Here is a 224,518-nt window from a genome sequence, read left to right as displayed (position 1 = left end):
TGTGGACACGGCTTCCTCGTTGCTGAGTTGAGTGCCGCCAGCTTAATCTGATCCACAAAACGGATAAATCTACCTCCAGTCCACTCACTTCGTCCTCTCAGGCTAAAATTAGCCGTCTAGTGGGGGAAGGGAAAATGGCCTGGCAACGATTCGATGGCATTCCGGAATTCGTTCTGGCGGCGCAGCTTCAAAGCTTCACGGCTGCGGGATTGCAGCTCGGCGTGACCAGTTCCGCGGTCGGTAAAGGGGTGTCGCGGCTCGAGCGGCGCCTGGGCGTCAAGCTCCTGCATCGAACGACGCGCCGCCTCACGCTGACCAGCGAGGGCGAGACCTATCTGAGCAGTTGCCTGCGCGTGCTCGAAGATCTGGACGACACCGAAGATGGCCTCGCCACGGGACAAGCGGAGCCGAGAGGGCAATTGCGCATCGCGTTGCCCGGCGCGTTCGGGCGCAGGCATATCGCTCCGGCGCTGATCGCGCTCGCGCGACAGTACGCGCAACTGGACCTGACGATCACCTTCGGCGACCGCACCGTCGACATGATCAGCGAAGGCATCGACCTCGCGGTGCGCATCGGAGACCTGAAGGATGATTCAGAACTCGTCGCGCGCAGCCTCGGCGAACAGCATCTCGTGATTTGCGCATCGCCCGATTATTTGCGCAGGCGTGGACCCGTGAGCACCCAGGCCGCGCTGCTCGAACACGACTGCATCGTGGGATGGCGCAGAGGCGCACGCTCGACCTGGTTGCTTCGGGGTCCAAATGGTGTGCTGGAAGAACAGGAAATCCGTGTTCGTCACGAGCTCGGCGATGGCGAGATGATGGTCCAGGGCGTTCTTGACGGGTGTGGCCTGTCGCAGTTGCCCACCTGGCTCGTGTATGAGCATTTGCAGTCCGGTCGTCTCGTGACGGTGCTCGATGAGTTCGAGGGCGGAGGCATGCCGATCCACGTGATCCGGCCTCGCACGCGCTATGTCCAGCCCAAGGTGCGCGTTGTCAGCGACGCTCTGGTGAATCTGGCGAAGGCACGTCCCGACGTTTTTTTGTGCGCCCGGTAGTATTGGAATCCTCGTCAATCGCTTTGCCGTTGCCATGCACTTGCTGTGCAGGAATCTCTCCATGTCCGCTGACCGACCTGTTCCCGATGGCTCATACGAGGGCAGTCTAGGCCCCTTGCCGCTGATCCTGCATGTTGCGCGGCATGGCAGCAACCTGCCGATGTTGACGATCGACAGTCCGGATCAGGGCGCGTTTGGCATCGAATGCACGGAGGTGACCATCGATGGGCGATCGCTGAATTTCGCGGTGCCTTCGGTTAGCGGCGCCTGGTCCGGCGCACTCGAAGCCGACGGCCTGACGCTCTCCGGCACATGGACACAGGGTGGCGCGACTGCGCTCAAGTGGGTGCGCGATACCTTCGTGCCGGCGGCGATGCCCTCGCCGATCGACGGCATCTGGCTCGGTCAACTCACCGTCGACAAGCGTTCGCTACGCATACAAGTCACCACCAGGACTGACCGGCACGGACGCTTGTCCGCAACGCTCGATAGCATCGATCAACGCAAGACCGGCCTGGCGTGCGCGAACCTGTCCATCAACGGCAACGCATTCAGCTTTGACGTGCCTTCGGTCGATGGACGCTGGACCGGCACGCTGTCCGCCGATGCAAACAGACTGACCGGGCGATGGGCTCAGCGCGCGGAGTATCCGCTCGACCTCGAACGGCAGACGCAGCCTGCGCGCGTGCAACCTTTGCCCGCACCGCGCATGTTGCCAGGCTTGCCACCGGTTCCGGCGGCGGAACTCGGTGCACGGCTTTCGTGCGACTTCGGGGATCTGCTGACAACGGGCTGGCTCTCGCGAGGCAGCGCCGGTGGCGTCGTGATCGGCATTTCGCAGGATGGCGAACGCTCCATTGTCTCGTTCGGCGCGGCGAGCGACGCTTCGATCTTTGAGATTGGTTCGGTTTCCAAAACGTTTACCGGGTTGCTGCTTGCGCAGATGGTCGCGCAAGGCAAGGCTCAACTGCATGAGCCCGTGAGAGCGTTGCTGCCCAACGGCGCCGTCGCAAAGCCAGCCGGGGAGGAAATCACCCTGCTCGATCTTTCGACGCACCATTCGGGCTTGCCCCGTTTGCCGGCCAACATGCAACCCGCCGATCCGGAAGACCCGTACGCGGATTACGACGCGCAAAAGCTGCTCGCGTTTGTTGCGGCGCACGGCACCGGCAAGGCGGGACAACCCGGCTTCAGCTACAGCAACCTCGGTGCGGGCCTGCTTGGCCATGCGCTCGCGAACCGCGCGGGCATGCCGTTCATCGACTTGCTCGATGAACAGATACTCCGCCCGTTAGGCATGACAGACACCGCCATCACGCTCGCGCCCGCGCAACAAGCGCGCTTCATACCAGGGCATGCGGCGAGCGGACTTCCGGCCAGGCCGTGGAATTTGAACATACTGGCGGGCGCGGGCGGGCTGCGTGCGTCGGCGGCCGACCTGCTGACGTATCTGGAGGCGTTTTGCGATCCGCAAAGCCTGCGGGATGCGCCGGGAACCAGCGGACACACGTTGAGCGCGGCGTTCGAGGACGCGCAAAAGCCGCGCGTGAAAGTGAGCGACATGCTGACGATGTGCCTGGGCTGGCTTTACCAGCCTGAAGACCGGACCCACTGGCATACGGGCGGAACAGGCGGCTATACGAGCTACGCGGCGTTCAGCCGGGAACGCAGGCGAGCGATTGTGGTTCTGGTGAACGCGACAGCCGGCGATCATGGCTCTCCCGCCGAAGCGATCGGCCGCTATGTCGTCGAGCGACTGGAAGGCAGGGACGCGATCTGGCCTGGTACGGCATTGCCAGAAGCGCTTAAACGCTGAGCGGACAACCAACCGTACCGTTCGGTCGGCAACATTCGGCGCAATGTTCCGGCTGCTAGCATGTGACGAATGCCGCACAGAAGTCGATCTTTGGGACGGGCCTATTCACCCAACGTGGGTATGTGCCATGAGAAATCTCGACGCAGTCAGCCGGCGCAAGGCGCTCCAGATGCTTGCGGGGAGTCTCGCGGCGGGAGCCGCATTTCCCCGTTGCGCCTATCCCTTCGCGTCATCCTCCGGCGAAGAAGCCCTCCAGTCGGCGGGCCGCATCAAGCCGATATTCAAGCCAACCCGAATTGGCAACAGCGGCAAGCCGACCCGCTATTGCATCGATGTTCATGCTCATATCTTCAACTCAAGCGACATCGACGCGATGGGGTTCATGAAGAAGGACGCCGCCCACTCGATCGACAATGTGCTCCTGCGGGAACTGGTTGTGGGACTGGCGGAAGTCGTCGGCGCACTGGCGCTCGTTGCGCCTGCCGTAGAGGCCGAGATTGGAAAATTAAACGCGTTCCTGGCCAAACTCACCGGCGTGGAGAAAGCCGAATCGGTGAAAGCGTTCCTTCAATCTGAGGCGAGAGCCCACCGGGATATCGTTTCGAAGAACGTCGCCTACGAGATGAAAAGACGTAAGCTCGATCAAACGTATACGGCGTTGCAACAAGCTCATGCGCAAGAAATGCAAAGAACGTTCGGCGACCTCAAACCATCCACGGAGGGGCCGACGACGTTCGAGGAATCGATAGCGATCGCCATCGACCCGGTTCGCAGACTCAAGGACTATCAGGCCCGGTATGGGGGGCGGGGAGCGCCCGAGAAGTCCCTGGACCCCGGCGGATACGTCGAGTTCGTGGGCCACATGTTGGCCTATCGATGGATGAATCTGCAAGACTACACGTACGCCTATACCGAAGCGAATGACGCGTTTGGCGTAGATGCGATGTTCGCCTCGTTCGTCAACTTCGACTATTGGCTGGCGCCGGCGAAGCGCTCGCCTCAAGTCGAGCAAATGAAGCTGCATTCGCTGCTGTCCAGCATGTCCGGCGGCTATATGCTGCCGATCGTGGCATACAACCCGTGGACCGATATCGAGGAGCACGATGCGTCATTCGAGCTCGTCAAAAAGGCGATCGGGCAATACGGCTTCGTAGGCGTCAAGATCTACCCGCCAATGGGCTTTATGCCTTATGGCAACAGCGAGCCCTATCCGGGCAAGCAAGCGCATCCGGACGTCAAGAAGCTCAACGCGGTCATGCTGCGGCTGGCCACCTGGTGCGCGCAAAACAATGTGCCGATCATGGCGCATTCCGGCGAGTCCAATGGCCGCGACCAGGGCGAAGATGAATTCGGCGGCCCAAATGGATGGAAAGCACTACTACAGAAACTGGAGATCACCTCGCCCACCGTTTCGCTCGTAGGCAATCTTGGCCATTTCGGCGGCGATTCCGACGAACCCAGACACCCCAAAAACGATTGGCCAAGCGAGTTCGCGAAGCTCATGCGCGATCCCCCGGAAAATCGGCTGTACGGCGACCTTGCGTATTGGGAACAGCTGCGATGGTGCGACGCGAAACATCCGAAATGCACAGTGGCCAAATCGCGCCTCAAGGCGGCTATCCGGGCAAATCCCGCAGTGACCGGGCGGATCATGTTCGGCACCGACTGGGACATGCTCTCCCAGGAGCCCGACTGGGGAAGCTACCCGTCTCAGGTAGTCGGCAATCTGGGCGGGTTGATTCCGTCGATGGAACAGTTCCTGTACCTCAACGCCCTTGCGTGTTTCGGTTTGGCGCCAGGCGGTGCTCGGCGAAACCGCGTCATCGCGCGGTTGAGCGCCACAGTGGGAGACATCCCGCCCTGGCTGAAGAACGCGCCCGCCGTCACTCGGGGCCAGGACTAGCGTCAGACGATGAGATGCCGCAACACGCCCGTTGCGACGACTCCGACAACGACGGTCGGCAAGAGGGAAAGCCGGGTCGCCGCCAGAAACGTCACGGCGAGCCCAAGCAAGTCCGCCGGATGGCTCGACACGAACGCGGGAGCAATGACCGACACCAGCACGCAGCCCGGCACGCTCTCCATGATTGCCTGCGTTCGCGGGCTCAACGTCCAGTCGCGCAAAACGACAAAGCCCACGATTCGCGTCATGTAAGTCGACGCCGCCATCAGGACGATGCTCACAACCGTCGTCCAGTCAAGCATCGGGGCGCTCCAGAAAGCATGCCGCCACGAGACCGGCACAGGCCCCCGCCGCGACATACCATGCCCCCGGCACGAATTTGTACGTCACGCCTGCCACGATCAGGCTGACGAGCCAGGGGCTGCATGCCCTGGCGCCCTTCCACATGCCCTTGAGCAGCACGAGGAAGACCGCGGTGAACGCCATGTCGAAGCCATAGCGCTCGATGTCGCCCAGCACCGGACCGAGCACGGCGCCCAGTGCGGTGAACGCAATCCAGGTCATCCACAGGTTGAGCGCCACGCCGATGTAATAAGCGATGCTGATTTCCCGCTGGCCTCGCGCGTTCGCATCCGCGAGCGCCAGGGCCCAGCTTTCGTCGCACATCAGAAACAGCGCGGCCAGCGCCCGAGGCAACGGCACATGCCGCATGCGAGGCGCGAGCGCCGCACCCATCAGGATATGGCGCATGTTCACGAGGAAGGACATCGCCACGATGAGTGCGATGTGAGGCGGTGACGTCCACAGCCGCACTGCCGTGAACTCCGATCCGCCCGCGAAATTGAGCCCCGTCATCAGGGGCACTTCGACTGCGCTGATGCCTTTTTGGGCGGCCTGCGCACCCAGCACCAGCGCAAACGGCACGAATCCCAACATGACGGGCAACGCGGCCCGCATCCCTCGAACCATCTCGGCGCGGACCAACGTGGCCCTCGACGCAACCGATGGCGAATACACACTGCTCATTCCACTTCCTTCCACTCGAACTTCAACGGCGAATTGCTCACTTCAACGAGGCACGAAGCATACCTTTTCGAAGCGCGTAGCGCTTGTACATTCCTGCTCCCGCGGCGTCAATGGCGCTTGCCTTTCGGGTACGCAGCGCCGGCCGGATGACAACAAGAGCGGACGCGTTCCGCGATATGCTTATGCCATACACCGTGTGCGAAGACGCAACAGGCCATCAGACGGCGTAGTGCCAGAACACCTGGCCGCTATGCACACTGCGGCACGGCATTCAAGTTGCTGCGGCAAAGCGGATAGACGACAAACCCGACTTCGAACAACGCAAAGATGGAACGCGAACCATACAAAGGCTACGTTTTATGGGGCCACGCCATTGCCCATCAGGCGGAACTGCTCACGCAGGAGCGTTATGCGGGAAGCGGCACGATCACCCAGGACAACACGCTCATCTGCACGTCGGGCGTTCTGGACTTGTTCGATTCCGAGGATGACGCGCAAAACGCGGGGTTGGCATGGGCAAAAGCATGGGTCGACACGCATGGCTAACCCGGTGCGCGAGATGGACGGGCGCTGACGAGCGCTAGACGTTAGAAGCGGAACCCGGTAGCCTGAAACAACTTCATGAGCAGTCTGACTACGTCAAGGAGCTGGCACATGGAAGTGAACACCGAAGCGCTTGTTGACATGCTGCGCGAAGTCGAAGCCGAAGATCCAATCGACTACGCCGACCTGCCGTTCGGCGAACAGGAACTACGGCGGCTCGTCATGCATTCGCTCGTGGAACGACACCACGCCGTGGAAGCCGCGATGTCGGGTTCGGACCTCCAGGCCATGTACCTGCTGAGCACCGCGAAGCTGGTGCTCGAAAACACGGTGCTTCACGCCCGGCTGCTCATGCTCCAGGGGCAACAGGTGGACGTTCAAGCGTTGCTCGCCCCGTTCACCCTCAAGGGCAAAAAATAGAAGGACGCAAAGCGTGCCGGCGAATTTCACGGCGGCCGGATGCGTATGTCGCATACCGGCCGGTTGGCTCGCCGCTTGCCGGCCATGAACGGATGATTGCGGCCCTCAGGCGCCGCACTCGGTAATCGCGCTATACACGAGCGTGCGTAACTGCCGCCGCACCGGATACGCACTGGACGGCAATAGCTGGGTGAGAAACAGCACGATCAGGTCTTCGCGAGGATCGACCCAGAAGAACGTGCTGGCCGCCCCACCCCAGAAAAAATCGCCCGCACTGCCTGGCGTGAGCGTGGACGCCGGCGCGAGGGTCGTGGCGAAGCCCAGTCCGAAGCCAACGCCTTCGTAATTCGCTTCGCTGAACATCGAGCGCGACAGGCGCGGCAGATCGGCACCGCCCGGCAGGTGGTTGGCGGTCATCAACTCCACGGTCTTCGGTCCCAGCAGCCGCACGCCATCCAGCTCGCCACCCTGGAGCAGCATGCGCGAAAACCGCAGGTAGTCCGCTGCCGTCGAGACGAGGCCGCCGCCGCCCGAGACGAAGCCAGGCGGCTCGCAATACGGACTCGTGCGCGGATCGTCCTGAAGCGTCGGCCCTTGCGCGGAGACGACCTTCGAGCCGAGCGCGCCAACGGCATAGCAAGCGCAGAAGCGCGACAGCTTGTCCTCTGGCACGTAAAAGGCGGTATCGACCATGCCGAGCGGATCGAAGATGCGCGCTTTCAGGAAGTCCTCGAACGCCATGCCGCTGACCTTGCCAACCAGATAGCCGAGCACGTCCGTGGAAACAGAATAATTCCACGCGTCGCCCGGTGAAAATTCGAGCGGCAGCGTGGCCAGCTTCTCGATCATGTCGTCCAGCGTGCCCGCCGTCGCAATATCGCCCAGCTTCAGCTTGCGATAGGCGGCGTCGACATTCGTGTTTTGCTGAAACCCGTAGGTCAATCCAGAGGTATGGCGCAGCAGGTCGACTATCCGCATGGGGCGCGCGGGCGCGCGCGTCTGGAAGCTCTCCATGAAGCCGCCCGCGTGAACGCCGAGCTTTTCCCATGCGGGAATGTACTTGCTCACCGGATCGTCGAGTGCGATCTTGCACTCCTCGACCAGCATCATGAACGCGACCGACGTGATGGGCTTCGTCATCGAGTAGATGCGAAAGATTGAATCCGCGGCCATCGGCGTGCGCCGCTCGCGATCGGCGAAACCGAGCACCGAGTTCAGTGCAAGCGCGCCACGCCGCCACACCTGGGTCACGGTGCCAGCCAGCTTGCCGGTCGCGACGTAGTTTTCGTCGAGAAAGCGCTCGATCCGCGCGAGACGCTCACACGACATGCCCTGCTTTTCCTGCCCTTCCCGACTCATATCCTCTCCTTCGCTGAGTGCATGCGCAACGTTCGTGGCTCACGGGGTGAGCGGCACAGTATCGCTCATCGCGCGATTGCCGGTAAAAACGCATCTGAAGGAGGATAGTCCAGTTTGGCGCGCGCGGGGGGCGCGGCGGTAGCGGCGATGAGCCCGGTCAGGACATGGAAGAAAGCGGCCAATCTCTCGCCTGATACGAGGCGCCTGCGCGCCTGGGGGAGAAGCGCCACACTCGAAAGACAGACTCCAATTGCTTCGCGCCTCCGCTTTGGGCCGAATTCCGCCGGTCGCCATGCACTATGGAGATCGGCGTTCCGTGCAAATCGGATGTTTCTGTGGTCGGCCAATACCAGCCGCTGCTCATCACCGTAGCATGGTCATTCGAGCAGCCGTTCCGCACCGAAAGGAGTCTTCGACGGCCGTCGGACTTTACACCCTCCACAGCCAACACTGCGGTTGTACAATCCGCAAGTCGCGAACAATCTCCGCTGCCATGCTGAAAATCAGTCCCCCGACGTTGAGCGATGCCGATGCGCTACTGGCATTCGAGGTCGAAAACCGTGCCTACTTCGAGCAATGGATTAACGCTCGCGCCAACGACTACTACAGCGCTTCCGCCGTTCGCAAAGCGATAGGAGCAGCAACGAGCGATAGGGACGGCGATCGAGCCTATCAGTACCTCGTTTGGCTCGACGATACGATCGTCGGCAGAATCAATCTTGTCAGCATTACTCGCCCATATTTCAACAAGGCAACGCTTGGATATCGCATAGGAGAGCACTTTGCCGGACGTGGCTATGCATCCCAAGCCGTTAAGCTTGCGATGGATATTGCCGCAAGGGAGCTGAATTTGTCGCGAGTCGAGGCAATTGTGCGGCCTCAAAACGTCGGGTCGATGCGTGTCCTGGAACGGAACGGGTTCGTGGCGTTTGGACGAGCCAGCAGGGCCATGCATCTTCATGGCGAATGGCATGACCTCGTCTATTTCGAATGCCATTTCGACGAGCCGGGAGCGGCGCCTGCGACAGGTCCAGGGAAAGCTGTGGGGGCGCCCAATTCGATCTAGTCGTTTTGGAACAGATGATAAGCAAAGCGCCAATTTTTACGCAGCCGAATCGCCGTCATCGCCCAAAGACGCGACAATCCACGCGACTCTTTAGTGGGGCCGCTTCGGATCGATTTCGGGCGACCACATCGGGCAGCAGGCGGTCAGTTCCTGCCGCTCGCTTTCGCGACTCAATGTCATCCAAGGTCCGGCCCCAGACATCACAAGCGTGCTACACGTATGCGCCCCCAACGTATCGCTCGCGCCCTGTCGAACGCGCCCACCCCGCGAATCGCGTTCAATCGCCTTCAGGCATCTTCGACGAGTGATGGCTGGTGATCAGCCACCTGTGTCCATTCCACCCGTAGGTAAACGTGTAGCGCGCCTTGACCACGGTACCGTCCGCGTACTTGAACGTGTACAGGCCCGCGTCGATGGCGCTATTGCATTCAACCATGACAAAGCGGAAGTCGATGGTACCGACTGGTTTGTGCTCAAGGAAATGTCTGAAGTAGTCCTCCTTTTCTTCGACGGTCAAACGCGGTTTGTTCGATACGGTCGGCAGCAGGATCGAACGCGGTGCATAGTTCGCCGCGACCTTCGCCGGGTCGCCGGTCTTCAGCGAGTCGTTCCAGCGGTCGAAGAGTGAAGCGATCTGCTTCTCCGATGCGGGGTGGCAGGCTTCGGTTTTCGCGTGCGCGTTCCCGTGGACGGCAACACCGAGCACGACAGCAACCGCGCACGACCTCGACAGGCATGTTTGCATGATTCACCTCGTCTGGATAATGAAAGGCCCTCTACACCGTGCGTTCGCTGCGATCGCTATGGGCTGGCTTGTTCCAGTCCGGGCCCGGATCAAACGATCTCTACGATTGGCGCTCTCGCCACGCGCTCTGCTCCGAAGGTGGGCAACCCTCGTTGTATCTCGCTCTACCCGGCGTCAAGCGGTTTCGCCATCCGGGACGCTGTGAGTTCGCTGTCGTCGCCTGGCAGGGTGGCGATAGCCGCCGCAAGTCGCTCTCTGCCGAAGGGGGCCGCGAGCTTTTCCGGTTGTCATCATCGGCGGGAGTTGCGCTACCAGACGACCCGCTTGTACAACCTGCTTGTACGCGCTGTCCGGCAACGGTGCACGGATCAGGTTAGGCGTGTGAAGCCGGGGGGGATATCGGACGAAAGTCCGATAGGTCGCTGTTACCGCCTTATAGCCGCGAAAGCACCTGCGGAAATGGGCGGTTAGCTTTCGTCAGCACCGGACTTTGGTCCGATTGCGCAAACACTTACAACCGGCCAGCCAGGAAAAGGCGCCGTCGAAGCAATCGCGATGGATCTGGAACGGCCACTGGTGAGGTCGTTATGAAACGTCATATGCCCTTCACTGCAAAGGGCGCTCCTCTGTCGCATCAATGCCCGGCCGCAGCGCATCCAGACGAAGTCGTGCAGCGAGTGCCACCCAAGCGACCTGGCCCGATTGTCGTAATCTCAGCGATACTGCCTGGCGCCTGCGGGGGCGACAAGTGAGAGCACCAGTCAGGAAGTCCGAAAAGAAAACCTGTATCGACGACAAGGGAAACGCCAGGTTCGAGTCGGGCGAAAAACAGGAACACAACGACGGGCGCAACAATGACAATTTCAACGAAAGCGGCCAATAACGTCATTGGCTTCAACGCTGATGCTGCCTAAATCACGCACAAAGCTAGTGGAGAGAAATAGTGAGGCTTGGCACCTGAGACGACACCGTGTCCGGGTGTTCACCGTGACGAGAAGTGATCGCGTCGCACATGACAATCATTGATCAAATCCACAGGGGGCGTGTTGCGGATTCAAAGCGCAACTGCATCAATGATTGGCGGAAGGCAGCCGACTCCCGAGGCCGCCGGAAAGCCTTGATGAGTAAGGATTCCATCGCGGCACCATGCCCCTACCCACATCCCTACCCACAACCCCGAAAATGCTGTGGGCGGCGCGCCGCTATACTGAGTGGCCCAGCCGAATTTTTCCGCAGACATGCCCTGGCACGCCCACTACTACATCCTGAACGACGCCCACGAGCCGGTCGAAACGACGCTCAGCGAATGGTGCCACTGGCGCGCCGCCAATGATCCGATCAAACGCACGGACATCGACATCAACGCCCGCGTCACGACGATATGGCTTGGAATGACCGATGACGTCACGATGCAGGGGCCGCCGAAGTTCGGGCACATGATCGAGGGGCCAGGCCTGAAAGAGAACTGGGCGCACTCGCTCACCTACGAGGAAGCGCTTGCGCGCCACGACCGGATCGCCGAATGGCTGCGAAAGCGGGTGGCGCGGTATGGGATAAACCGTTGATGGGTATGCTATCTAGGCTTGGAAGGAAAAATAACTACAACTCAACCCGCAGCAGTGAAGAGGTGGAAGGTGGCTTCGTTCTATGCCGCGTGGTCGCAGTTTCGTCAACAACTGGAATCAATGCTCGAAGGAAAAGACTAGATGAATCCAGCAACAGCTATCTCCCTCTGCACACTTCGATTGTCTTGCACCAACGGGGGCGCTTCGGGAACCGGCACGGGGTTCCTGTACATGTTCAGGGTCCCTGTCCAACAGGAGGGTCAAGAACAGACCTTCGACGTCCCCATGATCATCACCAACAAGCACGTCGTGCAGAACATGACCAGGCTTGAGACGCCAATCACGCTTAGGCCACGTGAGGCAGCGGCAATGACAGATGCGGCCGTCGGTGCCGACGACGTCCACCTAGGCTATCTCGTAGAAAACTTGCAGGAGACAATCTCGTTTCATCCCGATCCGCAGATTGACTTGTGCGCGATACCACTCCTCCCGTTCTTGGTTCAGATTCCGCCGAACTTGATGCTCAGGCATACGCTTGTGACTCGGGACTGGCGCCTTTCAAATGAGGAATTGAGCTACACGAGGCCGATCGAACCGGTGGTCATGATTGGCTATCCGACGGGCCTTTGGAATGAAGTTGATAACCGACCGATTGCGCGTCGCGGACTGACTGCATCACACCCTACTCAACGTTGGAATGGAGAGCGGAAATTTCTCATCGATGCAGCATGCTTCCCCGGCTCGAGCGGCTCACCAGTTTTCCTTTTTGAAGACGGCATGTATCGAAGCGGCGCCGATGGATACACGCCTGGGACACGTGCAAAGCTCATCGGCGTTCTGTTTGCGGGCCCTCTCTTCACGCAACAGGGAAGATTCGAACAGCGGGTGATCCCGACGGCGGTCGGTACAGTTCCAATCGTGGACGCAATGATGAACCTTGGCTACGTAGTTCACGCCGATACTCTTGACGATTTGATCCCAGTTATCAGTGCACGTGTTGAAGCAGAACTGCGTGCTTCTCGCGCTCAGAACGCAGTCTGATAGTTCGAATAGCACGCCGAGATCAAGCCACCGAAGGGTGGCTTTTTTCATGTCCCCTGTGCTTCAGCTTCCCCGAGGAATACCTTGATCCGCCATAGCGGGCGTGGCCATAGGCACTTGCGCCTGCGGAACGCCGGTGCTCGACGCTATGACTGTGCCGGGCGTCGTAGCGAACTGCGCAAACTGGCTCGCAAGCTGATCCGCGCTGCGCGACCCACCCGTGAAAAACTCGCTCGTCTTGACGGCCATCGTCACGAGCACACCTTCCAGCGTGTTGATCGTGCCAATTACGAGCGGATCGACTGGCACCTTCGCCACCCAGATATACAGGTGCGCGCCGATCGTGAGGAACAGCGCGACCGTGTAGAGGTAGGCGAGATTGCGCGCCGTGTGATCATTCGTCGACTGTGCAAACGACCGCGCGCTCTGTCGATCCGCTGCATCAGCCTGATACTGCGCGGTCTGCGCGGCGAGTTGCGCCGCCTCTCGCTGCGCCGCGATCGAGGCCAGATCCTTTTCATGGTCCATCTCGGCCTGCCGTAGCTTCACGATCGCGTCAGGATCGCTCGCCAACGCCGTCATGACGCTGTCAGGCGTCGGATCGGTGCCGAGCGCCTTGGCGATCACCGAGGCGGCCAGCCCGACGCCTGCCCCCACCACGGTGCCGACGCCCGGCACGGCGTTGCCGAGGATCGGCGCGAACTTCGAAACTGCGGATGCTACGTCGCCCCACGTGCTCATGCCGCCGCTCCAGTGCGCATCATCTGCGCGAGTCGTTGTGCCCGGGCGCCTACCTGCGTCGCCCACTTCGAAGCGAGCATGCCGCTCGCGGCCGCCGCGTAATCGCCGCGCTGCATCGCGGCCAGCGTGTTCACGAACGTCAGCAGCCCGCCGCCCATGTTGAACGCCATGTTGATAATCACGCGCTGGCGCACGGCATCGAGATTGCGCCACCACGACAGGTTGCGATCCAGCCACGCGACCGTCCGCGTCACGTCGTTTTCCAGCATCGCGTCGCACTCGGCGTCCGAGATCCCGACATCGGAGAGATTGCGGCCAACGCCAATCGACGTCTTGCCAACCGTATCGACGTAGGGTTTCAGCTTGCGCCCCTCGTCGCGGCTCAGTTCGGCGATCAGCGTCGCCATGTCAAAGGTGCTCACGCTTCCTCCTTTCCGATGATGGCTTTCGCGCGTCGGCGCAAAAGCAGTTCGATGTACTGCGATCCGACGATGCCGAGCGCGCTGCCGATGCCGAGCAGCGCAATCGGGTCAAGGTTCGGGATCTGCACGAGCACGACGCCCGCCACCATCGACGTGGCCGAGCCGAGCACCGCGCGGCCGAGGATCAGCCGCGGCGTGAGCTCGTCGCGTCCCACGAGCACTTTCGCGATTCCGATGAAAGCTCCCATGATGATTAGCTCCAGAATGGTTTTCTCATGCTCCTGCATAGCGACCCCGTAAGATGGTTTTATGCCTGGAAGGAACAGGCGAATGCGAGCGCACCGCCTGCGCACGTGGCCAGCCAGTCGTAGATCGACGGATCGCCGCCGTCGAAGTGATCGAGCAGTTCCTTGAGCGCGCCGACGACGGCCACGACCGCGAGCCCGATCACCGGCTGTGTGTACGGCACGCCGAGCCGCGCAAGCAGGTGCACGAGCGCGAACACGATCACCCCCGCGATCACATGCAGGCACTTGTCCTGCGGCAGATGCCCCATCACCCATCGTTCGATCGATTGCATAAAACCTCCCGTTTAAGCGCGCACCGCGCGCACGTTCTTGATGTAGACGTCGCCGACGAACGAGTTGACCGTCAGGTAAATCTTGAAGGTCGCGGCGCCGGTCGGAATGGTCTGGATCTGGTGGTCGATCGTCATCGCGCGGTTGCGGCCCAACGCATAGTTCGGGACATTCGCGTCCGCATACGCGTCGGCCATCTTGTAAGTCGCGCCGAGATCGGTGCCGATCTGATTGCCCTGGTAGTCGTAGCAACGCAGAAAAACGCGAATATTGAGATCGCCCGTCGTGCCGTTCGCGAACACATCGCACCCCGGACAGAAGTTGTCACCGGCGCGGCACGGGATGCTCTCGTTTGTGTGAAACGCGATCGTCGAATCAGCGGCCGCGCCGTGCAGATGCAGGCTCTGGCCGAGCGTTGTCGTCGTATTGATCTCGCGCACGTCGACGTCGACGATGCCTGCGTCGCGCGTCCAATGCGTCAGCGCGTCGCCGCTCGTTCCGATTGCGTTGACCGTGAACGCATAGTCGCGGCCCATCGAACGCGAGCGCGCCAACGGGATGTAGTAGCCCTCCTGAATCGTCCCTTCGAGCGCCTGAATGAGAACGTTGTCGCCGACAACCGGCGTGTCCGGAAGGTACGGCCGCCAGACGTAGCGCAGCGAGTTACCGAACGCGGAGAGGCGCAGCCGATTGGCGGCATTGCCCTCGATGAGCTTGCGTGGAGAGCCGATATACGTGGTATCGACGTAGTGAGTCGGCAGGATGTCGTGCCCGTGCATGATCAGTTCAACGCGCGTGCCGCTCACCGTTGCATCAAACCACAGTGCGTCGAAGGCCTCGGAATGGCCGCCGCGCAGCAGGAACTTCGAGTAGCGACCGAGCGCGTCCACCTTGAACGGCACAGAGTGATAATCGAACGAGCAGGCATCGAACTCGTACGTGTAGCCGTCGCAGTTGTGATACACCGCATTGACGGCGGCGGCGAACGTACAGTCGATGAACGACATCTTCTCGCCGCTGTTCACGACCGCCGTCTGGGCCACGCCGTCGACCACGGTGCCTAGCGTCACATACAGGTTCTCCTGCATGTTCTGCTCGAACCGGCATCCGCTCCAGGTGATCAGGTACAAGTTGATCGGGTCGTAACGCAGTGCACCGCGCCAGCCCGTCACGATCACATTAGTGCCGCCGGTGTCGCGAATATCGCTCGACGCGGCGGTCGTGTTCCCCATCCGAATGCCCCAGCCAGTGGACACGGTTTTGCCGGGCCCCTCGACATAGATCGCGCCCGCAGTGCCATCAAGGAACGGAGCGATCGACGCCCATTTGGCGTTGCCTCCGGCGATCGCCGTCTGCTCGTTGCGCATCACAATGCCGTCGGCTGCTACATCGAGCGCGGAGAAGTCGAAGTGCACGACACCCAACGAACGAAATCGATGCCACGGCATGAGCGACAGCGTCTTGTTGAGCTTGTACCGGCCGGGCGGCACCTCGATCGTCGGCGCCGGATACGGACTGCCCTGCTGCGTCACGATCTTCGTCACCAGAGCCAGCGCGGCATCGAACGCCGCGGAGGAAACCTGCGTGCCGCTGGCGTCAGCGCCGAACTTCAAAACGTCGATGCTGATCGACACCGGTTTCCAGCGGCCACCATCGGCGGCCACAATGCACGAGCCGCCGTCGTCGCTGCTCGTTTCGTCGGTCGCGTCGAGGTAGAACGACTGGCCGCCACCGTCTCCGGCTGCGCGATAGCCCGCCGTCATCACTTCGGTCGCAGCGAAGCGCGATACGAGGCGAAGCATGTCGACATTGCGCACGAAAGGCACGCTGACCGATCCGATCGTCATGTCGATCATCAACACGTCGCCCGCGCTGTCGAAGCCCAGACCCTTGTTCGCGCGCTGTCGAGCTACTGGAAGCGTGTTCTTCGGATTGAGGTCGCTCTTGGGGAAAAGCAGCGCGCGGGCCAGCGTTTGCATGACCTGCTGAATCAGCATCGTCAGCTTGTCGAGCGCCTTTTCAGTGGTCTTCGACGGGAACGGATCGTTCTGCTGATACTGCGATTCCTGCGTGGCTTCCACCTCGCGGTAGATGTGGAGATCGAAGCCGGCCGCATACGTCGAAGTGGTCGTGAGTGTGCCGCCCGTCTGCACACCCGCACCGCTGACAGTGAAGTCCGTCCCGAGCACGAGCTCGACGAGGTCGCCGTCGCTGTCGATCTTGTCGACAGTAATTTCGGACTCTCGAAGGAAGTAAAACGGAATCGGAAAATCTACCGAGCTACCGTCGGTCTGGTAGATAACCGACTGCACGTCAGAGGTAACAGTCATGGCGCAGCCCTTTGAGGAACTGCGCCATGGTCACAAAGCGGGCTCGGGGAATCCCCCGTTATTGCTGTATCCTACAAATCCGAAAAAATCACACTACGGGGAATTTATGCAGTTCAAGCGAGCTTTCGTAGGCTGGGCATTAGCAATCGCTGCGCTAAACGCGACCGCCCAGAACGCATCAACTGGTCCCCGGCTGATTTCCGTATGGCAATCAGCCGCGCTCACAGCGCAGTCACGCGCAACCGAACGCACAGTTGGCCTTGAGGAAATGGATTCCGTCTATCAATTCGCCGGCGCCAACTGCGAGCAGTTCATCGGGCCGATCACCGTCGAAGGTGTCCAATTCACATCTAGCGGCGGAACGCTCGAATCCTTCCGGTTCACGGACAAAAGCGGTAACCAGTGGTCAGTTCCGACGAACATTGGCCAACTCTCGAATATTGATCGGCAGCGCGCAAACAGTCTGATCCGTGTTGGACGAAAATACTTCATCCATGCGCAAGTATGCGGCAGCGGCGGCATCGCCTCCCTCATCAGCCTCTACGATACGTCGATCACCTTCGGCCCGGTCCGTTAGCGTTGCGCTGCGGTAATCGCCGAGAGGTATGCCCCCCCACGTAAGCCCCGCACCTGGAGCGTCGCCATGCTAAACGAACTCGGAACACTGCTCATTAGCGTCGTGATTCTTGGGGTATTGATCTGGGCTGCGATGCTACCTGGCGTCTATCGCACGCTGATGATCGCCGGCAATGTGATGTGGGCATTCATGTCGTTCATCGTGCCGCTCGCCGGCGCGGCAATCTGGTTTCACGACGGGGCGGTAATTCATGCCGCCCTCGTCCTGCTCGTCGTGATGCCGCTGATGGCATGGCCCTATGTCCTGTTTGGTTGGCCACGCCTCAAGCTGGCCCTGTCGGGCCAGCCAATCGCCTGACTATCATTGAAACAGCGCCGCCGGCGAAGTGGCGTATTGCGATGGCGGCAGAACAAACGACTGTCCATTCTCCGTGCGCACGCGCTGCTCCATGCGCGAAAGGTAGCCCGGATTGAGCCAATCCTGAAGCCGATAAAACAGCAGATAGTCGAGCGCGATGCGCGTGTAGAACAGGTTCAGGTACGGCGTATTGTTCATCGCGACGCGCAGCGCATTGGCTGCCAGCGTTCCGCCCTTTCCCTCGATCGCGTCGTCGCGTGCCATCTGGTAGAGGTTCACGATATCGTTCGCGGTGCCAGCAGTCGGGCCGGCCAGCGACGATAGCATTCCTCCGCCAAATCGATTGGCGCTTCCGAACAGGAAATCTCCCATCAGGCCCATGCCGCCGCCTTGGGCCATCGCCGCCAGAAACACCTTGACGTCGTTTTCCGCATCTCCGTTCGGCATCTGCGGGGACTGCCCTCGCAGCAAGCTTTTCGACACCATCGAACCGAAGCCGAACAGCGTCGAGAGCGCGACGACGCTCACAAGGCCCCACGCTTCGCCATTGCCTGCCGCGAGCGCCTTGAACGGATTCGTGCCCTCGAACCCGCGCCCGTACAACTCGCGCCCCATGATCTTCTGCATGTAGGCGCCGGTGAACGTCTTGAACTGCATGGCAAAGCGCATGAACTCGCCCAGCCATGTGCCCGGGCGCGTGCCCTGCAACAAGACGGCCTTCGTCTTCGCGTCCGGTTCCAGTTGCATGAAGCCGGTGCGATCATTGATATAGGTTCGCACGGTGTCCGCGAGCTCAGTGCGCGCACCCGTGACGTCGGCGGCCTCGGCCCGGCGGCCCGCGGCATCCAGCCACGATCGCACCGCGTCGTCGCCCACCCTCTCGATCGACTCCGGCGTGATGTACGCGCGGCCGTCAACCTCTTTCGTAGCCGACTGGCGAATGACGTCCCATTTTGGCGAGTCGATGCCATAGAGGCTCAGCACACGCTGGTACTCGGGTTCGAGCTTTTCCCACGACTTGCCGACCTGCAACGCCATGTGGTGCGACATGCCCATCGCGGAGGCGGCGCGCATCTTGTCACTCCACCATTGGCCGAGGTTGAGTTTAAAGAACAGTCGCTGCGCCTTCGTGAGACCCCCGACGTCTTCAAATGAGCCGGTGCGCGCGATCTCGCCCATGGCCTGCTCGAAGAAAACATCGAGGCTCGAAAGCAATTCTCGCTTCCCATCAGTCTTCAGGTTGGTGCCAAGGCCGGTCAGCGCCTCGCCCATCCCCGACAGGAAGCTGCGGCCCTGATACTTCGCCTCGGACCCATATACAGCGACGTCGTTGAACTGCGACAGGATCATGCCGCCAAGTTTCGCAAGAGATTGCCACGCTCGGATATTCGCGCCGAGCCGTGCGCCCATCGCACTCCCTGGGATGTTCATCCGGCCGTCAACTGCGGCCAGATAGTTGTCGTGGCGGCCGGCGGCCTGCTTCAGCGCGTCGATCTTGTCGAACTCGCCCGCTTCTTTCGCAGCCTGCACGAGGTCATTGCGGATTGTGTCGACCATGGCGCCCGGGTTCGTGCCGAGCTGTCGAAGGAGGCCGACCTGCTGCGCACTGCGCTCAAGTCCGGCCGCGACAGCCTCGCGCAGACTCCGCGTTCCATACTTCTGGTTATGCCGATACCATGCGTCCGCGTCCTTGAAGAGGATGACGCGCTCCTGACTGATGCGCTTCGCGAGGTTGCCCGGCCCCTTGAACGGCGATTGCTCCACGCTCTGGATCGGCTTCATGTGGTCGCCGCTCGCGACATTGCGGTAAATGCCATTGAGCATCGCATCGACGTTATCCGCGCCCGAGCGCGCCATCATGGCCGAGATGTCGTAGTCGTTGAGCGCGTCAGCCTTCCACGTGTCATAGCCCGCGTGACGCCAGCGGTCGCTTTCCCATGCCTGCTTGACGATATAGCCCGGCTCCTTTCCGATCCACGCACCGGATTCATTCGCGGTCGTGCGCGCGAACTCCTGCCATTTGTTAATTACGCGGGCAATCGCGACGGCGTGCTCCGGAAGCGCGCTCAGACGCGCTGCTTCATCTTCGCGACCGAAAGCCCACATTGCTCGCGCCACATCAAGGTCCGCCGAGCCGCGCGCGAACAGCTTCGAGTAGCCGGTCCTTTCGAGGTCGTACACGAAGCCGCTCAGGAACCTGTCGCGCATGGTCTTCTGCACTGCGGCGACGGAATTGCGCGCCCCGACCTTGGCACGGTTCACGCCTACGAGCAAAGCCGAAATCCCTTCGGCCGGCCTGTTTCCGAACTGTGACTGAATCCACGACACTTTTTCAGCGCGAATCGACGCATTGATAAGGGCGTTGCGCCTCTCGATGAACGCCGCCTGCTTCAGGTCCGTGCCGATTGAGTCCGCCGCACGCATGGCGGCATCTCGAAGATCGATCGCGCCGTTGCGCGCCTGTTCGGCCCGAATCCGCGCCTGTAGCTGGGTCTGCAACGCCTCCATCTCATCGACGGTGAGATCGCGGCCCGCTGCCGCACTCATTGCCCGCAGGCAGTCTTCAGCACTAGCCATTTGAGAGTCCACAGATTGCGGCCGCGCGCACGGCGGCCGCGAGGTTATCGGAATCCTTCACTGCGGCGTCGTACGGCTCGATGTCGCGTGTGAACGAGGCAAGTGCCTCCGCAGCTACGCCGCGCTGTTTCAGGTTGTCAAGCGTGCCCTGGAGGCGAGCTTGCGCGTCGTTCATGGCCTGTTCGGCCCCCTCAACCGAAGCGGAGCGCAGGCCTTCGGACATCTCGCTCATGCGCTCGGTGGCCGCGCGCGCCATATCGCCGTCAGCTACGGCGACGTTGTCGGCGCTGTTAAAGCGTTGCGCGGCCGCGACGTCCGCTTCCGGGGACGGTGCATAGAGCTGACGGATTGCAGCGGTCAGTGGATCGCCCGCAAGCAACTGCTGGGCGCGGGCATTGACACGATCCTGATAGCGCTCGGGAAACTCGCCACGGTCGAGTGCCGCGAGATCCTGCGCTGCCTGCGACGCTTGCCGATTCATCTCGATGGCCTGAGTCAGACGCTGAGCTTGCGTCGTGAGATCCGCGCGCCGCGTGTCCAGTTCGGCTTGAGCGCGTGCCTGCGCATCCTTGAACTTGAGCTTCTGCCCCTCCTGAAGCGCCTTCACGTCTTCGCGCGCTGGTGCTGACGGCTGCGCCAGCTCAGCATTGATCTCGTCGAGCTGCGCCTGCATTTGTGACACAGCGCCGCGCTCGGCCTGGTTACCAGCCTGCGCCGTCAACTCTGCGCGCAACTGCGGCTCGACGTCGCCACGGGCCTGCGCAAGCGCCATCTCCATGTCGGTCGGCTGCTGCCGCAGTGCCAGGCTCAGTTGCAGCGCCGGATCAGCGCGGATGACGGGATCAACTTCGATGTTCCGCCCGTCGAGTAGCTGCGAAACCGCCGTGCTCGTCGCGGCAACGCGCGTTTCGTGAGACACGCTGTTGTTCATCCACGCGGAACCTAGCGGCGAGATCGGAACATCGCCCGTGTCGAGTCGAATGACAAGAGGCGTGGGCGCGCCGGCGGCTGGCGCCTCATCGACAGGCGTTTGCGGGACATCGGTGGGGATGTTCGTGTTCGGCTTGCGCGGCGCGCCAAACGCGAGATCATGCACAGCCCCAAAGGTGGAATGAAGCCCAGAGCCAAAGGCTGCGCCGAACGCCACATTCTCCAGCGCCTGCGTCATCGTGTAGTCATCGCCCACATTGCGCGACGCGAGGTAATCGACGGGCTGCATAAGCGCGGCACCTGCTGCACCTTCCGCAGCCCCAACTCCCGCACGGATTCCTAAGCGCGCGAGACCACTACCGGCGTCTGCCAGCAGCGCCGTGTATTTCATCGGGCCGATCACAGGCACGAACGACGATGCGATGTTCAGCGGATCCAGCATCGAGGTAGCCGCCTGCACCCCGAAGCCCAGAACCGAACGGGCGCCAACGGGAGAAGCGGAAATTGCAACATCACGCGCGGCTTTCTCCTGCTGGCGCTGCACGAGCGAATCCAGTGTGTCCTGATACATGCCGTCCGATGGGGCTTGCATCTTGACGCCGGCCGCGTCCAGTTGCTTTTGCGCGACATCAGGGGCAATGCGCTGCTGCGACGGATCGCTCCCGTATATCGCTTGCCCTTCTGGCGTATAGCCAATGACGGTGTTGTCGGCCCGCGCGCCCGTCAGGAAATTCCAGCGATCCTCAATGCTCTGTAACGCCGTGCCGCCCTGCGCGCTGAGATACTCGCCAAGCGGCGTCGGGTATTCAGTGATCGGATTCAGTGGCGCCGTGAATTCGTGATCGCCCAGTACCAAATCGCCCATCAGAATACCCCCGTGGTCGAGAGGCCCGGCACATCGGACTCCGTCGCGTTGAACGGACTCGGCGGTGTCACCTTGGCGTTAGACGCGCTCGACTTGGCGGAAAGCGCCGTGAACGGCGCGCCAACAGGCTGGCCATCTTTCGTGCGCACGACCGTTTGCGAAACCGGATCGAACAAAACGAGCCCCTTGCCGTCCGCGCTCGTAATCCACTTGCCGCTGGACGCGAGGCTACCGACGTAGTGCTGCTTCACATCCTCCTGCTTCATGTTCGGCGGCGCTGGTGGTGTCACGAGGTCCATCGAAGGCAGCGCATTGATAATCCCCTGCGCACCGTTCATGACGTCGCTGGCGTTGTATTGCGCTGGAATGCGCGCGCTGCCCGACACATTGAACTGCTTGCCGACGACATCGTTGAAAGCATTGTTCGCCGCGTCGGTAGCGCTCTGGCCGCGCCGCATGTAGGTGTAGGCAAGCCGCTCGGTCGCATCGTAGAGTGCGCTGAAAGTCTGCGGGCCGCCGGGCGTGTACGCCATCGTTCCGGCAAACGGCTGCATCTTGCCGTTGAGCGTCGTCTGCGCCGCGCTCACGTCGGTCGATGCCAGCCCGTCTTTCAATTCGTCCATCTTCACGCTGGAGTTCGCGAGCAATTGTTGGCGCGTCGCCTGCGGCACTGAGTCACCCAGATAGCCCACCACCTTCGCGATCGGCGAAATGCCCTTGAGTTGCCCGAACACGCTGCCCCATTGCGGGCCCCAAAGCTGTGCCTGCTGCTGGATCACACCATCAGCGTTCGCGCCGCCGTTCGCATTGATCTGATCCTCGAGGTTCTGAGCCTGAACCTTCGAGAGAATCTGGGGCTTCGCAATGCCGAGGCGCGCTTGCTCTGCCACTGTCGCCGCCGCGTATGCCTGCGCGGTTTGCGGCGTCGGGTTCGAGGAAAGCACCTGACCGGCCGAGCTCACCGCCGGCGCATTCTTCGCAGCATAGGCCGCTGGATCCGCATCGCGTTGCTGAATCACCTGCTGCGCTGCCGTCGCGAGAATCGTGTGATCGTGGAGCGCATCTGCGTAGCCAGGGCCGGGAAGCGGCGCCCGAGCGTTCACGATGTTCGCAATATCGGTTGCGGGCATGCCCTTCATGTTCGTGACGTCGATCGCGAGCTGCTGGCCGTCCTGATACGAGCGAAAGCGCGCGGGCGCTTCGAGCGGTCCGTACGCCTTGAGCAAATCGCCCATCGTAAGCGGGTTCGGATCTTGAGTGCCCTGCGTCGCCATCGCCTGGGCATCCTGTAGGTGCGTGTCGAGCTGAGCGCGCGAAAGCGCCATGTTTTGCTGGAGCTGCGTCTTGGCCTGGTTGAAAACCTGCACACGTTGCTCCCATGGTAGGCGCGCCAGGAGCGGGTTATCGGCGGGCGTGCTCGCAGCCGCGCCCATCTGATAGGCCTGGTTATTGCGCGCTTGCCACGCATCCAGATAGCCCTGCGACTTATCCGGCGGAATGCTCGCGTAGTACCCGTTAGCCAGATCACGGAATTTCACCGGATCGCCGTTGGACTGCTGAAGTAGCTTGTTTGCGGCTCCGACGCCCGCCTGAATCGCAAAGTTGTATGCGACAGGCTGCATCTGCGGAGAGAGCGCGTCGGCGTGGATCGCATCCCAGTATCGCGTCTTCCGCACCTGCGCAGCCTGCTCGGGCGTCAGGTTCTTCACATCGACGTCCGGATTCGCCTGTTGATTGATGCCAAAATTCGTAGCGGTTCCATTCGTGTCGCGAGGAAGCAAGCCGCCCTCCTTCGCCGCAACGAACGCATCCGCCCCGCTGAAACCACCGGAATAGCCTCCGCCCGTCGCCGGGTTCGCGCCGGTTCCATACGGCCCCGCGATCGACGTCGGGTTCGAATAGGCGATCGACGATGCCGCGGTATAGGCGAGATCGTCCTTCGCCTTGCGCATGATCGCCATCTTCACGTCCGGTTGTAGGACCGACGCGCCGACGCTGGCATTCAGACCCGCGAGCTGGCTGTCGTACTGCGTGGGGTCGTTCGCCACGACCTTGTTTGCGGCGTCGAGCGCATCAAGGGCATTGTTCTTGCCGAGCGCCTGCTGCTGTTCCGCCTCGAAGTTGATGGCCTGATTCTGCATCGTCAGGCGATAGCGGTTGTACTGCTCGTCCATGAGCGCGCGCACGCGCGTATTCTGGATCTGGCCGAGCGCACCCGCGACGGAATTGTCGTACACGGTCAGCGAGTCTTTCGTGAAGTTCGGAGCGCCGGGCGCCGCCGTGCTCTGCCACGACTTCATGTTCTCCTGAAAATTGCCGACGTTCTGGGTGAACGCCTTTTGCGCGGCCAGCAGGTCCTGGGAGTCCTGTAGTTTCTGGTTCGCGTCCGCAACCTGCATCAGCCCCTGGCCGACCTTCTCGATGCCGGCACCGATGTTGTCTTGCGGCGCGACGACTGGCGTCATTGCCCCCGATGCCTGAAGCGCGGGCATCACTTGCTGTTCGTACGATGGAATCTTGACCCGCATGGAGCGCTCCGTGATCAACCTGTCAGCTTCGAATACGACGCATAGCCGGTCAGCGCCGAGCCCGCAGCGCTAAGCACGCCGCTCGTGAGTGCACCGCGCGAGTTCGCACGCGCGACGCTCGCCTGATAGCGCATCTGGGTCGCCTGGTCCCGAAGGGTGTCGCCTTGCAGGATGCCCTGATACCGCGTCTGTAGCGCATCGAGTTCGGCATTCTGCGTGCTCTGCACCTGCGCATCGAGCGCCGATCCAGCGCTCGGATTGAAGCCCGATTCGGCCACGGCCGCGCGCTGCGCGCCGAGCTGCTGATCGGCGTTGCGCCGCTGCGTCATCTCGCGCTCGACGCCTTGCGCATAGACGCCCTGCGCCTGCGCATCGGTCTGCGCCGCATTGCGATCGAGGATTGACGCCTGCTGGCTGCTGGCCGAAGACTGGCTGATGCCGGAGGCGAGTGATCCGGCGGCCATCACGCCGGCGGCGACTGCTGGGAGTGCCATTACTTGACCCTCGCGAAAAGAAAAGTGTCCCGTCCATCGACGGTGTATTTGCGGCGCAGGCCTTCGCACTCAAACCCAAGGTGCCGCGCCCACGCCACGCCCGCAGCGTGCTCCGCGTCGACGTCCATTTCGACGCGCCGCCACGGCGAATCGTCGAGCACGTCGCGCACCATGCGATGCACGTGGCGAAACCGCGCGAGCGCACGCAGGGAAAGCATCGTCCACGCCTGCGCGCGGTTCTCCCAGAGCTCGACGATCCCGCCGCATCCGATCGGCTGGGCGTCCTCGACGAGCGCCCAGCCAACGCCGCGCAGCGAGCAGATATAGTCGGCCCACTGCGGCGTAACGACGATGCCGCCGGGCGCCTGCGCGGGCTGCAATTCGAGGGCAAGGATGTGCGCCGGTGTCAGGCGCTCAGCGATCATCATTCGTCACCACGATCGGGAAAAAGCCGAGCAGCGAAACGGGCAGCGGCTGGTCGTTCTCGTAGCAGATGTACGACTGCATCTCGTAGCCGCCGGGCCAGTTCGATTCCATATCGCCCGTATAGAGCGGCACGGCCTGGTCCATGGCGTTCGACGGCTTGCGGAAATTGAGCTGCTCCATGTTCGTGAAGTCGGGGCCCACCTTGCCGCCCAGGCTACGCAGGAACCGCGTCACGATGTTCGTGATGCGCTTCGTCTTGCCCTGCGCGGTGCCGTCGGCGGCGCCCGCGTTGAGCTGCATGGTCTGCACGCGCGCCCGCGTCGAGAGCCCGACCTGAACGACGTCGGCGGTCCACTCCAATGCGATCTTGCCGCCACTCACGGTGCAATCCGGATGCACGGCGCCATCGGTCAGCACGGAAACCGTTTGCCCCTCAAGGTGCGAGAGCCCCGAGACGCCTTCGGTGGCCGTGCCGGTGTATGTCAGGCCCGCGTCGACGTAGAAGGCCGCGGACTGGTCCTCGTCATCCTCAAGCGGCGGATTCAGATATTCGACGTAGCGCACGGTCTGGCCGTTGATCTCGCGCCGCACGATCATCCACACGTCGTCGGCATCGCCGTCGGGCGACGGAATCGAAGCGACGCACTCGACGAATGCGTTGTTCATCGGGTGCCGGTGCCAGCCATAGACGTCGCTGCGGCCTTCCTCGCGGTCGTAGGTGATCGCGATGAGCTGGCCATCTGCCCGCGCGGCCCACACGATCGACCGCGGCTCCTGCTGGTAGCACATCGACATGATGCCGTTGTTCGTGCCGCTCTTGCCGCGCGTGATGTGGTCGGCGAGCTTCGTCGTGTCCGTCGAAACGTAGTTATCCGTGGAGAAGTCGTACTGGAAGTCGCGCAGCTTGCGCCCGCGCTTCTGCACGAACAGGATCAGGCCGCCCACCTGGACAGGCTGGATGCGCTTCGAGCCATACGACGTACGCCGCTCCGCGTTGATGTTCGTCGCGCTCACGGCGGCCGCGGTGTTCGCCGGGCCGATTACCCACTCGTCGCCCGTCATGCCGACAAGCAGGCTGTCCGATTCGATCATCCACGCGAGCTTATTCAACTGACGTGCGTTGAGCTGCTCGACGATGGCAGAATCATCGGTCTGCTCGTCGGCCTGCTTCGTCGCGAAGTTCTCGAAGTCGGAGGACGTCGAGGCGGCCAGCCAGCGATCACGCATCACGCACAGCCGGTCGCGCCAGAACGTGCCGTTCTGCGGGTAGCCGTCCGTCACGTTGAAAAGCGCGTGCGCCCATTTGAACGTGCCCGAATCGACGATCTGCTGCGGCACAACGATCGGATCGGACGGATCCACGTTGGCCAGTTCGCATGTGGCGCTGCGCGCATCCGCGATGGCGGTGATGCGCACGTAGCAATAGCCAGAGTGCTGGTATTGCCACATGGCTCCGATCGAGCCGTAGTTGTCGTTCGACTCGTCCTTCATGTCGCCGTCCGCGCGCGAGCCCTCCGTGTGCGTGGGCGTCTCCGTTCCGGTCACTATCGGGAGCGACGACGTCGAATAGGTGCCGGTCTCAGTGCAGAGATACGTCCGGCTGTCGACGCGCCACACGTCGCCGACCGCGACGGTTTTATAGGTGGCCCACGGTGGCGCACTGGAGTTGTCGCGATGCTCAAGATAGAAAAGCTGGCCCACGTCCGCCGCCGTGAAGACATCGCCGCCGCTCGCGGTGAGCGCGATGGTCCCGCTCTGCGCGGAAGCCTGGATCGTGATCGACTCGTCCGAGTTCACGGCCGCGAACGGCCCGGCGCGCAGGCTCACCGCGTCGATTTCGAAGGTGGTCGAAGCCGTGCGCAGCAGCTTGTGAATCGGATACGAGCCATGGAACAGGTACATCGTGTCCGCGCTCTGCGCCGCGTTGATCGCGAACGTGCCGTCTGCCGTCGTCAGGTCGGCGAGCGCATACGGCGAGGCAATCTCCACCGGCGTGGTGCCGTCCACGAGCTGCCCGCGATTCGCGAAAAAGCGGATATAGCCGTCGCCAAACTCGCACATGTAGGCGATGTCGTCGGACACGATGAACGGCAGCAGCCAGCTTTGCTTCGACGCGTCCTTGATTGGCGCGACGTAGCGCGTACCGCCGCGACGAATGAGCGGGCCTTGCACCACGCACAGGAAATTCTCGAGCGTGATGCAGCCATTGGCGAACTTGGAGACGTCGACACGGGCGCCCATCAGGGGCGAGAGTTCGCCCGCGTCGAAAGTCGTAATCTGGGGTGAGGCCTTCGGCACCGCAGCCTCCTGTCAGTTGCGGAAGATGGGGGGTTCGCTGAAATGAGCGCGACCGTTGCGCGATTCGAGCCAGGTGTCGTCGCCGATCGGCTGTGAGGGGCGCTCGATCGCGTTCGCGCGGTTTGCGTCGCTGAGCGCCTGCGACAGTTGCGTCGCGATCGATTGCATCTTCGTCTGGCTCTGCGTGAGGGCCTCGCAGCATTCGAGCGCAAGGCGGCACGCGAAAGACTCGACGAACAGTGCGTCGTAAGCGTTGGGATCCGTGATGCGCCGCGTGTAGCGAATGGCGAGCGGCGCGTCGATGTCCGTGAGGATATTGCCGCCCTCGATGCTATAAAGCCCGCGCGTGTCGCCGCGCGGATAAACGAGGAACTGGCCGATCTGGATCAGCGCGAGGTAGTCGGACGGCAACCGGTATTGATGCTGGAAGCCAAAGAGCGGAGGCGCCGCCAGTTCTGCGAGTTGGGCGCGCGCCTTCGCGAAGTGCCAGCGGTGCGCGCGCAGGCACGCGTCGAGCACGTAGTCGTAGCACGAGTTGAGCGCGGCCGCCGCCTTCGAGTCCTCGTCGAGCGAAGTGATGCGCGCCGACCCGAGCTTGGTCAGCGCGCGATTGGCGATGCCTACCTGAGATGCCATATGGTGCTCAGTCCGTTATTGCTCGCCGTCGCCGTCCTGCTCGTCGGGCGACGTTGAGCCATTCGTCTTCGGGGTCTCGATGACGGTCGCTCCACGCGCTTTTGGGCCACTGGTGCCCTCACCGCTCGCCGGCACGACCCACGACACCGCCTTACCGTTCTTGCCGATCACCTCACCGGCCTTAACGGTCACGTTCGGCATCTCAAACGTATCGCCCGGATTGCGGCGGCCGCCGCCGAAGTAGCCTTGCTTGGTTGCCTTGACCTTCATGAATGTCCTCTCAGGTTATGGAACAGCCGCGGAACGGCTTAGGCGATGCCGTCCGGGTACGCCTGCCAGGAGGTCGGATCCTGATCGGTCAGCCACGCATTCACGTTGAGCGTCGGCGTCGTGCCGCCCAGCGTGTAGTTGAGACGCAAGTAACGTTCGTTGGCGAACGGCATACCCATGACGTAGCGCGCACCGGCTTTCGCAGAAGCCGCGACAGGCGAGACGCTGCCGATGACGGTCGGCGAGCTGAATGCCGAGTTGTCGTCGGTCTGCAAATCGACCTGATACGTGCCTGCCGAAGCAGCATCCGCGCCGAGTTGAATCACGACCCACATCGCGCGGCCGGGGCCGATGTCGCGATCCGAGCCGAGGTCGATAACGTTGGTCGAAACGCCCGTAGCGGAGAGGGCTTGTGCGACCGAGAATTCCAGAAGCGAATCGATGATCATGGCGAATTCCTTGGGGGTGCTGGATATCTGGAAAAGCGGACCGCGTATCCGGCGGCCCGCGCTCCAATTACGAGACGACGCCTTCGGTGTTGAGCAGCGCGTCGGTACGCTGGACCGTGATGCCGTCGAACATCATCACGCGTTCGCCCGCGACCGTTTCCCACGAAAGGTTGTTCGCGACCTTGTCGATGATGCCGAGGCGCAACTTCTCGCGGAGGTTGCGATTGACGTACCACACGGCGCGCCCCATACCGAGCTGGGGAATGCGCTCGCCGGCCATGATCATGTACTTGATCAGCGCCTGCGCGTTCGCCGAGGTGGCGAGGTCGGACACGTCGATGTTGGCGACGCGCGCGACGTAGCGCCAGTCGCGCACAGTAAGGCCAATGTCCCAGCGATAGTGCGTGCGGTAGCCTTCCATGCGGCCGCCGTTGCCGTCGGCGTTCTCGATGGTCACCTGGCCTTTGTCGTTGACCTGCAAGCCCGCCTTCGAGCCCTTCGGATAGATCGAATGGCAGGTATTCGGCCCCCACACGATCAGCCATGCCGACGTGTTGTCCGCGCCCGCTCCGCCCGCATTGATGATGTTGTCGGCGTTCTGTGCGGTCAGCGAGTTGTACCGCGGTGCGAGACCGGTGAACTCGGCCGGCGCTGTGCCTTCGTTGCCGTAGATGAGCGTCTGTGCGACTTCCTGGCTCATGCCCTCGATCTTCGCGCGGTCTTCGGAGAGGCGGAAAGCGTTCGTGTTGCCGTTGAGGTCCGCGAGCGCCTTGTCGACTTCCGAGTAGTCTTCGAGCATCCCGCAGTTGTCCGTGACTTGCACGGTCGTGCTCTTGGTCGGCTGGACGCCACCATAGAGCTTGCGCCACGTCGGAACAGGAATGCCGCTGCGGACCGTCGTGCGGTGCCCCGTCGGCAGGTTGCCTTCGATGGCCGTCATGTCCTGAAGGATCGGATTCGTCTGGTTCATGATCTCAACGATCATGTCGACGGCGCCTTCCGGGTCCAGGCGCTTCGCGACATCGGCGAGCGTCGGATTGTTCACTTTGAGGGTTGCCATTGCGGCTCCTTATCGGGATTTGGAATAGAACTTCGACGCAGCGGCTTCTTCGTCATCGGTGGACGCCGCGCCGCTACTACCAGCACCACCCGGATTGAGGGTTCCTTCGCTCAGCGAAGCACCGATCTGCGAAAACACCTTCACGGTCTGCGCGTTGCCCGCAGTGCCCGCGAGCGTCTCGATCACCTCGACCGGCACGCCGAATTTGCGCATCGCCTGGCGGCCCAGTTCGAGGTTCTTGTCGTAGCTGTCGCCCCACTCGCCCTTGAGCGCGGTCATCTGCGCTTCGCCTTCGGCCTGGCGAGCTTGCTCGGCGGCCGTGTTCTGCTGCTCGACGAAGGTGTTCCACTTCGCCGTGAGGCCTTTCGCCTGCTCGGCAGAGATGCCCTGTTCGTGGAACCACGTGGAAGCGGTCTTGGCGAAGTCGGTATCGCCGAGTGCATAGTCCTCGGCCTTCGCGGGCGCGGTGTGCTTGGCTTCGAGATCACGGACGGCCTTCAGCACGTCGCCCGGTTCCTTGAAGCCCTTGTCGGTGACGTACTGCTTGAGGTCGGCGTCGGTGATGGCCTCGCGCCAGTCGGGCGTCGAAGACTGCGATGCGCTGGCCGCTGCGGCCGCAGCGGTGGCCGCGGTGCCCTGGCCGCTGTCGCCCGCAGCGCCACCTGTTGCGGCACCCGCATCACCTTCGGGATAGAAAAGCGCGGCGCGGCGCGCGAGATAGAAGCGCTGGTGCATTGATGCCCCACGTCAGTTGAACAATGGGGCATAGGGTGAATTGACGGGGGCGGGGAATCCCCCGATTCTTACGAGGGTGCAGCGCCCTGTGAGCCGCCGTAGAACGATGCCGCGCGTTCCTCGTCGGTGCGCTGCGCCTTTTCCGGGTCGAGCTGCATGTCGGTGATCTGAAGCGAGAGATTGCGATCGGTGCCGCTCTGGTTCTGATACTGGCTCGCGCTGCACACTTCGACGCGCGCGGTCATCGTGAACGGCGTGCCGACATCGGGCAGCGACGTGACGCCGAGCTTCGACAGCGACTCATCGTCCAGGCAGACCGTGAGCCCGTACGGATACGCGGGGCGGTCAGCATCGACAGTGGTCGGCGCGTCCGCAGTGCTTTCCTGCTTCGCCTCAACGGGCGTCAACTTCATCGAGATCATCAGGGGCCTCGTCTTTCAGGGAATTGAGCTGCGCGTCCGTCATGCGCAGGATCTGGAGGATGCGCACGTACACCTCGCGGCGGCCCTCGGCCACCATCGTCGCGTGCGTGTCGACGGTGCGCGAGATCGGCGACAGGGTGAGGATCGAGCGCTCGGCGCGGCAGAACTCCGCGAGGTCGCGCAGCACCGCTTCGCCGGCGGCCGTGAGCTTGCCGCGCTGATCCGTAAAGCACGCGCGGTATTGCGCGCGGCGATTGAAGAAGCGAAGGAACCGATTCATCGTGCGGCGCATTACACCCTCGCGGTCTGTGCGGTGACGGCCGCGTCGGCGAGATCCTTGGCCGCGCCGGCGGCGACGGGCGCAGCCTGAAGCACGGTCTGCATCTGCTGCGCCTGCGCCTCGGCCGCGTCGTTCTGGTCGATCTCATCCTGGGTGTTCATCGCATCGACCGGCACGCCGCTGTAGTCGGCCAGCAGGCGCCCGATGCGCACGCCGTTCACGAGCTTCATCGCGCGCTGATCGAACTGCGAGACCACGCCGAGCTGCTGGAGCCATTGCAGGATCGACGCGCCCTCGCCCGCGCGCATCGCCTTGTTGAGCGGGCTGTCGTATTCGATCTCGACGTCGGCGCCCGCGTTGCGCAGTTCCTCGGGCATCGGGGGCAACTGGCCCGCTTCGGCGAGGATGTCGAGCTCGCGCTCGATCAGCGGCCCGAGCAATTCCGTCTGCGTGCGACCGAGCGTCGGCGCGAGCAACACGCCCTTTTCCTGCGCGCGCTGCAACACCTCGGTCGCAGTCATGTCGCCGCTGTCGACGAGTATCTGAAACAGCGTGACGTAGAACCATTGATTGATCGTCTCGCGCGTCTGCTGCGCGAACTCGATGCCAATGTGCGCCTGCTTCCCCATTTCCAGCGGGCGCGCCATCGGGTTGCCCTTCTCGTCGAGGCCGCCCCAGTTGAGCGATCCGGACCGCATGTCGAACCCTTCGAGCGCTCCATCCTCCTGAAGCAGCATCACCGGATCGACCATCTTTTGCGCGCCGCGAATGTTCGTGCGCGCCTGCTCGTTGGCCATGCGAATGTCGGGGATCGCGTCGTACGCGGGGCTACCGCCGTACACGTCGTCAGTTCCGACATAGAAACGCCCGATCGCGAACGGGAACGTGCGGAAGCCGCTGTTCTGCACGATGCGCTCGCGGCTCTCGTCGAGCCAGTACGAGGCGAACCGCATGTTGCGGCCGTCGAGCTTGCGCGCATCGCGGTCCGCGCGCGGCTCGACCACATGCAGGAATTCGAACGATTTTTCCGGGTCGCGCTCCAGCGTCGATTGCATGGACGGCGAGAGGTTTTCCCGCCCGAAGCGCTGCGCCGCCTGGCGCAACGTGAGCTTCCAGCGCACGTGCGTCTTGTCGAGGATCCCGGCATTGTTCTCGGCGAACCACAGGTTCTGCATCGGCACGTTGCGATAGACGATGCCGTGTCCGACGTCGTGCTCGATCATCAACGCACCAGGCCCGAACAGGCCGATGCTCTGGTACGTCGCGCCGATCTGCGTCACGAAGCCGCCACGCCAGCGATAGCGCACGGCGAACAGAACGTCGACGACCTGCTGAAGATAGGCCTTCACGTTCGGCTGCTCGCCGAGCGGTTCGCTGGACGTGCCCAGGCGGTGCCAAAGCTGCGTCTGCGGCGTGATCATCGAGTCCATCGCCGCGACGAAGTTGCGCAGCGCGAGCGGCGCGGTCGAGTCGAAAATCTTCTGCGATCGCTCGCGGCCGCGGTCGCTGTCAGGGCGCGGCTTCTGCCCGAACTTGTCAAGGCGCGGCATCAGGTAGTCGATGACGTCGTTCCAGACCGCCTCGTACGACTGCCGCTTTTCCTTGAGGCGGCCGTGGTCCGCGACGACCGAATCGATGATCTTGGCGTCGTCGTTCGTCATTGGCCGAGGATCGCCTTGGTGGCGGCCGATGCGGCCGGCGCGTTCACGGAGGATGCGTTGACCGTCGACGAGTCACCAGCGAGCACGGTTGCGGCGACGCCCCGCCGACGGCGCAGCCGGTTCGTGGCGTCATCCGTCGCCGTGGTGGTGTCGGTGGTCGGCGCCGGTGTCTCGGTGACAGTGGGCGTCGAAACGTTGGGGGTGAGTCCGAGCAATTTCACATGCCTCTCCGGGAGATTTTCGGGAGAGGCTACGGGCCGGGTGTCGGGGAATCCCCCGAATCAGTCGGTGATGGCGCGCGGCGGCCGCTTCTTCGCACCATCTGCGCGCGGGCGCCGCACGAGGTGCTTATGCTCGCCCGCACCCACGAGCGCATACTGCAACGCCTCCGCCACGTGCGAGAACATGTTCTTCTCGGCCTTGTCCGCGTAGCGCTCGCCCGTGACTGCCAAGCGCCGGAAGCAATAGCCACCGGCGAGCGCCTTGCGCAGCACCTTGCAGCGCGGGTCGATGAGAAAGCCCGGCTCGCGGTCGATCATTCGCGTGAGCACTTCATCCACCGCGCCATAGCGCAGCGCTGTGTCGTTCGTCGGCGCGGCCTTCGCTTCGAGCCCAGCGGCGCGTAGCATCTTGAGGGGCGTATCCTCGTCATCGGACTGTGAGCGCTGGTCGCCCGCCGGGTCGCCTGAGATCGGCAGCACCTCGTTCTCGGGGTAAAACGTTTCGAGGTGTAGCTGGATCTCCTTCGCGAACTTCTTCGCGCCCAGGCTCGTGGCCACAACCTCGCTCAGCGCGCGCCATCCACCCATCGCCTTGCGCTGAAGGAACACGGCCGCCGGCGTGAGGCCAAAGTCCACACCGATGTAGATCGGCGAGCGCGGCAACAGATCGAGCGGACGACAGTGGAGCGAATCAACATAGTCCGGATGAATCGGCTTGCCGTCGATGACGAACCCATACTCGTTCGCGAGGTTGACCTTGATCCAGTCGGCCTTCTTGCCCTGCATGCCTAGCTCGTAGTAACCGGGCGGCAGGTTGATCAGGTTCTCCGCGTCCGGGTTTGGCACGTAGCCATCGCCCTGCTTTATCACGCCGCCGGGCTGCGCGAGGAATTCCCAGCCTTCGGGCTTGTCTTCTTCGGCGAGCTGGTAGAGCCAGTGATCATCGTCGGGCGAGTTGGTGTCGCCGAAGATGCCGTACCACGTGGGCGCAACCTCTTTCGGATAGCGCCCCACCCGCAAGTCGAGCATGTCGACCACGGCTTTCGATAGCTCCTTCAACTCGTTCAACCAGACCCATGTCGCTTGCAGGCCGCGCGCCTTCTTCACGTGCTCGGGCCGATCGAACGCGATGAACATCACCTCGGCTTCGACGCTCGTGCCGTCGTCGAGGTCGAACGACAGGTAGTGCGTGGGCGGCTCGCGGCCGCCCGCCACGTAGCGGCCGAGGTCTTCGAACATGTCGAGCCAGTCCTTGATCGTGGTCGAGGACAGATCCGAGTAGGTGTTGCGCACGGCGATGCCGCGGGTGCGCCGCACGCCGTCGGCGTCGGGCTCCTGCGCGCACAGGATGCGGAAGCCCTTCCAGCACGACGCGTTCGTCTTGCCGCTGCCGAGCGGGCCGCGAATGACGGTGCGGCGCGTGGTCGAAAGGATGTAGGTTTCGAGCGTCTTGCCCTGCGGCTCGTAGCGGAAATCGATCTCGTGGCTCATGCGTCTCCCGTCTCACCGTCATCGTCTGCGGTGCGCTTCTTGCGCCCGGTGAAATCCTTCACGCGCACCTTGGGCCGCGACAGTTCCAGCTTGTCGTTCCACATGCCGAGGTGGCGGCCGACGAGTTCGGCGGGCTTCGTGCGGTCGCGGATCTTCGCCTCGATACCGTCCTTGCCCTGCTTGATGCCGTCGAACAGCCGCCGCGCGTCGCCGACCAGGGTGCGCGTGTCGCGGATCCGAACACGGCCGTGGCCCTCACCAAAGCATTCCTCGCACTCCTGCTTCGGATCGCGGCGCGGATCCCAGCCTGTGCCGCCCTTCTCGTCGAACGCATCGAGCGGCGGCTTGCCCTCGTCGACGCGCTCGCGGCTGAGCTTCGCGTGCGCTTCGCGGTCGCGCTCCATCTCGCCGCGCGTGCGCTGATAGCGGTTGCTCGCGCCGTAGCAGTAGCGGCAGCACGTGCGACGGTATTCGGTGATCTCGGTCGCGTCGGCGCGCATGACGGCGAGCAGTTCGCGCAGCACCTCGTCGGCGCTCGTCTCGACGCGCGTGGCCCGCGCCCGCATGAGTTCGTTGATGCGATCGCAGATGCGCGGCATTTCGAGCAGCAGATACGCGCGCTGCTTGGCGCTGCGCGCGCTGTAGCCCGCGCGAATCGCCGCCTGCGTCCCGTTGAGATCGACGAGATATTCCTTGCAGAACATCTCTTCCTTCGGCGTGAGCGGCTTGTGCCTCATACGCGTACCGCCCGCGCGCCAGGCATCGAGCGCAACGCGACAGGACGAAGCGGCGCTTGCTCACGCGCCCGGCCCATGCGACGCATCCACAGCACGACCAGCAGTTCGCCGCGGAAGTGGCCGGGCGAGCTGATCTCTTCGGCGTAGTCGCGCAACTGGCGCTCGCTGATGTACCCATCGATCGAATCGACGATGTCCTGGTTGCTCATCGGAATGCGCTTGAGATCGAAGATGATCTCGCGCCAGTTGATTTGCATCGCTGCCATGGTGGTTCGCTCCCCGTGCGCGGAGACGACGCGCCACGGCAATTGCTTCGCCGTGCTTGCCATCGTCAGACGCGCTGCATAGAATCTTCGGTGCCAACCTGGACGGCTAGCAGAGCGTCTGACACGCGGCCGGTTGCTTTCGCGAGCACCGGCCGTTTTCTATTTCTCGACCGTCAGAACAGCGCGCGGGCGCGGTTCACGAGGTTCTTGATCTCGACGACGATCACGGCGCCGGGGCGCTGCAACTCGGCTTCGATCTGGCCGAGGATCGGATGGATCGGGTGGTCGCTGCCCGCCTTCAGGGCCGTGAGCTGCGCTTCGAGGTCCACGATCTTCGCGTTGGCCGTGTCGAGCTGCGATTGCAGGTCAGCGGCCGTATCGGCATCGGTCTGGGTACCCGCCGCGGTGCCTGCGTCTTGCGAGGCAGTCGTCGCAGACGATGACGTGTCGCTTACGGACGTGGTGGCCGCAGCCGATGCAACGCCTTCCCCCAACGCCGTGCCCTCCGCGTCAGCGCCGGATGCGATTGCTGCCGCCGGCGTGGAGTTCGAAGGATCGCTCGAAGGCAGCGCGCTGGCATCGTTCGCAGACGACGAGGTTTCCGAATCGATCGAGGACGAAGCAGTCGTCGTGGATTCGCTCGGCTCCCCCGCTGCGGCCGCGCCAGCCTCCTGCGCGTCAGTGGTGGTCGAGGCGTCGGCGCTTGCGGAAGCCTTCGAGTCGGTGGAATCGCTCGACGTAGGCACGCTGGCGTTTCCCGCGTCAGCCGCCCCGGCACTCGTCGCATCCGCAGATGCTGCGGAGTCGGTCGTGGAGTCTACCGACGGCGCGGCTTGCGACGCCGTCGAAGCGCCGTTTCCCGCGTCACCGCTGGTCGATGCAGCCGATGCATCGGAAGCCGACGCCGTCGCCGTGCCCGACGCACTCGTTTCCGCATCGTTCGCAACGGACGACGCGGACGCGTCCGTGGTCAAGTTTCCCGCATCACCAGCGGCATTTTGTGCATCACCAGCGGCCGTTTCCGCATCGGCAGCCACGTTTTGCGCATCGGATTCGCTGGATGCCGTATCACCGGCCACGCTCGAAGCCGAGGCATCGGCGGCAGAGGTCGCGCCCGTGGACTGCGCGTCCGATGAGGCACCACCAGCATCGTTTCCCGTGGCGGTTGACGAATCCGTTGATGCGCTTGACGAATCGGCGCTCGCGCTTGACGCGGCGGCGGTGTCGTCGTCAGCCATCATCATCGGCAGGACGGCGGCGAGAAGGAGTTTCAAGAGATTCGAGGGCATTGATTGCTCCGTTGGGTTGGGTGCTGCTTCAAAAGCGGACGAAATAGGCCTCGAAATTGGGCCTATTTCGGCCTTGACTAATCGATGAGAGTGAGGTGGTGCTTGTCGCAGTAGCGCGCGAACGCTGCGGCGTGCAATTCGCCGTCGAGCATCTCAATGCTGTGTCCGACCGTGCCGCCCTTCCACGAGCCTTTTTCTCGGCCCACTTCCTTGCTGAATGCGATGTCGAGATCGCGGCGCACGCGCGGGCGACGGAACAGCGAGAGCCACTTGAACCAACCTTCGCCAAAGCGCCACTCGCGTTCCTCGACGTGCGTCGCGGCCTCGATCTCTTCGCCGTCGTAGTCGCGGAATCGGAAGGTGCGCTTCGGCATGGTCTTCTCGAATTCGTAGCTCGAATTCCACTGAGCAGCGCGCACGGTACGGTCCGACGTTTCCCAGTCGGTACGCAGGTGCTCGCCATCCACGCCAAACCAGCTCTTGCGCACGTGCCGCCATTGCGTCCACGGCAGGAACTTCGACCAGCTTTTCGTCGTGCTGCTGTCGTGCGTCTGCGGGCCGAAGAACACCTGCAAGAAGCCTTCGTGAAGGCAGAATCCCCACTCGCGGCGGTGCACGTCCCAATAGCCAGCATCAGGGCGCGTAGCCCATTGATGGCCCGAGCAATCGACCCATCGGCGATACGGCTTCACGAACTCGGGCAGCGCGAACTCAACGCGCCGGTGGAATGCGTACAGCACGATCGCATTGCCCTGGTTCCGATATTCGCGGTCCGCCGTCTCGTAGGTGAGGCGCAGCGGGTTCCATTCGGTGCGTTCTATCTTCACGCGTGCATCTCCTGTTGATCGCGCCACGCCACAAACGGGCGGCGCACGAGGGTTTCGAGGCGGTGCGCTGCCTCGGGATTGGTTGCGAGTTCGCTGCGCGACTGCACGCCGCACGTGTCGCGGATGAATTGCGCGGCCGCGTCTGCGTTGACGTCGCGCGGCGGCACGCTGTATTGCGCCACCCACGCGCAGAAGTCGGCGCGGCGCGCGAGCATGCCGGCGAGCTGGACGATGTTCATGCGGCCACCTCGTCGTGCACTTCGTCGGCCAATGGAACGCCGCTGATCGGGCGCAGAAACTCATCGCGGATGACGCGAGTGCTCAGACCGCCCCAAATGCCCCCGGACAAGCTGACGATGCGCAGGTCGCAGCCCTCGACGTGCCAGCGCGGCGTCGAGCAGGGCGCGAGGCGCAGCGGGCCGTCTTGCAGCCACCCTTGCGCGGCGAGTGCCGCGACCGTGACGACGCGGCCCTCATTCACGCCCGCGACCACGTAGGCGAGATCACCAGGCTTGCAGTTCATCGCGCACCCCCGCAGATCGTCACGTGCTGGGCGACGTAGTCCGCCGCATCACCCACCGTGTTGATGATCGAGCCGACCACCACGAGTGCGGCGATCGCCATGAGCGCGCCTTGGGCCATGTGCTTGAGTGCGCTCATGCCGCCACCTCATCGAACAACGCCGATTGCGCCGGGCCTTCGCTCGCAGCCAGCGCGCGGATCGTCAGCACCACACGCGCTTCGCCATCCGGTTCGCAGCGCCGCGCGCTGTCGGACCAGATCCACTTGTCATCGACGATGGCGATGCCCTTGAGCGCGTCGTAAAGCACCTTGCGCGCGTTATCGACGTCCAGGCATTGCACGCTGTCGTCCCAATTCGCGCCGTGCTTGCGCTTGCGCGCCTGCCAGTCCTGCGGGCGCTTCGGATACAGGTCGATGTGCACGTGCACGCGGCCGACGATCGGCTCGACGATGCCGACGCCGCGGAGGATGAAGCCCACGTCGCGCTTGTATGCCTTCGCCTCGCTGCTCGGCGCGGTCATCGTGCGGCCGTTGAGCGGGAAGGATTTCCAGTAGCGATTGGCCGAGATCGGGTAAGGGAGCGTCACGGTCCGCACGGCGTGCGTCTCGGTCGAAGGGTTTCCGGTTTTGGGCTCGAAGTCATCGTTCGTCATGGATTCGCTTCCTCGATCGCTTGCTGGGCCCGCTCTGCGACGGGCGGGAAAAAGTCGGTTGCTGGCTGCGCATTCGGCACGTCAGCGGTCTGCACGGTCGTCGGGATCTGCTTCTGCACGCCGATCTCCGACACGGAGTCGATGAGCGCGCGTTCGAGGCGCATGAGCCACGCACGTACGCCGCCGTTCTGGCGCTCGCCTGCGGTCATGAGCAGGTCTTTGCGGCCCGCGACCATGAGGCGCTGCTGGATCGTGCGATAGGCGCGCTCCTCGCCATGGAACGACGAGTGATGGCGCCGGATCTCAATCGTCGAATCGACGAGGTGCATCTGCTTCTCGCGCAGCTCGCGCGTGATGGCGTCGTTGAAGGTCGACGGCTTGTTCACGTGGCAGAAGCAGTACCAGCGGCCTTCGCTGCCGAGACTGCCGAGCAGCGGGCAGCCGAACGCTGCGCACATGCCCCACGGTTGGCCGAGTTCTTCGCTCATGCGGCGGCTCCTTCGAGTTCAGCCTGGCGAGCGCGAATGCGGGCCTTGAACTGATCGGGGTATTCGCCCGGGCGAGCGCCACTGATGCCAAGCTCCCTGCAAAGCGCTTCGCGTTGCGCATCCGTCATCGCATCGAGAGAGAGCTTGGACTCGCGCTTCGGGCGCTCGGGGCGCCGATGCTTCTCAACGAACGTGCGGACGAAGCCTGCATTGACCGGCGTTGGGTCGTCCGTCACATCGCGATCAGCCACAGCCGAGTCGTACGCCTTGCGCAGTTCTTCCGCGGACACGGAAAGCGCAGCCAGGTCGATCACCTGCTGATTCGATGCCGTGATCCCGCGCGCAGCCTTGCCGCGTTCGCGTTCCCAGCCGATCAGGCTCACCGAAATTCCGGCGGCGGTCAGCACGCCGTCGATTTCGCGCGCACGTGAAGCAGTACCGCTGCCGTCGTTAGAACCTAGGGTGTTAACTTCTCCCTCTCTCTGTCCCTGTCCCTCTCCCTGTCCCTTGGAGTCGATTTCCCGAGGGACAACGCCACTTCCAGTTGGGGACATAGGAGGGTTGTCCTCGGGGACTCCCCCGCCTTGTCCCTGGGACAACTTATCTTTGTCCTCAAGACAAAGCGGCGGTGTCTTTGGGACACTAAGGGGCTGTCCCTGAGGACAACCGGCCGCCATCCAATCGTCGAAGTCGGGTTCGACGTACGGAACCTGATGTCGCTGGCAGTGCTTCTTGATGCGGGCGCACTCGGTCTTGAAGCGCTGCTTCAGCTTCGCGATCCAGCCGTCGCGTGCCTTCTCGGCGACCACCGGGTGATAGATCCGGCCGTCTGAGCATTTGAGCCAGCCACGCAGCGCGCCGTCGCGGCACTTCTGCCACTCGGTCAGCACGCGGCCGAAGCCGGCAAGCTGGGAAAGCGTGCGATCGTCGTCGGGCAGCGATCCGCACGGCACCTGATGCCACGCGGCGCACCAGAGCAGCACGGCGGCGCGGAATTCTTCGCCGCTGACCTGGATGGCAAGGTCGCTGTCGCGCAGCCGCACCACGTCGAGCGGCATGAACGGGAAGTCGCGCAGATCGCAATCGGCGGGGGTGAGCGGATTCGGGAGTGTGTCCATGGGTGCCCTCGCCTTACTTCTCGACCATGCCTTCGATGCGATTCGAGAGGCCGAACAGCTTCGAGAGGTGCGTCCAGATCGCGTCGCGGATGCGCTTGACCTCGTGCCGCTCGACGATGCCGTCGGCGAAGGTCTCGTTGATGGCTTTGCCAATCTCGCCGTGCGACTGCCACGACTCGGCGACCAGCTCAAGCACCGCACCGTCCGAGCAGTTCTCCGCTTCGGGGATCTGCACGAGCGCCTTGCCGCGCTCGCGCGCCCACGCTTCGAGGATGCGATCGTCGTCGGCGAGTTCCGTCATGCGCACGGCCTCGGCCAGCGTGAGGTGATTGCGGTTCTCGGGCCCGCGATTCAGGACGACCTTGTTGCGCAGAAGCGCGCCGGAGGACAGGCCCATGCGCAACGCGAGCGCGTCCGTTCCCCCGTGTGGATAGTCGTGCGCAACTGCGTGCGCTGCGTCGGTTGTGTTCAAGATCGCTCCGAACGTATGTTGTCCGATCCCGACGGCGTGCCTAAAGTACGCTTCGAGATGGAACGTAATGGGCGGGGACTCTCCCGTGCATGGTTCCGCCACCGGCCGCCAAGCCACGACACCGAAACCACTGCTACGGGGAGTCCCCATTGACTCAAGAAGACGAAATCGAAAACCTCAAAGGCCAGATGGCCGCGTTACAGGCTTTCGTGCAGAGCGCCATCAACATCAGCGCCGATCTGGACGGCCTGCTCACCGCTTTCGAACTAGTCCTCGTCGACGCTGAAGGGGTTTGGGCGGAAGCTTCCGACGAATTCCACGTTGGGATGAGCGGGAAGGCGGCTCTAATACGCCAACACCTCGCAGCCACGAAAGGATTGCGGCCCCTTCCGCCTCGGAAGGTCCGAATTCCGCTGGACCCGCCGAGCGGATCCGAGTGACGAAGCACTCGGCCCGCGCCTGATCAAGCGAGCGCTGCACCGCCATCGTCGCGCGGTCGAGTGCGCGCTCGCGCTCGTCGGGCGCGCTCATGCGGCCGCCGGTTCGGTGGCGGCAGTCGAAGGGATAAATCCAGCCGGAACCGGCTTCCCGGCTTGAACCGCCGCGCCAATCACCATCGCTGTGCGCTGCTGATCGAGCTGCTCCGGCCACTGCGACACCGCGCCCTTGGTGATTCCAAGCGCGCGAGCCAACGCAGCGCCACTCCCGAAGATGTCGGCCGCTTGCTGTTTCGTTAGGTTCATCTAAGGCTCCAGTAGGCAATCGTCGCCAGTATAGAACCCTAAACTGAAAATGAAAAGTAATCTAAACCGGTAATGGTTTAGATTTCTAACCTATGAGCACACTAGAAGAACGCATCCGGACCGTCCTAAGCGAAACAGGCGTGGAACAACTCGCCTTGGCGGAAGCGGCCGGCGTGACAAAGAGCGCCGTAAGTCAATGGCTCGACGGAAAGATCAAGTCGTTGAAACTTGAGTACGCCGTTGGGATTCAGGAGAAGTACGGCTACAGCGCCATTTGGCTGGTGCTTGGGAAAGGTGAAAAGATGGTTCCGGGTATCCACCCTGATGATCCGTTCAATCCGATCCCGCTTCCGCCGGGGCGGCGCATTCCTGTTGTGGGGACCGCACAGTTGGGTGACAACGGATTCTGGGCCGAGCTGGAGTACCCGGTTGGCCATGGCGACGGCTATCTGGATTTCCCGTCGGGTGACAAGGACGCGTATGGCATTCGCTGCCGCGGCGACTCGATGTTGCCGCGGATCAAGGACGGCGAGTACGTCATCATCGAGCCAAACCGAAAGATCGAGAATGGCGACGAAGTGCTGGTCAAGTCCAGCGACGGCCGCGTGATGATCAAGCTATTCCTCTACTCGGCGCAGGGTCGCTCCCATTTCATGTCTGTGAATGAGGCGCACAAGCCGATCGCCATCGATTCGAAAGAGATCGAACGGCTGCACTTCGTCGCGGCGATCGTGAAGCCGTCGAGGTGGCTCCACGGGTAAGAGATGCTGGCGCGGCTAAAAAGAGATTTCAGCAAAAAACCAAAGCTACGGGGTAACAATGATTGGCAAGACGGCAAGATGTCTCTTGGCGGCCACCGCGCTATGTTGGGCTGGTATCGCGGCCGCGCAGGTTCAACTCGCACCCAAGGAAGGTGAACAAGACGCAGGTGCGTGGTCCAGTTTCATCCTTCGACCCAAGGGCTATCCAATATTCAGGGCCTCGAACACCGGCTCGGGAATGGCCACAAACGTGGACGTCCTCGCGCCAGACTGCACGGCACAGATGGCGTTCAACATCGCATTCGATGCTCCGGCGCAAACCGAGTCCGGGTCATCGCAGATCACGGGCGGCATGCGGGTAGATATGGGGCCACTCCATCCGGTGAGCTTCACGGTTGGCGCGACGGTGATGGGGGATCAGTATTTCATCGTGACGTTGAACGCCACGCCTGACTTTGCGGCGCTCATAACAGAAATGGAATCCGGCCAAGCCCTGCGCATCAGGTTTGATGTTGGCAGCGGCGGCCCCGCGATCAAGACGGTGCCGCTAAACGGATTTATGTTGGCGGCAACCCGATCGTTGCAGACCTGCACCGCGGTGAGGGACTCGATTGCCAAGGATCAAGCGGCCTCGAAGAAAGCCAAAGTCCCGAAAGGCGGCACAGCGCTTTAGCCATCTAGCGACACAGCCGTCCATGACGATCCCGCTCCGGCGGGATTTTTTTTCGCCCTCTGGTTTAGTATTCTTGACTGCAATAGTTTAGCGTTCTACACTTTGCCTCACCGCGTCACTCCACGGCGCTGCGAGGCAACGATGAACCTCTCCCTGTATTTCCATCTCCGCGCGCGCTTCATGCCCGCGCTCGACGCGATCCAGTGCGCGCGCATGGCGCTGGTGCTGGGCCACGTTCGCCTGTTCGACGAGGTCTGACCATGGCCCGCATCGAGCGCTGCGTGCGCATCACCATCGAGCAGATGACCGAGCCCGACGACGTGCTGCTGGCCGAGATCGAGGCCGATCACGTGATCGAAACCGACATTGACGGCGAAGTGCTCGACTCGTTCGCGATCGTCAACGGCGCCAAGCTGCCGATCCCCGTCAGCGAAGACCAGATGAACGCCTTCTACCGTGCAGCGTGGGGGGCGGCTCATGTCTGAAACCGCGCACAGCGAAAAGCAACTTGAGGCGGTCCGCGATGCAGTCGCCGAGGCGCTTGGCGATGCGTACGACTGCGTGCGCGTCTGGTCGGCATGGGGTTACGGCACGATGAGTTCGGATGACTTCGTTCGCGTCGCGGCGGACGACGACCGCGTGCACGAAATCGCTACGGCTGCGCTGGATGCATCAGGCGTCGCCGAGATCGTCTCTGCCCTTCGCCTTGTCGCCATGCGCACCGTGCTCACCTCAGGCGTGCGCGCCGTCGTCGATGCGGCGCTCGCGAAGGCCGGATATCCGCACGTTGAGCCGCAGGCGCCGCGCTTCGCTGACACGGGCTGCTCGCAGTGCGGCAAGAGCCTCGGGCCCGGCGACGCCGGCGTGAGCCGTTGCAGCGAGCACAGCGAGCCGGTGCGCCATGTCCGCATCTGTGGGGAAAACCTGTGATGCGCGCGGCCCACGATAACGCCCTGCTTGGCTTCGCGCTGCGCCCGTCGCGCGCGCGCCGTGCTCTCGAATGCGTCGCGTGGATGGCGGCATACGGCGGCGCGATCGCCGCGCTCTGGTACGGCGCCCTTCAGATTGGAGCCATGCGATGAGCACGCTCGCACAGTTCACGAAGCGTCGCGCGGCCTTCGAAGCATTCCTCGTCGAACGTGGTGCGCAAGTCTTGCAGCCGACGAACGAATGGGAAGTGCTGCGCTTCAAGACGGCGCGCGGCGTCTCGGTCATCTACCGCAACGCGAAAGACGGCCTGACCTTCACCGGCGAAGCGGCGGACGCATGGAACGGTCTTGCCAAAGGCAATAACTGGCGCGGCGTCGAGGCCGTGAAGCGGCCGCCGAAGGTCAGCGCCTACGTGCGCGCGCTGCTCAAGCGCGACGGCGACGCCTGCTTCTACTGCGCACAGCCAATGAGCGAAGAGGATCGCACCGTCGAGCACCTTGTCGCGCGCTCGCATGGCGGCCCGAATCATCTGAGCAACATGGTCCTGGCGCATCGCCTCTGCAATGCCAACGCCGGCCACTTGAGCGCGATGGAAAAGATCCGCCTCCGCGAAAGCCGGGAGGCCGCATGAAAACGCCCTTCGACTATCTCGCCGACGTGCTCGAACGCATCCACGCCCGCAGCCCCATTGCCGCTTACCTCGTCGCGCTCGTGATCGCTGTGCTGTGCACGATCGCGCTCGCCAATCTCAACGCCGACGGCTCGTCCGTCATCCCTCACCCTGGAGTCCACGCATGAGCCAGAAGCAAACCACCGAACTGACCGTCGTCGAGCGCGCCGCGCTCGCGCTTGGAACGTCCGAACGCGAAACGAAGCTGCGCGAGCTGGTCGCTAACTTCACCACGATCACCGAAATCAAGAACGCGGCCGCACGCGATCAGTGCCACGGCGCGCTGATGACGCTGCGCACGACACGCACCGACATCACGAAGGCCGGCAAGACGGCACGCGACGACGCGAACGCGTTCTCGAAAGCCGTGATCGCCGAGGAAAAGCGTCTGGTCGCGATCATCGAGCCGGAAGAGACGCGCCTGCAAACGCTGCGCGACGTGTGGGACGAAGCGCGCGAAGCAGAAAAGCGCGCGGCCGCCGAGGCCGACGCGCGCCGCATCGCCGCCATTCGTGCGCAGATTAACGAGATCCGCGCGTGCGTCGCCGTGGCCGTTGGCAAGTCGTCGGCCGAGATCGACGGCGCGATCGCAGCGCTCGAAGCCGAGCAGATCGGCACGGATCGTTTCGCGGAACTGACCGGCGAGGCCGAAGCCGCGCGCGGCGAGACGCTCGACAAGCTGGCCGAGATGTTCGCGGCGGCGCGCAAGCAGGAAGCCGAAGCCGCGCGGCTCGCCGCCGAGCGTGCCGAACTGGAGCGCCAGCGCGCCGAACTCGACGAGCAGCGCCGTCGCGACGAGGAAGCCCGCGTCGAGCGCGAGCGCGTCGAACGTGAAGCGCGCGAGGCCCGCGAAGCTGCGGAACGCGCAGAACGCGAAGCGCGTGAGCGCGCCGAAGCCGAGCAGCGCGCACGCGCGGAAGCCGCCCGTCGCGAGCAGCAAGCGCGCGAGGACGCAGAGCGCCGCGCCGCGATCGACGCCGAAGAACGCCGCCTCGCCGCGGAGCGTGCGGAAATGCAGCGCCGCCAGGCCGAACTGGCTCGTGCAGAGGCCGAGCGCCACGAGCGTGAACAAGCCGCGCTGCGCGAGATGGAGGAGATCCGCGAACGCGCCGAGCGTGAGAAGAAGCTGCGCGAGCGCGCGGAGAACCGTGCCGCGATGCTTGCCCCCGAGCCGACGGGTGGCAATTGGTCCGTGTCGGTCCGCGGCGGCGGTTGCATCGTCACCGATACCCCGATTCCCGGCGCAGTAGGCACCGGCCATGCCGACGTCGAAGCCTACGGCGGCCATCTCATCGCCGAGAGCATCTATCGTCCGGCCGACGCGCACATTCTCGCCGCCGCACGCGACATGTTCGACGCGCTGCGCCAGTGGCAGCACGCCGAGCGCGTCGCCGATGCCGACGAACTCGCGAACGCGCGCACCGCACGCGATGCAGCTATCGAGCGCGCGATCTACGTCCCCACCGAAGAAGCAGTCGCAGCCTAACCACCCCACCAAGCCCGGCCGAGTCTCGGGCCACGGAGAAACCATGTCTGACAACGCAATCACCACCAACACGCAAAGCAACGCGCCGGCGCAATTCGACCTGTCACCGCGTTCACTCGAAGAGGCAATGAAGTTCGCCAACCTGCTCGCCGATTCGAGCATCGTGCCGAAGGATTTCATCGGCAAGCCCGGCAATGTGCTCGTCGCCATCCAGTGGGGCATGGAACTCGGCCTCAAGCCGATGCAGGCCATGCAGAACATCGCCGTTATCAACGGCCGTCCGTCCCTTTGGGGTGACGCGGTCCTCGCGCTCGTGCTCGCTTCCCCGGTCTGCGAATACATCGAAGAGTGGGAGGAAAACGGCACCGCCTATTGCAAGGCGAAGCGCCGCGGCAAGCCCGAGGACGTCCAGTCATTCAGCGAAGAGGATGCGAAGAAAGCAGGCCTGATCGGCAAGCAAGGGCCGTGGTCGCAGTACCCCAAGCGTATGAAAAAGATGCGCGTGCGCGCATTCACCCTGCGCGACAACTTCGCCGACGTGCTCAAGGGCATTCCGATCACCGAGGAAATGATGGACGTCCAGCCCGTCGAGCGCGATATCACGCCGCGCGCCACGCCCACTCAGATCGCACAGCAGGCCGCTGATAGCGCACGCGTCGAGCGCGAGGACCGGCACGCCGAGATCATCCGGAACCTCGAAGGTGTCGCCAAAGACTACGGCTCCGAAGCGCTTGCCGAGTCGTGGGGCAAGCTCACGAAGGAAGACCGCAAGGCAATCGGCACGGCCGAACTCGACCGCCTGAAGAAGCTCGCCGCGACGGACGTGACGCCGAATCAGCAGGAAGCCACGGACGAAGGCCAGCCGGAGAACCGCGAGCCGGGAGCCGACGATGAGTGACGTCATCGAGCAGCGCTCCGACGAATGGCGCGCGCGGCGCGCCGGCAAGCTCACGGCGAGCCGCTTCGCGGACGCGATTTCGTTCTCCGGCGGCGAGCCCGGCGACGTCTACAAGTCGGGCCCGAAGAAGGGCCAGCCGAAGCCGCGCCAGTCCACCGGCGCGCGCGATCGCTACATGCGCGAGATCGTGTTCGAACGGCTCGCCGCTACGTCTACGCACGAGGTCGGCGGCCGCGCCACGAAATGGGGCGAAGAGGTCGAGGTGTTCGCGCGCGAAGCCGTCGAGCTTGAGACGGGCTTCATCATTCAGCAAGCCGAATTCGTCACGCACCCGCGCTACCTGTTCATCGGCGCTTCGCCGGATGGTCTCATCGATGCAGATGGCGGCTACGAATCGAAGTGCCCGATGGACGAAGCCGTGCACGTCAATACGCTGCTTACCGGTATGCCTGACGACCACGTAGCGCAGGTGCAAGGCGGAATGATGGTGACGGGCCGTAAGTGGTGGCTCTTTGCCTCATACGATCCGCGCATGCGCGAAGACCTTCGCCTGTACACGCAGCGCATCGAGCGCGACGACGCGTACATCACCAACACGCTCCTGCCCGGTCTGTTGCAATTCGAGGCCGAGGTGCAGGCACTCATCAAACGCCTGACCGCGAGGGCTGCATGAAACTGATCGCCAAAATCGAGCCTCAACCGCCGAAAGGAATCGCTTATATGCTCGGCGGCGAAACGTGGCTACCCATCGAGAAGCGCGAACCAGTTCGTTTAGCCGTCGAAGAGTGGGGAAACATGGGGCCGCTCGAGCTGCGCCCAGACGTGCCGGACAACGGTCATGGCTTTCGCGTTCGAATGACCTATTTCCCTGCACCCGACGGTGCGATTGGGTTCACGGACGTCGATGGCGAATTGTGGTGGACGGATACCGACATGTTCGGGCGAACAGAATCGGAGCGTGCCGCATGACCGCCTCCAACGACCTCTGGCGCCAAGTCGCAAGCATCCGCAACGCCGCGAATATCAGCGCCGTCGATCGCGAGCTGCTGCGCCCTGTGTTCGCCTCGTTCGATAACGGCGAGGTGCGCGCAGTGCCCGAGCGCGTGCAAGCCCGTATCCGCTTCTACGCCGCGCAGCAGCCCGCGAAGTAATAACCGCTCACCTACACGACTCACCGGCCGCCAATTCCCGAAAGTCAAATAGGAGCACGACCTATGTACGTCGAAATCGAAAGTGCGCTCGCGAAGATCACGTCCGTGACGCCGATCAGCGAAAAGCACGGCAAAAAGCGAGTGCCGGCGCACTCGATCATCTTCGAGCTGGCGATGAGCAACACCATCCTGATTCCGCTCGACAAGCAACTGCGCTCGGCCTTTTACCAGAAGCCGACGTCGGCCAGCGCCGATCCGAAGTCCGGACAGACCAAGATCGACACGTCGAACGTTGAGGACGGTATCTCGCAACTCAAGTTCCCGTGGTGGACGCAGTGGATCGAAATCCCCGGCGATCTCGTCGGCTGGGTGCTGACGTTCCACACCGGCAACAGCGAACGGTCGCACATTGTGCTTGAGGACGCGAAGGTCAGCGCGTTCGCGGTCCTGCCGAAAGACCTCGGCATCACGCTTCTCAAGTGCAAGGCGATCGTGCATCCGAGCGCACACGAGAAAGGGAAGATCGACGAGCTGCTGCAAACGGAAGTGAAGATTTCGATCCTGCCGCCCGACTCGGCGGCCCAGGGCGACATGATCGGCCATCCGCCGCAGACCGAGGCTCAAGACGACGCGAGCGAAAACGAAGGCGACGATCCTGAGGCGCACGACCCCGACGTGTTCGGCGAGCAGCCCGCAGCGTCCGGCGATGCGCCGCTCGAAGACCCATTCGCGGGTACCGATCTCGCGCGCGGCGTCGTGAAAAGCGACGCCAAGGTGACGACGAAGAAGACGCGCAAAGGCGGCCCGCAGCCCGATGGCTCGTGGCCCTTCCCCAGCGGCGCGCCCGCACACGCTTAACGGTTTCCGCGACGGCAGCAAGTCTGCCGAGTTGCGGCGTGTTTGGCCGGCGCCTGTACGGGCCGGTCCTTTTTCGAGAAACACAAAATGAAAGTGGCTATCGGAGATTTCGTGATTCGCAGCCAACACAAATCAATTTCTGGCTTCAGCAGATCCAAGTGCTTCGTGAACTGCACTCGTCTCAGAGTCGCAAATCGACTTTGCATGCTTAAACAGCTTGCTGGATTGCTCAAGCGCCTGCTTGCAGTGTCCTTCCCTAATCATCCGCTCGCCGGGGGAGATTCTGGGCTCACCAAGAAACCTCAACGCTCCAGAGACGACATCGAGTCTATCTTGGGCAGCTGCGACCACGCTCGCACAGTCACCGCTCAAAGGAGCCAAGCATTTGATCTCCTCGAATGTTATGTGAGTGATCGAGTCGACGCTCAGGCACATGCTCTGGAATTCCAGAACAGAGATAGGGGCTGCTTCAGCAGTTCTGAATCTTTCTCCAACGCTGGATGTAATTGCCAATGCTTCCTCAAGCTTGGCCACGATGCCAGCGGCAGTCAGCCGACCTACGACAAGAGCCTCGCGGTTTCTCTTTCGCCTATCGGACAACGCGGCCCAAAGTGCCACAGCCGCGGCAACGAACGTCCCGACGGCGACAAAGGCGTTCACCACAACGCCTGTTGCATCGACGTCCATTCCCGCCGGTGTTTCCGGCAGAAGCAGAGCTGGTTTGATCGGTGCGACCTTGGGCGCCTTCGTCGAAAGACAGTTGCACTGTTCTGCGTGCGCGACAGCTGTGAACGCCGCCGTTGCAATGCCTGCGAACACAACAAATTTGAAGATTTGCCTCAATGCGGCTTGGTAAGCCATCTTTTCCCCGTAGTCTATTTTAAGGGGAAAGATCGTAGCACAGCCGGCAGAGGTCTCCTGAACGTCCTGATAGTGCCGAGCTCTCTTGCGGCAACCGTGTCGAACGCTGCTCGCTCATATCGAATCAACAACTCCGCGAATGTCCCGTGCCGTCTCGGAGCAGACGCGGCTCAACTTGCCTATTGCTTCGAACAACTTGTCAAATTCATCCGCCTCCATCTGGCGATGACGTTCGAACGCGAAATCAAGGTTCTCCCGCAGTTGGCGAAGCGAAGAACGAAGTACAAGAGTTGGCTTGACGAATTCTGGCGCTGCCAATTCATGAAGCGGAATCTGACGCAAAGCTTTCTCCATAGCGCCAAGTTCACCAAATTCGAAGCGGACCTCCCCCGTAGCAATGCGGGTAAGTGTCTCTCGGTCTGGCACTTTACGTTGTACGTAAGCGGTCAAGTTCGTAACGCTATCGGCAATCTCGCTCAGTACCGATGCCATGGTCCTTCGGCGCTGTCTTTCGCTGTCGAACTGAAGTTTTCTCGCGCTATAGCCAGACCACCAAATGGCAATTACCGAAGCTACAGCCTGGACCCAAGCTGCGACATCACCGGATTTATGAGGCTGGTAGCGAATAAACGCGGCAGCACCAACGATGACGCCAATTACCGCAAGTGGCACCTTCCAACCATCCGGTTTCATATGAACCCCAACGTCTTTTTTGAGGATCGTAGCATGAGCCAACACCGCCGCTCCGACGCTCCCCTAGGCGCCGCTCTCGCCCCCACTAACGCCGCACAATCGCTCGTGACGTGCTCGGAAACGCTGCACCAGGCGATTGAGCGTGGCAACTCACTCGCGGCGGCCATTGCGGTCAGCCTCGCGCTGCTCGCTCGTGAGCGTGGCTTTCCCGGGCCCGATGCATCGCAAGGGCCGCAAGCCGGTTCGACGCTGACGTCTGCCGCAATCCTCACCGCGATCGAGAACGGGCTGGCCGAGGCAAGAGACGAGGTTTCGCAGGCGACATGGGAAGCGATCGACACGAAGGTGTGCGCGTTGCTGCTCGAACACCGCACCAAGGAAGCCGCGCCGACCTGGACCACCGACGCCGCCCGCGACGTGCTCGCCGAGCGCGCGCGGCAGGTCAGCGAGGAAGGCTGGACGCCGATGCATGACGATCAGCACGAGGCGGGCGAACTCGCTGCGGCCGCTGGCTGCTATGCCCTCTGGGGCTGGGGTGGCCACGCCTACTCGACGGCAGGCGACGAGCCGAATCCGTGGCCGTGGGATCGCAACCGGTGGAAGCCTTCGACGCTGCGCAGCCACTGCGTCAAGGCCGCCGCGTTGCTGATCGCGGAGATCGAGCGCATCGACCGCGCCGAACCGCGCGCGGATGCGCAGGATGGTGCGCAATGAGCAAAGCGCCCGAATCCATGCGCACGATAGCGCGCACGGGCAGCACCTACCTTCAGGTGCATGCGCTGCTAAAGGACGGAAACGCGCGCTCGTGCGAAGCGATCGTTCGCGAGCTGGGACGCCATCGCAGCGGCGTCGCTGACGCGCTCACCAAGCTGCACGACGAAGGCTGCGTGCACATCGCATGCTGGACGCAGCGGCCGACTGGCGCGCCCTTCGCGGAGTGGATCATCGGCACGGGCGATGATGCCGAGCGGCCAGCGATGATGACCAAAGGCGAGCGCAAGCGCGCACAGATCGCGCGGCGGCGCGCGGCGCTCGCGCAGGCTGAGCACGACGAATTCAGGCAGCGAACCGAGGCGATCAAGCCGTTTCGCGATCCGCTGGTTGCGGCATTTTTTGGGGAATACAGGAGCGCAGCATGAAAGCAATTCGAATCAAGGAAGTCGCCGCAAAGGTCGGCCTAGGCCAATCGACGCTGTACCGGATGATCGCGGATGGTCGGTTCCCGAAGCCCTTCGAACTCGTACCTGGGCGCACAGCATGGATAGAGAGCGACATCGACGACTGGCTCGCTGAGCGCGCCGGGAAAAAGCCCGCGGCACCCAGCGAACGCGAAGTCGATAGCCACCTCACGCAGCAGATGCAGGTGCAGTAAAAGGAAGCACGACGGCCCGCTCCCCTCGGCAGTGGGCCGCCCAGTCCTCCATCATCCCGCGTCGGCGCTCCAGCATATCCCGGCGCCGATATGCCGACTCCACCATGCTCTTGATCGTGTGCGCGAGCGCCTGCTCTGCCAGTGAATCAGGATAGTCCGTGCAGTCTGCCACCCAGTCTCGAAACGTTGAGCGAAAGCCGTGAACGGTGATGTCTCTGCGCTCCATGCGACGCAGTACCGTCGCCATCGCCATATTCGAGAGCGACTTTCCTTCGCGATTGCTGGGGAACAACCAACCCCACTTCGCACCTTGATCCTGCTGCTCTCGAACGATGGCAACAGCTTCATCGCTGAGCGGTACACGATGTTCAATGCCGCCCTTCATCCGCTCGCCTGGGATCGTCCAAACCTTCGCATCAAGATCGAATTCCTCGGGCTTGGCGAAGCGCACCTCGCTCGTGCGCGTCGCCGTCAAGATCAGCAGTCTTAGCGCACGCGACGAGCGTCGCGCTTTCAGAGCCGCATAGAAGGCGGGCATATCCTCCCACGGGAGCGCCGGATGGTGTTTGATATCGCGGCGTCGATGTGTGCGCGGCAGAATGCGATCGAGGTGATCGACGTAGCGGGCCGGGTTGTCGCCAGTGCGATGGCCCAATGCCGTCTCAGCATCGAGGATTGCTTTAATGCGTCCGCGCGTGCGGCGCGCAGTCTCGCCCTTCTTCGTCCAGATCGGCAGAAGGATTCGTGCGATGGTCTCGGTGTCGATGTCGCGCACGTCTATATGGCCGATCACTGGATAGGCGTAGAGAACCAATGTCGCGCTCCACTGCTTCTTGTGTTTCTCGCTGCGCCACATTCCTTTGCGTCGCTCAATGAACGCCTCGGCGGCATCCTTGAACGTGATCGCACCAGCCGTTGCTGCGACTCGCTCGCGATCGCGATCCTTACGCGCTTCGATCGGATCTTGACGCTCCTTCACCAGCGCTCGACACTCCATCGCCTCCTTTCGCGCGGCCGCAAGCGATACGAGCGAGAGCGGCCCTAAACCCATCTCGCGAGAGCGCCCTGCGATGGTGAATCGATAAATCCACGAGCGCGAGCCGGATGCGCTAATCTGCAAATACAGCCCACCGCCATCCGCGTAATAGCCGGGATCGACGAGTTTTCCGATCCCCATTGCCGTCAGCCTGTTCAATTGGCGTGCCGCCATGCTTTACCCCCAAATCTACCCACATTTGATGGTTAGATTCTGGGGTAGCAAGCGAGAGTGAGCAAGAACGTTGACACCCCCAAAGCCCCCATCAAACAAGGGCTGCACGAGAGTACCTGGGAGTTTACTGGATCGGCTGAGAGCCTTAATTGGCGGAAGGCAGCCAGAGTCGAACTGACCCGGGAGCGGCTGACGCCCCCAACCGGGTTTGAAGCCCGGCCGTACCACCCGATACGAATGCCTTCCTTCGAGCAACTCAACCGCGATCGTAAGCCGATGCGCCTACAACCACTCGCGCATACGGCTATCGAGCCGCAACACATGCAGATCGCGCTGAAAGCGAGTATATCCAACGCGATCGAAGAACTCCAGAATCTGGATCGCGCGCTTGCGGCCCAGCGCAGTGCCATCGCGAAACGCGGCGGCGCTCACCGCGCCGCCCTGCTCTGTGGCGATTCGCGCCACGATGCGCGCCAGCGTTTGCACGGTGTCGCGATCGTAAAAGAGATCGCGCACGACCTGATACACCATGCCGAGCCGCGCGAGCTTGCGCAGTAACGCACGCACCTTTTCTTCAGGTTGCCGCGCTTCACGCGCAAGATCGCGCACCCACGGCGCGTCGAAACGTCCCTGCGCGATCAACGGCAAAAGCCGCGCCGCAAGCGCCTCGTCTTCGGCATCGAGCGTCACCGCATGCGAAGGCAAATGCAACCACGGCCCGCTTCTCGCCACGCGCCCTTCGGCCACGAGCGCCTCGATCGCGGCTCGCCACACGGCATCGCTTACGAGCGGCGCCGCCATGCGGCGCAGGCGCGCCGCGTCCGGACCTTGCTCATCGGGCGAGCGCGCGTGAAAGTCGGCAAGCACTTCGACAACGCGCCCCGTGAGCGTCGTCCAGTGCGCACGCGCGATCACCGCGCCTTCGTCGTCGCGTCCTTGCGGGGCGATCGCAACGGCGTCGGCGGGCAGTTCGAGCGCGGCGTCGGCGTAGCCCGTCAACTGCATCAACGTCGCACGCGCGACGCCGCGCGGCGCCTGTGCGATGAGCGGCGCAAGGCGTCCTTCGTCGAGCCACACTCGCAACGCATCGAGCCACGCGCGACGCTCCGGCGTGCGACGCCGCCTCGAAGGGCCGAACGGATCGAGCACGCGCCCGCCGCCCACCGTCCGGCTCGCCTGCGCATTGCGCACGATGAAGCGGTCGCCGGGCAACGCATGCAATGGCGCGTCGAATACGAGTTGCGCGCGTGCGCGGCCGCCCGGCGCGAGCGTTTCCCCTTCGAGCAGCGCCACATTCGCCACGCGGTGCGTCGTGCCGAGATGCACGTGAAGCGGCGACCAGTGCTGCAACGCAAGGCCCGAATCGTCGAGCAGTTGCAATTCGACGTCCAGGCGCACGGCGGCCTGGGCGAGTCGCGCATCGACGATCCAGTCGCCGCGCGCAATCTGCTCCTTGTCGATGCCCGCAAGATTGAGCGCGCAACGCTCGCCCGCATGGCCCGCCTGCGCCGCGCGATTCTGGGCATGCAGGCCGCGCACGCGCACGGGCGCGCCGGCGGGCGCGAGCACGAGCGCGTCTCCCGCTTGCACGCGTCCCGCGAATACGGTGCCCGTCACCACGGTGCCCTGTCCCGTCAACGTGAACACGCGATCCACCGCGAGGCGAAAGAGGCCGTCGTCGCGCCGCGCCCGCCAGGTGCTCGCCCGCTCGCGCAACCAGGCGTCGAGGCGCGCCACGCCTTCGTCATGCGGCTGCGTCGCCTGGGTTTCAAAAACCGGTGCGTCCGCAAGCATCGTATCGGCGAGCCATGTGGCGATCTCGGCGCGCACGGCGTCGAGGCGCGCCGCATCCACGCGGTCGCTCTTGGTCAACGCGATGGCGCCCTGCTGCACGCCGAGCAACTGGAGGATGGCGAAATGCTCGCGCGTTTGCGGCATCACGCCGTCGTCGGCCGCGATCACGAGCAAGGCGAAGTCGATGCCGCACGCGCCCGCCGCCATCGTGTGCACGAGTTTTTCGTGGCCGGGCACGTCGATGAAACCCAGCACGTCGCCGTTGGCGAGCGGCAGGTACGCGTAGCCGAGTTCGATCGAAATGCCGCGCGCCTTCTCTTCTTTCAGACGGTCGGTGTCCACGCCGGTGAGCGCACGAACCAGCGTCGTCTTGCCATGATCGATATGCCCCGCCGTGCCGACGATCACAGGCGCAGCTCCGCCAGTTGCGCGACGAACGCCGCTTCGTCAGCGGGTTCGAGACAGCGCAGGTCCAGCCGCAAGGCGTCGTCGGCAATGCGGCCGATCACGGGCCGCGTCAGCCCGCGCAACGCGCGTTCGAGCTTGAGCAGCGCGCGGCCGCTGCCGCCCTTGCCCGCGTGGCGCACCACGAGTCCGCTGCTTGGCAGCACGTCCACAGGCAGTGCGCCGCTGCCGATCTGGCTGAACATCGGCTCGACGCTCGCGGCATACGCTTCGCCCAACGCGCGCTGCAAGGCGGGCAGCGCGCGCTGCGCGGCTTCGTGCATGTGCGCGGCGGGACGCGTGAGCAGGCGCAGCGTCGTGAGCCGCTCCTGCAAGAATTCGGGCGCCTGATAGAGCCGCAGCACCGGTTCGAGCGCCGCGAGCGTGAGCTTGCCCACGCGCAGTGCGCGCTTGAGCGGATGCTTTTTGATCCTGGCGATCAGCTCCTTGCGACCGACGATGAGCCCGGCCTGCGGTCCGCCCAGCAGCTTGTCGCCGCTGAAGGTCACGAGGTCCGCACCCGCTTCAACGGTCGCGCGCACCGTGGGCTCCGCGGGCAGCCCCCATTGCGCAAGATCGACGAGCGTCCCGCTGCCCAGATCGACGGCCACCGGCAGGCCATGCTGCCGCGCAAGCGGCGTGAGTTCGTCCAGTTCGACGCTTTTCGTGAAGCCGCTGATCGCATAGTTGCTGCAATGGACTTTCATCAGCAACGCCGTGCGCGCATTGATAGCCGCTTCGTAGTCCTTCAGATGCGTGCGGTTGGTCGTGCCGATTTCACGCAGGCGCGCGCCCGCGCGGCTCATGATGTCGGGAATACGAAACGCCCCGCCGATCTCGACCAGCTCGCCGCGCGAAACAACGACCTCCTTGCGCGAGGCGAGCGCGCTGAGAAGCAACAACACCGCCGCCGCGTTGTTGTTGACGACAGTGGCGGCCTCGGCCCCGGTCAGTTCGCAGATGAGCGAATCGATCAGGTCGTCGCGGTCGCCGCGTTTGCCGCTTGCGAGATCGAATTCGAGGTTCGCGGGTTGCGTGAGCCCCTGCACCACGGCCTGAACGGCTTCGTCAGGCAACAGCGCGCGGCCGAGATTCGTGTGCAGCACCGTGCCCGTGAGATTGAACACCGGACGAAGCCGGCTTTGTGCGCGCTCGGCAAGGCGTAGCGTGACCGCAGCCAGCACGCGCTCCAGAGAAAATGGTTCGCCATCCTGATCGACAGGCTTCAGGACGCCTGCCTGCGCGTCGCGCCGCCAGGCGTCCTGCGTCGCGCGTATCGCGGCCAGCACCTGCGTGCGGCCATACTGAGCGATCAGCGCTTGCGCATCCGGCGAGGCGATCACGCGCTCCACCGCCGGCATCTTCGCGAGCAGCGCATTGAGCGCGCGCGCATCGTGTTCCGTCGCCTGGCCCACGGTTTCACTCATATCGCGCGGGTCTCCTCACTGGTCGCCGGGCACTTCGGGCCAGAGCAAGGGGTTCGGGCTCGCGCGGCGGTAGCCCGCGTCGCTCATCAGCAAGTCGAGCGTGAGGCTCGCGAGGTCGTCGGCGAGCGGCTCGAAGTCCATGTCCTTCTCCAGATAGCCGATCTTGCGATACGTATGGCACTCGTCGCACGATTCGGCCTTGAGCGCGGGATTGCCGCCGTCGATGCCCTGATAGGCGATGCCCTTGGTCGAATCGCAGTTCGTGCACTTCACGCGCACCACGTGCGCCTCGGTGCCGCACAGGCCGCATTGCGTATAACGATAGCCCTGGTACGCGCCGCCAATGCGCACGATGCTCGCAACGGGCGGCGAGCCGCATACGGGGCACACGCCCGGCGCATCGACATAGGGCACGTCGCGCATGTCGATGCAGCTCGCGAGATCGGTCCACACCACCTGTAGCGCGGCCATGATGAACGGCGCGGTGGCGGGCGCGATTTCCGTGTAGCGCTGCGCGAGGATCGCGTCGGCCTGGGCTTCGAGCTGCGCTTCGTCCATCGCGCGCAGCGTGTCCAGCACGTTCGCGAGCGCGGGCGTCACCGCACCCGCGGCTTCCACGCGATCGGCAAGCCGATAAAGCACGCTGCGCCATTGCGGATCGCGCTCACCGGAAAGCGCGGGCAGGATCGGCATGGAATGGCGTTGCGCGTTGGCGATGTCCTCGCGCGAAGGCATGGGCGCGCTGTAGTGTTCGAGCGCGTGCTGCTGCGCGTCCACCAGCGCCGCCATCAGGCGTACATAGCCGCCAATCGGGTTGTGGTCGGCGAGGCGCCGCAAGCGCGCGGCGCGCGTGCTGAAATGCGCGGCGCGCTCGGGCAGGCGGATGCGCGGTATCGCCGAGGGGTCGAGCGCCTGAATCTGCTCGGGGTCGAGAGTGCGTTGCGTCACGACGGGGGTGCTCCAGTCCGCTCCACCAAAGAAAAAACCGCCGCGCCCTGCCGGGCCGGCGGTTTGCCGCAAGCGCCGGCGCCTGCATGGCGCGCGGCGCGCTGCCTGTGTGCTATTTGATGCTCTCGCGGAACCAGCGCGGATGATGCTTTCTCGCCCAGCCCCAGGTGACGTAACCGCGCGTCATCGCACCGATCGAGCCCTTCACCCACAGGGCCGCGTAGATATGGACGATGATGCCGCATATCAGCACGAAAGCCGCCACCGCGTGCACCAACGAAGAGAGCCGGATCATCTCGATCGGGAAATACAGCGAGAAATATCGCCGCCAGATCACGATGCCGCTCACGAGCAACAGCACGAGGCAAACCACCATCACGAAGAATAGCAGCTTCTGTCCCGCATTGTAGCGACCGATCTCGGGCAGCTTGTCCTCGCGATTGTTCAGCACGTCGCCCATCTGCTTCATCCACTGGATGTCGTCCTTGTCCAGATAGTTGTGATGCCAGAAGCGCAGCGCAAGGATCAGGAACGAAACGAACATCACGATGCCGATGAACGGATGCAGAATGCGCGTCCACTGCCCGCCGCCCAACACCGCATAGAGAAACGACATCGACGGATGAAACATCGCGAGGCCCGAGAGCGCGAGCAGGATGAAGCTGATCGCGGTAATCCAGTGATTGCTGCGCTCGTTGGGCGTATAGCGCTGGATCAGTTGCGGTTCATCGTCTTTCATCGTTGCGCTCCTCGGGCGGTTCGCCACGCATGCGCCGCGCCTCGTCGCGCGCGGCAACTTCATCTTCTTCCGTCACTTCGTTCGGGCCGATCCGCGTGTAGTGGAAGAAACCGGCCAGCGCCGTGAGCGCCATGATGCCTAGCGCAATCGGTTTGGCCGCGCCCTTCCAGAGCCGCACCATCGGGCTGATGCGCGGGCGATCAGGCAGCCCGTGATAGAGCGAGGGCTGATCGGCGTGATGCAGCACGTACATCACGTGCGTACCGCTCACGCCTGGCGGATCGTAAAGCCCGGCGTTTTCGAAGCCACGCTCCTTGAGGTCCACGATGCGCTCGGCCGCGTGCTGCTTCATGTCTTCCTTGGTGCCGAACACGATCGCGCCCGTCGGGCAGGTCTTCACGCACGCGGGTTCCTGCCCCACAGCCACGCGGTCGGAGCAGAGCGTGCACTTGTAGACGCGCCGGTCCTTCTGCGAAAGGCGTGGAATATTGAACGGGCAACCCGTGATGCAAAAGCCGCAGCCAATGCACTTTTCCTCGTGGAAATCCACGATGCCGTTCGTGTACTGCACGATCGCGCCCGGCGAAGGACACGCCTTCAAACAGCCCGGGTCCTCGCAGTGCATGCAGCCGTCCTTGCGGATCAGCCATTCGAGGTTGCCGTCCGGATTCTCGTATTCGGAGAATCGCATCACGGTCCACGAGTGCTCGGTGAGATCGTGCGGGTTGTCGTAGACGCCCGTATTGACGCCGATTTCGTCGCGCAGGTCGTTCCACTCCATGCACGCGGTCTGGCAGGCCTTGCAGCCAATGCACTTGGTCACGTCGATGAGCTTCGCGACCTCGCCCGTGACCGGTTCGCGCACGCCGGGTGGCGGCGTGGTGGTGGCCGAAAGGCGCTTGATGTCGAGTGATTGAAATGCCATGGTTCGCGCCCCCTATGCCTTTTCGACTTTCACAAGGAACGACTTGAACTCGGGTGTCTGCGAATTGCCGTCGCCCACGGGTGGCGTGAGCGTATTCGTCAGATAACCCGGTTTCGTGAGCCCCTTGAAGCCCCAGTGCAGCGGCACGCCAACGGTATGGACGGTCTTACCTTCGATGGTGAGCGGCTTGATGCGCTTGGTGACCACGGCCACGGCAATCAGATAGCCCCGATTGCTCGACACCTTCACGCGCTCGCCCGCCACCACGCCCACTTCCTTCGCAAGCGCCTCGCCGATCTCCACGAACTGCTGCGGCTGGATGATCGCGTTCAGCCGCGCGTGCTTCGTCCAGAAGTGGAAATGCTCGGTGAGCCGGTAGGTGGTCGCCACATGCGGAAACTGCTGCGCGGTCCCGAAGGTCTTGCGGTCGTCGGGGAACACGCGCGCCGCCGGATTGCTCGTGGCAAGCGGATTGTTCGGATGGAACGGGTTGTAGCCGAGCGGGTTCTCAAACGGTTCGTAGTGCTCAGGGAATGGACCTTCGTTCATGCCGTCGCGGGCGAAGAAGCGCGCCACACCCTCGGGGTTCATGATGAACGGCCCCATGCCCAGATCAGGCGCTTCGTCGGCCTTGTAGTCGGGAATGTCCGCGCCGGTCCACGCGCTGCCGTTCCAGGCAATCAGCTTGCGGGTGGGATCGAAAGGCTTGCCCGCCACGTCGCACGAGGCGCGGTTGTAGAGCACGCGCCGGTTCGCGGGCCACGCCCAGGCCCAGTTGAGCGTCTGGCCGATGCCCGTGGGGTCGTCGTTGTCGCGCCGGCCCATCTGGTTGCCCGCCTGGGTCCACGCGCCGCAGAAGATCCAGCAGCCGCTCGCGGTCGTGCCGTCGTCCTTCAGTTGCGCGAAGGCCGAAAGCTGCTCGCCCTTCTTCACGAGCACCTTGGCGGGATCTTTCGCATCGGTCTGGTCGGCGAGCGCACGGCCGTTGTACTCCTTCGCCAGTTCTTCCGGCGTCGGGCTCGCGGGATCCGAATACGGCCAGTCGAGCTTGACGATCGGGTCGGGCAGCTTGCCGCCGTCCTTCTGGTACGCCGCGCGCATGCGCAGGAAAAGGCCCGACATGATTTCGAGGTCGCTCTTCGCTTCGCCCGGCGGCTCCGCGCCCTTCCAGTGCCATTGCAGCACGCGGCTCGAACTCACGAGCGAGCCGTTTTCCTCCGCGAAACACGTGGTAGGCAGACGGAACACCTCGGTCTGGATCGCAGTCGGGTCGACGTCGTTATAGTCGCCGTACTTCTTCCAGAACTCGGACGTTTCGATGGCGAGCGGGTCCATGATCACGAGCCACTTGAGCTTGCTGAGCGCGGAAACCGTCTTGGCCTTGTCCGGCGCGGACGCAATCACGTTGAAGCCCTGGCAGATATAGCCGTTGACCTTGCCCTGATTCATCAGCTCGATGGTCTGCAACAGGTCGTACGGCTTGTCGAGCTTGGGCAGCCAGTCGTAGCCCCAGTTGTTGTCCTTCGTGGCCGCATCGCCCCACCACGACTTCATGAAGCTCACGAAGAAGGCGCCGTAGTTCTTCCAGTAGCTCAGCTGATTCGGCCGCATGGGCTGCGCGGCGCGCTTCTTGATGTACTCGCCGTAGTCCTGCTCCGCTTCGAACGGCAGCGTCATGTAGCCCGTGAGCAGGTTCGACATGAGCCCGAGGTCGGTCAGCCCCTGGATGTTCGAGTGGCCGCGCAGCGCGTTCATGCCGCCGCCCGCGATGCCGATATTGCCGAGCAGCAGCTGCACCATCGCGCCGGTGCGGATATTCTGCGAGCCGATCGAGTGATGGGTCCAGCCGAGCGCGTACATGATCGTGCCCGCGCGGCCGGGCTCGGCCGTGGTCGCAAGCATTTCGCACACCTTGAGGAATTTGTCCTTCGGCGTGCCGCAGACCTTCTCCACCATTTCCGGCGTATAGCGCGAGTAATGCTGCTTGAGCAGCTGATACACGCAGCGCGGGTTCTGCAACGTGTCGTCGGTCTTCACGAAACCGTCGTCGCCGAGCTCGTAGTTCCATGACGACTTGTCCGGATACGCATGCTTCTGCGGATCGTAGCCGGAGAAGATGCCGTCGTTGAACGCGTAGTCCTCGCGCACGATGAACGAGAAGTCCGTGTAGTTCTTCACGTACTCGTGCTGGATCTTGTCGTTGGTGAGCAAATAGTTGATCACCGCGCCAAGGAAGGCGACGTCCGTGCCGGTGCGGATCGGCGCGTAGAAGTCCGCGACCGATGCCGTGCGCGTGAAGCGCGGGTCCACCACGATGAGCCGCGCCTTGCGGTGCGCCTTCGCCTCCGTGACCCACTTGAAGCCGCACGGATGCGCCTCGGCCGCATTGCCGCCCATCACCAGAATCACGTCCGCATTGCGAATGTCGACCCAATGGTTCGTCATCGCACCACGGCCAAACGTCGGGGCAAGACCTGCCACCGTCGGGCCGTGTCAGACACGCGCCTGGTTGTCGAATGCGAGCAGGCCCATGCTGCGGGCCACTTTGTGCGTGAGATAGCCAACTTCGTTGCTGCCCGCCGAAGCGGCCAGCATGCCCGTGGTCAACCAGCGGTTCACGGTCTTGCCGTCGTCGGTCTTCTCGACGAAGTTCGCGTCGCGATCTTCCTTCATCAGCTTCGCGATGCGGTCGAGCGCCTCATCCCACGACATGCGCTTCCATTCGTTCGTGCCGGCCGCCCGGTACTCGGGATACTTGAGGCGGCTCTCGCTATGAATGAAATCGATCAGGCTCGCGCCCTTCGGGCACAGCGTGCCGCGATTGACGGGGTGATCGGGATCGCCCTCGATATGGATGATGCTCGTCGTCGCGTTTTTCGCGCCATCGCCGAGACCGTACATGAGGATTCCGCAACCGACCGAGCAATACGGGCAGGTGTTGCGGGTTTCAGTGGTGCGCGCCAGTTTGTATTGTCGGACCTCAGCAAGCGCGTTGTCGGGTGCGAAACCCATCAACGCGAGGCTGGAACCCGCCAGCGACGTTGCCGTGACCTTGAGGAACTGGCGCCGGGACATCTGAAGCATGATTCGTCCTCGGCTCTGATTGTGGGTTTTTTCAGTATAAGACGTTTTGGGCGACGGATCGCGCTGGATGTTCGCGAGCGTCGCGCGCGCAGCGCGGGCTCGTCCGGGAACCACGCTTGCTAATATTGACTGGCGAATCAGCCATCTTTGTGACGAAAACGAACCACCGCGGGGCGCGCCACCATGTCAACGCTTTCCACCGAACGACTCCAGTCCGCCGCCCGCAAGGAAGCGTCGTGGGTGGTGGGCGCGCTGCGCCAGTTCATCGCCAACCGCTGTCCGTCGCTCGCGGCCAGCATCGCGTTCTATTCGGCGTTCTCGCTCGCGCCCACGCTCGTGATGGTGATCGCGGTGGCGGGCTGGTTCTTCGGCGACGACGCCGCGCGCGGCGAGCTGTTCCGCCAGGTCCACAACGTGCTTGGCGACGACGCCGCCGCAGGCATCACCACCATCGTGCAGAACGCGCACCGGGCGGGCGGCAAGGGCGGCGTCGCGGCGATCATCTCGCTCGCCCTGCTCGTGATCGGCGCTTCCGCAACCTTCTCGTCGCTCAATACCGCGCTGAACATCGTCTGGCCGCCGGACGGGCAGCGGCCCTCCAGCGTGTTCGCGCTCGTGCGCGTGCGGCTCATTTCGTTCAGCCTCGTACTGGGAGTCGCCTTCCTGCTGATCGTCTCGCTCGTGCTCGACACGGCGATCACGTTCGTCGGCCAGTGGATCTGGGGCAATTCTCCCTATGTGATCATCGGCAACCTGCTACAGCTCGCGGTGGGCCTGATCGTGCTCGCCGTCGCGTTCGGCGCGCTGCTGCGCTTTCTGCCCGACGCCGACGTGCGCTGGCGCGACGCGATGGTGGGCGGCATTGTCGCGGCGGTGCTGTTCTCGGCGGGCAAGAAGCTGTTCGCGCTCTATCTGGCGCACGCGGGCATGGCGACGGCCTTCGGCGCGGCCGGCTCGCTCGCGGTACTGCTCATGTGGCTGTATTTCTCGGCGGCGGTGTTGCTGCTCGGCGCGGAATTCTCGGCCGCGCGCGGGCGCATGCACGACCCGCGCGGCGCGTGGGGTTTCCTTGAGGAAACACCGCCTGGCAGCCGCGCGAAGCTGGCCTCGGTGCTGGCCGCCTCCACCATTGCGCCGGTGCTGGAAGCGCGCCAGGCGGCCGCACGACCGGCCGCCGCGCCACCTGCTGCCGTGCCGATCGGAAACACCGCGAGCGCCGGTGTGGCAGCGCCTGCGCCGTATGCGGCCGCTGTTTCGGCAGACAAATCGACACTATCGGAAACTCCGCTCAGCGCAATCGGGCGCGCGAGCGCCCACGGCGGCGAGTTCGGCCGGTTGAAAACGGGTCTTCAGATCCGCCGCTCGGTCGTGCGCATGGAGGACAGCGCCACCTACGCGGCCGCGCTGACGCTGGTCCAGGCGGGCCGCACGGTCGCCGCCGCCGACCGCTATGTGAAGCGCCATCCGTGGGGTTCGGTGCTGATCGTGGCGAGCGCGGCGCTCGCCATGACGGCCGCCGCGGGACGTCGCCAAGTGACGGAATTCGGGGCTCTCGGGCAAGCCGCCAAAGGCCGCGGCAAGGCCAAAAAATAACGCGCGTTTACGGAACTTTTATCAAAAATAACAATAATGTTCGATCAACAATCCAATATTTCTAAAAGCGACATAATCGACGGAGGCCCCGCCTGACAAGGCATTGTGGCCGGTGTCAGCTTTTCGCGACAAACTTTTTTTTTCAGTTCTAGTCGATTGGCCGCCTGCGTTATTCTCCATCGCGCAACAACTAAACAATCTCTGCGTGGAGAAAACAGAATGAAACGAGTCGCTCTCTCGACCCTCTCGGTGGCCCTGTTGGCCGCAGCCGGTGCCGCGCACGCTCAAAGCAGCGTGACCCTCTATGGTGTGATCGACGAATCGATCCAGTTCGCGCACAACACCGGCCCGGTCGGTGGCGCAGCCGGCAGTGACAACTTCTGGGGCCTCGCTGGCGGCAACCTGTCGGGCAACCGCTGGGGCCTGAAGGGCACGGAAGATCTCGGCGCAGGCCTGAAGGCGATTTTCCAATTGGAAAACGGCTTTGACATCAACAACGGCACGCTCGGCCAGGGCGGCAAGATGTTCGGCCGTCAGGCATTCGTCGGCCTGTCGCACGACCAGTACGGCACGATCACCCTCGGCCGCCAGTACGACCCGCTGGTCGACATGGTTCAGCCGCTGACCGCCGACAACTACTTCGGCAGCACGTTCGCAACGCCGGGCGACATCGACAACAACGACAACAGCTCGCGTACGAACAACGCAATCAAGTACGTTTCGCCGAGCCTGCAAGGCTTCCAGTTCGAAGGCATGTACGCGCTGGGCGGCGTGGCTGGTGCAACCGGTTCGGGTCAGAGCTGGGGCGCGGCTGCTACGTACGGCGTCGGTTCGTTCAACGTCGCCGGCGGTTACTTCCGCATGGACAACGGCTCGTCGCTGGCATCGCGTACGTCGGACGGCGTGGTTGGCTGGTCGTCGGCTGCAACGTCGGGCGCCGTGTTCGACAACCAGATCACCGCCGGCTACGCTTCGGCCAAGTCGATCGGTACGGCTTCGGTTGCTGCTCAATACGTCGCAGGTCCGTTCACGTTCGGCGCACGTTACAGCAACGTTCAGTTCAAGTCGGACGGCTACTCGACGTTCGGTTCGACGGAGCGCTACAACATCGCTGCCGGCTTCCTCGGCTATCAGCTGAACCCGGCCCTGCTGCTCGGCCTCGGCTACACGTACACGCACGGCGCTGGCGACACGTCGGCTACGTACAACCAGGTTTCGATCGGCGCGGACTACAACCTGTCGAAGCGCACCGACCTGTACGCTGTTGCCGCTTACCAGCACGCCAACGGCACGCAGCGCAACGCGGACGGCACGACGTCGGTCGCCGGCGCGGCAATCGGCTCGTACAGCTACAACTCGTCGACGAGCTCGCAAGAACTGGTCAGCCTCGGCATCCGCCACAAGTTCTAAGCAACGCATTGCACCGGGCTTCGGCCCGGCGCCGCAACCGGCTGACGAGCCATTGCGGCGATGCGAGCGAGACCACGCAGCTAAAAACCACACGCTGCACAAACCAGCCTCGGGCGCAAGCCCCGGCTGGTTTTTTTATGCCCGCCGCATTTTAGAATCCGCCCTCCAACCTTCCTTCCCGCACCGCCACCCGCCGCATGCGCGAGCGGACGTTTCAGCGCAATCGCACCAGTGCTTCGGCCGCGTGCTGCACGAATGCATCGCCCAACGTCGTAGCCGTACGCTGCGCGCCGCGCACGACATGGAGTGCGAACGGTAACGCCGGCGCAAAACGCTTCACGCCGACGCGTGCGCTCGCATGCTGGGCCGTGAGCGTGTCGACGAGCGCGATGCCCATGCCCGCCTCCACCATCGTCACCACGGACTGCGCCAGCGTCACCTCGACGCCAAGCTCGCGCGCCACCCCGCACCCGGCGAACATCCCGTCGATACGCATGCGCGCTTCGCTCCCCGCGGCCCAGGAAATGAAACGCTCGCCAGCGCAGTCTTGCGCCTGCACGACGCGCTTGCGCGCGAGGCGGTGTCCGCGCGGCACGATGCAGCGCAGCGGCCATTCGCCAAGCGTCTCGAGCCGCGCGCCAGGATGCGCGACGGCCTGCGTGACGAAGCCGACGTCGCAGCGTTGCGCGGCGACCCGTTCGGCGATTTCCGCCGCTTCGCCGGTCAGCAGTTCGAGATCGACGCCCTCGTGCTCGCCCGCGAAAGCGGCGGCCACGCGCGGCATGAAGTCCGCGCAAAGATCGGGCGACGCCGCGACGCGCACCACGCCGCGCCGTTGTGCACGAATCAGCGCGGCGGCCTGGGTCACGCGCTCGAAGCCGGTGAACGCGCGTTCGACTTCGTCGTGCAGCGCGTGCGCTTCGACGGTCGGCAGGAGACGTCCCTGGCGTCGCTCGAAAAGCGCGAGCTCCATCTTCGTTTCGAAGTCGGCGAGCAAGCGGCTCACCGCCGGCTGGGAAATGCCGAGCGCCGCCGCCGCGCGCGTCACGGTGCGCCACTGCATCAACGCACGAAAGGCTTCAACCTGGCGCAAACTGAGGTCGGCGGTAGGCATAAGATAATGTTATGGAAATTTCAGAATTACGAGTGGTGTCGGTGTTCTCAATCTGCTTTATCAACGAACGACCCGCTGCTGACGAACATAATACCGAATAGCCATCCATAACATCAGCACATACTTTCGGCAGCCCATGTTGCGTGGCGTGCACCAATGAAAAATCCCCGCGGGCTCGTCGCCGACGGGGATTTCTGGGTACTGACACGTAGCCGCCGCCCGAAGGGCGCGGCTGCGGCGCATTCAGCGCGATCAGGCTGCTGCTGCGTCCTTCAGCTTCTTCAGGGCGCGCGCCTTGATGCGAACCGATGCGGGCTTGGCCGGGAACCAGCGCTCTTCGCCCGTGAACGGATCCTTGCCGAAGCGCTTCTTCTTCGCCGGCACTGCCTGCACGACGATCTTCAGAAGACCCGACAGCGTGAATTCGCCAGCGCCCTTCTTGTGGACCGAACCGAGGATCGTGTCTTCCAGCGCGGCGAGCACGGCCTTGGCAGCCTTCGGCTCGACGCCTGCACGCTCAGCGACGTGGGTAGCCAGCGAGGCCTTCGTGAAGGTGTCCTTGATCGGCGACGGTGCGCCGGACGCCTTCACGGCGACCTTCTTAGCTGCGGCCGTCTTGGTGGCGGGCGCTTTCTTTGCAACAACCTTCTTGGCCGGGGCAGCTGCCTTTTTTGCGGCCACTTTCTTTGCGGAAGTCGGCATGTTTCTCCTACCAGTGTTGGTCAGTGAATCGAAGAAGCACAGCGGAATGCACATGCTTCAACGGCGGATTCTACATATGCGCAAGCGTTTTGCGTGAAGCTTTTGCATTGTCGTTACGATTTTGTTGCGCAACGCAGACTCTCGCGCGCATTTCGACGCCTGTTTACAGGGGTAAACGTGCACCGGCGACGCTCGCACGGCTGCCCGCGCGCGGCGCCTGGACCTGCTCGACGCGCATGCCTGTCGTCAGGAATACGCCATACGTATGGCGTTTTTGCGTGTTTTTGCTCGCGGCGATCCGTCAAAGCGTGTGCAGCAGCGTGGCGAGCGACGTCAACGCGGCGTCGATTTGCCCGGCGTCGACTGCACCGTAACCGAACAGAAAACCGCTTTGCACAGGCGCTTCGAGGTGAAACGGCGCGAGCGGATGCAGGCCGATCGACGCACCGCGCGCGGCCGCGGCGACCTTCGCCGCGTCGAGTGGCGCCACGAGCCGCGCCGCCAGGTGCAGCCCCGCCGTGTTCGGCGTGACCGCTTCGAGCCAGGGCGAAAGCGGCCCGCGCAGATGCGCGAGCAGCACGTCGCGGCGCTCCGAATAGCTTTGATGCATGCGCCGCAAGTGGCGCGCGAAGTGGCCGTTGAGCATGAAATTGGCGAGCGCCGTCTGCGTGAGCACACAGCCGTGGCCGTCGCCGATCTGCCGCGCGCGGGCGAGCGGCGCCGCGAGCGCGGCGGGCGGCACCATGTAGCCCACGCGCAGCTCCGGGAAAATCGTCTTCGAAAACGTGCCGACGTAGGCCACGAGACCGGCATTGTCGAGACTCTTGAGCGGCTCCATCGAGCGCCCCTCGAAACGGTATTCGCAGTCGTAGTCGTCTTCGATCACGAGCGCGCCGTGCGTCTGCGCCCATTCGAGCAGCGCCACGCGCCGCCCGAGACTCATCGGCATGCCGAGCGGAAACTGGTGCGAAGGCGTGACGTAGACGACCCGCGCCGCCTTGGGCAAACGCTCGATCACGAGGCCCTCGCCGTCCACGGGCACCGGCACGACCTTCGCGCCGAGCGCGGCGAAAATGTCGCGCGCGGGCGGATAGCCGGGGTCCTCCACCGCCACCACGTCGCCGCGTTCGAGCGTCACCCGCGCGAGCAGATCGAGCGCCTGCTGCGCGCCTTGCGTGACGATCACGTCTTCCCAGTTGGCCTGCACCGCGCGGTTGAAGGCGAGATAGCGCGAGACCGCGAGCCGCAGCTTCTCCTCGCCGGCCGGCTCGCGATACATGCCGTAGCCGCGCGCCTGCACGCGCAGCGCGTCGTTGATGCAGCGCCGCCAGATGTCGAACGGAAAGCGCGCTTTGTCCGTCACGCCGCCCGCGAAGTCGCACGCGAGCCGCGCGTCGAGGCGCGGCAGCGTGTCGCCCGCCGCGTGCGCTTGCGCCCGAGCCTGCCACCACGGCGTGGCCCGCGCGCCATGCGCCGCGCCGCTGGAAGCGCCGCCAACAGCGTCCGTGGTTTCGGCGGCGGCAGCGGTGGCCGCGCGAATCTGCGGAATCTCATGACCGCGTTCGCGCGCAGGCAGCCGTTCGAGCGTGTCGGCGACGAAGGTGCCCGAGCCGCGCCGCGAAATCAGATAGCCCTCCGCCAGCAGCCGCTCGAAAACGTCGAGCGTGGTCTTGCGCGACACGCCGAGCTGTCGCGCAAGATCGCGCGTGGAAGGCAGGCGCGTGCCGCCCGCGAGCCTGCCGTCGACGATGCTGTCGCGCAGTTGCCGGTAGATCTGGCCCGCGAGATCGCGACGGCCCGACACGGTGACGTGAAGTTCCATGGTGGCGCTGCCGGTATCGTTCGAGGGCGATCGGATGGGGTTGAGGAGGCTCTCGCGGGCGCGAAAGTGGTCACCCGAGATATTGCCAGAATGGCTATATAAAGGCGCCAGCGCGACGCATAAAGTGGCTTCCGTGGTCTACGCAGTCGAGCAGGTTTCAGCCCATCCGCAGTGGACGCAATTCAACTTGAGAGGTGAACGGTCATGCAAGCACGTCTGGATTTCTACAAGGCCAGCCCGGAAGGCACGAAGGCCATGGTTGCGCTCGAAGAGCGCGTGAGCAAGAGCTCGATCGAAAAGCCGCTCGCGGAACTGGTGCGCCTGCGCGCCTCGCAGATCAACGGCTGCGCGTACTGCGTGGACATGCACACCACGGACGCGCGCAAGGGCGGCGAAACCGACCGCAGGCTCGCCACGGTCTCGGTATGGCGGGAAACGCCGTTCTTCACGGAGCGCGAGCGCGCCGCGCTCGAATGGACCGAATCAGTCACGCTGCTCGCGCAAACCCATGTGCCCGACGAGGTTTGGGAACGCGTGAAGCCGCATTTCACCGAGCAGGAGATCGCCGACCTGACCTTGCTGATCATCGCGATCAACGGCTGGAACCGCATTGCGGTGACGTTCCGCAAGATGCCGGCCTGAGCATGAAGCGCGCCGCGTTCAGTCGCCGCTTAATACAAGGCGGCTGAACGCGGCGCGTGCGCGTTACGGCGGTAATCGAAACAAGAGACGCGACCGAGGCAACCCTGCGCCTACGATTGCGCCTCGCGCGCCGCGGCTTGCGCGAGGCTCTTTTCGTGGTGTTCGCGCGAGAGGCGGTTCATGAGCGGCAGCAGCAGCACGGCCACCACCACGCCGATCGACGCGAGCCAGCCAAGCCCCGTGAAGAGCCGCGTATAGAGCGGCAGCGAGGCGAGCGGATCGAGCTCGCCCGAGGGCATCTGCGCGAAATTGGCCACCACGCTGCCCAGATACTGCGAGACGCCGGTTGCGACGAAGTACGCGCCCATCATGAAGCCACTCATGCGCGCGGGCACGTAACGCGCGATCATCGCGAGGCCCAGGCCGCTCACGAGCAGTTCTCCGAGCGAATAGAGCCCGTAGCCGCCCACCATGAACCACGACGACACGCGCCCTTCCACCGCGTAGCGCCCGCTCATCGCGAACACGAAAAAGCCCGCCGCGACGACGGCGAAGCCGAGCGCATATTTCACGGCCACCGGCACGTCGCGCCCGCGCCGGGCAAGCACGGTATACAGCGCGGCGAGCACCGGAGAAAGCACCATGATCCACAGCGGGTTGAGCGCCTGGAACTGCGCGGGGCTCCAGCGGAACAGGTCGATGCCGAACAGCGTGAACTGCGGATCGACATTGCGCAGCGCGAAGAGCGTGAGCGACGTCGACATCTGCTGATAGAACACGAAGAACAGGATCACCTGGAGCGTGAGGATCAGCGCGGCGATCAGACCGGCCCGCTCGGCGTGCTCGCAGCGCACGAGCATCCAGCCGAAGATCGCCAGAATCGCGATGGCCGCGACATACACGCAGCCGCGCGCGATCGCCTCGTGCTGGAGCACGAACAGCGTGCCCGCGCCGAGCGCCACGGCGCCCACGGCCACGAGCGCGACCCGGCCCAGGTTCAGAGGTTGTTCGTCGGGGGCCGAGCCGATATGCGCGAGCGAGCGGCGCATCAGGAAGAAGTTGACGAGGCCGAGCACCATGCCCGCGCAGCACACGCCGAACGCGGCGTGCCAGCCCCAATGCTCCTTGATCCACGGCGTGGCGAGCATCGAGATGGTCGAGCCGATATTCACCGCCATGTAATAGATGGTGAACGCGCTGTCGAGCTGGGCGTCGTCGCCCTCGTAGATACGGCGCACGAGGTTTGCGGCGTTGGACTTGAAGAGACCGTTGCCGACCACGATCACCCCCAGCGACGCATACATGTGCTGAAGGCTGTCGTTGGGCAGGGCGAGCATCAGATACCCCGCCGCGAGAATCGCCGCGCCCGCCAGCATCGAGCGCCGCGCGCCGAGCACCTGGTCGCCGATCCACCCGCCGATGGCGGGCGCCGCGAATACGAGCGCCACGAAGGCGCCCCAGGTGAGGTTGGCGTGGCGGTCGGTGAAGCCGACCTTTTCGACCATGAACAGCACCAGCAGCGCCGCCATGCCGTAGTAACCGAAGCGCTCCCACATCTCGATCAAGAACACCGTCGTAAACGAGCGGGTGCGGCTGGGCGGAGTCGTGGCTGGCGTGTTCATGGCGCTTGTTTCCTGTCGCGGTCCTGCATTGCGCGCGATTGTACGCACGCGCACCGGGCGTTGCGCGCAGCGTGCGCCGCTGGCAGTTTTTGCAGCGTTTTTGGCACGGTAGCGCGCCCGCGCAAGGCTACAGTGATTCCCGTCCGCCCGGCACGCCGCCGGCTTTTTACGATACCCAAACCTTGATCGGGGACACTCCATGGCGCTGCAAATCGGCTTTCTCGTCTTTCCCAACGTCCAGCAACTCGACCTCACCGGCCCCTATGACGTGCTCGCCTCGATGCCCGACACGCAGGCGCGGCTCATCTGGAAAACGCACGAACCCGTACGCTCCAGCACCGGCCTCACGCTCACGCCGGACACGACCTTCGACGACTGCCCGCCCCTCGACGTGATCTGCGTGCCGGGCGGCAGCGGCGTCGGGCAACTGATTCCCGATGAGGAGACGCTCGCCTTCCTGCGCCGCCAGGCGAGCGAGGCGCGCTATGTCACCTCGGTTTGCACGGGCGCGCTCGTGCTCGGCGCGGCCGGGCTGCTGCGCGGGCGGCGCGCGACCACGCACTGGGCCTTTCACGAACTGCTGGAGCCGCTGGGCGCGCTGCCCGTGAAGGCGCGCGTGGTGCGCGACGGCAACGTGCTGACCGGCGGCGGCATCACCGCGGGCATCGATTTCGCATTGACGCTGGCCGCGGAGCTGATCGGCGAAGAGGCCGCCCAGGCGCTCCAGCTGGAACTCGAATACGCGCCGGCGCCGCCCTTCGACGCGGGCGACCCCGCCACCGCCCCGCGCGCGATCGTGGAAAGGTTGCGCGCGCAATCAGCCGCCTCGCTCGCCGAGCGCGCGCGTATCGTCGCAGCGGCCGCCGCGAAGCTCTAGACCCCGGGCTTCAGGCTTCAGGCCACCCTCGCCACGTGCCAGGGTCTGCGCTTGCTACCGTCTTTAACGTGGATCGTATACATTGTTTGCCGGGCGAGCCGGGTATGCAGCACGCACGGCCCGCCCGGCCGCCCAGCCCTGGGCAAGCCGTACAAACCAATCATTAGGGGATTTGATGCGCTCCACCACCAGCAAGCTCGCTCTCGCCGCGGCGACCGCCGCATTCCTGATCGGCGCCGCCGCGCCGGCATTCGCGCAAACCGAAGCCAGCGCACCGGCCGCCGCCGAGGCCGCCGCCTCGCAACCGCTCACCGCCAAGGAGCAGAAGAAGCAGGCCAAGGCGCAAGCCAAAGCGCAGCACAAAGCCGAACGCAAGGCTGCCCGCGCGAAAAATACCGCCGAGCTGAAGAAGCTGGAAGACGCGGGCTACAAGCCGGCGCTGAACGACCCGAACTATCCGCAGAACCTCCAGGACGCACAGAAGAAAGCCAACGCAGCCGCCGGCGCGAGCCAGTAAGGCGCATCGCCGCCGCGCGCGATCATCGCGCGCAGCACCTGGTCGTTCACGCGCTCTTTCTCGCGTAGTCAAAACATTCTGCATGCGTTCGAAACGGCCCTCGCGCCGCTTCGAACGCCTCTGGCTCCAGCCACCCCTCTGCGCCACGACACGTAAATCGCGCTGATTGCGCCATTCGCGCGCCTATTCGCGCGCTGTTCTTGCGCTGTTCGCATGCCTCTCCCGCCGGCTCCCGCACGCCCGCGCCGGACACCCCGAACGCTTCATCAGTCGAATGGCAGTACCATCCGCGAAGCGATCGCGCCGCTTCATCCGGCAACCGCACGTCAAACAGCATCGCAACCAGCAAGACCGCCCCATCGACGCTGCACGCGCTTCACATCGGCGCGCCACATGCATGCCCAACATGGAGTCATCGTCATGAACGCACCCCAGCCGGCCGCCAACGCGAGCGCCGGGCCGCAGAAAAAAGGCATACCTGTGGGCCTGATCGCGGGCGTGATCGCCCTCGTCGTCGTGCTTGTGCTGCCCCTGCCCGCGAGCCTGCCACCCGCCGGACAGCGCATGCTCGCCATCCTCGCCTTCGCCGTGGTCGTGTGGCTCACCGAGGCCGTGTCGTACGAGGCGAGCGCCATCATCATCACCTCGCTCATGGCGTTTCTCGTGGGCACCGCGCCCACCATCGAGAACCCGGCCGTCATGTATGGCACCAACAAGGCCATCACCATGGCGCTCGCGGGCTTCTCCAACTCCGCGCTCGCGCTCGTGGCGGGCGCCCTCTTCATCTCGGCGGCAATGACCGTCACGGGCCTCGACCGGCGCATCGCGCTCGTCACGCTCTCGCTCATCGGCACCACCACGCGGCGCATCCTGATCGGCGCCATCGCCGTGACCATCGTGCTCTCGCTCGTCGTGCCGAGCGCCACCGCGCGCAGCGCCTGCGTCGTGCCGATCATGGTGGGCGTGATTTCCGCGTTCGGCGTGGACAAGCGCTCGAATATCGCGGCGGGCATCATGATCGTGGTGGCCGAGGCCACCAGCATCTGGAACGTCGGCATTCAGACCGCCGCCGCGCAAAACCTGCTCACCGTGGGCTTCATGGACAAGATGCTCGGCGCGCGCGTCACCTGGCTCGACTGGCTCATCGCGGGTGCGCCGTGGGCGATCGTGATGTCGGTGGCGCTGCTTGTCATCGTGCTCAAGATGATGCCGCCGGAAGCCGACGCGATCGCGGGCGGCAAGGAAGCCGTCGAAGCGTCGCTGCGCGAACTCGGCCCCATGACGGGCCCGCAAAAACGCCTGCTGGGCGTCGCCATCGGCTTGCTGTGTTTCTGGGCGACCGAAGGCAAGCTGCACCCCTTCGACACCACTTCCGTCACTTACGTGGGCCTCGTGCTGCTGCTGTTGCCGCGCTTTGGCGTGATGGACTGGAAGACCGTGCAGAACCGCATTCCCTGGGGCACGGTGATCGTGTTCGGCGTGGGCATCAGCCTCGGCACGGCGCTGCTCACGACGAAGGCGGGCCAGTGGCTCGGCGACCTCGTCGCGCACCACACGGGGCTCGACACCGCCAGCCCGTTCATGGCCTTCGCGATTCTCTCGGCCTTCCTCATCCTCATTCACCTCGGTTTTGCGAGCGCCACGGCGCTCACCTCCGCCATGTTGCCGATTCTGGTGTCGGTGCTCCAGTCCATGCAGGGCGACTTCAACCGGCTCGGGCTCACGATGCTGCTCGGCTTCGTCGTGAGCTTCGGCTTCATCCTGCCGATCAACGCGCCGCAAAACATGGTGTGCCTCGCCACGGAAACCTTCACGGCGAAGCAGTTCGCGCGCGTAGGCATCGTGCTCACGATAGTCGGCTACCTGCTCCTGCTGCTGTTCGCCGCGACGTGGTGGCGCTGGCTGGGCTGGATCTGAACGCCGCACTCCAACCTGTTACCGCCAGGGAGGCCGCTCATGGAAGTCAATATCGATGACGCACGCCGCTACGCCACGGCCGTGCTCACGCAAGTCTCGGTGCCCGCGGACATCGCCGCCGACGTCGCCGATCACCTGATCGAATCCGACCGCGTGGGCTACGCGAGCCACGGTCTCTCGATCCTGCCGAACTACCGGCGCGTGCTGGCCGCGGGCTTCGTCACGCCCGACGGCCGCGCCGAGCGCGTGGTGGACCGCGGCAGCCTGATCGCCTACGACGGCCACAGCGGCTTCGGCCAGCACGTGGGCAAAGTCGTGATCGACGACGCCATCGCGCGCGTGCGCGAGCACGGCCAGTGCATCGTGACGCTGCGCCACAGCCACCATCTCGGGCGCATGGGCCACTACGGCGAAATGGTCGCGGCGCAAGGTTATGTGCTGCTGGCCTTCACCAACGTGGTCAACCGTCCGCCGATCGTCGCGCCGTTCGGCGGACGCGAGGCGCGCCTCACGACCAATCCGCTGTGTTTCGCGGGGCCGCTGCCGGGCGGCCGGCCGCCTTTCGTGGTGGATATCGCCACCAGCGCGATCGCCGTCAACAAGGCGCGCGTGCTCGCCGAAAACGGCCTCGAAGCGCCGGAAAACTCACTGATCGACGCCAACGGCCAGCCGACCACCGACCCGAACGTGGTGTTCGCCAACCCGCCCGGCGCGCTGCTGCCGTTCGGTCTGCACAAGGGCTACGCACTCGTGCTCGTGGCGGAGCTGCTCGCGGGCGTGCTCTCGGGCGGCGGCACGATCCACCCCGACAATCCGCGCAATGGCGTCGCCACCAACAATATGTTCGCGCTGGTGCTCGACCCGCAGGTGGACTTCAACACGACCTGGCGCTCGCAGCAGGTCGAAGCGTTCCTCGACTATCTGCTCAGTTGCCCGCCCCAGGACCCCGCGCAACCGGTGCAGTATCCGGGGCAGTACGAAGCGGAAAATCGCGCGCGGCACATGCAGACCATCGTACTGCCCGATTCCGTGCGCAAGCCCTTCGCCGATCTGGCGAGCGAACTGGGCGTCGTGCCGCTCGCGCCGCTTTGAGCGGACCTGCGTTGCCCAAAACAAAAGGCCGTGCGGGTCGCAAACCCGCACGGCCTTTTCATTCGCAGCGCTTACCTTACACCGCGACCGCACCCACATAGTTCTCGGCCATCGCCGTGGCGGCGGCGCGCGACGTGGTGACGTGCTCCAGTTCCGCGACCTGCAAGCGCTGTTCGAACGGCGAGGCGTCGTCGAGGCGGTGCATCATGCGCGTCATCCAGTACGAGAAATGCTCGGCGCGCCAGATGCGGCGCAGCGCCGTTTCGCTATAGGCGTCGAGCAGATCGGTGCGGCTCTCCTTGTAGAAGGCCACGAGCGCGGCGGTCAGCACGCGCACGTCCGACACCGCGAGATTCAGGCCCTTCGCGCCCGTGGGCGGCACGATATGCGCCGCGTCGCCCGCGAGAAAGAGGCGGCCGTGCTGCATCGTCGTGGAAACGAAGCTGCGCATGCCCACGATGTTCTTCTGGAAGATCTTGCCCTCCACGACCCGATGGCCTTCGAGCGAATCGACGCGCGCGTGCAGCTCGGCCCAGATGCGGTCGTCGGACCAGTTGTCGACGTTGTCCTTCGGATCGCACTGGAAATACATGCGCTGCACGTTCGGCGAGCGCGTGCTGATGAGCGCGAAGCCGCGCTCGTGGCGCGCGTAGATCAGCTCGTCGGAGGTGGGCGGCGCCTCGGCGAGAATGCCGAACCAGCCGAACGGGAACACGCGCTCGTAATCCTGGCGCAGCGACGCCGGAATCGCGGCGCGCGACACGCCGTGAAAACCGTCGCAGCCGATCACGTAGTCGCAGTGCAGTTGGTGTGCTTCGCCTTCGTGCGTGAAGCGGATCGACGGCGAATTGCTTTCGATGTCGTGAATCGACGTGTTCGACACGTTGAAGAACAGCTTGCCGTCCGCGGCCACGCGCGCGGCCACGAGGTCCTTGAGCACTTCGTGCTGCGCATAGACGGTGATGGCCTTGCCGGTGAGGCCGGTGAGATCGATGCGGCGGCGCTTGCCTTCGAACGCCAGCTCGAAGCCGTGATGCACCGCGCCTTCGGCCTGCATGCGCGCGCCGACGCCGGCTTCGGTGAGCACGTCCATCGTGCCTTGCTCAAGCACGCCGGCACGAATGGTCGATTCGATCTGCTCGCGGCCGCGCAGCTCCAGCACGACCGAGTCGATGCCGCGAAGGTGCAGAAGATGGGAAAGAAGCAGGCCCGCGGGCCCTGCGCCGATGATGCCAACCTGGGTGCGCATGGATGTCTCCTGAATGCGGCGTTGCTTGAATTGATTTTTGGCAAGTTTCGCCGCAGGGTCCGTTATCGCGCAACGCGATATGGCGAATATGGACTATCCCGATTTCGAATAACGTGACAAAGCTGTGGCGCTCGCGCGGAACGGAAATTGCTCATCGGCACGCTTCGCCTGCGCCCGCCACCTGGGCGTTCGCGTGCTCCCCGTCACCAAGAACACCGCGCCCATGCCTTTTCCGCTCCGCTCCCAGTCCGCCAATCCCAGAACGAAACACCGCTTCGCACCGCTTACAGCTTCGCTTGCCGCTTCATTCGCAGCCTCATTCGCAGCCGCGCTGAGTCTCACGCTTGCGCTCGCCAACGACGCCGGCGCGGCCGAAGTCCAGGCCGCAGCCGCCTCCACCGTCGCTTCCGCGCCCGTGCAAGCCAGTGGGCAGGAATTACAACCGTCCGCGCAATCGGCAAAATCGCCAAAGCCGGTTCACACGCCCGAGCAGCACGCCGCCGCCAAAGAAAACCAGCCCGCCACGCCCGCGGACCTGTACGGCCGCCTCTACCACGACGTCCAGCTCGCGCAGATCTTTCCCGACAGTAAAACGTTCGCCGACATGCTGCCGAACGAGCGTCCCGGCCAGATCACGGCGGCCTACGAACGCTGGCGCGCACAGCACGCCGCCGACCGCGACGCCGCCGCGCACAAGGCCGCGCTCACGCAGTTCGTGAACCAGTACTTCACCGCCCCGGCGCAAACCGGGGACCACTATGTTTCCGATCCGAACCAGGACGTGGTCGGCCATATCGACACGCTCTGGAACGTGCTGAGCCGCCGCCCCGACGCGAAGCCGAACCCGTATTCGTCGCTGCTGCCGCTGCCCTATGCGTATGTCGTGCCGGGCGGGCGCTTCAACGAGATCTACTACTGGGACTCGTACTTCATCATGCTCGGGCTGGAGGCGAGCGGCGGCCACGAACTCGCGCTCGACGAGCTGAACAACTTCGCCGCGCTGATCGACCGCTACGGGCACATCGCGAACGGCAATCGCACGTATTACCTGAGCCGCTCGCAGCCGCCGTTTTTCGCGCAGATGGTGAGCCTCGTCGCGGAAAAGGACGGCGACGCCGTCTACCTGCGCTACCTGCCGCAATTGCGCAAGGAATACGACTACTGGATGGCGGGCGCGCAAACGCTCAAGCCCGGCCATGCCGCGCGCCATGTGGTGCGCCTGCCCGACGGCACGCTGCTCAACCGCTACTGGGACGCGCGCAACCGCCCGCGCGACGAGTCGTATCGCGAAGACATCCTCACGGCGCGCGCGACGCCGCAGCGCGACGCCTCGGACCTCTGGCGCAACCTGCGCGCGGGCGCGGAAACGGGTTGGGATTACAGCTCGCGCTGGCTCGCCGACGGCCGCACGCTCGCGACCATCGACGTGACCTCGCTCGCGCCCGTGGACCTCAATTCGCTGATGGTGATCCTCGAACGCACGCTCGCGAAGGCCTACGGCCTCAAGGGCGACGCGCGCGAAGCCCAATTGATGACGAAGCGCGCCCAGCAACGCGCCGACGCCATTGACCGCGTGCTCTGGGATCCGCAACTGCACGCGTTCAGCGACTACGACTTCGCGCACCGCACGCTCACGCACCGGCTCACGGCGGCAACGCTGTACCCGCTTTATGCGGGCGTCGCGACCCGATCCCAGGCGCAGGACGTGGCCGCCGCCGTGCGCGCCGGACTGCTGCGCCCGGGCGGCCTCGCCACCACCCAGGTCGCCACGGGCCAGCAGTGGGACGAGCCCAACGGCTGGGCGCCGCTGCAATATCTCGCGGTGATGGGGCTGCGCCGCTACGGCGAGCAGGCCCTCGCGCAGGAAATCGCCACCCGCTGGATCGCGACGAATCTCGCCTACTACGAGCGCACGCACAAACTGGTCGAGAAATACGACGTGAGTGCTTCGGCCACGAAGGCGTCCTCGGCGGGCGGCGGCGAATATCCGTTGCAGGACGGCTTCGGCTGGACCAATGGCGTGCTGCGCGTGCTGCTTCAGATGTATCCGCCCGCCGCTGCCGCTTCTGCCCAAGCACCTGCTTCCGCGCAGGGTACGCGGACCGGCTCCCCAGCGGCGAACACGGCTGCGCCAGCCAGCGCTCCGTAAGCGAGCGCTGCGCGCGCCTTCACAGGGCGCGCGCAGCGTGTCGGGCGTACACTTTTTGCCGTACCGCAGCGTATTGCCCGCATTTGCACTCCCCGCCGCCAACCGTCCGGAGTTCCCCATGCGCAACGAAACGGCATTCTTGTTCGACCTCGACGGCACGCTCGTCGACAGCGTCTACCAGCACGTGCTCGCGTGGAAGGAAGCCCTCGACGCGGACGGCATCGAGCTTTCGGTGTGGCGCATCCATCGCCGCATCGGCATGAGCGGCGGCCTGTTCATGAACCAGTTGCTGCGCGAAACGCACGAGGCCATCTCGCCGGAGCGCATCGCCCGGCTCCAGCAACTGCACGCCGACGCCTACCGCCGCCACTCCGACCAGGTGCGCCCGCTGCCCGGCGCACGCGCGCTGCTCGACGCGCTCACCGCCGCGCAGGTGCCGTGGGCCATCGCCACGAGCGGGCGGCTCGCCACGGCTTCCGTGAACCTCCAGGCGCTCGGCGTGGACCCGGCCGTCACCACCGTCGTCACGCGCGACGAAGTGCGCCACGCCAAGCCCGACCCCGATCTTTTCGTGGGCGCGGCCCTGCGCCTGAACGTGCCGATCGAGCGTTGCATCGTGGTAGGCGACAGCGTCTGGGACATGCTCGCCGCGCAGCGCTGCCGCGCGCTCGGCGTGGGCTTGCAGTCTGGCGGCTACGGCACCGAGGAACTGGAGCGCGCGGGCGCGCTGCGCGTGTACGAAGATCCCGCCGATCTGCTCGCCCATCTCGACGAAATCAGTGCGCGCGACTGAGCGCCCTGAGCGCACCCTGAGCGCACCCTGAGCCGCGCGCACGAAACTTGCGCACCTCGAAATCGTGCAGTGCAACGCCGCTGCCGCGCCATGTGCTGCATGTCGCGCGCCAACGGCGTATGCTGACAAGGGTCAACTCGACAACTCTCCGACCGGCTCGCGCCCCCCGCTGCGATGAATGCCTCCGCCCATGCCTCCGGTTCCCCAAGCGCGCCGCGCGTGACAGTGGTCGTGCTCACGCGCAACCACGTGCGTCAGGTCGTCGATACCGTTGCGCGCCTCACCGCGCTGCCCGAGCAGCCCGACGTGATCGTGGCCGACAACGGCTCCACCGACTCCACCGTGAGCCTGCTGGCCTCGTTGTTCCCGCAGGTGCGCATCGTGCAGTCGCTGGGCGACCGCGGCATGGCCGGCTTCAATCGCGCCGTGCTGCTTGCCCGCACCGAGTACGTCGCGTGCTGCGATGACGGCACCTGGTTCGCGCCGGGCGCGCTCGCCCGCGCGGCGAAGCTGCTCGACGCCCACGCGCAGGTGGCCGTGCTCAACGCGCGCGTGGTCGGCGGCGACGAACGCGAGATCCACCCGGCCTGCCTGATGCTCGCCGCCACCTCGCCCGGCGCCGACAACCCCGCCGGCCCGGTGCTCGCGAATTTCATGGCGGGCGCGTGCATTTTCCGCGCGAGCGTGTTTCGCGCGCTCGGCGGCTACGAAGCACGGCTCTCGCACGGCGGCGCGGAGGAACTCGCCGCGCTCGACCTGCTTGCGGCCGGCCATCAGATCGCCTACTGCGAGCAGGCGCTCGCACATCGCGAGCCGCTGTATCACTGGTTCACGCGCGCGCAGCATTGTGCGCGCGCGCGCAACGCGGCCTGGGTTGCCTGGATGCGCCTGCCCATGCGCGACGCGCTCGCGGCCACCGGGCGCGCGCTCGCCGTGTTCGCGCGCCAGCGCTCGCTCGGGCCCGCCGGCGTGGCGCTGCTGCGCGGCGCGTTCTGGACCTGGCGCCGGCGCCGCGTGGTGCCGCCGCACGTCGTGCTGCTCACGCGCCAGGTGCGCCGTGCGGAACGCCACGTGCGCGCAGGGATTCCGGCCATGGCCGAAAAGTACGACCGCTCGGGCCAGCGAGCGTGGTAAGCTGCGGCGCCCGCCGCGCGCGGGCGTCCATTCAAGAGGCTCATTCCAGACCCGAGGACCATGACGACGCCCGACTCCGGCATCGCCCCGCACGGCAGCCCAGCGCAACCTCCCGAAAAGCCCCCGACCAAAGGCCATAGCGAACGGCGCTTCGAGGCGCTCGTGCAGCCCATCGAGGACTACGCAATCTTCCTGCTCGACACGCACGGCCACATCGTGAGCTGGAATCGCGGCGCGGCCCGCATCAAGGGCTACGAGGCGCACGAGATCATCGGACAGCATTTTTCGCGCTTTTACACCGAAGAAGCCAAGGCGCGCCGCTGGCCCGATCACGAGCTGGAACAGGCCGCGCTGCACGGACGCTTCAACGACGAAGGCTGGCGCGTGCGCAAGGACGGCACGATGTTCTGGGCCAACGTCGTCATCACCGCCCTGCGCGAGCGCGACGGCTCGCTCTCGGGCTTCGCCAAGATCACGCGCGACCTCACCGCCGAGCGCCGCCAGGTCGAGGCGCTGCGTCTGTCCGAGGAACGCTTTCGCCTGCTCGTGGAGAGCGTGACCGACTACGCGATCTTCATGCTCGATCCGCAGGGCTACGTGGTGAGCTGGAACACCGGCGCGACCAACCTGAAGGGCTACCGCCCGGCCGAGATCGTCGGCCAGCATTTTTCCGTGTTCTACCCGCCCGAGGACGTGAGTGCCGGCCTGCCCGAGTGTGAACTGCGGCGCGCGGCCGACGAGGGCCGCATGGCGACCGAAGGCTGGCGCGTGCGCAAGGACGGCTCGATGTTCTGGGCCAACGTCACGCTCACCGCGGTGCACGACGGCCACGGCCGCCTCACCGGCTTCGCCAAGGTCACGCGCGACATGACCGAAAGCCGCCGCACCGACGAGCTGGAGCATTCGAGCGAGCAGATGAAGCAGTTCCTCGCCATGCTCGCGCACGAATTGCGCAACCCGCTCGCGCCCGTGCGCAACGCCGTGGCCACCATGCGCCTCATGGACGCGCCGAGCCCCGAGATCGAGCGCGCGCGCGAAATGATCGACCGGCAGATCGTGCACCTCACGCGGCTCGTGGACGACCTGCTCGACGTCGGCCGCATCACCTCGGGCAAGATCGAACTGCGCGAGGCGCCGCTCGATTTGTGCGAAGTGGTCACGCACGCCATCGACGCCGCGCAGCCTTTCACCTCGGCGCGCAGCCAGCACGTCGAGGTGCGCATGCCCGCCGCGCCGCTCACCATGACGGGCGATCACACGCGTCTCGTTCAGGTGCTGCAAAACCTGCTGCACAACGCCTCGAAGTTCTCGCCCGACGGCAGCCGCATCGTCGTGGACGTGCGCCCCGCCGCGCGCGCCGTGCAAATTCAGGTGAGCGACGAGGGCCGCGGCCTGCGCCCCGGCACCTTCGAGTCGATCTTCGGCCTCTTCAGCCAGGACCGCTCGATGCCGGGCCCGGTCGAAAACGGGCTCGGCATCGGCCTCATGCTGTGCCGCTCGCTCATCGAGTTGCACGGCGGCACGATTTCCGCCACGAGCGAAGGCCACGCAAAGGGCAGCACCTTCACGATCCGCCTGCCGTTCGCGCGCGAAGCGACGCATCCCGCGCACGCCGCGCCGCTCACGGCGAATGCGGCGGAACTCGCGGCGCTCGCCGAAGCCGGCGTGCCGCCCATGCGCGTGCTCGTGGTGGACGACAACCGCGACTCGGCCGACAGCCTCGCGATGCTGCTCGAACTCAAGGGGCACGACGTGCGCGTGGCCTATAGCGCGGCGCACGCGCGCGAGGAAGTGGACGGCTTCACGCCGAACGTCGCGTTCATCGACATCGCCATGCCCGAAATCGACGGCTATGCCGCCTTACGCGAACTGCGCGCGCTGCCCCCGCTCGCGCACACGATGTTCGCGGCGATGACGGGCTTTGGCCAGGCCGCCGACGTCGAACTCACGCGCGAGGCGGGCTTCGAGATGCATCTCGTGAAGCCCGTGGACGCCGCGCTGTTCGACGAAGCGATCGCCCTTGCGGCGGCGCGGCGCAAGCGCTGAGCCGCTGGCGCGCTCAACCCGCCTTAAGGCGCGACGGGCACGAACGGCCGGTATTCCACCTCGGCCCCGCGCACGACGATCGCCGTCGACTCCGGCACTTCGGCCCAGACCTCGGGCCGGTCGCCCAGCGGCTCGGAGACGAGCAGATACGCGTCGTCGCCCGCCGCCGTGATGCGCGGATCGTCGGGATACAGCTCGCGCAAATGCCGGAACGACGTGGTGTGAAAAAGCGAGCGCGAATTACGCTCGCTCGAATAGCGCGCGGCGACGATCTGCTCGCCGTCGCACGCGCATACCGTCATGTTCAGCGCAGGCTCGATGCCGTGCTTTTTCGCGGTGGCCTCGACGAAACCGGCCATGCGTTCGAGCGCGGTGACGGGCTCGATTTCGAGTCCGAATGTCATCGCCAGATAGAACATGGTTTCCGAGTCGGTCGAACCTTCTAGCGCGTTGAAACGATCCGGATCGATCGCCACGAGCAGGTCGCGCCGGATGAGCGGGTAGCTGCGAATCAGCCCGTTGTGCGCGAAGATCCAGCGCCGGTGGCGAAACGGATGGCAGTTGGTCTCCTGCACCGGCGTATCGGTCGCCGCTCGGATATGCGCAATGAACATGGGCGCGTGCACGGCGCGCGCAAGCTCGCGCAGGTTGCGGTCGTTCCAGGCCGGATGCACGCTGCGGTAGCGATACGGAATGTCGTGCGGGTCCTGGAACCAGCCCATGCCGAAGCCGTCGCCATTGGTGGTGGTGGCACCCTTGGTGGAGTGCAGGCTTTGGTCGATCAACGAATGGCGTGCGTGAAACAGCACGGTTTCGAGTTGCACGGGGTTGCCGGAATAGGCTAGCCAGCGGCACATGATGGTCTCCTTCGAAAGGTTGCTTTCGTATGCCGCCCGCTTGCGTGATTCGCTTGCGTGCTTCGCCTGTTTAGACCGCTTACTTCACGGCGCGCAGGTCGGCGATTGGCGTGAGAAAGCCGGTCAATCCTGTGAGTATGATCTGCACCCCGATGCACAGGAGCAAGAACGACGATACGCGCATGGCCACGCGCGTGCCCTCCACACCGAGGTATTGCGAAAGCCGCGCGGCGCGGCTGTATACGTAATAGATCACCAGCATGACAAGCGTGGAAATCACGATCGATGCGAAGCTCGAAAGCAGCCACGCCGACAGCTTGTGCGTGCGGTTGGCGTTCAGCGCGATAGCCGTGGCGATGGAGCCGGGGCCGGTGGTGAGCGGAATCGTCAGCGGGAAAAAGGCCTTGCCGGAAGCCGAACTCGCGCTCATGGGCTTGATCGGGTGATCGACCGAGGCCGGTTCGGGCTCGGGCGCATTGAGCATTTGCCAGCCGCTCACGGCCACCGCGAGGCCGCCGCCGATGCGCAGCGCTTCCATCGAAATGCCGAAGAAATGCAGGATGGGCGTGCCGACGAAAAACGCCGCGACCAGCACGAAGAACGCGTTGATCGCCACTCGCTTGGCGAGCAGGCGACGTTCTTCGTCGGTGAGGTTCGCGGTGCGGTCGAGAAAGACAAAGGCGACGCCAATGGGGTTGATGATGCTGATCAGTCCGGTGAAACCGAACAGGATGTCTGAAATCAGGCTTTCGATCATGAAGTCGATCCGTTAAAGGCAAGCGGCGTACGGCGCGCCGGGCTGCGAGAAGTGTAGCCGGATCGGCGTTTCGCGTGCCTGATCGATGTCGCCCCGATCCCCGAAAAATGGCGCGTTGCACCAATATTTTCCGTCCCTTCCCGGCAAACCCTTCAGTAATTTTGGCAGCTTTACGGGGCGCGTTCACAAGCATAGAGTGGATTGCCTCGCACCCCGGCGCGACGTTTCTTTTCTTCTCATATGAAAGAGGAGTTGCCATGTCACTGAGGTTGCTCGCTGCCTTGCCCTTTATCGGCATCCTTCTGGGGGTGCCGTTCGTCAATCGCACCGAGCCGCTCGTGCTCGGCATGCCGCTCGTGCTCGCGTGGATCGTCATGTGGGTCGTGCTGACCGCGGCGATCATGGGGATCATCTACCGGCTCGATCCCGTCAACCGGACGGCGGGCGACATGGATGCGGAGGTGCGGCCATGAGCGCCCTCATCATCATCGCGGCGATCACCGTCGTCGCGCTCTACCTCGGCGTGCGCGCCCGTCGCGGGCACGACATGAGTCTCGAGCAGTGGTCGGTGGGCGGGCGCAGCTTCGGTACCGCGTTCGTGTTCCTGCTGATGGCGGGCGAGATCTACACGACCTTCACGTTTCTGGGCGGCAGCGGCTTCGCGTACGGCAAGGGCGCGCCCGTCTATTACATTCTGGCTTACGGCACGCTTGCGTACATCCTCTCGTACTGGATGCTGCCGCCCGTATGGCGCTTCGCGAAGCAGCACCGGCTCGTTTCGCAGCCGCACTTTTTCGCGCGCAAATACCAGAGCCCCGCGCTCGGCGTGCTCGTGGCGTGCGTGGGCGTGCTCGCGCTGGTGCCCTATCTCGTGCTGCAACTCAAGGGGCTCGGCATCATCGTGACGACGGCCTCGTATGGCGCGGTTTCGTCGACGGCGGCCATCTGGATCGGCGCGATCGTGGTCACGGCCTATGTGATCGCTTCAGGCGTGCGCGGCTGCGCATGGAACTCGGTCGTGAAGGACACGATGATTCTCGCCATCGCCGTGTTCCTCGGCATCTATCTGCCGATTCACCACTACGGCAGCATGAGCGAGATGTTCCGCGCCATCGACGCCGCCAAGCCCGGCTTCCTCACCTTCGCGCCGCGCGGCCAGAGCGTGACGTGGTTCCAGTCCACCGTGCTGCTCACGGCGCTCGGTTTCTTCATGTGGCCGCACACGTTCATGTCGGTCTATACCGCGAAGAACGAACGCATTTTCCGCCGCAACGCGATGATCCTGCCGCTTTACCAGCTCATCCTGCTGTTCGTGTTTTTCTGCGGTTTCGCGGCGGTGCTCAAAGTGCCGGGCCTCAAGGGCGCCGACATCGATCTCTCGCTCTTTCGTCTCGCGCTGCAAACGTTCGATCCGTGGTTCGTGGGCGTGATCGGCGCGGCCGGCGTGCTCACCGCGCTCGTGCCGGGCTCGATGATCCTCACCACGGCTTCCACGCTGCTCGCCAACGACGTGTATCGCGGCGGCCTCGTGAAGAACGCCGACGACGCGCGCGTGGCGAAGCTCGCGCGCCTCTTCGTGCCGGTGATCGCACTCGTGGCGGTGGGCTTCACGCTGCGCGGCGGCGAAACGATCGTCGCGCTGCTGCTGATGGGCTACAACTTCGTCACGCAGTTGTTCCCCGCGTTGGTGTGCAGCCTCTCGCCGCGCAATCGCGTGACGAAGCAAGGCGCGTTCTGCGGCATCCTGGCGGGCGTGCTCGTGGTCATCGTCACGACGCTCACGCACCTGAGCGTGGCGCAACTGATTCCGTTCGCGCCGGATGCGATCAAGGACGTCAACATCGGCTTCCTCGCGCTGTTCGTGAACGTGATCGTGCTCGCCGTGGTGAGCATGGTGACGCAACCGCGCACGCATGTGGATCACGAGCATGCGCGGGCGCATTGATTGACATGACGTTTCAGGGAAACAGCCCGATCAGTCGGTACTGATCGGGCTGTTTTTTTATGCGGCCTTGCGCGCATCGGCAATACGCTGCGGCGCCTCGGGCCGCGCATACAGATGCTCCAGATACGCCTGCAAGCGCGGAAAGCCTTCGAGCAACTGCACTTCGTTGGCCCAGTCCATCAGGTACACCGTCACGCAGTCCGCAACCGAGAGCCGGTTGCCGACGATGAACTCGCGCCCTTCGAGATGCTTGTCGAGCACCGCCGCCATGGTCTTGAAGTCCTCGCGCGCCAGCTCGATATCGGCCGGAAGTCGCTTGTCCGGCGGATAAAGAAACGAGTGCCGCGTGATTCTCCAGAGCGGCTGCTCAAGCTCGGTGACGGCGAACAGCGTCCAGCGATAGGCCTGCGCCCGTTCGTCGAGATTCGTGGGCAAGAGTCCCTTCTCCGGATACTTGTCCGCGAGATACAGCACGATCGCCGCCGACTCGGGAATCACACGGTCGCCGTCGATCAGCACGGGCACCTTGCCGGCCGGATTGACGCGCAGGTATTCGGGCCGCCGGTGCTCGCCTTCGAGCAGATTGACCGAGACGAATTCGAAGTCGGCGTCGACTTCCTTCAGGCCCCACAGCGCGCGCTGCGAGCGCGTGCCGGCAAATCCGTAAAGTCTCATGGCAAGCCTCCGTTCAGGCGCCGGGAATCGGTAGAACCGGCATCACTTCGACGGAATCGCCGGGGAAAATCGAGAAATGCGGGTGACCTTCGAACAGCTTCGCGGCCTCTTCATGCGACGCCGCACGCACGACCGTGAAGCCCGATAGCGCGTTGGACGTATCCACGACGCCCTTTTCGCCGATGGATTTCGTCTTGCCGACCGGCCCGCCAAAATCGGCGATCGACGCCTTGTGCTTTTCGACCCACGCATGCCATGCCGCAATGCCCTCTTTTTCCCGCGCGTGCCGCTCTGCTTCGGGAAGCGCCGACCACGCCTTCATGCGTGGGTTGTCCCTGGTGCCGAGAAATATCGCGAGAAACAGCTTCTGATCGCTCATGTGTCCTCCGTCTGCTGATCTGGGTGCCGGCGCGATGGCGGGTGTGAAACCAGGGCAACGTCGGGTCGCCCCTCCGGCCTTGACAGAATAGGTTGATATCAACACAATTGCAACATGGCCAGCGCAAAGAAACTCCCCTTCGAAACCACGCTATTGGTGCGCGATTGCTGCCTGTGCTTGCATATGCAGCGGGCGGCGCGCAACCTTGCGCGCATTTTCGACGAGGTTTTGCGCCCGCTCGACCTCACGAACGGGCAGTTCTCGCTGCTGATGTCGCTGAACCGGCCGCATCCACCGGCCATGAAAGACGTGGCGTCGCTGCTGGCCATGGACCGCACCACGCTCACCGCCGCGCTCAAGCCGCTGGAGCGGCGCGGCCTGGTGGTGATCGAGCAGGACCCGGAGGACAAGCGCAGCCGCCTCCTGAGCCTCACGCCCGAGGGGCATCAACTGCTCAACGAGGCGTTTCCTTTGTGGCAGCAAACGCACGAGGCAATCGAACAACCGTTTGCCGAAGGCGAGGTCGACAAGCTGCGCGCGCACTTGCGCGCGCTTTCCTGAAACCTAGCGCTTCGACGCCCCATACAGTGTCGAATCGGCGAACCCTTCGGCCGCAAGCACGCGCCCGACGAGAATGAGCGCCGTGCGTTCGATATCGGTGGCCTGCACTTTTTGCGCGATGTCCGCGAGCGTGCCGGTCACGCGTTCCTCGTCGGGCCAGCTCGCGCGATAGATCACCGCAACCGGGCAATCTTCGCCATAGTGCGGCAGCAATTCCTCGACAATGCGCGCGATGTGGCGCACGCCAAGGTGAATGGCGAGCGTCGCCTTGTGGCGCGCGAGATCGCCAAGCTGCTCGCCTTCGGGCATCGACGTTTTCGTGGCGTAGCGCGTGAGAATCAGCGTCTGCGAGATGCCGGGCAACGTGAGTTCGCTGCCGAGCGCGGCGGCGCAAGCGGCGGTCGCGGTCACGCCGGGCACGACTTCATAAGGAATGCTGAGCATGCGCAAGCGCCGGATCTGCTCGCCGATCGCGCCATAGAGCGAGGGGTCGCCCGAATGCACGCGTGCGACGTCCAGCCCCTGTGCATGCGCGTCTTCGAGCAAGGCGACGATCTCGTCGAGCGTGAGCGGCGCGGTGTCCACCACCTTGTGCGCGCGGTGGCCTTCGAGCACGGCGGGCGGCACGAGCGACCCCGCATAGAGGATGACCGGGCAACTGCGCACGAGGCGCTGGCCCTTCACGGTGATCAGCTCGGGGTCGCCCGGACCCGCGCCGATGAAGAAAACTGTCATGCGTTGAAACTCCGCTGAGTGTAGTGCGCGAGCGCCTCGAGCGCGGCTTGCGCCGAGGCGAATTCGCGTTGCGCGTCCGGCAATGTCGGCCGCCGCATCATCACCACGGGCAGACCCATTTCGCGCGCGACCGCGAGCTTCGCTTCCGTGGCCGCCCCACCGCTGTTCTTGCTGACCACGACGTCGATGCGCGCCCCGGTGAAAAGCGTGCGCTCGCCTTCGGGCGTAAACGGCCCGCGTGCATCGATCACGCGTGCGCGGGCGTGGCCGGGGTGGGCGTCGAGGCAACGGATCGTCCAGTGCTGCGACTCGGGCACCTCGTCCAGATGCGCGAGCGGCTCGCGACCGAGCGTGAAAAGCGGCCGCGCGAACGGCGCGAGCGCTTCGGTCACGCCCGCCCAGCCGCTCACCATGCGCCAGTTGTCGCCGGCCTGCGGTTGCCAGGGCGCGCGGCGCAACGCCCAGTACGGCACGTTTGCCGCTTCGCAGGCGCGCGACGCGTTGGCGCTGATTTGCGCGGCATACGGATGCGTGGCGTCGAAAACGAGCGCGATGTGCTCGTCCGCGAGAAAGCGCGTGAGCCCTTCCGCGCCGCCGAAACCGCCCACGCGCACCGTGCAGGCGAGGTCGGCGGGCACGCGGCCGAGGCCCGCGAGCGAGTAGACATGCGCAGGGCCGAGCGTGCGCGCGATCGTCAGCGCGTCGCCAGTGCCGCCCAGCAGCAGGATGCGCGCCGTCATGGCTTGACGGCCTCGTAGAGCGTGACGGGCAGCGCCTGGCGCCACGTGTCGAAGCCCCCCAGCGGCTGCGCTTCGCCGATACCGATGCGCGTGAGCGTGCCGCCATGCTGCGCACGCCACGCCACGAGCGCCGCTTCGCTTTGCAGCGTCACCGCGTTCGCGACGAGCCGGCCGCCCGGCGCGAGCGCCGCCCAGCACGCGTCGAGCACGCCCGGCGCGGTCACGCCGCCGCCGATGAACACGGCGTCGGGCGTGGCGAGGCCCGCGAGCGCATCGGGCGCGCGGCCCGCCACGAGTTGCAGGCCCGGCACGCCGAGCGCCGCGCGATTGTGCTCGATGAAACGCTGGCGCTGCGCATGCGCCTCGATCGCGATCGCGCGGCAGGCCGCATGCGAACGCATCCACTCGATGCCGATCGAGCCGCTGCCCGCGCCCACGTCCCACAGCAGCGCGCCGGGCGTAGGTGCGAGGCGCGCGAGCGTGAGCGCGCGCACGTCGCGCTTCGTGAGCTGGCCGTCATGGCGGTAGGCGTCGTCGGGCAGACCTGGCGTGAGCGTCCAGCCGTGCGTGTGCGCCGGGGCTTCGCTCGTACATTCGAACGCGACCAGATTGAGCGCGGCGGCTTCTTCGACGTGCCACGCGTCGGCGCGGCCGTCGATGCGGCGCTCGCACGCGCCGCCCAGATGCTCGAACACGGCGAGGCGCGTCGCGCCAAAGCCCGCCTCGCTCAGCAACGCGGCGAGCGCCGCAGGCGTGCGCCCGTCCGAGCTCAAGGCGAGCACGCGCGAGCGGGTGTACAGATGGCGGCGCAGCGCGTCGAGCGGACGGCCGACGAGCGAGACCGTCGCCGTGTCCTGCAACGCCCAGCCAAGGCGCGCCGCCGCAAGCGAAAGCGACGAAGGCGCGGGCAGCACGCGCATTTCACCGGGCGTCACGTGGCGCGCGAGCGTCGCGCCCACGCCGAACAGCATGGGGTCGCCGCTCGCGAGCACGCACACGGGCAGATTCGATTCGCGATGCGCGAGCAGCGCCTCGACGCTGAACGGCTGCGGCCACGGTTCGCGCCGCGCGCGCACGCGCGACGGCAGCATCGCGAGATGACGCGCGCCGCCCGTCACCACGGCCGCGTCGAAAAGCGCGCGCCGGGCGTCGCGCACGAGCCCCGCGTAACCCTCGTCGCCGATTCCCACCACCGTCAGCCATGCCTGCCTGCCCTGCATTCGTTCTCCGTCGTTGCTCATCGCTCTGCGACATCTCGCGCGCACGCCCCTTTGCCGGGCGGAGCGCGCCTGAAAACGGGCATAATACCGTGTCCGCCGGCGCCGTTAAGGCAACTTTGCGTGAGACCGGAGCCAAGCGCCGAAGCGCTGACTCCGGGCCGCAAAAAAAGGGAACACAGCACGCTGTGGCCGCCCCCGCGACTGTAAGCAGCGAGACCGCATCCACCCGCGCCACTGGTTTTACCGGGAAGGCCGATGCGGCCCACGACCTGCGAGCCAGGAGACCTGCCGGCCGAACTGTTCGCACGAACCCATATCGGGCGGGGTGTACCGATATAGCGGCCGTTTTCCCGCTTGCCACGCGGGTTGCGCGCCGCACGTGCCATGCTTACCCGATATTCCCTTGACACACGAATCAACGCCCGACTCGCCCCTTGCCATGCTGGCCGCGCTCCGCCCATCGGCGTGCCCGGGGCTCGTGCGCGTGGTCGCGGCGCGTGACGGCGGTCTGTGCCGCATCCGTCTGGCCGGCGGCGTGCTGCACGCTGCCCAGGCGCGCGCGCTGGCCGACGCCGCGCTGGCGCACGCGAGCGGCGTGCTCGAACTGACGAACCGCGCCAACATGCAGATTCGCGGCGTGCGCGCGGGCGAAGAAGCGGCGTTGAGCGCCGCGCTGATCGGCGCGGGTCTGGGCCCGGCCGGCGTGGACGCGACGAGCGCGATCGAACGCGCCTGTGCCGCCGACGAATTGCGCAACGTGATGCTGAGCCCGTTGGCGGGCCTCGACCCCGCCGCCTGCGACACGACAACGCTCGCCGCCGCGCTCATCGACATGATGCAACGCGAGGCGCGTTTTGCTGCGCTTTCGCCGAAGTTCGCGCTGCTGATCGACGGCGGCGAGCGCATGGCGATGCGGGAGCATCCGCACGACATCTGGCTCGCCGCGCAACGGCATGGCGCGACGCTGCGATTCGCGGCGGGCCTGGCCGGCTGCCCCACCGAAGCGCCGATTGGCGTGCTCGCCGCCGACGATGTGTGCGGCTCGATACGCGCGTTGCTGCATGCGTTCCTCGATCTCGCCGGCGCGGACATCACGCGCATGCGCGGCGTGCTGGTCGCGCACGGACTCGAAGCGCTGCTGCACCGCGCACAGCAGCACGGCAAATTCTCGCTGATGCGCGACGACGCCGCGCTGCGAACCTGGCGGCGCGACGCGAGCGACGCCGACCTACGCCTCGGCGCGCACGCGCTGCACGCCGACGGCAGCGGCTACGTGGGTGCGCAGCCCGCGCTCGGCCGCCTCGACGCCGCGACCCTGCACGCGCTCGCCGCCCTCGCTGAAGCAGCGGGCGACGCGACGCTGCGCATCACGCCGTGGCAAAGCCTGCTGCTGCCCAACGTGGCGGCGCGCGCAATGCCCGCCGTGCTCGAACACCTGCGCGTGCTCGGCCTCATTGGCACGCGCGCCGCGCCGCTGGCGCGCCTCATCGCGTGCACGGGCTCGACGGGCTGCGCGAAAAGCCGCGCGGACACGAAGGCCGACGCGCAGCGTCTCGCGGCCCTCCTGCCCGCCGACGCCGAAGCCCACCTGAGCGGTTGCGAGCGCTCCTGCGCGGCCGCGCATCGCGCGCCGTTCACGCTGCTCGCGCAGGCGCCCGAGCACTACGACCTCTACCGGCGCGACGACGCTGCACCCGGCTTCGGCCAACTCGTCGCGCCCAACCTGACCATCGAAGCCGCCGCGCAGGCCATTGCGCGGCGGCCCCGGAGCACCCCCGATGTCTGATTACATCCGCGACGGCCAGGCGATCTATCGCGAGTCGTTCGCGACGATACGCGCCGAAGCCGACCTCTCGCACATTCCCGCCGACCTCGAAAAACTCGCCGTGCGCGTGATCCACGCGTGCGGCATGGTGGACGTCGCCGCCGATCTCGCGTTTTCCGCCGGAGCGGGCGCGGCGGGCCGCCAAGCCCTCGCGCAAGGCGCGCCGATTCTCTGCGACGCGAAAATGGTCGCCTTCGGTGTCACGCGCGCGCGTTTGCCCGCGAACAACGCGGTGATCTGCACGCTCGACGACCCTGCCGTGCCCGAACTCGCGCGCGAGATCGGCAACACGCGCTCGGCCGCCGCGCTCGAACTATGGCGGCCGCATCTCGCGGGCAGCGTGGTTGCGATCGGCAACGCGCCCACCGCGCTCTTTTATCTGCTCGACATGATCGCGGCCGGCGCGCCGCGCCCCGCGCTCATTCTCGGCTTTCCCGTGGGCTTCGTGGGCGCGGCCGAGTCCAAGGCACAGCTTGCGGCCGAGCGCCACGGCGTGCCGTTCGTGGTCGTGCACGGCCGCCGCGGCGGCAGCGCGATGGCCGCCGCCGCCGTCAACGCACTCGCTTCGGAGACCGAATAAATGACCCGTAAAGGACGTCTGCATGGCATCGGCGTCGGCCCCGGCGACCCCGAGCTGCTCACGCTCAAGGCGCTGCGCCTGCTAAAGGCCGCGCCCGTGGTCGCATATTTCGTGGCCAAAGGCAAGAAGGGCAACGCGTTCGGCATCGTCGAAGATCATCTCGACATGGAGCAGGAACGCCTGCCGCTCGTCTACCCGGTGACGACCGAAGCACTCGAACCGCCGCTTTCCTATGAAGCGATCATCGCCGAGTTCTATGACGGCGCGGCCGAAGTCCTCGCGCGCCATCTCGACGCGGGCCGCGACGTCGCCGTGATCTGCGAAGGCGATCCGTTCTTCTACGGCTCGTACATGTACCTGCACGACCGGCTCGCCGCGCGCTACGAGGCCGAAGTCGTGCCTGGCGTGTGCTCGATGCTGGGCGGCGCGGCGGTGCTGGGCGTGCCGCTTGTGTACCGCAACCAGAGCCTTTCGGTACTCTCGGGCGTGCTGCCCGAAGACGAACTGCGCCGCCGCCTCGTTGAAGCGGACGCCGCCGTCATCATGAAGCTGGGCCGCAACTTCGACAAGGTGCGCCGCGTGCTGGGCGAACTCGGTCTCGCGCATCGCGCGCTTTATGTTGAGCGCGCAACGATGGCGAACCAGCGCATCGTGCCGCTCGACGAAGTCGATCCGATGGCGTCGCCCTACTTCTCGCTGCTCGTCGTGCCGGGGGCGAAATGGCAGTCGTGATGCCGCCCGCCATCGTGATTCTCGGGCCCGGCGCGCTCGCCACGGCGCGGCGCGTGCAAACGCTTTACGCGGACTCGCAGGTGCACGCGCTGCAAGGCCGCGTGGATGGCGACGTTGCATTCAGCGAACTCGGCGCGCATCTGCGTGAATGCTACATGCGCGGCATGCCCATCGTCGCGCTGTGCGCAGCGGGCATCGTGATCCGCTGCCTCGCGCCGCTGCTCGCGAACAAGGGCGCCGAGCCGCCCGTGCTCGCGCTCGCCGAAGACGGCAGCGCCGTCGTGCCGCTGCTCGGCGGCCTCACGGGCGTCAATGTCATGGCGCGCGAGATCGGTGCGGCGCTCGCGGTCGCACCGGCCATCACGACGAGCGGCGAGCTGCGCTTCGGCGCCTGCCTGCTCAATCCGCCCGAAGGTTACGCGCTCGCAAGCCTCGCACAAGGCAAGCGCTTCGTCTCCGACCTGCTTGCGGGCGCGACGACGCGCATCGACGGCGACGCGCCGTGGCTCGAAACCGTCGACCTGCCGCGCGACGCGGCCGCGCGCCACGCGATCCGTGTGAGCGCGCAAACCTGGAGCGGCAACCCCGACGACCTCGTGATTCACCCGCGCAGCATCGTGGCCGCCGTGAGCGCGCCTCGCGAAGCGCTTGCCGAACGCGTGCGGCGTGCGCTCGATGCGCAGGGGCTCGCGCCGCTCGCGCTCGCGGCGCTGGTTGCACCGGCGGCGCTCACGGGCGATTCATCGCTCGAGCAGGCGGCAAACGAGCTGGGTGTGCCGCTGCGCTTTGCCGATACCGCAGGGCATACCGCGCTGGATGCGCTGGATGCGCTGGATGCGCTCGATTCAGGAGCGCAGGTCGAGCGCTACGCGCCAAACGAAGACGGCATCGCCCTTGCCCGCGCGGCCGCGCCGCTCGACCCGCTGACGCTTGGCCGCGCGCGCGGCAAGCTCACGGTGCTGGGGCTCGGCCCCGGCCGCGCCGACCTGCTCGCGCCCGCCGCGCGCGCGGCGCTCGACGACGCCACCGATATCGTTGGCTACGCCACCTATGTGGAGATGGCCGGCCCGTTTCGCGCGGACCAGCAGCGCCACGCCACCGACAACCGCGAAGAATTGCAACGCGCGCGCCACGCCTTCGAGATGGCAAGCGAGGGGCGGCGCGTGGCGGTCGTCTCCTCGGGCGACCCCGGCGTGTTCGCCATGGCCGCCGCTGTTCTGGAAGCGCTGGAAGGATCGGACGACGCGCGCTGGCATGCCGTGGAACTCGCGATCGTGCCCGGCGTTTCCGCGGCGCTCGCCACGGCGGCCCGGGCGGGCGCGCCGCTCGGCCACGACTTCTGCATGCTGTCGCTTTCCGACAATCTGAAGCCGTGGTCGGTGATCGAAAAGCGCCTGCTGCACGCTGCGCAGGCCGATCTCGTGATGGCGTTCTACAACCCGATATCGCGCGCGCGGCCCTGGCAACTGGACCGCGCGCTGGAAATCGTGCGCGGCGTGCGCGCGCCGCAAACGCGCGTCGTGCTGGGCCGCGACGTGGGCCGCCCCGGCGAAACGCTGCGCGCCACGACGCTCGGCGCGCTGCGTCCGGCGGACGTGGACATGCGCACGATGGTGATCGTCGGATCGTCGGCCACGCGCGGGTTTGCTCGCGGTGACGGGGGCGAGTGGATTTATACGCCGCGGTGGTATCGGGAGGATGACTGAATAAGCGCGCCTTAGGCCTTACGCCTTCGGCAACGTGGGCAGCGAATCCCGCGGGTCGGGCGGCGCGCCTTCGAACTCACGCGCCTTCACCTTGTTGCGCCCGCCCTCCTTCGCCGCGTAAAGCTCGGCGTCGGCGGCGCGCAGCAGCGCCTGCGCGCCCTCGCTCTCGCGCGGCACGCAGGTCGCGCTGCCGATGCTCACGGTGACCGCGCCATATTCGCTGTGCTCGTGCACGATCCCGAGCGACGCCACCTCGCGCCGCACCGCTTCCGCAATGATCACGGCGCCGTCGAAATTCGTCGCCGGCAGGACGACCGCGAACTCTTCGCCGCCGTAGCGCGCCACCATGTCGGTCGCGCGGCGGCTCGCCGCCCGAATCGCACTGGCCACGGCGGCGAGCACCTTGTCGCCCTCCGAATGGCCGTAAAAGTCGTTGAACAGCTTGAAGCGGTCGATGTCGACGAACAGCACGGAAAGCGGCTCGCCCTGGCGTCGCGCGCGCTGCCACTCGGACTCCATCCGCTGATCGAGCGCCCGCCGGTTGAAGAGTCCCGTGAGCCCGTCAGTCACGGAAAGGCGCTCGAATTCCTTCTGCGTTTCGAGACGCCCCCGCATCGAGAGCGCGAGCATCCATGAAGACGCGGCGATGAGCAGACCGAAAACCATCGCCATCGGCGCGTAGATCCACAGGCGGTGGCGCCACGCGGCCAGCGCGCCGTCGAGCGATGGCGCGACGACCGCGATGAGCGACGTGTGCGGCACGCGCTTGAACGTATGGATGCGCGCAATGCCGTCTTCGGGGTCCACGCCGATGAACGAGCCCGAGCCCGTCTTCAGCATCGGCTGGATGTCGCGCCGCGCGCCGACCTGCGCGCCCACCTCGTATTCGGAGTACGGGCGGCGCGCAAGCATCGTCCCGTCGCTCAGCATGATGAACATCGTGCCTTGCGGGTCGACTTCGACGCGATCGAACAACTGCTGGAAATAGGCGAGCCGCAGCGTGAGCAGCACGACGCCGTCGAACGAGCCGTCGTAGTTGCTCACGCGCCGCGACAAGGCAATCGAATAATGGCCGTCGCGCGCGCGCGAGCGGATCGGGTCGGAGACGTACATGCCGACCGAGCGGTCGCGTTGCGCCATGAAGTAATCGCGATCCGCGACGTTGAGGCCGGGGTAGGTTTCACCGTCGCGCGACTCGACGATATGGCCGGTTGCGTCCGCGTAGAACGCGTCGTCGAGGTAGGCGCCCGTCGCCACGCGGCTGAACAGCAGCTTGCGGCGGATATCGGGCGGCAGGTCCACGGTGCGCGGGTCGCGAATGCTCTCGACGGCGTCGACCAGCAGGAGGTCGTAGATGCCGAAATTGGCCTCCAGGTCGTTCGACATCAGCGCGACGAGCGCGGCCGATTGCTGCTGTGTGCTCTCGATCGCCTGCCGGCGTTGCTGCATGAGCCCAAGCAGCACAATGGCGACGATGGCCGCGCCCACGAGCGTGCCCATTGTGCCGACGATGAACGGATGGATGCCCACCCACTGCATCAGAGCCTCGTATCCTCGGCGCACCACGCCTGCGAATCGCAAACATCGTCTCCAGAGCGTCATGCGGCGTTTCCTTTTGCCGGTCGGTGCGAAGCGGGTAAATGGGCGAGTTCGGGAAGGCTTTCGAGCAATCATACTGCGCCTCGCGCGCACGGCGCTCCAAACTGGAGCGTCCGCGGAAAAGACGTGATCGACCCACCCTAAACTTCCCTTTCGCCGCGCCGTAAAACGGAGTGAACCCGTCAACCGTCCATCACGCGCCGATGACCATCCAGACCACCGAAACCGACGCACCCGCAGCCGATATCGCCCCGCTCACGCCCGACGCCATCCCGATTGGCGAACCTCTTGCCTGGCCCGTCGTCGATCGCGACGGCACCCTGCTGCTCGATGCGGGCGCGGTGCTCGTGGGCGAGGCCGAGCGCGCCTTTCTGTTCCAGCACTTCGCCCCGCATCGCGGCGACGTGGAGCGCGGCGAGTCCGCGCCCGAAGCCACGGACCCCGCCGGCGCGGCGGCCAGCGTGCGCGACATGCACCTGACCATCGGCGCGCTGATGGGCCTGCGCCCGCAAATGGGCGCAAGCGGCGCCCCCATGCAGCCGTGCCGCCTGATCGGCTTCGCGCCGAACGATGCCTTCTTCATTACGGCGCCCCATGCGGACGGCCGCTCAGGCAACATCGCGCAGGGCGAAAACGTCGAGATCGTCGCCATCGCGAGCCAGGCCGTCTATCGGTTCGTCTGCACCGTGGACGCCGTCTGCCAGGCGCCGCTCGATTACCTCGTGCTTTCGAAGCCCGCCAATATCCGCCGCTTGCGCGAGCGCCGCTCGATCCGCGTGCGCGCGCAGTTTCCCGTGCGCTACGGCATTGGCGAACAAGGCGAGGGATACGACGGCGTGGCGCTCGCGCGCGGCATCAGTGCGCTCGGGCTTTCGGTCAGCGCCGCGTGGGCCGTGGGCAAGGTCGGGGAGCGCCTGCGCATTGCGTTCAACCTGCGCTCGGGCGAAGCCGACACGCCGATCGAAACCAGCGCGATCATCCGCAACGTGCAGGTCGAACCGGGCGACGCCGCCCACGCGACGCTGGGCCTGGAGCTGGACAGCCTCACGCCGGCCGAACAGATGGCGATGAAGGTCTATGTGTTCGATCGTCAGGATGACGTACTGTACTGGACCGGCAGCATGCGCTAAAGCGCGGCCGCTTCACCCAGGCAGCGCTTGTGCGTCGAGGCACTCGCCGGACCACGCCTGCGCGAGCGCCTCGCAACGCCCCACGCGCACGGCGCCCAGCTCGCAGTCGATCACGGTGACGTGATCGGCATGACGCGGCCGCGCGGGCCACTGCGTGGTGCGCCCGTCGCTGAACAGCCAGAGATGGCGCGCTTGCCCCGGATCGCGGCGCGCCGCCGTTTCGAGCAGGTGCGCCGCGCGGCCGATTCCTGCTTCAAGCGGCGTGCCCCCGCCTCCGCCGATCGGTTCGATCCAGCGTTCATTCCACCAGCGCGGCACCGCGGGCCCGAAACGCAACTCGGCACGCGCGCCGCCGAAGGCAATCAGTGCCACGTCCACACGCTCGGCGCGCGCGCGGTCGAACAACGCGATCAGCAGGCCCTTGGCGAGCGCGAGCTGGCCGCGCGCGAGCATAGATGCGGAACAGTCCAGCACGAAGCAATGCAGCGAGCCCGAACCCGTGGTGCGCTTCGCAAAGCGCAGATGCCGCATGTGCAGCGGTGCGGCGCGCTTGGCCGCAAGCGTGGGCGGCCAGGCAATGCGCGCGCCGCGCGCGGCGACTTGCGCGCGGCCCCGGCCGGGCCCTTCTCTCCGTCGGGCGCCGCCCTGTGCGAAGGCGGCGGGCCTTGCCCGACGGGTCAGCGTTTTTTTGCGGGTAGCGGAATCACGCCCTTCACCGCCCTGGCGGCAACGGGCTCGGGCGGCAGTTCGCCCCAATCCGCATCGGAATCGGAATCGGCACTGGCTTCGGTGTGCGGCTCATTGCGCGTGGATGGCGGTTGCGCGGAAGAAGGCGCACTCGCGCCCTCCGGCATCGCGCGCCGCCGGTGGGCGAGCACGCTGTCCGCCACCTGATCGACATGATCCGGGCTCACGGCGTTCGCGCCTTCGAACGCGGCGAGCGCACGCGCCGCGCGCAGCATCACGAGGTCGGCGCGCATGCCGTCCACGGCCGCTTCGATACAGCGTTGCGCCGCGCGCTCATGCACGGCGTCGCTCCAGCCAAGCGCGCCCAGCACGGCGCGCGCCGCCACGATACGCTGCGCGAGCGCGGCCTGCTGCGCTTCGTATGTTGCGCAAAACGCCTGCGGATCGGCGTCGAACGCAAGGCGCGCCTTGACGATGCGCTGGCGCTGCGCGGCGTCGTATGGCGTGCCGAGTTCGACCATCAGGCCGAACCGATCGAGTAGTTGCGGGCGCAACTCACCCTCTTCGGGATTCATCGTGCCGACCAGCACGAAACGCGCATCATGCGTGTGCGAAACGCCGTCGCGCTCCACGGTGTTCACGCCGCTCGCCGCCGCGTCGAGCAACACATCGACGAGCGCATCGGGCAGCAGGTTCACTTCGTCCACGTAAAGCACGCCGCCGTGGGCGCGCGCGAGCAGGCCCGGCGCGAAGCGCACCGCGCTCTCGCGCAGCGCCGCTTCGAGGTCCAGCGTGCCGATCAGCTTGTCCTCGCTCGCGCCGAGCGGCAGCGTCACAAACGCGCCCTCGGGCAGGAGCGCCGCAAGCGCGCGCGCCGCAGTGGATTTCGCGGTGCCGCGCGGCCCGGTCACGAGCACGCCGCCGATAGCCGGGTCGATGGCCGCGAGCAAAAGCGCGCGCTGCAACGGCGCCTGGCCGACCAGCGCGGTAAAGGGAAACGCGGGACGCGAGGCAGCTGCGCTCATGGTCCTGATCCTTCCAGTTGCTGCCCGGCTTCGAGCAGGCGTTGTTCGAGTTGCGCGCGATGCTCGCCCGGCTCCTGCCACAGGCCGCGCTGGATCGCTTCGAGCAGACGCTCGCATACCGCGTGCAGCGCGTGCGGATTGTGGCGCTCCATGAAGGCGCGCGTATCGTCGTCGTGCACGTAAGCGTTCGCCACGAGCGCGTACTGATGGTCGCCCACCACGCGCGCGGTCGCGTCATAGCCAAAAAGATAATCGACGGTCGCCGCCATTTCCGCCGCGCCCTTGTAGCCGTGACGCTTCACGCCGTCGATCCACTTCGGGTTCACCACGCGCGAGCGGATCACGCGCGCGATCTCCTCGTGCAGCGGCCGGATGCGCGGCGCGGCAGGATTGCTGTGGTCCGCGTGATAGAGCGCGGGCTGCGCCTGCGAGAAGTGCCGCGCCGCCGCCGCCATGCCGCCCTGGAACTGGTAGTAGTCGTTCGAGTCGAGCAGGTCGTGCTCGCGGTTGTCCTGGTTCTGCAACACCACGTCGAGCGTGGCGAGGCGCGCGCGAAACGCGTCGCCCGCTTCGTCGCCGGCGCTCTTTTGCGCGTAGGCATAGCCGCCCCAGGCCTGGTACGCGTTCGCGAGATCGGCGTCGGTTTGCCACTGGCGGTGGTCGATCATCGCTTGCAGGCCCGCGCCGTAAGCGCCTGGGCGCGCGCTGAACACGCGCCAGCCTGCGCGGCGGCGCGCCTCGTCGGCGGGCAGGCCTTGCTCGACCAGCGCGTCGCGCTCGCGCCGCACGCGCGCGCGCAGCGGGTTCTGGTGCTCGGGCTCGTCGAGTTCGGCCACGGCCTGCACGGCCGCATCGAACAGATGCATCACGTTGGGAAAGGCGTCGCGAAAGAAGCCCGACACGCGCAGCGTCACATCGATGCGCGGCCGGTCGAGCGCCTCCACCGGCATGATTTCGAAGTCGGTCACGCGCTGACTGCCCGCCGCCCACTTCGGCCGCACGCCGATCAGCGCGAGCGCCTGGGCCACGTCGTCGCCGCCGGTGCGCATCGTCGCCGTGCCCCACACCGAAAGTCCCACCGCACGCGGATAGTCGCCGTGCTCCTGCAAATGCCGCTCGATAAGCTGCTGCGCCGACTTCATGCCGAGCGCCCACGCGGCCTGCGTGGGCACCGCGCGCGTATCGACCGAATAGAAGTTGCGGCCCGTGGGCAGCACGTCGGGCCGGCCGCGCGAAGGCGAGCCGCTCGGGCCCGGCGGCACGAAGCGGCCTTCGAAGCCGCGGCGCAACTGGCGCATTTCCTCGCTGCCACATGCGTCGAGCCGCGGCAGCACGTCGTCGCGCAGGCGTGCGAGCACCTTGGCCGCGTGCGGCAGCGCGGCGGCCGTGTCGCTGTGCGGCGTGCCTTCACACAGGCCGTCTATCAGCGTCGCCGCGAGCGCTTCGAGCCGTTCGCGCGTGTCGCCCGCGTGACGCCAGGGCGCGTCGCTCACGCTCGCAAGCAACGGCGGACGCGCGCCAGTCCACAGTGCAGACCAATCCACCGTGGCCGGATCGAGCAGATGATCGATGCGCATGTCGCGCGCAAGCGCGTCGATAAGGCCCGCGTTCGCACCCTGCCCGTCCGCGCAGGCATAACGTCCGAGCGCGAGCAGCGTGTCGCGGCGTTGGCGGCCCTGCGGCGAGATGCCGAAGGTATGCAGCCCGTCGCGGATCTGCGCTTCCTTCAATTCGCACAGGTAGGCGTCGGCGCGCGTGAGCAGTTCGTCCTCGCCCGCCTGATCCTGTGGCGCGGCGATGCTCAGTTCCTCGTGCAAGCGATGCTCGACGATGGTCGCGAGGATGGTCTTGCGCAGCAGCTTCGAGCGGCGCGGGTCCACCATCAATGCTTCGTAATACTCATCGACTTGCCGCTCCAGGTCTTGCAGCGGGCCGTAATTCTCGGCGCGCGTGAGCGGCGGCATCAGGTGATCGACGATCACGGCCTGGGCGCGGCGCTTGGCCTGGCTGCCCTCGCCGGGATCGTTGACGATGAACGGATACAGGTGCGGCAACGGCCCGAGCGCCATGTCGGGCCAGCAGGTGTCGGCGAGCGCCACGCTCTTGCCAGGCAGCCATTCCAGATTGCCGTGCTTGCCCACGTGCGCGATGGCGTCGATGCCGAACGTCTCGCGCAGCCAGAAGTAAAACGCGAGGTACGCGTGCGGCGGCACCAGTTCGGCGTCGTGATAGTTCGCGTAGGTGTCGTCGCCGCGCGAGCGCGAAGGCTGGATGCCGACGAACACCTGGCCGCAACGCCAGCCCGCGATCATGAAGCGTCCGCGCCGCACAGTGGGGTCGTCTTCCGGAGCACCCCAGCGCGCGATCAGCGCGTTTTGCGCCTGCGCCGGGAGTTGCGAGAAGCGCGCGCGGTAGTCGTCGAGAGAAAGGCTCTGCCACGCGGGACGCAGCGCGCGCGTGTCGGGATCGTTCGTCACGCCCTGCGTGAGCATGCGCATGAGCGCGTCGCTGTCTTCGGGCACGTCGCTCACGCGATAGCCTTCGTCGCGCAGCATGCGCAAGATGCCGACCACCGAAGCCGGCGTGTCGAGCCCCACGCCATTGCCGATGCGCCCTTCGCTCATCGGATAGTTCGCGAGCACGAGCGCGAGCTTCTTCTCTTCGTTCGGCAGGCCGCGCAAGCGGCACCAGCGGCGCGCGAGTTCGGCAACGAACGCCACGCGCTCGACATCGGGCTGATAGCGCACGACGTCGACCTGCGTGTGCTTGCAGTGATACGCGAGCCCCTTGAAGCTGATCGCGCGCGTGATCACGCGGCCGTCCACCTCGGGCAGCGCGATATGCATGGCGATGTCGCGCGAATTCAGCCCGTGATTGTCGTTCACCCAGTCTTCGCGATTGCCGCCGCTCAGGATCACCTGGAGCACGGGCGCGTCGCCCGCGAGCGCGAGCGGCTCGGGGTCGTCCAGCGACGAAGCGGCAAACGCCGTGGTGTTGAGCACGAGCGCAACGTCGTGCTCGGCCGCGAGTTGATCGAGCACGTCGCGGCTCAAGGCGTCCTTGAGCGAGGTGATCGCAAGCGGCAGCGGGTTCATGCCGCGCGCGAGCAGCGCGTCGATGAGCGCGTCGAACGCGGCCGTGTTCGCGGCCTGCAAATGCGCCTTGTAAAACAGCAGCGCGACCACGGGCGCGCCGGGTTGCCAGCGCGCGCGCCATTCGTCGATGGTCGCGACGTCGCGCTGCGGGCAGTAGAGCGCGGCGGCCGGCAGCACGACAGGCGGCGCGGGCTCGCTGCCCCACCCGAACGTGCGCCACGCGAGCGCGCGCAAAAACGATTCGGCGTTCGCCGCGCCGCCTTCGCGCAGGTAGCGCCACAACAGACGGCAAAACTCCGGCTCTGCACGGCTCTTGGCGATGAGGTTGGGATCTTCCTGCAAGTCGCCGGAAAACATGGCGAGCAGTTGCCCACGACGCTGCGCAAGCGACACCACCTGCTCGATGCCATAAGGCCAGTAGGTCTCGCCGCCCAGATGATCGACCACCACCACGCGCGCGTGCTGCAACACGTCGTCGACGTAGAAGTCCACCGACGCGGGCTGGCGCAGATACGTGACGTTCGCGAGCCGCACGCTCGGGAAGCCTTCGGGCAGGCGCGGCACGACGCTCGCGAGCAAGGCGAGCGTCGTGTCCGCCGAACTCAGCACGACGATCTCGGCGGGCTGCTGGTCGATGCGGATAACGCCCTGGGTGTCGTCGACGAAACCACCCGGCGTGGTGCGCAGCAGATGCATGTTGCGGCCTTGTCTTGCTCAGCGTTTCACTTCGCGCCGGCGGTCTGCACGCTCGCCAATGCCGCGTCGAATGCGGCTTGCAGCGCCACGCCGTCGAGGTCTTCGCCAATCAGCACGAAGCGGCTCGCGAGCGGCTGCGCTGCGCTTTCCTGCGCGTTCCAGCGGCGATCGAAATAGCTGTCGAAACGGCGGCCCACGCCTTGAATCACGAGACGCATCGGCGCGCCCGGCAACGCCGCGAAACCCTTCACGCGATAGATCGTGTGCGCGTCGACGAGTTGTTGCAGCGCCTCGATCACGGTCTCGCGCGAAAGCGCCGCGCCCGACACCACCACCGAATCGAACTCGTCATGGTGATGATCGGGATCGTCGGCGGAACCGTGATGGTCGTGGCGCAGATGAATGCTCTCCTCCGAAGCCGCTTCGAGCCCGAGCAGCGTATGCAGGTCGAGCTTGCCGTGCTGCGCGCGCACGATCTTCACCTGCTGCGGCAGTTCTTCGCGCAGCTCTGCGATGAGCGCGTCCTGGCCCGCTTCGTCCAGCAGGTCGGTCTTGTTGAGGATGACGAGATCGGCGGCCGAAAGCTGGTCTTCGAACAGCTCGTGCAGCGGCGACTCATGATCGAGATTCGGATCGGCGCGGCGTTGCGCGTCCACGGCCTGCGGGTTTTCGGCGAACTGGCCGCTCGCGGCGGCGGGGCCGTCCACCACGGTCACGACCGCATCGACGGTGAACGCGTTGCGGATCGACGGCCAGTTGAACGCCTGCACGAGCGGCTTGGGCAGCGCGAGACCCGAGGTTTCGATCAGCACGTGATCGATCTCGCCGCGGCGCTCGAGCAGTTTTTCCATCACCGGGAAGAACTCTTCCTGCACGGTGCAGCACAGGCAACCGTTCGCGAGTTCGTAGAGCTGGCCTTCCGTTTCGTTGCCGTTCTCGTCGCAGCCAATGCCGCAGCCGCGCAGGATCTCGCCGTCGATACCGAGTTCGCCGAATTCGTTGACGATGACCGCGACGCGCAGGCCGCCCGCGTGCTGGAGAATGTGGCGCAGCAGCGTGGTTTTGCCGCTGCCGAGAAAGCCCGTCACGATCGTGACCGGAATCTTGCGCATTTGCATGAGGTGCTCCTTTTGGCGCCATGCCGGGTGATGGGCGCGGTGCGTCGCGCTGGCCGTTCGTGCGGGTGTCGTGCGCGCGAGCACACGCGTGCGTTGCTGCGCCCTGACGCAAAGTAGCGCAACGATTCAACCTGCCGGGGACGAACGACCAGAGACGCGCCACGGGCCACGCCCGGCTGACGCATGAAAATCACGGACCCGGCACCGCATCCCCGCACCGCGAATCCCACGTATCTGGCCGGTATCCGGACTGACGAAACGCCGCTTCGCCTTCCCGCGCGGGCGGCCTTGCGGCCGGCTCGCACAGTGGCGTGGACTGCTTGAAGCATGGAAGCGGCTTGCAGCGTTCGTGCGAACGCCGCGCTCGTTGTACCGTTGCGGGTGCAGTTCAGGTTGGCCATGCCCCAGGCGGGATGGCTCCCTGATTCCCGTTTAACTGCGCACGCAGAATGAATCGCGCGCGCGAGCACCAGAGTGCGTGCGAGTGTAGGCGTGGCTTGCTTGCGCGTCAAGGAAGGCGTGGGAAGCCGCAAAGGCGTGTGCTATCGTAGCGCGCATCCGGCCAACGCCGGGCCACGATGGTTTTACCTCTCCGGTCACGCCCAGGATCGACGCGCCCGCCGTGAATCTTGCCCACATTCGCCCTTCATTCGAGACCGCGCAAAGCGCGCCGCCGCTCGTGCTGGGCATCGGCTGCAAGCGCGGCGTGACGCTCGCGCAAGTTGAAGCGGCCGTGTGCGCCGCACTCGGCGCGTGGCCGCTCGAACGCGTAACGGCCGTGGCCACGCTCGACGCGAAGGCCGACGAACCCGCGTTGCGCGCGTTCTGCGCGGCCCATGCGCTGCCGCTGCGCACGAACACGCGCGAGCAGATCGCGGCGACGCCGACGCTTGCGCCACCTTCCGCCGCGGCGCAAGCGCAATTCGGCGTGCAAGGCGTATGCGAACCCTGCGCCCGGCTCGCGGCGAGCGGCGGTCCGCTCGTGCGCGGCAAGCTCGCGCTCGAAGGCGTGACAGTCGCGGTCGCGATTGCGGTCGAGACCACGCGCCCGGCACAAGACACGGCGAAATCGCCCTGAAAATTCAGCCTCAACCTCATCACGAAACCCGATTCCCGACACCCGACGATGAAAACCGATTCCGAATCGCACCAACGCATGACGCAACGCCGCCGCGAGGGCCACGAGAAAAAACAGGCCGCCGCGACGCTCGAAAAAGGCCTGCTGATCGTCAACACCGGCAACGGCAAGGGCAAGAGCACGGCGGCGTTCGGCATGGCCGTGCGCATGCTCGGCCACGGCATGAAGCTCGGCGTGGTGCAGTTCATCAAGGGGGCGCTGCACACGGCCGAGCGCGACTTTCTCGGCAGCGTCGCGCACTGCGATTTCGTGACGATGGGCGATGGCTACACCTGGAACACGCAGAATCGCGACGCCGACATCGCCACCGCGCGCAAGGGCTGGGACGAAGCGAAGCGCATGATCGAGAGCGGCGACTACACGATGGTGATCCTCGACGAACTCAACACGGTGCTCAAATACGAATATCTGCCGCTCGACGAAGTGCTCGGCGTGATCGACTCGCGCGCGCCGCACGTGCATGTGGTCGTCACGGGACGCCATGCGCCCGACGCGCTCATCGAAGCCGCCGACCTCGTCACCGAAATGCGCCTCGTGAAGCACCCGTACCGCGAGCAAGGCGTGAAGGCGCAAAAGGGCGTGGAGTTCTAACGGCATGTGCGCAACGCTTGCCTGCCCCGCGCTTTTCATCAGCGCGCCCGCTTCGGGCCAGGGCAAGACCACGCTCACGGCGGGACTCGCGCGGCTGCACCGGCGCGCGGGGCGGCGCGTGCGCGTGTTCAAGACCGGGCCGGACTTTCTCGACCCGATGATCCTCGCGCGCGCGAGCGGCGCGCCCGTGCTCTCGCTCGACCTCTGGATGGTGGGCGAGCACGCGTGCCGGGCATTGCTCGCGCAGGCCGCGCGCGAAGCGGACCTGATCCTCATCGAAGGCGTGATGGGCCTCTTCGACGGCACGCCGAGCAGCGCCGATCTCGCAACGACGTTTGGCGTGCCGGTGGCGGCCGTCGTCAGCGCGAAGTCGATGGCGCAAACCTTCGGCGCGATCGCGTTCGGCCTCGCGCGCTTTCGGCCCGAGGTGCCGTTTCACGGCGTGCTGGCGAACCACGTCGGTTCGGCGCGCCACGCGCAGATGTTGCAGGAAGCACTGCCCGCCGACCTGCGTTGGCTGGGGCACGTGGCAAGCGAGACGACGATGGCGCTGCCCGATCGCCATCTCGGCCTGCATCAGGCAAGCGAGATCGACGACCTCGACGCGCGCATCGAACGCGCCGCCGACGCACTCTCACAAACCGCCCTCGCCGGTCTGCCGCCTGCGGTGGCATTCGACGATCCTTCGCATGACGAAGCAATGCCGCGCCTGCTCGAAGGCCGCCATGTCGCGATCGCGCGCGACGCCGCGTTCTCGTTTCTCTATCCCGCGAATATCGCGTTGCTCGAAGTCCTGGGGGCGCGCGTGAGCTACTTCTCGCCGCTCGCCGACGAGCCCGCTCCCGCCCACGCCGACGCGATCTTCCTGCCCGGCGGCTACCCCGAGCTTCATGCCACGACGCTCGTGCGCAATACGCAAAGCGCGAATACGTTGCGCGCACATGTATCCGCGGGCAAGCCGCTCGTCGCCGAATGTGGCGGCATGCTTTATCTGCTCGACGCGCTCACCGACGTGGCGGGCACGCGCACGCCGATGCTCGGCCTGCTGCCCGGCGAGGCGGCCATGCAAAAGCGCTTCGCGGCGCTCGGCATGCAGCAGGTCGACGGTGAGCACGGCGCGCTGCGCGGCCATACGTTTCATTACTCGCGCATGAGCACGCCGCTTGCGCCCGCGCTCACGGCGCGGCACGCGCAAACCGGCGCGCCGGGCGAGGCGTTTTATCGCCACGGCTCGATCGCGGCGACCTACATGCACGCTTACTGGCCCTCCAACCCGGCTTTCACGGCCGCACTCTTTCATGGCACAGCCCTTTGACGAAGCCGAACGCGCGGCGGTGTACCGCGCGATTTACGAGCGGCGCGACATGCGGCACTTCGTGCCCGGCCCGATCGACCCCGCCACGCTCGCGCGCCTGCTCGACGCCGCCCACCACGCGCCGAGCGTGGGTTTCATGCAGCCGTGGCGGATCGTGCGGATTACCGATCCGTCGTTGCGCGAGCAACTTCATGCAACGGTCGAGCGCGAACGCATCGCCACCGCCGACGCGCTGGGCAAGCGCCGCGACGAGTTCATGAAACTCAAGGTGGAGGGCATGCGCGAGTGCGCCGAGGTGCTCGTGTTCGCGCTGATGGACCGGCGCGAGACGCATATTTTCGGCAGGCGTACGCTGCCGGAGATGGATCTCGCCTCCGTGGCGTGCGCGATCCAGAACATGTGGCTCGCCGCGCGCGCCGAAGGGCTCGGCATGGGCTGGGTATCGATCTTCGACGTCGACGAGGTGCGCGCGCTGCTCGCCATGCCGCCGGGCGCGAAACCCGTGGCGATCCTCTGCGTGGGTCAGGTCGAGGCGTTTTATCCGCAGCCCATGCTGGAAATGGAGCACTGGGCGAAGCGCAAGGCGCTGGGCGAATGCGTGTTCGAGAATGCCTGGCCGCAGGGGGAGCCGGACTGCGCACCGGCTCCCGGGCCTGACGTGCCGCCGGGCGTCTGACGCGCGCTGGCTCACGCTTCGCGCGTGTAGCACACGGCCTCGACGTTGTTGCCGTCGGCATCGATCAGGAATGCTGCGTAATAGTCGGGGCTGTAGTCGAGCCGCAGGCCGGGCGCGCCATTGTCCTTCGCGCCCGCGCGCAGGCCCGCCTCGTAGAAGCCGTCAACGGCCGCGCGGCTCGGGGCCAGGAACGCCACATGCACGCCGCGCGGCGCGCTCGCGTCCTGCGCGGCAAGCGCGTGCAACCACAGCTTCGGCTCGCCTGGCTGGCCGAGCCCCGCGTAGGTGTCGTCGCGCATGCACACCACGACGCCAAGCGGCGCGAGCAGCGCCTCGTAAAAACGCACGCTGCGTGCGAGATCCTGCACGCGCAATCCAATGTGATCGAACATGAGCGACTCCCGTGAGGTCCGCGCGCAACCGTTGCGGCGGATCGTGGAGTCAGCATAGCGCGCACGCCGCCGCCCCTGCCTGGGGAAAGTTGCGCTGGATTTGCGGCGGCCTTATGGCGGGTTTGCGGCTGGATGCGCGGCTGATTTACGGCTGATTGATCGGCGAAACCGAGAGCACCGCGGGCATATGCGGCTGGGCGCTCGCCGAGCCTGCGCCCGCGTCGGCCGCGCTGCCGAGCTTGACCCGCCATTGCGGCGCACCCGCATACGGCAGACGCGCCAGCGCGCCCGCCATGAGGTACGGCAGCGCTTCGCGCGCGTCGGCGTTACGGTCGCGTTTGACCGCGCTCACCTTGTACACCTCGCCGCCTTCCGGCAGCGTAAAGAAGCGCAGCGTCAGCGTATGGACGTAAGGCCGCCCAAACCATGGAAAAGACGGCCCTTCGGCCGGCACGCAGCCGCCCGCGCACTCGCCTGCCACCACTTTGACGTCGGCGGGGCGCGTGGCCCAGGCCACCGAAACCAGATAGCGCGCCGCCTCGGGCGCGCCCGCGACAAAGCCGCGCTGCGCGAGGCCCTCGCGCAGCAAGCCCTGGTACGGCAGGATCTCGCCCGCGTCGGCCTGCGCGGGCGTGGGGGCGAAGCGGTAGTTCGCGGCGGCCGTGCCCATGGCAGGCAGGCCGCCGGTGGCCTCGACATCGGTCGTCACACCGGCGCAGCCGGCGAGAGCGCCGAGCAGCGGCAGCAGACACATCGACAACTGGGTCTTCACTGAACACTCCATCGGGGCCGCCGGCGCGCGGCCGGCGGCGTTCTTGTCATGCGCGTGCGCGCGGCTCAAGCCGGCGCGTCGAATGCGGGGAGCGTCATCGTCAGTTTGGTGCCCTTATCCGGCTCGCTCTCCACATGGACTTCGCCGCCGTGGCGCGTCACGACGGTCTTCACGAAGGCCATGCCGAGCCCCGCGCCGCTCACCTCGGGCCGCTGACCCGCATGGAAACGGCGGAACGGCTCGAACAGCTTCGCCTGATCCTCGTGCGTGATGCCGTAGCCCTGGTCCTGGATCGAGCAGATCACATGCGGCGGCGTCTCATCGTCCAGCGCGATCTTACAGACAATGCGCGTATCGGGGGGGCTGTATTTCACCGCGTTGTTGAGCACGTTGACCAGCGCGCGCGTCATGAGCGAGCGGTCGGCGTTGATCCAGCCCATCTGCTCGCCCTCGAACGCCGTGTCGATCTGGATGCGTTTCGCGCGCGCCTGCGGCCAGACTTCGTCGCTCGCGTCGATCATGAGTTCCGCGAGGCTCGTGGGTTCGAGCGCATAGACCTGCGACTCCGCGCGCGCAAGTTGCACGAAGTCGTCGGCAAGCGTGAGCGAGCGGCGCGCGTAACGCTCGATGCGCTCCATCACGCCGCGCACCGGCTCCGAGGCCAGCGTGCCGCGCTCGCGCTCGGTTTCCACGAGTGCGACGATCGAGGCCTGCGGCGAGCGCATGTCGTGCGAGAGCAGGCGCAACGCGTCCTCGCGCTGGCGCTCGGCGTCGTGCAGTTCCGTGACGTCGACGAGGCCCGCGATCCAGCCCACCGCCTGGCCTTGCGCGTTCGTACAGCGTGCGTAACGCAGCAGGTAGTCGCTGCCGTCGCGCGCCCGCACTTCCACGCCGCGCTCCATCAGTTCCGCGAATTCGCCGCGCGCCGGGTCGAGCGGCGCGGGCCAGTGCGCGTGCGCGAACGTCATCATCTCCGGGCTCGGGTCGATCGGCTTGACGAGCGAGAGATCGCCGAACACGTCCTGCATCCAGCGCCCTTCCGCCGCGCCCACGCGCAGGCGCGCGAGATAGGCGCGCGAAGCGTGATTCGCGATCAGCACGACGCCGCGCAGGTCGGCCACGACAATCGGCTCGGGCACCGAGTCGAGGCTGTCCCACACGAAGCGGCGCATGTCCTGGAGGCGCTGCGCGGCCTGCGCCATCAGCGCCATCTGCTGGGCGAGCGCGTCGCCCGCGAACTCGCGGCGCGGCGTGGGCGCCTCGGGCAAAAGATAGGGTTCGTCGGCGAGCTGGCGCAGTTCCTTGCGCAGGTACGCCATCGTCATTTCGAGGCGGCGCCAGCTCCACACCGGATACACGACGAGCAGCGCGACGACCGCGGGCACGGGCGGCAGCCACAGCCGCGCGCCGTACAGCATGCCCGCGCTCGTGCCGAGCGAGACGAGGATGAGCAGCGCGAGCAGCAGCAGCGTGCGCAGCGGCGAGAGTACGAGAAAGCCCGCCAGCAGCACCGCGAGCGGCAGGAGCGAGGCCAGCACGACCGCGAGCGGCGGCGCGGGCTGGATGGCGGTGCCGTTGAGCAGCGTGTCGAGCACGATGGCGTGGATATAGACGCCGGGCAGCGGGCCGAGCGTGCCCGAGAGCGGCGTGGCGAAGCGGTCGTAAAGGCCCGAGGCCGTCACGCCAACGATCGCCACACGTCCGCGCAGCGTCTCGGGCGGCACGCGGCCCGCGAGCACGTCGGCGAAGGAGACCTTGCGGTAGGTTTGCGAGCGCGCGCCGAATGGAATCAGAAAGCGCGCCTCGCTGCCGGGCGCGGCGGCGCGCAGCACGTCGTCGCGCTGCGCGGCGGCGGGCGTGCCGTGCGCGAGCGTCACGGCGCCGTCGCGCACCGCGCGCCACAGCGGCACCATCAACTGCGGCCAGCGCTGGCGCGCGTCGCCTTCGAACAGCGCGACGCTGCGCACGATGCCGTCGCTATCGACTTCGAGATTGATGTGGCCTACGCCGGCCGCCGCCTGGGCGAGCGGCGCGACGGGGCGCACGGCGTCGCGATGGCCGTCGTCATCGGCGGGGGTGAGGAGAATGGGCAGGAACGACGGGCGGGCGCGCAACGCCTGCGCGAAGCGCGCGTCGTCGGGCGAAGGCTCGGTGAACAGCACGTCGTAGACGATGGCGGCCGCGCCCGCTTTCGCGAGCTGATCGACGAGCCGCGCATGCGCCTCGCGCGGCCAGGGCCAGCGCCCGAGTGCGGCCACGCTCGCGTTGTCGATCTCCACGAGCACGATGTCGGGCGAGACCGGCCGCTCGCGCGCGGCGAGAAAGCGGTCGTAGACCAGGTTGTCCGCGCCGCCCGTCAGCCGCCAGATCACGCACAGCAGCACCACGACGAAGCCCGCGCAGCCCACCCCGGCCCACTCGAACAGAAAGCGGCGCCCGACTGAGCGGCCAAGGCGCGCGGGCGGCCTCGCGCTCATGCGTGGCTCCACCTCGTCCGGCCGAGTCACCAGTCGAGCCTGAACGACTGGATCGGACTCGCCTTCTGGTAGTAGTGGCCGTTGTCGAACTGCTCGGCGATCACCGTCCAGTAGTAGACGCCCTTCGGCAAGTCGCGCACGACGGCCTCGCCCGACGTGATGTCCGTGCGGTCGACGAGCGGCACGCGCAGATCGTCCGTGGTGCCGAGCACGAAGCGAAAACGCGTGTTCTGCGCGTTGCGGTCGGTGAACCAGCGGAAGGCGAAGTCGCGCGAGCCTTCGATACGACCGGCGCTCGTACCGAGCGACATGTGGCGCCGCACGAACGCATAGGACGCGGGCATGCCTTCGAGGCCGCGCTCGTCGATCGCGGAGATACGCACGAAGTACGTGCCGTCGTCGAGCGCGCCGAGCGGCACGTGCGGGTCGGCGCTGCGCGTGTCGCGGATCATGTCGAGCAGTCCCGCGTCCCGGCCGATCTGCGCGCGGTAGCCGCGTGCGTCCTGCAACGGCGCGATATCGAAGGCCACCTCATTATCGTCCTGCACACGGGAAGGATTCAGGAGACTGGGCGCGTCGAGCAGCGGCACGGGCGCGCCCGCCGGCTCGCCCGCGAGCGTCAGGCTGCCGTGATGCGCGGCGACGAGTTGCTCCGAGGCGGCGAGCGGCGTGCCGGGCGCGGGCGCGGCATGCAGTGCGGACGATGCGGACGGCGCATAGGCGCCGCTGCGGCCCTGCGCGAGCGAGGCGGCGTCCACGCCCACGGCGCCGTCCAGGACTTCGACTGCCGTTGCGCCTTTCGCGCCGTCGTAGCTCACGCGAAACTGCGTGCCGCGCACCCCCGCCACCACGGAAGGCGAGCGGATCTGGAAGCGATCGTCCTTCTTCGTTGCGTGCGTGACCTCGGTGCTCACCTCGCCACTGTGCAGATTGACGATGCGGTCGGTTGCCCCCGTGAGCACGGTCTGGCGCAGCGTGGCCAGGTCGAGCGAGGTATCGGGAGGCAAGGCGATGTGCGAGCCGTCGGCCAGTTCGAGCGTGGCGAAACCATTGTGGCCGGTCTGCACGCGATCGCCTTCGACGAGGCTGGCGCCGACCGTGAGCGGCAGCAGCGGCCCGTTGCGGAACGCGTGCTGGGCGGGCCCGTTCGCGGCGATCACCTTCGCACTGAGACTGTCCTGGCGCAGCAGCGCAACAGGCACGCGCAGCGTCGTGCCCGGCCGAAGGCGACGCGGCTCGCTCACGCGATTGACGCTCGCAAGCTTCTTCCAGTCGGCGGGGCTACGCAGATAGCGCGCGGCGATGTCGTAAAGCGAGTCGCCGGGGCGCGTCACGTAGGTGGTCATTTCGGGCGGCTGCGCCGGCGCTCGCGCGGCGCTCTCTCGCGCTTCCGCGCCGCGGGCGAAGGGAACGAGCGCAAGCGCGAAGGCGAACAACGGGAGCGCGGAGGCGCGCACCGCGCTTGCCTTCACGACGGTGGCTTGAACCGCACGCGGGCCCTTCACGCGTCGTCCCCCTCGATGCGTTCGAGTCGATAGCCGTAGCCGTAGATCGGCGTGAGGCGATAGCCGTTTTCGGGGCGCAGGCCGAGCTTCGAGCGCAGCATCGAGACGTGCGTGTCCATCGTGCGCGACGGAATGTCGTCGGACTGCTTCCAGATCACGTCGAGAATATGCGCGCGCGAGAGCGGGCGGCTCAGGTGCTGGAAAAGCAGCAGCGCGAGATCGAATTCCTTCTGCGTGAGCGCGACTTGCCGCCCGCTCACCGACGCCTGGCGCGACTTCAGATCGAACTCGTACTCGCCGAAGGTTTCCTTGAGCGCGGGCGCATGAAGCTGATAGGCGCGGCGCAGCAGCGAGTTCACGCGCGCGATCAGCACGGGCGCGGAAACGGGCTTGACCACGTAGTCGTCGGCGCCCGCGTTGAGCATTTGCGCGATGTCGACTTCGCGGCTGCGGCTCGTCATGAAGAGCACCGGCAAGCGCGTGGAGAGGCTTTGCCGCACCCAGTGCAGCACCTCGTCGCCCGCCATGTCGGGCACGTTCCAGTCGAGCACGAGCAGATCGAACGTTTGCCTGCGAAGCTGCCGGACAAGCTCGCCGCCCTTCGCGAACGGATGGCAGGCATGGCCCGCCGCGGTCAAGGTCTGGCAGACGAAATCTGTCTGCGCCGGATCGTCATCCAGTACTGCAATTCTCATAACACCCCGCAACCAGGTTTGTTCTTCATCTTTTCAGGATGGACTGCCTCCCTGCCGCCGCTCACCGCGACGACGGCCAGCGTCTTGCCGGGCACCGCGAGCCAGATCGCTCGTGCGCCCAGGTCAAAACGCGTACCCATCCTCAAGGTCAGAGCGCGCGGACGGCGCCGCGCACCAAAGACCGCTACTTTCGCTGCGTCTCGAAAAAAATGGGAGCACGCCGCGAGGGTCGACTTCAGGGATTGGGATGCACTCATGTTAATCGCTCATGGTAGTCGAAATCGTCATCGTTCGAAGCGGGTTTGGCCGGGCGGGACCGCCCGCGGCCCTATGACTGGCGCGGTGTGAGGCCGGATTCGTGGGCCGGCGGCGTCGCGTCATGCGCGTTCGCATCGCCGGCCGGAGCCTGCGTGGGAACCTGCGCGAAAGCCGGAGCCGAAAGCAATGCGGTCAGGTGCGAGCGCACGTGTTCCCAGGCCGCGTGGGCGTAGTCGGGTTGCACCGCCGCACGCGCCTGCGCGGTCACGAACACGCGCAGCACCGTGGACGAGCACTGTGTGAGCCGCTCCGCGCGGCCGAACGGCGACAGACGCAGCGCTTCGCTCAGCCACGGCAACTCGGATGCGCAGGAATCGGCGTAAGCCTCCATCGCGGCGCGCGCATGACGGTCGCGCGGGAGGTCGAGTTCAACGCGCTCGAGTGCGCGACCCAGACCCGCGCCATTGACGCGCGAGCCCGGCGGGAAGCGGGTGCGGCCGGTTCGGAAAAACATGTAGCCCCCGTTGAGCAGACAAGCGCCAGCCGTTTTTCGCGGACGCAACAACGCCAAGCCGCACGCGGCGCGCGCGGCGGCAAGGAGAATGAATTCAGGATGAAAGAAAAAAAGTGGCGACAGCGGCGTGCTACGCACCGCGTGGTCTCCGGAATCCGCCCCCGGAATCGGACCGCCAGCGCAGTCATCGTCATGCCCGGCGCGAACCCCGCCAACCGCGTCACCGCCCGACGCGGGCCGGCAGGCCGCAGCCGCTCCCTGCACGACGAGGCACGTGCTGCCATCGCCACATCCACCTCAAGGCGCTGGATTTCCAGCGTTATCCGGCGAACTCGGGTTCGCTCTGACTTCCTCGTTCCGGCCGCATCACCAGGTCCCGTGCGTGCCAGCCCCCGTAGCATTATTCCGGCGCCCCCGGGCGCACAGAGCAGACTCGTGCATCGGGAGCGTCATGCGGCAGCGCTTCGATTTGCCGCGACGAGCTATTCTCACCTGGACGCCAAGAACTTACTGTCAGGGATTGTTAAATCCGTCAGGATGGCGAGCAGCGGACGTAGGAAGGTCTGACGGTGAGGCTTGCGCACGATGATGGTCACGGAGCATTGTTTGGCGATGCGCGACGCAGCACACTGATTACCACGCAATCCTAAATAAATGGACTCAAGGCAGGATGCCCGCAAAGGGCATCCATCGAGGTACCGCGAAGGCAAGGAAGATCGGTCAGTGCTCGTGCTCGTCGCCACGGCCGTTGCCCTGGCCCGAAGGATGGCCGCCCTGAGGCGCACCCTGTGGCGCCGAGGGCCGACCCTGCACGGCGGCAGGTGGAGGCGGACGCATCCCGCCGCCCTGAGGCTGCGCTGACGGAGGATGCGCGAAGCCCGGCGCGGGGCCGCCCTGCGGCTGTGGACGGCCACCACCCTGCGGCTGAGGCGCGGGCGGGCGGGCCTGCTCCTGTGGACGCGGCGCCATGTTGGCGGGCGCGTGCGGCCCCTGCTCGTTGAAGTTCGGACGCCCCTCGCCCTGCGGCGGCATGTTGGCGGGCGCATGCGGTCCTTGTTCGCCGAAGTTCGGACGTCCCTCGCCCTGCGGCGGCATGTTGCGGGGCAAGTCGGCCGGCGGACGCGGCCCCTCCGCATTGCCGGGCGGGCGGCCTGCGCCGGGCGGCGGCCCGCCGTTCGGATGGCCGTACGGCCCGGGCAGACGCTCGCCGCCGGCCGCGGGCTGGCCAGGCGGGCGGCCCGGCGCGCCATGCCACGCGGGTGCCGCGGGCGGGCGGCCACGCTCGGGCGGCGGCATATGCGCCCAGCGGTCCTGCTCGCCGTACCAGGGCCGGTCGCGATAGAAGCTGCCCCAGTACGCGCCGAGCGAGAACGCCACGATCGGCAAGCCGATCGCCGCGCCGTAGTTGGGCAGCGGCACGTAAGTGCCCTGATACGGATAGCTGAGATAAGCGCCGTAGACCCAGCCGCGCAGGCCGGGCACCGTGACGTCACACCATGAGTAGTCGCTCACGCAGCCCATCACGGTGACGGGCACGCCGGGGCCAAGCTCGGAAACAATGGGGTAATCGCCGGACGGTCCCGCGTAGAGTTCGACCGGCTCGCTCGTATAGGCCGCGGTTTGCGCGCTGGCGTCGGCCGAGGCGAGCACGAGGCCGGTGACGAGGCTCGCGCTCGCAAGCGCTGAGGCGAGCGTGCGCAAGCGCGTCTGAGGGCGCTTTGACATTATTTCTCCCTTTTGCAGCTAATTGTTGTTGCCACTGCGCAAGTCGCGTGCCCACGAGCACCCAATCGATTCGCCGGGTTACTCGTTTTCTTCGAAGTAGTGCCCGAACTTGACCTGCTTGGTGCGGATATAACGTTCGTTTTCCTCGCGCATGGGAATCGCGAGCGCCACGCGTTCGATCACCGGGAGGCCGTGCTCCCTGAGCGTTTCGAACTTCTTGGGATTGTTGCTCATCAGCCGCACCGACGAGACTTTCAAAAGACGCAGGATCGCAGCCGCCGAATCGTATTCGCGCGCGTCGTCGGGCAGGCCGAGGTCGAGATTCGCCTCGACGGTGTCGCGGCCCTGCTGCTGCAACTGGTACGCGCGGATCTTGTTCGACAGGCCGATGCCCCGGCCTTCGTGGCCACGCAGGTAAAGCAGCACGCCACGGCCTTCGGCCGCGATATAGCGCAAAGCGAGGTCGAGCTGCTCGCCGCAGTCGCAGCGGTAGGAGCCGAACACGTCGCCGGTCAGGCATTCGGAGTGGAGCCGGGTGAGCGTCGGCTCGCCGCTGCCCACGTCGCCCATGACGAGCGCGAGATGCTCGGCGCCGCCGTCCTTTACCCGATAGACATAGGACTCGAACGTGCCGTAGCGGGTCGGCAGCGTGGCGGTCGCGTCAAGCACGACGCATTCGTTGGCGTTGTCGCCGTCCGCACAGGACGACTCAGGAAGCGTAGGCATGATTCTCGAGCAAAAGACTGGCAAAAAACGGCCACGGCCGGATTGAAGTTAGGAACCGGAGTTTACCGCCATTTGGCCCGCCCCGCCGCGCCAGCCCTTCCCCCCGCCTCTCTCGCCCCCGATTTGTGCCGCTTGCGCCTCTTGCGCCCGCCCGTCGGGCGGCGACTTGCCGCCTTATGCCCGTCGCGTAAATGGTGCGACCCCGCGCATACCCCGACGACGCGCGCCACGGCATCCGCCTATACTGGAATGGCTTCCCACTGGCAGGACAGCCGCCAAGGCCGGCCTGCCACGCCGCGCAATGACTGAACAACCAGAAGGACGAAGAGGGGTCGCCCTATGACAAGCGTTGCACAGGTACTCAAATCGAAGCCGGATCAGGTGGTGTACACGATCGAAGCCAGCGATTCCGTCTACAACGCCATCCGCCTGATGGCCGAAAAACAGATCGGGGCGCTGCTCGTGACCGACGGCGCATCGATCGCGGGCATCATCACGGAGCGCGACTACGCCCGCAAGATCGTGCTCATGGACCGATCGTCGAAAACGACCGCCGTGCGCGACATCATGAGCCCGCACGTGCGCTTCGTCCAACCCGACCAGACCACCTACGACTGCATGGCGCTCATGACCGAGCGGCGCATGCGCCACCTGCCCGTCATGGACAACGGCAAGCTGGTGGGCATGGTCTCGATCGGCGACCTGGTGAAGGAAATCATCGCCGAGCAGAAGTTCACGATCGAGCAGCTCGAGCACTACATCACCGGCGGTCCGGGCTCCTGAAAGCGGTGCGCACGGCCTCATCCTGTCGATGGAACGTCACGGCGGAACGTGAAAAAACGCCCAATCCCGGCGGGGTTGGGCGAAGCTACCTTGCGGCAGCGGAGGTTCCACGCATGAAAAACGCGCGAAAATTTGCGCGGCGGCGTGCGGCAAGGATGCAAACGCGCGCATGTCCGCCTGGAATGGTCAGGAACCTGTCGGGGTAAGGTCTGTGGCGGGAACGAGGGAGAAACGCTCGGCAGGCGCGCACGGCTCGCGTGCCCGCGTTTCAGTCCTGTGTGCGACCCGCTTCGATGGTTGCGGGTCGATGCCCGGCCAGGGAGCCGGGCAATCGCAGCGCTACCGGGTCAGTTGCCTGAATCGGTTTTCAATCAGTTGCCGAAATACACCGACTGCGACGGGCGCAGCGTGGCCGGCTGGCCGCCCGACTGCGACGAACCCGAGGTCGCCGGGCCATAGCCGCTCGTTTCGGCTGCCGGGGCTTGCGCCACGCCTTCTTGCTGCGACACGCGCGCTTCGGCGGCCTGGATGTCGCTCGGATAGGTGGCGTCGTTCGCGGTAGCCGGGTTGTAGCCGGCCTTTTCAAGCTGGATCAGTTCGGCCTTCACTTCGGCGCGGGTCTTCGGGGCATCGCTTTGCACCTGGGCAAACGAAAGGGCCGGAGCGGCGACGAGAGCGGCGACAATTGCGGCTTGAAGCAGGTTGCGGGTCTTCATGGTATTTACCTCCATCACTTGTTTTATGCCGGTGCTCGTGTGTGGCGCCGGATCAGTGACTTCAGTTTATTGAGACAAGAGATTAGGGCAAACCCCTATTTTGAAAAAATACAGTTTCAAGCACCGCAACAATGCAGGCTGAGTACGCGGACCGTTGTGCCGCAACGCTCGCGCGTCATCGGCGTTCTGCATTTGCCGGCTGCATTTGCCGGCTTATTGGCCTGCTTCATTGGCCGGCTTCATTGGCCTTCTCCCAGCAGCTTGCGCGGTCCGCTCACGAACGGGCTGCCCAGTTCGTAGAAACGCAACGGCCGGTCCATCTCCCGCGATAGCCCGATGCGCGTCGTCACCCCCACCGGCCGCGCCGGTTCGTCCACGCGCCCGATCCAGAGCCCGTGGCCCAGGCACAGATCGGCGCCGTCGAATGCCGCGCCGATGCCATAGGCCTGCGTGAGCCGCCCCGGTCCGCGCGCGAGGTCGCGCGGCGGCACGCCGGGGCGCTGCGCCTGCATGGCCGCGAGCCCTTCGAGCGGCTCGACCGCCCGAAACAGCACGCCCGCCCCCACGTCCACGGCCTCGCTCGACATGTTGAGCATCCAGGCGCTGCCGTAGGTGAGCCGCACATAGGCGTGGCCGCGCGCCAGGAACATCGAGGCGTTCCACGACCGCCGCCCTTTGTAGGCGTGGCTCGTGGAGTCGCCCAGCGGATAGGCTTCGATTTCCACCAGCCGCCCCGCCATGCGCCCGCGCGCCAGGTCGCGCACGAGATACTTGCCGATCATGAAGCGCGCCAGCTCGGTGGTGTCGAGCGGCAGGTCGTCACGGTGCAGCGGCAGAATCTTCATCGCACGGCTCTCCGGGGAATCCGCTGAAACGTGGGCGGCCGCCATCGGCCGGGCGGGCATCGCGCCCCCCGCCAGAGTGTAGCGCCCGCACCGAGCGGCGCTGCGCATAACGCCATGCGGCGGGGCATTGCGCTACCATCGTCCGCATACCCGCGCGACTGGCTCGCGCCCCCCCAACATCCGGCGCGCGGCGACTCGCAACCGCGCGCGCGTCAACGAAGGAGCCGCACGATGAACGAACAGAGCGCCATTCAATTCCTCTCGGACGTCCGCAAGCCGCTGCTCACGCTGCACAAGGCGATCCTTGACCACGAGCGCGCGGAGTACGAGCGCGAGTTCGGGCCGGTCACGCCGGCGGCCTTCCTCCAGGTGCTCATCAACGGCTCGGGCTTCCGCTGGCTCATGCCGCTCTCGACGATCATCGCCAACGTCGACGAAACGCTCGATGCGAAAGACGCGAGCGCCGAAGATCGCATCGGCGCGGCGCAAGGCGTGGGCGCGCTCTTTTCCGGCGAGGAATCGGCGGAGTTTTATGAGCGCTATCAGGCGCTGTTGCAGGCCAGCCCCACGATCCTGCATTTGCACGGAACCGTCGCGCCGCTGCTCAAGGGGCTGAAGAACTGAGGCGTCGCCGCCGCGCGCCTTAACCGCGCGGTGTTCTGCGCGGGCGCGCCGTCTCGCCTGCCTCGGGCGCCTCGGCGGCTTCACCCGGCCCGGCCGCCCTGTCGCCACGCTTGCCCTTCGCGCCGGAAAGCCGCCGCCACAGCGTCGTCTTGCTAATGCCGAGCATCTCGCACGCGCGGTCGCGGTCGCCGTGGCAGGCGTCGAGCGCCGCGCGGATTTCATCGGCTTCCACGTTCAGGCTGCGCTCGCGCAAGGTGAGCGCGCCCTCGCCCGCCGCGCCTGGCTCGCTGCGCTCATCGGCGGCGCGGCGACGCGACTCGAACACCTCGGGCGCGATCGAGCGCAGCACGTCGGGCGTCACCACGTTCTCCTCCGAATCCGCCAACTCCACCACGATCCGCTCGATCACGTTCTGCAATTCGCGCACATTGCCCGGCCACACGTGGCTCGCGAGCGCGCCGCTCACGAGCGCGAGCGTGCGCGCCGCATCGTCGGCAGTGCGGATGCGCACGGCCACGCGCGTTTCGCGGCGCGACGCCTGTAGCAGCAGTTCGGCGGCGAGCAGCGCGATATCCGCACCGCGCTCGCGCAACGGCGGAATGGCGAGATTGAGAATGTTCAGGCGATAGAACAGGTCGGCGCGGAACTCGCCCGCCTCGATCTGCTCGGTGAGCGCGCGGTGCGTGGCGGCCACCACGCGCACGTCCACGCGCGTGGGCTCCGTCGCGCCGAGGCGCACCACCTCGCGCTCCTGGAGCACGCGCAGCAGCCGGCTTTGCAACGGCAAGGGCATCTCGCCGATCTCGTCGAGAAAGAGCGTGCCGCGGTGCGCGGCCTCGATGAGCCCCACCTTGCCGCCGCGCCGCGCGCCCGTGAACGCGCCTTCCTCGTAGCCGAACAGTTCGCTCTCCAGCAGCGCTTCGGGAAACGCACCACAATTCATGGCGACGAACGGAAAGTCGCGCCGCGGGCTCTCGCGATGAATGCCCTGCGCGATCATTTCCTTGCCGGTGCCGCTTTCGCCGCGGATCAGCACGGTGGCGTCCGACTTCGCGTAGCGCCGCGCAAGCTGACGCACGCGCTCGATGCCGGGCGACGCGCCGCTCAGGTCGTCCAGGCGGTAGCGCGCGACGAACTGCTGCGTGCGCTGGCGCGAGCGCAAGGTGCGATCGAGCCGCTCCACGGCGCGCGACTCCTGGAACGTGAGCACGGCGCCCGTCGTCACGCCGTTGTCCACGAGCGGCCCACGATGCACGACATAACTCACGCCGCGCACGGTTTCGAGCGATTCGCCGTCGGCTTCGGGCAAGGCGAAGGCGATGTCGGGCGCGAGCGTGGCAAGCGACTGCCCCGCCGCCGCCGCGGGATCGACGCCGAGCACGTCCGCGAGGCGCTGGTTGATCGCCTCGATGCGGCCGCGCGCATCGAGCGCCACCACGCCGTCGCGCAAATGCTGGAGCACGCTGTCAAGGCGCTGGCGGCGTAGCGTCTCGCGCCAGGTGGCCTGCACGAGTTCGAGCGCATTGTCGAAGGCCGCACGCACCGAGGGGCGCGAGTAGACGAAAAACGGCACGAGCCCAAGCCGCGCCGCGAGGTCGTTGACGAGCCCCGGCCCGACGACGGCCCCTACGCCGCGATCGCGCAGGTCGAGCACGCAGGCCTCGGCGTCCTGCACCGTGCGGTACTGGCCGAACACCACGTCGATGCCATAGGCGCTCGCGAAGCGGCGCACCTCGACGGGCGTCTCGCCATAGGTGACGAGTCCGACCAGTTCGGCTTCGCGCCGCGCGCGGGCGAGCGCCTGCATCACGTCGAAGCCGGTGGGCTGCAAGAGCACCACGGGCACGTCGATGCGCGCCTTCAGGTACGTGCCGTTCGAGCCCGCCGCCACCACCACGTCGGGCCGCTGGTTCGGCCCGGCGGCGGCGATGTCGGCCACGGCCTCCTCGAAACCGCGCGGCACCACGCGCAGGTCCGCGAGATCGTCGTATTCGCGGGCGATGTCGCGAAACAGGTCGCGCAGGCGGCTGATGCCCATGGCCCACACGCGCGGGCGGAATGCGGGGGAAGCGGAAGCGGGGAAGCGGTTCATGATGTCCGGCGAAGCGATCACGGTGCGGCGCGGCGAAAAGCCCGAAAGCCCGCCGCAGCTGAATTCGCATTATCGCGCGACGATTTCATTTTTGAAATCGCGATTTCACCACGGAAATCGGGGCCCGTCTCCTCGTTATGACAATAACCATAAAAATCAATGCATTAGCGTCATCCGGCAGAGCTGGCACGCTACCTGCAATATAAGGCGGCGATTCAATTGGAGACATCACGCATGAACAGCAAATCCCCCGCAAGCGCCGGCGCGAAGTTCCGCGCCGCCGTGGCCGCCGAGCAACCGCTGCAAGTGGTCGGCGCGATCACCGCGTATGCGGCCAAGCTCGCCGAGGCCACCGGTTTCAAGGCTGTCTATCTGTCGGGTGGCGGCGTGGCCGCCAATTCGCTGGGCGTGCCCGATCTCGGCATCAGCACCATGGACGACGTGCTGATCGACGCGAGCCGCATCACCGACGCCGTGGACATCCCCCTGATGGTCGACATCGACACCGGCTGGGGCGGCGCCTTCAACATCGGGCGCACGATCAAGTCATTCATCAAGGCGGGCGTGGCGGCCGTGCACCTGGAAGACCAGGTGGGCCAGAAGCGCTGCGGCCATCGCCCGAACAAGGAAGTCGTGGCGACCGGTGAAATGGTGGACCGCGTGAAGGCCGCCGTGGACGCGCGCACCGACGACCAGTTCGTCATCATGGCCCGCACCGACGCGGCCGCCGTGGAAGGCATCGACGCCGCGATCGAGCGCGCCGTGGCCTACGTGGAAGCGGGCGCAGACATGATCTTCCCCGAAGCGATGAAGACGCTCGACGACTACCGCCGCTTCCGCGCGGCCGTGAAGGTGCCGATTCTCGCCAACCTCACCGAATTCGGCTCGACGCCGTTCTTCACGACCGAAGAACTCAAGAGCGCCAACGTGGATATCGCGCTCTACTGCTGCGGCGCGTATCGCGCGATGAACGCCGCCGCACTGAACTTCTACGAGACCGTCAAGCGCGACGGCACGCAAAAGGCCGCCGTCTCCACGATGCAGACGCGCGAAGACCTCTACAAGTACCTCGGCTATCACGCGTACGAAGACAAGCTCGACGCCCTGTTCGCCGCGAAGAAGTAAATCCGCCCCCACAGCCCATACATAGAGAGAGGAAGACACCATGAGCGAAGCAGAAAACACCACGCAAGCCGCAGGCGGCTTCAAGCCGAAGAAGTCCGTTGCGCTTTCGGGCGTGGCGGCAGGCAACACGGCGCTGTGCACCGTGGGCCGCACCGGCAACGACCTGCACTACCGCGGCTATGACATTCTCGACCTCGCCACCGCGTGCGAATTCGAGGAAGTCGCGTACCTGCTCGTGCACGGCAAGCTGCCGAACACGGCCGAACTGGCCGGCTACAAGGCCAAGCTCAAGGCGCTGCGCGGCCTGCCCGCCGCCGTGAAGACGGCGCTCGAAGCCGTGCCCGCCTCGGCGCACCCGATGGACGTGATGCGCACCGGCGTCTCGGTGCTCGGCACCGTGCTGCCCGAGAAGGACGACCACAACCTGCCGGGCGCGCGCGACATCGCCGACCGCCTGATGGCCTCGCTCGGCTCGATGCTGCTGTACTGGTATCACTTCTCGCACAACGGCAAGCGCATCGAAGTCGAAACCGACGACGACTCGATCGGCGGCCACTTCCTGCACCTGCTGCACGGCCGTGCGCCGTCGAAGTCGTGGGTGGACGCGATGCACGTGTCGCTCAACCTGTACGCCGAGCACGAGTTCAACGCTTCGACGTTCACGGGCCGCGTGATCGCGGGCACGGGCTCGGACATCTACTCGGCCATCACGGGCGCGATCGGCGCGCTGCGCGGTCCGAAGCACGGCGGCGCGAATGAAGTCGCGTTCGAGATCCAGTCGCGCTACGAAAACGCCGACGAAGCGGAAGCCGACATCCGCGCACGCGTGGAAAAGAAGGAAGTCGTGATCGGCTTCGGCCACCCCGTCTACACGATCTCGGACCCGCGCAACAAGGTCATCAAGGAAGTGGCGAAGAAGCTCTCGAAGGAGCAGTCGAACCTGAAGCTGTTCGACATCGCCGAGCGCCTCGAATCGACGATGTGGGAAGTCAAGAAGATGTTCCCGAACCTCGACTGGTTCAGCGCCGTGTCGTACCACATGATGGGCATCCCCACCGCCATGTTCACGCCGATCTTCGTGATCGCGCGCACGGCCGGCTGGAGCGCGCACATCATCGAGCAGCGCGTCGACAACAAGATCATCCGCCCGAGCGCGAACTATACGGGTCCGGAAAACCTGAACTTCACGCCGATCGGCAAGCGTTGATCGACGCTGACCAGCCGGCCGGACGCACTATGACGTCCGGCCGACTGGGAGACGACGGCGCGTGCGTCTAGAGTGAATCCATTCGCTCACGGCGCGCGAAGCCGCCGCAAACCCACTACACATTTGGTCCCCAAGCCGTGAATACCGCCTACCGCAAGTCCCTCCCGGGCACCCGGCTCGATTACTTCGACGCGCGCGAAGCCGTCGAGGCCATCCAGCCCGGCGCCTACGCAACGTTGCCGTACACGTCACGCGTGCTCGCCGAAAACCTCGTGCGCCGCTGCGACCCGGCCACGCTCACGGCCTCGCTCAAGCAGCTCATCGAGCGCAAGCGCGACCTCGACTTTCCGTGGTTCCCGGCGCGCGTGGTCTGCCACGACATCCTCGGGCAAACCGCGCTCGTCGACCTCGCGGGCCTGCGCGACGCCATCGCCGACCAGGGCGGCGACCCGGCCAAGGTGAACCCGGTCGTGCCGGTGCAGTTGATCGTCGACCACTCGCTCGCGGTGGAATGCGGCGGCTTCGACCCGGACGCGTTCAACAAGAACCGCGCGATCGAAGATCGCCGCAACGTCGACCGCTTCGACTTCATCAACTGGACGAAGAAGGCGTTCAAGAACGTCGACGTGATTCCGCCGGGCAACGGCATCATGCACCAGATCAATCTGGAGAAGATGTCGCCCGTGATCCAGGCGCGTGACGGCGTGGCGTTCCCCGACACCTGCGTGGGCACCGACAGCCACACGCCGCACGTCGATGCGCTCGGCGTGATCGCGATCGGCGTGGGCGGCCTCGAAGCCGAGAACGTCATGCTCGGCCGCGCCTCGTGGATGCGCCTGCCCGACATCGTCGGCGTGGAGCTCACGGGCAAGCGCCAGCCCGGCATCACCGCCACCGACATCGTGCTCGCCCTCACCGAATTCCTGCGCAAGGAAAAGGTCGTCGGCGCGTACCTGGAGTTCCGTGGAGAAGGCGCGTCGAGCCTCACGCTCGGCGACCGCGCCACGATCTCCAACATGGCGCCCGAATACGGCGCCACCGCCGCGATGTTCTTCATCGACGACCAGACGCTCGACTATCTGCGCCTCACGGGCCGCGAGGAAGAGCAGGTCAAGCTCGTCGAAACGTACGCGAAGGCTGCGGGCCTGTGGGCCGACACGCTGGCCAACTCGCAGTACGAGCGCACGCTCACGTTCGATCTGTCGAGCGTGGTGCGCAACATGGCCGGTCCGTCCAACCCGCACAAGCGCCTGCCCACGTCCGACCTCGCCGCACGCGGCATCGCGGGCAAGTGGGAAGAAACGCCGGGCCAGATGCCCGACGGCGCGGTCATCATCGCCGCCATCACGAGCTGCACGAACACGAGCAACCCGCGCAACGTGATCGCCGCCGCCCTGCTCGCGCGCAACGCGAACGCACGCGGCCTCACGCGCAAGCCCTGGGTGAAGAGCTCGCTGGCGCCGGGGTCGAAGGCTGTCGAGCTTTACCTCGAAGAAGCCAACCTGCTGCCGGACCTGGAAAAGCTCGGCTTTGGCATCGTCGCGTTTGCCTGCACCACGTGTAACGGCATGTCGGGTGCGCTCGATCCGAAGATCCAGCAGGAAATCGTCGACCGCGATCTGTATGCGACCGCCGTGCTCTCGGGCAACCGCAACTTCGACGGCCGCATTCACCCGTACGCCAAGCAGGCGTTCCTCGCCTCGCCGCCGCTCGTGGTCGCCTATGCGATTGCTGGCACGATCCGCTTCGATATCGAACGCGACTCGCTCGGCACGGACCAGGACGGCAAGCCCGTGTACCTCAAGGACCTCTGGCCGACCGACGAGGAAATCGACGCCATCGTCGCGAAGAGCGTGAAGCCCGAGCAGTTCCGCAAGGTCTACGAACCGATGTTCGCGCTCACGGCGGAAAGCGGCGAAACGACCGACCCGTTGTACGACTGGCGCGCGCAAAGCACGTATATCCGCCGCCCGCCGTACTGGGAAGGCGCGCTCGCCGGCGAGCGCACGTTGCAGGGCCTGCGCCCGCTCGCCGTGCTCGGCGACAACATCACGACCGACCACCTGTCGCCCTCCAACGCGATCCTGCCGAACAGCGCAGCGGGCGAGTACCTCGCGAAGATGGGCCTGCCCGAAGAGGACTTCAACTCGTACGCCACGCACCGCGGCGACCACCTCACGGCGCAGCGCGCGACCTTCGCGAACCCCACGCTCATCAACGAGATGGCCGTGGTGGACGGCGCCGTGAAGAAGGGCTCGCTTGCGCGCATCGAGCCGGAAGGCAAGGTCACGCGCATGTGGGAAGCGATTGAAACCTACATGGAACGCAAGCAGCCGCTCATCATCATCGCGGGTGCGGACTACGGCCAGGGCAGCTCGCGCGACTGGGCGGCCAAGGGCGTGCGTCTGGCGGGCGTGGAAGTGATCGTGGCGGAAGGCTTCGAGCGTATTCACCGCACGAACCTGATCGGCATGGGCGTGCTGCCGCTGGAGTTCAAGGCGGGCACGAACCGCACGACGCTCGGCATCGACGGCACGGAAACGTACGACGTGATCGGCGAGCGCACGCCGCGCGCCGACCTCACGCTCGTGATTCACCGCAAGAACGGCGAACGCGTGGAAGTGCCCGTCACCTGCCGGCTCGACACGGCCGAAGAAGTGTCGATCTACGACGCAGGCGGCGTGCTCCAGCGCTTCGCACAGGACTTCCTCGAGTCGTCGCAGGCAGCGGCATAAACGAAAAACGGGCGGCGCGGTGGCGACACACGCGCCGTCCTTCGTTTCAGGACAACACATGGCACACGTACCTCAGATCAAGATTCCCGCCACCTACATCCGCGGCGGCACCAGCAAAGGCGTGTTCTTCCGTCTTCAGGATCTGCCCGCTACCGCGCAGCAGCCGGGCGAGGCGCGCGACAAGCTGCTCATGCGCGTGATCGGCAGCCCCGACCCGTACGGCAAGCAGATCGACGGCATGGGCGGCGCGACCTCCAGCACGAGCAAGACCGTGATCGTGGCGAAGAGCAGCAAGCCCGATCACGACGTCGACTACCTGTTCGGCCAGGTCGCCATCGACAAGGCCTTTGTGGACTGGAGCGGCAACTGCGGCAATCTCTCCGCCGCCGTGGGCCCGTTCGCCATCAGCGGCGGCCTCGTCGACCCGAGCCGCGTGCCCGACAACGGCATGGCGACCGTGCGCATCTGGCAGGCCAATATCGGCAAGACAATCATCGCGCACGTGCCGATGACGAACGGCCACGTGCAGGAAACGGGCGACTTCGAGCTGGATGGCGTGACCTTCCCCGCCGCCGAAGTGCAGCTCGAATTCCTCGACCCGGCCGCCGAGGAAGACGGCGCGGGCGGCTCGATGTTCCCCACGGGCAACCTCGTGGACGACCTGGAAGTGCCGGGTGTGGGCACGCTCAAGGCCACGATGATCAATGCGGGCATCCCGACGATCTTCGTGAACGCCGAAGCCATCGGCTACACGGGCAAGGAATTGCAGGACGCGATCAACGGCGACGCCGAAGCGCTCAAGAAGTTCGAGACGATCCGCGCGCACGGTGCGCTGCGCATGGGCCTCATCAAGAACCTCGACGAGATCGCCACGCGCCAGCACACGCCGAAAATCGCCTTCGTCGCAAAGCCCACGGGCTACACGGCGTCGAGCGGCAAGCGCGTGGAAGCGGGCGACGTGGACCTGCTCGTGCGCGCGATGTCGATGGGCAAGCTGCACCACGCCATGATGGGCACGGCGGCCGTGGCGATCGGCACGGCGGCGGCCATTCCGGGCACGCTCGTGAATCTCGCGGCGGGCGGCGGCGAGCGCAGCGCGGTGCGCTTCGGGCACCCGTCGGGCACGCTGCGCGTGGGCGCGCAGGCGCGTGAAGAGAACGGCGAATGGACGGTCACGAAGGCCATCATGAGCCGCAGCGCGCGCGTGCTCATGGAAGGCTGGGTGCGGGTGCCGGGGGATTCGTTCTAAACGCCCCGCCTCACGGCATCTGATGCGACAAAGCCGCCCCGGCGCATTTCAGCGCCGGGGCGGCTTTTTTTAACGTGCGGGTGAGCGAGGGATTCAGCCCTGGGGCGACGTCGGCAAATACGGCATCGGATCCACGGGCTTGCCGTCGCGGCGCACCTCGAACAGCACGGCCACGCGGTCGTTGTTCTCGCTGCCCATCTCGGCGATCTGCTGACCCTGATGGACCATGTCGCCGGTCTTCACGAGCAGACGGCGGTTGTGCGAGTAAGCCGTGAGGAAGTCCTTGTTGTGCTGGACGATGATCAGGCTGCCGTACTCGTTCAGGCCCGTGCCCGCGTACATGACCTTGCCGTCGGCGGCGGCGATCACCGGGTCGCCGGCCTTGCCCGAGATCTCGATGCCGCGCGTCGTACCGGGCGCGAACGGCTCGACCACGCGGCCATGCGCCGGCCACACGAGCGCGACGCTGTTCGCGTGGCGCGCCACTTCGGCGGCGACCTGGCGGTTCACGACCGGGTTGGCGTTCGTGCTCGCCGCCTGGCCGCCGGTCGCCGGGGCCGTGGCCTGCACGGTGATCGTCTGCTTCGAGACCAGCTTGATCGACTGGCCCGCGCGCAGGCGGCCGTTCGGCTTCAAGTGGTTCCACGCGGCCAGATCCTTGACCGAAACGCTGTGCTTTTGCGCGAGACGCTGAAGCGTGTCGCCGCGGCGCACGCGCACATAGGTGGTTTTGGTCACGACGCGCGTGACCGGTGCGCTCGCCGCCTGCGCGCTCGCATCCGTGCCGGCCGCGGGCGTTGCATCGGTTGCCGGGCTGGCCGCGGCCGACGTGTCGGGCTGCGGCTGTTGTTGCTGCTGCTGATCCATGTTGGCGCAGCCGCCCAGCAGGGCCGCCAGTCCCAACACGGCCCAGAATCCCTTCAGACCGTGGGTACGTCGACCGTTACGATCTTCGAACATATTCGCCTCCTGCGTGCTCGCGGCCGCGCGGCGTACGGAGGCCCGGAACGGTCTGCTGCGTATGGCGCGCTCCCGCTCTCACGGCGCTCCGGCTCGTCCGCCGGACCGCATCGATTTGCAGCCAAACTGCCTGCATTTCGTACGATAAACATCCAACACACGTCAACGCCGCATTTACGAACGGACGTGCGATCCCAAAATCGATCCGGCATTGTAAAGCGCAATTGAGCTGGATCAGCCCAGGGACAACACTCTGATACAAATGTTAATTACCGGAATTAGCGCCACATCGAAACACGGAAAAAAGGGTCAGAAATCGATTTCAAACCCGGCGCAAACGCCCGTCCTGCCGTGGGTTGCACCGCTCAACACGTGCGCGTGATCATGCCCCTTTCCCTGACTTATCGGCCGTCTCCCCGCAAACTTGAACGTCCGCCGGCGGTAACGCTCACTGAAAGCCAATTGAAATTGAGGTAGTATCGGCCGCGTCAAGCCCAAGCCCCGGTTCACGGGAACCCTTGCTCATTCTTCAGGTCTTTTCCCTGCGCTTGTCTTGCGGCCACCCTGGCGGCCGCTTCGCGGTTCCCGGCGCATGGCGCCTTGCGAACCTGGCCCGTTTTCCCGATTTCCCGGCAGATGCATTCGCGCATCCGCCCGTCCGGCCCGTCGGCCATGTAGTGCGCCTCGCGCACCGCGTGCCGCCCCGGCCTGCTGCCCAACATGCCAAAGTCATCCAACCGTCTAGTCGAACTCGATTTTTTCCGCGGTCTTGTCCTGCTCATCATCGTCGTCGATCACATCGGCGGCAGCATCGTCTCGCGCGTCACCCTGCACGCCTACGCGCTGTGCGACGCCGCCGAGGTGTTCGTGTTCCTGGGCGGCTTCGCCACGGCCACGGCGTGGGCCGCGCTCTGCGCGCGCCGCACCGAGGCCGCGGCCCGGCAGCGCTTCATCAAGCGCGCGTTCGAGATCTACCGTGCATTCGTCGTGACGGCGCTCCTGATGCTGCTCGTCACCGCGATACTCGTGGCGTGCAACGTGGACGCCCCCAATCTCGCCACCACCGACCTCGACGATCTCACGCTCGCGCCCGCCGCCGCGCTGCGCGACATCGTGCTGCTGCGCCGCCAGCCGTACCTGGCCGGCGTGCTGCCGATGTACGCGTGCTTCGCGCTCGCCGCGCCGCTCGCGCTGCCGCTCGCGCGCACGCGCCCCTGGCTGCTGCTGGCCGTGAGCCTCGCGCTCTGGGGCGTCGCGCCCCACCTGGTGCCGTGGCTGCCGCACGTCGAAGACGTGCAGTGGGACTTCAACCCGTTCGCCTGGCAACTGATGTTCGTGCTCGGCGTGATCGCCCAGGCGCAGCCGGTGTTCCAGCGCGTGAACGCGCACCGGCTCGGCACGCTCGTGACGCTCGCCGCGCTCGCCGTCGTGGCGGGCGCCGCGATCTACCGCCTGCAACTGGGCAATGTCGCGCTCGACGGCGACTTCAAGCGCAACCTCGCGTGGTTCCGCGTGCTCAACTTCGCCGGCATCGCGTGGCTCATGGCGCACGTGATCCGTCTGGGCTGGGCGAAGCGCCTCGCGCACGCGCTGCCGTGGGTGGGTCTCGTCGGCCAGAAGGGCATGCTCTCGTTCGTGGCGGGTGCCGTGATTTCGCTCACGGTGGACTCGGTGCTCTACTGGTACACCGACGGCTACCTGAACGTGCCGCTCGGCCTCGTCGCCGACGCTGTCGCGATGACCGCGCTGCTGCTCGTCGCGCGCGCGTCCGATCCGCTCAAGCGCCTGCTGCCCTCGCGCGCCAAGGCCTCGGCCTGACGCGCCGTCCCGCCGCCCGCCCGGGCGCCTCGCCGGGCGGCCCCGGCTTCCGGCGCGCCCAGGCGGCTGCTAGGATGATGACCCCGCGCTGACAGCGCCTCCTGGCTCCGATTTCCCTGCCATGCGCAGACTCCTTCGAACCGCACTGCTCCCGCTTGCGCTCGCCTGCGCGGCCTTCGCCGCGTCGGCCGCGCCCGCCGCGGCAAGCACGATCGCGGTCCGCACGTTCCATTCGGCCGCGCTCAACCGCGACTGGCCCTACGTGGTGTATCTGCCGGTCGGCTACCGCGCCGACCAGGGCCGTTACCCGGTGCTGTATCTCCTGCACGGCAACAACGGCGACGCAATGGACTGGGTCACGCAAGGCCAGCTCCAGGCGAGCGCCGACGCGCTGATCGCGCACCACGAGATCCCGCCCGTGGTGATCGTGATGCCGCAAGGCGGCACCGACTGGTACGTCGATCGCAAGGAGAAAATGGAGAAAGCGTTTTTCCAGGACTTGCTGCCCGAAATCGAATCGCACTTCGCGGTGGACAACGAGCGTGACGGGCGCGCGATCGGCGGCGTTTCGATGGGCGGGTTCGGCGCGCTGCGCTACACGCTGGAGCACCCGGACATGTTCTGCGGCGCGCTGCTGCTCTCGCCCGCCGTCTACGCGAGCGACCCGCCGCCCAGTTCGGCGGCGCGTCACGTGGGCGTGTTCGGCGAGCATCAGTTCGACGCGCAGATCTGGCGCACGCTCAACTATCCGGCACTCTGGAAACCCTATTTCTCGCGGCCCTGGCGCGTGCCGTTCTTCATCGCCGCGGGCGACGACGACCTCGTGATCCAGGCCGAATCGTCGCTGCTCTACACGCGGCTGCGCGAGGCGGGCAACCCGGCGGCGCTGCGCATCGTGGACGGCGGGCACGTCTGGCCCGTGTGGCGCGAACTGCTGCCGGCCGCGCTCAAGTACGCGCTCGCCTGCGTGCGCTAGGCGCGCGCCGGGTCGAACCCGCGCAACACGTGCGCCACGCGCTCACTCCGCCCAGTTCGCCCACAGCACCATCAACACGGTCATGAGCGCCGGGCCGATGAAGATGCCGATCAGCCCGAACGTGGTCGCCCCGCCCAGGATGCCGAACAGCACGAGCAGGAACGGCAGGCGCGTGGAATTGCCGATCAGCACCGGCCGCACGAAATGCTCGGCGACGAACACCACCACGAAGCCCCAGACCGCGAGCGCGACCGCCGCGATCACCGAGCCCTGCACGACGAGGTACAGCGCGGCGCCGCAGAACACGATGGGAGCGCAGAACGGCAGCATGGCCGCGATGGCCGTGACGGTGCCGAGCAGCGCCGCGTGCGGCACGCCGGTCGCGATATAGGCGGCGGCCAGCAGCACGCCCTCGCCGAGCCCCACGACCACGAGGCCCGTGACCGTGGCGCGCACGGCGGCGGCCATGCGCTGGAGCAGTTGCGCGCCGTCGGCGCCGAAAGCGCGGCGCGCACCGCGCATTACCGTGGCCGAGAGGCGCGGGCCCGCCTGAAACATCACGAACAGCGTGACGAGCATGAAGCCGAACGTCATCGTGGCCCGCGCCGCGCGCGCGCCGAAGTGGCGGCCGAACGAGACGATGGTGTCGCCGTGCAGGCTCTTCATCGCCGGGGAAGCCTTGAGCGGCTGGGCCAGGTTGGCCTGCCACCAGTCGCTCACCTGGCGGCTGCCCACGGGCAGATGCGCGACGAAATCGGGCACCGGCACACCACTCTCCTGGGCGTCGTGCAGCCACAGGTAGAGGTCGTGCGCCTCGCCGGCGGCCTGGATGGCCGTGACCGTGATGGGCAGCAGCACGAGCACGCCGATCGCGGCCGTGAGCAGCGTGGCGATCAGCGTCTTGCGGCCCTTGAACCAGGCGCGCCGCTCGATCGCCTGGTAGGCGGGCCACAGGACGATGGCGAGCACGCTCGCCCACGCCACGGCGGGCAGGAATTCGCGCACGATCCAGAGCGCCAGCAGCACGAGCGTGGCGAACAGCGCGGCGGAGGCAACGCGCTGGAGTTTCTGCTCGTTTGCGGAGTTCGGAGCAGGCGGACGATGAATCATGTAACCTCGGGAAAATTCAAAAAAGAAGCGCTCGCTTCAAAGGCTGTACAGCGTCCATGAAGCGGCTGTGCAGCGCAGCAAATCACCGTGCAACGAGCCCGCGCCAGGCCGGATTTTCATCAGATTCAGATCCGCTCCAGCCGTTCCGCCCCTATCCCGGAACACCCTTCCAGACGCCGCTTTTCGCCGATTCCGATGTCGCGCCACGCACAACAGTGCGTTGCACAAATTTAAGATGTCGACCCCGATCGGCCGCAAACCCCCATTCCTTCGTTGGACGCAACGTGTCGCAGGGCGATTGTTGCCGTTTATGGAATGGTGTTTCAACGGCGACACAATGGCACTTGGCGGCGCACAGGACTACATTCGCGGCAACCCCACTTACGGAGCCGACAATGAAGAAAAAAGCGTGCCTCTCGCTTGACGGAGCCAACGGTGAGCGCATCGAAATACTCGAACAGACGGATACGGCGCTGGTGATCCGCTGGGTCGAGCCGGGGCGCTGTCATTATGGCGAACAACGCTGGCGCCGCCGCTCGGCGCATTCGTCGGGTACTTGCGCCGTGTCGCGCCGCAAGATCCGCCGTGGCGACGCCGTGTTCAAGCCGGCCGAACGCCCGGCGCCGCTGAATGCGTCAGTCATGATCGCCGCCGAAGTGTTTGGCGACCTCATCGGCGCGGAAAACGCGCGCTAAGCGTCCACCAGGCGCTCACCCGGCGCCCGCCACCGCTCTCCAGCGCAACCCGCAGGCCAAAGCCAACCGACGACACGGGCCACGACGGCTCGACGCAGTGTACCGAAGCCCTTTGCGCACGTGCGCATCGGTGCTCAAGCCCCCGGCGCCATCGCGCCCTCAGTCGCGTCCACCGCCATGTCCACGGCTCGCCCGGTAATGCGTGGCATGCCCGCGCCATAGCGCACCATAGCGCGCCCGGCGCCGCCTCAGCGGCCCGCGCGAGGCGCGAGCGTGATGGCCCGCGCGGCATGAGGCGGCTCGAAGCCCGCCGACGCCGCGCACAGCGCGGCCACGCGCGCCAGCACATCGGCATCGAAGGCGGCCGCGCGCGGGCCTGAGCGGTCCACGTGCAGCAGCACTTGCTCGCTCGCCGAAACCGGCGGCGCGCCCGGGTGCGCCGCTTCGTGGCCGGGTTCGAAACCGAACTCGTCAGCGAACATCTCCAGATACACGCGCACGCGCTTCGCGTCGTATTCGAGCACGTGCACATCCACGCGCACCCGCGCGCCCTCCTTGATCTCGCGCAGATAGTTCAGGTGCGCCTCCAGCGTATACATCGAGCGCCCGCGCGCTTCGCGCTGCGCCGCGTCGAGCCCGATGGCGTCGAGCAGCGCATCCGTCGCGTAGCTGTAGATCAGCATGTAAAACGCGTCGCGCAGGTGCCCGTTGTAATCCACCCACTCCGCACGCACCGTGTCGCGGTAGATCACGCGCGCCGTCCCGTTCGTCATCCTGTCTCCGTGTGTCGTCGAGGCGCGCGCGCCTCTTTGCGCGAGCAGTGTAACCGCAGCGCGGCCTTGGCCGCCGCTTCACCGGCACGCGCAAGCGGCCCCTGGCCTGCGCGCTTGCACCACCGTGCACTCGGGCCGCCACTGGGGTATGGTTGTGCGAACGCGGTACGGCCGCCGCGCGCCACGCGCGCCGGCTTTCGCCGCCCTTCAACCGCCGCCCGCGCGCGGCGCTCCATGAGGCCCGGTCATGGCAGAAAACACGCCCCCGCTTCCGTTTCCCCCACAGCAGTTCTCGCTCGACGTGATGCTCGAGAAGTACGCCAAAGGCGACGAGCAAAGCGCCGACGACATCTATCGCCGCGTCGCGCGCGGCGTCGCCCAGGTCGAGCCGCCCGAGTTGCGCGCCGAGGTCGAGGCGCGCTTCGTCGACAACCTGCGCAACGGCGCGCTCGGCGCGGGCCGCATCATGAGCGCGGCGGGCGCCGGCATCGAGGCCACGTTGATCAACTGCTTCGTGCAGCCCGTGGGCGACAGCATCCAGGGCGTGGACGACGAGGGCCGCCCCGGCATCTACGTCGCGCTGCTGCAAGCCGCCGAAACCATGCGGCGCGGCGGCGGCGTGGGCTACAACTTCTCGGCCATCCGGCCGCACGGCGCGTTCGTGAAGTCGACGGGATCGAGCGCATCGGGCCCATGCAGCTATATCGACGTGTTCGACGCCTCGTGCCGCACGGTGGAAAGCGCGGGCTCGCGGCGCGGCGCGCAGATGGCCGTGCTCGACTGCGATCACCCCGACCTGCCCGAGTTCATCGAGGCCAAGCACTTGAAGGGGCGCTGGAACAACTTCAATGTCTCGGTGGCGGTGACCGACGAATTCATGCGCGCCGTGGAAAACGACGCGACCTGGCAGCTCGTGCACCGCGCCGAGCCCTCGCCCGCGCTGCGCGCCTCGGCCGACCTGCATCGCCGCGACGACGGCCTGTGGGTATACGCCGAAACGCGCGCCCGCGCCCTGTGGGACACGATCATGCGCTCGACCTACGACATGGCCGAGCCGGGCGTGGTGTTCATCTCCCGCATGAACGAAGACAACAACCTGCGCGCGCTCGAAGCGATCCGCGCAACCAACCCGTGCGGCGAGCAACCGCTGCCCGCCTATGGTTGCTGCAACCTGGGGCCGCTCGACCTCACGCGCTTCGTGATCGAGCCGTTCGCGCCACTGCGCGGCGGCGGCGCGAACAAGCATGCCGATTTCGACTGGCAGGCACTCGCCGAACGCACGCGCACGCAGGTGCGCTTTCTCGACGACGTGCTCGACGCCACGCTCTGGCCGCTGCCCGAACAGCAGGCGGAAGCGGCGGCCAAGCGACGTATCGGCGTGGGCTTCACGGGACTCGGCGACACGCTCGTGATGCTCGGCATCCGCTACAACTCGGAGCAAGGCTGCGCGTTCGGCGCGCGCGTGGGACGCACGATGCGCGACGCCGCCTATCGCGCTTCGGTCGAGCTCGCGCGCGAGCGCGGCGCGTTTCCCCTCTTCGACGCGAACCGCTACCTCGAAGAAGGCACCTTCGCCTCGCGCCTGCCCGACGACCTCAAGGCCGAGATCCGCGCCCACGGCATCCGCAACAGCCATCTGATTTCCATCGCGCCCACGGGCACGGTGAGCCTCGCGTTCGCCGACAACGTCTCGAACGGCATCGAGCCCGCGTTTTCGTGGACGTATCAGCGCACGCGCCGCATGGCCGACGGCAGCCGCGAGACGTTCAACGTCGAGGACCACGCGTGGCGCGTGTACCGGAATCTCGGCGGCGACGTGAACGCGTTGCCCGCGTATTTCGTGAGCGCGCTGGAAATGAGCGCGCAGGAACACATCGCCATGATGGCGGCCGTGCAGCCGTTTGTGGACACGTCGATCTCCAAGACCGTCAACGTGCCCGCCGACTATCCGTTCGAGGACTTCGAGAATCTCTATCTCGACGCATGGCGGCGCGGCCTCAAGGGACTCGCGACCTACCGGCCGAACGAGACGCTCGGCGCGGTGCTGCAAACGCTGCCCCCGGAAACCGCTGCCACCGCCGACGATGCGCTCAGCGACACCCTGCTCGACCCGCTGCGCGTGGCGATCGATCACCGGCCCAAGGGCGAGTTGCCCGCCGTGATCGAGAAGATCGAGTACATCACGCAAACCGGCAAGGTGTCGCTGTACGTGGCGGTGTCGTTCCTCGAAGTGACGGGCCAGGTGGGCGGCGAAGCGGTGACGATCGAGCGGCCTATCGAGTTCTTCATTCCCGTGGGCCAGCGCGACGAGTCGCAACAATGGATCACGGCGACCATGCGCTCGCTCTCGCTCGCGGCGCGCGGCGGCTTTGTGGCGCGCAATCTTCAGGACCTGCGCAAGGTCTCGTGGGATCGCGGCCAGGTGCGTTATGGCGAGACACAGCGCCTGGACGGACGGCGCATTCCGCTGTGGCACGACTCCGAGGTCGCGGCCATTGCCTATGCGATCCAGCAGATCCTGCACCGGCGCGGCTTTCTCGACGCAGAGGGACGGCAGGTGCCCTCACGGCTCCTCGCACAGCGGCGTGGCGGCGCGCTCGCCACGCACTCCAGCGGTGAAACGCAAGGCGGTGCTGCGCAGGCGCATCCCGCGCAGCACCCCGGCGATCAGGTGCTCAATGGCGAGAACGCGCTGCCCGCCGATGCGCAGCACGCGTTTGCTCACGCCATGCTCGGCCGCAAGTGTGGTTCGTGCGGCGCGAATGCGGTGATCCGCAAGGACGGGTGCGACTTCTGCACGTCGTGCGGAGAGATCGGGTCTTGCGGCTGACGCCGGACGCTCACTTGCCGGGCGGCGTGGCTTGCGCCCGGCTTTCCTTGTGCGCCCCGAGATACGACGCAAACCCCTGCGCGAGCGCATTCGCCTCCCCGCCGCGCACGAGCCTGAGCACCTGCGATTCATAAGGATTACTGGCCAACGGTCGAAACACCACCCGACCGCCGCCCGCGGCCCCGAGCGCCGCGGGCACGAGCGCCACGCCCATGCCGAACTCCACCATCGTCACAACGGTTTGCCACAGCCGCGCCTCGTGACGGATCTGCGGACTGAAGCCCGCCTCCACGCAGGTCGCGATGATCTGATCGTGATAGTGCGGCGACACCGAGCGCGGAAACAGAATGAACGGCTCGCGCGCAAGCGTTGCGAGTTCGATGCGCCGCCTGCGCGCAAGTCGATGGCCATCGGGCAAACAGCAAAGAAATGGCTCGGAAAACAGCACCTCCGATTGCACCTCGGCCGGAAAACGTCCCCAATGAGCAAAGCCGAGATCGATCTGCAAACGCTGCAACGCCTGCACCTGTTCGGCGGTATTCATTTCGCGCAGCACCACTTCCACGGCCGGATGATCGGCCTCGAAACGCCGCACCGCCTCGGGCAGCCCGCGATAAAGCATCGAATTGACGAAGCCGACGCGCAAACGCCCGGCAAGGCCATGCGCGGAACGCGCCGCGATGCGCCGCACTTCGTCGGCCTGTTCCAGCAAGCGCCGCGCCTCTTCGAGCAGCACGTTGCCCGCATTGGTCAGCGCGACGGCCTTGTTCGTGCGTTCGAGCAGTTGCACGCCTAGCTGCTCCTCGAATTTGCGGATGTCGAAGCTCAGCGCCGGCTGCGAGATGAAAAGCCGGCGCGCGGCGCGCCCGAAGTGCAGTTCCTCGGCCACGGCCACGAAATAGCGCAGTTGCTTGAGTTCCATGGCGGGTTCCCCGGACGATCAACGATAGATAGCGCTTATCGTACATGACATCGGTTGTATTGGACCGTTATCGAAGCCGCGCCTAAGCTACGCCGAATCGCAAAGCAAAACAGCACGGAGACAGCACACGATGAGCGATCGACCCGCCTTCGCCACCGCGCCAACGCAGGCCACCCCGGCCAGCGGCGCGTCCAATATTCCCGACAGCCGCGGCATCAACTTCTATACGAGCGACCCCGGCTTCGCGCCCCTTTTGCGCAGCTATCTCGGCGACGCCGCGTTTCACGCGATCGAGGCGCAACTCGATTCGCTCGGCCAGCGCGCCTCCGACGAACTCGACGCCCTGGCGCTGGTGGCCGACAAGCACCCGCCCACGCTCGAACAGCGCACGCGCAGCGGCGAGGCGATCCAGCGCATCGACAAGCATCCCGACTATGTCGCGCTGGAACGCGTTGCGTATGCGGAACTTGGGCTCGCGGCCATGAGCCATCGCGAGAACGCGCCCGCGCCGCTCGTCAAATACGCACTGACGTATTTGTTCGTGCAGGCCGAGTTCGGCCTGTGCTGCCCCGTGAGCATGACTGACTCGCTCACGCGCACGCTGCGCCGCTTCGGCACGCCGGAACTCATCGCCCGCTATTTGCCGATGCTCGCCTCGCAGGACTTCGACACCCTGTTTCAAGGCGCGATGTTCATGACGGAGCAGGCGGCGGGCTCGGACGTGGCGCGCATCGCCACCCGCGCCACGCGTGAACCGGGCGCAAATGGCGAGGACGCGTGGCGTCTTTACGGCGACAAGTGGTTCTGCTCGAACGCCGACGCCGATCTCGCGATGGTGCTCGCGCGCCCCGACGACGCGCCGCCCGGCATCAAGGGCCTCGCCCTCTTCCTGCTGCCGAAAACGCTCCCCGACGGCACGCGCAACAGTTATCGCATCGTGCGCCTGAAAGACAAGCTCGGCAGCCGTTCGATGGCGAGCGGCGAAATCGTGCTGGAAGGCGCACAGGCGTACCTGATCGGCGAAGTCGGCCGGGGCTTTCATCAGATGGCGGACATGATCAACATGTCGCGTCTTTCCAATGGCGTGCGCGCGGCGGGCCTCATGCGCCGCGCGCTGACCGAGGCGCTGCACGTGGCGCGCAACCGCGAAGCATTCGGTCGCAAGCTGGTGGAAATGCCGCTGATGCAGCGTCAACTGCTGAAGATGATGCTGCCCGCCGAGCAGGCGCGTTCGATGTTCATGCGCATCGCCACGCTGCTCGCGCGTGCCGATCGCGGCGACGAACTCGCGGCAAAATGCGTGCGCATCCTCACGCCGCTCATCAAGTTCCGCGCCTGCCGCGACGCGCGCCGCGTGACGGGCGACGCGATGGAAGTGCGCGGCGGCGTGGGCTATATCGAGGAATGGAGCGATCCGCGCCTCGTGCGCGACGCGCACCTCGGCTCGATCTGGGAAGGCACGAGCAATATCGTCGCGCTCGACGTGGCACGCGCGGCGAAACGCGAAGGCGCGCTCGAAGCGCTCACGCACTACGTGCACGCGGAACTCGCCGAAAGCGGCCTCTCCGAAGCCAGTGCGGCCAGTCCAGCAAGCGCGGCGCTCCTGCGCGACGTGTTCGACCGCGCGGGCGCGGCGCTCGTGAGCGTGGCCGAGTGCGGCCGCGACGAGTCGGTTCGCCAGGCGGCAAGCGCGCTCTATCACGCCACCACGGCCGCCTTCATGGCCTGCGAGGCGGCGCAGGTGTCGCGCGGCGCCACCGCCGGCGGCGACTACCGGCGCCTTGCGCTCGCCCACCTGATCGTGCGTCACAAGCTGCTGCCGCACGACCCGCTCGCGCTCGACGAACGCGACGCCAACGCAACGACGCTGCGCGCGCTCGTGGAGGAACAGCCTCTACCGCTCGCCGACGCCCTGCAACTGCTGCCCGCTCGGTGATCATCATGAAGGATTCCGAACCGATCAAGGTGAACGGCGCGCTGCACGGCCTGCGCGTGATCGACCTGAGCCGCGTGCTGGGTGGTCCGTACTGCACCCAGGCACTCGCCGACCACGGCGCCGAAGTGGTCAAGCTCGAACCGCCCGACGGCGACGAAACGCGCGGCTGGGGGCCGCCCTTCGTCGGCGACACGGCCTCGTATTACGTGGGCGTGAACCGCAACAAGCAGGGCATTGCCGTCGATCTCTCGCGCGAGGAAGGCCGCGCGATCCTCTGGCAACTGCTCGAAGGCGCGGACGTGCTGGTCGAAAACTTCAAGCCCGGCACGCTCGCACGCTGGGGCATGGACTATGAGCGCGACCTGCGCCCGCGTTTCCCGCGCCTCATTCACTGCGCGATTTCCGGCTTCGGCGCGGACGGCCCGCTCGGCGGCCTGCCCGGCTACGACGCCGTGATCCAGGCCATGGCCGGTCTCATGAGCGTGAACGGCGAACACGACGGACCCGCGCTGCGCATCGGCCTGCCGATCGTCGACATGGTCACGGGCCTGAACGCGCTCGCGGGCATTTTGCTCGCGCTGGCCGAACGCGAGAAAAGCGGCCTCGGGCAGTCGGTGGATATCGCGCTCTACGATTGCGGCGTGTCGCTCCTGCATCCGCATCTGCCGAACTATTTCGGCAACGGCCGCACGCCCCAGCGCAGCGGCAACGCGCACCCCAACATCGCGCCCTACGACAGCTACGCGACACGCAGCGCGCCCATCTTCCTCGCAGTGGGCAATGATCGCCAGTTCGCCAAACTCTGCGCGCATCTGGGCGTGCCCGACCTCGCGAACGACCCGCGCTTCGCCGACAACCGCAACCGCTGCGCGCACCGCCCCGAACTCAAGGCGGCGCTCGAAGCGCGGCTCGCCGCGCACGACTGCGAGCCGCTCGCGCAAGCGCTGATCCAGGCGGGCGTGCCCTGCGGCCCGGTGCAGACCGTCGACGCCGTGGCCACGCATCCGCATACGCAGCACCGCCGCATGATCGTCGAGATGGAAGGCTATCGCGGCACGGGTGCGCCCGTGAAGCTCTCGCGCACGCCGCCGACCTACCGCACGCGCCCGCCGGCGCTCGGCGCGGATACGCGCGCCGTGATGGATGCGCTCGGCATCGACGCCGCCACCCAGCAGCGGCTTTTCGAAGCCGGCATCGTCAAGGAGCCCGAACGAGGGTAAGCCGCCAACGCTTCGTCGAACCGCAACGGAATACAGACCGGCCCAAGCCGGCTCAACCCCGATCCAGGAGACATGCATGACCCGCCTCAATGCCACTACCGGCACCTCCGCGCGCCAGCCCGCCCGCGCCTCGCTTGCCGCCTTCGTCGGCACCACCATCGAGTGGTACGACTTTTATATCTACGCCACGGCGTCGGCGCTCATTTTCGGCAAGCTGTTCTTCCCCTCGCACGAGCCGTTCTATAGCACACTCGCCTCGTTCGGCACCTTCGCCGTGGGCTTTTTCGCGCGCCCCTTCGGCGGGCTCGTGTTCGGGCACCTGGGCGACCGCATCGGGCGCAAGAAGGCGCTCGTCGCCACGCTGTCCATCATGGGCGTCGGCACCGTGGGCATCGGCTTTCTGCCCACCTACGCAAGCGCCGGTGCGCTCGCGCCCGCCCTGCTCGTGCTGCTGCGTGTGGCGCAGGGCATCGCGATAGGCGGCGAATGGGGCGGCGCGGTGCTGATGGCGGGCGAGCATGCGCCCAGGGAGAAGCGCACCTTCCTCGCCTCGTTCGCGCAACTCGGCAGCCCCGCCGGGCTGATTCTGGCGTTGCTCGCGTTTCGCAGCGTCGCGCATCTGGACAAGGACGCGCTCTTTTCGTGGGGCTGGCGTTTGCCCTTCATCGCAAGCGCCGTGCTGCTCGTGGTGGGCTTGCTGATCCGCTCGGGCGTGGGCGAATCGCCGGAATTCGAGGCGATCAAAACGCAACGGCGCACCGCCGCCATGCCGATCGTCGAAGTGCTGCGCGACTCGTGGCGCACCGTGCTGCTGTGCCTCGGCGCGAACGTGATCGGCGTGGCGGGCGCGTGGTTCGTCAACACGTTCATGCTGAACTACACGACGCAAACACTCGGCCTCGACCGCGGGCTGATTCTCGACTGTCTGTTCGTCGTCGCGTTCATCCAGCTTTTCACGCAGCTTTTTTCCGGCTGGTTCGCGCAGCGCGTGGGTACGGGGCGCTTCCTCGTGCTCGCCGCGGCGCTCGCGATGATTTCGCCTTACCCGATGTTCGTGCTCGTTTCGACGGGGCGGCCGGTGGCGATCGTGATCGGCATTGCGATCGCGGTGATGTGCATGTGCAGTTCGTACGCGGTCATGGCGGGTTTCATGACGAATGCGTTCCCGGTGCGCGTGCGCTATTCGGCTATTTCGATCTCCTATCAATGCTGCGCAGCGCTCGCGGGCGGCCTCACGCCGCTCGTCGGCACGCTGCTCGCACACGACTATCCGGGCCAATGGGGGCCGCTCGCGCTGTTCTATAGCGCACTCGCCGCCGTCTCGCTCGTGTGCATCGCGGTGTTGCAGCGCAAGCAGTCATCGTCCGCGCAGGCCGAGGTGTCGTTGGCGCTGCCGGAATAAGCGGCCCAAAAAGCGAAGCGGGCGCCTCCAGGGCGCCCGCTTCGCTTAACGCATCAAATCCCGCCTCAGCGCGACATGGCCGGCTTCACGCCCGCCAGCATCGCCCCCGCACAGGCGACGAGCAGCGCCGCGATCAGATACAGCGCGTAATCCATGCTGCCTGTGAGCGTGCGGATCTGCCCGATCACCCACGGGCTGATCATGCCGCTCGACACGCCGATACTGCTGATAAGCGCAATCGCCCCCGCCGCGCCCGTGCCGCTGAAATACGTGGACGGCACCGCCCAGAACACCGGATGCGCCGAAAAAATGGCCAGCGCCGCGAGCGAAAGCAGGCCCAGCATCACGGCGAGGCTGTTGAAATGCACCGTCATGAGTAACAGTGCGAGCGCGGCCACGGCCACGCAGGAGGCGAAGTGCCAGCGGCGCTCGCCCTTGCGGTCCGAGTGGCGCGCGATCAGGATCACGCCCACCGCGCCGATGGCGTTCGGAATGATCGAAAGCAGGCTGATATGCACGACGTCCTTGATGCCGAACTCGCGGATCATGAGCGGCATCCAGAACAGCAGCAGCAACAGCGCCGACGTCAGCGAGAAGTAGATGAACGAGAACAGGTACGTATGCGGGTTGCGCAGCGCCGCGCCGAGCGAATGCGAACCGTGCACCGACGCGCGCTGGCGTTCGGCCGCGAGGTCGGCGGCGAGGCGCTCCTTGTCCGCCGTCGAGAGCCAGCTTGCGCGCTCGGGCTGATCGACGAGCCAGAACCACGCCATCACGCCGAGCAGCACGGCGGGCGCGCCTTCGAGCGCGAACATCCATTGCCAGCCGTGCAGGCCCATCACGCCGTCCATGCCGCGCATGATCGAACCCGAGAGCAGGCCGCCCACCATGCCCGCCACCGCCACGCCCGCGTAGAACACCGAGAGCACGGCCGCGCGGCGCTTCGACGGGAACCAGAACGTCAGATACAGCACGACGCCCGGGAAGAAGCCCGCTTCGAACACGCCCAGCAGGAAACGCAGCACGTAGAACTGACGCGCGCTCGCCACCGTGATCATCGCGACCGAAATCGCGCCCCACAGCAGCATGATGCGCGCGAACGTGCGGCGCGCGCCGAAGCGGCGCAAGAGCAGATTGCTCGGCACCTCGAACGCCACGTAACCCACGAAAAAGAGCACGGCGCCAAGGCTGTACATCGCATCGGTAATGCCGAGGTCCTGCTTCATCTGCAACTGCGCGAAGCCGATGTTGCTGCGGTCGAGAATCGACACGATGTAGCAGATGAAGAGGAACGGCACGATGCGCAGCGAAATGCGCCGGTACAGCGACTGGGATTGCGGGTCGTCGACACCCAGCGCATCGCCGGGTGCGAATGCGGACGTCGGGATTGGGGCGGACATCGGGAGTCTCCTTGAAGCAGCCGTCTGAATGCGGCGTGTTACTGGTCGTGTGATGAAACGGATTCAGCGAATGCCTCGCAGGCCTCGTCATTGAGCGCGCCGGCGAGATGCAGCCCCGCGACGTAGCCGAACGTGAGCGCGGGCCCGAGCGTGATGCCCGCACCCGGATAGTTGCCGCCCATGATGCTCGCCATGTCGTTGCCGACGGCGTAGAGGCCTTCGATCGGCGCGTCGCGGCGGTCGAGCACCTGGGCGTGCGCATTGGTGGCGAGCCCGGCGAACGTGCCGATGTCGCCGATCACGAGCTTGATCGCGTAGAACGGGCCGTGCTCGATGGGCGCGACGCACGGGTTCGGGCCTTCGTGCAGGGCGTCGCCCTGGTAGCGGTTGTAGGCCGCGCTGCCCCTGCCGAACTGCGGGTCCTCGCCGCGGCGCGCCGGTTCGTTGAACTGAGCAATCGTGCCTTCGAGCGCCTGAGGCTCCACGCCGATGCGCGCGGCAAGCTCGGCCACGCTGCGCCCGCGCTTCAGATAGCCGCTGCGCAGGTGGCGGCCGATCGGCATGGGCGCGGGCGCCACACAGCCCAGGCCGTACTTGCGCACGGTGCGGTGATCGCAAATGAGCCACGCGCCCGCTTCACGCTGCCCCGCGCAGGCGCGCACCATGGCCTGAACGAAGTCGTGATACGAGTTGCTTTCGTTCGTGAAGCGGCGGCCGTTGCCGGTCACGGCAATCACACCGGGTTTCGCGCGATCGATGAAATGCGGCATCACGCCCGCCGTGCCGTCCTTGCGCGTGGTGACCGAGGCCGGCACCCAGGCCGCCGCATTGGGAATGGTCGGATCGACCCAGCCGCCAGTCGATTCGCCAAGGCGCAGGCCGTCGCCGGTATTCGCCTGGGGCGACGGGCTGTGGTGCGCATGGCCGTCGGGCGCATGAGCGAACAATTGCGCGCGGCGGCTAACGTCATGCGGGAAGCCGCCGCAGGCGAGCACCACGCCGCGCCGCGCGCGCACCGCAATGCGCGCGCCCTCGCGCTCGACCCACGCGCCCGCCACCCGCTCGTGCTCCACGATCAGGCGCTGTGCCGCCGTCGAGCGCCAGACCGCGATCTTGCGATCGAGCACCGAGCGATAGAGCCGCCCGGCCAGCGCATTGCCGTTGGTGAGCGTCATGCCGCGCCCGTGGCGCAGCACGTCGAGGCCGTGGCGCGCCATGCGCCGCGTGGCCCACGCGAACGATTCGAGCGAGCGGAACATGCGCATGAAATGCCAGATGTCCTTGCCGGAGCCGAGCATCATGCCGAACACGGTCAACTCCGGCAGCGGCGGCGCGAGTTCGCCGATATGCGCGCCGAGTTCGCGGCCGTCGAGCGGGCGCGTGAGCATCGAGCGCCCGCCTTGCAGGCCGCCCGGCGCTTCGGCGTGATAGTCGGGAAACACGGGCGGCATGTCGAATTGCAGCGCCGTTTGCGACGTGAAGAAGTCCACCGCTTCGGGGCCGTGGCGCAGGAAGGCGCCCACGCGCGCCGCGTCGTAATGCTTGCCCGCTTCATGCTGGAGATAGCGCGCAGCCGCGCCTTCGGGCTCCTCGATACCCTGCGCCTTCGCGAGCGAGGTGCCCGGAATCCAGAGCCAGCCGCCCGAGCGCGCCGTCGTGCCGCCGATACGGGCCTCTTTCTCGACCATCAGCACGTTCAGGCCGCGTGCCTGCGCCGTGATCGCCGCGGCCATGCCCGACGCGCCCGTGCCGATAACCAGCACATCGCATTCGACGCTCTGCGTCCCCATGCTGTCTCCTTTGCGCGGCGCCGCGACCGCTTTTTTGCGCCGCCAACGCCTTTTCATTCTGTGGAAACGAGTCTAGCACGCATTCGATAATAGTCAACGCATTCGTTATTATCGAAAACGAGCGGTCAGCCGGTGCGAGTCGGGCGCAGTCGCAGATGCTAAAATTGGCCCCGTTTTTCTCTTTCTTTTTTCGTCGCATGGCCGCTTTGGAAGACAAGCCGCGTCGCGGCATCCAGTCCGTCGAGATCGGCAGCACGCTGCTCGTCGCGCTCGCCAGCCAACTCAAGCCGCTGCCGCTGCGCGAGCTCGCGCGCGAAGCCGGCATGACGGTGGGCAAGGCGCACCCCTATCTCGTGAGCTTCATGAAGGTGGGCTTCGTCACGCAGGACCCGGCCACGGGGCTCTATGCGCTCGGGCCGCTCGCGCTCCAGGTCGGCCTCGCCAAGCTCTATCAGCTCGACCCCGTGCGCGAGGCCGCGCCGCGCATCGCACAGCTTGCGGCGAGCACCGAACAGAGCGTGGCGGGCGCGGTGTGGGGCAATCTCGGGCCGACCATCGTGCAGCTCGTGGAGCCGCAGCCCATGCATGTGAACCTGCGCGTGGGCGCCGTGATGTCGGTGCGCAATACCGCGACGGGGCGGCTGTTCGCGAGCTATCTGCCGCCCAAGGTGGTTGAGCAGTTCCTCGCGAGCGACGCCGCACGGCTCGCGCTGCACGAGGACAAGAAGCGCTCGAAGTCGAGTTTCGAAGCGGACCTCGTGGAAAACCGCAAGCACGGCATGGCGCGCACGATCGGCGACCCGATTCCCGGCATCAACGCGTTCAGCGCGCCCGTGTTCGACGCGCTCGGCAACATCGTGCTCGCCATCACGGTGATGGGACCGGCGGACGGATTCGACTCGCGCTGGGACGGCGCCGTCGCCAAGGCGCTGCGCGAGTGCTGTACGGAAATTTCGCGGCAGCTTGGGCACACCGCGTAGACCTCTCTTCTGCAATCCTTATCGATTTGCACAAAAACGGGTAAGCGGCGTAGCGGCCGCGAACCTCATGCATCGCCCGTAATGGCCTCCATCAGCGCACGCAGCGCATTGCGCCACGCCTCGCTGCCGGCACCTTCGGCGAGCAGCGCGCCGACCACCTGACGATGCAACGCATCGCGCCGCGGGCCTGGCGGCAGAATGTTGCCGAATCCGGCAAGCGATTGTGCCAGCGGCACGCCGCCGCCCTCGCCATCTTCGCGCGTCAAGGCTTGCAACAGATCGCGCGAGGCCTGCGGCAGGGCGGCGATCATCAGCATGCGCTCCTCCCAGATCACGAAGCGCGCAAGACGCGCAAGCAGGCTTTCCTTGCCCGGCCCGGCTCCGGCGTCAGCTTCGGCGCTCACGCTCGCGACGAAGTCCGGCGTGCAGTCGAGCCATTCGAGCAGGCGCGCGCCCTCCATCGGCTTCGCAATACCGAAGCCTTGCGCGCCGTCCACGCCGAGAATCGCGAGCGCGTGGAGCAGGTCGAGCGTGTCGACGCCCTCGGCGAGCACCTGCCGGCCCAGCGAATGCCCAAGTCGCGTCAACTGGTAAATCACGCGCAGCGTGTTCAACGCGTCGCCGCCGCTCAGCTTCACCATCTCGCGATCGAGCTTGATCCAGTCGAACGGCAGTTCGCGCAGGCGGGTGAGCCCGCTATGCCCCGCGCCCAGGTCGTCCTGCGCGAGCAGCACGCCAAGCTCGCGGAACTTCGCGAGAATCCCGCGCTGCCCCTGAATCAGTGAAAGTGCTTCGTTCTCCAGAACTTCGAGCGTGAGCCGCGCGGCCGGACAGCCGTGCGTGACGAGCGCGCCGCGAGTGGCCTCGAAATAGCGGATGTCGTTGAGCGCCGCGGGCGGCAGATTGATCGAGATGTCGAGATCGCGGCCCTGCGCGCGCCAGCGCGCGCGGTCGGCCAGCGCCTGGTCGAGGCCGCTCGTGAAGAGAGCGAGCAGGTCGTCGGAGGAAAGCGCCGAGAGGAAATCGTCGGGCACGAGCAAACGCTCGCCGTCGCGCAGGCGCGCCAGCGCCTCGACCTTTTCCGCCCGGCCCGTGGAGAGATTGAGCAGCGGCTGATAGTGCATTTGCAGCGCGCCGGTGCGCACGAGCGCCGCCCAGTGCTGGCGCACGCTCACCGGCACGGCCGCGCTCATGCCGTCGTGGATCGGGATGCGCATGGCCGCGCAGCCCAGCAGCGTTTGCAGCAAATCGACGAACGCCACCTGTTCGGGCCCGACGAAGCCGCCAGGAAACGCGCTATACAAACTGAGCACGGCAAGCGGCGGCTGGCCGGGCGCCGCCAGCGGTATCGCCACCGAGGAGCGCACGCCCTCGCGCGCCGCGACCTCGCGCCAGGCCGTGACGAGCGGATCGGTCTGGTAGTTGACCACGCGCTCGGGCTTGCCGCTGCGCCACGCGCGGGCCACCGCGCCTTGCCCTTGCGGGTGATCGGCGCGCACGCTGATGACCTGGTCATGCGCGACGAGCACCTGGAGCATGCCGCCCTCGGTCTTGCCGCCCGAGCCGGCCTCGAAATGGAAAATCCCCTCGGCGTCGGGACGGCCGATCGTGCAGGCGGTCACCTCGCCGTGAGCCGCGAGCGTCGCGATCACCTGGTCGATGAAGTTCGTATACGTGCCCGCTTCCCAAACGAGCCGCGTGATGCGCAACAGCGCTTCCTGCTGTGAATCCTGCACGTCCTGATACGCCTTGAGTTGCCACGCCAGATCGGAAGTCAGCCGGCGCGTGTAGAGCGAGAGTTGCTGCGCGCTCACGGTGCGGCCGACCTCCGCGTACAACAGCTCCTGGAGGATGCCGCGGCTGCGCACCAGCTCTTCCTTGTCGAGACCGACGATCGCGTGAATCCGGCCGATGCGCTGCGCCATCTCCGCGTGCTCGCGCGCGGTCAGGCCGAGGTTGGCGAGCGCAAGGAGATTCTGGATCTGGCGCGACTTCAGATGCGCGAGTTCCGCGCCCGAGAGCATTTCGAGGATGCGGCGGGATTTGGGCAGGCGCCCCAGTTCCTCGTAGAAGCGGTTCACCACGTGGGCCGCGTGTTCTTGCAGCGCCCCGATCAGCGTTTTCATTATTGAGCCTTTGAATTCCCCGCCCGGTCGTCGCGGCCCGGTCGTCGCGCGAAGCACGACGAGCATGCCGTCACGACAGGTTCATGGCCGTTTTCGTCGTTGGCGGCCGCTGGAATAGCCATTCCGGCTCGCACGAATGCAATGATACGATGCCGCGCCACCGTTCGTGCGCGGTGGCGTGCACAAAGGCGGCAATACGCTGGCCGCCGTCGGGGAGAAGGTCGTGCGCCGGTGCGCGCGCTTAGAGCGGGGTGAGCAGCGCTTCGCCCGCGAAATGGCGCGCGGCATTGGCTGCGAAGTGGCGCACCGTTGCAGTGCGCACGTCGGGCGACGTGCCGGCCACGTGCGGCGTGAGCACGATGTTGTCCAGGCCGATGAGCGCGGCGGGCGGCTGCGGCTCGCCCTCATACACGTCGAGTCCCGCGCCGCCCAGCGTGCCGGCTTTGAGCGCCACGGCGAGCGCGGCCGTGTCGACCACGCTGCCGCGCGAGACGTTCACGAGAAAGCCATCCGGCCCAAGCGCCTCGATCACGGCGCGATCGATCAGATGCTGCGTTTGCTCGCCGCCCGGCGTTGCGACGACGAGAAAGTCGCTCCATTGCGCGAGCGCCAGCAAGGTTTCGAAATAGCGCGCCATGGCGCCTTCGCGCGGGCGGCGGCTGTGATAGCCGAGCTCCATGCCGAAGCCCGCCGCGCGCCGCGCGACCTTCTCGCCGATATGCCCGTAGCCGACAATGCCGAGCCTGCGCCCCGACACCGTGGGCCGCATGGGCAGCGCGTCGCGCCAGACGCCCGTGCGGCACGCCGCGTCGAACTGCGGCACCGCGCGCACGGCGCAAAGCAGCAGCGCGAGCGCATGATCGGCCACGCAGTCGGCATTGACGCCCGCTCCGTTGCACAGCGCGATGCCGCGTTCGCGCGCGTGGTCGAGCGCGAGATTTTCGTAACCCGCGCCGAGCGCCCCCGCGAGTTCGAGCGCGGGCATGCTGTCGATTTCGTCGGCGGTGAGGCCCGTGGTGCCGTTGGTGAGCACCACGCGCACGTCCTTGCCGTGCCGCGCCACCGCTTGCGCGCGCGTATCGGCGTCGGGCGCGTAGATCACCTCGAACCGCTCGCCGAGTTCGACGTGATCGCTTTCAACGAGCGGAATCAGGACCAGCAGGCAAGGCTTCTTCACGAGCGTCATCCTTTTGTCATTGCTTCGATGTACGAATCGGCTGTCCACGCAAACCGCCGTGCAAGCGAATGTCGAGGCGGGATCAAACGGCCGTGACGTAGCGCGGCGGCACGATTTCCACGCGCGGCGCGGGCGCCACCACCACCGTCACGGCCACGGCCGCGCTGCGCGCGCGGCGCATTTCGTCGGCGGGGCTCATGCCGAACAGGCGCTTGAACTCGCGGCTGAACTGCGAAGCGCTCTCGTAGCCCACGCGCGTGGCCGCCGCGCTCACGTTCAGGCCGTCGTGCGTGATCAGGAGGCGCGCATGATGCAGGCGCGTGGTTTTCACGTACTGCATCGGCGAGGTCGAGGTGACGGCCTTGAAGTGCGCATGGAAAACGGCGAGGCTCATGCCCGCTTCCGAAGCAAGCGTCTCGACGTCGAGGTCGCCGCCGTAGTCGGTGTGAATGCGGCGCAGCGCCTTCGCGATGCGGCCGAACTGATGCTGGTGCGTGAGCGCCGCGCGGATCGCGTCGCCCTGCTCGCCCGTCAGCACGCGGTAGCAAATCTCGCGCACGATCGCGGGCCCGAGTATGCGTGCCTCGTTGGGCTGCGCGAGCGCTTCGAGCAGGCGCAGCACGGCGTTCGAGAGCGTCGCGTCGAGCGGCGTGGCGTAGATGCCCGAGGGCTCGGAAACCGGGCCTCGCCGGTCGTCGAGCGCCATCAGCAGCTCGGCGACGGTCGTGAGGTCCACGCGGATCGAGATGGCGAGAATCGGCACCTCGGGGCTCGCTTCGGTCTCGCATTCGAACGGCATGGGCACCGAGAGGACCAGATATTGCTGCGCGTCGTAGACGAACACCTGGTCGCCGAGAAAGCCGCGCTTGCGTCCCTGGCAAACGATGAAGATGCTCGGTTCGTACATGACCGGCTTGCGCCCATGGCTCTCGCTGCCGCGATAGAGCCGCACGCCTTCGATAGGCGTCGTGTGCACGCCGTCGCACTGCGTGATCTGCATGAGCAGGTCGACGGTGCGGGCCTGGGTGGCGGCGGCCGGCGCAATGGCGGCCGCCGCGAGAGTTTTGACGTAGCCCATGACGGTTGTGCCCCAAAAAAGTGAATCAGGCAGAGAAACAGGCTTGCCAATCTATCACCGAACCTGCTGGCGTGCTGAGCGCCAGGAGAATCAGGCAAGTCTTCGATAGCTTCAGGTATTCCCTGGGTCGCCCTCGATCCTTACGATGGGAACCCTGCCGCAACACCCATGCACCAAGGAGCCAACACATGTACCCCACCTACGGATATGCCGCCCGCGACGCCGCCTCGCCGCTCGCCCCGTTCGAATTCCAGCGCCGCGACCTGCGCGAACTCGACGTCCGTATCGACGTGCTGTTCTGCGGCGTGTGCCACTCCGACCTGCACCAGGCGCGCGACGAATGGCGCAACACGATGTTCCCGGTGGTGCCGGGCCACGAGATCGTCGGCCGCGTGGCGGAAGTCGGCCACGGCGTCACGAAGTACAAGGTGGGCCAGCTGGTCGGCGTGGGCTGTCTCGTCGACTCGTGCCGCACCTGCGCGAGCTGCGCGGAAGGCCTCGAACAGTATTGCGAGAACGGCTTCGTTGGCACCTATAACGGCAACGACCGCGTGAGCGGCGACGTGACCTACGGCGGCTACTCCACGCAGCTCGTGGTGGACGAAGCCTTCGTGCTGCGCGTGCCGGAGAACCTCGACGCAGCCGCCGCCGCACCGCTGCTGTGCGCGGGCATCACCACGTTTTCGCCGCTGCGCACGTGGGGCGCGGGCCCGGGCAAGAAGGTCGGCATCGTGGGCCTCGGCGGCCTCGGCCACATGGGCGTGAAACTCGCTCATGCGATGGGCGCGCACGTGGTGCTGTTCACCACGTCGCCCTCGAAGATCGAAGACGGCAAGCGCCTCGGCGCGGACGAAGTGGTGATCTCGAAGGACCCGGAGCAGATGGCGAAGCACGCCAACAGCTTCGACCTGATCGTGAACACGGTGGCCGCGCAGCACGACCTCAACCCGTTCATCGAACTGCTGCGCCGTGACGGCACGATGACGCTGGTGGGCGCGCCCGAGCACGATCACCCGTCGCCGCAAGTGTTCAACCTGATCATGAAGCGCCGCCGTCTCGCGGGCTCGCTGATCGGCGGCATTGCGGAAACTCAGGAAATGCTGGACTTCTGCGGCAAGCATGGCATTACGTCCGATATCGAAATGATCAAGATGCAGGACATCAACAACGCCTACGAGCGCATGCTCAAGAGCGATGTGAAGTACCGCTTCGTGATCGACCTCGATTCGCTGCGCAAGTAACGCGCAAGGCGTGCGCGGGCACTACGCACTGCCCGTCGCGCACCGCGCACGCCGACGTCACACCCTGCCCCGCCGGGCCGTCCATTCAGGACGACCCGCCAGCCCTCCCGCTTCGAGGCCTTCTTTTTTGGCCTCCCGTAGTCGAGCCGGCGTCACATTCGCCGCCATCTGATCGTCATCGCTGTTTAACCGCTGCGCGTCGCTTTCCGCGAGACGCCGGCACCGCGAAGCGCATTCATCGCTACGCGGCTCACCTTTTTGCAGCAGCGCGGATTGCGTTCAAGCCTCAAGCCCATTACCAGGAGCTCGCCCGTGATCGACCGCATCCAGGCGATGCGCACGTTCGTCCGCATCGTCGACACCAACAGTTTCACCAAAGCCGCGCAGTCACTCGATATGCCGCGCGCCAGCGCAACCACACTGATGCAGAACCTCGAATCGCTGCTTGGCACGCAATTGCTCGTGCGCACCACGCGGCGTCTTTCACTCACCCCTGAAGGCGCGGCCTACTACGAGCGCGCCGCGCAGATCCTCGCCGACATCGACGATGCCGAAGCGAGCGTGCGCCAGTCGCCCGGCGCGATCGGCGGACGACTGCGCGTGGAGATGCCGGGCCTGATCGCCAATGCGATCGTGTTGCCCGCGCTCGCGGAGTTCCACGCGCGCTACCCGCAGATCGACCTCGTGATCGGCGTGAGCCTGCGCAACGTCGATCTGGTCGGCGAAGGCGTGGATTGCAGCATCCAGTTGGGCGAGCTGCCCGATTCGGGGCTTGCGGCGCGGCGCCTGGGCGTGCTGGAGCACGTGACTTGCGCGAGTCCCGCTTACCTCGCGCGGCGCGGTGCGCCCGGGACGCTCGATGACCTCGCGCAGCATCCTGTCGTCAACTTTCTTTCGCCGCTGACTGGACGCCCTTACGAGTTCGATTTCGAGGTGGACGGCAGCCCGACCAAGGTGAAAGTGGACGGCTTCGTGCATGTTTCCGATGAGTTCGCCTATCTCACCTGCGGTTTGCAGGGCTATGGGCTGATCCAGCCGCCACTACTCGCGGCGCAACCTTACCTGGAGAGCGGCGCGCTGGTCGAGGTGCTGCCGCAGTGGAAGCCGCTGCCTACGCCGGTTTCGGTCGCGTTTGTGAAGTCGCGGCAGGTTTCGCCGCGGGTGCGCGTGTTTGTTGACTGGCTCGCTGAGCTGTTTCAGGGCGCTGGGGCGCTTAATCGGGATCTTTCGCGGGTGCGGGAGTTGTTGGGTGGGTTGTTGCCTTTGGCTGCCTGATTTTTTTGGTGGCTGGGCCTGGGGTTTTCGCGTTTCCTTGTGGTCGTGTCGGTATGCCAGCGTTGCCCCTGTGCGGGGCGGCACCTACTTTTCTTTGCAGCGGCAAAGAAAAGTAGGCAAAAGAAAGCCGCTCAAACCGCCAATGCCTGCCACGGTTCACCCCGCGCCGTATTTGTCTGTGGCTCCGGAGCATCCGTCACCTCGCACCCTTGAACCTGGTGACAAGGCAGTCATACTTCCCGCCGCTCGCTTCGCGCGCTGCGGAAAGGTCTGCAAGGGAAACCCGCCTTGCCTACGCGGGGTTTGTGGTTTTGGTTATGCCCTTCGGGGCGCGTAGCGCCGCCGGAAGAATGAGCCCTTTGTCACTCCGTTCAAAGGTGCGAGGTGACGGATGCTCCGGAGCCACAGACAAATACGGTGCGGGGTGAACCGTGGCAGGCACTAGCGGTTTGAGCGGCTTTCTTTTGCCTACTTTTCTTTGCCGCTGCAAAGAAAAGTAGGTGCCGCCCCGCACAGGGGCAACGCTGGCAGACCGACACGAAAACAAGGAAACGCGAAAACCCACCTCAACCCGGCCGCGAAAGCGCCATCCCCCGCCGCGCATGAAACCGCGCCACGGTTTCATAGGGCAGCCAGGCATCCGCCTGAAACGGCGCGATCCCGGAAGGGTTATGGAACCACACCCCGCCCTCCCCGCGCCCGTGCAGCAAAATCAGGTGCCCGCCTTGACGCTCATTGGCCCGTTCGGGATACCGAATCTCGGGACTCACAGAAACGATAGCGAGCGTATCGGCGTCAAGACGCGCGGCGCTCGCCTCGATGCCCTCGTCGACCATCACCTCGACGCGCACGCCAAACGCCGCCTCCACCCACGCGGCGAACGGCCGGTAGATCAACCCGTCCACCCCGCCGTCGTCACGCACGCGGTAAACGCCGTGCCGCAGCGCTTCCTGAAGCAGCACAGCGCGCGGCGCATGCGCAATACCCCAATGATCGAGCGCCGACTCGAGGCAGGTCAGCCCGCACAGCCGCTTCGCCCAGAAGCGATAGTCATCGGGCTCGGCAAAGCCGCTCGCGCGCCAGCCGGGGTCATCGCACGGGTCCGCGCCGCGCTCGACAATGGGCGCCACCCACGCGGCGCTCCCCCACTGGCTGTAGTACGGCACGGCCTCGTGCCGCCATGTTCCGCCATCGCGCAGGTCTTTCAAGCGATATCCCTCGATTCAGTAAGGTTGATCCGCCACGCGGACATCCGGCGTTCAGAATCGAGCATCTTCGCAGGCGCGCGCCGCGACGGCAACGTCATGAGCGTTGCAAGTCATACGTAATCATTACCGCCACCAAGCCAACAAAATGCTTACATTTACCTCTTTCGAGGCTGAAAGGCATTTGGCTGAAAAAAGCGCCCCGCAATTACCAAATGATGCGTTTAGAATATCGTGCTCCCGCGAGCGAACCGCACGAGCCCCCGTCACAAGGGACTCGCGGCGCCGCGGCATGATGATCAGAAACTGAATCCACGATTTTCCCCCTGAAGCGGTATGTCGAACGTTGCACACACAACCGACTCGGCCTCGGTCGCGGAGCGCGTACGCGAGCTGATGAGCCGTCACGGCATCGGCAAGCGTCAGCAAACGACCGAGCTGTGCCGGATTCTTGACCTGAGCTTTTCCCAAGGGCACCGCAAGCTGCGCGGCAATAGCCCGTGGACGCTCGCGCAAATCAAGAAAGTGGCCGAGGCGTTCGGCGAACCCGCCGGCCAGTTGTTCGGCGCGCAGTTGCTCGACCCCGGCATGGTCGGCGCGAACGCGCAGGAAGCCATTCTCTGCGTGAGCGCGGCCGAGTTGCCCTGCACCGCATGGATCGGCGCGCCGGTCGAGGCGGGCAGCCGCCCCGACTTCGTCGCCTACGAAAAACAGGGCCAGTGGCGCGTGGTGCGCCCGGACGGCGCGCTCTACCAGAACGCGCGCGAAGTCCACAAGATCGAGATCTACCCGCGCCGCGCCGAGTCCGACAAGCCGCTCATCGCGGTCGTGGACGACGACCAGTCCTCCGCCGACAACCTGCGCGACTACCTGGAGCACAGCGGCTACGCGGCGCTCGCGCTCTACGGCCTCACGGCGTTCAACGAGGCGCTCGAAAACAACGTGTTCGACGGCGTGGTGATCGACTGGCTGTTCGGCAGTCAGACCGCCGCCGAGGCGATCCGCAGCATACGCGCCTCCGAAAACCCCGACGCGCCGATCTTCGTGCTCACGGGAGAGTTGCTGACCGGCAAGGCCAGCGAGTCGGAGATCAGCCAGGTCGTGCGCCACTACAACGTGGCGTGCTACGAAAAGCCCGCGCGCATGGCGATTCTCGTCGCCGATCTTTCGAAACGCCTCAATCGCGGCTAAGGCCGTCCGCCTGACTGGTTCGGCTGCTGGCTCGTGCCACGCTCAGGCGGCTTCGCGTGGCGCAGTCAGCGCACGCTGCAACGCCGCGCGCAACACCTCGTAATGCACCGGCTTCGTCAGCCGGTCGAAGAACGGCGCGGCCTCGCCGTACCGCTTGCCGCTCTCCCCGCCGCCCTTGCCATCGCATGCGCCCCCGAGCGCCGCGAGGCCCGCCACGTCGGCGCTCACCGCGATCACGCGCGGCGGCACAAGCACGCCACGCCGCGCTTCGAGCCCCGCCATGAAGGCATAGCCGTCGCGGCCCGGCATGTGCAGATCGAGCAGCACGACGTCGCAGGGTTCCGTTTCCACCAGCGCGAGCGCGCGGTCGGCGTCGCCGGCCGCAAGCGGGCTGTAGCCCATGTGCGCGACCATCTCGCACAGCGAATCGCGCACGAGCGGGTTGTCGTCCACCACGAGCACGCGCGGCGGTGGCTGCGTGGAGAGCGCCGCCGCGGGCGCGGCCGGGGCCGCCGGCGGCTCGACCGGCGTGACGGGGATGCGCACGATGAACGTCGTGCCCTTGCCCACGCGGCTTTGCGTCACGATCCGGCCGCCGAACAGGTCGACGAGCCCGCGCACGATCGCGAGCCCCATGCCCGCGCCCTCGTAGCGCCGCGAGCGCGACGCGTCGAGCTGCGTGAACTCCTTGAAGATGAGCGGAATCTTTTCCGCCGCCACGCCCGGCCCGGTGTCGCTCACGACGATGACGAGCGTTTCGGTGCCTGCGGGCTCCAGGGCGCTCGCGCCCACCTCCAGCGAGAATTCGAGCCGCACCTTGCCGCGCTCCGTGTAACGGATCGCGTTCGTGACCAGATTGCTCGCGATCTGGCGAATCCGATGCGGATCGGCCAGCACGGACCGATCCGGCCCCAGCCACGCGTGCTCGAACGCGAGCCCGCGCGCGCGCGCCGCCTGCTCGTGCTCGTCGACGATCGATTGCAGCAGTTCGCGCGGCTCGAACTCCTCCTGGCGCAACTCCAGCTTGCCGGCGCCGAGGCGCGCGTAGTCGGTGAGGTCCTTCATCTGCGCTTCGAGCTGGCGCGCGGCGGCTTCGAGCCGATGGATCACCTTGCGGTCGCCTTCCGAGTGCGAGTTGAAGCCGAGCAGTTCGATCGACGAGACGATGGCGTGCAGCGGCGTGCGCAGCTCGTGGCTGATCATGCCGAGGAAGGCGTCCTTCGCCATGCTCGCTTCGCGCGCCGCGCGGCTCGCCTGGTGTTCGGCTTCGAGCGCCGCGTGCTGCTGGTGCAACAGACGCGTGCGCCGATAGCCGTTCATCACGAGCAGCACGCCCGCCGCCGCCGACAGCACGAGCAGCACGAGCCCCGCCGCAAACAGTTCGCGCCGCTTGGCGATGAAGTCGCGCCGGATCGCCTCGCGCTCGGTCACGTCGGCGAAGCGCCGGTTCAGCGCCAGGTCGGTGACCTGGGTCCAGTGCGCGTCGAGCGCCTTGAGCATCGGCACCGCGCGCGAATGGTCCTCGGCGAGCGTCGAGATCTCCGCCTCGAACGGCGAGATCGTCGCGTAGAGGATCGCCAGATCGGCCTCCTGGCGCTTGCCGAGGCCGGGCTGCCCGTCGAGCGACTGCGTCGAGCCCTTCATCACATTGAGCTTCGACTGGAGCACTTCGTAGCGCAGCCGCACCTTGTCGAGATCGCGGTCGATGCCGTCGGAGTAAATCAGCAACTGGCTCTCGAAGCGCGCATACGCGATCTGAAGCTGCGCGGCGTCCCAGTAAAGGCCGTCGTAATTGCCCGTGATGCGCTGCACGACCTGCGGGTTGAGCAGGTTCGCGTACAGCAGATAGCCGACCGCCACCACGGGCGGCGCGAGCGCGGCCACCCAGATCAACACCTGCACGAGTCGCCGCCACGGACGTCGCATCACCACCCGCTCACCGCCTGATCGTCATCGACTTGATCTGCCACGCGAATTTGGCGTCGCCCGCGGCGCCGTCGAGCTCCAGCGGATACCGGTCGCGTGGATAGATCAGGAACAGCGGCCCGAAATTGCTCACCTTGAGGCGCTGGCCGTTCATTGCGTAGGCGATCACGACGCCGTAGTGCTCGGCGTCGGCAACGGGCACGACGCACGTGTAGTCGTCGAGCGTGTGAATCTCGATCTGGCTGCCGTACGCGCCCACTGCCTTGAGCACATCGGAGAGCAGCGGGCCCGTGAAGGTCGAGCGCGGCGTCCAGGTGGTGGCGGTCGTGATCGAATGCACGGGCAAGGCGAGCAGTTGCGCCTCGCTGAAGTGGTACGCCGTGTGGGCCGCGTTGTTGGTCACGCGCACTTCGCCGTCCACGTCGAGCGCAAGCGATCCGCCGGGCGCCGCGTGCGCAAGCGACGCCGCACCGCCCACTAGCGCGAGCCCCAGCACGGCGGCCCAGCGCCGCCAGCCTGGCCATTCCTTGAAATCCCGCATGTTGCCCAGCCCTTTCGCGCGATGGATCGCGTCGTTGTCGTGTGTCGTGTGTCGCGGCGTCGAACCGCCTTTCTCACCTGGCCCGCCAGCAGGCGCGGGCGAGCATAGGCATAATATCGTCAAACATTGCACTGACAATAGACGTCGTCCTCGCGTACGCATGCGTCGGACGGGCGCGACGTCGCCGACTTCATTCCATGGATAAACCCATCGTTCCGCTCACCTATGAACAGCTCGACCACTGGGTCGAGTCGCTCCAACCGGCGCTGATCGCTGAGGAATTCGCCATCGTGGTCGGCATTCTGCGCGGCGGCGCGCCGCTCGCGTTGATGGTTTCGCACGCAACGGGCGCGGGCGTCGCGTTCCTGCGCTACGACCGCGCCACGCGCGAAGTGCGCTGGGACTCCACACTGCCGCTGCCCGAACCCGGCTCGAAGGTGCTGCTGTGCGAGGACATCGCGGGGCGCGGCCACACGCTCGTGGACTGCATGGCCTTCCTGAGCGAGCACGGCCTCGTGGTGCGCACGCTCACGGGCGCCTACGATGATCTGAGCCGTTTGCGCCCCGATTATTCGATCGACGCGAGCGGCTATTTCGCGCTGTTCCCGTGGGAGCGCCAGGCCTACACCGACCGCTATCGCGCCGACTGGTCGGGCGACGCCAAAGGCGAAGGCACGCGCATGGCCGACGACCACGAGTACGCGGTGTACGCGATCGACCTCGACGGTGTGCTGCTGCCCGACATTCCGCTCGCGCGCTACGACGAAAACCTCGTCGCCGCGCTCGCCGAGCGCGACCAGCTCGTGCCCTTCGAGCGTCTGCCCGGCGTCGACCTCAAGCGCACCCGCGCGATCATCACGGGGCGCCCGGAAATGGACCGAGAGCGCACGCTCGCGTGGCTCGAACGCCACGGCTTCGGGCACCTCGAACTCTTCATGCGCGCGCCCGGCGAACACGACGACACGGCCGCGGGCGCAGCCGCCCACAAGGCCGCGGCGGCCATTCGCTGCGGCGTGACGCATTTCATCGAAAGCGACCCGGTGCAGGCCATCTTCATCGCGCAACAGGCGCCGCTTTTGCGCGTAATCTGGTGGAACGCCCAGGCGCGCACGGGCACGCTGATCGGCGCTTCGGTCTGGAGCTGAAGGCGCGGCCGGACGCCGGACCGCCGCGCCCGCAAGACTCGATGCGCGCGCTGCCGCACGGTTGCCGCACGAGTGCGGAGCGTCTCGCGCCGTACAGCGCCTATCTTTTTGAAAGAGGCGCAACGAACTAGCGCCGCGAGCTATCGTGTATTGTGGCGGCCTGCGCCAGGCTTGACCCTTTTTCCCCTTGCAAGGAGTACGCGCCGGATGATCACGATCTGGGGACGCGCCAACTCGGTGAACGTCCAGAAAATCCTGTGGTGTTGCGATGAACTCGTGCTGCCGTTCGAGCGCATCGACGCGGGCGGCGCGTTCGGCCGCCTCGACGAACCCGCCTTCCTCGCCATGAATCCGAACGGCAAGGTCCCGACGATCGTGGACAGCGGCTTCGTGCTGTGGGAGTCGAACGCGATCCTGCGCTATCTGGCGATGGAGTATGGTCCCCAGAGCCTGCTCTATCCGACCGATCCCAAGGTGCGCGCCTCGATCGAGCGCTGGCTAGACTGGTCGATCGGCACGCTCGCGCCCGCCGAGCGGCCGTTGTTCCTCGCGCTCGTGCGCACGCCGCCGGAAAAGCGCGACCCGGCGCAGATCGAAGCCGACTTCCATCAGGTGGGCAAGCTCTGGAAGCTGCTCGACAGCCATCTGCAAGGCCGCTTCTTCCTCGAACACGAGCGCTTCTCGCTCGCCGACATCGTGCTGGGCGCCTACGCGCGGCGCTGGTTCGGGCTCGAAGGCGTGGAGCGCGAGCCGCTGCCGAATATTGAACGCTGGTATCAGCGCATCGCGCAGCGCCAGGGTTTCCGCAAGTACATCGGCATGCCGCTCACCTGATCCGCACCTGCGCCGCGACTGGAATGGGACTGCGCGGGAGCGCGGGCGGGCCGGCGGCGCGCCCCGTATAATCGCAGGCATGAAGACAGCAAAACCGTCCCCGGACGCCCCCGCCATGCACGGCGAGGCGCACGACCACGCGCACGATCACGGCCATGCGCACGCACACTCGCACGACGGCGCCCAAGGCGCTTCGCTCGAGTCGGCGCTCGCCATGGCCGAGGCCTATTGCCGCGAACGCGGCGAAAAGCTCACGCCGATCCGCCGCAAGGTGCTGGAGTTGCTGCTCGCCTCGGGCCGCGCCACCAAGGCGTATTCGCTGCTCGACGAAATGCGCCAGATCCATCCGGGTTCGGCGCCGCCCACCGTTTACCGGGCGCTCGACTTCCTGCTTTCCGCCGGGCTCATTCACCGCATCGAGTCGATCAACGCGTTCGCCGTCTGCCACGATCTCACGCAGTGCCAGCACGGCATTCTCGTGGTGTGCCAGCAGTGCGGCAACGTCACCGAGTTGCACGAGCCCAAGCTGCGCCAGGCGCTCGTCACGCAGATCGAGGCCGCCGGTTACCGGCTCGCCGGCGACGGCATCGAGCTTAAGGGCTTGTGCGCGCAATGCCAGGCCAGCCAGGCTGAACAGGCCGGCCAGGCGGCGCAACCCGGCTCCGCCGCGACGCCCGAAGCCGCCGCGCATTCCTGATTCGCCACCCGCCGCGATTGCCCCGCTCCGCCAATCCGGCGCGGGCAAGGCGCAACCCGCGCCGCGTTCTGCGGCGCACGACACCCTGACGATACCGCCCCGCTTCGCTACGCGCGCCGCTTCATAGCCACGTCATAGCCGCTTCAAAGCGACTGGCGCGCATCGTCGATCGCGTCGCTGAGCAGCGCCACGAGTTCCTCGGGCCGGGCCGGCTTGGTCATGAAGTGCTGAAAGCCTTCGCCGATGCTGCGCAAACGCCAGCTTTCGTCGGTGTGGCCGGTGAGCGCGACGGCGACGGCCGGGGCGCGATCGCCGCGAATCTCGTAGTCGCGCAGGCGCTGGATCAGGTAGAAGCCGTCCATGGCCGGCAAGTCGAGATCGCAGACCACGGCGTCCGGGTGCAGGTTCAGGGCCGCTTCGACGCCCGTTTCGGCGTCTTCGACCGCCACGACATGCGCACCCTCCGCCTCCAGCAGCGAAGTCAGTGACGCCCGGCTATGCGGGTCGTCTTCGACAAGGACGATGGTCGTCCGGTCGAGTTTGTGTACTGCGTTCATTGTGTTTGCTTGAATGCCTTTCTGTCTGTCAGGCCGACCATGAGGCTAACCGTGCCGCGACCGGACCTGCCCGTGTTGATAAAGGGCTCCAGCGTCCTGACCGGCCACTGCGCGCCGGCGGCTGCGAACCCGGCCTGACGGCGGGTAGACAGCGACGCCGCAACAACGTGGCCACCATGTTGCAACTTCGGGCAACTTCGCAGTCGGTCCTGATAGAGCAATATTAATGCCGCCGGGTTCCCTTGCGCGGCGCGCGCGGCCAGTCGCGCCGCGCACGATAGCCGCGTCACAAGGCAGGCCGATGAAAGCCGCGCTCATGCCTTGCCACCCTCTTTTGCCAGGGCGCGCCCCTTCGTCTTGCCGGTTTGCGCATAGGCTTCGAGCGCGCGTTCGCGCGCCAGTTCATGTTCGATGACCGGGTGCGGATAATTTTCTCCGGGCCGCACGCGCGCAGCTTCGAGTTGCTGCGCGCTCGCCTTCCACGGCTGGTGCACGAGCGCGTCGGGCAAGCCCGCGAGCTCCGGCACCCATTGCCGCACATAGGCGCCGCGCGGGTCGAACTTCTGGCCCTGGAGCACCGGATTGAAGATGCGGAAATACGGCGCCGCATCCACGCCCGAGCCCGCCACCCACTGCCAGTTGGCCGGATTGCTGGCCGGATCGGCGTCGACGAGCGTGTCCCAGAACCACGACTCGCCCGCGCGCCAGTCGATCAGCAGATGCTTCGTGAGGAACGACGCCGCCACCATGCGCACGCGATTGTGCATCCAGCCCGTGTGCCAGAGTTCGCGCATGCCCGCGTCGACGAGCGGATAGCCGGTCAGCCCGCGCTGCCAGGCGCGCAGGCCCGCCGGGTCGTTGCGCCACGGCATGGCGTCGAAGGCGGGGCGCAGGTTGCGCGTGGCGAGATCGGCATAGTGAAAGCGCTGGTAGTGGCAGAACTCCCGCCAGCCCAGCTCGCTCGCAAACTTCTCCGCGCTGGCCGCACGCCGCGCCGAGCCACGGCCGTGCGCGTGCTGGGCTGCCTTGAGCGCGGCCCACACCTGGCGCGGCGAGATCGCACCCACGCTCAAATACGGCGAAAGGCGGCTCGTCGCGGCGTCGCCGGGTTCGTCGCGCTCGCCCGCGTAGGCGTCGAGATCCGTGGCGAGGAACGCGCGCAGGCGTTCGAGCGCCGCCTCGTCTCCCGCCGGCCACGCGGCGCGCAGGCCGCCCGACCAGTCGGGCGCGCGCGGCGCAAGGCCGAGATCGTCGAGTGTCGATGCGCGCCGGGTAAGACTTGCTGGCAGCGTTTGAAAAATCATCTGCTCGGGTTCGCCCAGCGGCGGCGGCGGGTCGCCCATGCGCAGGCAGGCGCGCCAGTAGGCGCTGAAAACCCGGAACGGCTCGCCGGACTGGTTGAGCACCGTCCACGGCTCGTTCAGAAGCTGGCCGTTGAAGCTCTCCACGCTCACGCCGCGTGCACGCAGCGTCGCTTTGAGCGCGCCGTCGGACGCGCGCTGCGCCGCGCCATAGCGGCGATTCCAGTACACCGCCTGGGCGCCCGTTGCCGTGACCAGGGCGTCGAGCGTCGGCGCCTCTTCGCCTTGCAGGAGCAGCAGCCCGCCGCCGCGCGCCTCGAGCGCCGCGCCCAGCGCGCGCAGTGACTCGTGGCGCCACCAGCGCGCCGCGCCGCCCTCGGGGCGCTCGCCGCAGGCGTGCGGGTCGTGAATCCAGACGCAGATCAGCGGCAAGCCGCTGGCCGCCGCCTGCGCGAGCGCGGGCTGATCGGCGAGCCGGAGATCGTCGCGAAACCAGACGATGGCCGGCGCGGCGCGGGAAGCCGTGGAAGAAGCGGAAGAAGAAGGACGCAGACCGGACCTCGACCGGGAACAATTGCGCGGGACGGCGCACGCGCCGTGCCGCGAAGGCCACGGAGCGTACCACGGCGCGCCGCGCGCACCGTCGAAAATCGCCACGGGCGAAGGGATATCGGGATCAGGCCGCGCCGGGCCGCGGTCCCACGCCCTGCGTGATGAGCGTGACCGCATGGCGCGCGATTTCCTCGGCGCCCACGTGATGTTTGGCCGGATCCGCGCGCCACATGCGGGCCGTGGCGAGCGGCAGCAGCGTGAGGCCCATGAGCGACTGGAACAGCAGCGTGGGTTCGAGCGCGGGGTTCAGCCGCCCCTCGCGCTGCCAGCGCGCGATGGCCGCGTACGCCTTTTCCTGGTTCTGGCTGCCGTAGCGCTCGTGCATGCGCTGCCGCAGCACGCCGCCCTCGCTGATGACCTCGCGCATCCACAGCGGCGGAAACCAGGGATGGCGCTGCCCCACCGTGACGAAGCGCTGCGCGAGCGCGGTGAGCGCGGCCACGGGATCGTCCCGATGCTGATCGAACAGATCGCCCAGCGCCGCGCGCAGCGGCAGGAAGCGCTCGTCGATCAGCACGTCGATCAACTGGTCGCGCGTCTTGAAGTAGTAGTGGACCATCGCGGGCGTGACGCCGGCTTCGCGCGCGATGGCGGCCAGCGACGTGTCGAGCATGCCCTGGCGCGCGAACAGGGCAAGCGCCGCATCGATCAGGCGCTCGCGCTGCTCCGCGCCGCCCACCCCGCCGCTCGGCCGGCCGGGGCGGCGCGCGGGTGCGGGCGTGGACGATGCGGTTGCGTGACCGACGGGCGTTTCCGGCGCTTTCATGGCCGCTTTCATAACGTCTCTCTGTAAACTTTGACCAACTGGAATAATTGTCCTAATATTAATCGCCAAATTAATTAATTTCAAGATACATACCCGCGATGGATTCCAGCCCCCAACACCCCGCGCCCGCCGCCACCGGGCCGCAACCGCCGGCCCCCGACGCCGCGAGCGCGGGCAACCATCCGCCGATCCGGCTGCTGTTTCCGGCGCTTTTGCTCGTCATGTTGCTGGCCGCGCTCGACCAGACCATCGTCTCCACGGCACTGCCAACCATCGTCGGCGAGCTGGGCGGGCTCGACCGGCTCTCCTGGGTCGTCACCGCCTACCTGCTCACCTCGACCATCGTGGTGCCGCTGTACGGCAAGTTCGGCGACCTGTTCGGCCGCAAGATCGTGCTCCAGGCCGCCATCGTGATCTTCCTGATCGGTTCGGCGCTGTGCGGCGTCGCGCAGAACATGGAGCAGCTCATCGTGCTGCGCGCGTTGCAGGGCGTGGGCGGCGGCGGCCTCATGGTCGTGACGATGGCCGCCATCGGCGACGTCATTCCGCCCGCGCAGCGCGGCAAATACCAGGGCATGTTCGGCGGCGTGTTCGGCCTCGCCACCGTGGTCGGGCCGCTGCTCGGCGGTTTTCTCGTCGAGCACCTGTCGTGGCGCTGGATCTTCTACATCAACATTCCGCTCGGCGCGGTGGCGCTCGTCGTGATCGGCGCCGTGTTCAAGCCGCGCGCCGTGCACGTGAAGCACGTGATCGACTATATGGGCGCGGGCTGGCTCGCCGCCGCCCTCACCTGCCTGATCCTCTTCACGAGCGAGGGCGGCTCGCTCCTGCCGTGGACCTCGCCCACGCTGTGGCTCACGCTCCTGCTCGGCGTGGTGGCCGTGGCGGGTTTCATCCACGAGGAAAAGCACGCCGTCGAGCCCATCATGCCGCTCGAACTCTTTCGCGAGCGCACCTTCGTGCTGTCGAGCCTGATCGGCTTCATCGTGGGCGTGTCGCTGTTCGGCTCGGTCACGTTCCTGCCGCTTTATCTCCAGGTCGTGAAGGGCTCCACGCCTTCGCAGGCCGGCATGCAAATGTTGCCGATGATGGGCGGGGTGTTGGTGATGTCGGTCATCACCGGGCGCATCATCAGCAAGATCGGCAAGTACCGCATGTTCCCCATCGCGGGCACGGCGCTCGTGGCCGTGGCGATGATGATGCTCGCCCGCTTGCAGATCGATACGCCCATTCACCGCATGTACCTGTACATGGGCGTGCTCGGCTGCGGGCTCGGCATGGTGATGCAGGTGCTGATCCTCGCCGTGCAGAACGCCGTGGAATTCCGCCACATGGGCGTGGCCACCTCGGGCGCGACGCTGTTCCGCTCGATCGGCGGCTCGGTGGGCGTGGCCGCGTTCGGCGCGGTGTTCTCGCACGGGCTGCACGCACGGCTCGAAAAAGTGCTCACGGGCGATGTCGAACTACCCCAACCGCTCACGCCCGACGTGATCCACCATTTGCCGCCCACGCTGCATGCGCAGTATCTCGACGCCTTCGCGGGCGCGCTGCACACGGTTTATCTCTCGGCGGCGTGCGTGGTGGTGCTCTCGTTCGCGCTCTCGTGGCTGCTGCGCGACGTGCCGCTGCGCAAGCAACAGCATTGAGCGCGGCGGGTGCGGTCGCAGCCGCACCCGCCGCGACATTCGCCGCGCACCACGACTTTGCGCGCGCACCAGGGTCTTTCCTTACATTTTCTCCACACGTTATTACAGTTAGATAAAATCGCGGGCATCGCGCGCCGGGACCGGCGGCGCGCGTTTCAAGCCGAGCGGCGGCCAAAAGTGCGTCGCGCCCCAAAAAACAGACACAGGAAGAGACCCTCCCATGGACGTCCAGAACGACCAGGCCGCGCTGTCCGCGCAAGACACGAGGCGGCGCGTGCTCGCCATCGTCGGCGCCTCGTCAGGCAATCTCGTCGAGTGGTTCGACTTTTACGTTTATTCGTTCTGCGCACTGTATTTCGCGCCCGCATTCTTCCCGAGCGGCAACACCACGACGCAATTGCTCAATACCGCCGGCGTGTTCGCCGCGGGCTTTCTCATGCGCCCGATCGGCGGCTGGCTGTTCGGCCGTATCGCCGACCGCCACGGGCGCCGCAACGCGATGATGATCTCCGTGCTGATGATGTGCGGCGGCTCGCTCGTGATCGCGGCGCTGCCCACCTACGCGCAGATCGGCGCGTTCGCGCCGCTGCTCCTCTTGATCGCGCGCCTGTTCCAGGGCCTTTCGGTGGGCGGCGAGTACGGCACGAGCGCGACCTATATGAGCGAGGTGGCGCTCAAGGGCCGGCGCGGCTTTTTTGCGTCGTTCCAGTACGTGACGCTGATCGGCGGCCAGCTTTGCGCGCTGCTCGTGCTCGTGATCCTGCAACAGGCGCTCTCCACGGAGGAGCTCAAGGCGTGGGGCTGGCGCATTCCGTTCGTGGTCGGCGCGTGCGCGGCGCTGGTCTCGCTGTATCTGCGCAAGTCGCTCGATGAAACCTCGACGAGCGAATCGCGCCACAAGCGCGACGCGGGCACGATACGCGGCGTGTGGCAGCACAAGGGCGCGTTCTTTACCGTGGTGGGTTTCACGGCGGGCGGCTCGCTGATCTTCTACACGTTCACGACTTACATGCAGAAGTACCTGGTGAACACGGCGGGCATGCATGCGAAAACCGCCAGCAGCGTGATGACCTGCGCGCTGTTCGTCTACATGCTGATGCAGCCGGTATTCGGCGCGCTCTCCGACAAGATCGGCCGCCGCACGTCGATGATCCTGTTCGGCTCGCTGTCGGTGCTCGGCACGGTGCCGATCATGCACGCGCTCAAGGACGTGTCGAGCCCGGTGGCCGCGTTCGCGCTCATCATCGTCGCGCTCGCCATCGTCAGCTTCTACACGTCGATCAGCGGCCTCATCAAGGCCGAGATGTTCCCGCCCGAAGTGCGCGCCATGGGCGTGGGCCTCTCGTATGCGGTGGCGAACGCGATTTTCGGCGGCTCGGCCGAATATGTCGCGCTGTGGTTCAAGTCGGTCGGCACCGAAAGCACGTTCTACTGGTACGTCACGGCGATCTGCGCGGTCGCGCTGGTCGTGTCGTACCGCATGCGCGATCCGGGCAAGGAAGGGTATCTGCGCCACGAGCCGTGATCGTCACGTGGCGCAGTCCGTCTTTCACGCGGGCTGCGCCACGCGCTCCATCGCACGCTGCAACGTTTCGTAGACCTTCGGTCGATTGCACTGCGAAACATTGAAACGCATGAACGCGCCCGCGCTGCGCGCCACGCTGAACACGTTGCCGGGCGCGAGCACCACGCCCTCCACCAGCGCCTCGCGCGCGACCTGGGCGGCGTCGAGGCCCTCCGGCAATCGCGCCCAAACGAACAGGCCCGCTTGCGGCCGCGTCCACGCCGTGAGGCCCAACGCCGCAAGCCGCCGCTGCGTGTCGCCCATCGCATCGGCGAGCTTCGCGCGCAGGCCGTCCAGGTGCCGCCGGTACGTGCCGTCCACGAGCAGGCGGTGCACGAGTTCGGCCACCATCTCCCCATTGCCGAACGACACCGCGAGCTTGAGATCGACGAGCGGTTCGATCCAGTCCGCGCGCGCCGCGATGAAACCGCAGCGCGCCGCCGCAGACATCGTCTTCGAGAAACTGCCGATGGTGACCACGCGCGCGAGGCCGTCGAAGGCCGCGAGCCGGGGCGCGGGCTCGACCTCGAAGTCAGCGAAGATGTCGTCCTCGACGATCAGCAGGTCGTGCGCCTCGGCGAGCTTGAGCACACGGTGCGCGACGGCGGGCGCAAGCGTCGCGCCGGTGGGGTTGTGAATCGCCGAGTTCGTGACGTACAGGCGCGGCCGCGCCTCGGCAAGCGTGCGCTCGAACGCGGCGAGATCCGGGCCGGTGGGCGTGTACGGCACACTGACCACGCGCACGCGGTGCGCGCGCAGCAGCGCCTGGAAGTTGAAGTAGCACGGGTCGTCCACCAGCACGGTGTCGCCCGGCTCCAGCAGAAAGCGGCACAGCAGGTCGAGCGCCTGGGTGCCGCCGTCGGTGAGCACGATCTGCTCGGGCGCGGCCTCCACGCCGTGCTGGCCAAGCCGCCACGCCAGTTGCTGGCGCAGCGCGGGCAGGCCGAGCGGCGCGGCGTAGTCCGTGAGTTGCGCGCGCGGATCGCGCGCGATGGCGCGCAGCGCGCGCCGCACGGCGTCCTGCGGCAGCCACGCCGCAGGCAGCCAGCCACAGCCCGGACGCAGCGCGCCGGCCTCGGTCTGGAGCGACTGGCGCGTGAGCCAGAGCGGGTCGATCTCGCGATCCAGTTGCGGCCCGAGCGCCGCGAGCGCGAGCGGCGGCGCGTGCCCCGCCACGAAAAAACCGGCCCCGCGCCGCGCGACGAGCACGCCCTCGGCGACGAGGCGCTCGTACGCCTCCACCACCGTCGACTTCGATACCCCCAACTGCTCGCTCATCGTGCGGATGGACGGCACGCGCGCCCCGGCCGCCAGCGCCCGCGCGGCAATGCGCTCGCGCAGCGCCTGCATCACCTGCTCCACGCGCGTCATGGGCGGGGCTTGCGTCCTCACTCGGTCTTTCATCTGTACTGCTCCGTGTTCAATACAGATTGAACGAATTGTACTGATCCGTAGCTTACCGTCGGCGGGCGCGGCGCGCATCATCGGATTTCCGTCCGATGTTTCACTGCCTCCTTTCCTCGCCCCGAACCCCCATGCGCAAGACGCTCGACCCCACCACTGACGGCTGGCTCTGCGGCCTCGCCGGCGTGCTCATCTTCAGCGGCTCGCTGCCCGCCACGCGCCTCGCCGTGCTCGGCCTCGCCCCCGTGTTCCTCACCGGCGCGCGCGCGACCATTGCGGGCGTGCTCGGGGCGCTGCTGCTGCTCGGGTTGCGCGCCGCGCGGCCCGCGCGCAGCGAAGTCGGACCGCTCATCATCGTGGCGCTGGGCGTGGTGGTGGGCTTTCCGCTCCTTACCGCGCTCGCGCTACAGCACGTGAGCTCCGCGCACGCCATCGTGTTCGTCGGTCTCCTGCCGCTCGCCACCGCCATCTTCGGCGTGCTGCGCGGCGGCGAGCATCCGCAGCCCGCGTTCTGGATCTTTTCCGCGGCGGGCAGCGCGGCCGTGGTCGCGTTCGCGCTGCGCCACGGCCTGGACGCCTCGCCGCTGGGCGACGCGCTGATGCTCGCCTCGATCGTCGTCTGCGGGCTCGGCTATGCGGAAGGCGCGCGGCTCTCGCGGCGACTGGGGGGCTGGCAGGTGATCTGCTGGGCGCTCGTGATCTCGCTGCCGGTCATGGCGCCGCTTGCGTGGTGGCTGCGGCCCGCCTCGTTCGCCGCCGTGGGCGCGGCTTCGTGGTGGGGGCTCGCCTATGTGTCGCTGTTCAGCATGCTGATCGGCTTCGTGTTCTGGTATCGCGGGCTCGCGCTCGGCGGCATTGCGGGCGTCGGGCAACTGCAACTGCTGCAACCGTTCTTCGGCTTCGTGCTCGCCGCCCTGCTGCTGCACGAGTCCGTGCCGCCCGCGATGATCGCGGTCACGGCCGTGGTGATCGCGTGCGTGGCCGGGGCGCGCCGCTTCGGGCGCTCAGCGGGGACCTCGGGTGCCTCGGCCGCCGCGAACCGGTCGCGCACGCAGCGCGTTTGAGCGGAGTACAAGCGAGGCAATTTTGGCGCGCTTCAAAAGCGCGCTCACGCAAGGCATAGTGAAGGATGCACACCGCCTTCCCGAGCGCCTTCGCGCCTCGCACAAAACGATGACCTCACAACCCGCCGCACCGGCGCTCGTGCGCGACGCCACCCCCGCCGACTTTCCCGCCATCGCCGCGATCTACGCGCACCACGTGCTGCATGGCTCGGCGTCGTTCGAGGAAACGCCGCCCTCGCTCGACGAACTGCTGCGCCGCCATGCCGCCGTGCGCGAGCACGGCTTGCCCTGGCTCGTCGCCGAGATCGACTCCCGCGTGGCGGGCTATTGCTATGCCACGCCCTACCGGCCGCGCCCGGCCTACCGTTACGCCGTTGAAGACTCGATCTATATCGACGAGACCTTTCGCGGCCGGGGCCTCGGGCACACGCTGCTCGACGCGCTGATCGCGCGCTGCGAGGCGGGCCCCTGGCGGCAGATGATCGCCGTGGTGGCCGACCCGAAAGGCGGCTCGCTCAAGCTGCACGAACGCCTCGGCTTCGAGCTCGTCGGCACCTTGCGCGCCGTTGGCTTCAAGCACGGCGCATGGCGCGACACCACGCTCATGCAGCGTACGCTGGGCGAAGGCGCAGGAACCTCGCCGCAAGACTGACGCACGCATGCGCGGCCACCCGCTGCGCCGCCCACCTCGTTCGGATGCCTGATTATCTTTGCGCCTGCGCGAGCAACATATCGTAGAGCGCCTTGGCCGCGGGCGAAAGATGCGCGGACTTGCGCTTCACGAGCACGAGCGTGCGCGACACCGCCGGCTCGACCAGCTCGATCACGCGCACCATGGGAAACACGTCCTTCAAAACGGCAAGACGCGGCACGACCGCCGCGCCCAGCCCCTCCGCAACCAGCCCGAGCGCCGTTGAACTGCGCTGCACCTCGTAGAACGAGCGCAGGCTGATGCCGTTCGTTTCGAGTGCGATGTCGAGCAAGCCGCGATTCGCACTCACCTCACCCGCGAAAATCAGCGCATGCTCGGTGAGCGCCGTCCATTTGACGCGCCGCCGCTTCGCCAGCGGATGATCGTCGCGGCAGGCCAGCACGTAGGGATCGGTCGTCAACGGCTCGCTGCTGAGTTCCGGATGCTGATCGCCGGCCACGCTGATGCCGAACTCCGCCTCGCGCCGCAACACGGCCGCGAGCACCGAAGCCGACGCGTGATCGAGTATGCGCACCCGGTCGTGCGGACGGTGCTGCGAAAAGAGCCGCAGCACGCGCGGCAGATACTGCACGCCCACGGTCGGCACGCACGCGATCGACACGTCGCCGCGCTGGCTCATGCCGGTCTCGCGAATTTCCGTGAGCGCGTCGGCAAGCTCGCCCAGCAGTCGCCGCGCCTGTGGCAGGAAGCGCTCGCCGATCTCGGTCAAGGCACAGTGGCGCGTGGTGCGCTCGACCAGCACGACGCCAAGAAACGATTCGAGCTTGCGCAAGCGTTGCGTGACAGCGGTTTGCGTGACGTTGAGCATTTGCGCCGCTTGCCGGAAGCTGCCGCCCTCCGCGATGGCGACGAAGGCCTGCACGCCGAGTGTGTCGATTTTCATCAGAATTTTGAATCAATCATCGAACTTATTTCATTTTACTGATTTCCGGTCGGCGCGCAGAATGCCCGCGATGGATTGACCACGAAGCCCGCCCCGGCGAAGTGAAGCGAACCGGAGCAAGCCCGAAAGGAGGAACCGATGACGACCAGCGAAACCAGAGAGACCACGAGCCGCGACGGCTACGCGAAGCAATATGCGCAGTTCGAGCGCGAGCGCACGCGCCCGGTGCGAGACCTGCTCGCCGCCGTGCCCGCCACGCGCATCGAAACCGCCATCGACATTGGCTGCGGGCCGGGCAATTCCACCGAACTGCTCGTGGCGCACGCGAGCGGCGCGCAGGTTAGCGGACTCGACGCCTCCGCGGACATGCTCGACGCCGCGCGCGAACGCCTGCCCGCGCTGCGCTTCGAGCATGCGGACATCGCCGCGTGGAGCGAGGGCGGCGGCGAGCGCGCGTACGACCTGATGCTTGCGAACGCCGTGCTGCAATGGCTGCCCGATCACGACACCCTGTTCCCGCAACTCGTCGGCCGTCTCGCACCGGGCGGGCATCTCGCCGTCCAGATGCCCGACAATCTCGATGAACCCGCGCATCGTCTGCTGCGCGAGATCGCCGCCGCGGGGCCGTGGGCGCAAAAGCTCAAGGGCGTGGAGCGCTCGGCGCGCTTCGACGCGCGCCACTACTACGCCTTGCTCGCCCCGCTGTGCGCCCGCGTGGACGTGTGGCGCACGACCTACCATCACCCGCTCGCGGGCGGCGCCGACGCCGTGGTCGAGTGGTTCAAAGGCAGCGCGCTGCGGCCCTTTCTGGCCGCGCTCGATAGCGAAGCCGAGCGCCGCGCGTTCACGGCGCGCTATCGCGAAGCCATCGGCGAGGCGTATCCCGCGTTCGCGGACGGCACCGTGCTGCTGCCGTTTCCGCGCCTCTTCATCGTGGCGACGAAGCGCTAGCGGGGCCGCCGCGCCCTTACAATAGGTCCTCCCGGCGCGTTGGCCGCGCGCCGGCGCCACTGACTTTGAGGACCTCGCGCCCATGCAATCGCTACTCGTTCACCTACATCCTGCCAACTGGAGCTTCCTGTGGGACGCGCTCTCCGCATTGGCGCTGCGCCTGTGCGCAGCCGCGGCGATCCTCTGGTTCGGCTGGTGGTTCAGCCGGCGCGTGGCCAACTGGATCGGACGGCGCGGCGGCAGCATCGACCCCACGCTGCGCCCGATCGTGCGCGACACGGCCGTGTGGGGCGTGCGCCTCGTCGCCGTGATCGGCGCGCTCTCGCAGATCGGCATCCAGACCGCCAGCATCGTCGCGGTGCTGGGCGCGGCCGGTCTCGCCATCGGTCTCGCGCTGCAAGGCACGCTCCAGAACATCGCGGCCGGCATCATGCTGCTGCTGCTGCGCCCGTTCAAGGTGGGCGACTATATCGACGGCGGCGGAGGCAACGTCGCGGGCACGGTGGAGGAAGTGAACCTCTTCACCACGCGCCTCACGAAACCCGACGGCATCTGCGAATACGTGCCGAACAGCGCGCTGTGGAGCAACTCGATCCGCAACTACAGCCGCAACCCCACGCGCCGCCTCGACCTCGAAGTGGAAGTGTCGGTGCGCGACGACGTGAACCGCGCCATCGACGCGCTGCGCGCGCTCGCCGCCGCCGACCCGCGCGTGCTCGCCTCGCCCGCGCCACAGGTGATGGTGAGCCGCTTCGACGACAGCACGGCGGTGCTCAACGTGCGCGTGTGGTCGAACATCGACACGTTCTGGGACATGCGCTGGGAACTCTCGCGCCTGGTGCGCCAGGCGCTCAATGACGCGCAGTGCTCGCTGCCGCTGCGCACGCGCGAACTGCATATCGTGCAGACGCCAACGCCCGGCGAGCCGCAACCGGCGCAACCGGCGCAACACGCGCAGCAATGAAGACATTCGTCCGCCGCGTGCGCGGCCAGGCCCGCGCGATCGTGCCGCATGGCTACCTGGCCTTGCTGCTGGTGATCGACGGCCTGATGCTGGTGCGCCCGGTCGCGCAGAAAGCGCTGGAGCACGCGCGCGGCAACTGGTTCGACGACTGGATCACGCTCATCAACGCGTTCGGCGTGCTCGCGTTGCCGCAGGCGCTCGTGGCCACCGGCCTCACGATGATGTCGTTCGGCATCGCGCTGCGCGCGCGCGTGGCGTGGGTGCTCTCGCTCGTGCTGCTCGCGGGCGCGGCCAGCATCTGTCTGTGGGGCGACTATCGCAACCACGCGCTCGCGGCCTACTCGCTCGTCCTCGCCTGCGCGCTCATCTACTACTGGCGCCGCTTCGATCGCGCAAGCGTCGCAGTGGGCTCCTTATTCGCATTCCTGAGCATTGGCTCATTGCTCGTCTATGCGGTGTTCGGCGCGCTGTATCTGGGCGACGACTTCCAGCCGCCGATCCACAATCTCGTCACGGCGTTCTACTTCTCGATCGTGTCGATGTCCACGGTCGGCTATGGCGATATCGTGCCGCACTCGGACACTGCGCGGCTTTTCACGGCCTCGATCATCGTGCTCGGCATCACCGTGTTCGCCACGTCGATCAGCGCCGTGGTCGGCCCCGTGATCGGCGGCCATCTCAAACGCATCGTGAAGGGAGGCATCTCCAACGTGACCCGCAAGAACCACTATCTGATCGTCGGCGCCTCGCCGCTCGCGCATAGCGTGTACGCGGGACTCATCAAGCGCGGCTATGCCGCGACCGTAGTTCTCGCGCCCAATACGCCGCACAACTACCCGGCGCAGGCGGACCTCATCATCGGCGACGCGAGCGACACCGCCACGCTGCACCAGGCAGGCGCGGAAACCGCGCTCGCCGCGCTCGCGCTGCGCTCGGACGACGCCGAGAACGCCTTCGTGATTCTCGCGCTCAAGGAACTCGCGCCGAAGGTGCGCACCGTGGCGCTCGTGAACGACAGCCGCAATCTGCAAAGACTGCGGCTCCTGCAACCCGACATGGTGTTCTCGCCGCAACTGCTCGCGGGCGAGTTGCTCGCGCGCACGCTCAATAACGAAACCATCGACAACACGCTCATCGAACAACTGCTGTTCGGCAAGAGCACGGGCGGCGCGGCCTGAGCGCCACGCGCGCTTTAACGCGGCTGCGGCGGCAGGCGCCGGAACAATGTGGGGTAGTCGATCACGAGGCCGTCCTCGTCCACGCGCAGGTTCGCCGTGAAGTCACGGAAGATGCCCTCGTAGCGGTACTCGCGCTCGGGCTCGATGCAGACGTAGGCCTGCTCGACGGGCCGCGCTTCGAGTTCGGGCGCGGCGATGTACACCACGCAGATGGGCCTGCGCTCACCGCGTTCGAGGCCCAGCCGCCGGATGGGCAGCGTGTTCGTGAAGGGCGTCGCGGCGATGTCGATATCGATGCAGCCGTCGAGCGCATCGAGCGCGCGGCCTTCGCCGTCACGCCAGTGACCCTCGCCGTCGCCGTGGAGCACGAGCGTGCGGCCGCCCATCACGCGCAGCGCCGCCCAGGTCACGCGCCAGCGCGCGTCGCATTCGATCGCATAGCACAAGCCATAGGACTTGCCGTAGCGCTCGCCCACGACCACGCTTTCCACGCGGATCACGTCGCCATTCGGCCCGTGACGGGCGTCGAACGACAGATGCTCGATGCCCTCGCCTGTTTCGGATGCCCAACGCACTTCACGCATCGCTCGTCTCCTGTTTCATGCGACGCCGTGGCCACGGTAATCGCCGGGCATCTATCGTAGCGCGGCGGGAAAATTCGGCGTGCCCGTGCGGCGGGCGCAGGCGCTCGCCCAAATAGCGACTATCAACGCCCAAGCATGTGCGAAGCGGCTCGCATCACCTATGCTCGCCGCTTCAACCGGCCGTCCGCCACGCTTTCGCCATGCCCGCGCATTCCTCCGCCCATTCCCGCGCCGCCGCTCATTCCGCCGCTCACTCGGCCGCTTTAGGCGCGCTGCTGCGCAGCCTCGGTCAGGTCGTCCTGCAAGCGCACGCCGGCACGGGCGCCTGCCTGCTCGCGGCGCTCGCGCTCACCGACCTGCGGCTCGCCTGCGCCGCGCTGCTCGGCGCCACGGCGGCCAACGTCTGCGCAATCGTGGCCGGCCACGCCGAAGCGGCGATCCACGACGGCCTCGCGGGCTACAACGGCGCGCTCGCCGCGCTTGCCGCGTTCACCTTCATCGGCGACGCGGCCACGGCGGCGGCTGTCGCGCTGATCGCGGGCGGCGCGAGCGCGTGGATCGCCGGGCCGTTGAGCCGCCGCCTCCTGCACGCGCGGCTCAGCCTGTATTCCGCGCCCTGCCTCATCGCCACGTGGATCTGGCTGCCGCTGCATCCGGGCCAGGCGCCGCTCGCGGCCAATGCCACCCATGCCGCCAACGCCGGCGCGTCCCTCGATCCGCATGGCGCGCCGTTCGCGCTGGCCGCACAGGCCGCAACCGGCTTGCTGAGCGGCCTCGCGCAAACCACCTTCGCGTCGGGCGCGGCGGCGGGCCTGTGCGTGCTCGCGGGCATTGCCTGGTCGTCGCGCCGCGCGGCGGCCTACGCGCTGGGCGGCGCAGCGCTCGCCGGCGCGCTCGAACTCGCGTGCGGCGCAACGCCGGACGCCTTCGTCGCGGGCCTCGCGGGCTTCAACGGCGCGCTCGCCGCGCTTGCCGTCTGCGCGCTCGGCACACGCGCCGCGTTCTATGCGACCATGCTCGCGGCGGCCTGGCATCTGGCCGCCGCGCGCTGCGGATTGCCCGCGCTCACCGCGCCATTCGTGCTGGCAAGCTGGATCGTGCACGCCCTGGCGCGACGCCCGCGCCCGGCGCCCGCTTCGTCCAAAGCGCCCAATGTTCAATGAGGTTCACTGAGGTCCGCCGAAGTCCGCTGAAGGGATCGCCATGTCATTCACTCATCGCCCGACGGGCGCCAGCGCCGAAACCGCGCCGCGCTCGGCCGCCGAACAGCTACTACGCGTCGACCTCGCCGCCGCCTATCGCCTCATCGCGCTCAACGGCTGGGACGACCTCATCTACACGCACGTCTCCGCCGCCGTGCCCGGCGAACCGGACCGCTTTCTCATCAATCCGTTCGGCCTCGCCTTCGACGAAGTGCGCGCCTCGAACCTCGTGAAGATCGACACGCAGGGCCGCATCGTCGGCGAAAGCGAGCATCCCGTGAACGCCACCGGCTTCGCGCTGCACGCGGCCGTGCATCTCGCGCGGCCCGACGCCGTGTGCGTGATGCATCTGCACAATACGGCGGGCATTGCCGTGTCGATCCAGCGCGACGGCCTGCTGCCCGCCTCGCAGCATGCGCTGCGCTTTTATGGCGAACTGGCCTCGCACGACTACGAAGGCCTGGCCTTCACGCCCGCCGAAGGCGCGCGCCTCACCGCCAGCCTCGGCGCCAATTCCGCCATGCTGCTGCGCAATCACGGCACGCTCACGGCCGGCCGCACGGTTGCCGAGGCCTATGTGTTGATGGCCACGCTCATCAAGGCCTGCGAGATCCAGTTGCAGGCGCAGGCGGGCGGCGTGCCGCTCGTGTTGCCGCCGCCCGAAGTGGCCGCGCGCACCGCCGAACAATTGCGCGACGGCGGCGCCATCGAAGGCGAGCTCGAATGGCCCGCGCTGCTGCGCAAGCTCGACCGCCTCGATGCGTCGTACCGCGAATGACTTCTTCCCTGAATCGCAGTCCGAACTTTTCTACAGGAGACCACATGCCCACTTTCCACATCGAGATGTTCGAAGGCCGCAGCGTCGAACAGAAGCGCCAGCTCGCCGCCGCATTGACCGACACCACCTGCAAGGTGCTGGGCGTCGAACCCCAATCCGTCGACATCATCTTTCACGACGTGAAGCCCGAGAACTGGGCGACGGCGGGCAAACTGTGGAGCGACCCGCGCTGATATTCCCACTTCCATCGGATTCCTTACTTTCCATGATTTCCGCTTTGTCGCGCCCCATCTACGCGCGGCAAAGCGCGCCCGCCTGCACCCCACACGATTCGTTCGCACCCCGCACCGAGGCGGATTGCCGCACCCCATGCGGCAGCGCGGTGTATTGACGCAGAGAACGCCCACCCGCGCAACCTCGCCATACAACGAGCGTTTAATCTAAATTGATTTTTATCAACGCCTTAGCGCACGTTTTCGTCGAATAGCGATTGACCGATGCGACACGCTGGCACACGTCGCAGTGCAGCAAAACTTCCGCCGTTCCCCTACGCTTACGTCCATCGCACGCAAGCTCAGCGCCCCCACTGTGTAGCCGTGCGACGTTTTCCCGGTATTTCCCCGGTAAGCACGCAACAGGCACGCACATGCACACGTCAATATCCGCCTTCGACCTGGCCCGGCTGCAATTCGCCTTCACTGTCTCGTTTCATATCGTCTTTCCGGCGCTTTCCATCGGCCTCGCGAGCTTTATCGCGGTGCTGGAGGGCTGCTGGCTCAAAACGCGCAAGCCGTTCTACAAGGATCTTTGCCTGTTCTGGTCGAAGGTCTTTGCCGTGGCTTTCGGCATGGGCGTCGTTTCCGGCGTCGTCATGGCCTACCAGTTCGGCACCAACTGGTCGGGCTTCTCGGCATTCGCCGGTCCCGTCACCGGTCCGCTGCTGATGTACGAGGTCATGACCGCGTTCTTCCTCGAAGCGGGCTTCCTCGGCATCATGCTGTTCGGCTGGAACCGCGTGAGCCCGCGCGCCCACTACGGCGCGACGCTGATGGTCGCCATCGGCACGCTCATCTCCACGTTCTGGATCCTCGCCTCCAATAGCTGGATGCAAACGCCGCAAGGCTTCGAGATCGTGAACGGTCACGTGGTGCCGACCGACTGGTTCAAGATCATCTTCAACCCGTCGTTCCCGTACCGCCTCGCGCACATGGCAATCGCTGCCTTCATCGTCGCCGCGCTCGTGGTGGCCGCGACCGGCGCGTGGCATCTGCTCAAGGGCCGGCGCGACCCCGCCGTGAAGAAGATGTTCGCGATGGCGCTCGGCCTGCTGCTCGTGCTCGCGCCGGTGCAGGCTTTCGTAGGCGACGCCCACGGCCTGAACACGCGCGAATACCAGCCCGCCAAGATCGCCGCGATCGAAGGCCTCTGGGACACCGAACAGGGCGGCACCGCGCTCAATCTCTTCGGCATTCCCGACATGCAGGCCGAAACGACACGCTACGCCGTGTCGGTCCCCCACCTCGGCAGCCTGATCCTCACGCATAGCTGGGACGGCGAGATCAAGGGTCTCAAGTCGTTCCCCGCCGACGAGCGGCCCAACTCCACGCTGCTGTTCTGGAGCTTCCGCGTCATGGTCGGCTTAGGTCTCCTGATGATTGCGCTCGGCGTGATCGGCTGGGTGCTGCGCCGTCGCGGCACGCTCTACGAATCGCGCGGCTTCCAGCGCTTCGCACTCGTCATGGGTCCGACCGGCTTCATCACGCTGCTCGCGGGCTGGGTCACGACCGAGGCCGGCCGCCAGCCCTGGGTGGTCTATGGCGTGATGCGCACGGCGCAGGCGGTTTCGCCGCTCACGGCGCAACAAGTGGGCATTTCGCTGATGGCGTTCGTGGCCGTGTACTTCCTCGTGTTCGGCACGGGCATCTATTACCTGCTCAAGCTGCTGCACAAGGGCCCCGCGTTGCCGGGCGACGGATCGCACAAGCCGCACGAACCGCATCGGCCGGAGGAGCCGCGCATCGCGCACCCGGCGCTCGCCGCGAACCAGACCGCGCGCCGCCCCATGTCCGCCGCCGATCAGCTGATCGACGCCTGACGCTCCCCGCATTCATCGTTACGAGGCTAGCAAGCAAATGGATGTCACCGTCATCTGGGCCGCGATCATCGCGCTCGGCGTTCTTCTCTACGTGGTGCTGGACGGCTTCGATCTGGGCATCGGCATCGTGTTTCCGCTCTTTCCCGACGAGGAGGAGCGCGACCTCATGATGAACACGGTCGCCCCCGTGTGGGACGGCAACGAGACCTGGCTCGTGCTCGGCGGCGCGGGACTCTTCGCCGTGTTCCCGGTGGTCTACTCGACCGTGCTTTCCGCGCTCTATCTGCCGCTCGTGTTCATGCTCGCGTGCCTGATCTTCCGCGGCGTGTCGTTCGAGATCCGCGCCAAGGCCAATCGCACGAAGCACCTCTGGGACCTCGCGTTCATCGGCGGCTCGACGGGCGCGGCGTTCTTCCAGGGCGTCGCGCTGGGCGCCTTCCTGCAAGGCATTCCGATGGACGACGGCCGTTTCGCGGGCGACGCCTTCGGCTGGCTCACACCGTTCACCTTGCTCTCGGGCTTCGGTCTCGTCGCCACCTATGCGCTGCTCGGCAGTTGCTGGCTCGTGGCCAAGACCGAAGGCGACCTGCAACGCCGCCTGCACAAGCTCGTGTGGCCGCTCACGGTCATGCTGCTCGGTTTCATCGCGCTCGTGAGCCTGTGGACGCCGCTGCAAGACCCGGCCATCGCCGACCGCTGGTTCCGCTCAGGTCTGTTCTGGCGCCTCGCTCCGGTGCCGCTGCTCGTGATCGCCTGCGCCGTGTGGATGCGCTGGGCCGTGCGCGCGCGCCATCACAAGACGCCGTTCATGGCCGCGATCGGCCTCGTGCTGCTCGGCTACGCGGGCCTGCTCGTGAGCCTGTGGCCGTATGCGATTCCGCAGGGCCTCACGCTGTGGGAAGCGGCCGCGCCGCGCGAAAGCCAGGTGTTCACGCTCGCGGGCGCCGCGTTCATTCTGCCCATCATCGTCGCGTACACGATACTGGGTTACTGGGTCTTTAGAGGCAAGGTGCGTCATGGCGACTCCCACCACTACCACTGAACGGCGCACGCTGCCGGGCTGGCTCTGGTTCGTACTCCTCTGGTGTGCGGGCGTGGGCGCGGCGATGTCGCTCGGCTTCGCGTTCAAGATTCTGATGAATCTCACGCTCTTCGCCGTGAAATGAGCGACGGCCGCGCGCCCGATTCCGCCGCTTCGCGTTAGACTGCCGGTTGTCTGTAATTCGAGTGAAAGCGACATGCAACAGATGACCTTCATGGAATGCGTCAAGCGCGCGTGGGCGAGCGCCTGGCAGGCCGCCACGCAAATGCCGCTGCTCGTGGCCGGCACCTTCGTGGCCTACGCGGCGCTAGGCTGGTTCGGGCTGGCAGGCCGGCCCGTGCCGACCGAAGGCGTCGCGCCTTCCGCGGCGCTCGTCGCGCTCGGCAATCTCGCCTCGCTCCTGAATTCGCTCATCTACCTGTGGTTCACGCTCAAGGTCTCGCGCTTCGTGCTGCTGGGCGAGCGCGCCACGCCGCTCATGCCCGCCGGGGCCAAGCCCTTCCTGCGCATTTTCGCGGTCGGCCTCATTCTCGTGGTCGTGCTCGGCGCCATCGCGCTCGCGCTGTGGTTCGTGCTGCGCCCGCAGTACCAGGGCGGTGCGACCTTCCTCATGCTGATCGTGAGCGCCGTGTGGATTTTCGTGGCGGTGCGCCTCTCGCTGCTCTTCCCGGCGCTCTCCATCGGCAGCCGCATCGACTTCCGCGCCGCATGGCGCGACAGCCACGGGCACTTCTGGAGCTTGTTCGGCGTGACGCTCGTGGCGGCGCTGCCGATCGCCGTGTGCGGCATCGTCGTTCTGGTCGGCATGGGCCTCGCGGGCGTCTCGCCCGAGATCGTGCAGAAGCCCGGCTGGCTCACGGCGCTCGCGATCGGCCAGAGCGTGGCGAACGTCGTGTTCGCGCTCGTCACCACGACCGCGCTGGCGTGGCTTTATCGCCGTTATGCGGACACGTTGACCAAGCCCGCCGCGCCCTAACCCCTCGCACTGATCCCGCGCTTCACCACACGCCCGGCACGAAGCGATAGCGCACGCGCGCGAGATATTCGCTGTAGCCGGGCAGTTTCTCAACGAGCGTGCGCTCCTCGCGCACGGCGCGATAGGCCAGCGCCACTACCATGAAGGGCACGCAGGCGAGCCCCCACCACGAGCCGAGCATGAGCGGCGTGCCAACCAGAAAGAGCAGCGCGAAACCATACATCGGGTGGCGCACGTAAGCGTACGGGCCGCTGTCGCTGACCCTATGCCCGCGCTCGCTCTGGATCTTCACCACCGGCGCCGCAAAGCGGTTAGCCGCGAACACGGCGCGCGTCGCGTAGATATCGACGAAGATGGCGATGGCGCCCAGCACGCCGAGCCAAAGCGGCACATCGGACCAGCCCTTGCGCACCGCGTCGACGCCCATCAGGCAAAGCCACGCGCAAAAGCCCACCGCCACGCACAGCATGAACACGCGGTCCCACGGCTGCTGCTCGCGTTGCGCGATCGGCGCGAGGCGCTCGGCAAGCAGACCCGGATCTTCGCGCGCGAGCCACATGCCGATCCACACACCGCACGCGGCCCATTCGAGCAGCCAGAGCCAGGCCGCCGTCCACGCCAGCGTGCCCGCCGAGCCGAACAACAACACGCCCATCAACCCGAACCAGATCACGACCTGGAACAACAGCTTCCTGATGAGCGGCTGCGTCATGATGCCCTCCTTGCGCGCGCTCGCGGCAATGCTGCGCGCCTCGCGCTACTCGCCTTGCGGCTTGATGCGCGCGTATAGCGCGGCGGCGTCGAAGCGCTGCGCCGCGTCGCCACGCGCGAGATCGATGCCGAAGCGTTCGCGCAGACATTGCGCGAGTTCTTCGCCATTCCTGATCGTACGCTCCTCGGTCACGTTGCCTTGCGCGTCGCGCTCGGTGAAGGACTCGTTGAACAGGATCGCGCGTCCGCCCTCACGCGCCATGCAGGCGATCAGGCTGAATGTGAAGAACGAATCGGGCGCGGTCGATGTGTACCAGTTCGCCACTTCGTAATCCACCCACTCCGCCGTTGTGGATTCGAAGCGATACACGTCGAACCACTTCTCGCCGTCGAACAGTTCGAGCTTGCGCTGTTGCTCCGGCAGCGTCACGACACGCGCCGGCTCATGCGGCGTTGACTGCACGGCTTCGGTCGAGAGCGAAAGCGGCGTGCACAACGTCGCGCCGCCGAAGCCGACATCCACGAGCCATTCATCGCCTTCGGCCTGCACGCGCAGCAGCATGTGCGTGCGCGGCGTGCTCGCACCCGGTTCGCGGCCGTACAGCACGCGCGCGGCGAGCGGCGTTACCGCAAAGCCCAGTTTCATGAGCACGTGAGCGAACAAGGTGTTGTGCTCGAAACAGTAGCCGCCGCGCCGCTGAGTGACGAGCTTCCCGACGATGTCCGGCAGCGTGATCGACACGCGCCGCCCGTCAAGCGGATCGAGATTTTCGAAAGGAATGGAAAGGGGATGAAGACGGTGCAGTTCGCGCAGCACGTCGAGCGTCGCGGCGCGCGGTCCTTCGTAACCGATGCGCGCGAAGTATGAGTCGAGATCGAGTTCGTAGCGTGTGGTGATGGCAGTCATGAAGCCCACTTTTTTGACGGAATGATCGATGAACGTTCGTTCACGCCCACGATGATAAGCGACTTCATTCGTCTGACTGTTTCATCGAAAACTGACTATCTGTAATGCTCGCGACGCAAGTCGATAGGCATTCGTAAGGATAACGATGACACAGCGTAAAACAGTTGAGAATCATTCTCGTTTTTGTTGACGCTTGTATTCCTGATTAGTACGATGGCGCCGTCTGGAGATGACGGGTATTCAGTGGCTTGCGAATAACTAACGCCGACGCGATCAATCACGCAATCATTCAATAAGTAAGGAATACGATGAATTCGACCCGCTCCGTCCGGGTGGCGGCGCCGGCCTGCTCGCGCAGCACGGCGCACGGCCGCCAGGCACATCGGCGCGTACCGGGGTTGCGCGCCATTGCGGCGTTTGCCGCCAGCGCGACATTCGCATGCAGCGCGGCTCAAGCCCAAAGCAGCGCGAGCCCGGACGCGGCGCCCGAAGCACCGGAAGCCGACCTCGCCATTCAGGCGCAGCCCTCGAACTTCTGGACCGGCTTCTGGACGCGCCAGAACATGCTCGGCGACATGGGCGGCCTGCGCCCGTGGCTCGGCAAATACGGTGTGACCTTCCAGCTCACGGAGACGAGCGAATACCTGGCCAACCTGCGCGGCGGCCTCAGGACCGGCGGTGCGTACGACGGTCTCACGACGGCGACGGTGCAGGTCGACACGAGCAAGGCGCTCGGCATTCAGGGCGGCCTCTTCAACGTGAGCGCCTTGCAGATCCACGGCACCAACCTGAGCACGTCCAACCTCGGCACGCTGAATACCGCCAGCGGTATCGAAGCCACGCCGACCACGCGCCTCTGGGAACTGTGGTACCAGCAGTCGTTTCTCGACAAGCGCCTTGACGTGAAGATCGGTCAGCAGAGCCTCGACCAGGAATTCATCGTGAGCCAGTACGGCGCGCTGTTCGTCAACACGATGTTCGGCTGGCCCGCGCTGCCCTCGTACGACATGCCCTCGGGCGGCCCGGCCTACCCGCTCGCCGGTCTCGGCGTGCGCGTGCGCGGGCAGATCACGCCTTCCCTCACGGCGCTTGCCGGCGTGTTCGCAGGCGACCCGCTCGGCAACAATCCGGACAACCTTAGTGGTACGAACTTCAATCTGCATAACGGCACGTTGTGGATAGGCGAGTTGCAGTACGCCATCAACCAGCCGTCCGAAGGCGAGCTCGTCAGCGCAGACAACCACCGCCTGCCGGGCACCTACAAGATCGGCTTCTGGTACAACAACAATCCGTTTGCCGACCAGCGCTTCGACAACACCGGCCTCTCGCTCGCGAATCCGGCTTCGACCGGCGTTGCGGCACAGCATCAAGGCAACTACAGCATTTATGCCGTCGCCGACCAGATGATCTGGCGTCCCGACCCGGACGAGCCGCGCAGCATCGGCGTGTTCGCACGCGTGATGGGCGGGCCTGGCGACCGCAATCTCGTGAGTCTCGCCGCGAACCTCGGCATCGTGATGAAAGCGCCGTTCAAGGGCCGCGACAACGACAGCGTCGGTCTTGCCGCCACCTATATCAAGGTCGGCAACAACGTGCACAACCTCGACCTCGACTCGCGCATGTTCCTCGGCGGTCCTTACGGCGTTCGCACGCAGGAAACCACGCTGGAAGCCACGTATCAGTATCAGGTCACGCCGTGGTGGCTCCTTCAGGCCGACGCGCAATACACGTTCAACGCGGGCGCGGGCCAGAACCCGCAAGACCCGGCAGCGCCACTGCGCAACACGTTCGTGCTCGGCGTGCGGACCAACATCACGTTCTGAACGCGTACGCCGCGCCACGCCCAGGTTCCTCTCCCATGTCCAACCCCAAGTCCTCGCGCAACCCATGCAGCCTGAGCGCCGCGCCGCGCCGCAAGCGCAGCGCTCTCGCGAGGCACGGAGATTCAGTATGAAACACGCTACGCGCACGCTCCTGCGATGCACGGCCCACGCCACCCGGGCCGCGCTCGGGCTCGCCGCCGCGGCCACACTCGCAAGCGCCCCGCTCGCCGCTCGCGCCGACCAGTCGGGCCTGCTCGAAACGGTCAAGCACCACACCACGCTCATCAACACGGTGCCCGATAACGGCGACCAGAACCCGTACGCGATCTTCGTCGCGCCGGTGTCCTCCGGCACCGTGAAGGCAGGCGACGTGCTGGTGGACAACTTCAACAACGCGTCCAACCTGCAAGGCACCGGCAGCACGATCGTCGACTATCACCCGGACACGAAGCAGATGACGCTGTTTGCCTCGATTCCGCGCGACCTCAAGGAATGCCCCGGCGGCGTGGGCCTGTCAACCGCGATGACGATGCTCAAGTCGGGCTGGGTGATCGTGGGCAGCACGCCGAGCAACGACGGCACGACCGGCACCAAGGGCGCGGGCTGCATGATCGTGCTCGACAGCAGCGGCAAGATTGCCAAGGTCATCAGCAGTCCGAACATCAATGACCCGTGGGGCAACATGGCCGTGGTCGACAACGGCGACCACGCCACGCTGTTCGTGAGCAACGCGGGCTTCGGCGTGGGCGGCGCGGACGGCACGCCGCCCGTGTTCAAGCAGGCCACGGTGCTGCGCCTCGACCTCGACATTCCGGGCGGCCAGGCGCCGGTCGTGAAAAGCGAAACGGTGGTCGCGAGCGGCTTTGGCGCGCAAGCCGACAAGGGCGTGTTCCTCGTCGGCCCGACCGGCCTCGCGCTCTCGGCGGACAACAAGCTGCTTTATGTGTCCGACGCGATCGGCAACCGCATCAACGTGATCGAAGATCCGCTCACGCGCGACACCAGCGCGGGCGTGGGCCGCCAGCTTACCGCCGACGGCCTGCTGCACCGCCCGCTCGCCATGATCGCCACGCCGCAGGGCCACCTGCTCGTGACGAACGCGTTGAACGGCCAGGTCGTCGAGATCGACCCGGTTGCGGCCAAACAGCTTTACGCGCGCTGGATCGATACCGACAAGGCACAAACTCCTCCGGGCAACGGCGACCTGTTCGGCATCGCGCTGACCCCGGCTGGCGACGGCTTCTACTACGTGGAAGACGACGTGAATACCCTCGTGCTGGCTAAATAACCATGTCCTCCGACGATACCCCCAACACGCCATCGCGCCCCGCGCGGCGCGGCTTTCTGAAAGCCGGTGCCGCCCTGGGTGCCAGCGTTGGCGCCAGCCTCGGCGCAAGCAGCCTCGCCCAGGCCGCCGATGCAAAGCACCATGCCATGGCCGCCGACCCGATGCTGGCCGTCGAGCCGTTCTACGGCGAGCACCAGGCCGGCATCGTGACGCCCCAGCAGGCGCACACCTATGTCGCGGCGTTCGACCTCACGACGACCTCGCGCGACGACGTGATCAACCTGCTGCGCAAGTGGACCGAGTCCGCCGCGCGCATGACCCAGGCGCAGCCCGCCGCCGCGCTCGACTACACCGGCGACGACCACCCCGCGCCCGACTCCGGCGACGTGCTCGGCCTCGGCCCGGCCGGGCTCACGGTGACGTTCGGCTTCGGCCCCGGCCTTTTCACTTCGCAGGAGAAGGACCGCTACGGCCTCGCGAGCAAGCGCCCGGCCGCGCTCGTCGATCTGCCGCGCTTCAACGGCGACCAGTTGATCGCGCAAAAAACCGGCGGCGACCTCTATGTCCAGGCCTGCGCCAACGACGCACAAGTGGCCTTTCACGCCGTGCGCCAGCTCGCGCGGCAAGGCTATGGCATCCTCACGATGCGTTGGGGCCAGGCGGGTTTTCTCTCGGGCCCGCGCGCGCAAACGCCGCGCAACCTCATGGGCTTCAAGGACGGCACCAACAATCCGCCGACCACGGACCCCAAGGCGATGAACCAGTTCGTCTGGGCCACGGCCGCCGACGCGCCGTGGATGCAAGGCGGCACGTATACGGTGGTGCGGCGTATCCGCATCACGCTGGAGCACTGGGACCAGATGGAACTGGGTTTCCAGGAACAGGTGTTCGGCCGCCACAAATACAGCGGCGCGCCCATCGGCCAGAAAAAGGAATTCGACAACGTCGATCTCGACGCGCAGGACAAGGACGGCAATCCGCTGATTCCCGAGAATTCGCACGTGCGCCTTTCGAACCGCGCGTCGAACAACGGGGCGCAGATCCTGCGCCGCTCGTACTCGTACAACGACAGCACGGACTTTTATATCGAGCGCTGGCCGCCGTGGCGTCAGGAAACCGAGTACGACGCGGGCCTGATCTTCGTCGCCCACCAGGGCGACCCGCGCACAGGCTTCATTCCCATCAATGAACGCCTCGCGAAGTTCGACATGATGAACCAGTTCACGACGCACGTGGGCAGCGCGATTTTCGCGTGCCCCCCCGGTGCGAAGCCGGGCTCGTTCATCGGCGCGGAACTGTTCAGCGCCTGAGACTCATCGATAACACGGACAACGAAGTAATATGAAAATTTCCTTGATGCGCGCACCGCTGCGCGCCGCCGCCCTCTCGCTCGCCGTGGCCGGTCTGCTGCCGCTCGGCGCGCACGCTGCGTCGATCACGCTTTACAACGCGCAGCACGAGCAAGTCGTGAACCAGCTCGCGAAGGACTTCGAGCAGCAAACCGGCATCGACGTGAAGATCCGCAGCGGCGAAGGTCCGGCGCTCGCGGCGCAACTCGTGGCCGAAGGCGAGAAAACGCCCGCCGACGTCTACTTCACCGAGAATTCGCCCGAGCTGATGCTGCTCGAAGAGAAGGGGCTGCTCGCCCCCGTGCAGCCGGCGACGCTCGCCGCCGTCCCGGCGCGCTTCAACTCGCCGCAAGGGCAATGGGTGGGCGTGACCGCGCGCGAGAACGTGCTCGCCTATAACACGGCCAAGGTGCAGCCCGCGCAACTGCCGCAAACGATCTTCGATCTGGCGAAGCCCGAATGGAAAGGCAAGGTCGGGATCGCGCCGAGCGACGCCGACTTTCTGCCGCTCGTCGACGCCGTGCTCGCCATGAAGGGCGAAGCCGCGACGCTCGCGTGGCTCAAGGGCCTGAAGAACAACGCGCAGATCTTCGACGACGACGAAGGCGTGGTCGCCGCCGTGAATCGCGGCGCGGTCGCCACGGGCATCATCAACAACTACTACTGGGACCGCCTGCACGCCGAGATCGGCGACAAGCAGACGCGCAGCGCCGTGGCTCATTTCGCCGACGGCGACGTGGGCGCGCTCGTGAACGTTTCGGGCGCGGCGGTGATGAAGTCGGCGCACAACGTGGATGGCGCGCAGAAGTTCCTCGCCTACCTCGTGAGCGAGCGCGCGCAGAAGCTGATGGCGCAGAACCACATCAGCTTCGAGTATCCGCTGCGCCCAGGCGTGGCGAGCGACCCCATCAACAAGCCGTTCGACCAGTTGAAGCCGCCTGCGCTGACCATCCAGCAACTCGGCGACGACAGCCAGGCAGGCAAGCTGCTGCGTCAGGCCGGTCTGCTGTAATCACCACGGAGTCCGAAGCAAGATCGTGAGCGAAGCAGTCACCACGGCGCAGGCCATGCCGGAGTCTCATCCCGAAGATGCCCGGGCGGCGTCACCCGAACTCACGCGGCGGCGCGCGCCGCGTGCGCTCTTTGCCGCCGCCGCACTCGGCCCGCTGCTGGTGCTGCTGCCGCTCGCGCTCACGTTCTGGCGCGCGCTCTCGTTCGGCTTCGCCGACGCCGCCGAACTGATCTTCCGTCCGCTCGTGGGCGAGTTGCTCGTCAACACGCTCTCGATCACCGTTTCGGCCACGCTCGCTTCGGCCGTGCTCGGCACCGCCGTCGCGTGGCTCGTCGAGCGCACCGACCTGCCGGGGCGGCGCGCCTGGGCGCTGCTCGCCGCCGCCCCGCTCGCCATGCCCGCGTTCGTCACGAGCTACGCGTGGGTCTCGCTGAGCCTCGATTTGCAGGACTTTCTCGGCGCATTCATCGTCATCACGAGCGCCTATTTCCCGCTCGTCTATTTGCCGGTCGCGGCCGCGTTGCGCGGGCTCGACCCCGCGCTCGAAGAATCGGCGCGCGCGCTCGGCTGCAATCGCTGGGCCGTGTTCGTGCGCGTCGTGCTGCCGCAATTGCGGCCCGCGCTGCTCGGCTCGATGCTGCTGGTCGCGCTCGGCGTGCTGTCCGAATTCGGCGCATTCACGTTGCTGCGGTTTCGCACCTTCACCACCGAAATCTACGCGGAATACCGCACGAGCTTCGATGGCGGCGGGGCTTCGCTGCTCGCCTGCGTGCTGATCCTGCTGTGCCTCGTCTGCCTCGTGCTGGAGTTTCGCGTGCGCGGGCGCGCGCGCTACGAGCGCGTGGATCGCGGCGCGCGGCGCGCAAGCGTGCGCCATGCGCTCGGGCGCTGGCGCTGGCCCGTCGTGGCGGGCTTCGTCGCGCTCAACGCCGCCACGCTCGGCGTGCCGCTCGCGATGATCGGCTACTGGCTCACGCAGCCGGGCGCTGCCGCGATCACGCCAGCCGAAGTTTCGCCCGAACTGCTGTTCTCCACCACGTTCGCATCGCTACGGCTCGGCCTGACCGCAGCATTCTTCACCACCTTGCTCGCACTGCCGCTCGGCTGGCTGCTGGCGCGCTACCCCGGCCGCGCCGCCACGTTCCTCGAACGCACGGCCTTCATCGCACAAGGCGTGCCGAGCCTCGTGATCGCGCTCGCCATCGTTTCGCTCGCGGTGCGCATGCTCGAACCGCTCTATCAGGGCACCACGCTGCTGATCGCCGCCTATGCGATGCTCTTTCTGCCGCTCGCGCTCGTGAGCGTCCGTGCCGCACTCATGCAAGCGCAGCAGCGCCTGGAAGAAACGGCGCGCGCGCTCGGGCTGGGCTGGTTCGAGACGCTGCGCCGCGTGGTGCTGCCGCTTGCGGGTCCGGGGCTTGGCGCGGCGGCCTCGATGGTCTTCATCTCCGTGGTGACCGAACTGAACGCCACGCTGCTGCTCGCGCCCATCGGCACGCACACGCTCGCCACCCAGGTGTGGACCGACACCTCCACGCTCGCCTTCGCGGCCGCCGCGCCCTATGCCGCGCTGCTCACCGCGCTGTCGCTCGCGGCCTCCGGCCTCCTGTTCGCGTTCGCGGGCCGCTCGGCACTTGCGGGCCATGCGCCCGCGGGCACGCCGCCGGACGCCAACTAAGCTTTTCTTCGCCCCGCCATGAGCACACTTCGCCTATCCGGCCTCAAGAAGGCCTTCGACGGTCATCCGGTCCTGCACGGCATCGACCTTTCGGTGCGATCGGGTTCGCTCGTCGCGCTGCTCGGTCCCTCGGGCAGCGGCAAGACCACGCTGCTGCGCGTGCTGTGCGGCTTCGAGCGCGCCGACGCGGGCACGATCGAGATCGACGGCCGACGGGTTGCGAGCGACGGCCTGCATCTGCCCACGGAGCAGCGCCGCATCGGTTACGTGCCGCAGGAAGGCGCGCTGTTTCCGCATCTGAGCGTGGCCGAGAACATCGTGTTCGGTTTGCCGCGCGCACAGCGGCGCGCCCAACACCGCGTGGCCGAATTGCTCGATCTGGTCGGTCTTCCGGAATCCTATGCAACGCGTGCACCGCAACAGCTATCGGGTGGCCAGCAGCAGCGCGTGGCGCTCGCACGGGCGCTTGCGCCCTCGCCCGGTCTCGTGATGCTCGACGAGCCGTTCTCCTCGCTCGACGCGGCACTGCGCGTTGAAACGCGCGAAGCCGTGGCGCGCGCGCTTGCCGCCGCCGGCGCGACCGCCGTGCTCGTCACGCACGATCAGGCCGAGGCGCTTTCGCTAGGCCACGAAGTCGCCGTGCTATGGCAAGGTCATGTGCTTCAGAGCGCACCGCCGCAAACGCTCTACCGGCGTCCGGCCACGCGCGAACTGGCGGCCTTCATCGGCGAGGCGGTGCTGTTGCCGGGCACCGTGGAAAACGGGCGCGCTCATTGCGTGCTCGGCGCGCTGCCGATCCAGCAAGGCGCGCAAGCGGACAACGGCCCCGTCGATGTGATGCTGCGCCCCGAGCAGATCGACGTGTTGCCCGAGAGCACGCAGCGCGACGGCGCACTCGACGCCTTCGTGCGCGACATCACCTTCGAGGGGCAGGACGCCGCGCTCACGCTGCAACTGATCGATGCGAACACAACGGTCCGCGCGCGCGTGCCGGGCTACCGCACGCCGCGCGAAGGCGAGCGCGTGCGGCTCGCGGTGGGCGGCGAAGTGAGCGTCTACCCGCGCTGACGCGGCACCGAAAGGTCCTGCACCATCTGCTGCGCGAGGTAGTCGCAGGTCGGCCGGTTCGACTTGACGCTGCGCGCCACCACGATTTCCAGCGGCTCGATCTTCGGCAGGCCGTGCGCCTCGCCGAGTATCGCGAAGCGCGGCGGCACGCTGCACCGCGTGAGCGCGACGATCGCAATGCCCGCCTCCACCGTCGCCATCAGGCCCATGAGGCTCGCGCTGCTGTACGCGGCGCGATAACGTATATGTGCGGCGTCGAGCGCCGCCACCGTATGCGCGCGCGCCACGCTGCCATGCTCGTAAAGCCCGACCGGCAGCGGCGACATGGCGAGCGGCGCCGGGTCGGTGGCCGAGCCCACCCAGACCATATCCTCGGCGCGCACGAATTCGCCGCGCAACTTGCGGTCGCGCGTGACGAAGGCAATGTCGATCTTGTTGTCCGCGAGCAACGGGCCGAGCGCCACGCTCTGCGCGCACACGATCTCGATCTCCACGTGCGGGTAGAGCGTCGAAAAGCGCCGCAACACGGGCGAAAGCAGCGACGCCATATAGTCGTCGGGCGCGCCGAGCACCACGCGCCCCGTCACCTCGGGCCGCACCATCGCCGCCCACGCCTCCTCCTGCAAGTCCAGTGCCCGCCGCGCGTATTCGAGCAGCGTATTGCCCGGCCGCGTGAGCGCGAGATTGCGCGTGTCGCGCGTGAACAGCGAGGTGCCGAGCATTTGCTCGAGCCGCTTGATCTGCATGCTCACGGCCGCCTGCGAGCGATGCACCGCGACCGCCGCCTTCGTGAAACTGCCCGCGTCGGCGACGGCGGCGAAGGTGCGCAGCAAGTCGATATCGAATTCGGGGTTCATGCAGGGTTCGGGATTAATAAGCTGGATTGATGGAATTCTTCAATTTAATTCGTTTGCCGACACCCTGCAACTGGCGAATACTGACTGGGTTTTCAACCTGCTTTCGACTTTCCCGCTCCGGCCATGCAAACCGACCTCCCCGGCAGCCGCCAGCAAGGCGTGCTCATGCTCGCCAGCGGTGGCCTCCTGATGGGCACGATCGGCGTGTTCGTCGAGGAGGCGCGCCTTGGCGCGCTCACGCTCGTGTTCTTCCGCTGCCTCTTCGGCATGCTCGCGCTCGCCGCGTACTGCGCCTACAAGGGCTGGCTTTCGCCGCGCCAGTTCACGCGCCGCACGCTCGCGCTCTCGCTCATCTCAGGTGTGCTGATGGTCACGCAGTGGGTGGCCTTCTTCGATGCGATCCATCGCACGAGCATTGCCGTGTCGACCGTGGTGTTCCATGTGCAGCCGTTCTGGGTCGTGCTGATGGGTGCGGCGCTCTTTCACGAGCGCCTCGGCGCGGACCGGCTGGGCTGGATCGGCATCGCCTTCGTGGGGCTCGTGCTCGCCTCGGGCGTGCTCGCGGAAAGCCATGTCGCCGATCACACGAGCTATATGATCGGCATCGCCGAGTCGCTGGGCGGCTCGGTGCTGTATGCGAGCGTCACGCTGATCGCCAAGAGCATGCGTAACTTTCGCCCGCATCTGTTCACGCTCATGCAATGCGTGGTGGGCACGGTGTGTTTGCCGCTGGTTGCGCCGTTCTTCGCGCCGCTCGAACTGGCGCACATCTCCGGCGTGCAATGGGGCTGGCTCGTCGGCATGGGTGTGCTCCACACGGGGCTTTCGTATGTGCTCATTTACGGCGCGTTGCCGATGCTGACCACGCCTGTGATCGCCGTGCTGCTGTTCGTGTATCCGCTCACGGCGATCGCGGTGGACGCGCTCGTCTACGGGCGCGCGCTGAGCGTGCCGCAACTCGCGGGCATGGTGCTCATCGTGGTGGCGAGTCTGGGCGTGAATCTGGGCTGGCGCCTGATGCCGCCCAGGCTCGTGAAGGCGCGGCGCTAGCCGCTACGAACGCAGAATCCAGCGAATCCAGCGAATCCAGCGAGAAAAGGCACGGTCGCCCGCGCCGCAAAGGGCCCTCAGGACGGCAACACCTGCCCCTTCGTTTCCGGCGCGAACGGAATGATGAGGAGTCCGAGAACAAATGCGATCGCGGTGAGCGCCACAGGCATGCCGAGTGTGTGCATATGCAGCACCGCCGCGCCGAGCATGAAGTTCACGCCCGCCCCCACGAAGCGTCCGAACGACGTGCAAAACGCAAACGCCGTGGCGCGCACGCGCGTTTCGAACTGTTCGGGCAGCCAGAGACTGAACAGCGCGAAGTTGCCGCCGAAGAAGCCCAGCACGAACAGCAGCGCGATAAACGGCACGAGCCCGTTCTCCAGATAGAAGGCCCAGCCGAAGCTCGCCGCGATCGTCACGGCCATGCCCGCGAAATAGACGGCGAGCGTCCACTTGCGGCCAATGCGCTCGGCCATGGGCGGCAGCGCGAGGCAGCCGAGTATCGTGCCGATGGAGAGAATGCCGGTGGCAATCGATGCCGTGCGGATCGCCTCGGCCTTGTTCGCGCCCGCCTTCGTGGCGAGTTGAATCACGGCGGAGGGCTCGTACACGGCGCCCGCCCACAGCCCGATGATCGCGATGGTGAGCAACGCGCAGGCCACGACGGTGCGCACGCGGTACACGCTGCCGAAGATCTCGCGCAACGGGTGGCCGCGATGCACGTGGCTCGCCTCCGACTTCTGCCACTTGTCCGGTTCTTCCACGCGCGTGAGCACGAGAATGGCGACCACCACCGGCAGCGCGCCCGTGAGGAACATGGCGCGCCAGCCGAAGTGCACGCCAATCGTGTAGTTCAACGCCGCCGCGATGAAAAAGCCCGCGTAATAGCCCGTTTGCAGATAGCCCGCGCCCATCTTGCGGCGATCCTCGGGCCACGACTCGGCCACGTAGGTGCCCGCGAGCGCCCACTCCCCGCCTATGCCCACACCGGCCAGAAAACGGTAGAAGCCGAGCGACCAGACGCTTTGCGCCGTAGCCGAAAGGCCCGTGAAGATCGCAAACATGAAGATGGTGCCCGCCAGCACGCGCGTGCGTCCGAAGCGGTCGGCAAGCGGCCCCCAGATGAATGAAAGGCCCCAGCCCACCAGGAAGAGCGCGAACAGGATCGAGCCGGCAAGCCCGACGTTCGCCGCGCTCGCCTCGTAACCCGAGCGCGGCAGCAACTCGGTGAGTGCGGGTGTGAGCACGAGCGCGTAGATGAACGAGTCCATGCCATCGAGCGTCCAGCCTGCCCAGGCGCCCCAGAAACCGGCGATCTGCGACCGGTTGAGCGGTGTCTTGCCTTGAGCCCGCCGCGCGGTCTCGGTGATCGAATTCATGATGCCTCTCTCTCCTTTGGTGTCTCGCCTGCGCGCGTACCCGTGCGAACACGTTCCGCGACACGCGCAGATGCAGGCCGGTCGAGCGCCGGCCCTTCTTTCAGAAGCTCCCTGTAAGCCCCCGTTCTGCTTGCCCGCCTATAGTGGTTTTGTGTTTCTGTGTTGCGGGTTTTCGAGGCTTCCGCCTTCGTCGTTTTATATATAATATTTGATCTTATGACCGACGCAACGAATGGTTTTCCCCTGGAAGGCGCCGCCGCGCCCCGCACCAGCACCTCGAGGATGATCGCCGACGCCCTGCGCAGCGCGATCGTCGAGGGCAAGCTCGCGCCCAACGCGCCGCTGCGCCAGGACGCGATCGCGCGGCATTTTTCGGTGAGCGCCATTCCCGTGCGCGAGGCGCTGCGCCAGCTCGCGAGCGAAGGCTGGGCGAAGATCGAGGTGAACAAGGGCGCGAGCGTCGCCTCGCTCTCGGCCGACGAAGCGCGCGAGATCTACGAGATCCGCTCGGCGCTCGAAAGCCTCGCGCTCGGCCTCGCCATTCCCAACCACACGAGCGCCACGCTGCGCGAAGTGAGCACGCTTGCCGCCGCCGCGAAGCGCGAGCGCGATCCGTCGCTTTACGTCGCGCGCAACGAGGCCTTCCATATGAGCCTCTACGCGCCCGCCGGCCGCCCGCAGTTGCTGGAGATGCTCGCCGCTCTGCATCGCCGCGGCGAGCGCTATCTGCGCCTGAAATTCGGCTTTCCCGAGTACAAGGGCGAATCCGATAGCGAACATGCCGAAATCCTCGCCGCCGTGAAGCGCGGCGACGTGCCCACCGCGCAAAAGCTCGTGGCCGCGCATCTGCTCGGCACGGGCGAACTGATCTACCGTTTTCTGACCGAGCGCGCCGCGCTGCCCGCAGCGCCCGCCTCAGCGCCGCCTGCGGCCGCTGCCACGGCAAAGCCGCGCGCCGCCTCTTCCCGCTCACGGAGCCGAACCGCCGATGAAGCCTCAAGCTGATACGTCCACCTCGCCTGACCTCGCGCCGCGCTCATGGACCACGCGCCGCGACGAAAAGGCCCGCCGCCTCGCCGCCATTTCGCACTGGCTCGAAGACGGCGTGCTGCCCACCTCGCGCATGACCGACGCACTCGAACTGCTGATTCGCCCGGGCGACCGCGTCGCGCTGGAAGGCGACAACCAGAAGCAGGCCGACTTCCTCTCGCGTTCGCTAGCAAAAGCCGATCCCGCCAAGGTCAACAACGTTCACCTGCTGATTTCGAGCATCAGCCGCCCCGAGCACCTCACGCTGTTCGAGCGCGGCATCGCGCACCGCGTGGATTTCGCGTTCGCGGGTCCGCAAAGCCTGCGCGTCGCGCAACTGCTCGAAGACGGCCAGCTCGAAGTGGGCGCGATCCACACTTATGTCGAGCTGTACGCGCGCATGTTCGTGGACCTGATTCCGCAAGTCGCGCTGCTGTGCGCCGAAAAGGCGGACCGCCACGGCAATCTCTACACCGGGCCGAACACCGAAGACACGCCCACCATCGCCGAAGCGGCCGCGTTCAGCCAGGGCATCGTCATCGTTCAGGTGAACGAAATTGTCGACGAACTCCCGCGCGTGGACATTCCCGGCTCGTGGGTCGATGTGGTCGTGCAGGCGGACCGGCCGTTCGCCGTCGAACCGCTTTTCACGCGCGACCCGCGCCATATCGGCGACTTGCAGGTGCTCACCGCGATGATGGTCATCAAGGGCATCTATGCGCCCTATGGCATCGCCTCGCTCAATCACGGCATCGGCTTCGACACGGCTGCGATCGAACTGCTGCTGCCCACCTACGGCGAATCGCTGGGCCTCAAGGGCAAGATTTGCCGCAACTGGACGCTCAATCCGCACCCCACGCTGATTCCCGCCATCGAATCGGGCTGGGTGGAAAGCGTGCACTGCTTCGGCAGCGAAGTGGGCATGGAGGCGTATATCGCCGCGCGCCCCGACGTGTTCTTCACCGGCAGCGACGGCAGCCTGCGCTCGAACCGCGTGCTGTGCCAGCTTGCGGGGCAATATGCCGTCGATCTCTTCATCGGCTCGACGCTGCAAATCGACGCCGACGCGAATTCGTCCACCGTCACGCGCGGGCGGCTCGCGGGCTTCGGCGGTGCGCCGAACATGGGCCACGACCCGCGTGGCCGGCGTCACGCGAGCGAGGCGTGGCTCAAGCTGCTCAAGGATACGGGCCCCGTTTCGCGCGGCCACAAGCTCGTGGTGCAACTCGCCGAAACCTGGAAGAAAGGCGGCGAGCCGACCTTCGTGGACGAACTCGACGCGATTGCCGTGGGCCAGAAGAGCGGCATGCCCGTCGCGCCCGTGATGATCTACGGCGACGACGTGAGCCATGTCGTGACCGAGGAAGGCATCGCGCATTTGCATCGCGCCGAAGGCATCGACGAGCGCCGCGCGGCGCTCGCCGCCGTGGCGGGCGTCACGCCCATCGGCTTGCGCGCGCAGCAGCAGAAAACCGACGAATTGCGCCGCCGCGGCATCGTGCAGTTCCCCGAGGATCTCGGCATTCTGCGCGGCGAGGCCAAGCGCTCGCTGCTCGCCGCGCGCAGCATCGACGATCTGGTGACCTGGTCGGGCGGCCTCTACACGCCGCCCGCGCGCTTCCGTAGCTGGTAAGCGGCATGCGCACGCTACCCCTTACGCCGCTCGCCGAAGGCTCGGCGGGCATCGCGCGGCGCGTGCCGTACGAGCGCGACGCGCAGCCGCCCTGCTCCGATGCCCGGCTCGCCGCGCTTCTCGCACGCTTCGCCCGCGAAGCGCTGATCGAAGAAGCACGCCTCACGCCCAAGCCCGCACTCGTGGATGCGCGCGGTAGTGGCGCGCACGACGATCTCGATCTCGCGACGATGCTGCGTTCGGCGCACGCGCTCGAACCCACGTTCGAAGCGCTCGCGCGCGCCTCGCTCGGCGCGACGCCGGGCACGGCGTTGCGCACCGATCTCGCACGCATCGGCCGCGCCGGCGAAGCCGCGATGATGCGCGCGACGCAAGGCAGCAACGCCCATCGCGGCGCGATCTGGATCGTGGGCCTGCTCGTGGCGGGCGCGACGATCGCGCATACGCCGCAGAGCAGCGAAAGCGCGTACGCACACGCAGCGCGCATCGGCGAGACGGCCGCGCAAATCGCGCGCTTCGACGATCTGCTCGCACAACCCTCGCGCAGCAACGGCGAGCGCGTGCGCCAGCGCTACAACGTGGGCGGCGCGCGCAGCGAGGCGCAGGACGGCTTTCCGCACGTCGTGCGCGTGGGCCTGCCCGCGCTGCACGCGGCGCGCGCACACGGGCTCGACGAAGCGCACGCGCGCGTGGACGCGCTGCTCGCGATCATGGCCTCGCTCGACGACACCTGCGTGCTGCATCGCGCGGGACTGGCGGGACGCGAGGCCGCGCAAGCCGGCGCGCAGCGCGTGCGCGAAGCGGGCGGCATCGGCACGCAGGCGGGCCGCGCCGCCTTCGACGCGCTCGAACTCGCGCTGCTCGCGCTCAACGCATCGCCTGGCGGCGCGGCCGATCTGCTCGCCGCGACGCTCTTCATCGACAGACTGCTTCAGCACCGCACTGGCGGGAGGACGGTTTCATGGAACAACTGACATTCGACTATCCGGCGCAACGCGCAGTGACGACGCGCGCCCACGTGGGCGTGGTGGGCTCGGGCGACCTCGAAGTGCTGCTACAGCCCGCCGACGCCATGCAGGCGCGCGTGGTCGTGCACACCAGCGTGGACGGCTATGGCCACATCTGGAAGAGCGTGCTCGATCGCTTCTTCACGCGTTACGACGGCGCGGCGCTCATCGAGATCAACGACTTCGGTGCGACGCCGGGCGTCGTGGCGCTGCGGCTCGCCGAAGCCGTGGAAGCGGCGCAGGGAGCACAGTCATGAGCATGGCTAATCAAATGACTCCGGGCGCGCTGCTGCGCGAAAGCTTCATCGAGCTGAGCGCGCGTGAACGCGCGGCCGCCGTGCTCGACGCGGGCACGTTCCGCGAGTTGCTCGGTCCGTTCGATCGCATCGAGTCGCCCTGGCTGCCGTTGCAGGGCATCGTCTGCCAGGCCGACGACGGCGCGGTGATCGCGCGCGGCACGATCGACGGCCAGCCCGCCGTCGTGGCCGCGATCGAATCGGCGTTCCAGGGCGGCAGCATCGGCGAGGTGTCGGGCAGCAAGATCGCCGCCGCGCTCGAACTCGCGCTCGCCGACTGCGAACGCGGCAAGATCGTGCGGCCCGTCATCCTGTTCGAAACCGGCGGCGTACGCCTCCAGGAAGCGAATCTCGGTCTCGCCGTGATCGCGGAAATCCAGTCGGCCATCGTCGCGCTGCGGCGTCATGTGCCCGTGGTCGGCGTGATCGCGGGCATGGTGGGTTGTTTCGGCGGCATGTCGCTCGCGGCCGCGCTCTGCACGACGCTCGTGATGACGAAGCAAGGGCGCCTCGGCATGAACGGCCCCGAGGTGATCGAACAGGAAGCCGGCATCGAGGAGCTCGATTCGAGCGACCGCCGCCAGGTGTGGCAACTGATCGGCGGCGAACAGCGCGCGCGCACCGGATTCGCCGATGCGCTCGTGGAAGACGCCGTGGACGATGTGCACGCCGCCGTGCGTGCGGCGTTCGCGCAAGGTGTGCCGCCCGTGCATCGCTCCGAAGCCGTGGATGCCACGCTCGCGAAGCTCGCGCAGATCGATCCCGCCACCGTCACCCCCGAATCGATGCGCGCGGTGTTCGCCGCGTCGCCCCTGAACCTGCGCGGAGAAAAGGCATGAACGATACGACCACGAGCCGCGGCGCACGCTGGCTGCGCGCCCTCGCGGGTGATAAAACGCAGGGCAGTTGCGTTCAGTACGCCGATGCACCGCTCGACGGCGAGACCGCACGCTTCATCACCGTCGCGCCCGATCCCGCGAATCGCTTTCCTCGCGCCCGCGACAATGTGGTGGGCCTGGAACAAGGCTGGCGTCTGGCACAGGCCGTGCGCGAAGCCATCGCCGAAGATGCCGCGAACGGCACGCGCCGCCCGATCGTCGCGATCGTCGACGTGAAGAGCCAGGCCTATGGCTATCGCGAGGAGATGCTCGGCATTCACCTTGCCTGCGCCTCGGCCGTGGATGCGTATGCGAGCGCGCGGCTCGCGGGGCATCCCGTGGTGGCGCTGATCGTTGGGCCCGCCATGTCGGGCGCGTTCCTCGCGCACGGCTACCAGGCCAACCGCATCGTCGCGCTCGATGCGCCCGGCACGATGGTGCACGCCATGGGCAAGGAAGCGGCGGCACGCGTCACGCGGCGCAGCGTGGAAGACCTCGACGCGCTCGGCGAAAAGATCGTGCCGATGTCGTATTCGATGGCCTCGTTCGCCAAGCTCGGGCTGCTCGACGAATTGATCGGCGACGTTGATGCAGAGGCGCCGAGCGAAGCACAGATCGCGCGAGTGCGCGACGTGCTCGCACGGAAGGTGCGTGAAGCGCGTGACGACAAGAGCGGGCTCGCGCATCGCTTGCAAGGCGAATCGGCGCAGCGCACGCGCGCGGCCTCGATCGAAGTGCGCAAGCGCCTTGCGCTTCAGTGGGACGCCAACTGATGCACGCCTGCGCCGCGCCGCCGTTCGCCCAGGACGCGCCGCGCGTGGACGATGCGCGCTGGCGCGCGCACGACCTGCTGCGCGTGGCGCGTCTCGCGCCATCGGCTGACGAACCGGCATGGGTGCGCAACGCGCTCGCGCGTGCGCCCTGGGTCGTCGTGCGGCGTGCGCGCGCGGCGGCGGCCTTTGTCGCCGTGGGCGTGCGGGGCAGCACGCGCGCCGAGCGGCACGCAACGTGGCTCAATATTGAGGATATCGAAATATCAATGAGTCCAGAAGCGCTCCTTGACGTTGCGACGCCCGATACCCGCCGCGCGCTGCCCGCCTTCGTCGCGCTCGCGGCCCTGCGCGAAGCCGCCTCGCCGCTGCACGACTACGTCTGGGGCCCAACCGGCAGCGCCGGTTTCGAACTGGCCTCAGGCGCGGCCACGCTCACGGCATCGAGCGATCTCGACATTCTGATCCGCTTGCCGCAACGCATCGAGCGCGCCGCCATCGACACGCTCGCACACGTGCTCGCCGAAGCCGCCGGCCGCGCCGGCACGCGCATCGACGCGCAACTCGAAACCCCCGCAGGCGGCGTCGCGCTTGCCGAACTCGCGGCACACCAGCCGCGCGTGCTGGCGCGAGCGAGCAGCGGCGCGCAACGCGTTGCCGACCCGTGGTGCTCGCCATGACGCTCGCCCTGCTCTTTCCCGGCCAGGGCGCGCAAAGCCCCGGCTTTCTCCACAAGCTGCCCCAGCACGATGCAGTGCAGGCGACATTCGACGAAGCGTCGGCCGCGCTCGGACTCGACGTCCTCTCGCTCGACGACGCCGAGGCGTTGCGCTCCACGGTCGCCGTGCAGATCGGGCTCACGGTCGCGGGCGTGGCCCTCTCTCGCGCGCTCGCACATGACGGTCTCGTGCCGCAGTTCAGCGCCGGACTCTCGGTGGGCGCCTACGCGGCGGCCGTGAGTTGCGAAGCGCTTTCCTTCGCCGACGCGCTGCATATGGTGCGCAAGCGCGCCGAGCTGATGGAGAGCGCATGGCCTTCGGGCTACGGCCTCTCGGCGATTGCGGGGTTGAGCGAAACGCAGGTGGAAACACTCGCGGATGCGCACGCGCGCGACGGCGGCGAGCGCGTCTACGTGGCAAACGTCAACGCGCCGCGCCAGATCGTCGTGGCGGGCGCGGACACGGCGCTCGAAGCCTTCGCGGCGCGTGCGCTGGCCGCCGGTGCACGCAAGGCGCAACGCCTGGCTGTTTCCGTTCCTTCGCATTGCGAACTATTGACCGACGCCGCCGACCGGCTCAGCGCATGGGCGCGTGACATCCCGTTTCGCGCGCCACGCGGCGTGTACGTCGACAACCGTGGCGGCCGCCCGCTGCACAGCGCCGAAGCGATCCGCGCCGATCTCGCCACCAACATGCGCTACACGGTGCGTTGGTACGACGCGCTCACGGTCATGATCGAATCGGGCGCGAGCGTGCTGGTCGAAGCGCCACCTGGCCAGGTGCTCACCGACATCGCGCGCGAGCGGTATCCCGACGTAGCGGCGCTCGCGGCGTCGAACTTGCCGCTGGAGCGACTCGCCGCGATCGTGCGGCGGCGGCTTGGCGAAGAGAGCACCTGACTTCGCGCCTGACTTCGGCGTTTATGCGCATAAAGTGATATTTGATTTTTACGCTCAAAGCCAATCCGGCAGCGCCATCAATCAGCAGAAAATCGACGATCACCCACCCATCTCCGGCGAAAATCCACTCTATTTCCGCAATTCCGGCGTCACCACGCGAAACGTGAGATTCACGCGCTCGCCACTCACGGCAGCCTCTTTAGGCACGCGGTGTCGCCATTGCGCCTGGGTCTTGCCCTGCATCACGAGCAGACTGCCGCTCGTCAGCCGGAACGAGCGCACCACGCCCGTCGCGTTATGGCGCAGGTCGAAGCGCCGCGTCGCGCCGAGGCTCAGCGAGGCGATCACCGGTTCGGGGCCCAGTTCGGGTTCATGGTCCGCATGCCAGCCCATGCTGTCCGTGCCGCTGCGGTAGCGGTTGAGCAGCACGCTGTTGAAGCGCACGCCGCATAGCGTCGAGACGGCGTCGCGCAGTTCGGCCACGGCGGGCGTCCACGGTTGCGGCACGTTGCGGATGCCCGAGTAGATATAGACCGCGCCGGGATCGCCCTGCCAGGCCGTGAGGCGCGGCTGGTCCACCCAGCCGCCGGGCGTGCGGATACGCTCCTGCCGCCAGCCGGTCTCGGCGACGATGCGCGCGAGCGCCTCGTCCGCCGCCGCAGGCCCAAGCCATGACGGATGCCACGCCACGTCGGGTTGCGGCGTGTCGTCGAAGAGATCGAACATCGCGAATGCTTCAATCGAGCGGGAAAGCAACCATCTTCGCATGGCGCGGACCCGGCCGCCGCGCCTTGCCGATATCAGCGCAAGATAGGAGGAATCAGGTTAGCAGCGCGATATAGAACACCACCGCGCCGATCAGCGCGCCGACAAAGCAAAAGCCCTCGGCGGGTTCGTCGGTGGTGCGCGAGCGCAACCACGCGCCCACTGCGCCGAACATGCCCGCAATACCGAGCGCGACGAACACCATCACGACGTCGAATAACGCGCTGCGGCCGATGTCGAGAATATCGATGTGCTTGACCGCGAAGTACAGCGCCACGGCCATGACCGAAAGTCCGACCATCGGCAGCATGACGTGGCTGCCCTCGTGCCCGACGTGACGACCATGCAAACCTTGCGAGACCGGCCGGATAATTTTCATGATTTGTCTCCCCCAGTGCACCCGAAACCGCACGGGCGTCCTTTTCAGCATAGTCCATCACCAAGGCCGATTCAATGGACGTTTAATAGAGTATTCGCGGCCTGTATGGACATAGTGCGACGGGTCATGTCGCACTGGCAATCCAGGGAAATGCCGCAGTGCCACAACTTCGCGCCGCGCTTCACTGAAGCCCATGCATACACGCATGCATGTATGTTGACGCGACTTGCAAAAGGCATGACATGCGGCGGCGCACCATGCGCTCGTCAGCCCCGCTGCTTCGATCCGGCACGAAGTCTGCGCTGCCGGTAGAATGCATCGCAGCCTGTCCTCGCTGTCCTGCCTGCTGCGTTGCGACATCGGGCTTCACCGCAGCGCATCGTGCCCGCGTGAGAGCCCACTCCCATCCGTTTGCGCCGCCATGCCCCGACTCTCGTTTCTGGTTCGCTTCATCGCCATCGGCGTGCTGCTGCATGCCTATGTCGGTTTCCGCCTGATTCCCGACCTGCCGGTGCCTGCGGCCGGCAAGTGGCTCGCCGTGCTGTGGCTCGTGCTCTCCGTGCTGTTCATTCCGCCCGGCATGCTCGCGCGCCGCTTCGAGCGCCACTCGCTCGGCGACCGCCTCGCCTGGATCGGCATGCTCGCCATGGGCTTCTTCTCGTCGCTGCTCATGCTGACGATCGCGCGCGACATCGTGCTCGCCTCGGCCATGACCGTCGAGGCGCTATGGCATGGCGCCGTCGATCTCACGCGCTGGCGCACCGTGAGTGCCGCCGTGGTGATCGCGCTAGCGTTCCTCTCCTCCGCATTCGGCTTCTTCAACGCGCGGCGGCGCGCGCGCGTACTCAATGTTGAAGTGCCGGTACGCGGGCTGCCCGCCGCGCTCGAAGGCTTCACCATCGTGCAGTTGAGCGATATCCACGTGGGGCCGACGATCAAGCACGGCTACGTGGACGCGATCGTGCGCGCCGTGAACCAGCTCGACGCCGACGTGGTCGCCATTACGGGCGACGTGGTGGACGGCAGCGTCGCGCATCTCGCCGACCATACCGCGCCGCTCGGCAGGCTCGCCGCGCATCACGGCGTGTACCTCGTGACCGGCAACCACGAGTACTACTCGGGCGCGGACGCCTGGGTCGCCGAGTTCCGCCGCATCGGCCTGACGGTGCTGATGAACCAGCACGTCGTGATCGAGCATGGCGACGGGCGGCTCGTGCTGGCCGGCGTGACCGACTACACCGGCGGCCACTTCGATCCCGCGCACCGCAGCGACCCGGTTCAGGCGCTGCGCGGCGCGCCCGACGACGTCGGTACGCGCGTGCTGCTCGCGCACCAGCCGCGCACGGCCCACGCGGCGGCCGACGCGGGCTTCACGCTCCAGCTTTCGGGCCACACGCACGGCGGCCAGATCTTTCCGTGGAACTTCCTCGTGCGCCTACAGCAGCCGTTCACGGCCGGCCTCGAAAAGCTCGGCAGCCTGTGGGTCTATACGAGCCGCGGCACGGGCTACTGGGGCCCGCCCAAGCGCCTTGGCGCGCCCTCGGAAATCACGCGCCTGCGGCTCGTACGCGCACACTGAAGCGTTGCGCGACGGACCGCGCGGCCTTGCCGGTATGATGCGGCAAGGCCGCCGTTTGTCGTCGCGCGTTCGGCCTGCAACGATCCGCCAGCCGGCGTCACCAGGAATCCATCGCTCATGGAAGGCAACAAGCACCTTCATCAGACTGCGTTCTATCTGCTGCTGCTCGGGGTGTCGGTCGCGCTCTGCTTCATCCTCGCGCCGTTTTTCAGCACGGTGCTCTGGGGCGCGATTCTCGCCTTGATCTTTCAGCCCGTGCAGCGCCGGCTCGTCGCGCGCCTCGGTCGGCGGCGCAATCTCGCCGCGCTCATCACGCTCACGATCTGCGTGGTGATCGTGATCTTCCCGCTCACGCTCGTGGCGGGCACGCTGGTCCAGCAGGTCGCCTCGGCCTACCAGCAGGTGCGCGGCGGCAGTCTCGACATCGGCACGTACTTCAGCCAGATCGTGCATGCGCTGCCGCAGTCGATTCAAAACCTGCTCGCGCGCTACGACCTCATGGATCTCGGCGGCCTCCAGCAGCGTCTTTCGGCGGGCGCCGCGCAGATCAGCCAGTTCGTCGCCACGCGTGCGCTGAGCCTCGGGCAGAACACGTTGCAGTTCTTCGTGAGCTTTGGCGTGATGCTCTATCTGTTCTTCTTTCTCGTGCGCGACGGCCGGGAGATTTCGCGGCTCGTGCGCGACGCCATTCCGCTCGACGAGCAGCACAAGCTGCTCCTCATGCGCAAGTTCACGACGGTCATTCGGGCCACCGTGAAGGGCAATGTGGCCGTGGCGGTCGTACAGGGCGGGCTGGGCGGTATCGCACTGTGGGTGCTCGGCATTCAGGGCGCGCTGCTGTGGGGCTTCGTGATGATGCTGCTTTCGCTGCTGCCCGCAGTGGGCGCGGCGCTCGTGTGGGCGCCGATCGCCGTGTATTTCCTCTCGACGGGCGCGCTCGCCAAGGGCATCGGCCTCGCGATTTTCGGCGCGGTGGTGATCGGCACGGTGGACAACGTGCTGCGCCCCGTGCTCGTGGGCAAGGACACGCGCCTGCCCGACTGGGTCGTGCTCATCTCCACGCTCGGCGGCATCTCGCTCCTCGGCATCAACGGCTTCGTGATCGGACCGCTCGTCGCGGCGCTCTTCATTAGCTGCTGGGACCTGCTGCGACGCGACCAGCACATGGTCGAGAACGAGAGCACGCCCGCCGAGGACGAGCCCGTCTAAAAGAACAGGCCGCGCAAGCGCGGCCCGCAATCAAGGCGAGACATGCAGCGGCAGGCCGGCGCGGCCCTGCCGCACGATGCCGGGAACAGGGGCCGCCTGCGTTTCGCCGCCGTCCACGGCCACCGAAAACCCGAACGTGTTGACGCCGTTCGCGCTGCGCACGAACACCGTGCCGCCGTGCATCTCCGCCACGGCCTTGACGATCGAAAGCCCGAGCCCGTGATTCTCGTGGCTGTTCGAGCGCGCCTCCTGAATACGGTAGAAGCGGTCGAAGATATGCTCGCGCACCACGGGGTCGAGCGGTTCGCCGGGGTTCGACACGGCGATCTCCACGTGCCCGTCCTGCGGCGCGACAGTGGCGCAAAGCGTCGCGCCCGGCGGCGAATGCTGGATCGCGTTGACGAACAGATTGCTCACGGCGCGGCCGATCAGCGAGGTGTTCACCCACGCGCGCGCATCGCCCTGCACCTGCACATGCAACTGCGCTTCTTCCAGCGGCATTTCGAGGAAATCGAGCATGCGCTCGATCTCGGCGCGCAACGAGACTTCCGTGAGCTCCGAAGCGCGCTCGCCGCGATCGCTGCGCGAGAGGAACAGCATGTCGTTCACGATCACGCGCAATCGTTCGAATTCCTCAAGATTCGATTGCAGGGTTTGCTGCAACTGCTCCACCGCGCGGTCGCGCGTGAGCGCCACCTGGGTCTGGCCGATCAGGATGCTCACCGGCGTGCGCAACTCGTGGGCCACGTCGGCATTGAACGATTCGAGGCGCTCGTAGGCCTTGTCGAGGCGCTCCAGCGCGCCGTTGAACGACGTCGCAAGCTCGTGCAGCTCCTCGGGCAGCTCGTCGGTATGCAGACGCTGCCGCCGGTTCGACGGGCTCAGTTGCGCGGCCTCGCGCGACAGGCGCGTGAGCGGCGCCAGGCCGAAGCGCGTGACCGCGCGGCTCAGCAGTGCGACCGCAACGGTGGAAAGCGCGATCAGCACGCCAAGCGCGATGCCGAAGCGCCGCAGCATGCCTTCGGTGCGCACGCAGTCGCTGCCGACCACCAGCTTCACCTGGGGCCGGTCGCCGCTCGCGGGAACGATGAACGTCGTGGTGATGATGTCGTAGCTACAGTCGGGCGGGCGCACGAGCAGATGGTTCGGGCCCACGTTGCCGGTCACTTTGCCGACGATGGGCGTGCCGAAGCGAAAGCGCGGGTCCGGACCTTCGACGTAATAGTGCATGCGGCTGTCCGCAGGCGAGAGGTCGCGCAGCTTTTCCTGCACGAAGGCCCACTTCTGCACATCGGGTGCGTGCGCAACGATCAGGCTCGCGATGCGTGCGCGCGTGTCGAGCGTTTCGCGCAACTCGTTGAAAAGCTGGCGCTGCATCAGGAAGAAAAGGCCCGCGCCCGTGAGCGTGAACACGACGAGCGACACCGCTGCGAACATCGCCGAAAGCCGCAGCGAGATCGAGCGCTTCATGACAGCTGGCCCCCTTCCTCGCGCACTTCGAGCACGTAGCCCATGCCGCGAATGGTGTGCAGCAGCTTCGCCGCGTGCGGACCGTCAAGCTTCGCGCGTAGCCGTTTGATGGCCGTTTCCACCACGTTCGCGTTGCTTTCGAAATTCACGTCCCACACGAGCTCGGTGATGAGCGTCTTCGAGAGAATCTCGCCGCGCCGCCGCGCGAGCACGGAGAGCAGTTGAAACTCCTTCGCCGTGAGGTCGAGGCGCACGCCGTCGCGCGTCGCGCGGCGGCTGATGAGATCCACCTGCAAATCGCCCACCGAGATCAAGGTGGATTCCTGCGTGCGGGCGCGGCGCGTGAGCGCGCGCAAGCGCTCGACGAGTTCGAGAAACGAGAACGGTTTGGTCAGATAGTCGTCCGCGCCGTCGCGCAAGCCATGCACGCGGTCGTCCACGCGGTCGCGCGCCGTGAGCATGATGACCGGCGTCTCCTTCTTCGCGCGCAATGCGCGCAATACGCCGAAGCCGTCGAGCTTGGGCAGCATCACGTCGAGCACGATCACGTCGAAATCGTACTCGGTGGCCATCCACGCGCCTTCCTCGCCATCCATGGCGACATCCACGATCCACCCTTGTTCCGTGAGCCCGCTGCGCAGGTAGTCCACGACTTTGCGTTCGTCTTCGATAACCAATACTTTCATACCCGCCCTCCTCTTCGCGCGATGCCTTGCGGGTCCGCCCGGCGCGTTGAACCCCGCACCTTGCACCGGCCGCCCGCCGCGGCTCGTGACCGCATGTGCGCGCTTTTATACGCCCTGGTAACGGGCTCGCTCAAGCCCTTTTATGTGTCCCTGCTCCATTCCCCGCCCTGCCGGCTAGCTCCGGCCTGCCGCCACGCTTGTGTCCGCACCCGCGTTCGGCACTTCGCGGCACGTGCCCGCGCTACAGGCAAGCTCGCGCTCTTGCGTGCTCCAGCCGCCGCCCAGCGCCTTCGCGAGATACACCACGGTGGCGACCTGCTGCCCGTGAATCTGCACTTCCTGGCGCTCGCTGGCAAGCAGTTGCTGTTCCGCGTTGAGCACATCGATGAACGCCACGAGGCCGCCCTGATAGCGGTCGTTGGCGAGATCGAAGGACTTGCGTGCGTCGTCCACGGCGGACTGCCCCTCGGTCGATGCACGGTCCAGCACCGACAGGCCCGTTACCGCATTTTGCACCTCCTGGAACGCCGTGAGCACGGTTTGACGATACGAGGCCTGGGCCGACTCGTAGCCGGCCTGCGCAAAGTCCACCCCCGCCGCGCGCTTGCCGCCGTCGAACAGCACTTCGCCGGCCGTCGCGCCCACCGACCACATCAGGCTCGGCACTGAAAAAAGGCCGCCGAAGCGCGTCGATTCCCAGCCGAGCGTGGGCGAAAGCGTGATGTCCGGGAAGTACGCGGAGCGCGCCACGCCGATCTGCGCGTTGGCGGCGGCCATGGCGCGCTCGGCTGAAGCCACATCGGGCCGCCGCTGTAGCAACTCGCTAGGCAGACCCGCCGGCAGCGCGGGCACCGGCAGCGACGTGACTTTCGGCTCGATCGCGAACTCGGGCGCGGGCTTGCCGATCAGCACGGCAATGGCGTTCTGCTCCTGCTGGCGCTGATTCTCCAGCAGATGCACCTGCGTTTTCGTCGCGGCGAGTTGCGCCTTTTGCTGAAGCAGTTCGAGCCCGGAGACCGCGCCGAGATCGTGCTGTGCGCTCACGAAATCGAGCGCCTTTTGCTGCAAGCCCGCCGAGCGGTTCACCACGTCGATCTCGTCGTCGAGTTCGCGCAAGGCGAAGTAGTCGGTCGCGAGTTCGGCCGTGAGCACGAGGCGCGCGTTGGCGAGGTCGTCACCCGCCTGTTCCGTTGAGGCCTGCGCCGATTCCACCATGCGCCGGATGCGCCCGAACAGGTCCAGCTCGTAGCTGATGGTTGCGCCGACATTGACCTCGTTCTGCACGGTCGAGACGTTGGGCGTCGCGTAGTTCGTGAGCGGACGGTTCGCGGAAATGCGCTCGCGCGCGACGCCTGCGTCGAGCCCGACCTGCGGGCTCTGCTGCGAGGACACCGAAGCCAGCGTCGCGCGCGCCTGCGCGTAATGCGCCGCGGCCACGCGCAATGTCTGGTTGCCGGCGAGCGCCGCGCTCTCCAGGCTGCTGAGCTGCGCGTCGTCGAACGCCTGCCACCATTGCGGATCGAGCGGCGCATGCGAGGGCTGCGCCGCATGCCAGTATGAATCGGCGGGATCGACGCGCCACGCGGCCGGACTTTCGGTTTGCGGCGCGCGGTAATCGGGGCCGACCGTGCACGCGGCCAGGCCAAGCGCGCCGAGCGCCGTGAAATACGCGAGCGGCCGCCCTTGCCGGGTTCTTCGCATACTCACGTCGCGCTCCGCTTCGCGGCCTCGCGCGCCGCCTCGGTCTTGTTCGGCGCGACCACCACGACGCTGTCGCCATCGGCGATCGAATCGCTCGGGTTCAGCACGACGCGATCGCCCGGCTCCAGCCCGCGGCTGATTTCGAGCGTCTGGCCGAGGTCCTGCGCGATGTCCACGGGCTTGAGCCTGATCTTGCCGTCCGCGTCCACGACGGCGAGGCGCGGGCCTTCCGCGCGAAACAGCAAGGTGTTGCCCGGCACCGTCAAGAGGCCCTTCGAATCGGTCTGCAACGCCGCTTGCACGTAGGCACCCGGCAGCAGCTTGCCGTCGTGATTGGGCAGCGAGATTTCAACTTGTAGCGTGCGCGTGGCCACGTCGATGGCCTGCGCCGTGCGCGTGACGGTGCCGTCGAAGGTCACGCCAGGCAACTCCTGCTCGGTCACGCTCACGTGCTGGCCCACCGCCACCTGTTGCGCGTAGGTTTGCGGCACGTCGATATAAAGGCGCAGCGGGTCCGACTGTGCGATCGAAAAGAGTGCCCGGCCCGCGCCACCGTTGCCCGCGTTCACGAGGTCGCCGATATCGACGTTGCGCTGCGTGATGATGCCCGTGATCGGCGCGACGATGCGCTGGAACGACTTCGTCTCCGTGAGACGGCGCACGTTCGCCTCGGCCGCCGCGAGGTTCGCCTGGTCCGTGTTGAACGCGCCCTGGCGGTCGTCGAGTTCCTGCTGCGAGACCGCGTCGCGCTGGCGCAATTGCTGCGCGCGATCGAACGAGGTCTTCGCGAGCGAGAGGGTCGAAGCGGCCTGATCGCGCTGCGCCTGCGCCTGCGCGAGTTCCTGGTCGATCTCGGGCGTATCGATCTCGGCGAGCAGTTGTCCCTGCTGCACGTGCGCGCCGATATCGGCGTACCAGCGCCGCACGTAGCCGTTCGCGCGCGAGTAGATCGGCGCCTGGACATAGCCGCGCAGCGTGCCCGGCAGGACGATGCGGCCGTCCGCGCCCGCCGCCACCGGTTGCACGACGCTCACGTACTGCTGCGCGTTCTGCTTCGTGACGTCGGCGAGATGGTGGGCGTTCATGAGGTTCGACACGATCGTGCGCGTGGCGCCGGCCGCGAGCAGCAGCGCAACCACGATCACGGCGAGGCGCGCGCGCTTGCCCGCCTGGCCGCGCGCCGGCAGGTCCATGCCCTGCTCGCCGCCCACGGCGATGTCGAGCGACGAATGGTGGTGAGGTTCGTTCATGTCTTCGGCCATTTTTGACTTAACGGGTGTCGCGCGAGGCGCCGCGCCGCCGCGCCGCACGTTCTCGCTTTGCGGCGGCGCGGTGGGCGAGCCGCGTATGCACGGTCGCGAACATCAGGGGTACGAACAATAGCGTGGAGACGGTCGCAAACAGCAACCCGCCGATCACCGCGCGCCCGAGCGGCGCGTTCTGCTCGGCCCCTTCGCCGAGGCCCAGCGCCATCGGCACCATGCCGATCATCATGGCGAACGCCGTCATCAGGACAGGGCGGATGCGCGTGGCGCCCGCTTCGAGCGCGGCGGCGAGCGGCGTCGCGCCATCGGAGAGCCGCTGGCGTGCGAACGACACCACCAGAATACTGTTCGCGGTCGCGACACCCACGGTCATGATCGCGCCCGTGAGCGCGGGCACGCTCAGGTGCGTGCCGGTGATGAACAGCATCCACGCAATGCCCGCGAGCGCCGCCGGCAACGCGCTGATGATGATGAGCGGATCGGCCCACGACTGGAAGTTCACGACGATCAGCAAATACACGAGCACCACCGCCATCGCAATGCCCACGCCGAGACCCACATACGACGAGCGCATCGTGCCGATCTGCCCGCGCATGGTAATGGTCGTGCCGCGCGGCGCGTGCGCCTGCACGTGCCGGATGATGTCGTTGATGTTTACGCCCACTGAGCCGAGGTCGCTGCCTTCCACGCTCACGAGCAGATCGATCACGGGACGGATGTTGTAGTGCGTGACGATGGCCGGTCCGCCGTGCGGCTTGAGCTGCACGAGGTTGCTCACGAGTTGCAGCGGCGCGTTCGGGTTCGCGCTGCGCGCCGAAACGGGCGTGCCCATCAGCTCGTTCATGGAGGCTTCGCGGTACTGCGGCGTTTGCACGGCGAGCGGATACTCCACGCCGTTTTGCGGGCTCACCCAGAACGCGGGCGAAGTCTGCGTGCTGCCCGAAAGCGCGATCAGCACGTCCTGCGCGACGTTCTGCGGGCTCAGGTTCAACTGCTGCATGCGCGTGCGGTCCATGGCGAGCATCAGCGCGGGTTCGTCGTTGCGCTGCTCGATATGGGCGTCGACGGCGCCCGGCAGTTGCCGCACCTGCTTGAGCAGCGTGCTCGCGAGCGCCATGTCCTGGCCGAGGTTGGCGCCCACCACCTGCACGTCGATCGCCGCGGGCTGACCGAAGTTGAGGATCTGCGTGATGATGTCGGCGGGCTGGAAGAAGAACTCCACGCCCGGAAAGCGCTGCGGCAGCAGCGCGCGCAACTTCTCTATGTAGACGCGCGAGGGGTCATGGTCGGGCTTCAGTGCAATCTGGATCTCGCCGTCCAGCGTACCTATCGTGCCCGCGTTGCTGTACGAGAGATTGATGCCGCTATACGGCAACCCGAGGTTATCGACGATCGTTTCGAGCTGGTCGGATGGCACGACTTCGCGAATCACCTGTTCGACCTGGTCGGCGAGGCGCGCGGTTTCCTCGATGCGAAAGCCCGTTGGGCCCCGCATATGCAGCCGGATATTGCCCGCGTCGACGGACGGGAAAAAGTCGCGGCCAAGGAAGAACACGAGGCCGAGCGAAAGCAGGCAGAAGGCGAGAAACGAACCGCCGAACAACCTGCGGCGCGAGAGCAGCAGGCTCAGCAGTGCGATGTAGTTGGCGCGCACGCGCTCGAATGCATGATTGAAGCGCCAATGGATGCGCGCGAACAGCGAGCCCTCGCTGCGCTGCGCATGCGCCGAAGGATCGTGGCCCTCGAACAGCAGCATCGCGAGCGTGGGCACCAGCGTGCGCGAGAGGATGTACGACGCGATCATCGCGAAGACCACCGCTTCCGCTAGCGGCACGAACAGGAAGCGCGCCACGCCCGTGAGGAAGAACATCGGCACGAACACAATGCAGATGCACAGCGTCGAGACGAGCGCGGGCACCGCGATCTCGCCCGCGCCTTCGAGGATGCCCTCGTGCAACCCCGCGCCCAGGTGGAGGTGCCGCTCGATGTTCTCGATCGTGACCGTTGCGTCGTCAACGAGTATGCCGACCGCGAGCGCGAGGCCGCCGAGCGTCATGATGTTGATGGTCTCCCCGAGCGCGTAGAGCGCGATGATCGAGGCGAGAATCGACAGCGGAATCGACACGGCGATGATGAGCGTGCTGCGCCAGTTGCCGAGAAAGAGCAGGATCATCGCCGCCGTGAGCGCGGCGGCAATGAGCGCTTCGCGCACCACGCCCTGCACCGCGGCCGAGACGAACACCGACTGGTCGAACAGCGGCTTGATGACGAGGTCGGCGGGCAGCGTGTCGCGCGCCTTCGGCAACAGCGACTTGAGCGCGCCCACCACTTGCAGCGTGGAGGCGTCGCCGCTCTTGAGAATCGACATCAGCACGCCGCGCTGCCCGTCCTGGCGCACCACATTGGTTTGCGGCGTGAAGCCGTCACGCACGTGCGCGACGTCGCCGAGATAAGTGGTCGCGCCGTTCACCGTTTGCACGGGAATGCGGTTCAGGCCCGCGAGCGTGTCGGGCGACGCGTTGGTGTCCACGCGGTATTCGGTCTGGCCGAGCTTGGCCGTGCCCGTGGGCAGGATGAGGTTTTGCGCGTTGACGGCGCTGACGATGTCGGCGGGCGTGAGGCCCCTGGAAATGAGCGCGCGCGTGTCGAGATCCACGGAGATCACGCGCGTCTTGCCGCCGTATGGGTAAGGCACCTGCGCGCCGGGAATCGTGATGAGCTGCGGGCGCAGGAAGTTCATCGCGACGTCGGCGAGCGCCTGCTCGCTCATCGACTTGCTGGAGAGGCCGAGCTGAATCACCGGAATGCTCGACGCCGAATAGCTGATCACGAGCGGCGGCGTGGCGCCGGGCGGCATCTGCTTGAGTTGCGCCTGTTCCGATGCAACCGCCTGGGCAATGGCCGTTTGCAGGCTCGCACCCGGTTGCAGGAACAGCTTGATGATGGCGATGCCGGGCAGTGACTGCGACTCGATGTGCTCGATATTGCTGACCGTGGTGGTGAGGCTGCGCTCGTTGACCGAGGTGATGCGGTCGGCCATGTCTTTCGCGGAAAAGCCCGTGTACGACCAGATGATGCTGATGACCGGAATATTGATGTTCGGCAGCACGTCGGTGGCCATCGACATGAGCACGAAGGGCGTGGCCAGCACGATCATGATGGCCATCACGATGAACGTGTATGGCCGTTTCAGCGCGAGATTGACAATCCACATGTCAGCGTTTCGGGCAGCTCAGGCGAGGGTTGGAACGGGGCGCTTTCATCCAGCGAGTGCCGCATCATAGGCAATGGCGGTGGCAGGTCGCTGGCGCCAATATGGCGAAATTGACAGGCAACGTGCGAGGCGCGCAAAAGCGCGGAAGGATCGCTGTTGCAACGGCGCGAAGCGGCGCCCGGGAAGTGGCGGATATGCGATTGCGCCTGCCGCTTGCCGTGCGTGTGCCTCGCAGTTACCTCTTTAACTGCTTCAATTCACAAGCCGCAAACGCTCCTGATCGCGCAAGTCGCGGCCGTTGCCGCGTCCTTCATAAACGCGTGCCCCGTGTGCGTCCGCATGCGGGTGTAGCGGCGCATCGCACGTGGCGAGCGCGGTTTCCTGCTCGGCGAGCACGAGCGGCACTTTCTCGCGCAGGAACTCGACGAAGGTGCGGATCTTCGCGTCCAGATAGCGGCGCGATGCGTATAGCGCGTAGATGTTGAGCTTCTGCAAGCGATGCGTGGGCAGCACGCGCACGAGGGTGCCGTCGGCGAGGCCGGGCAGCGCCACCGGCACCGGCAGCGGGCCGATGCCCATGCCTTCGCGTATGGCGAGCGCGAGCGCTTCGGGGTTGTTCACTTGGAAGGGCGTCACGCCCGTATGCCGGAAGGTCTCGCCGAGCGGGCCTTCGGAAACCCACTGGCCGGCGGGCAGGCTCGCGTCGGTCAGGTGCAGGCAGGTATGCGACTCCAGATCGTCGAAGGCCTGCGGCACGCCACGCGCGCGCAGGTAATCGGGCGACGCGCAAAGAATGGCGGCGGTGCTGCCCAGGTGCTGAGAAATTAGCGCGGAGTCCTCAAGATCGGCGGCCACCACCACCGCCACGTCGAAGCCCTCCTCGATGATGTCCGGCATCTGCTGGGCGATGGTGAGGTCGACCGAGACCTCCGGCAAATGCTGCTGATAACGCGCGATCAGCGGCATCACATAGTGCTGTCCGAAGCTCGTGCCGCCATACACGCGCAGCTTGCCCGACGGGTTCGCGTGCGCGGCGGCGGCTTCGGCCTCCGCCTGCTCGATGTCGGCGAGGATACGCTTGCAGCTTTGAAAGTAACGCTCGCCGGCCTCGGTCAGCGACATGCGCCGCGTGGTCCGGTTCAGGAGCCGCGTGCGCAGCCGCGACTCCAGGTCGGTGACCGCGCGCGAGACCTGCGCGGTCGTCATCGTTTCGCTCGTCGCGGCGCGCGTGAAGCTGCCGGACTCCACCACCCGCACGAAGACCCGCATATTGCGCAGCGTATCCATCAGAAACTCCTGTTCATTCGCCCTGCCTTTCCCATCTCCACACGAATGGAACCAGTTTCGCGCACGAGCCGTGGCCTGATGCTGACCTGAACATGGCAGCGCCGACAGCTTGGCGAGCCGCCGCGTCCCGCGTATGATCCACGGCGCCCCCCGGCGCATCCGCTACGCCTTGCGCGCGAGCACGTAGCGCCCCGCCGGCACGTGCTTTCATGACAAAACGATGACTCTCGAATTCGCCCTGCGCCTTCTCGCGGCGTTCGCCTGCGGCGTCGCCATTGGACTCGAACGCCAGATGCGCCAGCGCACGGCGGGTCTGCGCACCATCACGCTCGTGGCGAGCGGCGCGTGCCTGTTCGTCACGCTCGGCGCATTGACCGGCAACGGGTCGAGCGGCGTCACGCAAATCGCGGCTTATGTGGTTTCCGGCGTGGGCTTTCTGGGCGGCGGCGTCATCATGCGCGACAAGGGCTCGATTCAGGGCATCAATACCGCCGCGACGCTTTGGTGCTCCGCAGCCGTGGGCGTGCTGTGCGGCGCAGGCCATTACGGCCCGGCGCTGGCCGGCACCGTCGTCGTGCTGCTCACGAACACGGTGTTGCGCGAGGTGAGCCGCATCATCAACGCGACGCCCGTTTCGAATGCGGATCTCGTGCGTGCCTATGTCCTCACGGTCGTCTGCCGCGAAGAAGACGAAGTGCATATCCGCACCGTGCTTTCGAATTCAATGTACTCCACGCCGCTTTCATTTCAGAGCCTGACGAGCGAGGACATGCCCGGCGATGCGCAGCGCCTGCGCGTGACGGCGACGATGCGGCTGCATCCGAAATACCAGTCGAAGCTCGAACTCATGGCGAGCCGCCTGAGCATGGAAAAAGGCGTTTCCAGCGTGAGCTGGACGGCCGCCGAACCCGAAATCGCGCCTGAATAAGACTTCGGTCTTGCATCGGCCCGCATTCCTTACGAATACATTTCTAATGTATTGCGTTTTTTAAAACTATTCCCGCCAGTTTTGAAGAACTGTCAATTCTGGCCGCGTTTCGTGGACGCCCTTTCGCCCTTGGACTAAGCTCCATTCACCGTGATTCGTTCACGCCAACAAGGGGAGTCTATTCATATGGAACACGGCATCATTGCCTGGCTCATCATCGGCGCAATCGCAGGCTGGCTCGCCGGCGTCCTCGTCAAGGGCGGCGGCTTCGGTTTGTTCGTCGATATCATCGTCGGCATTGTCGGCGCGTTCATCGGCGGCTGGCTGGCCGGTCTGCTCGGCATTCATATTGGCGCGGGCATGATCAGTTCGATCATTACCGCGATCATCGGCGCGGTCATTCTGCTCTTTATCATCCGGCTATTCAAAAGAGCTTAACGAATTCGCAGCGGCAATAAAAAACGGGAGCACCTTTGCAGGTGCTCCCGTTTTCTTATGGACACGGCCCAGTTGCCTGGGCTTCATGCCTTATGCGTTGACGGCAAGGCCGCCTTCGCCGGTTGTGTCGAGCAGCATCGAGCCCGTTTCGTTGTAGCGCAGATGCATTTCGTACGCGCGAGCGAGATTGTGCGGCGTCTGGCCGCCGATCTTCAGCGCGTCGCGGTAGTAGTCGCGCAGCAGGTCTCGATAGAGCGGATGCGCGCAGTTCTCGACGATCAGCGTGGCGCGCTCGCGCGGCGCCAGGCCGCGCAGGTCGGCAAGACCCTGCTCGGTCACGATCACGTCCACGTCGTGCTCGTTGTGATCGACGTGCGGCACCATCGGCACGATGCTCGAAATGCGACCGTCCTTGGCGATGGCCTTGGTCGCGAAGATCGCGCACGATGCATTGCGCGCGAAGTCGCCCGAGCCGCCAATGCCGTTCATCATGTGCGTGCCGCCCACGTGCGTGGAGTTCACGTTGCCGTAGATGTCGACTTCGAGCGCCGTGTTCAGCGCGATCAGACCGAGACGGCGGATCACTTCCGGATGGTTGCTCACTTCCTGCGGACGCAGCACGAGCTTGTCGCGATAGCGGTCGAGTTCGGCGAGCACCTGGGCCTGGCGCGGCGCGGAGAGCGTCATCGACGCGCCCGAGGCGAACACCATCTTGCCCGAATCGATGAGGTCGAAGGTCGAGTCCTGCAACACTTCGGAGTACATCGTAAGCGCTTCGAACGGAGAATCCACGAAGCCCGAAAGCACCGCGTTCGCGATCGTGCCGATGCCGGCCTGAAGCGGCGGCAGTTGCGCGCTCATGCGGCCGTGCTTCACTTCATGGCGCAGGAAGTCGATGAGGTGGCCGGCAATGCGCGCGGTTTCCTCGTCGGCGGGCAGCACGGTCGAGGGGCTGTCCGCTTCGTTCGTGATGACGATCGCGGCAATCTTCTCGGGCGGGATTTCGATCGCGGTCGTGCCCACGCGGTCTTGCGGGCGCACGATCGGCAGCGGATCGCGATGCGGGCGGCGGCCCGGAATCCACACGTCGTGCAGGCCTTCGAGCGCGAGCGGCTGCGCGAGGTTGATCTCGACGATCACCTTTTCCGCGAGAATCGCGAAGCTTGCCGAATTGCCGACCGAGGTCGTAGGCACGATCGCGCCGGTTTCGGTAATCGCCGCGGCCTCGATGATCGCGAGGTCGAGCTTGCCGAGCAGGTTCGCGCGCAGCATCTCCACGGTCTCGGAGAGGTGCTGGTCGACGAACATCACTTCGCCACGGTTAATGGCCTTGCGCAGCGTCGAGTCCACCTGGAACGGCAAACGGCGTTCGAGCACGCCCGCTTCGGTCAGCACGCGGTCGACGTCGTGACCGAGCGAAGCGCCCGTCATCAGCGTGATACGCAGCGGCTCCTTCTCTTCACGCGCGCGGCGTGCGAGTTCGATCGGCACAGCCTTCGTGTCGCCGGCGCGGGTAAAACCGCTCGCGCCGACACGCATGCCATTGCGCACGAGTTGGGCCGCCTCGGCAGCCGAAGTAATTTTCCCGCGCAAGGCGGCACAACGGATACGGTCTTCGTACATCAAAGTCTCCACAAACTCTCTGATCGCCTGGTGCCCATTTTCAGGTCTTGCATCGGCGGCCGTGCACTGCGAGTTTCACAAAACACTGTTGCAACGTTTTTAGAAGCCACAATGCGCAAAACCGCGGCGCCCTGGTGAAGGCGTCGCGGCACATGATTTCAGCGAGGGCCTGCACATGGCTGGCTGCTCTGGATCTCAGCTACCGAAATAAATATTGCAGAAGCTGGCCGGGCCGACGCATTCATCCTTCTTTGCCGGCTTGACGATTTCGCGATGGGCGGGCGCTTGTGCGGCTTGCGGGGCAGCCGATTGCGCGACCTGCTGAGGAACGCTCGCTGCCGGTGCTTCGTTCTGTGCATAAGCAGCGGCGGCGGCAAACAGCGAACAGGCAACAACAGCGATCTTCACGGACTTCATTTTACTCTCCAGTGCTAACGGGTACTGCGAAGCAGTGATGTGACTATATGACTCGGGGTCGAAATGATTAAGAAGGCGGGGTGGAAGGCATATTTCCAGACTGCGGCAAGATCGCGCAGCCCCGCTTTTTCATTGAGTTTTCAACGATCTTTCGGTCGTGCGGCGGCCGCGGCGAGCCAGCGGGCCGAGCGGCGCGTCGCGATCGAGCAGCGCGCTGCGAATAAAGTGCAGATGGCTCAGGAGCCGTTGCACGTCGTGGCGCCTTTCGCGCTCGTGATGCACCGCTGCGAGCGCTTCCTGGGCGATCCAGGTCGCGGCGCGCACGGACACCAGCGCACGATCGAGCAATGCCCCATCCGGGTGCTCGAAAAGGCCTGCAATGTCCTCTTGCACGCGTTCGAGGGCCGACGGCCAGCGCGCGTCGCGAGCGCCCAGCCAGGCCGCCGCTTGCGCCTCGTTGCGCAGGTCGACGACGGCGTGCCCCACTTCGAGCGTGACGAGCATCCAGCGCAGCGCCCGGCGGTGCGCATGGCGGCGGCCGTTGAGCAACAGCCGCAACTGGTGCATCAGGTCGTGCGTGCCGGACTGGAAGCGCTGCCCGAGGCCCTCGAGCTCGCCATGGCAGGCCAGCACGACCTGCCCGCGCAGCGAAACGCACATGCGCTCGACGAGCCAGTTCATATGCGGCGGAAACACGACCGCGAAGGCCAGCGAGGCGACCACCATCGCGGTGACGACGGCGATGCCGTTGTTGATCAGCAGGTCCGGCGTGTAGGCGATCACGTTGTCAGGGCCGGCCAGCAGACAGAAGAACACCGAGAATCCGACCCCGTAGCCCCCTATGCGCGGGCGCGTGGCGAGAAAGGCACCCATGGCGAGCACCGGAGCGAGCGCCGCGCAAAGCAGCGGGAAGCCATCGACGTTCGGATAGACGTAGCAGGTGAAGAGGTAGCCCGTGACGGCGGCAAACGCCGCGCCGACGGCCATCTGCACGGCCATGCGCGACGCGCTCGGCGCCGACGACGTGAGCGCGCACGTGAGCGCCGCGGCGATCATGGCGAGGCCGCCGCTCGGCCAGTCGGTCTCGACCCAGAACCAGCCGATCGCGGCGATCACCACGGCCGTGCGCAGGAAGGTGAACGCCACCACATACCAGCTCGTACGCGGCACGTAGCGCGCGACGCGCGGCTCCTGCGTGAGCCTCGGCTCCGTCAACGAAGCCCAGGTGCGGCTGTAGCGCACGATCTCGGTCGTGAAGCGGTAGATGAGTTCGGCGGACGTATCGAAGTCCGGCAGCGCCTCCGGCAGCGCGCTTTCGAGCGGCCGGCGCGTCTCGCGCACATGGCGCGGCAAGGTGTGCTGGAACGCTTCGAGGCCGCCGGCAAGCCGCAGCGCGTAGGCTCGATCGCTTTCGTTCTGGCGCGGCTGCTGTGACAGCAGCGTTGCAAGCTCGCTGAAATATGGCGCGAGAGGGGCGATCGCCGCGTCGCTCCAGTGCAGTCGTTTGAGCAGTTGGCGCAGCGCGTGCAGACGGGCACACGCGTCCATGAACTCGGAGTTCAGACGCGAAAGCACGCCGCTGCGCGAGCGCATGGTCGGATCTTCGAAAAACGAGAAAGCGCGGGTTGCCTCGAAACCGACCACGTCGTCGACGAGGCCCGCAAATCGGCCTTCGAATGCGCCTCTTTCAAGCCTTCCGGCCAACACAGCAGACGCGAACGAAGTAAAATTAAGATAACGTGTGCGCAAGGTGCGGTCCAGCACTGAGCCCGACTGCCGGGGCACGATCACCGCGCTGACCATGCCCGAGCAGAGGATGCCCACCGCCACTTCGGCGCCGCGCCCCAGCGCAGCGAGAAAGAGGCCGTTGGGCTGCATGACGAGCGGAATACCGATCAGCGCTGCCGTGTAGCCGGCCAACACGTAACCGTACCAGCGAAAATGCCGATTCCTCATGGCAGCGGCCGTACATGCGGCCACCCATACCGTCATCCCGAGTATGTAGAGTTCGGGTTGCTGGATGAACACGGCTCCCAGCACCACCGCCGCGATCATGCCGACGGCGGTGCCTACGATGCGATAGAAGCTCTTTGCGAACACCATGCCGGAGAGCGGCTGCATCAGCACGAACACGGTCGTCATCGCAATGCGCGGCTGCGGCAGGTCCAGCAGCATCGCAATGCCCATTGCAAGCAAGCCGGCCGTGACCGTTTTCAGCAGATGCAGCCAGATCGCACCGTCGCTGCCCTGCCAGTCGTGCAGCGCCCGCCTTGCGGCGCGCCAGATGACTTCGGCGCGTCGACGCGAGCCGATCGCTCGATGTATGGCTGGCTGGCGGCTCATGGAAAACGACTACGCTCGGGCTGTTACGAAGAATGTCGCCTGCTTTCGCAGGGATTGCGCAACTCTGTTGCATGGGGCCAAAGCCGGTGCCGTGGACCCGATTCAGCGTCAAGCGCTGAGCCGGATCGACACACCAACTGAGGTCGACTGCCGCCGATTGTAGGAGCGTCACTGGAGCGAATTAACGGGACGGTCGGGGAACCTCCGTTCCAGATCACTCAACAATGACGTGCCCGCAGAGGCGGACAATATCGTTTCTGTGCCTAAGAAGAAGGTCTGATGGATACGTTACAAAACATGCGGGTGTTCGTTCGCGTCGTGGAGGCGGGCAGTTTCACGGCCGCGGCTCAGTCGCTGGACTCGACTACGGGGGCGATGTCGCGCGCGGTGTCGGAACTCGAAGCGCATTTGCGCACCCGCCTGCTCAACCGCTCGACGCGCCGGCTCGCGCTCACGCCCGCGGGCGAGCGGTATCTGAAGCGCTGCTCGCAGATTCTTGCGGACGTCGACAGCGCGGAAGAAGAAGCGAGCTGCGCACACGAACGCCCTGCGGGCGCGCTGCGCATGCACAGCTTCGCGAGCATTGGTCAGCAGTATGTGCTGCCGGCGATTTCGCGCTATCGCGCGCTGCATCCAGAAGTGACTGTCGAGCTGACGCTCTCGCAGCGCATGCCGGATCTCTTCGAAGGCAGCAGCGATGTTTCCGTCGTCACGGCGTCTTCGCTGCCGAACTCGGACCTCGTTTCGCACCAGCTTGGCTCGACTTACAGCATCCTGTGCGCGTCGCCGGGTTATGTGCATACGCACGGCGCGCCGCGCACGCCCTCCGATCTCTCGCATCACGACTGCCTGATCCTCAAGTCGCCCGCGGTTCCGGCACACGAGTGGACGCTCGAGGGGCCCGAGGGCAGCGTCGAGATGCACGTGGACGGACCGGTGCAGGTGAATATCGCGGAATCGCTCGCAGTGGCGATTCGCGAAGGCATGGGGATCGGCATGCTGCCGGTCTACTCGGCAATCGAAGGCTTGCGCAACGGCACGCTCGTGCGCGTGTTGCCCCAGCACAAACTCCAGAAGACGAACGTGTACGCGCTTTATCCATCGCGCAAGTTCGTCGATGCCAAGACCAAGACGTGGGTGGAGTTTATGCGGGCGCATCTTCCGCAAGTGATCGAACGCGACCTGGCGCTGCTCGAAGAGCTGACGCAGGAGCAACTCGCGGAAGAGACCGCGAATGGGGCTTTGGGAAAGGACGCTTCGGTTACAGCCCCGGCTCAGAAAGCGGCGCTTTGATGCGCGAATCACGAAGGTGATAAAGCAAAAAAGCCGTCCATAGGACGGCTTTTTTTATATCGCGCGGTGCCTTGCTCGCACACGCATTTCAGACACGTAAACGCCAGAACCCCGGTTCTCTTTCGGAGACACCGGGGTTCTGGACTTGCTGCATAAGGAGCCTGACGATTACCTACTTTCACACGGGCAATCCGCACTATCATCGGCGTGG

213 protein-coding genes, 1 tRNA gene and 2 riboswitches (1 of these 216 cut by a window edge) are annotated in these 224,518 nt (G+C 66.2%); of the genes, 104 read left to right on the top strand and 110 right to left on the bottom strand.

The features are described from left to right. Positions 1-9, bottom strand: the beginning of a protein-coding gene (locus C7402_RS12785) for a nuclear transport factor 2 family protein (RefSeq protein ID WP_116610930.1). 474 nt of this gene lie to the left of the window's left edge; only the first 9 of its 483 coding nucleotides appear in the window; the start codon lies at positions 7-9; its stop codon lies beyond the left edge, outside the window. A gap of 125 nt (positions 10-134) precedes the next feature. Here C7402_RS12785 and C7402_RS12780 point away from each other — a divergent pair, with 125 nt between their 5' ends. From C7402_RS12780 to C7402_RS12770, 3 genes are all read left to right on the top strand, one after another. Further along, positions 135-1,058: a LysR family transcriptional regulator gene (locus C7402_RS12780; protein WP_116610929.1), complete on the top strand. Its 924-nt coding sequence runs from the start codon at positions 135-137 to the stop codon at positions 1,056-1,058. Between the two features lie 61 nt (positions 1,059-1,119). Continuing rightward, a complete protein-coding gene (locus C7402_RS12775) occupies positions 1,120-2,874 on the top strand; it encodes a serine hydrolase domain-containing protein (RefSeq protein ID WP_165841874.1) in 1,755 nt (584 codons plus the stop codon). Between the two features lie 127 nt (positions 2,875-3,001). Next, the gene (locus tag C7402_RS12770) at positions 3,002-4,777 is read left to right on the top strand and encodes an amidohydrolase family protein (RefSeq protein WP_133254477.1); all 1,776 of its coding nucleotides are present in this window, start codon (positions 3,002-3,004) and stop codon (positions 4,775-4,777) included. Between the two features lie 2 nt (positions 4,778-4,779). Here the strand turns inward: C7402_RS12770 and C7402_RS12765 are convergent, their stop codons facing one another. Together C7402_RS12765 and C7402_RS12760 are read right to left on the bottom strand one after the other, a co-directional pair. Beyond that, positions 4,780-5,079: an AzlD family protein gene (locus C7402_RS12765; RefSeq protein ID WP_116610926.1), complete on the bottom strand. Its 300-nt coding sequence runs from the start codon at positions 5,077-5,079 to the stop codon at positions 4,780-4,782. Next, positions 5,072-5,803: an AzlC family ABC transporter permease gene (locus C7402_RS12760; RefSeq protein ID WP_112173057.1), complete on the bottom strand. Its 732-nt coding sequence runs from the start codon at positions 5,801-5,803 to the stop codon at positions 5,072-5,074. The genes C7402_RS12765 and C7402_RS12760 overlap by 8 nt, the downstream gene beginning before the upstream one ends. Before the next feature lie 327 nt (positions 5,804-6,130). On the opposite strand from C7402_RS12760, the gene C7402_RS12755 reads away from it, so the two are divergent. Both C7402_RS12755 and C7402_RS12750 read left to right on the top strand, forming a co-directional pair. Then, positions 6,131-6,349 carry a hypothetical protein gene (locus C7402_RS12755; protein WP_112173056.1) on the top strand — a complete coding sequence of 73 codons (219 nt, stop codon included), beginning with the start codon at positions 6,131-6,133 and terminating at the stop codon, positions 6,347-6,349. Positions 6,350-6,457: 108 nt separating this feature from the next. Beyond that, a complete protein-coding gene (locus C7402_RS12750; RefSeq protein WP_116610925.1) occupies positions 6,458-6,766 on the top strand; it encodes a hypothetical protein in 309 nt (102 codons plus the stop codon). A gap of 105 nt (positions 6,767-6,871) precedes the next feature. Here C7402_RS12750 and C7402_RS12745 read toward each other — a convergent pair whose 3' ends face one another. Beyond that, positions 6,872-8,125, bottom strand: a complete 1,254-nt coding sequence (locus C7402_RS12745; RefSeq protein ID WP_116610924.1) for a serine hydrolase domain-containing protein — start codon at positions 8,123-8,125, stop codon at positions 6,872-6,874. 493 nt (positions 8,126-8,618) lie between these two features. On the opposite strand from C7402_RS12745, the gene C7402_RS12740 reads away from it, so the two are divergent. Next, positions 8,619-9,191, top strand: coding sequence for a GNAT family N-acetyltransferase (locus tag C7402_RS12740; protein WP_116610923.1), 573 nt, complete (start codon positions 8,619-8,621; stop codon positions 9,189-9,191). A 277-nt stretch (positions 9,192-9,468) separates the two neighbouring features. Here C7402_RS12740 and C7402_RS12735 read toward each other — a convergent pair whose 3' ends face one another. Next, on the bottom strand, positions 9,469-9,936 hold the full coding sequence (locus C7402_RS12735) for an SgcJ/EcaC family oxidoreductase (RefSeq protein ID WP_116610922.1): 468 nt from the start codon (positions 9,934-9,936) through the stop codon (positions 9,469-9,471). A 1,238-nt stretch (positions 9,937-11,174) separates the two neighbouring features. Here C7402_RS12735 and C7402_RS12730 point away from each other — a divergent pair. Both C7402_RS12730 and C7402_RS12725 read left to right on the top strand, forming a co-directional pair. Continuing rightward, positions 11,175-11,501: a hypothetical protein gene (locus C7402_RS12730; RefSeq protein ID WP_116610921.1), complete on the top strand. Its 327-nt coding sequence runs from the start codon at positions 11,175-11,177 to the stop codon at positions 11,499-11,501. Between the two features lie 141 nt (positions 11,502-11,642). Further along, the gene (locus C7402_RS12725) at positions 11,643-12,542 is read left to right on the top strand and encodes a S1 family peptidase (RefSeq protein WP_116610920.1); all 900 of its coding nucleotides are present in this window, start codon (positions 11,643-11,645) and stop codon (positions 12,540-12,542) included. Positions 12,543-12,605: 63 nt separating this feature from the next. Here the strand turns inward: C7402_RS12725 and C7402_RS47670 are convergent, their stop codons facing one another. From C7402_RS47670 to C7402_RS12700, 5 genes are read right to left on the bottom strand one after another with little or no spacing between them, the layout of a single operon-like run. Continuing rightward, complete coding sequence (locus C7402_RS47670) at positions 12,606-13,283, bottom strand: hypothetical protein (protein WP_244314832.1); 678 nt, start codon at positions 13,281-13,283, stop codon at positions 12,606-12,608. Further along, positions 13,280-13,690, bottom strand: coding sequence for a glycoside hydrolase family protein (locus C7402_RS12715; RefSeq protein ID WP_425273781.1), 411 nt, complete (start codon positions 13,688-13,690; stop codon positions 13,280-13,282). The genes C7402_RS47670 and C7402_RS12715 overlap by 4 nt, the downstream gene beginning before the upstream one ends. Before the next feature lie 11 nt (positions 13,691-13,701). Then, positions 13,702-13,992: a phage holin family protein gene (locus C7402_RS12710; RefSeq protein WP_116610918.1), complete on the bottom strand. Its 291-nt coding sequence runs from the start codon at positions 13,990-13,992 to the stop codon at positions 13,702-13,704. A 20-nt stretch (positions 13,993-14,012) separates the two neighbouring features. Continuing rightward, complete coding sequence (locus tag C7402_RS12705) at positions 14,013-14,285, bottom strand: hypothetical protein (protein ID WP_133254476.1); 273 nt, start codon at positions 14,283-14,285, stop codon at positions 14,013-14,015. Between the two features lie 12 nt (positions 14,286-14,297). Further along, positions 14,298-16,613, bottom strand: a complete 2,316-nt coding sequence (locus tag C7402_RS12700) for a hypothetical protein (RefSeq protein WP_133254475.1) — start codon at positions 16,611-16,613, stop codon at positions 14,298-14,300. On the opposite strand from C7402_RS12700, the gene C7402_RS46280 reads away from it, so the two are divergent. Next, entirely contained in the window at positions 16,612-17,190 is a 579-nt protein-coding gene (locus C7402_RS46280; protein WP_133254474.1) for a hypothetical protein, read from the top strand. The two genes, C7402_RS12700 and C7402_RS46280, sit on opposite strands and share 2 nt — an antisense overlap. A gap of 66 nt (positions 17,191-17,256) precedes the next feature. Beyond that, positions 17,257-17,547, top strand: coding sequence for a hypothetical protein (locus C7402_RS12690; protein WP_116610914.1), 291 nt, complete (start codon positions 17,257-17,259; stop codon positions 17,545-17,547). A 3-nt stretch (positions 17,548-17,550) separates the two neighbouring features. On the opposite strand, the gene C7402_RS12685 is transcribed toward C7402_RS12690, so the two are convergent. The 19 genes from C7402_RS12685 to C7402_RS46275 form a co-directional block, all read right to left on the bottom strand. After that, positions 17,551-20,136: a hypothetical protein gene (locus tag C7402_RS12685; protein ID WP_165841873.1), complete on the bottom strand. Its 2,586-nt coding sequence runs from the start codon at positions 20,134-20,136 to the stop codon at positions 17,551-17,553. After that, complete coding sequence (locus tag C7402_RS12680) at positions 20,117-21,919, bottom strand: hypothetical protein (RefSeq protein WP_116610912.1); 1,803 nt, start codon at positions 21,917-21,919, stop codon at positions 20,117-20,119. Before C7402_RS12680 ends, C7402_RS12685 begins: the two co-directional genes overlap by 20 nt. Then, positions 21,919-24,447, bottom strand: a complete 2,529-nt coding sequence (locus C7402_RS12675; protein WP_116610911.1) for a glycosyl hydrolase 108 family protein — start codon at positions 24,445-24,447, stop codon at positions 21,919-21,921. The genes C7402_RS12680 and C7402_RS12675 overlap by 1 nt, the downstream gene beginning before the upstream one ends. A gap of 14 nt (positions 24,448-24,461) precedes the next feature. After that, positions 24,462-24,941: a hypothetical protein gene (locus C7402_RS12670; protein ID WP_133254472.1), complete on the bottom strand. Its 480-nt coding sequence runs from the start codon at positions 24,939-24,941 to the stop codon at positions 24,462-24,464. Further along, on the bottom strand, positions 24,941-25,369 hold the full coding sequence (locus C7402_RS12665) for a GNAT family acetyltransferase (protein ID WP_244314831.1): 429 nt from the start codon (positions 25,367-25,369) through the stop codon (positions 24,941-24,943). Before C7402_RS12665 ends, C7402_RS12670 begins: the two co-directional genes overlap by 1 nt. Then, positions 25,356-27,665 (bottom strand): phage tail protein, encoded by a 2,310-nt coding sequence (locus C7402_RS12660; protein ID WP_116610908.1) that lies wholly within the window; start codon positions 27,663-27,665, stop codon positions 25,356-25,358. Before C7402_RS12660 ends, C7402_RS12665 begins: the two co-directional genes overlap by 14 nt. Before the next feature lie 12 nt (positions 27,666-27,677). Then, a complete protein-coding gene (locus C7402_RS12655) occupies positions 27,678-28,301 on the bottom strand; it encodes a phage connector family protein (protein ID WP_116610907.1) in 624 nt (207 codons plus the stop codon). Positions 28,302-28,316: 15 nt separating this feature from the next. Next, complete coding sequence (locus tag C7402_RS12650; RefSeq protein WP_116610906.1) at positions 28,317-28,571, bottom strand: hypothetical protein; 255 nt, start codon at positions 28,569-28,571, stop codon at positions 28,317-28,319. Positions 28,572-28,609: 38 nt separating this feature from the next. Continuing rightward, a complete protein-coding gene (locus C7402_RS12645; RefSeq protein ID WP_116610905.1) occupies positions 28,610-29,020 on the bottom strand; it encodes a Bbp16 family capsid cement protein in 411 nt (136 codons plus the stop codon). Between the two features lie 67 nt (positions 29,021-29,087). Continuing rightward, positions 29,088-30,080, bottom strand: coding sequence for a major capsid protein (locus C7402_RS12640; protein ID WP_116610904.1), 993 nt, complete (start codon positions 30,078-30,080; stop codon positions 29,088-29,090). 9 nt (positions 30,081-30,089) lie between these two features. Continuing rightward, a complete protein-coding gene (locus C7402_RS12635) occupies positions 30,090-30,815 on the bottom strand; it encodes a hypothetical protein (protein WP_116610903.1) in 726 nt (241 codons plus the stop codon). A gap of 68 nt (positions 30,816-30,883) precedes the next feature. Next, positions 30,884-31,237 (bottom strand): capsid staple protein, encoded by a 354-nt coding sequence (gp10, locus tag C7402_RS12630; protein WP_116610902.1) that lies wholly within the window; start codon positions 31,235-31,237, stop codon positions 30,884-30,886. Continuing rightward, positions 31,209-31,529 carry a Bbp19 family protein gene (locus C7402_RS12625; protein ID WP_116610901.1) on the bottom strand — a complete coding sequence of 107 codons (321 nt, stop codon included), beginning with the start codon at positions 31,527-31,529 and terminating at the stop codon, positions 31,209-31,211. The genes gp10 and C7402_RS12625 overlap by 29 nt, the downstream gene beginning before the upstream one ends. Continuing rightward, on the bottom strand, positions 31,529-33,178 hold the full coding sequence (locus tag C7402_RS12620) for a portal protein (RefSeq protein ID WP_116610900.1): 1,650 nt from the start codon (positions 33,176-33,178) through the stop codon (positions 31,529-31,531). The genes C7402_RS12625 and C7402_RS12620 overlap by 1 nt, the downstream gene beginning before the upstream one ends. Continuing rightward, positions 33,175-33,399, bottom strand: coding sequence for a hypothetical protein (locus C7402_RS12615; protein ID WP_116610899.1), 225 nt, complete (start codon positions 33,397-33,399; stop codon positions 33,175-33,177). Before C7402_RS12615 ends, C7402_RS12620 begins: the two co-directional genes overlap by 4 nt. A 60-nt stretch (positions 33,400-33,459) precedes the next feature. Beyond that, the gene (locus tag C7402_RS12610; RefSeq protein ID WP_116610898.1) at positions 33,460-34,890 is read right to left on the bottom strand and encodes a TerL; all 1,431 of its coding nucleotides are present in this window, start codon (positions 34,888-34,890) and stop codon (positions 33,460-33,462) included. Next, positions 34,887-35,627 (bottom strand): terminase small subunit, encoded by a 741-nt coding sequence (locus C7402_RS12605; RefSeq protein WP_116610897.1) that lies wholly within the window; start codon positions 35,625-35,627, stop codon positions 34,887-34,889. Before C7402_RS12605 ends, C7402_RS12610 begins: the two co-directional genes overlap by 4 nt. After that, the gene (locus C7402_RS12600; protein WP_244314830.1) at positions 35,624-35,893 is read right to left on the bottom strand and encodes a hypothetical protein; all 270 of its coding nucleotides are present in this window, start codon (positions 35,891-35,893) and stop codon (positions 35,624-35,626) included. The genes C7402_RS12605 and C7402_RS12600 overlap by 4 nt, the downstream gene beginning before the upstream one ends. A gap of 173 nt (positions 35,894-36,066) precedes the next feature. Further along, positions 36,067-36,387 carry a hypothetical protein gene (locus tag C7402_RS46275; RefSeq protein WP_133254471.1) on the bottom strand — a complete coding sequence of 107 codons (321 nt, stop codon included), beginning with the start codon at positions 36,385-36,387 and terminating at the stop codon, positions 36,067-36,069. A 46-nt stretch (positions 36,388-36,433) separates the two neighbouring features. On the opposite strand from C7402_RS46275, the gene C7402_RS46270 reads away from it, so the two are divergent. Next, a complete protein-coding gene (locus tag C7402_RS46270; protein ID WP_133254470.1) occupies positions 36,434-37,270 on the top strand; it encodes a hypothetical protein in 837 nt (278 codons plus the stop codon). Here the strand turns inward: C7402_RS46270 and C7402_RS12590 are convergent. The 8 genes from C7402_RS12590 to C7402_RS12560 are packed head-to-tail and all read right to left on the bottom strand — an operon-like array spanning position 37,260 to position 41,262. Further along, positions 37,260-38,009: a hypothetical protein gene (locus C7402_RS12590; protein WP_116610895.1), complete on the bottom strand. Its 750-nt coding sequence runs from the start codon at positions 38,007-38,009 to the stop codon at positions 37,260-37,262. The two genes, C7402_RS46270 and C7402_RS12590, sit on opposite strands and share 11 nt — an antisense overlap. After that, positions 38,006-38,248: a hypothetical protein gene (locus C7402_RS12585; RefSeq protein ID WP_116610894.1), complete on the bottom strand. Its 243-nt coding sequence runs from the start codon at positions 38,246-38,248 to the stop codon at positions 38,006-38,008. The genes C7402_RS12590 and C7402_RS12585 overlap by 4 nt, the downstream gene beginning before the upstream one ends. Further along, positions 38,245-38,532 carry a hypothetical protein gene (locus C7402_RS12580; protein ID WP_116610893.1) on the bottom strand — a complete coding sequence of 96 codons (288 nt, stop codon included), beginning with the start codon at positions 38,530-38,532 and terminating at the stop codon, positions 38,245-38,247. Before C7402_RS12580 ends, C7402_RS12585 begins: the two co-directional genes overlap by 4 nt. Further along, positions 38,529-38,669, bottom strand: coding sequence for a hypothetical protein (locus C7402_RS46915; protein ID WP_165841872.1), 141 nt, complete (start codon positions 38,667-38,669; stop codon positions 38,529-38,531). Before C7402_RS46915 ends, C7402_RS12580 begins: the two co-directional genes overlap by 4 nt. Continuing rightward, complete coding sequence (locus tag C7402_RS12575) at positions 38,666-39,184, bottom strand: RusA family crossover junction endodeoxyribonuclease (RefSeq protein WP_116610892.1); 519 nt, start codon at positions 39,182-39,184, stop codon at positions 38,666-38,668. The genes C7402_RS46915 and C7402_RS12575 overlap by 4 nt, the downstream gene beginning before the upstream one ends. Next, positions 39,181-39,672 carry a hypothetical protein gene (locus C7402_RS12570; protein WP_116610891.1) on the bottom strand — a complete coding sequence of 164 codons (492 nt, stop codon included), beginning with the start codon at positions 39,670-39,672 and terminating at the stop codon, positions 39,181-39,183. Before C7402_RS12570 ends, C7402_RS12575 begins: the two co-directional genes overlap by 4 nt. After that, entirely contained in the window at positions 39,669-40,790 is a 1,122-nt protein-coding gene (locus C7402_RS47665; RefSeq protein WP_244314829.1) for a DUF1376 domain-containing protein, read from the bottom strand. The genes C7402_RS12570 and C7402_RS47665 overlap by 4 nt, the downstream gene beginning before the upstream one ends. A 13-nt stretch (positions 40,791-40,803) precedes the next feature. Beyond that, positions 40,804-41,262: a phage regulatory CII family protein gene (locus tag C7402_RS12560; RefSeq protein ID WP_116610890.1), complete on the bottom strand. Its 459-nt coding sequence runs from the start codon at positions 41,260-41,262 to the stop codon at positions 40,804-40,806. Between the two features lie 149 nt (positions 41,263-41,411). Between C7402_RS12560 and C7402_RS12555 the strand changes: the two genes are divergently transcribed. Beyond that, on the top strand, positions 41,412-41,702 hold the full coding sequence (locus tag C7402_RS12555) for a hypothetical protein (RefSeq protein ID WP_116610889.1): 291 nt from the start codon (positions 41,412-41,414) through the stop codon (positions 41,700-41,702). 87 nt (positions 41,703-41,789) lie between these two features. On the opposite strand, the gene C7402_RS12550 is transcribed toward C7402_RS12555, so the two are convergent. After that, positions 41,790-42,005 carry a Cro/CI family transcriptional regulator gene (locus C7402_RS12550; RefSeq protein ID WP_116610888.1) on the bottom strand — a complete coding sequence of 72 codons (216 nt, stop codon included), beginning with the start codon at positions 42,003-42,005 and terminating at the stop codon, positions 41,790-41,792. Between the two features lie 140 nt (positions 42,006-42,145). Here C7402_RS12550 and C7402_RS12545 point away from each other — a divergent pair, with 140 nt between their 5' ends. From C7402_RS12545 to C7402_RS12490, 12 genes are all read left to right on the top strand, one after another. Continuing rightward, on the top strand, positions 42,146-42,766 hold the full coding sequence (locus tag C7402_RS12545; RefSeq protein WP_244314828.1) for a LexA family transcriptional regulator: 621 nt from the start codon (positions 42,146-42,148) through the stop codon (positions 42,764-42,766). Between the two features lie 58 nt (positions 42,767-42,824). Further along, positions 42,825-43,439: a hypothetical protein gene (locus C7402_RS12540; RefSeq protein ID WP_133254469.1), complete on the top strand. Its 615-nt coding sequence runs from the start codon at positions 42,825-42,827 to the stop codon at positions 43,437-43,439. 260 nt (positions 43,440-43,699) lie between these two features. Beyond that, complete coding sequence (locus tag C7402_RS12535; protein WP_116610885.1) at positions 43,700-43,924, top strand: hypothetical protein; 225 nt, start codon at positions 43,700-43,702, stop codon at positions 43,922-43,924. Beyond that, on the top strand, positions 43,917-44,369 hold the full coding sequence (locus tag C7402_RS12530) for a hypothetical protein (protein WP_116610884.1): 453 nt from the start codon (positions 43,917-43,919) through the stop codon (positions 44,367-44,369). Before C7402_RS12535 ends, C7402_RS12530 begins: the two co-directional genes overlap by 8 nt. Before the next feature lie 148 nt (positions 44,370-44,517). Beyond that, positions 44,518-45,000, top strand: a complete 483-nt coding sequence (locus tag C7402_RS12525) for an HNH endonuclease (RefSeq protein WP_116610883.1) — start codon at positions 44,518-44,520, stop codon at positions 44,998-45,000. Further along, positions 44,997-45,167 carry a transposase domain-containing protein gene (locus tag C7402_RS12520; RefSeq protein WP_116610882.1) on the top strand — a complete coding sequence of 57 codons (171 nt, stop codon included), beginning with the start codon at positions 44,997-44,999 and terminating at the stop codon, positions 45,165-45,167. Before C7402_RS12525 ends, C7402_RS12520 begins: the two co-directional genes overlap by 4 nt. Further along, positions 45,164-46,525: a coiled-coil domain-containing protein gene (locus C7402_RS12515; protein ID WP_116610881.1), complete on the top strand. Its 1,362-nt coding sequence runs from the start codon at positions 45,164-45,166 to the stop codon at positions 46,523-46,525. Before C7402_RS12520 ends, C7402_RS12515 begins: the two co-directional genes overlap by 4 nt. A 43-nt stretch (positions 46,526-46,568) precedes the next feature. After that, positions 46,569-47,423: a hypothetical protein gene (locus tag C7402_RS12510; RefSeq protein WP_244314827.1), complete on the top strand. Its 855-nt coding sequence runs from the start codon at positions 46,569-46,571 to the stop codon at positions 47,421-47,423. Beyond that, a complete protein-coding gene (locus C7402_RS12505; protein ID WP_116610880.1) occupies positions 47,416-48,096 on the top strand; it encodes a lambda exonuclease family protein in 681 nt (226 codons plus the stop codon). The genes C7402_RS12510 and C7402_RS12505 overlap by 8 nt, the downstream gene beginning before the upstream one ends. Next, positions 48,093-48,392, top strand: a complete 300-nt coding sequence (locus tag C7402_RS12500) for a hypothetical protein (protein ID WP_133254468.1) — start codon at positions 48,093-48,095, stop codon at positions 48,390-48,392. The genes C7402_RS12505 and C7402_RS12500 overlap by 4 nt, the downstream gene beginning before the upstream one ends. Then, positions 48,389-48,574, top strand: coding sequence for a hypothetical protein (locus C7402_RS12495; RefSeq protein WP_116610878.1), 186 nt, complete (start codon positions 48,389-48,391; stop codon positions 48,572-48,574). The genes C7402_RS12500 and C7402_RS12495 overlap by 4 nt, the downstream gene beginning before the upstream one ends. Positions 48,575-48,637: 63 nt before the next feature. Continuing rightward, on the top strand, positions 48,638-49,432 hold the full coding sequence (locus C7402_RS12490; protein WP_116610877.1) for a hypothetical protein: 795 nt from the start codon (positions 48,638-48,640) through the stop codon (positions 49,430-49,432). Positions 49,433-49,564: 132 nt separating this feature from the next. Here the strand turns inward: C7402_RS12490 and C7402_RS12485 are convergent, their stop codons facing one another. Both C7402_RS12485 and C7402_RS46265 read right to left on the bottom strand, forming a co-directional pair. After that, entirely contained in the window at positions 49,565-50,293 is a 729-nt protein-coding gene (locus tag C7402_RS12485) for a hypothetical protein (protein ID WP_133254467.1), read from the bottom strand. Positions 50,294-50,407: 114 nt separating this feature from the next. After that, complete coding sequence (locus C7402_RS46265; protein ID WP_133254466.1) at positions 50,408-51,028, bottom strand: hypothetical protein; 621 nt, start codon at positions 51,026-51,028, stop codon at positions 50,408-50,410. Here C7402_RS46265 and C7402_RS12475 point away from each other — a divergent pair. Genes C7402_RS12475 through C7402_RS12465 form a run of 3 tightly spaced genes read left to right on the top strand, consistent with a single transcriptional unit; the run spans position 51,020 to position 52,358 of the window. Continuing rightward, complete coding sequence (locus tag C7402_RS12475) at positions 51,020-51,700, top strand: hypothetical protein (protein ID WP_133254465.1); 681 nt, start codon at positions 51,020-51,022, stop codon at positions 51,698-51,700. The genes C7402_RS46265 and C7402_RS12475 overlap by 9 nt on opposite strands. After that, positions 51,697-52,125, top strand: a complete 429-nt coding sequence (locus C7402_RS12470) for a hypothetical protein (RefSeq protein WP_116610873.1) — start codon at positions 51,697-51,699, stop codon at positions 52,123-52,125. Before C7402_RS12475 ends, C7402_RS12470 begins: the two co-directional genes overlap by 4 nt. Then, entirely contained in the window at positions 52,122-52,358 is a 237-nt protein-coding gene (locus C7402_RS12465; protein ID WP_116610872.1) for a helix-turn-helix transcriptional regulator, read from the top strand. The genes C7402_RS12470 and C7402_RS12465 overlap by 4 nt, the downstream gene beginning before the upstream one ends. On the opposite strand, the gene C7402_RS12460 is transcribed toward C7402_RS12465, so the two are convergent. From C7402_RS12460 to fdnG, 8 genes are all read right to left on the bottom strand, one after another. Further along, positions 52,333-53,568 (bottom strand): tyrosine-type recombinase/integrase, encoded by a 1,236-nt coding sequence (locus tag C7402_RS12460; RefSeq protein WP_116610871.1) that lies wholly within the window; start codon positions 53,566-53,568, stop codon positions 52,333-52,335. The two genes, C7402_RS12465 and C7402_RS12460, sit on opposite strands and share 26 nt — an antisense overlap. A 150-nt stretch (positions 53,569-53,718) precedes the next feature. Next, positions 53,719-53,814 (bottom strand) — tRNA-Sec (locus tag C7402_RS12455). A 36-nt stretch (positions 53,815-53,850) separates the two neighbouring features. Next, the gene (gene selB, locus C7402_RS12450; RefSeq protein ID WP_116610870.1) at positions 53,851-55,770 is read right to left on the bottom strand and encodes a selenocysteine-specific translation elongation factor; all 1,920 of its coding nucleotides are present in this window, start codon (positions 55,768-55,770) and stop codon (positions 53,851-53,853) included. Then, on the bottom strand, positions 55,767-57,233 hold the full coding sequence (selA, locus tag C7402_RS12445) for an L-seryl-tRNA(Sec) selenium transferase (protein ID WP_116610869.1): 1,467 nt from the start codon (positions 57,231-57,233) through the stop codon (positions 55,767-55,769). Before selA ends, selB begins: the two co-directional genes overlap by 4 nt. 15 nt (positions 57,234-57,248) lie before the next feature. Continuing rightward, entirely contained in the window at positions 57,249-58,181 is a 933-nt protein-coding gene (fdhE, locus tag C7402_RS12440; protein ID WP_116610868.1) for a formate dehydrogenase accessory protein FdhE, read from the bottom strand. A 112-nt stretch (positions 58,182-58,293) separates the two neighbouring features. Continuing rightward, entirely contained in the window at positions 58,294-58,920 is a 627-nt protein-coding gene (locus C7402_RS12435; protein ID WP_112173018.1) for a formate dehydrogenase subunit gamma, read from the bottom strand. Continuing rightward, positions 58,907-59,845 carry a formate dehydrogenase subunit beta gene (gene fdxH / locus C7402_RS12430; RefSeq protein ID WP_112173017.1) on the bottom strand — a complete coding sequence of 313 codons (939 nt, stop codon included), beginning with the start codon at positions 59,843-59,845 and terminating at the stop codon, positions 58,907-58,909. The genes C7402_RS12435 and fdxH overlap by 14 nt, the downstream gene beginning before the upstream one ends. A gap of 12 nt (positions 59,846-59,857) precedes the next feature. Further along, positions 59,858-62,929, bottom strand: coding sequence for a formate dehydrogenase-N subunit alpha (gene fdnG, locus C7402_RS12425; RefSeq protein WP_165841871.1), 3,072 nt, complete (start codon positions 62,927-62,929; stop codon positions 59,858-59,860). A gap of 183 nt (positions 62,930-63,112) precedes the next feature. Here fdnG and C7402_RS12415 point away from each other — a divergent pair, with 183 nt between their 5' ends. Further along, positions 63,113-64,522: a YihY/virulence factor BrkB family protein gene (locus C7402_RS12415; RefSeq protein WP_116610866.1), complete on the top strand. Its 1,410-nt coding sequence runs from the start codon at positions 63,113-63,115 to the stop codon at positions 64,520-64,522. A 219-nt stretch (positions 64,523-64,741) separates the two neighbouring features. Continuing rightward, a complete protein-coding gene (locus C7402_RS12410) occupies positions 64,742-65,932 on the top strand; it encodes a porin (protein WP_116610865.1) in 1,191 nt (396 codons plus the stop codon). A gap of 214 nt (positions 65,933-66,146) precedes the next feature. Here C7402_RS12410 and C7402_RS12405 read toward each other — a convergent pair whose 3' ends face one another. The 3 genes from C7402_RS12405 to pdxR form a co-directional block, all read right to left on the bottom strand. After that, positions 66,147-67,046: a LysR substrate-binding domain-containing protein gene (locus C7402_RS12405; protein WP_116610864.1), complete on the bottom strand. Its 900-nt coding sequence runs from the start codon at positions 67,044-67,046 to the stop codon at positions 66,147-66,149. Between the two features lie 252 nt (positions 67,047-67,298). Then, positions 67,299-67,748, bottom strand: a complete 450-nt coding sequence (locus C7402_RS12400) for an HU family DNA-binding protein (RefSeq protein ID WP_112173011.1) — start codon at positions 67,746-67,748, stop codon at positions 67,299-67,301. Positions 67,749-68,049: 301 nt separating this feature from the next. Next, positions 68,050-69,570 (bottom strand): MocR-like pyridoxine biosynthesis transcription factor PdxR, encoded by a 1,521-nt coding sequence (pdxR, locus tag C7402_RS12395; RefSeq protein WP_116610863.1) that lies wholly within the window; start codon positions 69,568-69,570, stop codon positions 68,050-68,052. 204 nt (positions 69,571-69,774) lie between these two features. Between pdxR and C7402_RS12390 the strand changes: the two genes are divergently transcribed. Further along, positions 69,775-70,212 (top strand): carboxymuconolactone decarboxylase family protein, encoded by a 438-nt coding sequence (locus C7402_RS12390; RefSeq protein ID WP_112173009.1) that lies wholly within the window; start codon positions 69,775-69,777, stop codon positions 70,210-70,212. A gap of 110 nt (positions 70,213-70,322) precedes the next feature. On the opposite strand, the gene C7402_RS12385 is transcribed toward C7402_RS12390, so the two are convergent. Beyond that, positions 70,323-71,834, bottom strand: coding sequence for a peptide MFS transporter (locus C7402_RS12385; RefSeq protein WP_116610862.1), 1,512 nt, complete (start codon positions 71,832-71,834; stop codon positions 70,323-70,325). 199 nt (positions 71,835-72,033) lie between these two features. On the opposite strand from C7402_RS12385, the gene C7402_RS12380 reads away from it, so the two are divergent. From C7402_RS12380 to C7402_RS12365, 4 genes are all read left to right on the top strand, one after another. Further along, a complete protein-coding gene (locus C7402_RS12380; protein ID WP_116610861.1) occupies positions 72,034-72,711 on the top strand; it encodes a DJ-1/PfpI family protein in 678 nt (225 codons plus the stop codon). A 175-nt stretch (positions 72,712-72,886) separates the two neighbouring features. After that, a complete protein-coding gene (locus tag C7402_RS12375; protein ID WP_112173006.1) occupies positions 72,887-73,228 on the top strand; it encodes a DUF4148 domain-containing protein in 342 nt (113 codons plus the stop codon). Positions 73,229-73,648: 420 nt separating this feature from the next. Next, complete coding sequence (locus C7402_RS12370) at positions 73,649-75,145, top strand: DASS family sodium-coupled anion symporter (protein WP_112173005.1); 1,497 nt, start codon at positions 73,649-73,651, stop codon at positions 75,143-75,145. 39 nt (positions 75,146-75,184) lie between these two features. Further along, the gene (locus C7402_RS12365; protein WP_116610860.1) at positions 75,185-76,237 is read left to right on the top strand and encodes an Ldh family oxidoreductase; all 1,053 of its coding nucleotides are present in this window, start codon (positions 75,185-75,187) and stop codon (positions 76,235-76,237) included. A gap of 76 nt (positions 76,238-76,313) precedes the next feature. Here C7402_RS12365 and pobA read toward each other — a convergent pair whose 3' ends face one another. Continuing rightward, on the bottom strand, positions 76,314-77,486 hold the full coding sequence (gene pobA, locus C7402_RS12360) for a 4-hydroxybenzoate 3-monooxygenase (protein WP_112173003.1): 1,173 nt from the start codon (positions 77,484-77,486) through the stop codon (positions 76,314-76,316). Between the two features lie 223 nt (positions 77,487-77,709). Between pobA and treF the strand changes: the two genes are divergently transcribed. The 4 genes from treF to C7402_RS12340 all read left to right on the top strand — a co-directional run bounded on the left by treF (position 77,710) and on the right by C7402_RS12340 (position 83,608). Next, complete coding sequence (treF, locus tag C7402_RS12355; RefSeq protein ID WP_116611059.1) at positions 77,710-79,635, top strand: alpha,alpha-trehalase TreF; 1,926 nt, start codon at positions 77,710-77,712, stop codon at positions 79,633-79,635. Positions 79,636-79,753: 118 nt separating this feature from the next. Next, positions 79,754-80,428 carry an HAD family hydrolase gene (locus tag C7402_RS12350; protein ID WP_116610859.1) on the top strand — a complete coding sequence of 225 codons (675 nt, stop codon included), beginning with the start codon at positions 79,754-79,756 and terminating at the stop codon, positions 80,426-80,428. A 219-nt stretch (positions 80,429-80,647) separates the two neighbouring features. Then, on the top strand, positions 80,648-81,562 hold the full coding sequence (locus C7402_RS12345) for a glycosyltransferase family 2 protein (protein ID WP_224038765.1): 915 nt from the start codon (positions 80,648-80,650) through the stop codon (positions 81,560-81,562). Positions 81,563-81,622: 60 nt separating this feature from the next. Then, positions 81,623-83,608 carry a PAS domain-containing hybrid sensor histidine kinase/response regulator gene (locus C7402_RS12340; RefSeq protein ID WP_116610858.1) on the top strand — a complete coding sequence of 662 codons (1,986 nt, stop codon included), beginning with the start codon at positions 81,623-81,625 and terminating at the stop codon, positions 83,606-83,608. Between the two features lie 23 nt (positions 83,609-83,631). Here C7402_RS12340 and C7402_RS12335 read toward each other — a convergent pair whose 3' ends face one another. Together C7402_RS12335 and C7402_RS12330 are read right to left on the bottom strand one after the other, a co-directional pair. Then, the gene (locus C7402_RS12335) at positions 83,632-84,465 is read right to left on the bottom strand and encodes a class II glutamine amidotransferase (RefSeq protein WP_112172999.1); all 834 of its coding nucleotides are present in this window, start codon (positions 84,463-84,465) and stop codon (positions 83,632-83,634) included. A 79-nt stretch (positions 84,466-84,544) separates the two neighbouring features. Beyond that, positions 84,545-85,222, bottom strand: a complete 678-nt coding sequence (locus C7402_RS12330; RefSeq protein WP_112172998.1) for a MarC family protein — start codon at positions 85,220-85,222, stop codon at positions 84,545-84,547. 257 nt (positions 85,223-85,479) lie between these two features. Between C7402_RS12330 and C7402_RS12325 the strand changes: the two genes are divergently transcribed. Both C7402_RS12325 and C7402_RS12320 read left to right on the top strand, forming a co-directional pair. Next, on the top strand, positions 85,480-85,695 hold the full coding sequence (locus tag C7402_RS12325; protein ID WP_116610857.1) for a DUF3311 domain-containing protein: 216 nt from the start codon (positions 85,480-85,482) through the stop codon (positions 85,693-85,695). Then, the gene (locus tag C7402_RS12320; RefSeq protein WP_116610856.1) at positions 85,692-87,167 is read left to right on the top strand and encodes a sodium:solute symporter family protein; all 1,476 of its coding nucleotides are present in this window, start codon (positions 85,692-85,694) and stop codon (positions 87,165-87,167) included. Before C7402_RS12325 ends, C7402_RS12320 begins: the two co-directional genes overlap by 4 nt. A 57-nt stretch (positions 87,168-87,224) precedes the next feature. On the opposite strand, the gene C7402_RS12315 is transcribed toward C7402_RS12320, so the two are convergent. Then, positions 87,225-87,842 carry a glutathione S-transferase family protein gene (locus C7402_RS12315; RefSeq protein WP_112172995.1) on the bottom strand — a complete coding sequence of 206 codons (618 nt, stop codon included), beginning with the start codon at positions 87,840-87,842 and terminating at the stop codon, positions 87,225-87,227. Positions 87,843-87,855: 13 nt separating this feature from the next. Continuing rightward, on the bottom strand, positions 87,856-88,221 hold the full coding sequence (locus C7402_RS12310) for a YciI family protein (RefSeq protein WP_116610855.1): 366 nt from the start codon (positions 88,219-88,221) through the stop codon (positions 87,856-87,858). Between the two features lie 114 nt (positions 88,222-88,335). Between C7402_RS12310 and C7402_RS12305 the strand changes: the two genes are divergently transcribed. Continuing rightward, positions 88,336-88,782: a MarR family winged helix-turn-helix transcriptional regulator gene (locus C7402_RS12305; RefSeq protein ID WP_112172993.1), complete on the top strand. Its 447-nt coding sequence runs from the start codon at positions 88,336-88,338 to the stop codon at positions 88,780-88,782. Positions 88,783-88,785: 3 nt separating this feature from the next. Here C7402_RS12305 and cobM read toward each other — a convergent pair whose 3' ends face one another. The 3 genes from cobM to cbiE are packed head-to-tail and all read right to left on the bottom strand — an operon-like array spanning position 88,786 to position 91,477. Next, positions 88,786-89,517, bottom strand: coding sequence for a precorrin-4 C(11)-methyltransferase (gene cobM / locus C7402_RS12300; RefSeq protein WP_116610854.1), 732 nt, complete (start codon positions 89,515-89,517; stop codon positions 88,786-88,788). Continuing rightward, positions 89,514-90,257, bottom strand: coding sequence for a cobalt-precorrin-6A reductase (locus C7402_RS12295; protein WP_116610853.1), 744 nt, complete (start codon positions 90,255-90,257; stop codon positions 89,514-89,516). Before C7402_RS12295 ends, cobM begins: the two co-directional genes overlap by 4 nt. Then, positions 90,254-91,477: a precorrin-6y C5,15-methyltransferase (decarboxylating) subunit CbiE gene (cbiE, locus tag C7402_RS12290; RefSeq protein ID WP_244314826.1), complete on the bottom strand. Its 1,224-nt coding sequence runs from the start codon at positions 91,475-91,477 to the stop codon at positions 90,254-90,256. The genes C7402_RS12295 and cbiE overlap by 4 nt, the downstream gene beginning before the upstream one ends. Before the next feature lie 110 nt (positions 91,478-91,587). After that, positions 91,588-91,784, top strand: a riboswitch (cobalamin riboswitch). Positions 91,785-91,916: 132 nt separating this feature from the next. Between cbiE and cobG the strand changes: the two genes are divergently transcribed. Genes cobG through cobJ form a run of 4 tightly spaced genes read left to right on the top strand, consistent with a single transcriptional unit; the run spans position 91,917 to position 96,320 of the window. Then, a complete protein-coding gene (gene cobG / locus C7402_RS12285; protein WP_116610851.1) occupies positions 91,917-93,263 on the top strand; it encodes a precorrin-3B synthase in 1,347 nt (448 codons plus the stop codon). After that, on the top strand, positions 93,256-93,882 hold the full coding sequence (locus C7402_RS12280; protein WP_116610850.1) for a precorrin-8X methylmutase: 627 nt from the start codon (positions 93,256-93,258) through the stop codon (positions 93,880-93,882). Before cobG ends, C7402_RS12280 begins: the two co-directional genes overlap by 8 nt. Continuing rightward, positions 93,883-94,614 carry a precorrin-2 C(20)-methyltransferase gene (locus C7402_RS12275; RefSeq protein ID WP_116610849.1) on the top strand — a complete coding sequence of 244 codons (732 nt, stop codon included), beginning with the start codon at positions 93,883-93,885 and terminating at the stop codon, positions 94,612-94,614. It begins immediately after the preceding gene. Next, positions 94,602-96,320, top strand: a complete 1,719-nt coding sequence (gene cobJ, locus C7402_RS12270) for a precorrin-3B C(17)-methyltransferase (protein ID WP_208948934.1) — start codon at positions 94,602-94,604, stop codon at positions 96,318-96,320. Before C7402_RS12275 ends, cobJ begins: the two co-directional genes overlap by 13 nt. Before the next feature lie 18 nt (positions 96,321-96,338). Here cobJ and C7402_RS12265 read toward each other — a convergent pair whose 3' ends face one another. Further along, entirely contained in the window at positions 96,339-97,859 is a 1,521-nt protein-coding gene (locus C7402_RS12265; RefSeq protein WP_208948933.1) for a sensor domain-containing diguanylate cyclase, read from the bottom strand. Between the two features lie 263 nt (positions 97,860-98,122). Here C7402_RS12265 and C7402_RS12260 point away from each other — a divergent pair, with 263 nt between their 5' ends. After that, positions 98,123-99,049 carry a flagellar brake protein gene (locus C7402_RS12260; RefSeq protein WP_116610847.1) on the top strand — a complete coding sequence of 309 codons (927 nt, stop codon included), beginning with the start codon at positions 98,123-98,125 and terminating at the stop codon, positions 99,047-99,049. A 12-nt stretch (positions 99,050-99,061) separates the two neighbouring features. On the opposite strand, the gene C7402_RS12255 is transcribed toward C7402_RS12260, so the two are convergent. The 4 genes from C7402_RS12255 to cobW form a co-directional block, all read right to left on the bottom strand. Next, entirely contained in the window at positions 99,062-99,580 is a 519-nt protein-coding gene (locus tag C7402_RS12255; protein WP_116610846.1) for a vWA domain-containing protein, read from the bottom strand. A 146-nt stretch (positions 99,581-99,726) separates the two neighbouring features. Continuing rightward, positions 99,727-100,761 (bottom strand): magnesium chelatase ATPase subunit I, encoded by a 1,035-nt coding sequence (locus tag C7402_RS12250; RefSeq protein WP_116610845.1) that lies wholly within the window; start codon positions 100,759-100,761, stop codon positions 99,727-99,729. Then, positions 100,758-104,552 carry a cobaltochelatase subunit CobN gene (gene cobN / locus C7402_RS12245; RefSeq protein WP_116610844.1) on the bottom strand — a complete coding sequence of 1,265 codons (3,795 nt, stop codon included), beginning with the start codon at positions 104,550-104,552 and terminating at the stop codon, positions 100,758-100,760. Before cobN ends, C7402_RS12250 begins: the two co-directional genes overlap by 4 nt. 26 nt (positions 104,553-104,578) lie before the next feature. Then, a complete protein-coding gene (gene cobW, locus C7402_RS12240; RefSeq protein WP_116610843.1) occupies positions 104,579-105,670 on the bottom strand; it encodes a cobalamin biosynthesis protein CobW in 1,092 nt (363 codons plus the stop codon). Between the two features lie 220 nt (positions 105,671-105,890). Beyond that, a riboswitch (cobalamin riboswitch) is annotated at positions 105,891-106,159 on the bottom strand. A 133-nt stretch (positions 106,160-106,292) separates the two neighbouring features. Between cobW and C7402_RS12235 the strand changes: the two genes are divergently transcribed. The 4 genes from C7402_RS12235 to bluB are packed head-to-tail and all read left to right on the top strand — an operon-like array spanning position 106,293 to position 109,390. After that, positions 106,293-106,748: a cobalamin biosynthesis protein gene (locus C7402_RS12235; protein WP_244314825.1), complete on the top strand. Its 456-nt coding sequence runs from the start codon at positions 106,293-106,295 to the stop codon at positions 106,746-106,748. A 48-nt stretch (positions 106,749-106,796) separates the two neighbouring features. Continuing rightward, entirely contained in the window at positions 106,797-107,399 is a 603-nt protein-coding gene (cobO, locus tag C7402_RS12230) for a cob(I)yrinic acid a,c-diamide adenosyltransferase (RefSeq protein WP_116610842.1), read from the top strand. Between the two features lie 4 nt (positions 107,400-107,403). Then, the gene (locus C7402_RS12225) at positions 107,404-108,714 is read left to right on the top strand and encodes a cobyrinic acid a,c-diamide synthase CobB (protein ID WP_116610841.1); all 1,311 of its coding nucleotides are present in this window, start codon (positions 107,404-107,406) and stop codon (positions 108,712-108,714) included. Further along, positions 108,698-109,390 carry a 5,6-dimethylbenzimidazole synthase gene (gene bluB / locus C7402_RS12220; protein ID WP_116610840.1) on the top strand — a complete coding sequence of 231 codons (693 nt, stop codon included), beginning with the start codon at positions 108,698-108,700 and terminating at the stop codon, positions 109,388-109,390. The genes C7402_RS12225 and bluB overlap by 17 nt, the downstream gene beginning before the upstream one ends. An 11-nt stretch (positions 109,391-109,401) precedes the next feature. On the opposite strand, the gene C7402_RS12215 is transcribed toward bluB, so the two are convergent. From C7402_RS12215 to ribA, 9 genes are all read right to left on the bottom strand, one after another. Further along, positions 109,402-109,782 carry a VOC family protein gene (locus C7402_RS12215; RefSeq protein WP_116610839.1) on the bottom strand — a complete coding sequence of 127 codons (381 nt, stop codon included), beginning with the start codon at positions 109,780-109,782 and terminating at the stop codon, positions 109,402-109,404. 145 nt (positions 109,783-109,927) lie between these two features. Continuing rightward, on the bottom strand, positions 109,928-110,554 hold the full coding sequence (locus C7402_RS12210; RefSeq protein ID WP_165841869.1) for a DUF4136 domain-containing protein: 627 nt from the start codon (positions 110,552-110,554) through the stop codon (positions 109,928-109,930). Positions 110,555-110,619: 65 nt separating this feature from the next. After that, on the bottom strand, positions 110,620-113,031 hold the full coding sequence (locus tag C7402_RS12205) for a CHASE2 domain-containing protein (RefSeq protein WP_116610837.1): 2,412 nt from the start codon (positions 113,029-113,031) through the stop codon (positions 110,620-110,622). A gap of 26 nt (positions 113,032-113,057) precedes the next feature. After that, entirely contained in the window at positions 113,058-114,536 is a 1,479-nt protein-coding gene (locus C7402_RS12200) for a FecR family protein (protein WP_224045120.1), read from the bottom strand. Continuing rightward, entirely contained in the window at positions 114,533-115,231 is a 699-nt protein-coding gene (locus C7402_RS12195) for a response regulator transcription factor (protein ID WP_112172970.1), read from the bottom strand. Before C7402_RS12195 ends, C7402_RS12200 begins: the two co-directional genes overlap by 4 nt. Beyond that, entirely contained in the window at positions 115,228-115,488 is a 261-nt protein-coding gene (locus tag C7402_RS46260; RefSeq protein WP_133254463.1) for a hypothetical protein, read from the bottom strand. The genes C7402_RS12195 and C7402_RS46260 overlap by 4 nt, the downstream gene beginning before the upstream one ends. Positions 115,489-115,559: 71 nt before the next feature. After that, the gene (locus tag C7402_RS12190) at positions 115,560-116,003 is read right to left on the bottom strand and encodes a hypothetical protein (protein WP_133254462.1); all 444 of its coding nucleotides are present in this window, start codon (positions 116,001-116,003) and stop codon (positions 115,560-115,562) included. Between the two features lie 720 nt (positions 116,004-116,723). Continuing rightward, the gene (locus C7402_RS12185) at positions 116,724-117,728 is read right to left on the bottom strand and encodes an SH3 domain-containing protein (protein ID WP_116610835.1); all 1,005 of its coding nucleotides are present in this window, start codon (positions 117,726-117,728) and stop codon (positions 116,724-116,726) included. Positions 117,729-117,806: 78 nt separating this feature from the next. After that, positions 117,807-118,454 (bottom strand): GTP cyclohydrolase II, encoded by a 648-nt coding sequence (gene ribA, locus C7402_RS12180; RefSeq protein ID WP_112172967.1) that lies wholly within the window; start codon positions 118,452-118,454, stop codon positions 117,807-117,809. 339 nt (positions 118,455-118,793) lie between these two features. Between ribA and C7402_RS12175 the strand changes: the two genes are divergently transcribed. Beyond that, positions 118,794-119,237: a CBS domain-containing protein gene (locus C7402_RS12175; protein ID WP_112172966.1), complete on the top strand. Its 444-nt coding sequence runs from the start codon at positions 118,794-118,796 to the stop codon at positions 119,235-119,237. Between the two features lie 371 nt (positions 119,238-119,608). Here the strand turns inward: C7402_RS12175 and C7402_RS12170 are convergent, their stop codons facing one another. After that, entirely contained in the window at positions 119,609-119,953 is a 345-nt protein-coding gene (locus C7402_RS12170) for a DUF4148 domain-containing protein (protein WP_112172965.1), read from the bottom strand. 239 nt (positions 119,954-120,192) lie between these two features. Then, positions 120,193-120,798 (bottom strand): DNA-3-methyladenine glycosylase, encoded by a 606-nt coding sequence (locus C7402_RS12165; protein WP_244314824.1) that lies wholly within the window; start codon positions 120,796-120,798, stop codon positions 120,193-120,195. Positions 120,799-121,029: 231 nt separating this feature from the next. On the opposite strand from C7402_RS12165, the gene C7402_RS12160 reads away from it, so the two are divergent. Beyond that, positions 121,030-121,422 carry a thioredoxin domain-containing protein gene (locus C7402_RS12160; protein WP_116610833.1) on the top strand — a complete coding sequence of 131 codons (393 nt, stop codon included), beginning with the start codon at positions 121,030-121,032 and terminating at the stop codon, positions 121,420-121,422. A gap of 19 nt (positions 121,423-121,441) precedes the next feature. Here C7402_RS12160 and prpR read toward each other — a convergent pair whose 3' ends face one another. Further along, positions 121,442-123,514 carry a propionate catabolism operon regulatory protein PrpR gene (gene prpR / locus C7402_RS12155; RefSeq protein WP_112173180.1) on the bottom strand — a complete coding sequence of 691 codons (2,073 nt, stop codon included), beginning with the start codon at positions 123,512-123,514 and terminating at the stop codon, positions 121,442-121,444. Between the two features lie 234 nt (positions 123,515-123,748). Between prpR and prpB the strand changes: the two genes are divergently transcribed. The 4 genes from prpB (at position 123,749) to prpF (ending at position 129,830) form a co-directional block, all read left to right on the top strand. Continuing rightward, positions 123,749-124,639 carry a methylisocitrate lyase gene (gene prpB / locus C7402_RS12150; RefSeq protein WP_112172962.1) on the top strand — a complete coding sequence of 297 codons (891 nt, stop codon included), beginning with the start codon at positions 123,749-123,751 and terminating at the stop codon, positions 124,637-124,639. A 40-nt stretch (positions 124,640-124,679) separates the two neighbouring features. Beyond that, entirely contained in the window at positions 124,680-125,846 is a 1,167-nt protein-coding gene (prpC, locus tag C7402_RS12145; protein WP_112172961.1) for a bifunctional 2-methylcitrate synthase/citrate synthase, read from the top strand. Positions 125,847-125,983: 137 nt separating this feature from the next. Beyond that, the gene (gene acnD / locus C7402_RS12140) at positions 125,984-128,581 is read left to right on the top strand and encodes a Fe/S-dependent 2-methylisocitrate dehydratase AcnD (RefSeq protein WP_112172960.1); all 2,598 of its coding nucleotides are present in this window, start codon (positions 125,984-125,986) and stop codon (positions 128,579-128,581) included. A 58-nt stretch (positions 128,582-128,639) separates the two neighbouring features. After that, positions 128,640-129,830, top strand: coding sequence for a 2-methylaconitate cis-trans isomerase PrpF (gene prpF, locus C7402_RS12135; protein WP_116610832.1), 1,191 nt, complete (start codon positions 128,640-128,642; stop codon positions 129,828-129,830). 93 nt (positions 129,831-129,923) lie between these two features. On the opposite strand, the gene C7402_RS12130 is transcribed toward prpF, so the two are convergent. Beyond that, positions 129,924-130,790: a peptidoglycan DD-metalloendopeptidase family protein gene (locus tag C7402_RS12130; protein ID WP_116610831.1), complete on the bottom strand. Its 867-nt coding sequence runs from the start codon at positions 130,788-130,790 to the stop codon at positions 129,924-129,926. Positions 130,791-131,510: 720 nt separating this feature from the next. Between C7402_RS12130 and C7402_RS12120 the strand changes: the two genes are divergently transcribed. Further along, on the top strand, positions 131,511-132,608 hold the full coding sequence (locus tag C7402_RS12120) for an OpgC domain-containing protein (protein WP_116610829.1): 1,098 nt from the start codon (positions 131,511-131,513) through the stop codon (positions 132,606-132,608). A gap of 121 nt (positions 132,609-132,729) precedes the next feature. Further along, the gene (locus C7402_RS12115; protein ID WP_116610828.1) at positions 132,730-133,584 is read left to right on the top strand and encodes an alpha/beta hydrolase; all 855 of its coding nucleotides are present in this window, start codon (positions 132,730-132,732) and stop codon (positions 133,582-133,584) included. Positions 133,585-133,626: 42 nt separating this feature from the next. Here C7402_RS12115 and C7402_RS12110 read toward each other — a convergent pair whose 3' ends face one another. Beyond that, on the bottom strand, positions 133,627-134,694 hold the full coding sequence (locus C7402_RS12110) for an AI-2E family transporter (RefSeq protein WP_112172955.1): 1,068 nt from the start codon (positions 134,692-134,694) through the stop codon (positions 133,627-133,629). Between the two features lie 395 nt (positions 134,695-135,089). Between C7402_RS12110 and C7402_RS12105 the strand changes: the two genes are divergently transcribed. Further along, the gene (locus C7402_RS12105) at positions 135,090-135,389 is read left to right on the top strand and encodes a DUF3331 domain-containing protein (RefSeq protein ID WP_112172954.1); all 300 of its coding nucleotides are present in this window, start codon (positions 135,090-135,092) and stop codon (positions 135,387-135,389) included. A gap of 248 nt (positions 135,390-135,637) precedes the next feature. Here the strand turns inward: C7402_RS12105 and C7402_RS12100 are convergent, their stop codons facing one another. Beyond that, entirely contained in the window at positions 135,638-136,162 is a 525-nt protein-coding gene (locus C7402_RS12100) for a thioesterase family protein (protein WP_116610827.1), read from the bottom strand. Between the two features lie 247 nt (positions 136,163-136,409). Here C7402_RS12100 and C7402_RS12095 point away from each other — a divergent pair, with 247 nt between their 5' ends. Beyond that, a complete protein-coding gene (locus tag C7402_RS12095) occupies positions 136,410-138,992 on the top strand; it encodes an adenosylcobalamin-dependent ribonucleoside-diphosphate reductase (protein WP_116610826.1) in 2,583 nt (860 codons plus the stop codon). 10 nt (positions 138,993-139,002) lie between these two features. Here C7402_RS12095 and C7402_RS12090 read toward each other — a convergent pair whose 3' ends face one another. Beyond that, entirely contained in the window at positions 139,003-139,914 is a 912-nt protein-coding gene (locus C7402_RS12090) for a LysR family transcriptional regulator (RefSeq protein WP_116610825.1), read from the bottom strand. 130 nt (positions 139,915-140,044) lie between these two features. On the opposite strand from C7402_RS12090, the gene C7402_RS12085 reads away from it, so the two are divergent. From C7402_RS12085 to C7402_RS12075, 3 genes are all read left to right on the top strand, one after another. Further along, positions 140,045-141,850 (top strand): acyl-CoA dehydrogenase family protein, encoded by a 1,806-nt coding sequence (locus C7402_RS12085; protein ID WP_116610824.1) that lies wholly within the window; start codon positions 140,045-140,047, stop codon positions 141,848-141,850. Between the two features lie 5 nt (positions 141,851-141,855). Beyond that, positions 141,856-143,070, top strand: a complete 1,215-nt coding sequence (locus tag C7402_RS12080; RefSeq protein ID WP_116611056.1) for a CaiB/BaiF CoA transferase family protein — start codon at positions 141,856-141,858, stop codon at positions 143,068-143,070. A 76-nt stretch (positions 143,071-143,146) separates the two neighbouring features. After that, a complete protein-coding gene (locus tag C7402_RS12075) occupies positions 143,147-144,472 on the top strand; it encodes an MFS transporter (protein ID WP_112172949.1) in 1,326 nt (441 codons plus the stop codon). 65 nt (positions 144,473-144,537) lie between these two features. On the opposite strand, the gene C7402_RS12070 is transcribed toward C7402_RS12075, so the two are convergent. Then, positions 144,538-145,872 carry an MFS transporter gene (locus C7402_RS12070; protein WP_116610823.1) on the bottom strand — a complete coding sequence of 445 codons (1,335 nt, stop codon included), beginning with the start codon at positions 145,870-145,872 and terminating at the stop codon, positions 144,538-144,540. Positions 145,873-145,910: 38 nt separating this feature from the next. After that, entirely contained in the window at positions 145,911-147,662 is a 1,752-nt protein-coding gene (locus tag C7402_RS12065; protein ID WP_116610822.1) for an FAD-dependent oxidoreductase, read from the bottom strand. A 197-nt stretch (positions 147,663-147,859) separates the two neighbouring features. On the opposite strand from C7402_RS12065, the gene C7402_RS12060 reads away from it, so the two are divergent. Further along, positions 147,860-148,642, top strand: coding sequence for an IclR family transcriptional regulator (locus tag C7402_RS12060; protein ID WP_112173178.1), 783 nt, complete (start codon positions 147,860-147,862; stop codon positions 148,640-148,642). 65 nt (positions 148,643-148,707) lie between these two features. Here the strand turns inward: C7402_RS12060 and C7402_RS12055 are convergent, their stop codons facing one another. The 3 genes from C7402_RS12055 to C7402_RS12045 all read right to left on the bottom strand — a co-directional run bounded on the left by C7402_RS12055 (position 148,708) and on the right by C7402_RS12045 (position 153,023). Further along, entirely contained in the window at positions 148,708-150,768 is a 2,061-nt protein-coding gene (locus C7402_RS12055; RefSeq protein WP_165841868.1) for an EAL domain-containing protein, read from the bottom strand. Between the two features lie 241 nt (positions 150,769-151,009). Further along, the gene (locus C7402_RS12050) at positions 151,010-151,954 is read right to left on the bottom strand and encodes a 2-hydroxyacid dehydrogenase (protein ID WP_112172945.1); all 945 of its coding nucleotides are present in this window, start codon (positions 151,952-151,954) and stop codon (positions 151,010-151,012) included. 73 nt (positions 151,955-152,027) lie between these two features. Next, positions 152,028-153,023 carry an AraC family transcriptional regulator gene (locus tag C7402_RS12045; RefSeq protein WP_112172944.1) on the bottom strand — a complete coding sequence of 332 codons (996 nt, stop codon included), beginning with the start codon at positions 153,021-153,023 and terminating at the stop codon, positions 152,028-152,030. Positions 153,024-153,211: 188 nt separating this feature from the next. Between C7402_RS12045 and C7402_RS12040 the strand changes: the two genes are divergently transcribed. Together C7402_RS12040 and C7402_RS12035 are read left to right on the top strand one after the other, a co-directional pair. Beyond that, positions 153,212-154,264, top strand: coding sequence for an NAD(P)-dependent alcohol dehydrogenase (locus C7402_RS12040; RefSeq protein ID WP_112172943.1), 1,053 nt, complete (start codon positions 153,212-153,214; stop codon positions 154,262-154,264). 312 nt (positions 154,265-154,576) lie between these two features. Further along, positions 154,577-155,539: a LysR family transcriptional regulator gene (locus tag C7402_RS12035; RefSeq protein ID WP_112172942.1), complete on the top strand. Its 963-nt coding sequence runs from the start codon at positions 154,577-154,579 to the stop codon at positions 155,537-155,539. Positions 155,540-156,105: 566 nt separating this feature from the next. Here the strand turns inward: C7402_RS12035 and C7402_RS12030 are convergent. Then, positions 156,106-156,747 carry a C39 family peptidase gene (locus C7402_RS12030; protein ID WP_244314822.1) on the bottom strand — a complete coding sequence of 214 codons (642 nt, stop codon included), beginning with the start codon at positions 156,745-156,747 and terminating at the stop codon, positions 156,106-156,108. Between the two features lie 333 nt (positions 156,748-157,080). Between C7402_RS12030 and C7402_RS12025 the strand changes: the two genes are divergently transcribed. After that, positions 157,081-157,935: a helix-turn-helix domain-containing protein gene (locus tag C7402_RS12025; RefSeq protein ID WP_112177790.1), complete on the top strand. Its 855-nt coding sequence runs from the start codon at positions 157,081-157,083 to the stop codon at positions 157,933-157,935. Between the two features lie 42 nt (positions 157,936-157,977). Here C7402_RS12025 and C7402_RS12020 read toward each other — a convergent pair whose 3' ends face one another. After that, positions 157,978-159,861: an ATP-binding response regulator gene (locus C7402_RS12020; RefSeq protein WP_116611054.1), complete on the bottom strand. Its 1,884-nt coding sequence runs from the start codon at positions 159,859-159,861 to the stop codon at positions 157,978-157,980. Positions 159,862-159,871: 10 nt separating this feature from the next. Beyond that, positions 159,872-160,402, bottom strand: a complete 531-nt coding sequence (locus tag C7402_RS12015) for a putative pterin-binding protein (RefSeq protein WP_116610821.1) — start codon at positions 160,400-160,402, stop codon at positions 159,872-159,874. A gap of 197 nt (positions 160,403-160,599) precedes the next feature. On the opposite strand from C7402_RS12015, the gene C7402_RS12010 reads away from it, so the two are divergent. From C7402_RS12010 to C7402_RS12000, 3 genes are all read left to right on the top strand, one after another. Next, positions 160,600-161,547 carry a phosphoribosyltransferase gene (locus C7402_RS12010; RefSeq protein ID WP_112177788.1) on the top strand — a complete coding sequence of 316 codons (948 nt, stop codon included), beginning with the start codon at positions 160,600-160,602 and terminating at the stop codon, positions 161,545-161,547. Between the two features lie 207 nt (positions 161,548-161,754). Continuing rightward, complete coding sequence (locus C7402_RS12005; protein ID WP_112177787.1) at positions 161,755-162,381, top strand: glutathione S-transferase family protein; 627 nt, start codon at positions 161,755-161,757, stop codon at positions 162,379-162,381. Between the two features lie 79 nt (positions 162,382-162,460). After that, the gene (locus C7402_RS12000) at positions 162,461-163,078 is read left to right on the top strand and encodes a Fur family transcriptional regulator (protein ID WP_116610820.1); all 618 of its coding nucleotides are present in this window, start codon (positions 162,461-162,463) and stop codon (positions 163,076-163,078) included. A gap of 143 nt (positions 163,079-163,221) precedes the next feature. Here C7402_RS12000 and C7402_RS11995 read toward each other — a convergent pair whose 3' ends face one another. The 3 genes from C7402_RS11995 to C7402_RS11985 form a co-directional block, all read right to left on the bottom strand. Continuing rightward, on the bottom strand, positions 163,222-163,635 hold the full coding sequence (locus C7402_RS11995; protein WP_112177785.1) for a response regulator: 414 nt from the start codon (positions 163,633-163,635) through the stop codon (positions 163,222-163,224). 314 nt (positions 163,636-163,949) lie between these two features. Beyond that, positions 163,950-165,488, bottom strand: a complete 1,539-nt coding sequence (locus C7402_RS11990; RefSeq protein WP_224044930.1) for a cryptochrome/photolyase family protein — start codon at positions 165,486-165,488, stop codon at positions 163,950-163,952. Positions 165,489-165,612: 124 nt separating this feature from the next. Beyond that, entirely contained in the window at positions 165,613-166,314 is a 702-nt protein-coding gene (locus tag C7402_RS11985) for a TetR/AcrR family transcriptional regulator (protein ID WP_224044926.1), read from the bottom strand. 98 nt (positions 166,315-166,412) lie between these two features. On the opposite strand from C7402_RS11985, the gene C7402_RS11980 reads away from it, so the two are divergent. Both C7402_RS11980 and C7402_RS11975 read left to right on the top strand, forming a co-directional pair. Then, positions 166,413-167,960: an MDR family MFS transporter gene (locus tag C7402_RS11980; protein WP_116610817.1), complete on the top strand. Its 1,548-nt coding sequence runs from the start codon at positions 166,413-166,415 to the stop codon at positions 167,958-167,960. A 220-nt stretch (positions 167,961-168,180) separates the two neighbouring features. Beyond that, positions 168,181-169,485, top strand: a complete 1,305-nt coding sequence (locus C7402_RS11975; protein WP_112177781.1) for an MFS family transporter — start codon at positions 168,181-168,183, stop codon at positions 169,483-169,485. 24 nt (positions 169,486-169,509) lie between these two features. On the opposite strand, the gene C7402_RS11970 is transcribed toward C7402_RS11975, so the two are convergent. Continuing rightward, positions 169,510-170,928 carry an aminotransferase-like domain-containing protein gene (locus tag C7402_RS11970; protein WP_116610816.1) on the bottom strand — a complete coding sequence of 473 codons (1,419 nt, stop codon included), beginning with the start codon at positions 170,926-170,928 and terminating at the stop codon, positions 169,510-169,512. A 131-nt stretch (positions 170,929-171,059) separates the two neighbouring features. On the opposite strand from C7402_RS11970, the gene C7402_RS11965 reads away from it, so the two are divergent. Beyond that, entirely contained in the window at positions 171,060-171,992 is a 933-nt protein-coding gene (locus C7402_RS11965; RefSeq protein ID WP_116610815.1) for a DMT family transporter, read from the top strand. A 109-nt stretch (positions 171,993-172,101) separates the two neighbouring features. Further along, positions 172,102-172,644, top strand: coding sequence for a GNAT family N-acetyltransferase (locus C7402_RS11960; RefSeq protein ID WP_112177796.1), 543 nt, complete (start codon positions 172,102-172,104; stop codon positions 172,642-172,644). 52 nt (positions 172,645-172,696) lie between these two features. Here the strand turns inward: C7402_RS11960 and C7402_RS11955 are convergent, their stop codons facing one another. Continuing rightward, on the bottom strand, positions 172,697-173,587 hold the full coding sequence (locus C7402_RS11955; protein ID WP_116610814.1) for a LysR family transcriptional regulator: 891 nt from the start codon (positions 173,585-173,587) through the stop codon (positions 172,697-172,699). Between the two features lie 138 nt (positions 173,588-173,725). Between C7402_RS11955 and tam the strand changes: the two genes are divergently transcribed. The 3 genes from tam (at position 173,726) to kch (ending at position 176,680) form a co-directional block, all read left to right on the top strand. Next, complete coding sequence (tam, locus tag C7402_RS11950; protein WP_116610813.1) at positions 173,726-174,538, top strand: trans-aconitate 2-methyltransferase; 813 nt, start codon at positions 173,726-173,728, stop codon at positions 174,536-174,538. Positions 174,539-174,620: 82 nt separating this feature from the next. Next, entirely contained in the window at positions 174,621-175,502 is an 882-nt protein-coding gene (locus C7402_RS11945) for a mechanosensitive ion channel family protein (RefSeq protein WP_116610812.1), read from the top strand. Continuing rightward, entirely contained in the window at positions 175,499-176,680 is a 1,182-nt protein-coding gene (gene kch, locus C7402_RS11940; RefSeq protein ID WP_116610811.1) for a voltage-gated potassium channel protein, read from the top strand. The genes C7402_RS11945 and kch overlap by 4 nt, the downstream gene beginning before the upstream one ends. A gap of 14 nt (positions 176,681-176,694) precedes the next feature. Here the strand turns inward: kch and C7402_RS11935 are convergent, their stop codons facing one another. Next, the gene (locus C7402_RS11935; protein ID WP_112177774.1) at positions 176,695-177,264 is read right to left on the bottom strand and encodes a putative glycolipid-binding domain-containing protein; all 570 of its coding nucleotides are present in this window, start codon (positions 177,262-177,264) and stop codon (positions 176,695-176,697) included. 200 nt (positions 177,265-177,464) lie between these two features. On the opposite strand from C7402_RS11935, the gene C7402_RS11930 reads away from it, so the two are divergent. The 7 genes from C7402_RS11930 to C7402_RS11905 all read left to right on the top strand — a co-directional run bounded on the left by C7402_RS11930 (position 177,465) and on the right by C7402_RS11905 (position 183,357). Beyond that, a complete protein-coding gene (locus tag C7402_RS11930) occupies positions 177,465-178,427 on the top strand; it encodes an urea transporter (protein ID WP_116610810.1) in 963 nt (320 codons plus the stop codon). Between the two features lie 40 nt (positions 178,428-178,467). Next, positions 178,468-179,244, top strand: a complete 777-nt coding sequence (locus C7402_RS11925; RefSeq protein ID WP_116610809.1) for a class II aldolase/adducin family protein — start codon at positions 178,468-178,470, stop codon at positions 179,242-179,244. Next, a complete protein-coding gene (locus C7402_RS11920) occupies positions 179,241-179,477 on the top strand; it encodes a 4-oxalocrotonate tautomerase (RefSeq protein WP_258397429.1) in 237 nt (78 codons plus the stop codon). Before C7402_RS11925 ends, C7402_RS11920 begins: the two co-directional genes overlap by 4 nt. Positions 179,478-179,890: 413 nt before the next feature. Then, positions 179,891-181,339 (top strand): cytochrome ubiquinol oxidase subunit I, encoded by a 1,449-nt coding sequence (locus tag C7402_RS11915; protein ID WP_116610808.1) that lies wholly within the window; start codon positions 179,891-179,893, stop codon positions 181,337-181,339. A gap of 37 nt (positions 181,340-181,376) precedes the next feature. Further along, the gene (gene cydB, locus C7402_RS11910) at positions 181,377-182,381 is read left to right on the top strand and encodes a cytochrome d ubiquinol oxidase subunit II (RefSeq protein WP_116610807.1); all 1,005 of its coding nucleotides are present in this window, start codon (positions 181,377-181,379) and stop codon (positions 182,379-182,381) included. Continuing rightward, complete coding sequence (locus C7402_RS46910; RefSeq protein WP_165841867.1) at positions 182,356-182,505, top strand: hypothetical protein; 150 nt, start codon at positions 182,356-182,358, stop codon at positions 182,503-182,505. The genes cydB and C7402_RS46910 overlap by 26 nt, the downstream gene beginning before the upstream one ends. Positions 182,506-182,577: 72 nt before the next feature. After that, complete coding sequence (locus C7402_RS11905) at positions 182,578-183,357, top strand: hypothetical protein (RefSeq protein ID WP_116610806.1); 780 nt, start codon at positions 182,578-182,580, stop codon at positions 183,355-183,357. A gap of 22 nt (positions 183,358-183,379) precedes the next feature. Here C7402_RS11905 and C7402_RS11900 read toward each other — a convergent pair whose 3' ends face one another. Both C7402_RS11900 and C7402_RS11895 read right to left on the bottom strand, forming a co-directional pair. Then, on the bottom strand, positions 183,380-184,069 hold the full coding sequence (locus C7402_RS11900; protein WP_116610805.1) for a methyltransferase family protein: 690 nt from the start codon (positions 184,067-184,069) through the stop codon (positions 183,380-183,382). 45 nt (positions 184,070-184,114) lie between these two features. Next, on the bottom strand, positions 184,115-184,975 hold the full coding sequence (locus C7402_RS11895) for an arylamine N-acetyltransferase family protein (RefSeq protein ID WP_116611053.1): 861 nt from the start codon (positions 184,973-184,975) through the stop codon (positions 184,115-184,117). A 308-nt stretch (positions 184,976-185,283) separates the two neighbouring features. Between C7402_RS11895 and C7402_RS11890 the strand changes: the two genes are divergently transcribed. The 6 genes from C7402_RS11890 to C7402_RS11865 all read left to right on the top strand — a co-directional run bounded on the left by C7402_RS11890 (position 185,284) and on the right by C7402_RS11865 (position 193,193). Next, a complete protein-coding gene (locus tag C7402_RS11890; RefSeq protein WP_116610804.1) occupies positions 185,284-186,798 on the top strand; it encodes a carbohydrate porin in 1,515 nt (504 codons plus the stop codon). A 127-nt stretch (positions 186,799-186,925) separates the two neighbouring features. Continuing rightward, on the top strand, positions 186,926-188,086 hold the full coding sequence (locus tag C7402_RS11885) for an NHL repeat-containing protein (RefSeq protein ID WP_224044920.1): 1,161 nt from the start codon (positions 186,926-186,928) through the stop codon (positions 188,084-188,086). 2 nt (positions 188,087-188,088) lie between these two features. Further along, on the top strand, positions 188,089-189,396 hold the full coding sequence (efeB, locus tag C7402_RS11880; RefSeq protein ID WP_116610803.1) for an iron uptake transporter deferrochelatase/peroxidase subunit: 1,308 nt from the start codon (positions 188,089-188,091) through the stop codon (positions 189,394-189,396). Between the two features lie 31 nt (positions 189,397-189,427). Beyond that, entirely contained in the window at positions 189,428-190,447 is a 1,020-nt protein-coding gene (locus C7402_RS11875; protein WP_116610802.1) for an iron ABC transporter substrate-binding protein, read from the top strand. A 25-nt stretch (positions 190,448-190,472) separates the two neighbouring features. Next, positions 190,473-192,125 (top strand): ABC transporter permease, encoded by a 1,653-nt coding sequence (locus tag C7402_RS11870; RefSeq protein ID WP_425273777.1) that lies wholly within the window; start codon positions 190,473-190,475, stop codon positions 192,123-192,125. 18 nt (positions 192,126-192,143) lie between these two features. Further along, positions 192,144-193,193 carry an ABC transporter ATP-binding protein gene (locus C7402_RS11865; protein WP_116610801.1) on the top strand — a complete coding sequence of 350 codons (1,050 nt, stop codon included), beginning with the start codon at positions 192,144-192,146 and terminating at the stop codon, positions 193,191-193,193. Here the strand turns inward: C7402_RS11865 and C7402_RS11860 are convergent. After that, positions 193,181-194,050: a LysR family transcriptional regulator gene (locus tag C7402_RS11860; RefSeq protein WP_116610800.1), complete on the bottom strand. Its 870-nt coding sequence runs from the start codon at positions 194,048-194,050 to the stop codon at positions 193,181-193,183. The two genes, C7402_RS11865 and C7402_RS11860, sit on opposite strands and share 13 nt — an antisense overlap. 123 nt (positions 194,051-194,173) lie before the next feature. Here C7402_RS11860 and C7402_RS11855 point away from each other — a divergent pair, with 123 nt between their 5' ends. Further along, positions 194,174-195,100 carry a DMT family transporter gene (locus C7402_RS11855; protein WP_112177761.1) on the top strand — a complete coding sequence of 309 codons (927 nt, stop codon included), beginning with the start codon at positions 194,174-194,176 and terminating at the stop codon, positions 195,098-195,100. A gap of 77 nt (positions 195,101-195,177) precedes the next feature. Here the strand turns inward: C7402_RS11855 and C7402_RS11850 are convergent, their stop codons facing one another. Then, positions 195,178-196,479, bottom strand: a complete 1,302-nt coding sequence (locus C7402_RS11850) for an MFS transporter (protein WP_116610799.1) — start codon at positions 196,477-196,479, stop codon at positions 195,178-195,180. A 216-nt stretch (positions 196,480-196,695) separates the two neighbouring features. Between C7402_RS11850 and C7402_RS11845 the strand changes: the two genes are divergently transcribed. Genes C7402_RS11845 through mdcH form a run of 8 tightly spaced genes read left to right on the top strand, consistent with a single transcriptional unit; the run spans position 196,696 to position 203,710 of the window. Beyond that, positions 196,696-197,484, top strand: a complete 789-nt coding sequence (locus C7402_RS11845) for a GntR family transcriptional regulator (RefSeq protein ID WP_116610798.1) — start codon at positions 196,696-196,698, stop codon at positions 197,482-197,484. After that, the gene (gene mdcA, locus C7402_RS11840; RefSeq protein ID WP_112177758.1) at positions 197,468-199,141 is read left to right on the top strand and encodes a malonate decarboxylase subunit alpha; all 1,674 of its coding nucleotides are present in this window, start codon (positions 197,468-197,470) and stop codon (positions 199,139-199,141) included. The genes C7402_RS11845 and mdcA overlap by 17 nt, the downstream gene beginning before the upstream one ends. 5 nt (positions 199,142-199,146) lie before the next feature. Continuing rightward, positions 199,147-200,115, top strand: coding sequence for a triphosphoribosyl-dephospho-CoA synthase (locus C7402_RS11835; RefSeq protein ID WP_116610797.1), 969 nt, complete (start codon positions 199,147-199,149; stop codon positions 200,113-200,115). Then, complete coding sequence (locus C7402_RS11830; RefSeq protein WP_112177756.1) at positions 200,103-200,405, top strand: malonate decarboxylase subunit delta; 303 nt, start codon at positions 200,103-200,105, stop codon at positions 200,403-200,405. The genes C7402_RS11835 and C7402_RS11830 overlap by 13 nt, the downstream gene beginning before the upstream one ends. Next, the gene (locus tag C7402_RS11825; RefSeq protein ID WP_372460533.1) at positions 200,402-201,283 is read left to right on the top strand and encodes a biotin-independent malonate decarboxylase subunit beta; all 882 of its coding nucleotides are present in this window, start codon (positions 200,402-200,404) and stop codon (positions 201,281-201,283) included. Before C7402_RS11830 ends, C7402_RS11825 begins: the two co-directional genes overlap by 4 nt. Then, complete coding sequence (gene mdcE / locus C7402_RS11820; RefSeq protein WP_116610795.1) at positions 201,280-202,095, top strand: biotin-independent malonate decarboxylase subunit gamma; 816 nt, start codon at positions 201,280-201,282, stop codon at positions 202,093-202,095. The genes C7402_RS11825 and mdcE overlap by 4 nt, the downstream gene beginning before the upstream one ends. Continuing rightward, positions 202,095-202,772 carry a malonate decarboxylase holo-ACP synthase gene (locus C7402_RS11815; protein WP_116611049.1) on the top strand — a complete coding sequence of 226 codons (678 nt, stop codon included), beginning with the start codon at positions 202,095-202,097 and terminating at the stop codon, positions 202,770-202,772. Before mdcE ends, C7402_RS11815 begins: the two co-directional genes overlap by 1 nt. Continuing rightward, the gene (gene mdcH / locus C7402_RS11810) at positions 202,769-203,710 is read left to right on the top strand and encodes a malonate decarboxylase subunit epsilon (protein WP_116611050.1); all 942 of its coding nucleotides are present in this window, start codon (positions 202,769-202,771) and stop codon (positions 203,708-203,710) included. The genes C7402_RS11815 and mdcH overlap by 4 nt, the downstream gene beginning before the upstream one ends. A gap of 129 nt (positions 203,711-203,839) precedes the next feature. Here the strand turns inward: mdcH and C7402_RS11805 are convergent, their stop codons facing one another. Next, a complete protein-coding gene (locus tag C7402_RS11805; RefSeq protein ID WP_116610794.1) occupies positions 203,840-204,436 on the bottom strand; it encodes an alpha-ketoglutarate-dependent dioxygenase AlkB family protein in 597 nt (198 codons plus the stop codon). A gap of 94 nt (positions 204,437-204,530) precedes the next feature. After that, the gene (locus tag C7402_RS11800) at positions 204,531-204,854 is read right to left on the bottom strand and encodes a hypothetical protein (RefSeq protein WP_112177752.1); all 324 of its coding nucleotides are present in this window, start codon (positions 204,852-204,854) and stop codon (positions 204,531-204,533) included. A 421-nt stretch (positions 204,855-205,275) separates the two neighbouring features. On the opposite strand from C7402_RS11800, the gene C7402_RS11795 reads away from it, so the two are divergent. Together C7402_RS11795 and C7402_RS11790 are read left to right on the top strand one after the other, a co-directional pair. After that, complete coding sequence (locus tag C7402_RS11795; RefSeq protein WP_116610793.1) at positions 205,276-206,433, top strand: metallophosphoesterase; 1,158 nt, start codon at positions 205,276-205,278, stop codon at positions 206,431-206,433. Positions 206,434-206,550: 117 nt separating this feature from the next. Next, positions 206,551-207,642 (top strand): AI-2E family transporter, encoded by a 1,092-nt coding sequence (locus C7402_RS11790; protein WP_116610792.1) that lies wholly within the window; start codon positions 206,551-206,553, stop codon positions 207,640-207,642. 30 nt (positions 207,643-207,672) lie between these two features. Here C7402_RS11790 and C7402_RS11785 read toward each other — a convergent pair whose 3' ends face one another. The 6 genes from C7402_RS11785 to C7402_RS11760 all read right to left on the bottom strand — a co-directional run bounded on the left by C7402_RS11785 (position 207,673) and on the right by C7402_RS11760 (position 217,265). Then, entirely contained in the window at positions 207,673-209,112 is a 1,440-nt protein-coding gene (locus C7402_RS11785; protein ID WP_112177749.1) for a heavy metal sensor histidine kinase, read from the bottom strand. Then, positions 209,109-209,798 (bottom strand): heavy metal response regulator transcription factor, encoded by a 690-nt coding sequence (locus tag C7402_RS11780; RefSeq protein ID WP_112177748.1) that lies wholly within the window; start codon positions 209,796-209,798, stop codon positions 209,109-209,111. The genes C7402_RS11785 and C7402_RS11780 overlap by 4 nt, the downstream gene beginning before the upstream one ends. A 174-nt stretch (positions 209,799-209,972) precedes the next feature. After that, entirely contained in the window at positions 209,973-211,499 is a 1,527-nt protein-coding gene (locus C7402_RS11775) for an efflux transporter outer membrane subunit (protein WP_112177747.1), read from the bottom strand. 2 nt (positions 211,500-211,501) lie between these two features. Next, positions 211,502-212,749: an efflux RND transporter periplasmic adaptor subunit gene (locus tag C7402_RS11770; RefSeq protein ID WP_116611048.1), complete on the bottom strand. Its 1,248-nt coding sequence runs from the start codon at positions 212,747-212,749 to the stop codon at positions 211,502-211,504. A 19-nt stretch (positions 212,750-212,768) separates the two neighbouring features. After that, positions 212,769-215,978 carry an efflux RND transporter permease subunit gene (locus C7402_RS11765; protein WP_116610791.1) on the bottom strand — a complete coding sequence of 1,070 codons (3,210 nt, stop codon included), beginning with the start codon at positions 215,976-215,978 and terminating at the stop codon, positions 212,769-212,771. Between the two features lie 252 nt (positions 215,979-216,230). Then, positions 216,231-217,265, bottom strand: a complete 1,035-nt coding sequence (locus C7402_RS11760; RefSeq protein ID WP_112177745.1) for a LysR family transcriptional regulator — start codon at positions 217,263-217,265, stop codon at positions 216,231-216,233. A 220-nt stretch (positions 217,266-217,485) separates the two neighbouring features. Between C7402_RS11760 and C7402_RS11755 the strand changes: the two genes are divergently transcribed. Beyond that, complete coding sequence (locus tag C7402_RS11755) at positions 217,486-218,193, top strand: MgtC/SapB family protein (RefSeq protein ID WP_112177744.1); 708 nt, start codon at positions 217,486-217,488, stop codon at positions 218,191-218,193. A gap of 186 nt (positions 218,194-218,379) precedes the next feature. Then, positions 218,380-218,631, top strand: a complete 252-nt coding sequence (locus tag C7402_RS11750) for a GlsB/YeaQ/YmgE family stress response membrane protein (protein WP_112177743.1) — start codon at positions 218,380-218,382, stop codon at positions 218,629-218,631. 90 nt (positions 218,632-218,721) lie between these two features. Here the strand turns inward: C7402_RS11750 and C7402_RS11745 are convergent, their stop codons facing one another. From C7402_RS11745 to C7402_RS11735, 3 genes are all read right to left on the bottom strand, one after another. Continuing rightward, entirely contained in the window at positions 218,722-220,254 is a 1,533-nt protein-coding gene (locus tag C7402_RS11745; protein ID WP_116610790.1) for an acetyl-CoA hydrolase/transferase family protein, read from the bottom strand. A 195-nt stretch (positions 220,255-220,449) separates the two neighbouring features. Beyond that, a complete protein-coding gene (locus tag C7402_RS11740) occupies positions 220,450-220,671 on the bottom strand; it encodes a hypothetical protein (protein ID WP_116610789.1) in 222 nt (73 codons plus the stop codon). Positions 220,672-220,800: 129 nt separating this feature from the next. After that, entirely contained in the window at positions 220,801-223,014 is a 2,214-nt protein-coding gene (locus tag C7402_RS11735; RefSeq protein WP_116610788.1) for an FUSC family protein, read from the bottom strand. Positions 223,015-223,293: 279 nt separating this feature from the next. Here C7402_RS11735 and C7402_RS11730 point away from each other — a divergent pair, with 279 nt between their 5' ends. Next, positions 223,294-224,307, top strand: coding sequence for a LysR family transcriptional regulator (locus C7402_RS11730; RefSeq protein ID WP_116610787.1), 1,014 nt, complete (start codon positions 223,294-223,296; stop codon positions 224,305-224,307). Positions 224,308-224,518: the final 211 nt, after the last annotated feature.

Source organism: Paraburkholderia unamae, assembly GCF_003096875.1.
Classification (GTDB): domain Bacteria; phylum Pseudomonadota; class Gammaproteobacteria; order Burkholderiales; family Burkholderiaceae; genus Paraburkholderia; species Paraburkholderia unamae.
Note: the sequence above shows the minus strand (reverse complement) of the source record. Positions and strands in the feature narration are given on the sequence as shown.

What these genes read in the sequence shown, in the direction of transcription:
- C7402_RS12225 (WP_116610841.1), top strand. Translation starts at nt 107,404, where the DNA reads ATGTGCGCAACGCTTGCCTGCCCCGCGCTTTTCATCAGCGCGCCCGCT.
- kch (WP_116610811.1), top strand. Translation starts at nt 175,499, where the DNA reads ATGAAGACATTCGTCCGCCGCGTGCGCGGCCAGGCCCGCGCGATCGTG.
- C7402_RS12570 (WP_116610891.1), bottom strand. Translation starts at nt 39,672, where the DNA reads ATGAGCGAAGAACTCGGCCAACCGTGGGGCATGTGCGCAGCGTTCGGC.
- C7402_RS11855 (WP_112177761.1), top strand. Translation starts at nt 194,174, where the DNA reads ATGCAAACCGACCTCCCCGGCAGCCGCCAGCAAGGCGTGCTCATGCTC.
- C7402_RS12325 (WP_116610857.1), top strand. Translation starts at nt 85,480, where the DNA reads ATGTCACTGAGGTTGCTCGCTGCCTTGCCCTTTATCGGCATCCTTCTG.
- C7402_RS12585 (WP_116610894.1), bottom strand. Translation starts at nt 38,248, where the DNA reads ATGAACATCGTCCAGCTCGCCGGCATGCTCGCGCGCCGCGCCGACTTC.
- C7402_RS12735 (WP_116610922.1), bottom strand. Translation starts at nt 9,936, where the DNA reads ATGCAAACATGCCTGTCGAGGTCGTGCGCGGTTGCTGTCGTGCTCGGT.
- C7402_RS11945 (WP_116610812.1), top strand. Translation starts at nt 174,621, where the DNA reads ATGCAATCGCTACTCGTTCACCTACATCCTGCCAACTGGAGCTTCCTG.
- C7402_RS12435 (WP_112173018.1), bottom strand. Translation starts at nt 58,920, where the DNA reads ATGAAAGACGATGAACCGCAACTGATCCAGCGCTATACGCCCAACGAG.
- C7402_RS12530 (WP_116610884.1), top strand. Translation starts at nt 43,917, where the DNA reads ATGTCTGAAACCGCGCACAGCGAAAAGCAACTTGAGGCGGTCCGCGAT.
- C7402_RS12670 (WP_133254472.1), bottom strand. Translation starts at nt 24,941, where the DNA reads ATGGCACTCCCAGCAGTCGCCGCCGGCGTGATGGCCGCCGGATCACTC.
- efeB (WP_116610803.1), top strand. Translation starts at nt 188,089, where the DNA reads ATGTCCTCCGACGATACCCCCAACACGCCATCGCGCCCCGCGCGGCGC.
- C7402_RS12015 (WP_116610821.1), bottom strand. Translation starts at nt 160,402, where the DNA reads ATGCGGGATTTCAAGGAATGGCCAGGCTGGCGGCGCTGGGCCGCCGTG.
- C7402_RS12775 (WP_165841874.1), top strand. Translation starts at nt 1,120, where the DNA reads ATGTCCGCTGACCGACCTGTTCCCGATGGCTCATACGAGGGCAGTCTA.
- C7402_RS11995 (WP_112177785.1), bottom strand. Translation starts at nt 163,635, where the DNA reads ATGAACGCAGTACACAAACTCGACCGGACGACCATCGTCCTTGTCGAA.
- mdcA (WP_112177758.1), top strand. Translation starts at nt 197,468, where the DNA reads ATGAAGCCTCAAGCTGATACGTCCACCTCGCCTGACCTCGCGCCGCGC.
- C7402_RS12705 (WP_133254476.1), bottom strand. Translation starts at nt 14,285, where the DNA reads ATGCAATCGATCGAACGATGGGTGATGGGGCATCTGCCGCAGGACAAG.
- C7402_RS12025 (WP_112177790.1), top strand. Translation starts at nt 157,081, where the DNA reads ATGTCGAACGTTGCACACACAACCGACTCGGCCTCGGTCGCGGAGCGC.
- C7402_RS12095 (WP_116610826.1), top strand. Translation starts at nt 136,410, where the DNA reads ATGGCAGAAAACACGCCCCCGCTTCCGTTTCCCCCACAGCAGTTCTCG.
- C7402_RS11835 (WP_116610797.1), top strand. Translation starts at nt 199,147, where the DNA reads ATGCGCACGCTACCCCTTACGCCGCTCGCCGAAGGCTCGGCGGGCATC.
- gp10 (WP_116610902.1), bottom strand. Translation starts at nt 31,237, where the DNA reads ATGATCTCGATGAAGTTGACGCCCGTTGAGGCGAAGCAGGAAAGCACT.
- C7402_RS12040 (WP_112172943.1), top strand. Translation starts at nt 153,212, where the DNA reads ATGTACCCCACCTACGGATATGCCGCCCGCGACGCCGCCTCGCCGCTC.
- C7402_RS11790 (WP_116610792.1), top strand. Translation starts at nt 206,551, where the DNA reads ATGGAAGGCAACAAGCACCTTCATCAGACTGCGTTCTATCTGCTGCTG.
- C7402_RS12045 (WP_112172944.1), bottom strand. Translation starts at nt 153,023, where the DNA reads ATGGGCTACGTCAAAACTCTCGCGGCGGCCGCCATTGCGCCGGCCGCC.
- C7402_RS11785 (WP_112177749.1), bottom strand. Translation starts at nt 209,112, where the DNA reads ATGAAGCGCTCGATCTCGCTGCGGCTTTCGGCGATGTTCGCAGCGGTG.
- C7402_RS11915 (WP_116610808.1), top strand. Translation starts at nt 179,891, where the DNA reads ATGCACACGTCAATATCCGCCTTCGACCTGGCCCGGCTGCAATTCGCC.
- C7402_RS11830 (WP_112177756.1), top strand. Translation starts at nt 200,103, where the DNA reads ATGGAACAACTGACATTCGACTATCCGGCGCAACGCGCAGTGACGACG.
- C7402_RS12090 (WP_116610825.1), bottom strand. Translation starts at nt 139,914, where the DNA reads ATGGAACTCAAGCAACTGCGCTATTTCGTGGCCGTGGCCGAGGAACTG.
- C7402_RS11905 (WP_116610806.1), top strand. Translation starts at nt 182,578, where the DNA reads ATGCAACAGATGACCTTCATGGAATGCGTCAAGCGCGCGTGGGCGAGC.
- C7402_RS12745 (WP_116610924.1), bottom strand. Translation starts at nt 8,125, where the DNA reads ATGAGTCGGGAAGGGCAGGAAAAGCAGGGCATGTCGTGTGAGCGTCTC.
- C7402_RS12645 (WP_116610905.1), bottom strand. Translation starts at nt 29,020, where the DNA reads ATGATCATCGATTCGCTTCTGGAATTCTCGGTCGCACAAGCCCTCTCC.
- C7402_RS11775 (WP_112177747.1), bottom strand. Translation starts at nt 211,499, where the DNA reads ATGCGAAGAACCCGGCAAGGGCGGCCGCTCGCGTATTTCACGGCGCTC.
- C7402_RS12165 (WP_244314824.1), bottom strand. Translation starts at nt 120,798, where the DNA reads ATGAAGATTCTGCCGCTGCACCGTGACGACCTGCCGCTCGACACCACC.
- C7402_RS12505 (WP_116610880.1), top strand. Translation starts at nt 47,416, where the DNA reads ATGAGTGACGTCATCGAGCAGCGCTCCGACGAATGGCGCGCGCGGCGC.
- C7402_RS11845 (WP_116610798.1), top strand. Translation starts at nt 196,696, where the DNA reads ATGACCGACGCAACGAATGGTTTTCCCCTGGAAGGCGCCGCCGCGCCC.
- C7402_RS11985 (WP_224044926.1), bottom strand. Translation starts at nt 166,314, where the DNA reads ATGAAAGCGCCGGAAACGCCCGTCGGTCACGCAACCGCATCGTCCACG.
- C7402_RS12410 (WP_116610865.1), top strand. Translation starts at nt 64,742, where the DNA reads ATGAAACGAGTCGCTCTCTCGACCCTCTCGGTGGCCCTGTTGGCCGCA.
- C7402_RS12675 (WP_116610911.1), bottom strand. Translation starts at nt 24,447, where the DNA reads ATGCGGGTCAAGATTCCATCGTACGAACAGCAAGTGATGCCCGCGCTT.
- C7402_RS12690 (WP_116610914.1), top strand. Translation starts at nt 17,257, where the DNA reads ATGCTAAACGAACTCGGAACACTGCTCATTAGCGTCGTGATTCTTGGG.
- C7402_RS11975 (WP_112177781.1), top strand. Translation starts at nt 168,181, where the DNA reads ATGGACGTCCAGAACGACCAGGCCGCGCTGTCCGCGCAAGACACGAGG.
- C7402_RS12715 (WP_425273781.1), bottom strand. Translation starts at nt 13,690, where the DNA reads ATGGCGACGCTGATCGCCGAACTGAGCCGCGACGAGGGGCGCAAGCTG.
- C7402_RS12050 (WP_112172945.1), bottom strand. Translation starts at nt 151,954, where the DNA reads ATGACGCTCGTGAAGAAGCCTTGCCTGCTGGTCCTGATTCCGCTCGTT.
- C7402_RS12460 (WP_116610871.1), bottom strand. Translation starts at nt 53,568, where the DNA reads ATGGCGGCACGCCAATTGAACAGGCTGACGGCAATGGGGATCGGAAAA.
- C7402_RS47665 (WP_244314829.1), bottom strand. Translation starts at nt 40,790, where the DNA reads ATGGACACACTCCCGAATCCGCTCACCCCCGCCGATTGCGATCTGCGC.
- cydB (WP_116610807.1), top strand. Translation starts at nt 181,377, where the DNA reads ATGGATGTCACCGTCATCTGGGCCGCGATCATCGCGCTCGGCGTTCTT.
- C7402_RS12710 (WP_116610918.1), bottom strand. Translation starts at nt 13,992, where the DNA reads ATGCAGGAGCATGAGAAAACCATTCTGGAGCTAATCATCATGGGAGCT.
- C7402_RS12475 (WP_133254465.1), top strand. Translation starts at nt 51,020, where the DNA reads ATGAGCCAACACCGCCGCTCCGACGCTCCCCTAGGCGCCGCTCTCGCC.
- C7402_RS12485 (WP_133254467.1), bottom strand. Translation starts at nt 50,293, where the DNA reads ATGGCTTACCAAGCCGCATTGAGGCAAATCTTCAAATTTGTTGTGTTC.
- C7402_RS12385 (WP_116610862.1), bottom strand. Translation starts at nt 71,834, where the DNA reads ATGAACACGCCAGCCACGACTCCGCCCAGCCGCACCCGCTCGTTTACG.
- C7402_RS11740 (WP_116610789.1), bottom strand. Translation starts at nt 220,671, where the DNA reads ATGAAGTCCGTGAAGATCGCTGTTGTTGCCTGTTCGCTGTTTGCCGCC.
- cbiE (WP_244314826.1), bottom strand. Translation starts at nt 91,477, where the DNA reads ATGCAGGGCAGGCAGGCATGGCTGACGGTGGTGGGAATCGGCGACGAG.
- C7402_RS12265 (WP_208948933.1), bottom strand. Translation starts at nt 97,859, where the DNA reads ATGCAGTGGGTGGGCATCCATCCGTTCATCGTCGGCACAATGGGCACG.
- C7402_RS12305 (WP_112172993.1), top strand. Translation starts at nt 88,336, where the DNA reads ATGGCCAGCGCAAAGAAACTCCCCTTCGAAACCACGCTATTGGTGCGC.
- C7402_RS11750 (WP_112177743.1), top strand. Translation starts at nt 218,380, where the DNA reads ATGGAACACGGCATCATTGCCTGGCTCATCATCGGCGCAATCGCAGGC.
- C7402_RS11825 (WP_372460533.1), top strand. Translation starts at nt 200,402, where the DNA reads ATGAGCATGGCTAATCAAATGACTCCGGGCGCGCTGCTGCGCGAAAGC.
- mdcH (WP_116611050.1), top strand. Translation starts at nt 202,769, where the DNA reads ATGACGCTCGCCCTGCTCTTTCCCGGCCAGGGCGCGCAAAGCCCCGGC.
- C7402_RS12580 (WP_116610893.1), bottom strand. Translation starts at nt 38,532, where the DNA reads ATGAACTGCAAGCCTGGTGATCTCGCCTACGTGGTCGCGGGCGTGAAT.
- C7402_RS11900 (WP_116610805.1), bottom strand. Translation starts at nt 184,069, where the DNA reads ATGACGCAGCCGCTCATCAGGAAGCTGTTGTTCCAGGTCGTGATCTGG.
- C7402_RS12620 (WP_116610900.1), bottom strand. Translation starts at nt 33,178, where the DNA reads ATGACGAACGACGACGCCAAGATCATCGATTCGGTCGTCGCGGACCAC.
- C7402_RS12510 (WP_244314827.1), top strand. Translation starts at nt 46,569, where the DNA reads ATGTCTGACAACGCAATCACCACCAACACGCAAAGCAACGCGCCGGCG.
- C7402_RS12280 (WP_116610850.1), top strand. Translation starts at nt 93,256, where the DNA reads ATGTCTGATTACATCCGCGACGGCCAGGCGATCTATCGCGAGTCGTTC.
- C7402_RS12170 (WP_112172965.1), bottom strand. Translation starts at nt 119,953, where the DNA reads ATGAAGACCCGCAACCTGCTTCAAGCCGCAATTGTCGCCGCTCTCGTC.
- C7402_RS12110 (WP_112172955.1), bottom strand. Translation starts at nt 134,694, where the DNA reads ATGATTCATCGTCCGCCTGCTCCGAACTCCGCAAACGAGCAGAAACTC.
- C7402_RS12350 (WP_116610859.1), top strand. Translation starts at nt 79,754, where the DNA reads ATGCGCAACGAAACGGCATTCTTGTTCGACCTCGACGGCACGCTCGTC.
- selA (WP_116610869.1), bottom strand. Translation starts at nt 57,233, where the DNA reads ATGAGTGAAACCGTGGGCCAGGCGACGGAACACGATGCGCGCGCGCTC.
- C7402_RS12390 (WP_112173009.1), top strand. Translation starts at nt 69,775, where the DNA reads ATGCAAGCACGTCTGGATTTCTACAAGGCCAGCCCGGAAGGCACGAAG.
- C7402_RS12055 (WP_165841868.1), bottom strand. Translation starts at nt 150,768, where the DNA reads ATGAAAACGCTGATCGGGGCGCTGCAAGAACACGCGGCCCACGTGGTG.
- bluB (WP_116610840.1), top strand. Translation starts at nt 108,698, where the DNA reads ATGGCACAGCCCTTTGACGAAGCCGAACGCGCGGCGGTGTACCGCGCG.
- C7402_RS11895 (WP_116611053.1), bottom strand. Translation starts at nt 184,975, where the DNA reads ATGACTGCCATCACCACACGCTACGAACTCGATCTCGACTCATACTTC.
- C7402_RS12780 (WP_116610929.1), top strand. Translation starts at nt 135, where the DNA reads ATGGCCTGGCAACGATTCGATGGCATTCCGGAATTCGTTCTGGCGGCG.
- C7402_RS12535 (WP_116610885.1), top strand. Translation starts at nt 43,700, where the DNA reads ATGGCCCGCATCGAGCGCTGCGTGCGCATCACCATCGAGCAGATGACC.
- C7402_RS12405 (WP_116610864.1), bottom strand. Translation starts at nt 67,046, where the DNA reads ATGCCTACCGCCGACCTCAGTTTGCGCCAGGTTGAAGCCTTTCGTGCG.
- C7402_RS11935 (WP_112177774.1), bottom strand. Translation starts at nt 177,264, where the DNA reads ATGCGTGAAGTGCGTTGGGCATCCGAAACAGGCGAGGGCATCGAGCAT.
- pdxR (WP_116610863.1), bottom strand. Translation starts at nt 69,570, where the DNA reads ATGGAACTTCACGTCACCGTGTCGGGCCGTCGCGATCTCGCGGGCCAG.
- C7402_RS12600 (WP_244314830.1), bottom strand. Translation starts at nt 35,893, where the DNA reads ATGGCAGCGATGCAAATCAACTGGCGCGAGATCATCTTCGATCTCAAG.
- C7402_RS12490 (WP_116610877.1), top strand. Translation starts at nt 48,638, where the DNA reads ATGTACGTCGAAATCGAAAGTGCGCTCGCGAAGATCACGTCCGTGACG.
- C7402_RS11955 (WP_116610814.1), bottom strand. Translation starts at nt 173,587, where the DNA reads ATGAAAATCGACACACTCGGCGTGCAGGCCTTCGTCGCCATCGCGGAG.
- C7402_RS12260 (WP_116610847.1), top strand. Translation starts at nt 98,123, where the DNA reads ATGACCATCCAGACCACCGAAACCGACGCACCCGCAGCCGATATCGCC.
- C7402_RS11890 (WP_116610804.1), top strand. Translation starts at nt 185,284, where the DNA reads ATGAATTCGACCCGCTCCGTCCGGGTGGCGGCGCCGGCCTGCTCGCGC.
- pobA (WP_112173003.1), bottom strand. Translation starts at nt 77,486, where the DNA reads ATGCGCACCCAGGTTGGCATCATCGGCGCAGGGCCCGCGGGCCTGCTT.
- C7402_RS12500 (WP_133254468.1), top strand. Translation starts at nt 48,093, where the DNA reads ATGAAACTGATCGCCAAAATCGAGCCTCAACCGCCGAAAGGAATCGCT.
- C7402_RS12195 (WP_112172970.1), bottom strand. Translation starts at nt 115,231, where the DNA reads ATGAGAATTGCAGTACTGGATGACGATCCGGCGCAGACAGATTTCGTC.
- C7402_RS46280 (WP_133254474.1), top strand. Translation starts at nt 16,612, where the DNA reads ATGGCGCAGCCCTTTGAGGAACTGCGCCATGGTCACAAAGCGGGCTCG.
- C7402_RS46260 (WP_133254463.1), bottom strand. Translation starts at nt 115,488, where the DNA reads ATGAGTGCATCCCAATCCCTGAAGTCGACCCTCGCGGCGTGCTCCCAT.
- prpF (WP_116610832.1), top strand. Translation starts at nt 128,640, where the DNA reads ATGGCACACGTACCTCAGATCAAGATTCCCGCCACCTACATCCGCGGC.
- C7402_RS11925 (WP_116610809.1), top strand. Translation starts at nt 178,468, where the DNA reads ATGTCATTCACTCATCGCCCGACGGGCGCCAGCGCCGAAACCGCGCCG.
- C7402_RS11770 (WP_116611048.1), bottom strand. Translation starts at nt 212,749, where the DNA reads ATGAACGAACCTCACCACCATTCGTCGCTCGACATCGCCGTGGGCGGC.
- C7402_RS12075 (WP_112172949.1), top strand. Translation starts at nt 143,147, where the DNA reads ATGACCCGCCTCAATGCCACTACCGGCACCTCCGCGCGCCAGCCCGCC.
- C7402_RS11795 (WP_116610793.1), top strand. Translation starts at nt 205,276, where the DNA reads ATGCCCCGACTCTCGTTTCTGGTTCGCTTCATCGCCATCGGCGTGCTG.
- C7402_RS11735 (WP_116610788.1), bottom strand. Translation starts at nt 223,014, where the DNA reads ATGAGCCGCCAGCCAGCCATACATCGAGCGATCGGCTCGCGTCGACGC.
- C7402_RS12275 (WP_116610849.1), top strand. Translation starts at nt 93,883, where the DNA reads ATGACCCGTAAAGGACGTCTGCATGGCATCGGCGTCGGCCCCGGCGAC.
- C7402_RS12005 (WP_112177787.1), top strand. Translation starts at nt 161,755, where the DNA reads ATGATCACGATCTGGGGACGCGCCAACTCGGTGAACGTCCAGAAAATC.
- C7402_RS47670 (WP_244314832.1), bottom strand. Translation starts at nt 13,283, where the DNA reads ATGAGCACGTGGGGCGACGTAGCATCCGCAGTTTCGAAGTTCGCGCCG.
- cobG (WP_116610851.1), top strand. Translation starts at nt 91,917, where the DNA reads ATGCTGGCCGCGCTCCGCCCATCGGCGTGCCCGGGGCTCGTGCGCGTG.
- C7402_RS11745 (WP_116610790.1), bottom strand. Translation starts at nt 220,254, where the DNA reads ATGTACGAAGACCGTATCCGTTGTGCCGCCTTGCGCGGGAAAATTACT.
- C7402_RS12185 (WP_116610835.1), bottom strand. Translation starts at nt 117,728, where the DNA reads ATGTCAAAGCGCCCTCAGACGCGCTTGCGCACGCTCGCCTCAGCGCTT.
- C7402_RS11930 (WP_116610810.1), top strand. Translation starts at nt 177,465, where the DNA reads ATGCCCGCGCATTCCTCCGCCCATTCCCGCGCCGCCGCTCATTCCGCC.
- C7402_RS46910 (WP_165841867.1), top strand. Translation starts at nt 182,356, where the DNA reads ATGGCGACTCCCACCACTACCACTGAACGGCGCACGCTGCCGGGCTGG.
- prpR (WP_112173180.1), bottom strand. Translation starts at nt 123,514, where the DNA reads ATGAACCGCTTCCCCGCTTCCGCTTCCCCCGCATTCCGCCCGCGCGTG.
- C7402_RS12000 (WP_116610820.1), top strand. Translation starts at nt 162,461, where the DNA reads ATGAAGACAGCAAAACCGTCCCCGGACGCCCCCGCCATGCACGGCGAG.
- C7402_RS11980 (WP_116610817.1), top strand. Translation starts at nt 166,413, where the DNA reads ATGGATTCCAGCCCCCAACACCCCGCGCCCGCCGCCACCGGGCCGCAA.
- cobN (WP_116610844.1), bottom strand. Translation starts at nt 104,552, where the DNA reads ATGCATCTGCTGCGCACCACGCCGGGTGGTTTCGTCGACGACACCCAG.
- C7402_RS11850 (WP_116610799.1), bottom strand. Translation starts at nt 196,479, where the DNA reads ATGAATTCGATCACCGAGACCGCGCGGCGGGCTCAAGGCAAGACACCG.
- C7402_RS12520 (WP_116610882.1), top strand. Translation starts at nt 44,997, where the DNA reads ATGAAAACGCCCTTCGACTATCTCGCCGACGTGCTCGAACGCATCCAC.
- C7402_RS11760 (WP_112177745.1), bottom strand. Translation starts at nt 217,265, where the DNA reads ATGGATACGCTGCGCAATATGCGGGTCTTCGTGCGGGTGGTGGAGTCC.
- C7402_RS11860 (WP_116610800.1), bottom strand. Translation starts at nt 194,050, where the DNA reads ATGAACCCCGAATTCGATATCGACTTGCTGCGCACCTTCGCCGCCGTC.
- C7402_RS46915 (WP_165841872.1), bottom strand. Translation starts at nt 38,669, where the DNA reads ATGAGCGCACTCAAGCACATGGCCCAAGGCGCGCTCATGGCGATCGCC.
- C7402_RS12100 (WP_116610827.1), bottom strand. Translation starts at nt 136,162, where the DNA reads ATGACGAACGGGACGGCGCGCGTGATCTACCGCGACACGGTGCGTGCG.
- C7402_RS11865 (WP_116610801.1), top strand. Translation starts at nt 192,144, where the DNA reads ATGAGCACACTTCGCCTATCCGGCCTCAAGAAGGCCTTCGACGGTCAT.
- C7402_RS12020 (WP_116611054.1), bottom strand. Translation starts at nt 159,861, where the DNA reads ATGCGACGTCCGTGGCGGCGACTCGTGCAGGTGTTGATCTGGGTGGCC.
- C7402_RS11815 (WP_116611049.1), top strand. Translation starts at nt 202,095, where the DNA reads ATGCACGCCTGCGCCGCGCCGCCGTTCGCCCAGGACGCGCCGCGCGTG.
- C7402_RS12120 (WP_116610829.1), top strand. Translation starts at nt 131,511, where the DNA reads ATGCCAAAGTCATCCAACCGTCTAGTCGAACTCGATTTTTTCCGCGGT.
- C7402_RS12370 (WP_112173005.1), top strand. Translation starts at nt 73,649, where the DNA reads ATGAACGCACCCCAGCCGGCCGCCAACGCGAGCGCCGGGCCGCAGAAA.
- C7402_RS11755 (WP_112177744.1), top strand. Translation starts at nt 217,486, where the DNA reads ATGACTCTCGAATTCGCCCTGCGCCTTCTCGCGGCGTTCGCCTGCGGC.
- C7402_RS12255 (WP_116610846.1), bottom strand. Translation starts at nt 99,580, where the DNA reads ATGCGGCATCTGCGCTTTGCGAAGCGCACCACGGGTTCGGGCTCGCTG.
- C7402_RS12380 (WP_116610861.1), top strand. Translation starts at nt 72,034, where the DNA reads ATGGCGCTGCAAATCGGCTTTCTCGTCTTTCCCAACGTCCAGCAACTC.
- C7402_RS12730 (WP_116610921.1), top strand. Translation starts at nt 11,175, where the DNA reads ATGCCCTGGCACGCCCACTACTACATCCTGAACGACGCCCACGAGCCG.
- C7402_RS12635 (WP_116610903.1), bottom strand. Translation starts at nt 30,815, where the DNA reads ATGCACCAGCGCTTCTATCTCGCGCGCCGCGCCGCGCTTTTCTATCCC.
- treF (WP_116611059.1), top strand. Translation starts at nt 77,710, where the DNA reads ATGCCTTTTCCGCTCCGCTCCCAGTCCGCCAATCCCAGAACGAAACAC.
- C7402_RS11730 (WP_116610787.1), top strand. Translation starts at nt 223,294, where the DNA reads ATGGATACGTTACAAAACATGCGGGTGTTCGTTCGCGTCGTGGAGGCG.
- C7402_RS11885 (WP_224044920.1), top strand. Translation starts at nt 186,926, where the DNA reads ATGAAACACGCTACGCGCACGCTCCTGCGATGCACGGCCCACGCCACC.
- C7402_RS12080 (WP_116611056.1), top strand. Translation starts at nt 141,856, where the DNA reads ATGAAGGATTCCGAACCGATCAAGGTGAACGGCGCGCTGCACGGCCTG.
- C7402_RS12640 (WP_116610904.1), bottom strand. Translation starts at nt 30,080, where the DNA reads ATGGCAACCCTCAAAGTGAACAATCCGACGCTCGCCGATGTCGCGAAG.
- cobJ (WP_208948934.1), top strand. Translation starts at nt 94,602, where the DNA reads ATGGCAGTCGTGATGCCGCCCGCCATCGTGATTCTCGGGCCCGGCGCG.
- C7402_RS12625 (WP_116610901.1), bottom strand. Translation starts at nt 31,529, where the DNA reads ATGCGCCGCACGATGAATCGGTTCCTTCGCTTCTTCAATCGCCGCGCG.
- prpC (WP_112172961.1), top strand. Translation starts at nt 124,680, where the DNA reads ATGAGCGAAGCAGAAAACACCACGCAAGCCGCAGGCGGCTTCAAGCCG.
- C7402_RS11920 (WP_258397429.1), top strand. Translation starts at nt 179,241, where the DNA reads ATGACTTCTTCCCTGAATCGCAGTCCGAACTTTTCTACAGGAGACCAC.
- C7402_RS12315 (WP_112172995.1), bottom strand. Translation starts at nt 87,842, where the DNA reads ATGAGACTTTACGGATTTGCCGGCACGCGCTCGCAGCGCGCGCTGTGG.
- C7402_RS12330 (WP_112172998.1), bottom strand. Translation starts at nt 85,222, where the DNA reads ATGATCGAAAGCCTGATTTCAGACATCCTGTTCGGTTTCACCGGACTG.
- C7402_RS12700 (WP_133254475.1), bottom strand. Translation starts at nt 16,613, where the DNA reads ATGACTGTTACCTCTGACGTGCAGTCGGTTATCTACCAGACCGACGGT.
- C7402_RS12130 (WP_116610831.1), bottom strand. Translation starts at nt 130,790, where the DNA reads ATGTTCGAAGATCGTAACGGTCGACGTACCCACGGTCTGAAGGGATTC.
- C7402_RS12295 (WP_116610853.1), bottom strand. Translation starts at nt 90,257, where the DNA reads ATGACGGCGCGCATCCTGCTGCTGGGCGGCACTGGCGACGCGCTGACG.
- C7402_RS12400 (WP_112173011.1), bottom strand. Translation starts at nt 67,748, where the DNA reads ATGCCGACTTCCGCAAAGAAAGTGGCCGCAAAAAAGGCAGCTGCCCCG.
- C7402_RS12010 (WP_112177788.1), top strand. Translation starts at nt 160,600, where the DNA reads ATGGATAAACCCATCGTTCCGCTCACCTATGAACAGCTCGACCACTGG.
- C7402_RS12740 (WP_116610923.1), top strand. Translation starts at nt 8,619, where the DNA reads ATGCTGAAAATCAGTCCCCCGACGTTGAGCGATGCCGATGCGCTACTG.
- C7402_RS12160 (WP_116610833.1), top strand. Translation starts at nt 121,030, where the DNA reads ATGAACGAACAGAGCGCCATTCAATTCCTCTCGGACGTCCGCAAGCCG.
- C7402_RS12575 (WP_116610892.1), bottom strand. Translation starts at nt 39,184, where the DNA reads ATGACGAACGATGACTTCGAGCCCAAAACCGGAAACCCTTCGACCGAG.
- C7402_RS12760 (WP_112173057.1), bottom strand. Translation starts at nt 5,803, where the DNA reads ATGAGCAGTGTGTATTCGCCATCGGTTGCGTCGAGGGCCACGTTGGTC.
- C7402_RS11965 (WP_116610815.1), top strand. Translation starts at nt 171,060, where the DNA reads ATGCGCAAGACGCTCGACCCCACCACTGACGGCTGGCTCTGCGGCCTC.
- prpB (WP_112172962.1), top strand. Translation starts at nt 123,749, where the DNA reads ATGAACAGCAAATCCCCCGCAAGCGCCGGCGCGAAGTTCCGCGCCGCC.
- tam (WP_116610813.1), top strand. Translation starts at nt 173,726, where the DNA reads ATGACGACCAGCGAAACCAGAGAGACCACGAGCCGCGACGGCTACGCG.
- C7402_RS12070 (WP_116610823.1), bottom strand. Translation starts at nt 145,872, where the DNA reads ATGTCCGCCCCAATCCCGACGTCCGCATTCGCACCCGGCGATGCGCTG.
- C7402_RS12365 (WP_116610860.1), top strand. Translation starts at nt 75,185, where the DNA reads ATGGAAGTCAATATCGATGACGCACGCCGCTACGCCACGGCCGTGCTC.
- C7402_RS12215 (WP_116610839.1), bottom strand. Translation starts at nt 109,782, where the DNA reads ATGTTCGATCACATTGGATTGCGCGTGCAGGATCTCGCACGCAGCGTG.
- ribA (WP_112172967.1), bottom strand. Translation starts at nt 118,454, where the DNA reads ATGCCTACGCTTCCTGAGTCGTCCTGTGCGGACGGCGACAACGCCAAC.
- C7402_RS12335 (WP_112172999.1), bottom strand. Translation starts at nt 84,465, where the DNA reads ATGTGCCGCTGGCTAGCCTATTCCGGCAACCCCGTGCAACTCGAAACC.
- cobW (WP_116610843.1), bottom strand. Translation starts at nt 105,670, where the DNA reads ATGCAAATGCGCAAGATTCCGGTCACGATCGTGACGGGCTTTCTCGGC.
- C7402_RS12725 (WP_116610920.1), top strand. Translation starts at nt 11,643, where the DNA reads ATGAATCCAGCAACAGCTATCTCCCTCTGCACACTTCGATTGTCTTGC.
- C7402_RS12065 (WP_116610822.1), bottom strand. Translation starts at nt 147,662, where the DNA reads ATGGGGACGCAGAGCGTCGAATGCGATGTGCTGGTTATCGGCACGGGC.
- C7402_RS11970 (WP_116610816.1), bottom strand. Translation starts at nt 170,928, where the DNA reads ATGAAAGACCGAGTGAGGACGCAAGCCCCGCCCATGACGCGCGTGGAG.
- C7402_RS12340 (WP_116610858.1), top strand. Translation starts at nt 81,623, where the DNA reads ATGACGACGCCCGACTCCGGCATCGCCCCGCACGGCAGCCCAGCGCAA.
- C7402_RS12650 (WP_116610906.1), bottom strand. Translation starts at nt 28,571, where the DNA reads ATGAAGGTCAAGGCAACCAAGCAAGGCTACTTCGGCGGCGGCCGCCGC.
- C7402_RS12465 (WP_116610872.1), top strand. Translation starts at nt 52,122, where the DNA reads ATGAAAGCAATTCGAATCAAGGAAGTCGCCGCAAAGGTCGGCCTAGGC.
- C7402_RS12470 (WP_116610873.1), top strand. Translation starts at nt 51,697, where the DNA reads ATGAGCAAAGCGCCCGAATCCATGCGCACGATAGCGCGCACGGGCAGC.
- C7402_RS12320 (WP_116610856.1), top strand. Translation starts at nt 85,692, where the DNA reads ATGAGCGCCCTCATCATCATCGCGGCGATCACCGTCGTCGCGCTCTAC.
- C7402_RS12770 (WP_133254477.1), top strand. Translation starts at nt 3,002, where the DNA reads ATGAGAAATCTCGACGCAGTCAGCCGGCGCAAGGCGCTCCAGATGCTT.
- C7402_RS12765 (WP_116610926.1), bottom strand. Translation starts at nt 5,079, where the DNA reads ATGCTTGACTGGACGACGGTTGTGAGCATCGTCCTGATGGCGGCGTCG.
- C7402_RS12515 (WP_116610881.1), top strand. Translation starts at nt 45,164, where the DNA reads ATGAGCCAGAAGCAAACCACCGAACTGACCGTCGTCGAGCGCGCCGCG.
- C7402_RS12540 (WP_133254469.1), top strand. Translation starts at nt 42,825, where the DNA reads ATGATTGGCAAGACGGCAAGATGTCTCTTGGCGGCCACCGCGCTATGT.
- C7402_RS12250 (WP_116610845.1), bottom strand. Translation starts at nt 100,761, where the DNA reads ATGAGCGCAGCTGCCTCGCGTCCCGCGTTTCCCTTTACCGCGCTGGTC.
- C7402_RS12115 (WP_116610828.1), top strand. Translation starts at nt 132,730, where the DNA reads ATGCGCAGACTCCTTCGAACCGCACTGCTCCCGCTTGCGCTCGCCTGC.
- C7402_RS12175 (WP_112172966.1), top strand. Translation starts at nt 118,794, where the DNA reads ATGACAAGCGTTGCACAGGTACTCAAATCGAAGCCGGATCAGGTGGTG.
- C7402_RS12605 (WP_116610897.1), bottom strand. Translation starts at nt 35,627, where the DNA reads ATGAGGCACAAGCCGCTCACGCCGAAGGAAGAGATGTTCTGCAAGGAA.
- C7402_RS12525 (WP_116610883.1), top strand. Translation starts at nt 44,518, where the DNA reads ATGAGCACGCTCGCACAGTTCACGAAGCGTCGCGCGGCCTTCGAAGCA.
- mdcE (WP_116610795.1), top strand. Translation starts at nt 201,280, where the DNA reads ATGAACGATACGACCACGAGCCGCGGCGCACGCTGGCTGCGCGCCCTC.
- C7402_RS12680 (WP_116610912.1), bottom strand. Translation starts at nt 21,919, where the DNA reads ATGGGCGATTTGGTACTGGGCGATCACGAATTCACGGCGCCACTGAAT.
- C7402_RS12755 (WP_112173056.1), top strand. Translation starts at nt 6,131, where the DNA reads ATGGAACGCGAACCATACAAAGGCTACGTTTTATGGGGCCACGCCATT.
- C7402_RS11875 (WP_116610802.1), top strand. Translation starts at nt 189,428, where the DNA reads ATGAAAATTTCCTTGATGCGCGCACCGCTGCGCGCCGCCGCCCTCTCG.
- C7402_RS12610 (WP_116610898.1), bottom strand. Translation starts at nt 34,890, where the DNA reads ATGAGCCACGAGATCGATTTCCGCTACGAGCCGCAGGGCAAGACGCTC.
- C7402_RS12495 (WP_116610878.1), top strand. Translation starts at nt 48,389, where the DNA reads ATGACCGCCTCCAACGACCTCTGGCGCCAAGTCGCAAGCATCCGCAAC.
- fdxH (WP_112173017.1), bottom strand. Translation starts at nt 59,845, where the DNA reads ATGGCATTTCAATCACTCGACATCAAGCGCCTTTCGGCCACCACCACG.
- C7402_RS12310 (WP_116610855.1), bottom strand. Translation starts at nt 88,221, where the DNA reads ATGAGCGATCAGAAGCTGTTTCTCGCGATATTTCTCGGCACCAGGGAC.
- C7402_RS11765 (WP_116610791.1), bottom strand. Translation starts at nt 215,978, where the DNA reads ATGTGGATTGTCAATCTCGCGCTGAAACGGCCATACACGTTCATCGTG.
- C7402_RS12750 (WP_116610925.1), top strand. Translation starts at nt 6,458, where the DNA reads ATGGAAGTGAACACCGAAGCGCTTGTTGACATGCTGCGCGAAGTCGAA.
- C7402_RS11805 (WP_116610794.1), bottom strand. Translation starts at nt 204,436, where the DNA reads ATGTTCGATCTCTTCGACGACACGCCGCAACCCGACGTGGCGTGGCAT.
- C7402_RS12375 (WP_112173006.1), top strand. Translation starts at nt 72,887, where the DNA reads ATGCGCTCCACCACCAGCAAGCTCGCTCTCGCCGCGGCGACCGCCGCA.
- C7402_RS12060 (WP_112173178.1), top strand. Translation starts at nt 147,860, where the DNA reads ATGGCCGCTTTGGAAGACAAGCCGCGTCGCGGCATCCAGTCCGTCGAG.
- C7402_RS11800 (WP_112177752.1), bottom strand. Translation starts at nt 204,854, where the DNA reads ATGAAAATTATCCGGCCGGTCTCGCAAGGTTTGCATGGTCGTCACGTC.
- cobM (WP_116610854.1), bottom strand. Translation starts at nt 89,517, where the DNA reads ATGACAGTTTTCTTCATCGGCGCGGGTCCGGGCGACCCCGAGCTGATC.
- C7402_RS12205 (WP_116610837.1), bottom strand. Translation starts at nt 113,031, where the DNA reads ATGAGCGCGAGGCCGCCCGCGCGCCTTGGCCGCTCAGTCGGGCGCCGC.
- C7402_RS11780 (WP_112177748.1), bottom strand. Translation starts at nt 209,798, where the DNA reads ATGAAAGTATTGGTTATCGAAGACGAACGCAAAGTCGTGGACTACCTG.
- C7402_RS12415 (WP_116610866.1), top strand. Translation starts at nt 63,113, where the DNA reads ATGTCAACGCTTTCCACCGAACGACTCCAGTCCGCCGCCCGCAAGGAA.
- C7402_RS12665 (WP_244314831.1), bottom strand. Translation starts at nt 25,369, where the DNA reads ATGATGATCGCTGAGCGCCTGACACCGGCGCACATCCTTGCCCTCGAA.
- C7402_RS12085 (WP_116610824.1), top strand. Translation starts at nt 140,045, where the DNA reads ATGAGCGATCGACCCGCCTTCGCCACCGCGCCAACGCAGGCCACCCCG.
- C7402_RS12655 (WP_116610907.1), bottom strand. Translation starts at nt 28,301, where the DNA reads ATGGCATCTCAGGTAGGCATCGCCAATCGCGCGCTGACCAAGCTCGGG.
- C7402_RS11960 (WP_112177796.1), top strand. Translation starts at nt 172,102, where the DNA reads ATGACCTCACAACCCGCCGCACCGGCGCTCGTGCGCGACGCCACCCCC.
- C7402_RS12105 (WP_112172954.1), top strand. Translation starts at nt 135,090, where the DNA reads ATGAAGAAAAAAGCGTGCCTCTCGCTTGACGGAGCCAACGGTGAGCGC.
- C7402_RS12190 (WP_133254462.1), bottom strand. Translation starts at nt 116,003, where the DNA reads ATGTTTTTCCGAACCGGCCGCACCCGCTTCCCGCCGGGCTCGCGCGTC.
- C7402_RS12550 (WP_116610888.1), bottom strand. Translation starts at nt 42,005, where the DNA reads ATGAACCTAACGAAACAGCAAGCGGCCGACATCTTCGGGAGTGGCGCT.
- cobO (WP_116610842.1), top strand. Translation starts at nt 106,797, where the DNA reads ATGAAAACCGATTCCGAATCGCACCAACGCATGACGCAACGCCGCCGC.